This is a genomic window from Paenibacillus dendritiformis, from assembly GCF_945605565.1.
GTDB lineage: Bacteria > Bacillota > Bacilli > Paenibacillales > Paenibacillaceae > Paenibacillus_B > Paenibacillus_B dendritiformis_A.
Genome location: NZ_OX216966.1, coordinates 4,364,981 through 4,595,666 on the forward strand (window position 1 = coordinate 4,364,981; position 230,686 = coordinate 4,595,666).

Below are 230,686 nucleotides of genomic sequence, written 5' to 3' on the forward strand. Positions count from 1 at the left end.
CGTACATTTTTTTGCTCTCGCGATTTGCTCGGCTTCTTCCAATAGCCGTTTCCCCAACCCTTGTCCGCGGTGATTGTCATCCACCCATAAAATATCAACTTCCATCCAATTCCATAGCACGGTGCTGTTCAGGCCGGCAACAATCGCTCCGTTATCATCCTTCAAGCATAAATTAACTTCTTCAAGGTGGGCGTTGGGCACGCATTTGGCATTGAACTCAATCAATTTGTGCAGGACATGCTTGGATTCTTCGGGTGTGCTGTGAAAAAGCTTCGGTCTGTTTGTCATCGTTATTCCTCCTGTAGAGCCTTGATATGAAATAGAACATGTTCCTTTAGTGGACTATCTTGCTCAACTTTCGGGTAGGGTTTGGAAAACCACAATATGTTTTTATTCGACGCCGTATTTTCGCATTCCTTGCCGTCTCCGCACTTTCTTGCAGTTCTCCTGCGCACGTCGCTACTATACTACATCTTGGCTGATTTTCGTAATTCGAAAATTCATGTTTATGACATGCCTGCAGACCATCCAATTCATCCCCCGGATCCCCATCCATGTTCAAAATATTGATATTTTTTCGCCAAAGATGAGCGGAGCATTAGCACAAGCCAAATGGTATGATAAAAGAATTCTGCGAGAACCTCGATCTTACTACAGCAGGCAGGAGGTGATATTGATGTGGATGCCTGATCGCCGCAGCAGCCAGCCTCTCTATCAACAGATAGCGGATGACATTGAACGGAGAATCGCATACGGCGAGTTCCCGCCAGGCAGTCTGCTGCCCTCCGAACGCAAATTAGCTGGGCAATTGGGAGTGAACCGAAGCACTGTGATTCTGGCTTACGCCGAGCTTCGCGCGTTGGGAATCATCGAGAGCCGTTCGGGAAGCGGAACCCGGGTAAGCAAGGATAAATGGGGGGCGACGCCGAAGCATACCCCGAACTGGCACCGGTATTGCGAGGGCGGAAGCTTTCTGCCGAACGTCGCCTTTTTGCGCCGTATCCGGGAAGCGCTGCAGCAGGACAGCACATTAATCGATTTTGCGAGCGGCGAGCTGGGGGCGGACCTCTCTCCTGTGGAAGAAATCAATGCGCTGATCGATGAAAACCACTATACCGGATATCTCGGGTATGATAATCCGCAAGGATTTTTGCCGCTTCGGGAAGCGCTCGTCTCGTTTTTAAGTCAATATCGGGGCATTCAGACGACAGAGTCGTCCATCCTCATCACATCCGGCTCCCAGCAATCGTTATATTTAATCACGCAGTGTCTGCTCGCCCCTGGAGATGCGGTGGCCATCGAAGATCCTTCATATTGCTACTCGCTGCCCATGTTCCAATCGGCAGGTCTGCGCTTGTTCCGCCTTCCCGTCGACCAGCATGGAATCCGGCCCGAGGATGTGCGCGCGCTTTATAAGAAACATCGAATCAAGATGGTCTTCCTCAATCCGAATTATCAGAATCCGACAGGCGCCCTCCTCGATGCCGAACGCCGGGCAGAACTGCTCCATGTGACGAGCGAGCTGGGGCTGCCGATTGTCGAGGATGATCCCTTCAGCCTGACGGCCTATGACGGAACGCCTCCGCGGCCGCTCAAGTCCATGGATTCGCTCGGCTCGGTCCTCTATATCGGCTCGTTCTCCAAAATCGCAGCCTCCGGGCTGCGTGTCGGATGGATGGTCGCGCCTCATTCCGTTGTCGATCGGCTGGCCGATGCCAGACAACAGATGGACTTCGGGCTTAGTGTCGTTCCGCAAAAGGTGGCTGCCCAGTTCCTGAAATCCGCCTATACCCGGCCGCACTTGGACCGCTTGCGCATGAATCTGCTCTACAAGCGGGATGTGGCGATCGAAGCGCTTCAGCGCGAGCTTCCAGGGTTGGTCAGCTTCTCGGTGCCGCAGGGGGGCTTGCACCTGTGGTGTAAAATCTTGCCCGAGGTCAATGACGGCAAGCTGCTGGAGGAAGCGATCCGCAATGGTGTCATCTTCGCGCCCGGCAGTGTGTACGGCTCCGATTCCGGTTATGTGCGATTCACTTATGCAAGGCCGAAGGCGGAACAGATCGCCCCGGGCATTGCCGCATTCGCGGCCTCTCTTCGGGCCGTTCTTGGTTAGAGCAAGCAAAAAAGGTGAATGAACGCGCTGTATAGCTATCCTATACACGTCAGTTCATTCACCTTTTTACATTGATTACTTATCGCGAGGCTCCCGGCTGCGCCGCGCTACTCCGGCTTCATAGGCTGCCGCGATGACCGCTTTGCTCACTTTATCCGCCACCTGGGGATGGAAGACGCTTGGAATAATGTACTGTTCATTCCGTTCTTCGTCGCCGATGACCGAAGCGATCGCTTGGGCCGCGGCAAGCTTCATCGATTCCGTAATTCGGGCGGCCCTGCAATCCAGCACGCCGCGGAACATGCCGGGAAAGCATAATACGTTATTGATCTGATTCGGGTAATCCGATCGCCCTGTCGCAATGACGCGCGCATGCGGCTCCGCTTCCTCCGGCATAATCTCAGGAGTCGGATTGGCCATCGCAAACACGATCGGGTCTGACGCCATCCGCTTCACATCCTCCGCCTTCAAAATATTCGGACCGGATAGACCGATAAATACGTCAGCCCCTTCAAGGGCTGCGGAGAGGCTGCCTTCCACCTTCCGCGGATTCGTCTGTCCGGCGAACCAGTTCCAGAGCGGATCCGAATAATTGCGTCCGCTCACGAGGACTCCTTGACGGTCCACGCCGATCAGGTCGGTCACTCCGGAGGCCAGCAATATTTTGGCACAGGCCATCCCTGCCGCCCCCAGGCCGCATACGACCACTCTGCACTGCTCCAGTTTTTTTCCGACCACTTTCACGGCATTGTACAGCGCAGCCAGGATGACGACAGCGGTTCCATGCTGATCATCATGAAAGACCGGGATATCCAGCTCCTGCTTCAGCCGTTCTTCGATCTCGAAGCAGCGCGGAGCCGAAATATCCTCCAGGTTGATCCCGCCGAAGGCCGGGGCGATCGCTTTGATGATGCGAATCATCTCCTCCGTATCCTGGGTGCTTAGACAGATCGGAAAAGCATCGACGCCGGCTAATTGCTTAAAGAGCACCGCCTTCCCTTCCATGACTGGCATCGCGGCTTCCGGCCCGATCGATCCAAGGCCAAGGACGGCGGAGCCGTCGGAGACGACGGCTACCGTGTTCCGCTTGATCGTCAGCGTATGGGCGCGGTCGGGATCTTGATGAATCGCCATACAGATCTGCGCCACGCCAGGCGTATAGGCACGGGACAGATCATCCCGATTTTTAATGGGCGTCTTGGGATGAATCTCGATTTTGCCGCCCAAATGCATGAGAAAGGTCTGATCCGATACGTTGATTACCGTAACCCCGGGCAGCTGGCCAACCGCGGAGACCATACGTCCAACATCCTGCGGAGAACGCAGATGAACCGTAATGTCTCTCACCGTTCGCACAGGCCCTGCGCGATTGATGTCCATCGCGACGATGTCGCCTCCGGCATCGCTTATCGATGAGGCTATCGCTCCAAAGGCTGCGGCATCTTGATCATACTCCAGCCGCAAAATAACGCTGGTGCTCATTTCCAACGAGTTGTGCATAAGTTACTTCCCCCTCGCCGCCATATTGTTAACGCTGCAATGCTTTCACATCTTTAATGATTTTGTCGTAGGGCGTATCGATCATCCCGTCGTACTTGGCCACGACAGTGCCTGACGGGTCGACCAAGAAAAACGAAGTCCCGTGAATGACTTGATCCGAGGACTCATCCTTGGCAATGGCTGTCTTGAAGGAATCGAGCAAAAAGGTTTTGATCTCGCTGAACGAATAGCCGGTCAGCGCATGCCAATTCGAGAAATCGGCGTTAAACTTCGTCAAATATTGCTTTAACGCCTCCGGATCGTCCCGCTCCGGATCGACGGAGAACGAGATCAGCGTCGCATCCACGCCCGCTGATTGGAGCCGCTGCTGCAATTCAGCCATATTGGCCGTCATCGACGGACATACCGTGGCACAATAGGTGAACACCATGTCCGCGATCCATACCTTCCCTTTCAAATCGGACAAGGATACCGGATTCCCGTCTTGGTTCATGAACGCAAAAGGCGCCACCTCGTACTGAAGCTGATTCGGCTTCCCGCCGCTGCATGCGGAGGCGAACACCATCATCAGGCCAAGCAAGACGGATAAGACTGCTTTTTTCATTGGTCATCCCCCTCCGCTTGTGTGTGGGTAGAGAGCCATTGCGCCAACGTCTCGATTTCATCGGCACGAAGCACTTTTTTGAAGGCCGGCATCCCTTTGGCGCCATCCTGTATCGTGTCGATGAGCTGCTGCTCTGACATTTTCGAGCCAATCTCCTGTAAGCTCGGCCCCACCCTTCCGCTCAGATCAGCAGCATGGCAGGATAAGCACTGCTTCTTATATATGGTCATCGCCGCGGCCTCCCCAGGAGCAGCCGCTCCCGCTTCTCTCCCCTGACGGTCCGTTCCCCCGCTGCACGCAGCGAGGGCAAGCGCCAGCGCGACGATAAGCAGTCCAGCGCCCAACGATACCCCCCGTGAAGATGACCGCCTCATGTCTCCACCATATTGTAGAGCATAATCCACATGGAGCCGACCACGATCACGAGCAAGATGATCAAGCCCAAAATCAATGTCACCAGGTTATACCGGGGCTTGGGCTCCTCCCGCAAATGCATGAAATATATCAATTGCACGATGAACTGCAGCACGGCTGCCGTCATGAGCACGATGGTGTTCGCCATCCCCTCGGCCCAGCCGTACAGGACGGCCGTAATCGGAATGATCGTCAGCACGATCGAGAACAGAAAGCCGAGCGTATACGATCGGAAGGAGCCGTGGCTCCCGGTATCCTGCGGAGCTGTCGTATCATGCTGCGCCATCTATCTCACCCCCATCAAGTAGACAATGGTAAAGACAAAAATCCATACGACGTCAAGGAAATGCCAAAACAGGCTGATGACATTCACCTTGCGCTTCGTGACTGGCGTAATGCCATGCTTGGCCAGCTGAATCATTAACGCAATCATCCAGACTAATCCGATCGACACATGAAGCCCGTGCGTTCCGACCAAGGTATAGAAAGCCGAGAGGAACGCGCTCGTGCTGATCGTGGCTCCCTCGTGAACGAGATGAATAAATTCATTGACCTCCAACACGATGAAGGCGGTGCCGAGCGAGGCCGTGACACCGAGCCAGCCGATCAAGGCCCGGAGCTTGCCCCGGTGCATGGCCAGCACAGCGAGGCCGCTCGTATAGCTGCTCGTCAGCAGAATGATCGTGCTGGCGATTATACCGCCGAGCTGGAACAGCTCTTCCGGGCCCGGACCGCCGTTCCGGTTCGGCTGCAGGACAATATAGGCAGCGAACAACGTGCCGAAAATGATGACATCGGTCATCAGGTAGATCCAGAATCCGAATGTGCGCATGTCCTCCATATCCGGATGGTCATGATGATCCGAATGCGGCGCGGGATGGCCGGCATGTACGGAATCGTTGATGTGAGCCATTCTTGTATTACCCCCTTAGCGCAGCTTCTGTGCGTGTAATCTCCTCTACCGGGATATAATAGTCGGTATTGTAATTGAAGGAATGAACCAGCATGCATACCGCCACGCCGGCCAGACCGGCCACCGTCATCCAGACCCAGTCAAATACGAACCCGAATCCGGCCGTAAACCAGAACATCGACATGACAAAAGGAATGCCCGAATTGCGCGGCATATGGATCGGTTCCAGCTTCGGCGGTATTGAAGGCTGTTCCCCTCGCGCCCGCCGCTGCTTCTCCTCCCACCATTCATCCTGGGAAGACACTTGCGGCAGCGTCGCAAAATTATAATGCGGCGCCGGAGAAGGAATCGACCATTCCAAGGTGCGTCCGTTCCACGGATCTCCCGTTGTATCTTTTGGCGAGTACTTCACGCTGTACACGATCTGCCATACCTGGAGCAAGAAGGCGATTGCCATCAGCACGGCTCCGATGGTGGATACCAGATTCATTTCCCACCATCCTTTGTCCCATCCGTAAGTCACAAGCCGGCGCGTCATCCCCATTAGCCCAAGCACATATTGCGGCATGAAGCAGACGTAAAATCCGATATTCCAGAACCAGAACGCCCACTTCCCAATCCGCTCGTTGAGCGTGAAGCCGAACAGCTTGGGCCACCAATAATACAAGCCGGCGAAATAACCGAACACGACGCCGCCGATAATCGTATTATGGAAATGCGCAATCAGGAAGTAGCTGTTGTGAAACTGAAAGTCGGCCGGCGCAACCGACAGAAGCACCCCGGTCATCCCGCCGACGATAAAGCAGACGATAAAGCCGATCGTCCACAGCATAGGCGTCTCGAAGGTGATTTTCCCCCGGAACATCGTGAACAGCCAGTTGAACACTTTGACGCCGGTCGGGATCGCGATCAGCATCGTCGTGAGCGCAAAAAAGGCGTTGACATCCGCGCCGGAGCCCATCGTAAAGAAATGATGCGCCCAGACGAGAAACGATAAAATACTGATGATCATCATGGCGTACACCATCGATTTATAGCCGAACAGCTTTTTCTTCGCAAAGGTGGATACAATCTCCGAAAAAATGCCGAAGGCAGGCAGAATGATGATATACACCTCGGGGTGACCCCACATCCAGATCAAATTGATATACATCATCGGGTTGCCGCCGCCGTCCAGGGTGAAGAAATGCGCCCCCAAATAGCGGTCCAAAAACAGCAGCGCCAACGTTGCCGTCAAGATCGGGAACGAAAAGATGATCGCGATGCAGCTCGACAACACCGACCACGGGAACAACGGCATTTTCATCAGCTTCATGCCGGGAGCGCGCATTTTCAGAATCGTGACGATAAAGTTGATGCCGGTCATCAGGCTTCCGATCCCCGATATCTGGATCCCCCATATATAGAAATCCTGGCCGACGCCCGGATTGAACATCCGCTCCGAATAAGGCGGATACGCAAGCCACCCCGCATCGGGGGATCCCCCGATGACAAAGGACAAGTTGAACAGCATCGCGCCCCAGAAGAAGAGCCAGAAGCTCAGCGCATTCAAAAACGGAAAAGCGACATCGCGCGCGCCGATCTGCAGCGGCACGACTACGTTGAACAGACCGAACATGAACGGCATCGCCATAAATAGAATCATAATGACGCCATGAGTCGTAAAGATCTGATTATAATGATCCGGCGTCAAAAAGCTCAGCTCCGGCATCGCCAGCTGCGCCCGCATCAGGAGCGCGTCCACTCCGCCGCGGAACAGCATCAGGAAAGCGGAGAGGATGTACATGATGCCGATCTTTTTATGATCGACCGTCGTCAGCCATTCACGCCACAGCCAGCCCCATTTTTTGAAATACGTCAGTCCAAATACAATCGCGATAATGGTCAGAACGATGGTGACATCGGCACCGTATATTAACGGGTCGCCCGTCACAAAAAATTCCGATGCAAAGCTTTTTACTTTCTCCCACATGGAGCAGTCTCACCTTCCCTTTCGATTCGAACCCCGTTAATCTTGGATCTTGATGTTCTGAATGTCTTCCCAGGACAAGCCATGGTTGTGCGAGGAAGCATACTTCGTGACCGTCATATAGAACAGGCCTTCCGGGAACGAGGAAAAGGTCTTCACGTCGGATGCGGCTGGCTCCGCCAACTGCTTGTAGCCTTCCAATGTGAGCGCAGGCGACGCGGCCTTGACCTCGCTCACCCATTGTTCGAATTCCTCCTGGGAAGTGGCTTCCACGTCAAAGTGCATCTTCGCAAAATCTTTGCCGGTGAAGTTCGCACCCGAGCCCCAATATTGGCCGCGCTCATCCGCCTGCAAATAAAGCGTCATCGCCATCCCCGACATCGCGTACATCTGACCGCCCAGCTGCGGAATCCAGAAGGAATTCATCGGCGAATCGGCCGTAATCTCGAATCGGATGGGCACATCCTCCGGGATCTTGATGGTATTGACCGTCGCGATGCCTTGCTCCGGATATTGGAACAACCATTTCCAGTCCAGCGAGGTCGCCTGGATGGTCAGCGCTTTGTGGTCGGATTCGAGGGGCTTGGACGGCTCCAGGGCATATGTGCTCTGTACGGTAATAATGCCTAACACGGCAATCACCACGATCGGAATCCCCCACCAGATGACTTCCAGCTTGGTGTTGTGTTCCCACTCCGGCGCATACTTCGCTGTCCTGCCCTCCTTGTCCCGGTAGCGCCACACAATGATCGCCGTAAGTATAAGAACCGGCACGATAACGATAGATGCCAACACGGTGGAGATCACCATGAGATCCCGCTGTTGTTCGGCAATCGGCCCTTTCGGATCGAGCACGATGATATGCTCGGTGCATCCGGTCAGCAAGAGCATCGGCACGAGCATGGATACGAACGCCAGCCAGCGGAAGGCGTTGGATCTCTTCATTTTTTCATCTCCTATCGAATGGTGTGATTTACATCACGCCTTACTTTAAAAGGGAACGGTACAGGTGTCACCATCCACTCGCGAAATGAAAAAACCGACCATGTTCAATAAACTGAAACATTTTGTTCACTAGTGATCCGTCCGTCCCCCATAATAGGCAAAAACGCCTTCAACCCCGCTATGATAGCGAAGTTGAAGGCGTCTTTGTGAAATGACCTTCAGGTTTGCCCAGCCTTAGTGAATTCGATGCTTCCAAGATCGGATGGCGATGTCCGTCAGCACGCCGAACAGCAGCGTTGCCAGCACATTATGGAGAAGGCTGGCAAATAAATAGGCATTCTCGTCGGCTATCGTCGCCGTGAGCAGTCCGCCGCTCATAATCTGTGCGATGGTGAGCGCGAGGGCTATCACGGTTCCGTATTTCCAGTCGGATCGCCGGTTCTTGATGGCGGCGCGGCGAACAAGGATATGCAATCCGGCAAGCAGAAGAAGCAGGACCGCGGCGGCGACGCGATGCGCGAAGACAATTCCCGACGCCCCGGACAGGTACGGGATCAGCTGCCCATTGCATAGCGGCCAGCCCATGCAGGCCCCTTCGGTCCCCGTATGACGGATGTAGGCTCCCAAATACACGACGCCATAGCAGTAGATCCAGATCCCCCATGCCGCGATGCAGATCAATTTCGGAAGTTGGCGGGAAGAAGCAGGCTCCTGCTTTTGATCCACCCGATAACACCATGCCACCAGCAGCATGCTGCTGGCTACCGCAAGCAGCGATATCCCGAAGTGAAGCGCCATAACGGCCGGCTGCTGCGGCCATTTGACCGCCGCCGCTCCCATCAAGGCCTGGACGATCGTGAACAACAGCGTTCCGCCGGCATACGCCACCGCCTCGCGATGATGTCTTAGATAACGCCATGTATGCCAGAACGTCACCACCACAAGGATGCCCACGATTCCGGTAACGAAGCGGTGCGAATACTCGATTAAGGATTCCAGCGTGTAGGCCGGGACAAATTTCCCGTTGCACAAGGGCCAGTCATCTCCGCAGCCGCGCCCGGAACCGGTCTTGGTCACAAGAGCTCCCGCAAGCAATACAAGAAACATACCGACGAATGAAGACCATGCCAACAAGCGGTAACGAAACGATAACAAAAGACATGACCTCTTCTCTGTGCTGTATTATCCTACTGTCGAAGTAAGCCTGACTGCTGCACTTCCGTATAGAATCGATTGAATTCCTCGATATTCATCTGCTGTGCGGCGTCGGATAATGCGGTGGCGGGATCGGGATGAACCTCGATCATGACGCCGTCTGCCCCCGCGGCCAGCGCCGCCTTGGCGCAAGGTGCCATAATATCCTTCCGGCCGGTGGAATGCGTGACATCGACAAGCACCGGAAGATGGCTCTCCTGCTTCAGAATCGGAACGGCAGAAATATCGAGCGTGTTCCGGGTCGCTTTCTCATACGTCCGAATGCCGCGTTCGATCAGCATCACTTGGGTATTGCCCCGCGATACAATGTATTCCGCCGCGTGGAGGAATTCATCGATCGTGGCCGCCAACCCGCGCTTTAACAGGACCGGCGTGCGCACCTCTCCCGCCGCCTTCAGCAGCTCGAAATTCTGCATATTTCTGGCGCCGATCTGGATCACGTCGATATACTCGCAGGCCATCTCGATATGCGCTGGGTCCACGATTTCGCTTATCGTCTTCAATCCGAACTCGGTGCCGACTTCTTTCAATATTTTGAGGCCTTCTACCCCGAGACCCTGGAAATCGTAAGGGGATGTTCTTGGCTTGAAGGCTCCCCCGCGCATGACCGTAATGCCTGCTTCCTTGAGCGCCGCGGCGACTTGGCGAACCTGCTCATAGCTCTCGACCGAGCAGGGTCCGGCGATCATGACAGGCGTTCCCCCTCCGATCGCAATCGGATCCAGCGTGACGATAGTATCTTCCTGCTGATTTTTGCGGCTGACCAGCAGATGCTTTTTCTGCTCCTCTTGTTGAAGGTTCAGCGACGCCTGAAAAATTTGCTTGAACAGGTGGCGAATCGTTTTGTCGTCAAAAGGCCCTTTATTGCTGGCGACTAACCTGTCAAGCATCGCTTTTTCCCGCACCGGGTCGAACCTGGGAACGCCCTGCTTCCCTTTTTCATTCCCGATCTCCTGGGTAATGCGCGCCCGTTCCGATAGCAGCTCCAGCAGTTGTGCGTTAATCGCGTCCAATTGCTCCCGCAATTGATGTACATTTCGTTGCGTCATGGCGTTCTCTCCTTTTCTCTTTCTACAAAAAACACGACCCAAGGTCGTGTCTGGCTTAGGGCGCCCGAGGGCGGCCAAGGCGAGGCTCCGCAGCGATGCGGCCCTCCTATCATTATGACATGCCTGCAGTTCGTACGACTTCTTGTTTTTTATCGTTCACGATCAATTGAAAGACGTCTGGACGGCTATAATGGCCCGTCACATCGAAATCAAAACGGCTTTGGGCAACCTCGGAAAGATCGAGGGTGGCCATGAGAATGCCTTCCTCGTTATAGAGCGGCTCCACGACATACTCGCCAAGCGGACCAACAATGGCGCTTCCACCTCTGCACAGCATATCGGGATCTCCCTTGATGTCCTCATAGCAGGCCACATCGGCAGGATAGGAAGCCTTGGTCGCGAACTGATTGCAGGCAATGACGAAGCAGCGGCCTTCACAGGCGATATGCCGTATCGTCGCTTGCCACGTATCGCGGGCATCTGCCGTAGGAGCCAGGTAAATGTCGATGCCTTGCGCATACATGGCCATGCGGGCGAGCGGCATGTAGTTCTCCCAACAGATCAACCCGCCGATTCTTCCGACAGGGGTGTCGATGACCGTCAGCGTGCTGCCGTCCCCTTGACCCCATAACAGCCGTTCCGAACCGGTAGGGACAAGCTTGCGATGGGTGCCTAACAGACGGCCGTCCGGACCGATGTATACGATGGAATTGTATAGCGTTCCGGTACTGTATTCCCGGTCCCGCTCCACTACGCCGATGACCAGATACACGCCCAATTCCTTCGCCAGCTCGCCCCAGGCCTCGGTCTCCGCCCCCGGGATATCGATGGCGCTGGCCCAATAGCGCTCCCAGTCTCTTCTCCCGTCGGCATTCCGGCTGCCGACGCGCGCGCCGAAGCTGAGTCCCCGCGGGTAGCCCGGAACGAACACCTCCGGGAACACAATCAATGCCGCCCCTTGTCCGGCTGCCTCTCTTGTCATCTGGGCAATCTTATCCATGGCGCTGGGCTTATCGAACAAGATGGGTGCGGATTGAATGGCAGCAACCTTGATATAACGCTTCTTCATTCCCCTATCCCCCTTTCATGCCGCCTTGAATATAACGGAAATGCCTCAACCCGTAACCATCCAATCTGACGATTTCTGGACCAGCCACTTTGCCTGGCAAACCGGATTGCCCTAATCCATCCCAAATGGGTGGTTACTTTCCGAACGCAATGCTTTACATTCTTGATTACATTCATGCGACGAGAAGCATGTTCATGCATGGTTCATCACTTATTTTGAGAAATGGAGTGGATAGCAGTGCTTACCCAAGATCATTTGCGTGGCGTTATGGTTCCTATCGTTACGCCCTTCGATCGCAGCGGGAATGTAGACTTCGACTCGTTCAAAAAACTGATTGCGCGCTTGGTGAGCAAAGGAATTCACGGCCTGATCGTGAATGGAACGACCGGGGAATCCCCGGTGATCGAATCCCGCGAGCTGGAAGACTTAATCCTGACCGCGCGCCAAGCCATCCCGGCAACTCTAGGCGTCCCGCTCATTGTCGGTACCGGCTCTAACAATACGTCAGCTACCGTGAAGAGAACCGCGCAGGCCAAATCGCTTGGAGCGGATGCCGCTCTCGTCGTCACGCCCTATTACAATCGTCCGTCGCAGCAAGGCATCATCCAGCATTTTCAGGCGCTTGCCGAGGCAGAGCTGCCCGTAATTCTGTACGATATCCCTTATCGCACGGGGGTGCAGCTTGAACTGGAGACGATAAAAGCGATCATGAGGATGGATCATGTGATTGGACTCAAGGAAAGCACAGGCAATTTGAAGCGGCTTGCCGCCCTGGCCCGCTGCATGACCAAGCCGGTGCTGTGCGGAGAGGATGAACTGTTTTTTGCTTCCTTATGCTGCGGAGCGGCTGGAGGAATATTAGCCAGCGCGAATCTGGACAGCGATCAGTTCGTGCAAGTATATGAGCAGTATCAGACGGATAACATCAATGAATCGCGGCGAATATTCGATCAACTGCTGCCGCTTATCCAGTTTCTCTTTTCCGAACCGAATCCCGCTCCGCTGAAATGGCTGCTCGCGCAGCGCGGACATATCCGGTCTGACCGGCTTCGCCTGCCGATGACCGCGATTAGCAGCGCCGCGAGCAAAAAGGGAACTCGTCTCATCCAAGGGCACGCGGGAACATAGCATCGAACGCCAAAAGCCTCCTCACCCTTCTGGTGTGGAGGCTTATCCATGTCAGCCAATGGCATGTGCTGTCCATTCCGACAGCAGCAAGCGGGCCAAGTTGCTTAATTCTCTGTTTTTTAGTCTCTTATTATTCCACGGCTCGACCCTCTTATCACTTCTTTTCCTTGTTGATTCCTATATACCGACTTCAATTCCACCTTTTTGAAGCCTTCCAATTGTTCAAGATTGGTTAGAGTTATTTTACATGTAATCGTATCGCCAGTAAAAACAGGCCGAATAAATTCACTAACCATCTCTCTTGCGATATAGTTTAAATCACCGCCAATCTTTGTTCCTATACTTGCAGTTAATAAACCCTGAACCATTAAACGTCCTCTTTCATCAGGTTCTACATGGTGCCTGCCTTGATCCCCAGAAATACGTCCAAACTCCAAAACATCTTCTTTCGTAAACGTTCTTTCCCATGTAAAAACATCATTTATTTGAATCATCACTTCCCCTCCTTCAAATGTAATATTCTGTTTTTCATCCTAACACAGTGTTGAATGAATGACCATTCATTTTTTGCCTTGTTCTACCAAAAACACCTTTTAGAAGTATAAGGACTGCACATTGGAATGCTCTGTCCATTCCGACAGCAGCAATCTAGCCGGATAGCTTAATTCTCTGCTTTTATGAACGATCATTCCATGCGTCGAGCGGATGTCTGAACGGATGGGAAGCACGTCGAACTCTCCTGAGACAAGTTCGGCTTGCACCGCAATTTCCGGAATCAAGGCAAAGCCTGACCCGCATTTCACGGATTGCTTAATCATGTCGAGGCTTGGGAGCTCCAGCGCCTCCTTCACGGCAATGCCCGCCTCCTGCAGCGCCTGGTTCGCTTGCGTATGATACAGGCAATCGGTTCCGAAGCTAATCAAGACCTCTTGGCTTAACCGCTGAAGCCCTTCCGTCTCCACCTCCCTCATCAGCGCCCGGGAAGCAATAAAAATCAATTTCTCTTCCACCAAGGGATAAAAGACGATATCATGCCGCTGCGGATCGCGCGGAACCATGCCGAAATCAATCGCATGCTCCAGCACATGATCGAGAATATCCTGATAAAAGCCCGCTTCAATCCGCAATTTGACTTCCGGGTACTTGTTCACAAAATACGGCATAAAGGAAGAAAAGCGCGTCAGAAAAAAAGATTCCTGCATACGAAGATAAACCGTGCCCTTGGGCTGCTCCAACTCATTCATCGCTTCCTCGATCGAAGATCCCAAATGAACAAATTGATAGGCATATTTCATCATTTTTTCACCGGCGGGCGTTGGCTTCACACCGCGCGGCAAGCGATGGAATAATTTCTGCTTGCACGCCTGCTCCAGAGACTGAATATGGGTGGTTACCGTCGATTGAACATATCCCAACCGATCCGCCGCCCGGCTGAAGCTTTTTTCTTCCATCACGGCAATAAAGGTTTTCATGACTCTTCCTTCCAGCAGTTCTATCATAGGTCCCCTCCTGATATCGAAAAACGAAATACATTCTATCGTATTTCCTCATGACTGCGATAGCTAATTCCATGATATCATAAATCTCGCAACAATATCACAAATCGATTTCAAAATTCGATAGGAAAGCGAGAGGATGAAGAATGAGTAAAAAACAAGGTTTCCGATTGGGTGTCTATATTTTCAAAGATGCCGAAGTCGTAGATTATGCAGCGCCATACGGGGTATTTTCGGTAGCGCGCAGGCTGGATCCCGGGCTTGATGCCTTTCTGGTCGCTGATGCGTTAAGACCCGTCCAGACCCAAGCCGGCCTTACAGTCCACCCCAATTACAGCTTCAATGACATGCCGGATATGGATGCCTTTCTCATCCCTGGCGGGTTCGGAACCCGGCAGGAGACCTACAACAAACGGCTGCACCAATTTATACGGTCTCTGCCCGAGACGACCTTGCTGACCAGCGTATGCACCGGCTCCTGGATCTATGGGAACATGGGGCTGCTCGACGGGCTGCCGGCGACCAGCCGCAAAGAACCGGATCGGATGGAAGCTTCCGACATGGGCAAGGTGCCCATCGATCGGCTTGCCGAACTCGCGCCGGCGTGCACGATCAGCCGGGCACGCATTGTCGATGCCGGCCGAATCATTACGGGCGCAGGCATCGCCTCCGGCATGGAAATGGGCTTCCATTTGTTGCGACGGGCCGGATATGACGAAGCCTTCATCTCGGATGTAGCCAGAGTGATGGAGTATGCCGAAGCGTACAGCATCTACAAAGATGATATTGAATATTTCAATCCAATTGGAAAATAAAAAAATCTGCCGAACGAAATCGACAGCTTCTTCAGCAGCCGCTTCCCGGTTTGAACCGGGGAGCGGTTTTCTGTATCACCTTGATGCCATCCCATCCCCAATCACGAATCTGGGTGAATGACCATACAATACACGAGATAAACATCTGGGAGTGAATGAACTTGATCAAACTGACATTGGAAATGGCGAAGCTGCTGCTCGCCGCCGCGGAACGGAAGTCTCGCGAGCTCGGTCTATCCGAGGTGATCGCTATTGTGGACGAAGGGACGAACCTCATCGCGCTGCACCGGATGGATAATGCGCGAATCGCCGCTATCGATATCGCTGTCAACAAAGCATGGACCAGTGTGGCGATGAAAATGCCGACATCCAATCTGTCTGAGGCAGCGCTTCCCGGCGGCCCGTCCTTCGGCATCAACACGACGAATCAAGGAAGAATCGTCATCTTGGGCGGAGGCATCCCGCTTGTCAAAAAAGGGGTCCTCGTCGGGGGAATCGGCGTAAGCGGCGGCACAAGCGCTCAAGACATCGAAGTGGCCAATGCCGCCGTGCAAGCGTTCGAGAGTATTCACGAGCGAGGCGGCTCGCCAATCGGAACCGTACGAATTGGCACGCACCATTCAGCGGTTCCCTCGCCTTACTTCATTCGTGAATGAACTAATCACTTTTCACTGAAGGCAATTTGCACGGCGATAAGCCCCAGCAAAGAACCTTGGATATAGTTCATCTTGCGAGAGATCGACGGATTTCGTAACAATAGGTAACGCAGTTTTTCCGCAAAAAAGCTAATCACACTAAACAGTATGATGGCCTGGAGAATAAAAACGATCCCCAGAACAAGCATTTGTACCGGAACATGACCGGCTGCTTGATCGACAAACTGAGGCAGTAAAGCCAAGAAAAACAAAGACACTTTCGGATTCAGGAGATTCATCAAAATTCCTTTTTTGTATAACGCGTAATAGTTTAACGATTTCTCATCATTCATCGTGAGACCGGCATCTTTTTCACGGAACGACTTCCAGGCCAAAAACAATAAATAGGCTGCTCCGGCATACTTCACGACTGCAAATGCAAGTGTGGATTGATAAATGATCGCAGAAATCCCGAATGTCGCGGCGGCAACGTGTACGATAAGGCCTGAACAAAGCCCAAGTGCCGTTGCTATGCCTGCTTTTCTCCCCTGCGATATGCTCTGCGCAAGGACAAACACATTATCTGGGCCAGGCATCAATGTAAGAAGAACGGCTACCCCCAGAAAAGATAATACAGACAGAATGTCCATTCCATCAGCTCCCCTCGTTTCATTTTAATCGGTTCCATTCGTGAAGCCATGCAGATTTCTGCGAATAATCGATATAAATTCGGTAACGTAAGCTTCGGATTTTTCGTGTTTACGCGTACATAAAGCAATTGTATTGACGGGAAGCAGCTCGTCCACATGCACTTGTGCCAGCTCTCCCCGCTCGACATACTCCCTGGCTACCAGAGAAGAGATGAAGCTGGCTCCATACCCGGAAGCGACTGCATGTATCGTCTCGTTCAGTCCGCTAAATTGGAGCGCGACTTGGGGAGGGCTTACCATGTACGTCTTGCATAGAGAGAATAGCCGCTCCCGAACCGCGCTTCCTTCCTCCCTCATAATAAAAGGCTCCGTCATCATTTGACGAAAGGTGATATGCCGATTCGCATACTTGTGGTCAGGAGCGACGACGAACCATACTTCATCCTGATACAGCTCCTCCCGATGCACTTCCTCGGAATGACTATCGGGCTCCCCTCCGCATACCGCGATATCCGCCGCATAATGGATGAGCTGCTCCAGCGCCTCCTGCGAGTTCGCCGTTGTAATCAACACTTCAATTTCCGGATGATTGCTTTTGAATTGGGCGGCCCATCTGGGAATGAGGTAGCTCGTTGCCAGATAGGTTCCGACGATACGCAATCTCCCGCTGCGATGATTTCGATAATCATCCACAATCGCTTCGATTTGCTCTTCCAGCGCAAAAAGCCGCTTTGTCGGATTCATTATTTTTTGTCCAATGGCTGTAAGCGCGACTCCCCTTCCTTTCGGTTCGAACAAAGATACACCCAATTCCTTCTCGAATTTCTTGATCTGGGCCGTGATGGCCGGCTGGCTAATATTCAGCTTCTCCGCCGCTTTCGTAACGCTGCCTGTCAAGGCAACGGTATAACATATTTTGAGGGCATGCAAATTCATACCAGGCGCTCCTATTATATATTTTCATTATAAGTATCGTTCAAAATATATTATTATTCTATATTTTTCAATAGTATACTCGAGACGATAATGGAAGTAAATATGGAGGGCTGCACCTTGGCAAAAACGACTTTATACTTGACGAGACATGGACAGACGGAATGGAATGTGGAAGAGAGAATGCAGGGTCACAAAGACTCGCCTCTTACAAGCTTGGGCGTGCTTCAAGCGGAATGGCTGCAGCAAAGATTAGAGCCGGTGCCGTTGGATGCGGTCTACTCAAGCTCCAGTCTGCGGGCATGGAGAACGGCCCGGATCGTAACGGGCAATAAGCAGGTCAGCATCAGGCCGATGGATGAATTAATGGAAATCAATATGGGGCTGTGGGAAGGGCAGCATATCGAATTTATCGAGAATCAGTTTGCGCAGCAGTATTTTCATTTTTTCAACAGCCCGGATTTGTATCAGCCAACAGGCATAGGAGAAACTTATGAGCAATTGATAAGCAGGGTGATCCCCGCTATCGACAGCATCATCTCCAGACACCAGGGCAAGACGGTGCTGATTGTGACTCATCGCATTACCCTGAAGACCATTATGGGCTACTATGGAAATACAAAATTGCATGAGCTTGGAAGCTTGCCGGATATCCAATCGACCAGCCTCAGCAAAATATCGATAGAGGACCATGTTCCCATGATTGAAATGTACGGGGATACATCTCATTATCAATAGGGAGTGCGGAATTCTCCCTTTGCCGTGGGGAGCGCACAAGGCTGCAGGGTAAAACGAACAATGGACAATATTGAAGCGGGGAAAAGCGGATGATGATGGAGGAAGCCATGAAATCCTGCGTAAATCAGGCTGTTGGAAAACCCCTGTTTTTCGGAGGGTGAGTACCTAATCGAAACTTGGCATTCAGAGCGTCATCGCCTTCTGGAGACATCCTAATCTCCTGGGGTTTTAACGTGTGGAGGGAATTGCTGCTATTTTACAGGATTTTCGGCTCAATGAGTCCACATTTCGAGGAATTGCTGCACGGCTACATCATTTTAGGCCCTTTTTAGCTAAGTCGAGGAGAAACGGGTGAAATTGCTGCAGTTTTACAGGATTCCCTTTCTGGTGAAGTCGTCCCTACCGAATTGCTGTATTTGTGCAGGATTTTGCCTACTGAATCAACGTGTCTTGCGAAACCGTGCAGTTTTGAGGACTTCGCCTATCGGATAGACATTTCATTGTGCAGTTTTCAGGCAATTCGATCAGATAAAATTTTTCTACTGAGAGACAGGTCCTGATGAAGTGCCCAAAAATCCTTTGGACTTTCTCAACAGCCTGAAAAATGCATCATTTTCTGCTATTTTTGTTTTTTCTCTGTAAGCATGGCTGAAATTGATGCCGTTTTGCAGCAATTCTTGTAACGGACTTAACATCATATAGAAAAACTGCATATTTGCAGTTTTTCTGCAAGTCGCGCATTGAGACGCAAGGGGACTGTCGCTCACTGCAGCTAAAACTACGCATGAGATAGCCCTGCTTGCGTCTGGTTGCCGATTTTAGCTCCGATATGAATCTTCTTGGCTTTGTTCCACCGCCTCTTTAATTCGAGAGCGAGCAGCATATGCGCATCCGACCCTCGACAGATCTGACGTACACATTACTTCCGATCAATTGCATAGTTCTCTGTGGCATTCTATCCGCTGTTCTCTAGGAAAGCTTACGCAATGCTGCAGGAAGTAGACGCTTCTATCCAATTTTGGACACACTTCTCCCGTGTTGTGCAGCATCAAAGAAAACAGCAGTGGACACAGGGTTATTTTAACCCTCAAATATTTTTCGTCTATCATAAGCAAAGAAAATCATTACAACACCTAAAAGAGCGCAAACTGTATACATTTGAGAATAGGACGTAAAATCTGCGACTGGTCCCATTACTGCACCGCCTAAAGTAATACCTAAATCAGCCATGGCAATAAATAAACCGAGTAACACATTACGATTTGCATTTGGTAAAACAAATGTCAAATAGGTTGTTAATGTAGGATACAATAACGCCTGAGCTATCCCCATTAAGATAGCTCCTATGTATAAAAAGATGGCCCCACCTGTTAACGAATAGCTAACCATTCCAGCTGCGACTGTTAAAATAGACATAATCCCCATTACAAATTTGGGGTGCCACTTACCATCGGAAGGAATTCTCTTTCTCAGCGTAAACCTTGCCAAAACAATTGTACCTGCTTGAAGCATTAAGTAAATACCAGCATTGCCACTCGTTAGTTCATTAGCATACAGAGGGATAAACGTTGCTATTGCACCAAACACTGTAGATGCTGTTAACATTAGTACACTGCATTTAAATAAAAATGGGTTTGTCACCAAATAACTAAAGGATTTAAATACATTAGTATCAGTTTCAGCTTCTGTCTCAATTTTAGCTTCATTATTATCTTTTATTTTAATACTATAACCAAAAACCCCTGTCATCACAGCTATACCAATCATAGCAATTGTAAAGTAATTCATACCCCCGCTTTCCCATATCCCTAATGCAAGAATAGGTCCAATAATACCAGGCATATAAGTGAACAAGGAATACAAGGATACACCTTGTGAGCGCTCCTTCTCTGGTAACGCATCAATAATGCCAATCTGTAATGCCATCGAGAAAAAGGCCGTAGAGACCCCTTGAAATATACGCGCTACAAAAAAGCCACCTAATCCTGATACTGTATAAGTAATCAAGGCTAGACCATTAAATAAAAGTATGACACGCAAAACCCTTATCGGTCCGTATTTATGAATAATTTGACCTGCCCATGGTCTGAAAAACATAGTCGTAAACATATAGGCGCCCATGATTAATCCAATTGCCGTATTGTTAGCACCCAAAGTTTTTCCATGCAAAGGTATGATGACATTCAATATGGAATTAGCACTAAAAAAAAGAAATGCCAACATATATAAACGCATAAAAGACCAAGACATTGCTATATTCAAGTTATTACCCCCTGGTTTGAAATCCTTTAAGGATGGCAACTTTCATTAAAGCAACTGCCTTCATTTATTACTTCACAAAAACTCTTCTAATATAATTACTTCAAGACTACTTTGAAAAATATACAATTGCAAGCTCCGTCCAGGATGATTAATCAGTCTCATCACTTGGAAGCTTGCCGGATATCCAACCGACCAGCCTCAGCAAAATATCGATCGAGGACCATGTTCCAATGGTTCAAATGTACGGGGATACATCTCATTATCAATAGGGAGAACAGGTCTTGCCGGCGATATAAAACCGCCCCGCTTCCAAGGAGGGGCGGTAATATTTATTATGTTAACTGGTACAACGATTTGGTTACCATCTGGCGGCCCATGCTTCGATTTCGACTTTGAGAGAAGGAAGCGCCAGAGCCGGCACATAGGACATCGTCATCGAAGGAGCGGTCCCCCCATGGAACTTCTCCCATACTTCATTGAAGTAGTTCCAATCCATTTCTTCCGTGGCCAAAATATTGATTTTGATAATATTATCGGCACATACCGATTCCCCTTCCAAAATGCGCAGAATATTTTGCAGCGTATTATACAGCTGCTCGTTCATATCCGAGGGCATGTCTCCGTTCATGTCGGTTCCGACTTGTCCGGACAGAACTAACAACTCCGCCCCTCTTGGGACAACGGTAAGATGTGTATAAGGGCCGACGGGAGAGGCAACCGTATTCGGATTGCTGCGTTGAACCTTTTTGGCCTCTTTCCCTTCCTTAGCATCGTCGTCGTTTACGATGGCTAATGTCTGATGATCTTCCCAATAGCCGTTAATTTTTACGTTCTTCTTGGCGATGCCTTCTTTATGGAACCCGGCCTTGAGCAGCACTTTGATGGAACCCGTGTTATGCGGCATGACTCCCGCTTCGATGCGATGAAAATCCAGTTCGTCAAAAGCATACCGAACAACAAGCTTAACCGCTTCGGTCATATAGCCTTTCCCATTGTGTTCCTGATCCAGAAAGTAGCCAATCCAACAGCTTTGCAGGTTGTATCTGACGACTTCGGTCAACATAATCTCGCCAATAATCTGGCCAGAATCCGGCAAGCAAATGACAAAGAAATATGCTCTGTCTTCTTTGCTTTGCTCTATCGCCTCTTTAATTCGAGCCGCCTGCCCCTGGAGCGTATAGAAAGACGCTTCCCGCAACCCTGTGAACGGTTGAAAGAAATCCCTGTTCTTTACTTCGAGAGCGAGCAGCATATCCGCATCCGACTCCTCGACTGGTCTGACGTACACATTACTTCCGATCAATTGCATAGTTCTCTTCTCCTTTGGCAAAAAATTAAAAAACGCCACAGGAACCCTGTGGCGCTTATCACAAGCTATGTAACCACAGGAAAGCGGCCTGTGGCATTCAATCCGCTGTCTTCTAGGAACGCAATGCTGCAGGAATAGCCGCTTCTATCCAATTTTGGACACACTTCTCCCGTGATTGTGCAGCATCAAAGAAAACAGCAGTGGAGTACCCGGTACCTGCAGACAAAGACTTCAAAGCTCTCTTCTTCATACGAATACTCCTCCTTTCGCTATTTCCTCGTTATAAGCGCAAATGATGGTACCATTCCAATTTCTAACACACATTCTTCACGAACCAATATATACTTATTTCAATACTACTTTGAAAAATAAACAATTGCAAGCTCCTTCCATGATAATGGATACGTTTCATATACGAGAGCGCTAATAAAAAAAACGAGGCGCAGCAGCGATTTCAACATCGCCCTGCCCCTCGTTTTGCTTGCCTTTCATTTCGTCCTTACACCTACACCAATTTCACCAAATGATATTTCTTCTTTCCTTTGCGAATAATGATGAAGCGGCCTTCAATCGCGTCCTCGGCGCCGACGACGAATTCCAGATCGCTCACCCGCTCGCCGTTCAGGGAAATGGCGCCATTTGTAATATCCTCGCGCGCCTGGCGCTTCGACGGCTCAATGCCTGTATCGACGAGCCACTCCACGATATTCTTGGATTCCGCGGAAGCTTCAAACGTCGGCATTTCCTTGAAGCCTTGCTCAATTTCATCCGCAGTCAATGACCGGATATCGCCGCTGAACAGCGCGGCCGTAATTCGTTTCGCCTGCGCCAGCATTTCTTCGCCGTGAACGAATCTCGTCATTTCTTCGGCGAGCGTAATTTGCGCTTCGCGCTTATGCGGCTCGGTGCGCACTTTCTCGGCCAGCGCTTCAATCGCTTCTTTATCGAGGAAAGTGAAGTATTTCAAATATTTCACGACATCGCGATCATCGGTGTTCGCCCAGAACTGGTAGAACTCATACGGCGTCGTCTTCTTCGGATCGAGCCAGATCGCGCCGCCGGCCGTTTTGCCGAACTTCGTGCCGTCCGCTTTCAGCATCAGCGGAATCGTCAGGCCGAACGCCTTGGCCTCAGGGCCTTCCTTTTTGCGGATCAAGTCCAGGCCGCTCGTAATATTCCCCCACTGATCGGAACCGCCGATTTGCAACTGCACGCCCTCTTCCCGGTACAGATGCAGGAAGTCCATCGATTGCAGGATCTGGTAGGAGAATTCAGTGTAGGAGATCCCGCTCTCCAGGCGGCTTGACACAATATCTTTGGCCAGCATCGTATTAATGCTGAAATTTTTCCCGTAGTCGCGCAAAAAGTCAATCACATTCAACTGATGCGTCCAGTCATAATTGTTCACCATGCGCAGCTGATTGTCTCCGTCGGTCAGGAACAGCTTTTTCATCTGCGCGGTCAGCGCATCCACATTCGCCTGCACCTGCTCCATCGTCTGCAGCGACCGCTCGGATTGCCGTCCGCTCGGGTCGCCGATCGTTCCGGTCGCGCCGCCGATCAGAATGACGGGCTTGTGCCCGGCCAACTGGAATCGCTTGAGCATCATGAACGGAATGAGATGCCCGATATGCATGCTGTCTCCGGTCGGATCCACCCCGCAGTACAACGAAATCGACTGCTCTTCCACCAGCTTGCGCAGCCCTTCGGCATCCGTCTGTTGATTAATCGCCTCGCGCCATTCCAATTCATCAATAATATTCAACATTCTCAGCTCCCTGCCCTGTTCTTTGTCTTATAAGCCTGAATATACGCGAATCCGTGAAAATAAAAAATCGCCCCTGATCTGCACCAGATCCAGGGACGATTGAATAACCGCGTTACCACCCAACTTGTACAATGACCGGAACAACCGGATCATCATACCGCTCTCAGCCCGTTATCGTGAGCTATCCCGCTCGGCATTACCCAAGATACTCCAGAGTGTAATTCGCAAGGAAACAGTATGCTGCCAGGTCCCATCAACCCCTGGCTTTCTGTGAACAGTGACTGCCTGCTACTGCGCTCTTTCAACGTATATTCCGTATAAGATTACAAGCCATTATAGTGAATTATGAACCGGTTGTCAAATAGTTGGCAGCCAAATTATGACCTGCAATGAGCCGCTCTCCCCTTTACAAAACATTTATATTGAATTTACGTCCCGATTACACATTCTTGCCATTCCTTTAACAATTCTCTTCCATAATGAAGGAGGTTAAGTACATATTTGGTTGGAGGGATACCAATTGAAATTATTCGTACGGAAATCACTGGTTGCTGCGCTGGCGCTGCTGATGCTTCCATTTGGCGCATGGCAATCCGACAAGGTACTGGCCGCGGGAGCAGGGAAGCGGCAGCCGGAATCCAAAAACATTATTGTGCTCATCGGCGATGGCATGGGACCCGCGCAAGTATCCGCAGCACGGATTTACTCCAAAAATAAGCTAAAGAAGCCGGCCCTGAACCTGGACAGCATGTACGTCGGTCAAGCTACGACCTTTGCTGACAAAGGCGAGGACGGAGATACAATCGTGTCCGGAGAAGTTACGGATTCTGCATCAGCGGGAACGGCCTTCGCGACCGGTCATAAAACTTACAACGCTGCCATCAGCGTCTCGAACGAGGATATCTCCAAGCCATTCGCTTCCGTGATTGAAGCTTCCAAAGCCGCCGGCAAGTCGACTGGACTTGTGACGACAGCACGCATTACGCATGCTACTCCGGCCGTGTACGCCGCGCATGTCCGCAATCGCGACAATGAAAATGCGATCGCCTCTCAATATTTGGAGTCCGGCGTTGATGTACTGTTAGGCGGCGGCAAGCGCCATTTCGTCAGCAAGAAGGAGAAAGGCAAGCGTGACGGCAAGACGATCATTCCCGATTTTGAGAAAAAAGGCTATAAAGTCGTATACGATAAAAAAGGCTTGGCAGCGTTAACGTCCAACAATCAAAAAATTCTCGGCTTGTTCCATGATTCTCACGTCGATTATGTGCTGGATCGCAAGCCGGAGACCCCGAGTCTTGCCGACATGACGGCTAAGGCGCTCGAATCTCTGTCCTCGAATCCGAATGGGTTCACCATGATGGTCGAAGGCGGACGAATCGACCATGCCGCCCACGCGAACGATTTCGGCGCCATGATCGAGGAGACGCTCGATTTCGACGCCGCCGTGAAGGTGGCGCTTGACTTCGCGAAGAAGGACGGCAACACATCCGTTGTCATTACAGCCGACCATGAGACGGGCGGCCTCTCGCTTGCCCGCGACAATATTTACGAGTTGAACGTAGCCGCATGGGACGCACAAAAAATCTCTTCCGAGCTGCTCGCGCCACAGCTTGCGCAGGCAACGTCCACAGCGGAAATCAAGGAGCTAATCAAGAAACATACCGGATTTACAGATATTACGGAAGAAGAGGCGCACTATATTATGGAGGGAGACGGCACCTCATATAAGCAGGAAGGCGCCTTCAATCAAGTGATGGCCAAACGCTACTTGATCGGCTGGTCCGGACATGGCCACTCGGCCGTCGACGTCGGCGTGTGGGCTTACGGTCCGATCGTGCAGCATGTCCAAGGCCAGATTGACAATACAGCAATCGCAACCAGCATTGCGCACGTCGCCGGACTGGATCTGGCACTAGCAACAACCAATCTGCAAAGCAAGCACCTGTACCCGAAATTTAAAGTAAACGATGACGGCACCGTACTATTCCCTGCCGTCAAGCTCGCACAAGCGCTGCAAATCAAAGTCACGGACAACAAAGATGCGAAGGTTACCACATTTACGAAAGGCAACGTGACATTGAAAGTACAGGGCGGCAGCAAAGTGACCGTGAACGGCAAAGCCAGCACCCTTCCGGCCGAGCTCGATGGCAATATCCTCTATCTCAATCTGGAAGCGTTCAGCCAATTGACAGGCCAAGCTTTGAAGTGGGATGCCTTGTCCGAACGCATCATACTGAAATAAATGTTTATCGGGCGGGATGATGCTTATCATCCTGCCTTTTTTTATGGGGCGGCCTTGTGAGCCGACTCGCTCGTTCAGCCGTCTAGTCAAGGCGGACGACGCGCTTTCTTGTTTGGGCTGGCCGCACCCGCGTCTTCGAGCAAGGCTGCCGCGTCAGCGCCTTCTAGCAAGGCCGCCGCAACAGCGCCTTCTCACCGGCAGTGCCCTATCCCGCGCGAGAAGAGCAGCCGCCGCCTGTCCCGCCCCATCGTCAATCCTGCAAAAATGCAGGATTGACCCTGCGGGCAAGCGTACTCGAAGCGAATCCTGCAAAATTACATCATTTTTCCTCTATAATGCTTAGTCCGCCCGTTATTTCACGAAAATACTGCAGCCCTGCAGCATTTTACTCTTAAATTAGCGAAAACGGCCAAAATTCCTGCACTTTTGCAGCTTTGGTCCACGGCCAAGTATGGCCCGCCATCATGCTTTGGTCCACCGCCAAGTAATGGATGACCATCAGTTTTGCTCCACCATCAATAAGTGATCCGAATAAATTTTCCGATACAATATACTCTATCATCAACTAAATTGCAGGGACAATATGGGCATCACATTGTAATGAACAATAAGCAAACAGCCTTAATCCGCTTGCACATCAGACTAAGGCTGTTTCTTTGGTTTCCAACAATCAAGCCTTTCCGCCGGCCCACACGTCTTTGACGTAGCGCCCTTCGGCCTCGAGCCGGGAGAGCCAAGCTACCGCCTCCGCTTCGCTAACGCCGTGAACCGTTTGATAGCATTTCCGCAAGGCGGCCTCTACATCCGGAGCCATCCTGCTTCCATCGCCGCACACATAGAACTGGGCTCCCCGATCCAGCAGGCCGATGATTTCCATTTCCCGCTGCTGCATCAGATGCTGGACATACGTTTTCGGCTGCCCTGGAAGCCGTGAAAATGCGGTGTGCACCGTAACAAGCCCCTCTTGCTGGAACTGCTCCAGCTCTTCCAGGTAGATATGATCCGCTTCATCGCGGCAGCCGAAATAGAGATGTGCCGAGCCAAGCTGGACCCCTTTCCGCTTGAGCTCGCGGCGAGCCTGAAGGAACCCGCGGAACGGCGCGACCCCTACTCCTGGTCCGACCATTATCATCGGAGTTCCCGGATCTTCCGGAAGCCGGAAGCCTGACTCTGGCGTGCGGACGAACATCATGACGGACTCTCCCGCCTGCAGGCCGGCAAGATAATTGGATGCGACGCCGCGGTACTCGCCTTGGCCGCTCCAGGCGGGACCTTGCACCACGCTAACCGTAATGCTCGCCTGCCGCGGCTGCACGCGCGGAGAACTGGACATCGAATAGTATCTCGCTTTCAGCGGAGGCAGAAGCTCCAAAAACCGTTCGAACGGCATTTCACATGCTTCATATTTTTCCAACAACTCAAGCATCGATATCCGCTGCTGCAAAATATTCGATTTGTATGCCTCTTCCTCCAGCAAAGCTTCGAGCTCCCGCTTATGGGGCGGGCATGCGGTCCGTGCGGCAAGCTCCCGTATCTGCACCCGGGTCGCGGCCTCCTGCAATTCCACGCTGCGGCCGAGCAGCTCGTACAGCTTGACAGGACGATCCAGCGGCAGGTGCGCCACACGCAAGCCGGACGTTTTCAGAATGACATGATCGTTGCCATCCAAGCCGAAGCGGCTCAAGACACGTTCGACGAGCTCCTTCCGATTTTGAGGGAACACGCCCAAATGATCGCCCTCTTGATACACGCTCCCTTCCGGAAGTGCAATTTCAATATGGCGCGTGCTGCGTCCGCCTCCTGCTTTTTGAAGCTCGCGGTTGATAACGACCTTGGCATAATGGGCGTCGTACGATTCGGCAAGCGGCGCTTCTATCATGCCGCGGACCACATCCACGGACAGATCGGGGCCTGCCTGGTGCTCCATAGCTTGGAAGCTCAGACCTAACGAACTCATAACGGCAGGCCAGAGCTGATCGCGCCAATTCTCCACCTCGGTCTCGAAATCCCCGCCAACATCGCCGCCGCCCAGCGGTACAAGCCGCTTCGCCCCTTTGGCCGCCATCTGCCCGTCAATCCATGTCGGAACGCTCTGAAATGTGCTGGCCCAGTTGCGATCGCCGCAGCCAAAGACACAATAGCGAATCCCTTCCAATTCGCCGGGAGCCGCCTCGCGCAGCCATTGTACGAAGCCGCGCGCATTATTGGGCGGCATGCCGTTATAGGACGACGTAACGATATATATCACGCCCTCCGCGGGCAGCTTCCCGGCATAATCGTCGAGCGGGGCTACCTTGCTCTGGAAGCCCTGGTAACGCGCCGTATCCGCCATCTCGCGGGCAATCCCCTCGGCCGTGCCCAGGTCGGAGCCGTACAGCACGAGCAACGGGGTATCATGGCGCTCCGCCGGATCCAATGCTTCCAGTTCGGCCGCATTTTTTCTAAGCGCTGGCGTCCCGCTCCCGCCGCCTGCGAAAATAAAGCCGGTTTGTCTGCGGCGGGGACGGATTTTTATCGTGAAGCCATCGGGCTTCACCGTCAGCGTCTCCTTCACCTTCAACTGGTAACGGGTATGATCGATGAACTCGAAATGTTTGAGCAGCAGTCCCAGCACCAGCGTCGCCTCTTGGAGCGCGAATTGCTGCCCGATGCAGGCCCGCTGCCCGATTCCGAACGGCTTGTATGCATCATGCGGCACCCGGCTCGGGTCCTCGAACCGTTCCGGGCGGAACACCTTCGCATCCTCTCCCCACGCGGACACGTCCCGATGCAATTGGGGAATCAGAACAACCATCCGGTCCCCTTGATTCACCGCATATTTTCCCGCGAGCACCGTATCCCGCTTCGCCTGCAAAGAGAATCCGGGAGCTGTCGGCCACAGGCGCAGCGCTTCATCGAGAATCATGCGGACGTATTTCAAGTTCTTCACCTGGGCGTAAGTGGGAACCGGATCCGTTAACACGCGGTCTACCTCATCGTATCCCTTTTGCAGCTTCTCGGGATTGTTCAACAGATAGTATAGGGCAAAGGATAATAAACCGCTCGTTGTCTCATGACCGGCAATCAGGAACGTAATAATCTGATGCCGAATATTCGTGTCATCCAGCGCCTCTCCCGTCTCCGGATCTTGGCCCTTCAGCATATGGGCCAGCAGGTCATCCTCTTCCTGCTGACCGTGGGCCTTCCGTTCGGCAATAATTTTGTCGACCAAGGAGAACATGAATTCGAGATCCTCCTGGAGCTGGCGTCTCGACTTCACCATCAGCATATCTTGAATGCCGAGGCGCTGCGCTTGGCTCATCGTTTCACTGAGCGCCCGCACCATGCTGGCGACGAACGGATGAGATTGTTCACGGTAAAAGCTGTTAAACCGGTAATTGAAGCCGCATAGCCCGATCGTATCCAGCGCCAGCCGCGTCATATCTTCCGGCACGTCCACGCTCTCATCCGGATTCAGGCGTGACCACTTCTGCACCAGCTGGATCGCGATCTCCAGCATCTTGTCGAAATATCCGCGCATCGCCGTCCGGCTGAAGCTCGGAAGCAATATATTGTGAGCCTTCCGCCAATTCGGCTCTTCGGTTTCCGAAGTGAACAACCCGTCCCCCAAGATGGCGCGTACCTTTTCCAGCACGGTTTTGTCGACGATCTTGTCAAAACGGGACGGATCGGTAAGCTCCTTCACCAATTCATAGCCCGACACAATGTGCAAATGTCCAAACGGCAGTTTTAAACGAAAAAATTCACCATACTCTTCCGCCAGCTTCATGAACGACTGAATAGGCATTTCCGTGTCAAGCTGGGGCAGGTTGCCAAGCGGCCCATACGTTCTGGGCTGTGGAATCGCAATCGTCATGCTACTACGCCTCCTCATGGTTAATGTCGCGGAATGAATATTCATTCCGCTTACGGTATGAAAAACGACCGAGTCAATGGACTCGTATCGCATTCCAACAACATTCCTCCACGCCAGCAAGAAGCTCGTGCGTTTCCTCCAATACCTCCGCTCTGATCGTTTCGAACAGTTTGACGAGGGCGCCATAAAAAATAGAGATCAAGGCATTAGGCGGCAATGGGGAGATGATTCCTTGCTCCTGTCCTTGGACTAAGAAGCGACGAATAAAATCCATGCCCACTTCGAATGATTTCAGGCTTTTTTCATCCAGTAATCGAGGATTCAAATGCGAATCAATGAACGAAAACGCTTCTCTGTTTCCTTTGGCAAAGTGGATCGTCTGCATAAAAATGTGATGAAATTGCTGCCGCACGGTACCCGATTCGGGGAAACCATGGGTTATCGTGTGGAAAAATCGCTCCGTCCATTCTTGAAACAATGAATTCAGAAGGACCTCTTTGTTTTCGAAATACCGGTAAATGGTACCGGCTCCCACGTTGGCGCTATCGGCTATCATCGGCACGGTAGTCGCATCAAAGCCACGATCAGTAAATAATTGCAATGCTGCCTGTAAAATATCTTCTCGCTTCGTCGTCGCCACAAACCTCACCTTTCTTACGGAATGAACGTTCATTCCTTAGTATATTATACCAATAATTTCAATATTTCAAGGGCATAAAATTCAAATTTTTGTGAAAAGCTCACTTTTGACATTGCATATCGGGACAAAACGACACATGTGCAGTTGCTTTACGGGTTGTTGCTATTGCGTTATTTTTCAGGTAAGCGCTTTGCCGCCAAGACAATGAGCAGGATGATTCCCAGATATCCGAATAACGGATACAGGTACGTGAGCAGGGAAGTAAAACCTGCTTGACTGATAATAAAGCAAGCCAGGAGCACAGCCAATACGATACCGCTTTTCGGAATGTTATATAGACTTTGAATCTGCCTGGTAATCCCGAATACATTGCCTATCAATGTGGTAAAGATCTCCCCATATATCACCAATAAGAACAACACATGAACAAATGGCCCCAAGCTTCGAATAATCTCGGCCATCGGAAAATGGAACTGCAGTATTTCCGGCATTCTGGAGTTGATTGCAAAATGGCTGACTATCAACATCAACCCGAGTCCAACTCCTCCCAAGAAGCCACCCCACTTTATTGCATTTTCATCCTCTACCTCTCGTCCTAGCGGAACCATAACAGCTTGAGCAAAAGCAAGATTCAAAGCGGTGTACATAAACGGACTAAGCATCCATTTCAGGTTGTCCCATTGCTGTGTATGGGAACCTGTCATCCTCCATATCCCGTCCATTTCGACAGCTCGAAAGGCAATGAGAATAATAAATACAAGCATCATGGGCACAACTAGAGAGTTTACGGCTAAAATCCCGTTCAGTTCCCTGCTCATTACCAGATAACTCAACGCAATACTGATAACAATGCCAATCTGATAAGGAAGCCCAAGCTGCTCCTCGAAGATAGAACCCGTACCGGACAGCATCACGGCTGTAACACCGAATAAGATGAGGAAAGTCAATGCGTTCGCGACTTTGCCAAAAACATTGCCGAACAGGAAAGTGTTAAATTCCTGATAGGAAAATGCTTGGATCCTGCGGGATAACACCATCATTTTTGTACCAAGCCATATAAACAGTAATGTGGTCATACAAATGCCTATTCCCCCGAAGGCTCCATACACGGTAAAAAACTGCATAATCGATTGGCCAGAAGCAAATCCGGCCCCTACTACGGTTCCGATATAGGTTGCGGCAATTTTTAATATCATGATCAGTCTATTTTTCATTGGCTCCCCCGCGAGACTAGTTTTAGTGATACGATCTATCCTATGTCTGAAATGCTAGTATATTCTTGTTTTTTGATAGACACTTGACCTTAGGTCTGACCTAAGGTGTATCGTTAAGGTATTCCAAGACCGCATCCTTAGGAGTGACGTTTATGAAAAGTGAAATTACGATTAGCGAATTAGCTAAGCTAATGAACGTGTCGGTTCATCAAATTCGATATTTTGAGGAGAAAGGAGTTCTTCGCCCTGCTTACACAGATAACAATCAATATCGAATGTACAGCATCGAGCAAATTTACCAGTTAGCGCATATTTTATTGCTTCGCAAGCTGGGGGTGCCTGTCCAGGCAATAAAAGAATGTATGACTTCCTTTTCTGCGGACCAATATCGACAGCTTCTTCATCGATCCTTGCTTGAGATAGATACAGAGTTGCTGCGGCTTCAAGAGCTCCGGCAGTTCATCACAAAAGTTTTGCATGAACAACAGAACTTCAGGTCGCAGTCCAATCATTACCAAATAAAGCAGCGGGAGACGACTTATTTGATGCGTTGGCTTGAAATGGATGTTCAGGAGAAGGTTACTGCCAAGCTGCTGGCGGACCAGACAATGCGAGTTCCGAACTTGTTCGAGTCGGATATTCATTATATCTATGACGGTTCGAGCACCATTGCCATATCCATGGAAGCGCAAGAGCCCGGTGATTTTTCTTTACCTGACGGTGAGTACCTGTCACTGCAGAGGCTGGTTCATGAAGTTGATGAGCTGGAGCAAATGATTGAAGAATTTTACGACTATGCTGCTGCGCAGTCTTATGTCATAACGGGGCCTCTAGTCCTCATTGAGCGATCTTATTTATCCCTGTTCAGCAACAACGAGCTGCATTACGAGCTGCAAGCCTTCATCGAACCGGCAGCAGCTAAGCTTGTACGTCTCAGCTAAAAACCCGCAGGCCAAGCTGTTGAGATCGAGGCACCCGAAGGCAAATTGACGGGTATATTCGTACTGCCCAAAAACTACACGGGCAAGCTGGGTATAGGCGTACCCGCCATCTGGCTGCCCGGTTAATACCGGTTTATGGGTTGACCATTACTTGAGCAACGAAAGAATCGTCTCCACAGCGTGTTCGGCGAATGAGCGTTCAGGGCGGGATTTCATCAATACCGTAAGCCCGATTAAGGATACGACCAGTGTCTCGGCCAGAGCTTTGGCCTGGATATCCTCCGCAAGTTCTCCGGATCGTACGCCCTGCTCAATCGTTTCCTCGAATAGCGCAGCAAGATACATCTGATGCTCCCTTGTCAATATTTCAAACTTGGCGTCATGGGGCGCAAGCTCCACCATCACGTTGATGCAAAAGCATCCGCGGTTAGCCCCCCCTTCGTATTGTTCCATCACAACTCCTTCGAACAAAGAGCGGAAGGCTTGTTTTACCGATGCAGCATGTTGAAGCCGGGATCGGACAAAAGAAGAGTGGTAGCTCGTATATTTGCGCAGCGCCGCCTCGAACAATTCCTTTTTGTCGCCGAATGCGGAGTAGATGCTCGGCCGTTGAATGCCCATCCGTGACGTTAGATCGCTTAACGAGGTCGCTTCATATCCTTTTTCCCAAAATAGCTGCATCGCTGCGTCCAATGCTTGTTCCTCATCAAATGCCCGTGGCCGTACCATGGAATCACCCTCTTTTTTGTATCGATTAGTATGTTATGATAGTAATCTTTGGTTATGGAATTGTCAAACCAAACATCCAGCCTATTGACAACACATATTGTTGGGAGTTATATTTACCACCACAATTATGTACCGATCGGTACATTATAATTCGGGCTTAAGGAGGAGTGGAAATCATGGATCAAATCAGCAATAAAGCCGCAAGCAGAGTTCCAACGGGTTCGCCGTCATGCGGCGCGCCCGACACTGTACACGCGCCCTCGTTGTCGCGCTCCGTTGCGCTGCTGTTTGCAGTCGCCTGCGGGCTGGCCGTCTCGAACATTTACTATGCGCAGCCGCTGCTCGATGCCATGGCAACAGAATTCGGCATTAGCCATGCCTACATTGGCATGGTCGTTACCGTCACTCAAATTTGCTATGCGCTGGGACTCCTCTTGCTCGTTCCTCTCGGCGATCTTGTGAATCGCCGCAGACTGATCGCCCTGCAAATGCTCTTATCCGTGGCAGCCCTTATCGTCGTTGGCATGTCGCTTACCCCTATCCTATTGCTCATTGGCATGGCTGCTGTCGGTCTCCTTGCCGTCGTGACGCAGACGCTGGTCGCTTTCGCATCGACATTAGCCGCACCGCCGGAGCGCGGGCGTGTCGTGGGCCTGGTAACAAGCGGTGTCGTAATCGGTATTCTGCTGGCACGTACCGTGGCAGGTATACTGGCCGATTTGGCCGGTTGGCGCACGGTCTATCTCGTCTCCGCAGCCTTGACACTGCTCATGGCTTGCGCTCTGTTCCGCGTGCTGCCCAATGATGATAAGGCGAGAACATCGCTGTCCTATCCGCAATTGCTGCGTTCCGTGCTCATGTTATTCGTGCAGGAGCCGCTCCTGCGCATCCGGGCCGTGCTTGCCCTTCTGATCTTCACGGCATTCAGCGTTCTATGGACATCGTTGGTGCTGCCGCTTAGTGCCCCTCCGCTCTCGTTATCCCACTCCAGCATCGGATCGTTCGGCCTCGCAGGGGTGGCAGGCGCATTGGCAGCAGCGCGGGCGGGGCGGCTCGCAGATCGCGGATTGGGACAAAAAACGACCGGCTTCGCCCTGACACTGCTGCTCGTGTCATGGGCATTCATTGGCATGGCCGAATACGCTCTGCCCGCCTTGGTCGCAGGCATTCTTCTGCTTGACCTTGCCGTGCAGGCCGTGCATGTCACGAACCAGAGCATGATTTTCAATATTCGTCCGGAAGCGCGCAGCCGGCTCACTGGCGGGTACATGATTTTCTATTCTATCGGCAGCGCGACTGGCTCGATTGCCTCAACCGCTGTCTACGCCCAAGCGGGCTGGAGCGGCGTCTGCATGCTGGGAGCCGCGGTTAGCGCCTTGGCCCTGCTCTTCTGGGCATTGACCCGCCGCATGACGTTGGATGCGCAGGAGCGAACCCTATAGGAATGCGCAATGAGGAAGAGACTTTCCTCCTTCGCTCTCCCTGTAATGGCGGCTATTCCAAAAAAGGCTCTTTCTCCCCACTCGGGAAAAAGAGCCTCCGATTCGTATAGTAATCAACTGAGCCCTGGGGAGAATGCCCATAAGGCATCGATACGGCTTACACGCACCCGAAGCAAGGACTGCATGGCCTCATGCCATAGTATCCTCCACGCCTTATAAGACACTCAGCCTGTCCTTCAATTCGACCCCCGCCGGGAACGCCGCCTGGATCTGGGCCCGGATCGCTTCCGAGCGGTAGACGTCTCCGTCCAGAATAGCGACCCGTCCATAGTCAGACGACGTGCGGATAAGCCGTCCGATGCCTTGTCGGAGACGAAGCAGCATGTAAGGCATATCGATCTCGGCGAACGGATCCGCCGCGGCCTCGCGCTTCGCCAGGAACACGGGATCGTCTGGCGGATAAGGCAGCGACCAGATGATAACCTTGGTCAGCGCCTCTCCCGGCACGTCCAGTCCTTCCCACAGGCTGACCGCGCAGAGCACGCTGTCCGTGTCCGACTGGAAGTCGGAGATGAGGCGGCTGATCTCCTGGTCCCCTTCATACAGGAAGCGCGTGCCGGATTCATCGGGATAGCCGGATTCATCCATTTCCCGCTTGAAGCGCTGCAGCTCCTCCCGCGTGCGGAACAGCATCAGCGCGCCGCCGGGTGTCTGCTCCAGAATAGCGAGCGCCGTCCCCGTCTTCGCCGCGAAGCTGTCCTGACCGTAAGGAAGCGGCGCCACCGCCTGCATGACATTCGCATAATCATAGGAAGACGGCACGGAGAAGGACAAATAATCCCCTATCCCGAGACTGTCCGCCACATACTTGAAGGAGCCGTCAACCGACAGCGTCGCCGAAGAGAAGACGATCGGCATTCGTGTCGTGAAGAGCCGCTCCGCTAATATCTCCTTGATCGTCTTCGGCATAATGGAGAAGACCAGACCGTCTCCGCGATCGGTCGTCCAGCATATCGGCTTGTCCGCCCGATCGAACAGAACGAGCGCCTTCTGAATCATGTCGAGATGCTCTTCGACGATGCGCAGCTCATACGCGTTGAGCGTGTACAGCTCGCTCTCATAGACGAGCGCTTCCTCGATGTCGTCGATAATTCGCCGGAAGCGGCGCAGCTCCTGCAGCAGCGGTTCGTCGAGCATCACCCGGCTGCGGTCGGAGCCGGCGATAGCCTGGCTGCAATCAGCCAGCGCGCGGAACAAATACCCGCTCTGGTCAATCGCCCGCTCGATAAGCTGCGCCAGGTTCTCCCGCACCTCTCCATTCAACAGGCGAAGCAGCAGTTCCTCGAATACGTCATGCTTGAGCTTGTAGCTGACCGCCTTCAGCGCGGCCGACTCCAGCAGATGACCTTCATCGAATACGACCGCGCAATGCTCCGGCAGCAGCGGCAATTGCCCTTCCCGCTTCCGGCTCTCCGCTGTCCACAGATGCTCCATGTAATAATCATGCGAGCAAATAATCAGATCGGCAGCCTTGCGGTAATCATCCCGGGACAGCGTCTGTCCGCAGCGGTGCCGCTTCTCGCACACGAAGCAATCCTGGAACGCATCCCAGTTGATCCGCTGCCATCGGGCATCATTCAGTTCGGGATATTCCGTCCGGCCGCCGTACGCATGGAACGCTTGCTGGGACTCCGGGCGGCGGACGAAGCGCGGCAGACCTTCATAGATGGCATCATACAGCGGCGCGTCATCGTCCTCCCACTGGGAGCGGGCCTGATCCAGCTTCACCAGACACAGGTATTGATCCGGCGATTTGCCGAGTCTGGCATCGATGTCCAGCTTCAGATGCGCCGACAGCTTCGCGATATCGCCTTCCGGCTTCACCAGCTGCTCGATAAGCGACTCATCGGCGCATGCGATGACCGCAGGCTTCCGCATATAACGGGCATAGCAGATGGCATACAGCAGATAAGCCATCGTCTTGCCCGTCCCTACCCCGGCCTCGGCGAAGATGGCCTGCTTCTCGGCATAGGCGCGTTCCAGCTGAAAAGCCATATAGATCTGCTCATCCCGCACTTCAAAGCCGGCCTCCGGCAGTATTTCATAAAAAACGTCCGCCACCCAGTCGCTAACCTGCGGAATATAAGGGCGGGCGGGATCATAATCAAAGGGGTACCGTTCCAACGTATGTATAGCCTCCATCTTGTTCCTGACTTCAAAAGAGGAGCCGAATGGAGCGTTCGCGGCATGCCCGATCTCCGAAGACATGCGCTTTCCCTCGCACCCTGCTCCCCCTGTGGATTGATTCATCCCTTATTTTATCGATTTTCGGGTCATCCATCAATGCCGCAGCCTGCCAACGAAGACAACGCAGCGCAGCTTCACGGATCCGCGGTGCTTAGTTGTGCGTGACGACCGCGCCGGAACCGCCGTACATATCGAGCTCTCCATCGAGCTCCAGCTTCAGCACGGTGACGTTCTCGTGGGCATCCTCCGGCGTCATATGTATCCAGGCCGTCCCCGGTATGTTGAACCACGGCACGCCCCCGTGAATCTCGTGGGTCAGCTCCTTGCCGGAATGAAGCACGGTTATTTTATTGATTTTGTTCGCTAAGCCCTTCAGGCATACACTCTCCTTCGGATTATCGTACACGAACAGATACAATGTCTTGCGATCCTTCGACACCGTGCTGCCGCCCAGATAATAGCGGGTATGAATGCCTTCGCCGGTGCCGTACACCGCTTCCTCGTGCGTGCGGATCCACGCGCCCAATCCGAGCAAAATATCCTCCTGGCGCTTGTCTATCGTGCCATCCTCTCTCGGACCGATATCAAGGAGCATGTTGCCGCCCATCGCAATGCAGTCGCAGAACATGCGGATGATCTGGTTCAACGATTTATAATGATTGTCCGTCGGCACATAGCCCCAGGATCGGTTGATCGTCGTACAGAATTCCCACGGCCCTTCCGGTCTTGTTATCGGAAGTCCCTGCTCCGGCGTCTTATAGTCCCCATGGCCCTGAAGCCGCGAGTTGATAATCAATTCCGGGTTGAACGATGTCAAATAGGTCTTGAACGCGGGCAAATTCCACTGCGCGGCGCTTCGCTCCCAGTCGCCGTCGAACCACATCAGGTCCACCTTGCCGTAATTCGTCAGCAGTTCCCGCAGCTGATTGTTATTGAATTCAAGGAACCGCTGCCATCTCTCTTCATCCTGAATGCCGTCCGTCGGATAGGAGAACGGGTTCGCCGCACCCGGATCGTCCGGAACCCGGCCGCCCTCATAGACAGACGGGTAGTCCGGGTGAGACCAGTCGATCAGGGAATAGTACAGCCCGAGCTTGATGCCCCGCTTCGTTATCGCTTCCGCATACTCCTTGACAATATCCCGCTTCGCCGGAGTCTTGTCGACGACATTCAGATCGCTGAACCCGGTGTCCCACAGCGCCACCCCGTCATGGTGCTTCGTTGTAAGCACGGCATACTTCGCGCCGGAGTTCTCGATCAGCTCGGCCCATTGGCCGGCATCGAACTTGCTGGCGGTGAAGCCGTCCAACTGCTTCATATAATCTTCATACGAGATTCTTCCGTTATAGAAAGACCACGATTCCGCAATGCCGTTGACGGCATAAATGCCATAATGGATAAAAATGCCGAGCTTCGCTTCTTCGAACCACTTTTGCACCACTTGAAGTCCTCCCTTTCGCAATCTAACAGGAACATAACGTTATTATCTCACAGATCAGATGCAAAGACATGCAAGAAATCGTATAATAATCAAAGTGACCCACGGTTCATTTCATATTATCAAAATGAAACTGTGATCTAATCCACACGTATTGTTAGGTAGTCATTGACACATCGTTAGTACAAGGGAGTGGGAGAAAACGTGAGAAACCGATGGCTTGTAAGCTGCCTCGTCGCAGCAATGCTCGGGGCGGCGCTGGCGGGATGCAGCAGTCCTCCGGCCGAAGAGCCCGCGCAAGGGGCGGAGCAGGAGAAGGAAACCCCTGTGCAGGTCGCAATAGTAGAGAAAGGCTCTCTCAGCCAACAAAATGAAATTATCGGCACAGCCAATCCGAGCAGAACCGTCGATATCATTCCGAAGCTGAACGGCGAGCTGGTTCGCTTGAATGTCAAAAAGGGCGACATGGTCTCCAAGGGGGCGACGCTCGGCGTCATTGACGCGGATGACCTCGAAGTCCAGCTTAAGCTGGAGCAGTTCAGTCTGGAGCAGGCACAGGATCAGTACAAGACACTACATAACGCTCAAGCGTCCGATCTGGAGCTGGATCAGGCGAAGCGCAGCATTGACCAGGCTCAGCTGCGCGTCAAGCAGGCCAGCAACAGGCTGGCCGATGCGACCTTGAAGGCCCCAATGAGCGGGCAGGTCATTCGCGTGGCGGCGGAAGCGGGAGAATTCGTTACCTCAACCTCCCCGCTGTTCACGATCGTATCCACCAATCCGGTGAAGTTCTCGGCCAATGTCAGCGCGAATCAGATGCTCCTGCTGCAGAACCGGAAGGAGACGAAGGTCGAAGTGCCGGATGTGGGCAAAACCTTCACCGCCCGGATTACGTATCTGTCCCCCGTCGCCAATGAAGGCGGATTCTACGCCTTGGAGACGCAAGCCGACAATGCGAAGGGCGAGATCAAGCCCGGCATGACCGCCAAGTTCATCGTCGATCAGGAAGTGCTGAAGGACGCACTCCTCGTTCCTACCGAAGCGATTGTGGAGAAGAACGGCGAATCGCATGTGTTTATCGTTAAAAATGGACGAGCCGTGGAAGAAGCCGTCGAAGTACTGGAAGCCCAATCCAAAATGACGGCGGTGAAAGGCAATCTCCAGGCGAAGGATCAAATCGTCATCAAGGGACAAATGACCTTGTCCGACGGCAATAAAGTGAAAATCATCGAGGGGGCGCGCTAACGTGAAAATTATTGACGTCTCCGTTAAGCGTCCTATCGGCGTCATGATGGTCGTGCTCGCGATCCTCGCGCTCGGAATGGTCAGTCTGCGCAACCTCGCGATCGACCTGTTCCCTAAAATCGATCTTCCGATCGCCGTCGTCGCGACCTCCTATCAAGGTGCGGCGCCTGAAGAGATCGAGAAGCTCATATCGAGGCCGCTCGAAGCTTCGTTAAGCACAATCCAGGGAATTGACACCGTGTCTTCGCAATCGCAGGCGAACTCTTCGCTCGTCATGCTGCAGTTCAAGACCGGTACAAATATGGACAATGCCCTGATCGACGTCAGGGAGAAGGTCGATCAGATCAAAGGAATGCTTCCCGAGGATGCCAATGATCCGTCTGTGCTCCGGTTCGATCCGAATCAGATGCCCATTATTACGCTGGGCTTGACGGGCGCTTCGCCGGAGAAGCTTCAAGAGATTGCGGACACGAACATCATCCCGTTCCTGGAACGGGAGAACGGCGTCGCGTCGGTATCCGTTACCGGCGGCAAGACCCGGGAGATTCTCGTCGAGCTGAACCGCGCGAATCTCGCACGCTACGGCATCGGGGCGTCGCAAGTCGTCCAGGCGATTAACGCGGAGAACAAATCAGCCGTTGCCGGCTCGGTGCCGAAGGGCGTGCAGGATCTGCAAATCCGGGTCAAGGGCGAATATACATCCGTCGAAGATATCGGCCGGACATTGATTCATCTGCCTGGCGGCGGACAGATTCGAGTCAGCGATATCGCCGATATTAACGATACCTTCAAGAAGCAAAGCTCGCTGACGCTGGTCGACGGAGCGCCGGCGCTCGTCTTGTCTGTGCAGCGCCAATCCGACGCCAATACCGTCGCCGTCGCGGATAACGTCGACAAGGCGGTCGGCAAACTCCAGCAGGATCTGCCGAGCGGCATCGAGCTGAAAAAGGTTTCCGATACGTCAATATTTATCCGGCAGTCGATCGACAGCGTCGTCAGCAATATGATGAGCGGCGGCTTGTTGGCCGTGTTCATCCTGATTTTGTTCTTGCGCAGCATCCGCTCCACGTTCGTTATCGCGTTGTCGATGCCGATCGCGATCATATCGACGTTTACGCTGATGTATTTTACCGGCCAGACGCTGAACATTATCTCCATGGGCGGACTCGCCCTCGGCATCGGCATGATGGTCGACAACTCGATCGTCATCCTGGAGAACATATTCACCTACCGGCAGAAGGGCATGTCCATGAAGGAAGCCGCCATTAAGGGCGCCTCCGAGCTGGCCTCGGCCGTTATCGCCTCGACGACGACGACATTGGTCGTATTTCTGCCGATCGTATTTGTTCAGGGCATCACATCGGATATTTTCCGTCCGCTTGCTTTGACGGTATGCTTCTCGCTGATCGCTTCGCTCGTCGTGGCGATTACGCTGATTCCGACGCTGTCCTCCAAGATCGTATCGCAGAAGAAGATCGTGGAATCCGAGAAAAAGGGTTGGTACCTCCGCTTTTTCGGGCTGTTCGTCTCCGGCTACAAGCGCATCCTGCGATGGGCGCTGGGACATCGCAAGACGACGGTGCTCGCCACGATCCTCCTGCTCGTGGGCAGCTTCTTCCTCGTTCCGTTCATCGGTATGGAATTCATGCCGGGCGGAGACCAGGGACAGATTCAGATCAGCGTTCAGACGCCAAGCGGCACGAGTCTGGAAGAGACGAAGAAGGCGGCCGACGAAGTGGCGGCGCTGTTGAAGCCATATGAGAGCATCATCGATACCGCCTCGGAGTCGATTGGCGGAGGCGGCCCGTTCGGGGGCGGCGCCAATTCGGCTACCTTCACGATCCAGCTCATCCGGGCGACCGAACGCGACATGACGACGAAGGCGATGATGCAGGAGCTGACGGATGCGGTCAGCGAAATCCCCGGAGCGGAGATTACCGTGTCAGCCATGGAATCCGGCTTCGGTTCGGGCTCGCCGATTCAGATCAAGCTGAACGGACAAGAGCAGGACGTGCTGGAAGAGGTCGCTTCTCAGGTCGTCTGGCTCATTTCCGATATACAAGGGGTCTATAATGCGAATTCTTCGGCGGCCGAGGGCAATGCGGAGCTGAACATTTCGATCGACCGCAGTCTGGCCGCCACGTATGGCTTATCCTATCAGCAGATTATGAACGAGATCTCGCTGGCGATGAACGGGCAGCTAGCGACGCAGTACCGCGAAGGCGGCAACGAATATGACGTGCGCGTCATCCTGCCGGAAGCGGAACGGGATAGCATCTCCGCCTTGAATGCGCTGACGATTCAATCGCAGACCGGCCAACTGGTGCCGCTGTCCGCCATCGCCCAGTTCCAGCAGCTGCAGGGACCGGTCATGATTCAGCGGGAAAATCAGCAGCGGCAGATCAACGTCACGGCCGATCTGGCAGGAAGAGACTTGGGCAGCGTATCGACCGAAATCGAACAGGCGCTGCAGAAGATGAACTTCCCGGAAGGGTACTCTTACTCGATGGGCGGAGAGACGGAAGAAATGATGAATTCATTCGCCGATCTGGCGATCGCGCTCGTCTTCTCCATCTTCCTCGTCTACGTCGTCATGGCGGTACAGTTCGAATCGCTGCTGTATCCGTTCATTATCATGTTCGCGATGCCGACTATGTTCATCGGAGTCCTCTTCGGTCTGTTCATTACCGGGACGCCGATCAGCGTGACCGCCTTAATCGGAATCATTATGCTTGCGGGAATCGTCGTGAACAACGCGATCATTCTCGTCGATTATATCAACATCCAGCGCAGATACGGGCTGGAACGGCATGAGGCGATTATGCAGGGAGCCCCGAGCCGGCTCCGTCCGATTTTCATGACGACATTAACGACAGTGCTCGGCTTGCTGCCGCTCGCCCTCGGAATCGGCGAAGGCGCGGAGATGCAGGCGCCGCTGGCTATCGTCGTCATCTTCGGCCTCTCCTGCTCGACCATCTTCACCCTGCTGCTGGTGCCGGTCATGTACACGTACTTGGATGATTTCTCGAATTGGATTAAGCGTCTGTTCACGAGAAAGAACAAGAGCGAGACCGCACAAGAAGCGGCCGTATAACAAGATTGACAAGTAAGGCCAAGACAAGAGACAGCCTCCGTTCCGCCACTCGGCAGGACGGAGGTTTTGTTCGTAGGGAGCCTATACAACAGAGCCGATTACGCATTATATTATAGAAGCGGCAAGATGATTCATTGCATGCCGTGCGGACTGATTCCGGGATAGCCTCATTCACGCAGGACAGCCGATTGATCGGGTTAGCGAGAAAAACAGGACGATAACCGACTGGAGGTAGTGGCGTTGAGTTTTATGGATAAAATGAAGCTTGGTCTCAATCAAGTGAAGGATAAAGCGCAGCAGACCGTGGAGGTTACACGCATCAGCGCGCAGATTGCGGGGAAAAAGAAAGAAAAAACAGCGCAGTTCACCCTGCTCGGCGAACTGGTGCACGAGGCGTATGTCAAGCAGGCTCTGCCGGATGAGATGCATCGCATCGGAAGCCTCTCGCAAGCCATTCAGCGGCTGGAAGATGAGATCGCCGCGTTGGAGAAGCAGCTTTACAAGGCCAAGGGCGAGAAACTATGCGCCTGCGGCGCCGTCATCACGCAGGAATCCAGATTCTGCAATCACTGCGGGCAAGCGGTGCCGATGGAGCCAACCGAGATCATCCCCGCTTCGCTCGTCAGACGGGACGATCCGCCGATCGCCGTGAACTGCCCGAAATGCGGAGCGCTGCTGAACGGCGAAGCGGAGCGCTGCGTTCTATGCGGCGAGCCGGCGAAGTAACGAGGCAGCATGGGGCTGTCCCATAAGCAGCATTTCGCTACAGTGAGACAGCCCCCTGATTCTCAACGCTCGACTTGCCGAAAAGCTGTAAAAATGTAGTTTTCCCTTATGACGTTTACTCCGTTACAGGAATTCCTGCAAAACCCGCCGTTGAGAACGTCCAAGGGGTTTTTTGGCACTTCATTTTTTATGTGGTGGATCTCCTCTCTCCGTAGAAAAAATCGATTTAAAACGCTATGCGTGCCAAGTTTTGAGCAGGAAAATGGACAATCTCCACCCCTTCGTAAATAACAGGGGGTTTCCAACGACCTGAAAACTGCACCATTTCCCTAGATAAGTCTATCCGGTAGGCGAAATCCGCAAAACTACATGATTTCTCCAGACACTTCTATTCGGCAAGCGAAATCTGCAAAACTGCACAATTTCTACGCCTATTCGGTAAGCGAAATCCTGCGCAAATACAGCAATTCGATATGGACGACTTTACCAGAAGGGGAATCCTGCAAAACTGCAGGAATTTCACCCGTGTCGCTTCGACTTGAAGCAAAAGGGCCATAAATGATGTAGATTTGCAGCAATTCCTCGGGATGTGGACTCATTGAGCCGAAATTCCTGTAAAATAGCAGCAATTCCCTCCACACGTTCAAGCCCCAAGAGGTAACGATGCCTCCTGAAGGCAACGAGGCGATGATACCTCCTGGAGGCGATGATGCCCCCAGGATCCGACGTGGTCTCTTGGATCCCGTAAAATCAGGCCGTTGAGAAGTCTGTGGGAATTTTCTCCACTTCATTTTTTATATGGTGGATCTCGTCTCTCACTAGAAAAAATCGATTGAAAACGCTCTGAGGGCCAAGTTTTGATTAGGAAAATGGACAATCTCCACCCCTTCGCAAAAAACAGGGGTTTTCCAACAGCCTGATTAACGCAGGATTGCACTGCCTCATCCATCTTCCGCTGCTTTTCCCGCCGCTGTATATTTCCCTCCTCTTTATACCCGCTCTCTACTCCTGCCTCTGTACTCCTGCCACTGCGTTCTCTGTGGTCCCGTCTTGCCCAGCATCCTTGTGCACTGCCTATGGGACAGCCTCTTCATCTATCGTTGTCAGCCGCGCTCTCCATACACGGTGCTTGCGACAAGCTCAAGCGGATCGGCCGCGAAATACTCGCCCAAAAAATCATGCAAGGCCTGCGGGAATACATATTTCCGCGTCCGCTTCGAGAAATAGCTGTGCTCCACGGTTGCGATGACATCGCGCACCGGCAGCCATTCGATCCCGATCTGCCCTTCGTCGGCATGCGCTCCGCCGGGAACGGCCCCTCGCTCCTGAAGCCGGCAGGTGTAGATGAACTCGACTGCATGGACCTCCTTCATGATATGGGAATATTCGTGGTTCGCCGATACATACTCCCGCATACAGAGTATCCGGAGGTCTGTCACTGACGCCCCCAGCTCTTCCTCACATTCGCGCCGCAGCGTCTCCTCCAGCGTCTCGTTCGGCTCATGGGCCCCGCCCGGCAGCGCATAATAGACACCCACTTCCGGCCGCTCCTTCTTGATCAACAACAGCTGGTCATCCTCCACGATCAACGCCCGCACCGCATTGCGTATCTCTTCCATGTCCATCCCTCCCCGACATCACAAGCAAGCCTGGAATCGTTCGTACCGCTGGCTGGCTCATCGTGATGCATCGATTGTCAACTTCGCAGCCTCTGCTTCCATTATCGTATGCAGAGAGGCAGCATGTATAGCATGCAGGCGTCATCACGGGCGCATTCCGGCTCCCTCGCGAAGATGCCGTCACGGCACCCGCTTGGCATACGGCCGATCCGCCGCCTCACCGGACAGGAAGCGTACATTTCCCCCGCCCAGCTTGCCTTCCTCTCTAGTTCAAACGATGTCCGCCCCTATCAACCGATAAGACGGGATTGAATACGGTCCAGCGCCGCTTCCCAATGCCGTCTCATCACTTCCCGCATATAAATATCATCGAGCTTCTCCTGGTGAACGGAGACGGTCGTCTTGTCGGGACTCTTGGACAGGACGTAGAGCTGCAGCGTGGACGGATGGTCCCACCCCTGCGGCTGCCAGGTCAATCGCAGCTTCTGCTGCGGAATGACGGAGCGAATCTGGCCGCGGGTGCCCTCCTCCGTCACATATTCATGCCTTACCTGCAAGGGCAAAGACGGCAGGGTGCCGAGCCAGCAGGGCAGCCCTTCGGATGACAGCAGGAAGGTCCATACCTTATCCTTCGAGACGGGCATCGTCCGCCGCACTCCAATCTGAACGCCTGCGGAAGCTGTCTGGCCGACAGGAACGCGGCCCAGCTTCTGTCCATACAGCAGGGCGAGCAGATCGCTCCATTCCGGCGATACTTCATATTCGGCGGCAATGTGCCGAACGATGCGTTCATGGGACCAGCCCGGATCCACTCCCCGATCCAGCTGCTGAATCCATTCTTCCCAGGCTTGGCCCGTATTCGCTAATATCGCTTCTCTGCATTGGGAACCGACCATTGATATTCCTCCCTTTTTCGTTGGGAACGATCTGCAATATAGAATCGGAACGACGCTCACGCAGACCATCGATGCACCGGTACACGGTTCGGATAAGAACCTCCAGTTGATCGGCCAGTTCCTTGGCCGTCATGCGGCGCCGGGAAGTCAGGAGCCATGATATGGCCAGCATACTGTCGGCCTTGGTCATCGTCGTTCACTCATTTCCCAGTCAATCATGTGTCGTTTTCACCATATTACGGCACTGCCGTTCTCAGCCGCTCCGTCCATTCGTAACGCCAAACGGCACGTGCACCGACGGAACGATGCGGGCCACGCCTTCGATATGCCCCATCTGATCATCGAAGAAAATATGCGGCTTGAAGATACGCAGCACCCTGCCCTTGTCGATTCCTCCGAGGAAGAAGGCTTCGTCGACGCGAATATCCAGCTTGCGCAAGGTCGTAATGACGCGCTCATGGGCTGGCGCGTTCCGGGCCGTCGCAATCGCGACCCTGATCTTCGGCTTATAACTCGCATCTCTCTCGTTCCGTTCGATTTCCCGCTTCTGCAGCTTCGCGATCTCCGTGAAGAAGCGGAGCAGCGGTCCCGGAGGGAGCGGCTCGTCCGCCAATGTGCGCTCATGATCATGGAACAGCTTCAATCCCCCGCCTTCCTGGAATACGGTCTCGGCGGAGTCATCCGCGATAATGCCGTCGAAGTCGAACGCAATCCGAAGCTCCTCGTCCTCGTCATCATCGATATAATCGGTCGGATAGATACAGCCCGCGGGCAAGCCGCGCTCAACAGCTTCAGTGACGTCCTTCGGGTTCCCTGACAGGAACAGCGATGCATTGAACGCTTCCATGTACGGGAACGGATTGCTGCCGGCGACGAACACGGCCCGGCTAATATTCAGCCCATAATGCTCGATAGACTTGAACACCCGCAGCCCCGTATCCGGATCGTTGCGCGACAGCAAGACGACTTCAACCGGCTGATCGTCCGCCGAGCTTCCGTTCAACTGCAGCAGTCTTTTGATGAGCGGAAAAGCAACGCCCGTCCTCAATATGTCATGCTCATGGGCCCGTTGATACTGCCGGTATGCTTCCTCGCCCTTCTCCTGGAATACTTGATCGGCCTCCGCCAGATCGAACAGCGCGCTGGATGCCGTCGCGATGACCAATTTTTGTTCAATTTCGTATGACATTCCCGAATCTTCCTTTCTTGTGATGCGCCTCGCGAGTCAGCGTTATCATTTCTGCCGGATATGCAGCAGAATCAGAATGACCAATTTGGCAATGGACAAGCGAATCAGCATCGTCGCCATCTCCATCGGTTCTATCGGCCCGCCGCATATGTAACGAACATAATCATAGATTACTAGACTAGCGGGCAGCACAAGAAGAAGCGTGGCCAGCCTCTTCCGCCGTGACGTTCGTTGATTCGGTTGCCGTCTGATCTGATCATTCATCCGGTTCCGCCTACTTTTTACAAGGATATGAAAATACCTGTAATCGGTTTCATTTTATCACAGTCCGCGCGCCGGCACCATGGGCCTTGGTGCATCCCAACCTGATGATGCCAACCATCGGAAGACGTACGTTGTCAATCCAACTCGGGCCGGACAGGATCGGCGATGCTCCTGTTCCACGACTTCGGTGAAAAGATTAGCTTTTAGCTGCTGCTTCTGCTTCGGGGGCTTCCCTTCGAGTTGAGCCAGCATCTTTTCCATCTCTCCAATCGTGACCGGCTTGGTATGCCGCATCAATTCATACCCCATATGGCCCGAGATTTCAATAGTAGCGTACTTGACGTCACTGACAGAAACGATACCCGTCCTGTACGCCATGTAAGTGCAGTCCATTTTCGGCAAATGCGTTTATTTCACTTTGATGACAAGGGAAGCGTCCACATCCCGAATGGAGCTCCGACCCGATATCGCCAACTGTAGCTCGGTCTCGGCGATGAGATGCTCCATTACCTCCTGCACGCCAGTCTCCCCCGCGACAGCCAAAGCATATGCATAGGGGCGGCCGATCAGCACGGCATCAGCTCCCAGGGCGATAGCCTTCAGGATGTCGGCTCCACGGCGGATCCCGCTATCCATCAAGACCGGGACCTTGCCTTGAACCGATTCACAGATCGAAGGCAGCGAATCCAGCGTGGCGACCGCGCCATCCAACTGCCGTCCTCCATGATTCGAGACGATAATGCCATCGACACCGTGCTCTACAGCCATGACGGCATCATCCGGATGCGTAATGCCCTTGATCAGAACGGGCAAACGCGTATGTTCAAGAATAAAGTCCAGCTCCTTCCAGGTAAAGCACGTGTTGTTGCCTTCATCCAACGCGAGCTTGACAGCCTCTTCCTTATTTTGATCCGGCGGCTCCTTCAGCAACGAGCAGAATACGGGATCCGTAAAATAATTGCCCATTCCTTGACCGGACAAAAACGGCAGATACGCATTGCGCAGATCCGTCTCCCGCCATCCGAGCAGCGTGGAGTCCACCGTTACGACGATCGCCGAGTATCCCGCCGCTTCGGCGCGCTCGAGGAAGCTCCGGGTAAGCTCATGATTTTGGGGAGGATATAGCTGGAACCAGCGGACACCGTTCCCCATCGCTTCCGCGACGGTCTCCATCGGAATGCTCGACACGTTGCTGAGTATATAAGGAACGCCCAGCTTCACGGCCGCGCGGGCAGGAGCCAGTTCTCCCTCCGGATGCAAAATCGTATTTACCCCGATCGGAGCGAACAACACAGGGAACGGCAGCTTGGCGCCGAACAGCGAGATGGACATGTCCCGTTCTGTAATATCGCAGCATACCCTCGGTCTGATGCGGTATTTCTGGAATGCCTCGACATTACTGCGGTTCGTATCTCCCGCTCCGGCCGCCCCATGAACGTAGCCGAACGGTGCGGCGGCCAACAGGCTTCTCGCCTTGCTCTCCCACTCATCAAAGGAGACCGGCAGCAGCTTCACCGCCCCGTCTCCGCTCTCATAGAACTTCATTTGCAGCTTTTCACTATCGAGCGTCAAAATGCAGATACCTCCATGGCCAAGACTGACATGATTCATAGTTTCCCGTAGTAAAATTCCCCGGTGCACCCAGCCTTATCCCTCGATTGAGTATGAAAAAAGCACCTCCTCTTTCCGTTGAGAGAAGGTGCTTTGCTTGTGCGGCAGCGGCACGTTATCCAGTTGCGCTCAGTTCATGTCCCCCATATACCGCCGCTCCCGCATCCCTTGCTGCAGCGGCTTGACCAGCCCTTGGGGATAGACGCGGATTCGATCCAGCCGCTCAAGCTCGATCCACTCCACGCCAACCTGATCCGAATCCGGATTGGTGGCGGCCTCCGTCGCAAGCTCCCCGTCGAGCATGCATTCAAAATAAAACTCCACCTGGTGCACATCATAATCCCATTCCGCGTGCTCATGGTTCTTCCCGATATATTCGCGGATATACCATATATCTTTGACAGTAACACGGCAGCCGATCTCTTCCATACATTCGCGAATGACGGCTTCCTCCAGCTTCTCGCCGATTTCCTGGCCGCCCCCGGGGAATAAATAAAACACTCCGTCGCGATCGCGGTTTTGGGTCAGCAAAATGCGGTTGCGTTCATCAATAATGATAGCCTTGGCAGAATTGCGTATTGGCTTCATGATGCTATGTCAACCTCCTTTAGCCAAAAAATCGGATATGCTTCACTTTGGTCGCCAGCCGATCCCACGATTTCTTGAACGGCCCTCTCTCATCCGGCAATAACGGCAGCTGGCATTCATTCGCGATGCGGGTCACGATATCTTCTACCGTCATCGAATCAGTGTCAAGATGCTGCCGGAACACCGGCTGCGACAAGCCGTCAATGCATCGGTCTATCTGCTGAGCCGCCCACGACTGCCCTCCCTCGCCCCGGGTTTTCAAGCGCTTCAGCAGCACTTCCTTCGACGCGCATAAGGCAAAATGATGCACGCTCGCTCCATCTTCCCGAAGCCTCCCTACGATCTCGTTAAAATAATCGGCATTCACGATCGTCATCGGCACAATAATTGCCCCATCATACTCGGCGTTCAAATGGCGGAGCATCGAGTAATTGCACTCCCGCCACATCGGGTAATCTTGAAAGTCGCTCCGCTTCATTTCATGGGGCACGTTTTTTCGAATGAAAAATCCTGCGTTTTCCGGATCATAGACAAAAGAACCCGGTATTCTGCGGTGCAGCTCAAAGGCTGTCGTCGTCTTGCCGGAGCCGAACGCCCCATTCACCCATACAATCATTCACTTCACTCCATCGTCTCGTGTAGCCCATAAGCGCGTTAGGCCGTCGTATACCATAAATACACATATTGAACCTCCACACGGCGAAAGCCGTGGGATTCTTAGCTAGTTAGCGCACGCAGACCATTTCTGTTTTGTGCAACTGCTAAGTTAAGGGCTAGTTCAATAGCCCATCCTAGTTCAGAGCATATAGCTAACTAGGCTGACAGACTGTTACCATCTGCCACAGGTTGACACATGATGTTGATTGCACCAACTCTATCGCGGTGTGCACGATAACCGCATGAACACTGATATGTCCGATCTTTTGCCTTGTTGCGATCACCGCAGGATGGGCATGTCTGCGAAGTATACGCTGGATGGACTTCTACAACCTTGATTCCAGCTAATGCCGCTTTGTATGCGATGAACTGTTGCAACTTTATAGAACGACCAACTATGTAGGTTCTTAGCGTTTTTGCGACTTGTTCTTGTCGTTTGGCGAATGCCGGATAGCTTTTCCAATTTGATGACCGTTACGTTTTCTCTCTTAGCCATATTGATAATTTGGCGGCTGATTTTGTGGTTCTGATCTTTAATATAGCGGCTTTCCTTGTTGCACTGCTTACGGATAGCAGAGAGCTTTTTCAGCTTTCCTAGCTTGCGACGATTGGCGTTGTACTTGCGCCTAATGAACTTGTTCTTGCGTCCATTGCCGACAAACTTGGTCTTGCCGTTTGAAGTCACGACAACGGCTGGAACCTTCAAGCCAAGATCAATGCCCATCGTCGCGCCGCCTATCACTTGTTCTTTCGGTCTTTCGAGCGAGATTTGAACAAACCATTTGTTCGACTTTTGAACAACACGCAGAAGCCCTAATTTACTGCTTTGAAGCATGTTTTTCTCACGATTAGCAATGAGAGCAGGAGTACGGAGGCGTTGTACTTTGCCATCCATGCAAAAAGGAAAAGAAACGGTATTTTCACCAATCGAATAGTTCTGATTGTTGACGTAGTAGACTCGACGCTTCAAAATTGGACGCTTCTTTTCTTTTATTGATTTCTGGAAGATGCTTTTGGCATCCCTAATGGCTTGATTCTTTACGGCAGAGGGTAGATTCGCTTGGACGGTTTTTGACGTTAGTTTTGGAAACGTTCCAGACGCTTCGGCTTGCTCAGCTAATCGATTGACCGTCCGAATGTACTCATTACCCATATCCGCCAATATAGACGGATTGCTTGGGAATATGCGGATTTGAATCGTTACCGTCTGCATGTTTTCACCCTCTTGTCTTTTGTTCTTCAACGTAGCGTTTTTATCGTTTCGCTTCAAACGTTCCCTGCCGTACTGACAAAGCAGGAACGTGTCCATAGAGAAGGCAAATGCTTCAAGTGTTCGAACTCTTGACGCAGGATTCGGGAAGTCGCTCCTTACAATTTGGCCATAATGTCCGAAGGAGAATACGTCGGCACCACATTCAAAAATAAATGCAGATGATCCGGTATGACTTTCATCACAATCACTTGCCATTCATGCTCTCCGCAAATAGTCGACACCAGTTCCTTGAAGCGGACTTCGACTTGTTTTACCAATACCTTTCTTCGATAACGCGGACAGAATACAAAAAGATAGTTGATTAAAGATACGGTTGTGGCGGTTCGTCTATATTCTTGTCCCATAACAACATGGTATCCGTTTAAAATTATAACTGCAACAAGGTGCTGCAGAACAATTTAGCTGTCCTGCAGACAGCCCTTGTCCTAAGCCGATTCATCCCATGCCTAAAGCAAGGGCTTTCTCAACTAAATATCTGTAATATAGACTGGAATCGGCTTGCCGTCAACGATTCATATACGAACGAGCCTCACTTGTTCCGGGAACGCGGCAAGGCCGTCAGAGAGGAATCCACTCTTGGCGGCCCTGCAAATCGAGGCCTTCCCATAAACTATGGCCAGGCTATGCCAGTTCGTTCAACACATCGTCGATTTTGCGGCTGTGCGCGATGACGCCATAATTCATCCACGGCCAAAAATCGACCTCATACACGCACCGGTTCCGCACGGCCGGAAGCTTGCGCCATACAGAGGAATTCAATATATCTCTTTCCTCTCCGGGCGCTTCGGAATGGCGCTTGTCGAACGTAATGAACAGATGGTCGGCATCGAGCCGCGCAAGCCATTCCGCCGTCAGCGTGACCTTCCGTGTCCGGTTCGCCAACTGCAGCACAAGAGGATGCGGCGTCAAGCCGAGGTCGCGGTACAGAACCGGACCCGTATACCCCAGATCCGGTCCCCCGTACAAGCTGACGCCCGCAGCCGAGATTCTGAGGAACGCGACGGTTCCGTTCCGAACGGTGCGCTGCAGCCGGCTCTTCGCCTCCCCCGCCTTGCACTCATACTTCGCGATAATATCGTCAACCTTGTCCGTCCTCCCCAGCAGAACGGCTGCCATGCGTAGTGTCATGCGCCAGTCTTCGCCAGGGTGATCCAGCGAATGCACCTGCCCCAGCCGGCCGAACCGGTCTCCGGGAATCCAGCGGCCGAAGCCTTCATCGAGCAGGATGACATCGGGTTGATGATGGGACAGGATGCCAAGATCGCCTTCCGCGACATCGAAGACAGGCACATGGTCGATCCCGAGATAGTCCTGCTGCCCCCATCCGGGATGGATGCCCTGCATGACGGGCGTCATGTCCAGCGCCACCACGAAGTCTTCGAGGAACGGCGCGAAGACGCGGGGCTGCGCACGATGATTGCGCCGGTAATGTCCGGGAGAGATCCCGACCTCCTGCCGGAAGCGGCGGCTGAAATAATATTCATTATTGAAGCCGACATGCTGTCCGATCTCATACAGCCGATCATTCGTCGTCACCAGCAGCTGCTTCGCCCGATCGATTCGGATTTTATTCACATAATCAAGCGGGGTGAGACCCGTCAACTTTTTGAACAGGCTTGTATATTTCCAGCGGGCGACAGCCGCCTCCTCCGCCAGCTGCTCCACGGTCAACCGCTCCGTATAATGCTGCTCGATATGCAGAATCGATTTGCGCACGGCATCGGCCTGGCTTGTCCCGTCCGCGGCGGCCTGATTTTGTCCAAGGATGAACCTCAACAATTGCTGGAACCGGATATGGTTGTCGAAGACAGCCATCTCATCGCTGTCATGCCGCCATCGATAAATGGCTTCCACATGCTCAATACATTGCGAGAACGGATGGCATAATACCTCCCCTCGGCAAGGGAACGGCTCGACCGCCGCAGGCGGATCGTTCACCGAATCGTTCCCGTCCGCCCGCAGTGCATCGAAGGCCAGCTGATAGCAGCATAAGCCGGCATCCCCTGAGACGACGGCAGCTACCGATCCGGGAGGCGTGGCGTAGCATTTCCCCCGTTCGAGACGGAATCCCGTCCCGGCCATGTCGATTCTGCCGCTGCCTCTGGTGACGACCCACAGCGAATACGAACCGTTTTGTTCTTCTTTTTTGTAGCCATTCGCGGCAAGCATGCAGTACCGAATGTCCTTCATCACATATACCCAGGCTGGGCGAGCCGATGGATCGGCTGAATTCCCTTTCATCCCCTATCCCCCTGAACCGATCTGTCAATATGGAAAAAGAAAGCCAATCAGCGTTTGGCTGAATAGCTTTCCATTTGTAACGCGCCGCTTTCCCGCTACTTCACGAACCATTGCATAAGATCGTCGATTTTCTTCATGTTCGCCGTTATCGCGCCGGACTGCCACTGGGTTCGCTCCGCCTTGTACACCTGTCCCTTCTGAACGGCAGGCAGCGACTTCCACAATGGACTGTCCAGCAGCTGCTCGGCTTCTTTGTTCTCCTCCGCTGACCAGGAACCATTCGAAGGGAAGATAATGATATGATCCGCATCGAGCTCGGGCAGCTTCTCCTCGGAGAGGATCGCATGATAGTCGGTCATATCTCGCGCGAACGAATGCGGGGTAAGCCCCATATCCCGGTAAATGGTGCCGGTATACCGGTTCTTGACGCCGAATAAAGCCATCGTCTTGTCCCCGACATTCAACCGGAGTACGGCGACCGTCTCCCCTTTGGCGGCCTGGGACAGCTTCTCCTTGGCATCGGCAATTTTTTCTTCGTACTGCGCGACGGCGCTCTCGCCTTTTTCCGGAATTCCAAGCAAATCTGCGATGGCCGTCAATACTTTGGCGGGATCGTCCAAGATTTCTTCCTTCAGCCGGTAGGTCGGCGCGATTTTGGAATACATCTCATATTTGGCCGCGTCGGCGCCCCCGTCCACGATGATCAGATCGGGATTCGCCTCCAGCAGCGCCTCAATGCTGCCCGTGATATCGAACAGCGGCACGTCCAACCCGAGATAGTCCTGCTTCCCCCAGCTTGGATGATACCATTGGACGATCGGCTTCTCGCCGAGCGCCACCATATAATCCTCTACATAGATGCCCGCTACCCGCTGCGGATGGGCGGGAATCTTCACCTCGCCGAATTCATCAGTCACCGATCTCGTGCCACTGGCTGCGCTCTCCGACCCGCCTTCTGGCTTGTCCTGGCTCTCCGCCGGCTGCGACGCCTGTTCCCCGCGGCCCGGCGACTCGCCGCCGGCCTCCTGCTGCGCGCCGCATCCTGCCGCGCTGAACATCAATACGAGCATTAACGCCGTCCATGCGGCCGTGAATCGATACGACCTGTCCATCTCCTTACCCACTCCCATGCAAGATGTATGTACCGGCAAGATGATCCTGAGAACTCCTTCATTAATAATGATTCTCATTTTCATCTACTGGAATCCATTGTAGCTCATGGGATATCGGCTGGCAATGCACATTCGCAACGGATTTCTTATACATATTCAAGAAACGGCAGGCGATCAAGCGGCCCGCTCTAGCTCGTCACTCCTGCTTCGGCTTGCGGGGCTCCCTTTCTCCTTATGGCGAATACGGCCGAGATGGCGATGAGCAGCACACAGAACGAATACGGCAGCGATAGATGAGCCGTATATAATGCCGTGCCGGTAACGGGCCCCAGGAACGAGCCACCGCCCTGAAGCGCTGCAATATAGGAAGCGACAGTCCGCTGTTCTTCGTCCCGGACGGCCATCGAAGCCCCGGCGCTGTACCCCAGCAGCGTGAAGCCGATGCCGATGCCCAATACCGCGAAATCGAGATAAGCGAAGCGCAGCAGCGTCAACAGTCCCAGCAGACCGAGCGCGACGAAGAGCAGCCCGACCCGCAGCACCCGCGACGGATGCCATTTCAAATATTTGCTGATGACAATCTGCGAAGCGACCACCATGACGCCGGAGACGGCCAGGCCAAGACCGATAAGCTGCGTGGCGGCCTGGGCATCATAGCCCAATGTATCCTGCACATAGAACCCGATCGTCACCTGAACAATGTTCAAGGCGAACGAGAGCAGGAGCCCCACCCACAAATACAGCCGAATGCGGCTGTCATTCGGAGACAGAGAAGCGCGGGGCGCTGGCTTCCGCATCTTCCGCACCGGCTCCTCGGCGATAGCTGCCATGAAGAGCAGCGCCGTTACGAATAACAGCGTGGCGGCGCCATACATCGGCGCCGTAAGGCCGATCGCCGCCAAGCCTCCGCTCATCGCGGGACCGAGCACGAAGCCGAGCCCGTTGGCCGCCCCGAACAGGGCCATGCCCCGCGTGCGCGTCTCCGGCGTCGTCCAGCCCATCACATACGCCTGCGCCATGGCCGGAATGCCGCCGAAGAAGAAGCCGGCGACCGTACGCAGCAGCAATAGCGTCCAGAACAGCCCGGCGCTGGCGGTGCCGTTAAAATGGGCCTCCGCATAATCCGCAAGCTGAGCGAACCCCACCAGCGTCGCGACATAGATGACCATAAGCGATGCCAGCATCTTTTTCCTGCCCAGGAAGGTCATCCTCTCCCAGAAGTACCCGCCAAGAAGCCAGGTCAAGCCTGTGATGGATACGAGACAGCCGGATTGAAGCTCGCTCAGCCCCAGATGGCGGGACAGCGGCCCGATAATCGGATTGAACGCGGCGATCGATATCATCCCGCACAATACAATAAGAAACATAATGCCCATTCTGAATTTCACAAGCATGCCTCCCCTTTCCTGCCCTATTCGCTGCATTGGTCCTCCGCAAGCCATGCGCAGCGGCGGCCTTGCCAGCCGCTGATGCGGCTGCTCACCGCCGTTGAGATTCGTTCTCAACGGTACCATGATACGATCGAGGAGAGGCGGTATGCTACCACCAGCCGGATTCATTAGCTGGTTGTACGGATCCGGAGACCAAGCCGATCCGAGAGGCAGTTGACCAGGTTGGCTTCCTTCAGGGAAGCGAACGGTCATGAAGAAAGCTGGCTGAAGACCGCCGGACCAGACTTCCCGGATTGATGCCGTATTTCGTGCGGAACGCTTCCGCGAAGTAGCTGGAATTCGAATAACCCACCGCGCAGGAGACATCGATGACATTCATCTTCCCTTCCGTCAACAGGCGGTACGCCTTCTCCAGCCGCTGCTCCCGGAGGTAACCGTATACGGTCGCGCCGTACATTTCCTTGAAGCCGGTCTTCAATTTGTAGTCGTTCAGCCCGATCAGCCGGGACAGCTCGAGCAGCGAAGGCGGCTCCGCCATCCGCTCCAGCAGAATGTCCCTCGCTTCCCGGATTTTCAGCATATCGGTTCGTCCCAGCTTGGAGCGTCCCGGCAGGCCATCCGCCAGGAAGGATCGGAAGGACATCGACAGCAGCTCCAAGACGCTGCATTCGATCTCAATATTGGTCGCCCTTCCGTTCCGGGCATGCTCCATCAGCCGATTGAGGATGACCGTCGCGGCGGGAAGCGTCGTCTCCTGGAAGCTCCGGAATGAACGCCAGCCCATAATTTGCGTAAAGTCGACGCTTCTCGTTCCATCCGCCGCTTCCATGAAATGATGAAAGCTGGTCACGGGAATGCAGATGCTAACCATCGTGAACGCTTCCTTCCCGCCAAATTCGAAGCAGTAATCCGCCTGATTGATGAATTGGAGCGAGCACATCCCCGGCATCATGCTGTATTCCTCGCCGTCGACCCGAAGGCCGCGCCCCCCTTGCATCGTGTAACTCAGCTCGACCATAGGCGCCTCCGTAGCGAGAGACAGCACGCAATCGCGATGCAGCGCATACTCCGATAAGACGACCTCCATATCGTGGCGAGGGAGGAAGCGCCGGATTCCCCCTTCGCCGGCGGACGTTGGCAGCTCCATTTGATCCGCACAGGCCCTGCTCTGGCTCGTCAGCCTCAGCTCATCGAAAAAGCGGTTGAAATTGAGATGAAAATCTGTCCCGTTCATATGGTGCGCCTCCGGTCTGTAATCATACTGATAATCATTCTCATTATTATAACGAAATCCGGCTAATCTGGCTATCCATTCCGGAAGCTCGAAGCCAATTTGATGTTCTAAGGATCAATTTGCCCGGCGTATACGGAATATTGCGGTTCGGCGAAGCCATTCCGCTCCCAATCAGGCTAAATATTAATGCGGTTTAATTAATAAAAATTATTGCTTGCGAATTTATAAAAAAATATTCAATTCACACATGTTCTTCTTTTTCCTATATGATAGAGACAAACAATTTTCCTTATTTTTCTACCTCGTTCTATCTTCCGTTTCGTAGTCTTTCATTTCACCCGTTTTGTCTATTCACCGCTTCACCGTTTGCCGTTGTCGCCTATTCCGTTGTTCGCTGTTCTTCTGTTTGCCGCGAGTGGGTATAAGCTCTATATTCATAGAGTTTATATAATAACATTCCATAGAAAGGAGGAAATGCCGAGTCTCCGTCGGACCGTCTTGCAACGTACTGACAATCTATGAGGAAGGAGGGTGCGTAATAAAGTTAAAGGGGTTCAACTATTTACGAAATGCTGTGATCCAATTGAAAAAATCAAAGGAGGAAATCGTATGAATCAGCTGCGCATGCCGAATCCATTCCTGTCCAAGCTGCTTCTGTCCTGCGGCGTAATGCTGGCCGCCGTCGTCTGTATGGTGCTGTTCGCCGATAAAGCGTTCGGTCACGGCTATGTCGAAGGTCCGGCGAGCCGGGCCGCCTTATGCAAATCCGGCCAGAACCAGGATTGCGGTGCGATCATATGGGAGCCGCAAAGCCTGGAAGCTCCGAAGGGCTTCCCGAACGCAGGTCCTGCCGACGGCAAGATAGCGAGCGCCAACGGCGCCTTCCCGAAGCTCGACGAGCAATCGGCTACCCGTTGGAGCAAGGTCAACATTTCAAGCGGACAAAATACGTTCAACTGGAAATTGACCGCGCCCCATGCGACCTCCAGCTGGAAATACTACATTACGAAGCCCGGCTGGAACCCGAATGCCGCGCTTACCCGCGATTCATTCGTGCTGACTCCATTCTGCTCCGTGGACTATAAGGGAGCGCGCCCGCCATTCACCTACTCGGATACGTGCAATGTTCCGGAGCGTACGGGCTACCACGTCATCCTCGCCGTCTGGGAGATTGCCGACACGGCCAACGCCTTCTATAACGTCATCGACGTCAATTTCAGCGGCACCAATCCGGGAGACACCGAGCCGCCAACGGCGCCGACCGGCCTTGCCGTAACGGGAACGACCGCCACGAGCGTGTCGCTCACATGGAACGCCTCTACGGATAACGCAGGCGTGACGGGCTACCGCATCTATAACGGCAGCTCATTGGCCGCCTCCGTCTCGGGCTCCACGTTGAGCTATACGGTGAGCGGGCTCACCTCGAACACCTCCTATACCTTCTCGGTGCGAGCAGTGGATGCCGCCGGCAACGTGTCGGCCTCCAGCAATACCGTGAGCGCGACAACGCCGGCCGTTCCGGTTGATACGGAAGCGCCGACCGCCCCGGCCGGCCTGCATGTCATGGGAACGCCGACAGCCTCCAGCGTCTCGCTGATGTGGAATCCGTCGACTGACAATGTCGGCGTGACAGGCTACCGCATCTACAGCAACGGTACGCTCGTAGCCACCGTATCCGGCAGCACGACGGACTATGTCGTGACCGGCTTGAGCGCCAACACGCAGTATACGTTCACCGTTCGCGCGTTCGATGCCGCCGGCAATGTATCCGCGGACAGCAATGCCGTAACGGCGAAGACTGCCGACGGCCCGGCCATTGCCGCCTGGGCGCCGAATACCGCGTATGCGGTTGGCGATCAAGTGACCTATAACGGTTCGGTCTATGAGTGCAGACAGCCGCATACTTCGCTGAACGGGTGGGAACCGCCGAACGTTCCCGCTTTGTGGACGCTGAAGTAAACCGCGTGTCCCTATAAAATGTAAATCGCCCTCCACCTGGCCTTCCTGGCCAGGTGGAGGGCGATCTTTTTCATGTTCTGTGCAGCGGCAGTGGTCAAAGCTGTAAATAAAGCCGGTACAGCATTCGGGCAGCTTCCCCGCGCGTGACAGCCTCTCTAGCTTTAATCCGTTTATCGGCAGGAACATCGATCAAACGCTGCTTCACAGCCAATGACATCGTTGGCTTGGCCCAATTGGATATCGTCTCTTTGTCTACGAATTGACTCAGGTAATCCTCCGGATTCGTAGGATAAAAATAATGTTTCTTTTCATGCAGGGATCTCGCGCCGATGGCGGTCATTTCTTCCCGGGATATCGTATGATCCGGCTTAAACGTGCCGTCAGGATACCCTGCGACGATATTCTTTTTTTCGGATGAAGCGATATATGGTTGATGCCATTGCGGCGGATGCACGTCTGAGAAACTCTCCGTCGCCGTTTTATCCAAAGCGTAAAAAGCTCTTACAAGCATGGCCGTGAACTCTGCACGGGTGAGCAGGGAATCGGGTTCAAAATTGCCATTGTCTTTCCCAGCAACGATCCCTTTGGAGGCCAGAAACTGTATCGCTTGCTTCAACTCTGGATCTCGATCGCCAACATCAGGGAATGATTTGGAATTCTCGTCCACGAAATACGTACCGGAACGGTTGATTTCAGCTTCCATGCCGTTTTTATTTGGATTGAACTTTCCGCCGATCGGCTGCGCTTTTTTTCCATTCGTATAGAACACGCTGGTATGTGTCGCGTCTGTGTCATTTACAGGTAGAATGAGCTGGATGTTGCTTGGTACGTTCGCAAGCTCCTGCCCTTGTTCATCTGCAAATTGTACGCGATATCCGCCGTTATTTTCTTTCACCAGACGAATCACGATAACCGGAAGCGAATGGAACAGGCGATCTGCGGTCGCAAGATTAAACACCAGCTTCGCATCTCCAGCAAGAACGGTAATATAGTCGACATCTTTTCGACCGACAAAGCCATTCTTATACAGCTTGAACGTGTATTCATTTTGATTGGACATAGACAGTATTTCCGCGTTCACGATCAGCTCTCTCGCAAGAGAAATCTTATTCTCCGATAGCGTCTGCTTTACCGCTGACTTCGCCTTTGACGCATTCCCGGCTAAGCGGTCAATCAGTTCGGGCGTTATGACGAGCTGGCCGCTAACGGGAGTCGGCTGTTCGCTGCTTGCGGCCGTGATCACAAGCTCTCCCGCTTGAGTCAGACCTTCCACGATAACCGAATTCTGCTTGTCAGCATCCGGGATAGACCGGATGGCAGTGAAATACGTATCGGACTGCATGCTGCCGTCAACGACATACAACAATAAGTAAGTGGTCTCGTCCGGAAAGCCGGCTTTGGTCGCCGTTGCCCGTACAATGGTTTGTCCGGATTTATGCGCTTTTATTACCGGTATGCCATTCACATTCGCTAAGGTTCCTATGCTTGGATCGTCAATGGTGAACGTTATTTTGGTTCCGGGAAGCACATTGCTTGCGGCAATGGACTGTTGTCCGCCAGGCTGCAGCATCGTGAAAAACGGATAAAGGCTGATTTCCGGTAAAGTCCGTATCACAGTTTGAGTTTTTGTCTCAGGACGATCACTGGTTGGTTTGGCTGTTGACCCAGAACGATCGCCAGTTGATTTGTTTCCTTTTCCAGAGCGATTGCCAGATGCCGATTCTTTCGTGAACACAACAAGCTTCGGTAAGGGAGAAACACTATCTTCCCACGCCCACAAGGTCTGATCCTTTTTCAATACATAATTTTTAAATACATAGTTCCCCTTTTGTATTCCCTTGTCCTTATGGTGTACGGAAGCGATATTCGCAAGCCCGGGGAACGCTTTGCCGTTGCCTATTGACCAGAGCTTATCGTCCTTTCGCAAGACATAAGTAGTATCGATATTCGAATCTGTCGGCTGTGAGCTAAATTGAACAATACCTCGAGCGCCTGTTGCTTTATGTAATTGGATTGGTATACTTTCGGGTTCATACATTGGCCAAGACCAGACCGTGCCATCTTTCTTATAGGCATAGTTTGTCAAACCGCCCATCTCGATGTTGACGATATCTGCAAGCCCTTTGATCTGCTGTGGACCTTCGTTATAAAATTGGTTCTGCGGCCAGTACATGTATGCCTCCCATTGCCATACCGAACCGTCTTTTTTAACCGCGTATACGTGACTGTCCGCAGATTTTATGGATACGACATCATCAAGCAGCTTGTATTGAGCCGTCGACGAAGTTTTTCCTAATCGACCTACCCAACACCAAACCGAACCGTCTGATTTTAATACATACAAGGTCTTAAATTTTTGGAATCTGCTGGAATAATCGGCGACGAGTGAAGTTACGTGATTCAAATCTTTGATAGGCTTCGGAGTCGTCCTAGAACTATCTATAAGATAGGTGTCGTTCCTAGAATCCCAATACCATACGGTTCCGTCTTTTTTTAGCGCAGCGTAGTTCATCATGAATCTACTTTCCCCGTCCCTGCCATTGAACGAGAACTGTTTCACATCCTGCAAGCGCGGAATTTGCTTCAGCCTGGCTTTATAGAATGGATCGGAAGCATGGAGGGGATAACCAGAGAAGTCCCAATACCATACGGTTCCATCTTTTTTTGACAGAAGTATATTCCCGTCAAGAATCTCGTAATCCTCGCCGATACGTGTATATTGCTGTTCGCTAACGGCACTTGTGCCATTCCCAATGGCTTGAACCGTACCTGAATGAGCCGTAAGGATTAATACGAAGCTTAACAGCGCTGCCATCAATCGTTTCATTGTAGACCTCCATCAAAAACCTTATAAATCTCGTTGTTCTGCTTCCCGGATCCACGACGGTAAGCCGATTGCCTGTCCTCGTTTTTCAATCTGGTTCCCTCTCTTTTTCTATTATTTCTCATAATCCTTTCATCGGTTAAAAGGAGTTTAGATTTTACTTCCACCAAATAATCGGCCTTATAAGTCTGGAGAAAAGAAAAAGCTCCACTCTCTGCGAAGAATCGTGGTCTTTAGATAGAGCCGCCTCTCGTAATACCGCGGGTACATGCAGCGGCAAGCAGAGTGCCGATGGCAATCTGGGTCGCCTTCTGCCCGCTGTCCATCCGAATCCCGGAAGGTTCGTCAGCCGTACAAGCAAGCAACCGGAATTCCATAACTTAGCAGGCTGAGGAGCTTGCTTATATGCAAGCTCCTGTCTCTTGAACGGCGCCGCGGTCAATAGACCTCATAGCTTTGTCCCGTCTGCGCGCCCTCCACGCTCTTGCGATACGCCAAGGCGACCCGCCGCACGGGAACGGGATCGAAGCCGGGGAAGAACGCGCCATAGACATCCATTGATTCCTGCAGCACATTCGGGCTGACGCTGTTGATGCGGATGCCTCGCGGCATTTCGATAGCCGCCGCCTTAACGAACGCTTTGACGCCGCCGTTGGCCATAGCGGCCGAGGCCCCCTGAAGAATCGGATCATCCATCATGATGCCCGTCGTCAAGGTGAAGCTGCCGCGATCGCGAACATAGCGGTGACCGAGCAGCACCAGATTCACCTGCCCCTTGAGCTTGCTCCCGATCGACAGCTCATTCTGTTCGGGCGTCATGTCCGCCAGCGGGCCGAAATAAGCGCTTCCGGTCGCGCTGACGACCGCATCCACTTCGCCCGTCGCCTCATACATGGCCCGGATGCTGTCCGTGTCGGTAATATCCACTTGCACATCCGGCCCTTGTCTCCCCGCGCGGATGATGTCATGACGGGCTTCGAGCTCATTCGCAATAGCGCGCCCGATTGTGCCGCTCGCTCCTACAATCAATATTTTCATATCGCTGCCCCTTCCCTTTGCAAGAAAATGTACTCCGTCTATTCCTATTGTAACCTGCCGGGGATGCGGACAACCACGGCAGCCGTGTAACCGCCGATGCCGATGGAAGCTGCGTCTTGCGATGGGCAGCCCATCGGTCATTCTGAAGGCAACGCTTTACAACACGTAATTTTACCTCTAAAAGAAATTGGACTCCTTTTGGACATCATAAAAACTCCCATCATTGTAGAAGTAGAAGTTTTTGTTTTTTCTATTGTCTACTATGATGGGGGCATATCAACAGTAACTTTACCTATTGCTTTCACATTTCTGAGTATAGTGCTTGTTCAAGTTATAGATTTTTCACCTACAACAATTTCTGTTTGTTCTAGTTTTTTGTCATAACATTTTTTTGCTGCCTCAATACTATAAGGCGAGCTATTTTATGAAATTATAATTATTCTAAATATGCATGTAATTGGCAAATCAAAAAAGGAGCCCCACAACCACAATGCCAGCAGTGCTTCTTTTCACCACGGTGAAACTTTCATGTTAGTTTTCATACAGCTTTAGCCCAATCATTTAAAGTACTTTCTCATATTGTAATTTAGAAAAGGGGGTGGCTTGAATGAGACGTCATCGAAAAAAAATAATCACTGTTGTTCTGCGCCGAGGTCAAAAAGTATTGGTGGAGTGCAAAAAACGTAAAAGACATTTTTGGTAATTACTCATTTTTGTGGAGCACCCGTCGAACCATGCTCCACCCCGTGTATACCCGTAAGAAAAAAAGCCTCGGAATAATCCCGGGGCTTTTGCCACATATGTTTGATTTGCAGCAAAAAAGAAGCCCCACCAGCACAATGCCAGCAGAGCTCCTTTTCACCGGTGCTTCCGGATTTAACCCCAGTATAATCCGGATTGCTGTACCACGCGACCGGATCCGCATGGAACCAGGTCTTCAGCAGCCGGTTGACAAGCCCGCTGTCCACATTGAGGAAGCTGTAGACAAGATAAGCGACGATAACCATGGAAATAATATGCCAGCAGCCATTTATATTTCTACAGCCTGCGCATGAACGGGCTCTTCCTCTTCTCCATCACATGGGCCGTGCGAGCCGGATCCGCTGCTGGAGCGCTTTCAGCAGCTTTCATAAGCTCACCTCTGCAATCTCGTATGTACCTGGCTCTATTATAATATGGAGGTTTTGGCGCCCACTACCAAGATGGTGACCATCTGCTAACACAATGGTGACTTGTTGAGAGAAGTTGTCAGGGAAGCCGGGATTGTTCATTGGAAAATTTGCGGAGAAATCAGGGGGAAATCTAAGCCGCGGACCGCCATGCGAGGCAGCGGTTGCCGTGCACACAGGTACGCCAGGAGAAAAAACATCTCATCCGAGCTGTCGTATGCAGCCGGATGAGACCGGGGAGCGTTCCGTTTATTCTCCTGTGCGGGCGCGATCTCCGTCGAAGGCGGAGCCTGAATGGACCACAGCCTGGCTGCCTTCGTGGACCGCGTTGTCGGCCGGTTTCTCCTGCCCGCCCACATTGAGCCCGATGACGCCCAAAATAATGAGCAGAATCGAGACGCCTTTGAGCAGTGTCATCGACTCCTGGAACACGAGATAGCCAATAACCGCGATCGCGGCCGTGCCAAGACCCGACCATATCGCGTAGGCGACGCTGACCGGAACCTGCTTCAACGATAAGTTCAAGCTGGAGAACGCCAAAATATAAAAGATTATCATGAACAGGGAAGGCCATAGCTTCGTAAATCCTTGTGACAGCTTCATCGATACCGTGCCGGCTATTTCGAGCACAATGGCGAAGAACAAATATACCCAATGCATGATGTGATGCTCACTCCTTTTTCCACATGGCCATGGCCGTCTCGAATTCTCGATCACTCGAAATCCACGGTAATGATGGAACTATAATATATTTTTCAGTACCATTTAGGCAGTATAGTATGCAGCTATTCCCGTTGTCAACTGGAAGTTGCGGTAATTCGGCGGCGCATCTATCAGACGAAGGCGAACTTCAATAAGACATGCCAGCCTCTGCACCAATGTGAAAAAGCGTGAAAGCTGCTGCTTGCGGAAAGCCGCTTCCACGCCTTGCTATTCCCTCTTCCCCATGTGATGCAGCCTTGTCATCCGCCATGTTCCGTTCCCGCTATTCTTCGAACAGCTTCTCTCCCCGATGCAGGCGCCACGCGATGCGCGCCGTATGCGGCAGCTCCCGCGCCGTCGGCGAATGGGCGGCCAAATAACGCGTCAAGGCAAGCAGCATCGTCTGCTTCGCCTGCGCAGCCAGCGGGCCGCTCTCGGCGTCCCAGCGGTCATACTCCGCGCTGGCCGCCTCGTACATCTGGTACGAATGGAATTCCGCGTCCTCCCTCAGCAGGGCATGGCCGAGCGTGTTGAACAAGGCATCGATGTCCCCATTCTGGCGCAAATACTGGGCCAGCCACTCGCCGGATTCCGCCACCTGCTGCTGCCGATCGAGCAGCTTGAGCAGCCAGCCCGGATCGGTCGAATTCGGATTCGCTTCCGCGTGTTCACCGCTCGGCCGGCGGGCGGCCGGAACGTTAAGGAAGCGATCCAGGTATACGGTGACGGCGGCGTAATAGATGGCGCGCACCGTGAAGACGTTGGCGCTCCGCCGCAGCGTCTCGTGGACGGCATGCGCGTGCGTGAACGTATGCAGCACCGTAATCCAATCCCCGAACTCGTTCTGGGTATGGAAGCGGGTGATCCGCTCCGCCGCTGCGAGAGCGACGAGCTGGGCCAGCCGCACGGGAGAGCGTCCGGATCGCAGCGCATTCGTAAGCGCCTCGATCGTCTGCAGCGGCTGATCGCCGAGAAGCAAGGCCAGAAGCTGCTGCTCCTCTTCTTCGGCCTGCTCCGGCGTGTCCTCGGTCGAAGCGGGCGTCTCCACGGCGGACCAGGTGATGCTCTCCAGCTCCCGGAAGGCTTCCCGCAGCGGATCGACCAGATTGACCGGCGATTGCCAATGCTGCAGCTCCTCGCTGCGGGCGGCGCGGGCCGGCAGCGGCACGAGCGAGCTGAGGACGCGCACAGCGGAATCGCTGCCGATATGCTGCAATATTTCGAACGCCTTGTTATGGAAATCGAGCGTATGTCCCCCATCCATATAGAAGTGATCGGTAACCGCGGTCATCATCATCGACATGAGCTCGTTCGGCTCCATGCCGCTGGCTATCGCGCTGGCCAGCACCCGTTCGGCGCCGCGGATATCGCGAACTTCAATGCATCTCCGGTACCAGGCGGACAGATGCTCTGTCGCCTGCTGCTCCGTCTCCGGCAGCGGCTGCTGCAGGAATCGCGCCGGCTGTCCGGCGCAGTCCCGCGCCACGCGGGCAAGGCCGTGGTACAGGGCAAGAATGCGCCCGTATTTGTCCAGCTTCGGCAGCACGTTCACCATCGCCGCCAAGATGGTCAGGCCCGAGCTCCAGCCGGCGGAGCGGTATGTCGTCCCGAAGTCGACGCCCACCCTGGCGATGTCCGCCGCGGGCACGCCCGCCTCGACAAGCGCGACGACGCTCTTCGCGATAACGAGGGACAGGTTCTGCTCCATCCCCTCCCGCAAGCGCCTTAACTGCTTCTCCACGCTGCTCGCGACCTGGGGCCTCGGATCGACCCATACGCTGCCCTGCTCGACCTTGACCCGGTGCACAGGCACGTCATCCGCCCATGGGTCCAGCGTGCCCCCGCTGCATACGTCGAACCGCGCGTGATGCCAGTGGCAGGTCAGAATGCCGTCGCAGAGACTGCCCATATGAAGCGGAAATCCCATATGCGGGCAGCGGTTGTCCACGGCGTACACTTCATCGGCATGCACAAACACCGCAATACCGCCCTTAATCACTTTGGCTCCCTGTTCCTGAAGATCTTCCCATGTTCCGGCATGTATCCAATCCGTCATCAATTATCCCTCCTTTGTTCAGTCTACTCTCTCAGGGTGAAGAAATTGCCCTTGATTTGCGGCGCTGTACCGCGCTGAACACGCTCGCAGCCTTATCTCCTCCTTACTCGATATAATAAATATGCCGGGATGGCAGCTCCAGGCAGTTGAGCCGTCCGCCGTATACGCAGCCGCCGTCGATGCCGATAATCGAATTGGTTCCAAAATAAACCCCATCCGATCCATGCAGCGACTTCGTGCGGGAATGGCCGAAAATGACCGTCTTCGGGCCGCCATAGCCCTCATGAAATTCCCCGCGTATCCAGACCAGCTTATGCGGATCGCAGTCCGCCAACGGTACCCCCGGCTCCACTCCGGCATGGACGAAAATATAGTCCTCCGTCTCATAATAATAGGGCAGCTTGTCCACGAACGAGATCGCATCCAGCAATTCATCGGTCCAGCGGATTGCCGCCGGCAGACCCTCTGCTTCTTCCTCTGCACAGCCGTAGCTCAGCAGCGTCTGCTTGGCCCCGTTGCGGAACCAGCGCTCCACAGCCTTCTCCTCATTTCGGTAGGCATCGAGCATCATTTTCTCATGATTGCCCATCAGGACGATCGCCCCCGACTGCTGCAGATCCCGCACCTTGGCGAGCACTTCTTTTGAATGAGGGCCACGGTCAATATAATCGCCCAGCAGCAAGAGCTGATCGAGATTCGCGTCATAACGGGCCATCTCCAGCAGCCGCTCGAACTTCTCCAGTTCTCCATGAATATCGCTAATGACAAGCATTCGCTCCATCGTATCGATCCCTTCCTTCTCTTTCCATCGTACCATGAGCGAATATTTCCTATCCAGCCTTCCAAACATAATATTTTTCGTAACTGTCCCTTGGCTTGTCCCGGAATCCGTCCTTCCGTCCTCTCTTAGAAAAACTCTCTCTACGTCCTGCTTACTGGTGAAGCAGCACACCAATCCGCTGCTGCTTGCCGCGGTGCCGGTATTTTGCCTTCTGGACGAGCACAATGTATTTATCAAGCCGCTGACTTTCCCGGATTGCCCTTTCATTCAGCAGATCATTATTTTCCATCGCCAGACTCACCATTCGTGCCCGGATCTGTTCAATTTTGCGCATCAGATCGTTCATATCCGTCTCTTCCTCTTCCGGTTCCAGCCTGCTCATCATCCATTCTTCACCACGAGCCGACAGCTCATTTCGATGAAGGATCGCTTCCTTTTCAATCAATCCGCAGGAACCGCCCATATTCACGTCTTCCATTACCTACCATTGCCCTCCCTCAAGCAACATGATTTGACAATTCCAATTATAAGCAATTATTCCTTCGTCATCCTAATTGAAAAAAGTTAATAATCTCGTCAATACTCAACTTTTTATTCCAATTTGAGCCATAAAAAGACACTTCCCAGCAGGGAAGTGCCCAGCCATCCTTTTCAAGATTACTTACCTTGTTGACGTTATGAAAATGAACGGAGTTACATTTCAAGTCCCGCTCCATGATTGTACATATGCAAGGTTTTCGAGCCGTCTGTTATCGAATGATAGAGTTTCCGTTGCTGTTCTGATGCATATTGCCGATATTTTTCAAATAACATCATACTTCGATAGGCAGAGCCTGGCTGATTGTTAAGGTACGATAGCTTCAAACACCGCAGGATACCATCTATCCCCCTGCCGAATCGTTGTCTCATGAACTCATATTTGGCGTAGTTGTACAGAAAGTTAAGAAGCCGCTCTATGTAAATGATGCTCCCGCTATCCTGAAGCTGGGCAATCTGCTCCGAAAATCTGTCCAGAACCTGATCTACACAAAACCCATGCTCCCAAGCGGACATCAGAATCGGGTTCAATCCCGGCAGCAATTCTGTCGGATGCTCTGCCAAATAATCTGCGTACGGCTCAATCGCATTCTTATCACCTCTGCATACTTCAAGCGTATACCGGTTGCCTTGTGCCCATAGCTTGAACTTCTCTATAAATGCAAGCCCCGCTTCGTCCACCACTTCGAACCAATCCAAATTCTCATAGCCTTGCACATATTGCAGTGCCTCAGCGTACCTCTTGCATCTCTCCAGCACATTTCCCTTCATTAAATATCCTTCGCCATAATAGGCGACCAGCGGAAATTCGGATGGGGGCAGCTTCGGGTTGTTCCCCTTCTTCCGCTCTCGAATCATATATTGATACAGTGTCGTTGCCAACTCGCGCAGTTCATCTGCGTACTGTTCCGCTCGCCTCCATTGATATAAGCTGTAGCATACATTCCCCAAATAATGCAGTGCCTCAAGCTGGAGATGCTCCTGCAGACGCTTGCGATAAGGAGAAAAGGCGATGACCGCTTCCCAGTTCTTCTGCGCGTCCCGGCCGATTGACGCCCGGAACAGCCGGTATTGGCTCATAATGAACCGCTCCGCATAGTTGTCCTTCTCATTCTCTATCACATACTGATAGAATGGGACGGCCGCCTGCACCTCGCCCTTCGCATACAGCTCCTCCGCGACATCATACAGCAGCGCCAATGCAACCCGCGGCGTGTCCAGCATCTTCGCGATAATGCTCTCGACGTAATCGAGCCGGTTCAACTCGGCGCAGCGGACCAGATAGGAGCGCACGCGCTTGTTCGACAGCCTCTCCTCGCCGCTTCGCAGCTTCCCGCTCTCGCTCTTGAAGCACTCCTCGTAATATAAGTCGTACAGCCACCCCGGCTCTTCCCCGAAAGCGGCAGCCAGCTTGTCGAGCTGCTCCACCGTCATCGGACGCGGCGGATTCCCGTTCAACACCATGCTGAGATGCCCTTGATTAACGCCTGACAATTCGCTTACCCTCAGGAGCGTATATCCCTTCTCCTTAATCTTCTTGTCAATCTCCGACCGCAAAGCTCTGCATTGCCCATCCATAGACATAACCTGCGATCTACCTCCTGACAATCAAGCGCATGATTCGGCATCTTCCGACATGATCTGAGTAATTTTATTCATTTTTCCTTTTTTCTCCTTAATAGTATCATTATTTCATATCATTGTAAATGACATTTTTCCATAAAATTCATTCCTTATGTGGAGATTTGAAAGTATCATAGAGTATGTTAATCAAGAGCTTTTCACTACCATCGGCATGACAGAAAGGGGCTTATCACCGTACTCATGAATTCAGACATCATTATCACGCTTATCATCCTGGCCGCAGCAGCGATTCTCTTCATGACGGGAAAGATACGATCGGATCTGGTCGCGATCTGCTCCCTAATCCTGCTCGTCCTGCTTGGAATATTAACGCCGAATGAGGCGTTGTCCGGCTTCTCCAATTCTGTCGTCATCATGATGATCGGCTTGTTCATCGTGGGAGGCGGGATCTTCCAGACCGGGCTCGCCAAGCTGGCCAGCGGCAAGATGCTTCAGCTCGCGGGCCATAGCGAGACGCGTCTGTTGATTACCGTTATCCTGGCCACGTCGCTGATCGGCGCCTTCGTCAGCAATACCGGCACCGTCGCCGTCATGCTGCCCATCGTCGTCAGCCTGGCCGCCAGCGCCAATATCAGCCCGGGACGGCTGTTGATGCCGATCGCGTTCGCCAGCAGCATGGGCGGCATGCTGACCTTAATCGGGACGCCGCCCAATCTGGTCATCAGCGAGACGCTCGCCCAAGCGGGATTCGACGAGCTGTCCTTCTTCTCCTTCACCCCGATCGGAATCGTCTGCCTCCTGATCGGCACAGGTCTTCTGCTTCTTCTGAGCAGGCTGCTTCCGAAGGAACAAGGCGAAGGGCGCGGCAAACGGAACGGGCGATCGCTGCACGAGCTTGCGCGCCAGTACCAGCTGTCCCAGAACCTGTACCGCGTGCAGGCCGGCAATGAAGCGTCGATTGTGTCCCGATCGCTGCAGGAGCTGGATATTCCGAACCAGTATCAGGTTCATATTATCGAGATTCGCCGCCGGACGTCGAGCAAGAACCCGTTCTTCAAGACGATCAATCAAGAGATTGCCGGTCCGGCGACGGTCATCCATGACAAAGACATTCTGTATGTATATGGACCGTTCGAGCGCGTGCAAGCATTCGCCGAAGCGTGCGGGCTTGAGCTGCTCGACCATCAGGCCGCCGAGATCGAGCAAGCCGCCGAGCCGAATACCGAGCGGTACGCTTCGGATCAGATCGGCATCGCCGAGGTGCTGCTGCCGCCGAATTCCCCGCTGCTCAATCAACAGGTGAAGCAGTCGGGATTCCGCGAGAAATATCAGCTCAATATATTGGCGATTCAACGCAAAGGAGAGTATTTGCTGCATCAGCTCAAGGACGAGAAAATCCGGTTCGGCGACGCCCTGCTCGTTCAGGGAACATGGAAAAGCATCGCCCGGCTGTCGAGAGAGGAGTCGGATGTCGTCGTCGTCGGCCAGCCGCTGGAGACGGCAGCCGCGATGCCAATGAACCATAAAGCGCCGATCGCGGCCGGCATCATGCTGTTCATGATCGCGCTGCTCATTCTGGAGATATTCCCGGCCGTCATCTCCGTCATGATCGCCGCGGTTCTCATGGTAGCGACCGGATGTCTTCGCGGTATGGAGTCCGCCTACAAGACGATTAACTGGGAGAGCATCGTCCTGATTGGCGGCATGATTCCGGTGTCCATCGCGATCGAGAAGACAGGCGCGGCAGCCTTGCTCTCGCAGAAGCTCGTGCTGACCCTCGGGAATATCGGGCCGTTCGCCCTGCTCGCCGGGATCTATTTTACGACGTCGATTCTGACGCTCTTCATCAGCAATACCGCATGCGCTGTCCTGGTCGCTCCGATCGCGATGACCGCCGCGATGCAGCTGGGCGTCAATCCGCATCCATATCTGTTCGCCGTCGCGATTGCGGCCAGCATGTGCTTCGCCGTCCCGTTCTCGACCCCGCCCAACGCGTTGGTCATGTCGGCCGGCAAATATTCCTTCATGGACTATATCCGGGTGGGACTGCCGCTTCAACTGCTGCTTGGCATTGCCATGGTGGCGCTGCTGCCGCTCTTTTTTCCGTTTTAAAATCTAGCAAATGGTCTTTCATTCGACAATCTTCTATTTTCAGCAGCAAAAAAGGATAATTTGTATGTACGTTCCATCTGAAAGATGATAGAATGAACATATAATAGATACGCTAAAAATGGATAATGGCAAACCCTAGCGAAAGCAGGGGACGCAAAGCCACGGGTCTAATGCATGCACGCATGCGATGATAGCCGGGTTGCCCTAATTGCGACCGTTGTTGCGTCTTTTTGGCGCCGCCTTTAGGGTGGCGCTTTTTTAATTCCAAGAGCGCCCCCGTTTATCATCTCATTCTAGCGTAGTTCAGATTCGTTATAGAATGGGGAGATAGCTATGGGTACACATCGATATACGACCGAACACAACGATAACTCAACCGTGAATAGACAACATAGACGAACAGCGAGACGGCATGCATCGGCACTCCTCTGCGCTGCAATGGCTATCGGGCTGTTCCTGACGCCTGCATTCACCTACGCCGCAGCGAACAGCATGCCGGCAGCGGACGAGACGCTGCGCACCACTCCTGTAGTCGCCGCAGCAAGCGGCACGGAGTTGAAGCTGCAAGGCATATCTATCGGGATGAGCGAGCCGGAATTGATCGGAATTCTCGGAGAACCCGCCCGCAAAGATTTAAGCGAATACAACTTCGAATGGTACATATACAATCAGAATTACCAACGTTATATCCAGGTCGGCGTACAGCACGGCAAAGTGGTTGCCCTGTATACGAACGCCCAGGATTGGACTGGCGCCGGTGGAATCGGCTTCGGGTCGACCAGGCAAGAAGTAGAAGCCGCTTACGGCTCCCCGCTTGCCAGTCTCAAGAAAGGAAATACGATCTATAAGTTCAAGGACAACGGCGGAGAATACAGCCTGCATCTGGTCGGCGGAGCATATGCTACTCTATTTTACGATCTAAGCCGGAAAAATACGGTCACCTCGATCCAGCTCATCGATCAGAATATCGAGTTATCGTTCAAAGGCTTTTATGGAAAGCCAAGCGAACGTTTGCGGGAAAGCTTTGAGCGGGAAGTGCTGGATTTGACCAATGCGGTGCGTGTACGCGAAGGAAAAAAACCGCTCGAGTGGAACGACAAGATTGCGGATACGGCGCGCATGCATAGCGAAGATATGATGAAGCAGGGCTTCTTCTCACACGATAATCCCGATGGCCAATCTCCGTTCGATCGGATGAAGCAAGACGGCATCACTTACAAGATGGCCGGAGAAAATATTGCCGCCGGACAAACAAGCGCCATCTTCGCCCACGAGAACTGGATGAACTCAAGCGGCCACCGCAAAAACATTTTAAGCGATTTCGAACGACTTGGCGTCGGAATCTCTTTCGGCGGACCCTATCAAGTCTATTATACGCAAAACTTCTTCACACCGAGCCGCTAGAATCAAAAAAACCGCCGCCTCTTGCACAGGCGGCGGCTAGCAAAGCTCTACTCGTTATGTTTCATTCTTTTGCGCGACATCCACATGACAACTGCGGCAGCGCAGAACAACAGGCCAATCCAAGAAGCAAGCGGTGCCTTCTCTCCGGTTGCCGGGAGTGTCGGTGCAGCCGGATGATCAGGCTTCTTGCGGTCTCCCGGCCGGGTCGCAGGGAGTTCATTCGAGCCAGGTTGCTCTTCCGTTCCCGGCTCCTCTTCCGTGCCAGGTGTGCCTGGAACGGTCTCTCCCGGTTCGCTTTCACCCGGATCGGTCTCACCGCCGACTACCGTGTCCGGTCCTTCCACGATGGTGCCAGGGACCGTCTCTCTGTTGTCAGGCGGATTCGTGCCCGGAGTGGTACCGCCGGAACCCGGATCTGTCGTTCCGCCACCGCCGGAACCCGGCCCTTCCGGATCAGGGCGTTCCGGCTCCGGCTTGACGCCGGACTTGACCAGACCCGCGTCAATGGTCAGGTTCCGTTCCTCCTGGCCGAGCATGATCACATCGGTCCAGCCGTCGGCATTGGCTTTGGAATTGCGCGCCGGGTCGCTTCCGGCCCCTTTGATCGTGAACTTGTAACCATCTGGCAATTCAAAATGAACGATGTAGGTTCCAGCGGACAAGTTGTCGAATAAATAGTAGCCGTCATATACAACCTCGGTTACGGTAGGCCCGTATACATCCCCTGTTACCGTGCCTCCGTATGTGGAATCCGTTACGGTCCTGTATACCGATTGGGTCACGGTCGTGGCCAACAGTTCGCGGTTGCTGTTGTATAGTTTGACCGTCACGCCATTCAGGCCAACCTCGTCTTCATCCTGAATGCCGTTGCCATTCTTGTCGATCCAGACATAATCGCCAAGCGCACCCGTACCTGGCGCTACCGGCAGAGGGATAAGCCCGGCATCGATATCATGGTTCTTCTCGCCTTTTGCAAGCTCAATCACGTTAGTACGGCCATCGTCATGGGTGACGTCGGAATCTTTGCCGCGATCGTCGCCCTGATGCGGTATCGTCCATTTATGGCCGTTCGGCAGGATGAACTTTACAACATATTTGCCAGCTGGCAGATTCGTGAACAGATAATATCCTGGCTTGCCGTCTTTGTTGTCCGTCGTGGTGCTTTTTAGTAAGCTGCCGTTGTCATCGTACAGCTCCACCTTCACGCCATTCAGGCCAATCTCGTCTTCATCCTGGATGCCGTTGCCGTTCTTGTCAATCCAGACATAATCCCCGATTTCCCCCGTCTCCGGCGCTACCGGCATTGGGACGAGCCCGGCATCGATGTTGTGATTCTTCTCGCCGTCGCCCAGCACGATTTCATCTGTGTAGCCATCCTCGTTGATCACGTCGGAATCTTTGGCCGGATCATTGCCTTGGTGCGGCTTCGTCCAGCTATAGCCGTCCGGCAGGATGAACTTCACGATATATTTGCCGGCTGGCAGATTCGTAAACAGATAGTACCCGGGCTTGCCTTCAAAATTGGTATTCGTGATGGTCTTGTTAAGCAGCTTGCCATTGATATCGTACAGCTCAACCGTTACCCCGTTCTTGCCTTCTTCATCATCATCCTGAATGCCATTGCCGTTTTTATCGATCCAGACGTAATCGCCGATTTCGCCTTTACGGCTATCTTTAATTTTCACGCCGACTTTTTTCGGCTCCGCCGGCAGCAGCGGACTTCCGTTATCTGCCCGCTTCGCCGTAAAGCCGAACGAGTTCCAGGCAATCTCGTCATCGCCGCTCGGTGCGCCAACCGGCGCGCTCATTTCCCATACGACTTCCTTGCTCTCCCCTGGCTTGAGCACCAAGTCGTCATCGAACACGAATTTCAACGCCTTGACTGTCGTCAGATCCTCCGGCGCCTCAGCGGACCAGCTTCCGCCTTCTAACGATACGGATTCATCGGTGCTGTAATACACCGTCACGGATTGCGGCGTTGCTACTTTCTCCGTCAAGACCGGACTCCATTTGCTTCCGCGCGGCGTCTTGTCAATGACTCCGGTATCGCCGATTCGAGGAAGGGCATCCACAATCGTGACGTTTTTGACGCCAACCGTGCCCTTGTTCGTCACGACGACCTTGTACTTGATTTTTCCGCCAGGCGTAACGGTTCCGGTATCCGGATATACCGTCCAGCTGCCTTCGTCCAGGTCACCCTGAACATATTTGACGGATTCGAGATTCGTTGCGGAATTAACATGGATATCCGCTCCGTCATATACATACCATTTTCCGTCTTTGTAACGCTGCTGGACAAAGTTATAGTAATTGTTCAAGTATTCATGTTCTTCGGACGTGACTTCCACTTCATTATGAATCGTCCCCGTCGTTACCCCTGCCTTCACTTTCGCCTGGAAAGTCAGCTCTACCCACTGGCCCTTTTTCAGCGTCAGCGGATGATTCTCATCCCAATACCAGGTGATCGGAGTCGTTCCCTCCGGGCCTTGAGAATCTGACTTGAAGCGAGGTTGCGGCGCATTCACTCCGTCGCTGCCCGTTACTTTCACCGAATCGTCCACATATGCAAGCTCCTCCGGCAGCAAGTCGGTCACGATCGGATTGCGAAAATCAACATCGATGAAGTCCGGGTTGGTTACCCGAATCTTATAGGTGGCCGTCTCGCCCGGTTTCAATGCAGCGCCGGACGCCACCTGCTTCTTCACCATAATCAGTGGGCGATCCTCAACGGCAAGCACCTTCACTCTGGCCGCATTTTCCTTCGGCTCGCCATTGAACAGATAAGTCATCACGGCATAGTTGACAATCTGCTTCCGGTCTTTAGGGCTCTTGTCGTTCTCGGGAAGACCATTCAACCTATCAATTTCAGGAAAATTTCCTTCATACTTCTTGTACGGGATATCGGAAAATTTCCCGAAAACGTAGTCCTCAAGCTGACGATATTCCCCTGTCTTCTTGTACTGGACTTCCAGCTCGCTTTTTTGCTGGAAATCAACCGGAACATCGCCGAACACGAGGCGGATCCCTTTCACGTTCTTGCCGTCCGCCTTCAATACTCGCGGCTCGGCATTCGCCGGGATCGTCTCCCACTGCTCCCAATCGCTATCTGCCGGCTTTTCCTTGGTGGTGTATTGAATAACATAAGAATCAATTCCTGCAAATCTCGCCGTTAGAACCTGAACAAATTCGAGGCCCTGCGGAGTTACATCCTCCAGCTTGGCATTCTCCAACCTCATATTCGTCTGGTTGGCGATATCTCCGATTCGGTAGGAAATGGTTTGTCCCGTTATCAATTCCTTGGCGGAGCCTTCGGTGACAGATTTATAGATCCACAGATTGCCTGTCTGCGGCACATCGACAAACCCGTGCTTCGCTTCCGCTTCGTCCGTGACAGGCTCGTTCTCTCCCACTGGCTTGAACGACACGGCCGCCTGATTCACAACCTCTTTATCGGGGTTATCCTTCAGAATATCCTCGGGATACTTCACTTTGACGAAGATTTCTTTGTAGGACTCGTCTTGGCCCAGCTTGCCGATATTCCAGGTAAGCTTTCCATTGTCATTGGCTGTATACTCAGGGCGCGTCGACAAGAGCTCGGCCTCCGGCGGCAGCATATCGGTGATGACGACGTCATCCAGATTCAGATTGCCGTAGCCGTCCTTTTTCGTATCGGAGAACAGGATCCGGTATTCAACGGTGCCTCCGGGCTGCGGCTTCACATGCGCCACGGGTCTGTACTGTTCCTTTGTCAGATCCCATGCGGCGGATGCTTCCGCCTTGACGGTCACTTCGTTCGACAGCTTGCCGCCTGGCGTCTGCTCGCTCCGGAAGACCGCCTGCGCCGCAGCCTCCGTCCCGTTCGGCGTCACATAATTCGGGAAGCGGACATTGACCTGAAGCGTTCCCGTCGATCCCGGCTCCAGCGCCTCCGTAAAGGTAAACGTAACCGTCCCCGCATCGGGATCATGTACCGCGGTTGCCCCATCGCTGTTCACTACACCGGCATATTCCACGTCCTTCGGTATCGGGAGAACGATCTGCGCCCCGTCATACTGTTCCGTTGTGCTTGACACGCTGTATTCAATATCATAAGTAAATAATTGCCCCGATAGCACGGACGGCATGGAACTCTTGAGCACAATCTGGATTGTGTCCGCGCCATTCTCCTCATTGCCGGGAACGTCATCCGCGAGCGCGGTCATGGGCATCAGCAGTATATTGAACAACAGCATGAATGCCAACACTATGGCTTGAAATCGTATTGACCTTCTCATTTTCCCAGACTCTTCCTTCCTTTGAAAATCAATCTGTCTTCTCTTCCATTACACCTTGATGGAGACACATCATCGTTCAATGTCTCCAGCTTGGCTTCATCGCCGATCTCTCCGTTCGTCAAGTCGATGGAAGCGGCGTCCGAATGTTCGGCTGCGGTGTCTCGTAAGACAAGATTGCCTGTATCGTCAGCCATCCGGTTCGGGTTAACCCCTCCCTGCCGACCTTCAACGAATGTTCCGTGACTCCCCCAAACATCGGCCCCCGCAGATCGATTGCGCTGATGGAGACCGTGCCGTATACCGGGATCCCTTCCATAGAATTGTCCACTTCATCTTGTTCTGCTGCAATGGAGATGGGGAGAGAAGTTGTGGAGGGGAGATTGAGCAACAATAGGAGAGCGGCTAGATTCCAGAGCTTTACGTTGACGCGATTCTGCATTGAATCATTCGTTCACCTCCTCTTGCGCACTGTTCATACCAACAATGAGTGCACTATGTAATAGGCATAAGTATCATAACAAATCCAACTACACCATTTCTCAACAATAATGGAAGCGTTGTCCGAAGCGATTATTTTGCCGCCGGAATCTTCTTGTTTTTATGGCGGTACATTTTCCGATCAGCGGCATCCAGAATGTCGGTGAGGTTGCGATTTTTGTCCGAGTAGACCTCGAATCCGACCGAGAAGGTTACGTTGATCTTGAGTTCTTTCGAGAGAGAAGCCAATTTGTCGGCGAAATACCGCTGCATAATTTTCATGCCGGAGGAACCGTCGCTGAGCATGAGAACAATAAACTCATCGCCGCCCCATCTCGCTATGTAATGTTTTTTCTCGAAGCCTTTGCTTAATATGTCAGCCGTTTTCTTCAAAATGAGATCGCCGGTGCTGTGGCCGTAATGATCATTGATGGTTTTGAATTTGTCGATGTCGATAAAAAAGATGGTGATCGTTTGCGATTTGCGTTTCGCTTTCGCTTTTATTTTCGCAAAATTTTTCACAATGAATCTGCGGTTGTATACCTTCGTCAGCGCGTCTCTTTCCGCTTCCCTTTTCACCATTTCATACTTTCGGCCGAACCACCAAATGAATACCACTTGAATGATTAGGGAGGTAAATAATACCATGTCCACATCGCCAATCAAATAGAAGATATAGGCATAGACCGTCGCCAAAATCGTCAGCATGCCAAATCGGATATAAGCGTTCCTTTTGTCGCTCATCACTATCAACCCTTTACTCTGGTAACTCCGTAATCAAACGTCCAATAATAGTTCAACAGAAAATTGCTTGGCGGAACGACGAAAATGACGAGCAGTTGTCCCAGCACATACGGCCATTGCATCCATTCCACCGCAGCGTACATCACCCCCGTATTCATAAGCAGGCCGACCGACGAGACGACCGCGTATTTGATAAAAGCCGAACGCCCTCCCCGCGTCTCGCCGAATGTCCACAACAAGTTCAGTATGTAAGACACGATAAGCACAATCAGGAAGCCGATGGCGGAACTGATGATCGGATCCAGTCCAAGCCACTCGACCAGCAAGACAAGCACTCCAACATGCAATAGAGTGCCTAGTACGCCGACGACGCCGTATTTCATCATTTTTTTAACCATAACAGTTCATTGCCGCTAGCGGGCATCTCCGTTTCTCGTGCTGCGATTCGCTCCCCGATGACATAGCGCGGCCGCCCCTTCGCTTCATTGTAGATGGACGCAATATACTCGCCGATGATGCCCAGGCTGACCATAATGATGCTGCCGATAATGAGCTGCAGCAGAATAACGGTCGTGAAGCCCGTTACCGCCTCGCCGACAATTTTGCGGTACAGCGTCTGCACGCCGAGAATAACTGCCCCGATCAAAAACATAATGCCAGTCAGCGTCACGAAGCGCAGCGGCAGCGACGAGAAGGAGGTCACGGCTTGAACCGCCAGTTTGACCAGGCCGAGGAAGCTCCAGCGCGTCGTGCTGCCGACGCGTTCCGGAACTTCGAACTCAATCTGCGTTCTGCTGAAGCCGAGCCAGGCCGTCATGCCGCGGAAGAAGGTTTTGCGCTCGGGCATATTCCGCCAAGCCTCCACAACCTTGCCGTCCAGCAGCTTGAAGTCGGAGGCGCCGCGCAGGTCGAAGCCCGACAATCGGTTCAATATATAATAAAACGACGCAGAGCCCAATTTGTTGCGCAGCGGCTCCTTCCCGCGGCTTCGCTTCACGCATTCGACGACTTCATAGCCTTCTTCCTTCCACAGGCGCACCATTTCCTCCAGGAGCGAAGGCGGATGCTGGAGATCCGCATCCATCACGATCACGGCGCGGCCTCTCGCATGCTCCATCCCTGCGCATAGCGCAAGCTCCTTCCCGAAATTGCGGCTTAAGCGGATCGCCGACAATTCAGCAAAGCGCCGGCAGGTCTCCTCAATCCGCAGCCAAGTCCGATCCGTCGAGCCGTCATCGACGATAAGCATTTCGAAGCTCTCGCCAAGCTGCGCCAACTGTTCGCGAATGATGGCCAACGTTCCATCAATATGAACTTCCTCGTTATACACTGGGAGAATGATCGTAATATCCGGTCTCATTGCTCACTCACACCCGCTTCTTTCTTTACTTTATACAACCGCCACAAACCGCCATTCTCGTCGCCGAACTCTTTGTGGAGCTCGCACCATTCCGCCCCTTTTTCATAGAAATCGGGGTATAACCGGTTATCTGCGCTGAGAGCGGAGCTGATATTCGGCTTCGGGCTTAAAATATAATCGACGCCCTGACCTTGCGGATCCGCTAATGCATCGCGAAAATTAAAATCGCTCGTAATGATGTACCGGCTCGGTTTTTCACTGTTCAGAATGATATAAAAGGCGGAGTACGAGTCCATTAAAATTTTGTCTTGCCGCAATTCGCTATCCAAGTAACGCGCCACCTCACGGTCCACTTCCTGCAGGTTGGCATGCTCCTGCGCATGCAGCATTTTGTTCTCGTCCGGCGCGATATCCGGGTTGAACCAGGCCCATGTCAGCACCACCGCCGACAATACCAGACTTGCCACCGCGATCCCCGAATTCCACAGCGACTTCTTCACCTTGCTCAGCTCATATGGGATCCAGGCGACCGTAATCGGAAATACGTACATGAAATACCGGAACCACCCGAACGAAGTGCCTTTGACAAGCAGCAAATACTGTAAAGCCACAATGGAAAACACCATCGCCGCCAAGCCGGCAAGCTCCCATAGATGGGCCCTGCGGTTCATGATGCGAAGCATCAAGACGCCAACGAGCGGAATGGAGAAGAACGCCATCTTCTTCAGCACGAATATGAAACTGTTGAACGGGTGCCCGATAAGATGCATGAATTGCTGATCGGTAGCCAGCATCGCCGACTGCTCTACGTTCGAATACTCCGAATTCAAGAAATAGAACGGATTGCCCATAATGAGATAGTTCAGCAAAATCCAGAGCAAGCCCGAATATACGATCGGCGACCATACCAACGTCATGACGCTTTCGATCTGCTCATATTTATTCCGGAATCCCGTTCTCCCCGCTTCCGGCTTCTTGTCGGCGCGGAACAGCACCGCGAGTATAACAGTCAGACCCAGGCCGATGCCGAAAGGCACCGCTTCGTACCGCGTCCAGAACGCCATCGCAAGGGCCAAGGATACCTTCAGCAAGCTGCCGACGTTGCGATCCTTCAACCAATACGTCAGATGAACGACCGAGTACATCGTAAAAAAGATAAACGGCGCGTCGCTCAATCCGTTCATGCCGAACAGAAACATAAACGGGTTGAAAGCAAACAATAGACTAATAACGATGCTTACCCAACGGGATAAACCATGGGAATCTCCGGCCTGCACCAACAGCGCGGCCGTACATCCCGCGAACAAGCTGGACATGAACACGCCCGCCAAGCCGGAGGATGCCAGCGCCGGGAATAACGGATAAAAAGCTAAAAAGGCGATTTCCACCAAGCTGGGTAACGGATTCCACACGAAGCCGATGGCTCCGAGATGGGGATCGCCGCTATACAGCACGTAGAAGGCGTTGGCCACCCGGCTCATCGCGTCCGTATGCACATAGCCGATATGATGGCTGACATAATAACCCGCGATCCATTCGGTCACGAACACCACGGCGAACACGACCCAGTACACATACCGGGACGTGCGCTGTTCAACCGCAGCCGGCAACAATTCAGGCGAACGATAGGATGCTGCGACTTCCATTTACACTCCAACATCCTTTCCAGTCATTTGTTGGACAACGACATCCTGCTCCGTCAAGCCGTGTGTCGTTTTTTCCCAATAGAACGGCCGTGTAATCAACTGCCACAACGCTTTTAAGGCGGCAATGCTCATCAACACCCAATAGATGGGCGTCAAGAAGGCGTATTTGACGATACCGTATGAAAAGACGCGTTCGTTCTTACGTTCCATCTCATCAATCACCCAGTACACCCCGGCCGCATTGCTTAAGATGAATAAGAAATTCCCGATCAAAAACTCGATAGCCGCGATGTAATAAATCATGCCGGGGAAAAACTTCGGCACAAACTCCATTTCCCAGCCGTACCACAGAATGAGCAGCGCCCAGAAGATCGGATTGAGCAGCGGAAGAAGCGGAGCGGACAAGACCATGACCTGAAAACCGAAAAAGCCCCTGGGACCCAATTCCTTCCACAATTTGAGCGGGTTGCGCATATGGACAAGCCACGTCTGCATATACCCCTTGATCCACCGGGAGCGCTGCCGAATCCAATTGCCTACGCGGCTGTTCGCTTCCTCCCATGTTCGCGAATCGACGATGGCCGTCATATAGCCCTTCTTGTACAAGCGGATGCCCAGATCGGCGTCTTCTGTTACGTTATACGGATCCCACGCGTTGAGCTCTTTCAGCACCGAGGTTTTAAAATGGTTGGAGGTTCCGCCGAGCGGGATAGGCAAATTGAGCTTCATAATTCCGGGCAGCAGAAGTTCGAACCACATGCTGTATTCTTGGGTGAACCAACGCGTCATCAAATTTTGGTCGCTATTGAAATAATTCAATTTTGCCTGCACACATACGACGTTGGACGGACTATTTCGAAAAGCAAGAAACACTTTCTTCAATTGATCGGGATCCGGGCGATCCTCCGCGTCATAAATGACGACATAGTCGCCCCGCGCGCGGATCAATCCGTAATTGCATGCCTTCGGCTTTGTTTTCGGCAAGCTGTGCGGCACGACGAGCACCGTATAATAGGCCGGCAGCTTCATTCTGGCCAGAAGCTCCTGCGCTTCGACATCGTCTTCTTCGATCAGCAGCCGGACATCCAGCTTGGACTTCGGGTAATCCAACCGCTCCAGATTATCCAGCAAATGCGGAATTACATTGCTCTCTTTGTACATCGGGACGAGAATCGTATAAACCGGCAGCTCTTTCTCATCTATTTCCAGCAATTCCTCTTCCGTGAATCGAAGCTGGGCCGTGCTCCTTGTTCCTTTTAGTGTAATGACGAACTTGAAGACGGACATCGCAAAATAAGCGACCTGCACAATAATGTTCAAGACGATCAGCGTAGCGAACCAATTCCACAATAGCCCGATCACAACCACGGCCGCGAGCGCCAATATAAAGATGAGCTGCGGTGTCGTGAACGTCACATGCGCCGAATTTTCCGGATTTTCCTCCATCAGCTTGTCCGTACTCGCCTGCATCAGTTCCGTTTCATAGACCGATTTCCAGAAAAACTCCATCTCTTCCCGCGTTGCCAGCACTTGCTCGATCGGCCCATCGACATAGGTCTCGAGTTCGATAATCCGCGTGTCCGACAACGGCGAGCCGACCGCAATCAGATATCGGTTCGCCAGCTTATTGATAATAACGGCGTCATACGCGCGTGCCATCGCTTCCGGCAGCTTCGTCTCTTGCTCGAAAGAATACTCCGTGCCGATGCGGCCGATCTGCTGCTGGGTGGCGATCGCGCGATAGAGCGGTCCGGGTTCAACCATTTGCAGCGACAGCAAAATATCGCCCAGAACGCCGCCGCTTTTGCGTTGAAATTCAAGCGCTTGATCCAACTGTTCCTGTGTAATGTCCCCGGACTGCACCAGCATCTCGCCGAGCAGCCCCTTCCCGCCGGTGCGCTTCATCAATCGTTCGACCGCTTCCGGGCTGACACCGTACAGGGCAACTACGTTATCCCCTAACCTGCCCCCGTATTGCTGCTGATGCTCGAGCGCAGAGCGCAACTGGCTGTCCGAAATCAGGCCCTCGCTGACCAGCAGTTCTCCCAGTCTTCCCGGGGACGTCTTCTCCAGTTTCATTTCCTCCACAACTCCCGATTTTAGCGCTTATATTTGCTGCGCATATTCGAACCGTACGATATCCTCTTCCTCGATCGATTCTCCGACCTGGATTTCAATCAGGTCGACCGTCGTGAGCGCTTTGATGCCATGCTTCGCTCCAGGCAAAATTCGCACCACATCGCCGGCGCTCGCCGTGTAGCTAAGGCCGTCCACGGTCACTTCCGCCTTGCCCCGCACGATCGTCCACATTTCGCTCCGCTTGTAATGTACTTGATAGCTAATCTGCTTGCCGGCGTATATGTGCACCCGCTTCGTCAAGGATTGCTGGTCCTGCGTCGGTTCGCCCATATGGAGGATGCTGTACCAGCCGTACAGCGTTTCCTTGTACATCGGCCGCGTGGACATGGTCTGCACCATCTGCTTGAGGCGGACGCTTTCCGCCTTGTCGGAGATTAAAATGCCGTCCGGCGAAGCGACGACGACCGCGTTCGAGATCCCGAGCACAACGACAGGGATGTCCAACTCGTTAATGACATGCGTATTTTCACTGTCACTGCTGACAACGCCTTTCCCGTACAGCTGCTCCTTCATCTGCTCCGTCCATTCGTTCCAGGTCCCCAGGTCGTTCCAACGGCCGGCGAACGGCTTGACAGCAATCCGGGCTTCCTTCTCTACCACCTCATAATCGAAGCTGTTCGACGGCAGCAAATGATACTGGCGCACCAATTCGTCATAGCGAAGGGGCCATCCGCCCTGCCGCAGTATCCGCAATATGTATTCCAGCCGGAACGCGAACACGCCGGCATTCCATAACGCGCCTAATCCGATCCACATCTCCGCCTCCGAGGAGGGCGGCTTCTCAATAAAATGCTGCACCTTGAGCAAATTCTGGTCTGATGCTTGTCCTGGCGCGGGAATGATATAGCCGTATTTCTCGGATGGATTCGCGGGGGCAATGCCCATGAGCACGATTCCCTCTTCCGATTGCGCCGCGATAGCGGCCATTGTTTTGAGCTCTTCATAGTAATCGTCGTCCACATCGACATCGACAGGCATGACGACGATCACCTCATCCCCGGACATCCTCATCTCGCTGTGCATATAAGCGCAAGCGAGCGCGATAGCGGGGAACGTGTCCCGCCGCTCCGGCTCCAGGACAAGCGGCGCCGCGGCGCCAAGCTGGGTTACTATTAATTCCTCCTGCGTCCGGGCGGCTGCGATGACCGCGGAGTGCTGCAGACCCGCCCCCTCAATCTGCTGCCATACCCGCTGCAGCATCGATAACCGGATGCGATCGTCTTCCTCGATGGAACGGTTCACTTTAATAAACTGCTTGGAACGGCTGTCATTCGACAGCGGCCATAACCGCTTCCCGCTGCCGCCGGATAACAAAATCAACTTCAACCAATTCTCCTACTTTCATAAAATAATTGATCGTTGACAACATTCTGTGTGTTTTTACATAGATCCATTGAACCATATCCACCTCCACACTTTCTGAACATTTTCAGAATGTAAAAAAAAGCCGCCTTCCGTCCTCATTCGACGTTAGGCGACCCTTGATCTCTCCATATTTTACACATGAAGTAATTTCTTATTTATTTAAGTCACGTTAACTTTAGTAACTGCAACGTCACCCGCTCATCGGCAGCGCCACCCAATGCCCCCTCGTCACCTCGACCAGCTCCGATTCGTCGAGCTGATATTTGTCCGCTTCGGTCTGCTCCTCCATCAGTACCCGTTTTTTGGCCGCTTCGACCTTCGGATCAGGAACCGGAATCGCAGCCAGCAGCGACTTCGTATACGCATGCTGCGGATTCGCATACAGCTCCTCGCTCTCCGCCAGCTCGACGATCTTGCCTCTATACATCACGGCGACCCGGTCGCTAATATGCTTGACCATCGACAGATCATGGGCGATGAACAGATACGTGAGTCCGAGACGCTGCTGCAGCTCTTCCATCAGCTTCACGATCTGCGCCTGAATGGACACATCGAGCGCGGATAGCGGCTCGTCGCATACGATGAACTTCGGCTCGACCGCCAGAGCGCGCGCGATCCCGATGCGCTGACGCTGGCCGCCGGAGAATTCATGCGGATACCGCATCGCATAGGCCGGATCAAGGCCGACCATATCGAGGAGCTCCTCGACCCGCTTCTTCCGTTCCTGCTTGCTTCCCGCCAGCCGGTGGACATCGAGCGCTTCCCCGATAATATCCAATATTTTGAATCTTGGATTCAGTGAAGCATACGGATCCTGAAAAATCATCTGCATATAGCGCCGCATCGTCTTCATCTCTTTGGCGGACATCCGGTTCACGGCCATCCCTTGGTACAAAATATCGCCGCCCGTCGGCTCATGCAGGCGCAGAATGGACCGTCCGGTCGTCGATTTGCCGCAGCCCGATTCGCCGACGACCCCGAGTGTCTCCCCTTCGCGAATATGGAAGCTGATATCATTGACCGCCTTGATGACGTTCCCCTTGCCAAGATCGAAATATTGCTTGAGCGATCTCACCTCCAGCAGCGGACGCGCATCGTCCGCATCCTTCTTCACGACGAGCGGCACAAGCTTCGGCTTCTTCTTCTCGTCCAGACGCGGAAGCGCGCCGAGCAGCTTCTTCGTATACGGATGCTTCGGACTGGCGAAAATCTCCTCCGTCGTCCCTGTCTCGACGACAGCGCCGTCCTTCATGACGACGACCCGATCGCACATCCCGGCGACGACGCCCAGATCATGCGTGATTAAGATGATGGAAGTGCCCAGCTGCTGCTGCATATGCTTCATCACATTCAAGATCTGGGCCTGAATCGTCACGTCGAGCGCCGTCGTGGGCTCATCGGCAATAAGGAGCGCAGGCCGGCACGCGAGCGCAATCGCGATCATGACGCGCTGGCGCATCCCTCCCGAGAATTCATGCGGATACTGATGATAGCGTCTCTCGCTGTTGCGGATGCCGACCAGCTTCAGCATCTCGATCGCCTTCTCCTTCGCGCCGGCGGCAGACAGCTTCTGATGCTTGATCAAGCCTTCTTCGATCTGTCTTCCAATCGTCATCGTCGGATTCAGCGATGTCATCGGATCTTGAAAGATCATGCCCATATCCCGGCCGCGAATGCTCTCCATTTCCTTATCCGTGTAGTTTTCAACATTCTTTCCCAGGAATATGACTTCGCCTTCTCTCATATACGATATTGAAGAAGGAAGCAAGCGCATAATCGAACGAGCCGTCACACTCTTGCCGCTTCCGGACTCCCCGACAATTCCGAGCGTCTCTCCCTGCTTCAGCTCGAAGCTGACATCGCGAACCGCCTGAATCTCCTTGTCCCGAGTCAGAAAAGTTACCGATAAATTGTTGACCTGTAAAATCGTATCCATTTCACTCACCCGCCTGAACGTCCGTTATCAATTCTACTAGAAGTTCGAACACGAACTTGTATAACCGTTGTTGACAAAACCTTAAAATAAAATATACTATATCCATCGGAATTATACAATTTAAAAAAGGAGGCAGCAAGATTCGCTATGGAGAGTACGCAAGCAGCGAGAAATTCCGGTTCAGCGACCCGCATCGGGAACGCATACAATAAAATGCTATTGAATCCCTCCTGCAAATATGCCGTTCTTCTGCTTGGCCTGCCTGTGCATCTCATTGTGTTCATCATCTATCTCATTCGGCGAAGGAACGATACATACGCCTCTGCGAGAGAGAAGATAGAGGGAGAGCTTCTCGCTTCCGGCTACAAGGATCGGCTCCGTGCCGAGATCGAGGATCAGACGCTGCGGAAGCTGGCATTCTTCGGACAGCAGGCGAGCAAGTCAGCGAGCGTACGGGAAATCGAGAGATGGACGGAGGAGGAATTCCGCAAGACGCTGAACGAGCGGACGATTGCGCATCTGGGACAGAACGGCGCGCAGCGAATTACTTACGCGGACACCTTCGCTTCGCTGCTGGGCCAACCGTTTTTCTTCGCCCTGTCGATAATTCTCGGCTTTCCCATGTACTTACTCATGTTGGTGTACAGCAACTCCTACCTGAAATACATTTTCGAGCGTCTCATCATGAGCCTGTTCGTGATCATCGGGGTTGCCGTGCTCGTATTTACGCTGCTGCATCTGTCGCCGCTTCATCCGGCCGCCAATATTCTCGGCGAGACCGCGACCGAGGAGCAGATCGCTTCCTTCAATAAGCTGTACGGGCTGGATCAGCCGTACCTCGTGCAGCTGTGGAACACGATGAAGGGGATTGCGACGTTCGATCTCGGCAAGTCGTTCTCGGGCAACGAGGAAGTGACATCGGCCATCGCCGGCAAGTTCCCGATTACGCTTCAGTTGACCGTCACCTCGCTGCTGCTTGCCGTGATCATCGCCTTGCCGTTCGGAATCATCTCGGCGGCGAGACCGAACTCATTCTTTGATTACACCTTTATTTTTATCGCCTTGATCGGTCTGTCCATACCTAACTTTTGGCAGGGTCTCATCTTCATCTTGAACTTCTCGATCAAGCTGCAATGGCTCCCGGCGACCTACAACCCGCAAAATTGGCTGTCCATGATCATGCCGGTCGTCGTGCTGGGAACGGGCTTGACGGCAGCCGTGGCCCGGATGACCCGTTCATCCACACTGGAAGTCATTCACGAGGATTATATTTTGACGGCCAGGGCCAAAGGGCTGAGCCAGCGCCAGGTGCTGCTCCGGCACGCCGTGACGAACGCTCTCATCCCGGTCATCACCGTCATCGGGCTGCAATTCGGCGGTATGCTGGGAGGAGCCGCCGTAACGGAGAAAGTGTTCAATATTAGCGGAATCGGCAGCTACATCGTGGACAAACAATTCATTCCTGACATTCCGAGCATTATGGGCGGGGTTGTCTACACCGCGATCACCATTTCGCTGGTCAATATGCTGATTGATATTTTGTACGCGTTCTGCGACCCGCGCATCCGTTCGAAGATGAAACAATATTGAAAGGCGCGATCAAAAGCGCCGGTTTTCAGCGCCAAGAAGGTTGCTTGAACTTGAAGGAGGAGCTGCGGAGTGTAGGCCAGACTACATGAGCAGCGGACTTCGAAAGTGAATGCAAGATTCGATGTCGAGTTACTTACCGTATCACTTCCCGATCAAAAGCGGCCCCTTGAAGAACCTTTAAAAGCAGGTGTAACCATGACCAAGTTGACACAACCAAGACAGGAGAGGAAGCGCAAGCTGAGATTGTCTCCGGAATATGCCCAATCGAGCTTCGCCTGGATCGTCTCTGCCGTCCTGTCAGCCGTTCTATTCCTGAACAGCTACGACTGGGCCGCCAAGACGGTGAACCGATATGTGCTGGCCGCTGCCATCATCTACCTGGGCTTCGGCTTCATTCAGTTGATTATCACCGCCATGCTTCGAAGCGATCTGCTCCGGGAAGGGGCGATACGCGCACGGACGCGGGTACTGTCCTATATCCAGCTCCTCAGCGCCCTGACGGGTAATGTATTCGTCGCAGCCTGCGCGTTCCATCTAATCAAGAAGGAGAAGAGCTCAGAGTATACGATCGCCGTCTATATGCTCCTCACCCAGTTCTATGTTATCGCTATATCGGGATTGAATATGTTCAAGCCGTATGTGGCCGATACCTTCCCGCTGGCGATGCTGGCGCTAATCGGGATCGCGCTCTTCCAGTTGGTTGCGCTCATACTCGTGGCCGCCAAGGTGAAGCGGCATTACGCCCCTTCCTGGATGGCAGTTATGGCGGGGGCGCTCATCCTGACCGCGCTGACCGGCAACCTGTTCGCGCTGCTGCTCGGCTGGAACCTGATCGCGAAGATCCGCCGGAACAGCAATCCAGCCGAGGTGAAATGGGAGGAAGTGTGGGAGCGGCTGACGGGGAATATGACGGCGATGTCCGGCCTGTTCTTCATCGTGTTCCTGTTCTCGATTAGCGTCTGCAGCTTCTTCACCTTCGACTACAGCATGGCGGTCGAGAACAACTATGGCGCGATTCTGCAGGCTCCAAGCCTCGCCTACCCATTCGGAACGGACAACTTCGGGCGGTGCCTGTTCTCGCGCATCATTTTCGGGGCCCGCATCTCGCTCATCGTCGGCTTCCTGTCGACGGCGATACCGGTTGTCATTGGCGGAACGCTCGGCGCCATCTCCGGATATTACGGACGGCGGACCGACAACATCATCATGCGGCTGCTTGACATTCTGTACGCGATTCCGGGAATCTTGCTGGCCATTGCCATTATCGCCGCATTCGGCGCCAACACGGTCAATCTCATCCTGGCGCTCAGCATCGGGTCGATCCCGACCTACGCGCGAACGATGCGGGCCAACGTCCTGCAGGTGTCGACCTACGAATACGTCGAGGCGGCGCGGGCATTCGGCTCCAGCCATTCCGCCATCATATTCAAGCATATCGTGCCGAACTCGCTGGCGCCGATGATTGTCAAATCGACGCTCACGATCGGAGGCGCCGTCATCTCGACGAGCAGCTTGAGCTATCTGGGACTCGGCGTAGAACCGCATATCCCCGAGTGGGGCAATATTTTGAAGCTGGGAAGCGCCTATCTTGAATCCCATTCCTATCTCGCGATTTACCCCGGCCTGGCGATTATCGCCTTGGTCCTGTCCTTCAACTTTTTGGGAGACGGATTGCGGGACGCGCTCGATCCGAAGATGGGATAACGATACACATACTTCATACCCAGGAGGAATCATCATGAAGAAAAGATCATTATTCATTGTCATGCTCGCGATCGCCCTCGCGGTGACCGGCTGCACCGTGAACACCAAATCCAACACGGAAAGGCAGAACAAGCCGGCCACGGATGGGGACAGCAAGCCGGCGGCCGAAGGCGCCGTCGATATCGAGCTGCTCGGGATGAGCTCGGGGCAGGACGACATCAACATCATCCGCGATCAGTTGACGAAGAACGGCTTCAATGTGAAGCTCAACCTTCAGCCGGATTACGGCAGCTTCAAGGCCCAGGAGGAGGCCGGCAACTTCGACATCTCGCTCTCCGGCTGGACAACGGTGACAGGCAATCCGGACTATGCGGTCCGTTCCCTGTTCAAATCGGGCGGCGACTACAGCATACTCGCCGATCCGGAGATCGACGAGCTGATCGAGAAGGCCGCTTCCGAGACGCCGGATCAATATGCGGACACCTATAAGCAATTCGAGCAGAAGCTCGTCTTCGATAAAGCCTATATTGCGCCGCTTTACATTTCCGTCAAGAGCCAGGCGTTCAATAAAGAGGTGCTGAACGAGAAGTCGGTGCGGCTGTCCAAGTCCCGATCCTTCGCCTGGGAGGATGTCGACTTCAATGATACGTCCAAGCGGGACACCGATCCGCTGCTGCTGACGCAGACGAACCCGACCTTGACGTCGCTCGATCCGATCAAAGGGAATGACGGCTCGATCAACATGCTCAATACAAATATGTACGTCAGGCTCATCAATCTGACCGATGATGACAAAATCACGGCGGACGGCTCGCTGTCCCGCGCGTACAGCATCGCCGAAGGCAATTCGGAATATTATTTCATCCTGCGCGACGATATCAATTTCGCCACAGTAACCGACAAAAAAGCGGTCGATTCCGGCGAGCGCGTCGGCGCCGACGATGTCATCTTTTCCCTGAACCGCGCCAAGGACAAAAACTCGGTGCCGGATCACCGCACGTACAGCCTTCACGAGCATATCAAAAATGTCGATATCGTCACGGACGTGAACGCCTTGGAGCAAGTGAAGGTATCGGGCGGCAGCGAGACGGTGAAGGAAGCGCTGGAGAAAGGGCTGGATACGAAAATATCCGCTCTCGTAGCGGATAAAAAAGAGGCCAACAATAAAGAAGGCAAATATCAGGTCATCAAGCTGACGACGACGGAGCCTTTCCCTCAAGTGCTCAATTATTTGGCGCATCAGTCGGCGGGCATCGTGTCGAAAAAGCAGGTCGAGAGCATCAATACGTATGATGTCGCCTCCTTCGACGTCAACAAGGATATTCCTTACGGCGATCAAAACACGGTTACCGAAGGCAGCAAATACAACAATACGCTGTATGCAAGCGGACCGTATATTTTGCTGTACAAAAATGATTATGAAGCCAAATTCCAGAAAAACCCGGCCTACATGAAGGGCACCGACCATGAGCCGAACATAGCCAATGTGACGATGCGCTTCATCAAGGATACGGAGAGCGCCCTCGCGGCATTGCGCAGCGGCGAAGTTCATGTCAATTACGGGGTGCCGGACACGAAGTTCGATATCGTGAAGGGTGACAGCAAGCTGAGCCTGCAGACGATCCAGAGCAATGCCGTCTCCTACCTGCTGTTCAATACGAAAAACCGCGACGTCGCAAAAAGCGAGGATCTGCGCAAAGCCGTGCTGTACTCAATTAATCAGGACGAGATTCTGCAATTCTACAATAACAATAAGTACAAAGCGGCTTCGACGGTAAGCCCGATTGTGCAGACCGGCAACGAACTGAAGGCCGATCCGGCCAAGGTGAAGGAATATTTGGACAAATATAAATCCGCCGCGAAATAACGATCACGAAGGTCCCGGGCACTCCATTCGAGAGCCCGGGACCTTGCATGTGCGCCGCGTCATGTCCGCTTCAAGGCGAACCTGTCGTAGAAGCTCGCGCCGTCTATCATCCAGAACCGCTCGGCTTGAGGCACGAGTCCGTAAAAATCGGCATACGACCCTGTCCAGCCGTCAGGCATATACTGCTCGAACGACATCGGCTCGGGGAACTGAGAAAAGAAGGTTCTCTCATCAAAGTTGACATAGATGGTCGGCATGAATTCCAGCACATCGTCCATTGTCGCGCATGCGTCCTCAATGTCAAGAAGCATCTGTCTCAATTCGTCCGCAGACGCCTTGTACTCCTCGATATGGCGCAGGAACTTGCCGGCCGTCGTCTCGTCCAGCACCTCGATGCCGAACCGCTCCTCCATCTCGATGTTCAGGAACCAATACTCCCGCTCCGTGACATACCAGCCCCATCGGCCTTCATGCATGACGCCTACGATCAAGATTTGCGCATACTCCGGAAGCAGCTTCATCCGCATCCTCCTTGTCCGTCCTTCCGCAAGCTTGCTTCTATTGTACAACGGAGAACACATCAAATAAACAAATTCACCCTCGCATCCGCCGCATCTCCCAGATAGGCGGCCACTCCGCCTAATTCGACATCCGCGATGAGCTCCTCCTGCTGCAGGCCGAGCAAATCCATTGTCATTGTGCAGGCCACCAGCTTCACCCCTTGCTCCTGCGCCAGCTCGATAAGCTGAGGCAGCGATAGCGCTTGATGCTTCTTCATCACATGCTTTATCATTTTGGGCCCCATGCCCAAGAAGTTCATTTTAGACAGTCCGAGCTTCTTCGCGCCTCTCGGCATCAGGAATCCGAACGCTCTTTCCAGCCATCCCTTCTTCACCTGCACGGCCTCATCCCGGCGCAGGGCGTTCAACCCCCAGAACGTGAAGAAGATCGTCACTTCATGCTCATAGGCGGCCGCGCCGTTCGCGATGATGAACGCGGCTATTGCCTTGTCCATTTCTCCGCTGAACAACACAATCGTCGTCTTCTGCTGCGCTTGATTCACCCTTCCCCCTCCTTTCCATTACATCGCCAGGCATATGCTACGCCGGGGCGGCTGGCCGGGCATCGCTGTGCCCGTCTCATGACCGGCTACTTTTTCCGCACATAAAATTTGTAGACGCCCTGCTCCTCTTCCTGTCCGACCATCTCATGGTTCGTCTTTTTCACCCATGCCTGGAAATCGTTCAGCGAACCTTTGTCCGTGGAGATGACCGCCATCACTTGTCCGCTTTCCAGCGCCTCCAGCGCTTTCTTCGCTTGCACGATCGGCATCGGACATGCCATTCCGCTCGTATCCACCACAGTCGTTACTTTCATCATTGCCCTTCACTCCAATCGATGTTTTTATGCGTTGCCATGCATCAGGAAGGCGCACCTAGCACGCAATGACCTCATTCTCCCCTATCCGCGGCCTCCCTCGAATAGGCCGGCCCTAGATATCGCCTTGCATAAGCCGGCGGGATCCCTATGCCGGAATACTGCTCCTACTCCACTTCTCCCGCCCAGTCATTCATGCCGCCGGACATATTGTGCAATCGGTCATAGCCGATCGAAGATAAATATTGACAGGCTCTCGTACTCCTGCCGCCCGCTTGGCACACGACAATCCATTCCTGGGCCGGATCGAGCTCGCTTCTCCGCTCAGGTAATTCACTCAGAGGGACATTCACCGCACCCGGGATATGTCCGTCCGCATATTCTTCCGGCTCGCGGACATCCACGCACCGGACCTTAGCCGCGTTCAGCATCTGATTCGCCTCGCTGGGAAGCATTTCCTTCCAAGACATTTCAGCACACCTCCACCTTAATATACATATACCCGTATAGGTATATAGACAGTATAATAAGATCCCTGCGGCTCGTCAAGCGACAGTTGGGCAATACCGTTCTGTTGCGCCTTATTGGCCCACCCATTTCTACGAATGAGCATATGTATTGCCCTGCATTCACGCTCTCCCCACTTGACGCTTGATTTTCGCCGTGGTAAGAAAAATTCAAGCTTCATGCCGGCTCTTCCTGTCTTCTCGCTGCATTCCGGATCGGTTTTGTACAGTTATCCTCTGTCTGATAGGATGGAAGGAGAACATAATCAGGGATAAGGGGGAAGGCGGACGTATGGAGAACGTGCGCAAAATATTGGAGGAGCAACGCATTCCGTTCGACATCATCCGGCATAAGCAGCCCATTCGCACGGCCAAGGAAGGCGCGGAGGCGCTGGGGATCGATATCGGTCAGACTGCGCCTGCGTTGGTGCTCAAGGCAGATGCCGATTATGTGGTGCTGATTATGTCCGGTGCGCGGGGCCGCATCGACTTGGAGGCCGCAGCGCGCATGCTCGGACGCGGCAAGCTATCGCTGGCCTCGCGGCATGAGGTGCGGGAGGCAACGGGGTATGAGGCGGGAACGATTCCGCTTGTCGGCCATACGCTGCCCTGCCTCGTAGACAAGCTGCTGTATCAATACCCCTGCATCTATGGAGGGACGGGTGAACCGGATTCCACCTTGAAGCTGGATCCGAGAGATCTGAGCAAGATGAACCATGTCATTGCCTACTTGGACGCTGATGGCATAGGCTGACACGGGCTGAAGCCGAAATGACGCCGTTCATTATCCGTAGTGCCGTGAAGTCCGACTTGCGCACGCCGAATCGCCCGGTACGGTCTGTACCGGGTTCGTCAGTTCGTCTGGGGCACCCGCAGCAAGCAGAGAAGCTGATGTCGCTGCTCGCCGTTCAAACTTACTTTTTTTGCCGATGCCATTTATCCGCAGCGGAGTTCCGCCAGGCGACCCAGCCAAGAGGCAGATCGGCCAATTCCGCAATCGAGGAGTCGACCTGCATCATTTCTTCCAGCGAAATGATGCGCCCTTCTTCTACAGAGACCGCTTTTCCATCATGGAACTGCCACATGCCGTCCTCTTCGTCATGAGTAACATACACGACCGGATGCCTCCGTTCGAGCACTCTTGATGTGGTCAACACGGCCGTATGTCGATCATCCACGAACGGCCATTTTTTTTGCTCATGCCTAAGTTCACCTTCCAATTATCCTTTTCTTAGAGTATGAATAGAATCCGTGACTGCCTTGTTCCTGTGAGCCTATTAATTCATCCTGTGGACTCCGGCTTGCAGGCCTTCCCTCGTTTCATTTCGATGGCAAACAACGACGAGATGTCGCGTGCAGAATGCCTGCCGTCACCTGAATACCAATGCGCTGACACTCTGTAATCATAAATGCCGCTTGCCATTTTGCCCCGCATCCCAATCACGAAGAGTTCCCCTCCACTTCTTATCTCTACTGAACTTGCTCCAATATATCCATCAATGCCTCGGTAAATCTCGTCTTCTGATCCAGCATCGTGGCATGTCCTGCCTCCGGAATGGAATAGAACTGCTTCCGCGGCGCTTCTATCATGGAGAAGAGATCCCGGGCCAGCGAATAAGGAGTCTGCCAATCCCGTTCCCCATGGATATAAAAGACGGGAACTTGATAAACCAATCCGAGCGCAGATAAATCAAAGAATTCAACCATGTATTTCCAAATATGACACTGTGCTTCTCCCATCGCTTTGGCTTTGAAAAAGATGCTTGTATCCCGGAACGAATAAAACGGGGAACATAAGGCGCTTGCGACCAGTTCGAACGAAGGGCCAGCCGCGAGCTTATATTTGCCCTGGTACTTGCGCAGCTTCATCATGGCCTTGTACCATCCATCCGTGAATTCAGGGAGCGGATATGGCTCCATGCGAAGAAGCGCTTCCGTATCCTTGCGGTTGCCGGCCGCTTGCGCCGCTGCCAGCGCCTTGTCGAAGCCGATGCGTTCATTGTCCAGCATATTGACCACCTGGCCGACACCGATATAGGCCTTCACCGTCTCGGGATAGGCTTGGACGAACAGACTGCCCAACACCGAGCCCCAGGAGTGGCCCATAATGATAATTTTCGATTGGCCGTACTTTTTTTGCAGATACGCCACGACCTGGCGCGTATCCTCAACCATTTGCTCTACAGTCGTTGTCGGCGTAACCTGGACCGGATCGTTGCGGAGGTATGTTTTTCCGCTGCTTCTCTGATCCCAGTGAACGACGGTCACCCGCTTCTCCCACGGCAACTGGAACTCCTGGGCGAAGGGCAGCATCGGTGATCCCGGGCCGCCATGCAGGAACAGCAGGACCGGATTGTCCGTGCTCTCGCCGCGGTGATGCAAATATTGCGGGATGCCGCCAATCGTAACGAACTCCCTGCAATCAATGCCTTTGCCCGTGGAAGAAATTCGGATCCGCTTTGAGTTCCTCTTTTTCTTCCATGTAACATATCCCGCCAATCCGGCAATCAACGCCGCCACTCCGCCTATAACTATCCATACAATCCACATATGTGCCTCCTTCTTACCTGCCTGACATCAAATCGAAGCTGCGTCAGTCTTCCTCAAGACTCATTTCAGACGGGCAGATGAATTCCTCTTGCTATAGGGAAATATTTACCTGCCAATTTTGACGCTGGAATGGAAAGCTATCCCTTCGGCAGGCTGTTGTCGGGTGATGCTGTTGTGCTTGCCCCTATGCTGCATCCAACTGCCATCTGTCCGCAAACAGACCATTGACAGCACCTGCGGCATTGTAATATGATGGATGACAAATTCAAAGCGATGATCTGGAGCAGTAGCGTGAAGCTGGAGCCGACAGAGAGCTATCCCTTGGCTGGAAGGATGGCGGCTGCAATTACGTGAACGACACCAGAGAGCGCCGCCTGAACGCTGATGCCAGTAGGAGCGGACGGTCTCCCGCCGTTACAGGGGAAGAGTGATCGCCTTGTGCGATAATTAGGGTGGTACCGCGTGAATCAGACCTCGTCCCTTTTCGGGACGGGGTTTTTTTGTATTTCGGGAAAGGGGGTGATCACATGGACGACGGCGACGATGATGATGACAACAACAATATCTTCAACTCACGGAACAATCGAATAAGGAGGATGTTACGATGTCTATTAACAAGGAATCCGAAGTCCGTGTGCTTTGCTCCACGGTATCCCGTTGCGAAGGACGGCAAGTTATCATACAAGGATGGGTGCACGGCGTGCGTCATCTGGGTCAGGTTGCCTTCGTGGATGTCCGCGACCGCAGCGGCATCGTTCAATGTGTGCTAGAGGGAGAATGGCTTGACCTGTCCTTGACGCTGGAATCGGTCGTTGCCGTCCATGGCCGGGCCGTACCGGCAGCGAAGGCGGCGACCGGCATCGAAATCCATGCCGATCGGGTGGAAGTGCTGAATCGGGCCGCGTCCCCGCTTCCGTTCGATCTGAACAAGAAGCATTTGAAGGTCAGACTGGATACGATGCTGGATCATCGCGTGCTGTCCCTGCGGCATAGAAAGGCTCATTCGATTTTTACGATTCAATCCGCCCTTGCAGGCGCCTTCCGGGATTACTTGACCCTGCACGGCTTTACCCAGATTTTCACACCCAAAATCGTAGCCTCCGGCACGGAGGGCGGTTCCAATCTGTTCCCGATCAATTACTTCGAGCATACCGCCTATCTCGCCCAATCTCCCCAGTTCTACAAGCAAATGATGGTGGGCGCCGGGTATGAGCGGGTCTTCGAGATAGGGCCGGTCTACCGGGCCGAGGAGCATAATACGTCCCGTCACTTGAACGAGTATATTTCGCTGGATGCCGAAGTCGGATTTATTCGGTCCGAGGAAGAGCTGATGGACCTGGAGCAGGAACTGCTGAAGCATATGTTCGATACCGTCGCCCGCCAGTGTGAAAATGAGTTCAACCTGCTCGAAGTCGAACCTCTTGCGCTGACGGCGGACATTCCGCGCATGACCGTTGCCGAAGCCCATCGCATTTTGGAACGGAAATACGGCAAGCTCTCGCCCAAAGGCGATCTCGATCCGGAAGGGGAACGCCTCCTCTGCCAATACGTTGCGGAGAACAACCGGCCGGGCTTTGTCTTCCTGACCCGCTACCCGCGGGAGATTCGTCCGTTGTACGCGATGCCGGCCGCGGATGAAGCGGCATTGACGGCATCCTTCGACTTGCTGATGGGCGGTCTGGAGATTACGACCGGCGGCCAGCGGATTCATGAGCTGGATCAGCTCGTCGCCTCGATCCGGAGCCGTGGCCTGAACCCGGAACATTTCGACAGCTATTTGGAGCTGTTCCGGTACGGTATGCCGCCGCATGGCGGGTTCGCCATCGGGCTGGAGCGGCTGACTTCAAGACTGCTCGGCCTCGGCAATGTGCGGGAAGCCTCCGCCTTCCCGCGCGATCGCAACCGGCTGACGCCGTAATGCAGAATGGACAAAGGGTTTCCGTTGCGGAAGCCCTTTGCCCGCTTAAGCCGCCGCAGCGGGACTTCGGAACGGGGCGTCTCGAAGCGATGGCTGGCTTCCATCGGTTAGAACGCAGGCCGCTCCCCCTCTCAAGGAGTGGGTGGCAATCATGCAGCCTGGGCGCTCGATATGCCATATTCGCAGTCACCGCCTTACCGCCAAGACGGAGCCGCGAACTTGCCGAATCCGTTCGAAGTTCCTGTAGTCGGCCCTCTCCGTCCCCCGCTACTCGCGCGCTTCCTCGCGTAGCGGCTTGATATGCGCCGGAATGGCGGCATGCCGCGTCTCAATGAACCGGGCCTGAAATGCTCCCCGGTAGGAAAACACGGGCCCAATCAGCGGATTCGTCACCTCCACCGAGATCCGGTACAGTTGATCATCCTCGTCATACCATTCGCATACATCGGCCGTACCGGTGAACCGGCGCGGGAAGCGGAACTGCAGCCCGCCTTCATAGAAACGCTGATCGCCCGAGCGGATGCGCAGCCCGCCATTCGCATCCGCAGACAAGGCCAGATCGACCGCCAAATGCTGCTTGTTCCCCAAATAATCGACCACGCCGTCCCGCTCGCGGCTGAATATCATCGTCGCGTCGAAGCGGCGCGTCCGGTGCGGGAACCGGAAGCTTCGAATCCAGGAGACCGTCTCCCGCCCGTACCGATCCCGGTACGCATAATTTTCGATCGTGAACGGGACCTGGCAGCCCGCCTGCGGGAACATAATGTGCCGGAACGTGCCGATATGGAGCGGAACAGCGGCCCATCGCGAATACCATATTTGCTCCATTACGCCTTGGCCGATCGAGGCGATCCCGTCTCGGCTGGAGAAGCCGAAGCGCTCCCGGATGCGCGGATGAAGCTTGGCGAACTCGGGACCGAGCGCCCGTTCATAGATCGACGCCGTCATGTGCCTTCCCTCCCTTCGCGGCCTGGGTCGGCGTGCGTGCGCATCGGCTCGCCTGCGGCAGATCACGGCCGGAGACCGAAGCGATAATGCCGAGTCCGATCATGGCCGTGCTGAGCGTCACCGGATTGAATGGCGCCTTCAGCAATTCCGGGCTGCCGGCGAGCGCAGCGCAGGCGAGCAGCAGCACCAGGACGGCCTGCCCGCGCCACATCCATGTCTTCCGATGACATGCGGTCGTCATCAGGCCGATCCCGATCTCGGCGAAGCCGAGCAGAGTGAGCGCCGGCCTCTCCCATCCCGGGAACAGGCCGGAAGCCTGCAGCAGCGCCAGCTCGCCGGCTTCGGGATACAGCAGCTTCGGCACCAGCCCCTGCCAGCACCAGAGAAGCGTCAGCAGCAGGACGCTGGCATAATGAATAGCGGCCCGCCCGATACTCGCGGCAGGCGGAATGCCGCGCTCCAGCCAGATCCGGAGTGCGTCGAAGCTCCAGGCGGTGGCCCAGCCGAACAGCGGCCGGAATACCGTTCGGTCGAACCACCTGCCCAGGCGGCCGAGTCTCGTCTCGTAATCATACTGCGTCTCGAAGGAGATCTTTTCCCCTAGCGGAGTATATATCCAATAGCCCCTGCCCTTGCAAATGAGCGACAACGCCTGATCGGAGCCGAAGAGGAGGGTGGACATCCTTCTCCCGTCCTCCAGCCGGCGGGCCTTCGTCAATCCCGTCCCTGCAATCGCAAGGCCGAATCCGATCCGCGTCTCATAGCGGAACCGCTGCGGCTGCTCCTCCTGCTCGCGCGGCAAATACGTAATCCGGCTAAAACGCAAATCCCACTGCTCATGCAGCTCCGGCGTCTGCGTATATGCCCATAGCGTGTCCATGTCCGTACGGATCTCAAGCTTCACGTAGATCGGCTTCCTTCGCATCGCGCGCCAACCTCCTCTACGGTCTCGATCCACCGGTCCATCATCTCCGGCACAGACAGCAGACAGGCTCCCCGTCTGCCGAACCACCGGTAGCGCCGCGCGGCGATAAAGTCATACGCCCAATCCCGAACAGGAGCCGGCACGGCGATGCATCCATACAACAGCCGCCACAGTCCCCCTACCTCGCGGCAGACGCGCAGCGCCGCCTCCGACTTCGTATAGCAGGCAGCACCCTGCACCATGACGAAGCTGTCCGGCAGACGGCCGGACCTGCCCGCGCGTTCCAGCACATACCGCCCCGCTTCGGATTGAAGCGCAGCGAACCGGAATCGTCTCTTCGCATCCCGCTTGATCATGAAGCGGGTCAGGCTGTGGCAGAGCAAGCACTCTCCGTCCATCAGCAACAGAACCGGTTGCCTCGAATTGCTCAGCCTGCTTGTCATGCGCATCCCTCCCTTTCCCCTCTAATTGTAGCGAGGGAGGGGCCGCTCCGATAAGTTCCAACTAGGATAGAACCAAATGACAATAGGGTACTACGCAACGTAGTACCCTGAGTCTCGAGTCATATTCATATGAATTGATGAAGCTTGCGCCTGACTTCCGGGCTAATCTCGGTCTCCAAGGAACAGCCCTTTCCGCCTTATTTTCTTGACGGCCTCTTTGCTGCTGCGCACGCCGAGCTTCTTCAATATTTTATTCACCTGATTCTTCAAGGTGCTCTCGGCTTTGTACAGCTTTTGCTCGATCTGCGGGTGCGTATAGCCCGCCTCGATCAGATCGAACACTTCCCGCTCCGCGGCGGTCAGCCTCTTCAACTGTTCATCACGCTTCAGTCGGGCGTAATCCTTCAGCAGCGCCTCCATCGGCCCGGGATGACGGTGCGCGCTGCGGATCGCATGCGGGAGCGCTTCGAAGTTGATCTTCTCGATATAATTGACCGCCCCCGCCGTGAAGGACTGCGTCATAACGCGTTCATCAGCGACAGAGGTCAGCATAATAATCTTGGCCTCACTGATCTCATGAATCTCTACCGCGGCATAAACGCCCTCGAGCGGCTTATCGCCGAGCTGGATATCCATGAGCACGACATCGCAGGCCAGCGTCCGGGCGAGCCGTATGCCTTCTTCGGCCCCCGTGGCGGCCCCGATGACGAGGATGTCCTCTTCCTGATTAAGGTATGAGGTCATCGCTTTAATCCAATCGGGATCATCCTCGACCAGAAGCACCTTAATCGGATTCATGACGGTTCCCTCCATTCCTGCTGATGGTTGCGCGGCGCGGAAATTGCAGCGTTACGCAAGTGCCTTCGCCTTCCTTGCTCGCGATATGTACGTCTCCCCCGCTTTTCTGCATCACATTGTACACATAGGACAGACCGAGACCGAAATTGTACCTATGCCCCTTCGTGCTGTAAAACGGTTCGAAGCCGCGCGCTAGCTGCTCCCGGTTCATACCTGTCCCGGTATCCTGAACCGACAAGCGCACCCCTTGCGGACTGTCCTCGATCTTGATGCGTATGGCTCCGCCGTCCGGCATCGCCTCAACAGCGTTCCGCAGCAGATTCCCAAGCGCCTCTGTCATATGAACGGCATCGCAGAGAACGAGGGGACGGCAGGCATAGTCCGTATCGGCCGCGATATGGCGGCTTGCGAACAGCAGCTCATGCTCTGCCAAGCTTGTTTCGGCAAGCCGATCGAGCCGGCAGGGCTCCTCCCGCAGTACGACATCCTTCATCTGGCTGTGGATCCGTGTCACCATTGCCAGCATATGCTCCGCTGCGCGGGAGATAATCTCCAGATGCTGGCGCGACGGCTCGTCCTCTTCCGGGAGCGCGCGCCTCAAGCTTTCCGAACTGATGGCGATCTTGCCGATTTCATTCTTGATCGTATGATTCAGCAGAGCCGTTCCCGAGCTGACCGCTTGCATCGTGCTCTCCAGCGGGTCCCGCTCGAAGCGCAGCCTGACGCTCAGCACGCCGTACAGAAAGGAACAGAGCAGCCCCAACGCCAACGAATAGATGATAAACACCGAGATATAACGAAAAAAATCAATCTCCAGCCCAATCGCATTCGCCACATTGATGAACGCCAGTACCGCCAATATCGTCGGTACGACAATGAGCGTCACGATCAAGCGGCTGCGCTTTTTCCTCCGATCCGTCTCCTTCCACAAGGAAGCAACAAGCCAATAGCAGGACAGCAAATAATAGGGCCCGGTCCAGACAAGAAGCAGACGGAAGTCCAGTGCCAGCACCGGATGGAAAGGCGTGACTGCCAGCATCACCGCGACGGGCAGCAGAAGCAGCCATTTCATCATCCGGCGCGTCCTGGCCTGCGGGAATCGCTCCGCGTACACCATGCTGAACACGAGCACTCCGTAAGGGGTCAGCGTCTGATTCAGGAACTGCAGCGCACCGGACCAGCCGGGAAGTCCGTTCTCCGCCAGTATTTCCGCCAGCCCGCCGATGGACGCGCTAATCAGGAAGACAGCGGCCCAGCGATTCGTCTCGCTGCGGGGATGATTCCCTAAGAGGATGATCGCCGCCGTCAGCAGCGACAAAAAATAATGCAGCATAGCATCCCGTCCCGTAAACTTCTGTTCGAGCATGCACCGGACAAGCTTCGGCCGATCGACAATTACAATGATTAAGGCGCTGTTCCGAAAATGCTCTTATAAATCGATACGATCTCCTTCAATACGTCCAACGAATCTATTGTATTGCCCACTTGCAAGGCATGATTCCCGTTAGGGACCGGAACGATCCGCATCTGCTCCAATCCGGCAATCGCCTGCACGCTCTCGCTGCTGAAAACCGTATCTGCGGTCCCATATATTACGGCTCCGCTGGAGCGCTGGATATACGGAACCGTATCATCCAGCGGCGTAAGATAGATGTGCCGGATCGCATCGCTGTTGATACGCTCGGCCACTTGACCGGCAATGATGGTGCCCAAGCTTTTGCTGACGAAGATGAGTCGATCATAATTGCCGCGGAGGTGGTCGATCGCCGCCTGCGCTTCCGCCACGACAATAGGGAGCTGATCCAATGTCAGGTCAGTTCGCGCGCTCTGATAGCCGTATTCCAGCAGCAATACGTCCAGCTTATTCTCCAAGGCGCTGCTGCAGGCGTAATGCAATAACGGCATCTCGCAGGAATACTGCATGCCCGGGAAGCCGACCACCAGCGTATCCGAATCATTTCTGAAAAACTTATGCCTCGCTTCTCTGCCCCATTCCGACGGACAAGTGACAAAGCTCATGTTCATCTCCATTCCCCCTCTGCTTGCTAAGTAAAATATTGCACAACCGTGCCTTGTCCCTGCGCTGCTTCGACCACGGCATATGCCCCGTTAATGAATGTCATCTGCGGCGGAACATGTCCGCAATCGATATCATACACAACGGGAATGTGAAGCTCCTCGGACAGCTCGCGGTACACATCTTCCGCCGTATAGTTGTCGACCGGATGATTGGCGGCGCTTCGGCCGAACAGGATGCCGGAACAGTGATCGAACCAGCCGGCCAACTTCATGTGAATGAGCGAACGGCGCAGATCCGCCGCTGACAGCTCGCAGTTTTCCAAATACCAAATGACCGGTTCGCCGCTCGCATACTGATTTCTGAAGCGATGGACATCGCCATATGGTGTTCCGATCAGATGCCGTATAACATCGATGCAGCCGCCGAGCAAGCGGCCTTCCATTTTTTCTTCCCGGTTCGAGACGGTTCTCCAAGCCGTGGACTCGGTCAAATGAAACACGCATGGCGTCGGGTTGGCATGATCCCACTTTGCCTGATAAGCGGCAGAAGACTGCTGGCGGACGGAGGCTCCGGCCGGCGTCGATAAGACCGACTTCCACATGGCCGTCGTGTCGTCGGAATATTCACCCCGCATGTCTGCCAGATTGGGACCATGCGCCGTCGCGATCCCGGTTCGCAGCGTCAGGGCCAGCAGCAGCACGCTCGTATCCGAGTAGCCGAGCACCCATTTGGCCTTCGCCTGGTCATAATCAATCTGATCCACGATCTCAATGAGCAGTTCGCCGCCCCAAGGCGGAATGATGATGCCGATCTCGTCGTCCTGCATCATCCGGTTGAACTCCTCGGCCCGCTGCCGGGCAGGGGCCGACTTGGCTTTGTCCTGGGTCCATACGGTATCTCCCCATACGACCCGGTAGCCTTGCTTCTCCATGCGGGCCTGCGCTTGATGAAGGAGCTCATGCAGTGCTGCCGGCACGCCCGAAGATGGCGCCGTTACGCCAATCGTGCTAGTGTCCCTTAATGACGGATATGTAATCATTCCATTTCCCCCTGTCTATATGGTCTTGAACATGAGGCCCTGTTCCCGCTTGACTGCGAAAGAGTTTAGTTTGTTTCGAATCTGTTATTGCAAGCGACGCGGCGTCATTTTGTATCATAAGCTGTGATTGGAAAATTGAGGAGTGGATGAAGATGAAGAAATTATACGCCATTGCGCTCGTCTTGGCCATACTGGGATTAGCCGGATGCGGACATCGAAATGGAGAAGAAGGGGATCGGCATGCCGCCGATCTCGAAGGCATCGAAGTGATTCAGATTGATCACGGGAGCACGACTCTGCATCTGGAGTCTGCGGATATCGATTCGCTGGAGGCGTCGCTGCTGCGTTACGACAACGGTCCGGGCATCATCCTCAACAAAGGAAAGCACAGCCTGTCGATCGGACTCCAGAGCAGCTTCTTCCGCATTTTCAACCTCGGCATGATGCCGCAGCTTAAGGTTCGCATTCCGAACGGCTATGGCGGCCAAATTATTATCCAGGGAACATCGGGCAGCGTCCACGCCAGCAGCTTGGATACCGAGGATCTCCGGATTACCGGCAAAAGCGGGAGCATCACGCTTGATTTTGCGGATTTCCACAGCAATGTCAGCGTGTCGACCGCGAGCGGCCATGTGAAGCTGGATGTGAATTCCCCGGATCCTGACCTCCGTCTCAAGCTGCGTTCAGGCAGCGGAAGCCATTCTGTCGCGATCCCGCTCCAGGAGCACCGGCAGAGCAAGGGCAGGACCGAGGGAACCGCGGGAAGCGGGGCTCATGAGATAAGCATTAAGACGGGTTCAGGCCATATTTCCGTCCAATAAATGAAGCGAAGCCCTTCCGCGCATACGATGACTCGCGCCTTCCTTCTCCGAGTCCTTGCAAAGAAGGGCTTCTTTATACCGTTATTTCTCATGCTCCAACAACTTCTTCAGCTTGCGCTCGTTAATCCCGCCCTGCATGAATTGGAATCGCATCCCGCTTAACCGCTGTGCACGGTCGATGATCTGCCCCAGATGGTATCCGGTATGCTCTACCAAGTGATAGACGTCCGCCATATCCAGCCGCTCCACATCGTGTTCAGCCGCCAGATGCCGGGATATTAGCCGCTTCCACTCGCCGAACGTCTTCGCCGCCCGGCTCCTCAGTTCAGTCACGTCGATGCCCTCATCCGGAAAATAGCTCTCTATGCCGCCAGCTGCTATAGGGCCAAGATACGAATACCGATCAATATGGCGCCGGATATGCTCGCCAATATGAAGCACGATGCCGCCAATGGAATTGGAATGCCCGGATTCCTTAAGCCATACGTCTTCGGTGCTTAGCGAACGCAGAACCGCATCCAGCTTCGGTGCGTAATGATCGCACATGCGATGCAGTGATATGCGAATGAAGTTGCGATGGGCATCCTCCATCGAAACCCCTCCTATCGAGATATTCAGAGTATTTGCGTTCCCTTATGCTCTCATTGCAAATCCGCTATCGAAGGAATCGTGCATCGAATTCAGCAGGTATCCAGGTGAAGCCGATCCAGATTGCTGCGAAAATAATTGAATCCGGAATATACCGTCATGCCGACCGCTGCGGCCATCACGCCGTAATCGATCAAGCCGTGAAGCTGTGAAGGCAGCGGCATTCGGCTGTTCACCATGACGATAACGACAGCGGCAACCTGCAGCACCAGCTTCCATTTGCCGTACCGGTCTGCAGCGAGAGCAATGCCTTGCGCCGAAGCGACAATGCGAAGCCCGGTCACGATGATCTCCCTGCCAATGATGATGACCGCCATCCAGGATGGAATCAGATGATGCTGCACGAGCATTATGAGCGCGGCCGAGATGAGCAGCTTATCTGCCAGCGGATCCAGCAGCTTGCCGAGATTCGTAATCTGATTGTATTTACGCGCCACATACCCGTCCAATTTGTCCGTCGCCGAAGCCAGCACGAATAGCAGCACAGCCACCTCGGCGCCATGCTCATTAGCGAAGCGGAGCATAGGGGCTTCAGCAACCATCCAATCCGGGTAAGTCTGATAGAACAGCAGAAATAGCGGAATCAAACCTATTCTTGCCAGCGTAATACGATTGGCCAGATTCATGGCGCTCCCCTCGCCTTTCCCTACATGGATTCGCGCAATCTGCGCAGTGCCATCCTATTTTCACCGGATAACTCCCAACAATTTTTGTTCAATATCGAATTGTTCAGGGTCGCTTTTGATATACACGATGCGTATATTGCTGACGCCAATCTTCATTGGAGGACTCATCATCTCGATCTCATTCAGCGCATTATGCAAATCCGGGGCAGCCTTGTTCGCGGCCCGATCATCTTCATACTCAAAGAGATAGACCACATCATCGCTGTCTACTATGCGAAAAGCCTCTTGGTTGACGGCCCCCTTCGATATCAACGGATCGGGAAGGTCAATCGGCTGCAAGGACAATCCTTCCGCATCCATGTTGTTCTTGACCTGCTCGATCGTATGATAAGGTACGGCGCGCTCCTGGACGCTGCAGCCTGATAGCTGGATCAGAAGGAGACCGGCCCCGACGATATAACCTAAAGTTCTCATCGCTTCTCCTTCCTCTTCACTTTGTTCATTCTACCCGTTCCCCGCACTAAGAAATTGTACAAGTCCGATCAAGAACATCAAGCCAAAAATCCCGACAATGATCCAGAGCGCGTAATAGCTTCCTCTCCTCGGCCGTTGCTTCAGTTGGGCTTCCACATCCGTAAGCCTCCGCTTTAGTTCTTCGATTTCCTTATCCACGTTCATCGTTGTTCCTCCTCTCCTTTGACTCCGCCAATTCCCGCAAGCCTTGCCGCAATGTCTCGATGCCCTTCAGCACATGCTGGCGGTTCGCTTCGTCATTCCGCTCATCTCTCGCATGCCGCAATACGGGACGCAGCGATTCGACCGAACGCCCGAAGGCCTGCATCCATTCATAGCGCGGCACCATCCATAAATGGAAATGATGCGTCGTATCCTCATTGTAGAAATAGTAGACCGATTGAATCTGCATCTGTTGCCGCTGCACCGTCCGTATGTTGTGGACGAAAGTGATGTAATCCGACCGCTCTTCCGCCGTCATCTCGTCCAGGCCGTAGAAATGCCTTTTGGCGGCGACGATGACGAGCCCCGGTATCGGATAAGCGACATCTTGATGCGCATGGAAATGCTCGGTCTCCGCAATCGTTCCCCCATGAGGTTGGATCTGTCCGTTCGTGAGGGCGCAGCTTAAGCATTCCGCCTCAATCGTGCGGCCGTCGGCCAATGTAATCGCTCTTCCTATGACACCATCTCCCCATCCTGTTCCAGTTCCTGCAGATCAATTCATCCAGATCAAGCTGTAATGGTAAATACGTCCAAATGGCTAAATCGGTTCCAATCTTCTTCCATCATAACTAAAAAACGCCTCGCCTGTCAGCATATTCGCGTCTCGCTCCACACTGCCTGCGACTCAGGGCGAACCTCCCGCTTCTGAGCATTGCACCACTCTCCCATTCCGTCAGGGCTCTGGTGCTTCCGCTCTTTGTGTCACTCTCCCTTCGAATCAGGCTACCTCCTTGACCATCCGTCCTGAGCATATTTGCATCTTTGTTCACCACAAAAACAAGTGCCCTTCAATGGCTCAACTCTACATCTGATTCATCGATACCTGACTGTTCCGCTCTTTCCTGATTCACGGGGAGATTGCTTATAAGAACCTCCAAGCACCCGGCCTCCTGACGTACGGGGAGATTGCTTATAAGGAACTGTTAAGCACCGGACGTCCTGATTCACGGTGAGCGTGATCGTAAGAGAATCCGGACAGATTCCCTGACTCAAGGGGAGATTCGATATAAGACAAGCTGCCCCTATTAATTCCCCATCGGAAGATGCACTCCACTCGGAGCAAACGCATAAAGACCCCGAACAACGGTTATCCGTTATTCAGGGCCTGTTTTGATCAAATCATTTTATTGCTTGCATGGGCGACCGGTTACGCCTCCAGCCATTTTCTCTGGAGCCGGGCGATCGCTTCGTATTCTTCCTCCAGCTTGCGGAAGATGGAGATATAAATCGGCAGCAATTCATGATATATGGCGGCATTCTCAGGGATGGGCTGATGCTTGTGCGTGGACCCGACCATGCCGGACACCACCCCCAAGGAATCAGCCCTTCCGGTCGCATATAAGCCGAGCACGACAGCGCCGAGACAAGAGCTCTCGAAGCTCTCGGGCACGACGACCTCCTGATCGAATATATCCGCCATCATCTGCCGCCACAGGGCCGAGCGGGCGAAGCCGCCGGTCGCATGGATTTTGCGCGGACGTCCCATCTGCTCCTCCATCGCCAGCAGCACCGTATACAAATTGAAAATAACGCCTTCGAGTACAGCCCGGATCATATGCTCCTTCCGGTGATGCATCGTCAAGCCGAAGAAGGAGCCGCGCGCATTCGGGTTCCAGAGCGGCGCCCGCTCTCCGGTCAGATACGGATGGAAGAGCAATCCGTCTGCCCCCGGTCTTACTTGCTCTGCTATCTTCGTCAGCAGATCATAGGAATCAATGCCAAGCCGCTTCGCTGCCTCGACCTCCGAAGCCGCCAACTCATCCCGTACCCAGCGGAACAGCATCCCGCCGTTATTGACCGGGCCGCCGATAACCCAATGCTTGTCCGTCAGGGCGTAACAAAAAATTCTTCCCTTCGGATCGGTTACCGGATGATCGACGACCGTGCGAATCGCGCCGCTCGTGCCGATCGTCGCTGCGACGACGCCCGGCTCAATCGCATTGACCCCCAGATTGGAGAGAACGCCGTCACTTGCTCCCACGATCCCGGGCGTAGAGGCGGCGATTCCCATTGCATCTGCATAGGCCGCATTCATATTCGTCAACTGGTAGGTTGTCGGCACGAGCGTCGACAGCTTCGCCGGAGAGATGCCGGCAAGCTGCAGCGCCTCTTCATCCCAGTCCAGCTGTGCCAGGTTCAGCATGCCGGTAGCCGAAGCAATCGAATAGTCGACCACATATTCGCCGAACAGCTTGGCGATAACATACTCTTTGATAGAGATGAATTTATACGTTTTGTCGAACAGCTCCGGCTCTTCATGACGCATCCACATCAGCTTCGTAAGCGGAGACATCGGATGAATCGGAGTTCCCGTGCGCAAGTACAAGTCATGTCCGACCTGTTCCCGCTTCAGCCGCGCGGCATATTCGCCGCTCCGGTTATCCGCCCAGGTAATGCAGGGCGTAAGCGGTCTGCCTTCGGCATCGACAGCGATCACGCTGTGCATCGCCGAACTGAAGGAGAGGAACAGAATGTCGTCCGATCCGGCTTCGCTCTCCGACATAGCCTGGCGGACGGAACGGAGGACCGCCTGGAAGATTCGCTCGGAATCCTGCTCGGCGATCGTCGAATTCGGCGTGTACAGGGGGTATTCCTCGCTTCCCCTGGCGACCGCTTGGCCGTTCTCCTCGAACAAGACCGCCTTGGTGCTCGTCGTCCCCATATCGATGCCGATCATGTACTTTTTACTGCTCATAGGTACTACCTTCTTTCCCGTCATTCTCCTGCTCTTATACCACTGTACTGAGGAGGAGTATAAAAATCAATCCGACCACCGACAGCACGGTCTCCATCACGGTCCACGACTTCAATGTCTGTGGTACGGACATATTGAAGAACTCCTTCACCATCCAGAAGCCGGCGTCATTCACATGGGAGAGCACAATCGAGCCCGCCCCGGTCGCCAGCACGACCAGTTCCACGTTCACGCCCGGATTCAGCGCCAGCACTGGCGCGACGATGCCGGCCGCCGTCGTCATGGCGACGGTCGCCGACCCGGTAGCGACGCGGATAAGCGCGGCTACGAACCAGGCGAACAAAATGATATTGATGTTGGCCTGAGTGGCCATGGCAGCGATTGCATCCCCAACGCCGCTATTAATCAGCACTTGCTTGAAGGCCCCGCCCCCGCCGATGATCAGAATGATGGTCGCCGTCGGCGCCAGACATTCGCTCGTGAAGCGGGAGATATCCTCCTTCTTGAAGCCTCTGGCGAAGCCAAGCGAGAAGAACGAGAATACGACCGAGATCAGCAAGGCGATAATCTCATGGCCAATGAACTCGCAGAATACGGTCCAGCCGCTAACCCCTTCCGGATCGACAATATTCGCAATCGACCCGATCAGCATCAGAATAACCGGCAGCAGAATGGTGAAGAGCGTGATGCCGAAGCCAGGCAGCTGGCGCTCGTTCTTCAGCGCGAACTGCTCGGCCAGCTTTGCCGGCGGCTCGACTTGGATACGCTTACCGATGTATTTGCCAAATACAGGGCCCGCAATGATCGCCGTCGGCAATCCAATTAACAGCGAGTACAGAATTGTCTTTCCGAGATCGGCCTGATAGGCATCAATCGCGATCATCGGCGCGGGATGCGGCGGAACAAGCCCATGCACGGTGGACAGGCCGGCCAGAATCGGAATCCCGATTTGCAGAAGCGACATTTTCGTTTTGCGTGCGACAGTGAACACGATAGGAATCAACAGAATGACCCCGACTTCGAAGAATACGGGGATCCCGACAATAAATCCGACGACCATCATCGCCCAGTGGACACGCTTCTCACCGAACTTGTCAACCAGCGTAGACGCAATCTGTTCCGCGCCCCCGGATTCCGCCATCATTTTGCCGAGCATCGTCCCGAGCGCGATAACGATCGCAATCGTGCCCAGCGTTCCGCCCAAGCCGCTCGTGATGGACTTTACGACTTCAAGCGGCTGCATGCCAGTCAGCAGACCGAGCAGCAGCGAAGACAGAAGCAGGGTGACAAACGGATTCCATTTGAATTTGGCAATGAACACAATAAGAAACACGATCGCAACCAGTGTCCATAGCAGCAGGGTTACATTGTGGCTTAATCCGAATATCGTACTCATGTTGCAGAACCCTCCCTTAAACCATACCTAACCTTGTTAACATGCCCCAAATCATGATGTATACTTGTCGACAACTTTGGCGGACAGAAGCCCGATATCGGCTTCCCTGATCCCCCTATTGCGGCAAGCTAATATGAAGCGTCCGGCGCGAATCCGCGAAATAGGCTTGAACCACCTGCTGTATTTTGTTCGAGTCTTTGGATTCCAGGCCCCGCACAATGGTCCGATGCTTCTCGATGACGGTACGCAGCTTATCCTCTCCCTCAGAGAAGATTTCCTCCGTCGTAATCAGCAGGACTGTCATCACAATTTGGCGGATGCTTGTCCACAGATGCATAATGCGGTTATGCTCCGCCGCCGCGATAATCGCTTCGTGAAAAGACAAATCCTGAAAAGCGAAATCGGTGACATCACGATACTTCACAGCCAGCTCCATCTTATCGATGATCTGATTCAGCTTCACGATAAGCCGCTCCTGATCCGCACGGGCCAGCCTCTGCTGTACGAAGCTCTCGATCAGGAACCGGACATCATACAGCTCCTCGACATCCTTCATGCTGAGGCCGAGCACGACCGCGCCCATCCGTTCCAGCCGGATAAGACCTTCGTTAGATAACGTTTTCAACGCTTCGCGGACCGGCGATCGGCTCGTACCGAAGTCGGCAGCGACTCGGTTCTCCGAGATGATCTCGCCGGGCTTTACCGTTCCATTTATAATGTGCAAACGCAGCTCGCAGGCGATCGACTCCCCAAGGGAAGCGCCCTGCAGCCATTCTTGTGGATATTGCATCGAGCTCCAACTCTCCTAATGAAATAAATAATGTCCCCATGAACTAAACAGATACTTCAAATTCTATCATACATTCACCGGGATATTCCATTAGGTTGATGCTCGCGCAGGCTTGTTCAGCCTTTTTTCTCCACCTGATGCCCGCCGAATTCATTTCTCAGTGCAGCGACCACCTTGCCGTGGAACGTATCCGACTCCAGCGAACGGTATCTCATGAAGAGAGACATCGCGATGACCGGCGCGCTTGCCTGCAGATCCAATGCCGTCTCCACCGTCCATTTGCCTTCGCCCGAGCTCTGCATCACGCCGCGGATGCCTTCAAGACGAGGATCCTTCGCGAATGCATTCTGCGTCAAGTCCATCAGCCAGCTGCGGATGACCGATCCGTTCGACCATACGCGGGCGACCGATTCATAGTCGAATTCATAATCGCTCTTATCCAACAGTTCGAACCCTTCAGCGATCGATTGCATCATCCCGTACTCAATACCATTGTGGACCATTTTCAGGAAATGACCGCTGCCGCTCTTACCCGCATACAAATAGCCTTGTTCGACCGCGATATCCCGAAATAGCGGCTCCAGCAGCTTGAATACCTCTTCCTTGCCGCCAATCATGAAGCATCCGCCCTGGGCAGCTCCTTCCGTGCCGCCCGATGTGCCTACATCCATATAATGAATGCCATGCTGCTCCAGCTTCTCGCCGCGGGCAACGGATTGCTTGTAATGCGAATTGCCTCCGTCAATGACAATGTCGCCCTGCGTCAGCATCGGAATCAGTGTCGCGATGACGTCATCCACGATTCCGCCAGCCGGGACCATCATCCACACGATCTTCGGCGACGGCAGCTTCGACACCAGCTCTTCAATCGTATCGGCTGCAATCGCTCCCAATTCCGCCGCCTTGTGCCGCGGCTCCGAATTCACGTCATATGCCGCAACCTGGTGCCCATGCCGAAGCATGTTGCTTACCAGATTGAATCCCATCTTGCCGAGTCCTATCATGCCTATATTCATGCTGTTTCTTCACTCCTTGAATTACACTACAAGTATACTTGTATACAACATTTGCAGTTCCTATCTTACCTTGTTCTCGGGAATCTGTAAAGAAGAAATTTGTAAGCGATTTCGATGTACATACTTTGGCCGAATCGGCGACCGAGTATACGCTAGCGATTATCCCCCTCCTCCTTCAACCTTTTTCCTTAATCTTCTCGAACCCGTTCATGCCAGAAATCTTTCAACCTGCGTAATTCTCCTCTCGTAGTTATTCTCCCTATCCACGCAATCTCCTACAGGGGAGCACCTTCAGAATTCAATCCAGTATTTCGATCACAATTATTACTGTCACCATATTACCTTGACTGTAATAGTAATATGCTGTATGTTATACCTCAGGAGGCGATCCTTTGGTGAACATGCATATTTCATCCGATTTGCTTCGGGGACACACGGATACCATTATTTTGAAGCTATTGTTGAGCGGGGACAAATACGGGTATGAGATTACGAAGCTGGTGCATGCCGGTTCCCATGGTCAATACGAGCTCAAGGAAGCAACGATGTATTCCAGTCTCAAGCGGCTGGAAAAGGAAGGAAACATTACATCCTACTGGGGAGACGAATCCCAAGGCGGGCGGAGAAAGTATTACCGCATCACGGAAAAAGGCAAGCTGACACATGCAACCAATAAACAGAACTGGGAGCATGCCAAGCAAATTCTCGACATGTTAATTTAAGAAAGGCAGGGTATTCATATGACAAACAGAAAATTGGCACAATATGTGGACCGAGTATTTCTCCCGTATGAGGATGTGGAGCAAGTGAAGGAGTTGAAGGAAGAGCTGCTTCGCGATCTGGAGGACAGACTGGCGGATCTCCGGCGGGAGGGAAACGATGAGGATGAAGCGTTCCAGATGACGATTGGTTCTATCGGAGATATTTCGGAGCTGATAGACAGCATTCATGATCGGGATGCGATGGTTCAGCTTCAGTCCAAGATGAATCTGTCCATGAGCGATCTGCGCCACTCCGATTTCCGGGGGGTGCGCATGCATGACGGCCAATTCAATTACAGCAACCTTCATGGCTCGGATTTCAGTGAGTCGGATCTGACGCATAGCTCTTTCAAGTGCAGCAACCTGCACAACGCCCTTTTTCACGAAGCGAATCTGACCCGCGCACATTTCTTGAAGTCGAACTTGGTCGGCGCACAGTTCAAGGACTGCATATTCAATGACACGAGCTTCAAATCTTCCGATTTATCCGGCGTATGCTTTGATAACGAACGATTTGAGGGCACCGTGTTCGACTATGCCGGGTTGAGGAAGACTTCATTCCGGAATGCCGTTTTTCGCAATGTCTCATTTAAAACGGATGTAAAAAAAGCGATATTCGACGGCGCCGCGATGGACAAAGTAACGTATGCTCTGCTGAAAGGCTATAAAGCGGACCTGTCCAATGTCACGATCATCTAGATGAAAGGAAGGAGCGGTTCATGAACGACGATATTCAGGCGGTACATGACTTATTTGAGTCATTATCGGTTGCCTGGAACCATGGGGACGGCAAAGCATATGGGCTCTGCTTCACGTTAGATGCGGACTATGTCACTTTTCACGGAGAGCATATTATAGGGAGACACAACATTGCGGACGTCCATCAGAAGCTGTGGGAAGGAGTGCTTCGGGGCTCCACCCTGAGCGGTAAAATAACCAATCTGCGCTTCATCGCGCCGGATACGGCCATTTTCCATGCAGTCGGCGTCGTCCAGCTCCGCTGGCACAAACATGCGCCCAAAAAAAGAAATTCAGTGAACACGAACGTTGCCGTAAAACAAAACGGGAAGTGGAAAATAGCCGCCTTCCATAATTGCCGCATCCAGGTTCCAAGCGTTATGCACAAAGTCATGATGAAGCTGATGAAGCCGTAGAATCGCTTCGGCATAACACAAGGCCTCTTTTCTTTGAAAGAGGCCTTGTCCCTTGTTCTGCTCCTGGTTATCTGCTAGGGGCCGATGGATGGCCCCTGTCCTTGTGCACAATAACTACAGCCGCTCCGCCGCCCGTGCCAGCCGCTCCATTGCTTCCTCGATGACCGCCCGGCGCGAAGTCATATTGAGCCGCATAAATCCGCTGCCTTCCTTCCCAAACGCGTAGCCTTCACTTAACCATACCTTCGCTTCATTCAGCGCCCACTCATTCAGTTCCTTGTCCGTCATGCCGAAGCTCCGCCAATCGAGCCACTTCAAATAAGTGCCTTCCTGGGCGAATGTCTTCACCTTCGGAATGCGCTCGGCGATGAACCGCTCAATATACCGGCTGTTCCCTTCAATATATTTCAGAGCTTCATCGAACCAGGCCTCCCCCTTCGTATATCCGGCGATCGTCGCCTCAATGGCGCCCAGATCGAGCTCAGCGACTCCAGCGCTCTCCACCGCCTTCCGGTATTTCTGGCGCAGCTCTTCTTCCTCGATGAAAATATTGCCCATCTTGAAGCTCGCGATGCTGAACGTCTTGCTCGGAGAAGTCGCCGATATCGTCCGCGCCGCGACATCCGGAGACAGCGTCGCAATCGGAGTATATTGATGATCGCCATAAGTGAAGTCATGATGGATATCATCCGAGAAAATAATAACGTCATGCTCCAGGCACAGGTCGGCCAATCTCTGCAGCTCGTCCCGCTTCCATACGCGCCCTACCGGGTTATGCGGGTTGCAGAGGAAGAACAGCTTAAGCGCTGGATCCTTTACTTTCTGTTCGAAATCCTCGAAATCGATCTCGTACCGGCCGTCAACCAGCTTGAGCGGGTTCGTAACAAGCGTCGCCCCGTTAGATTGAATCATTTTGGCAAATTGAGGGTAAACCGGCGTCTGGATCATCACCTTGTCCCCCGGCGTCGTCACGGCTCGGACAGCGAACGCCATAGCCGGCACCACGCCAGGCGTCAGCACGAACCATTCCTTGGCGACATCCCACTGGTGCCGGCGCTTCATCCAGTCGATGACGGCTGAATAATATCGGTCCTTGCACAACGTATATCCATAGCTCGGGGTGCTCATCCGGGCGACAAGCGCCTCTTGGATCGCCGGCGCCGCCGGGAAATCCATATCCGCCACCCACAACGGAATGCACCCTTCCTGTGATGGGTTGAAAGGCACTGCTTTGAGGGCGTCCAATGCCGCCCGATCGATTGTTTTCTCGAAATCGTACATGATTCATCCTCCTCATCGTTATAAACAAACAATTGGTTGATGCCAGAGAACTCGTCCTCAGCTTAAGCCGCCGCTGCCCCAGTCTTCGCATACCGGCGTTCCATAATCGCGAGCCGCGTGAACAGACAGACCGCGCCGGCGGCCAGACCGCTGATTAACCCGATCCAATACCCGTATGCGGCAAGCGAGGTGAACTTGGCCAGCACGAATCCGACCGGAAGCCCGATAATCCAATAAGACATGAAGGCGATCAAAAATACCGCGTTCACATCCTTATACCCCCGCAGCACACCTTGGACCGGGGCCGCCACCGCATCAGACAGTTGAAAAAATATGGCATAAATGAGGAACGACTCGGTCAGCAGCCGCACACTCGGCTCGTCGGAGTACATGCCGGCGACCTTATGGTTGAACAGGAACAACAGCACGGCGAATAAGGAAGCCAAGGTCACGGCAGAGATAATGCCAATGCGTGTATACTGCTTCGCATCGGTGAATCGCTTCGCTCCTGCCTCGAAGCCGATAACGATCGTCAACGCCATCGCAATGCTCATCGGCAGCATATAGAGTAGCGACGAGAAGTTCAATGCGGCCTGATGAGCCGCAATCGTATTCGTGTCATACTCGCTCATGAACAGCGTGACCGCCGCAAAGATACTGACCTCGAAAAAGATAGACAGCCCGATCGGCGTGCCGATGCGAAGAATCTCTTTCCAGCGGGAGAAGGAAATTCCTCCCCATTGCCTCAGCATGCCCATCGACTGCATCATCGCATTGCCGCGCAGGAACAGAAAAGCGATAATGGCAATAATGAGATATGTAATCGCAGTTGCGATCCCGGCGCCGACGCCCCCCATTTCCGGAAATCCGAATTTCCCGAAAATAAAGAAATAGTTAAGAGTGACATTGACGGGGAAGGACAGCAGCGTAATGAACATCGTGACTCGAGTCTGACCGAGTCCGTCGATGCTCGCCCGGAAGACCGTATAGAGAAATGCGGGAATGACCCCAAAGCCGAGCGCGATCAGATACTCCTTCGCGACCCGGTGAACTTCCGTCTCCAGGTTCATCGCCGACAGAATCGGATCGAGGGCGAACGTACCAATCAGGACGACGACGGCGCCGACGATGACGGACAGATACGCGGCCTGAGTCACGCTCGGCGCCACTTCCCCCTTGCGCCCCGCCCCCATATGATGGGCGATAATCGGAGTGACGGCGAGGAAGATGCCGCTGATTCCGGTATAGACAGGAGCCCAAATGCTGCCGCCAATCGCAACGCCGGCAAGATGGGTTGCATTGTAGTTCCCGGACATAACCGTATCGAAAAAGGACATCAGTTGCATCGCAACCTGTGTAACGAAGATGGGCAATAAAATATGCAGCAGCTGAACGATTTTTTGTTGCAGCGTAAACGTTTGCTTCATGATGTTGCCTGCTCCTTATCTTTTATATTGTGTCAGCTCGCATGGGGCCGATAGCGGCCCCTCTGCCCCGGTGACAAGGAGATGATTGCGTGAGCGTAGAACACCTCACCCATTGTAACATCAAACGGAATCTTTTGCTTGGGAACGCAAGTTCGGTTACAATAGAGGCTAAGGAAAGGAGTGCTCGACGGATGATGACGATTCAGAAAGCGAAGGATCGGGCGGCGCTGGATGCCAAGCTGCCTGGCTTGCCATGGTACATCCAGCAATTTATCGAATATAAGCTGCCGGATCTGTCCCCTTCGTCGCTGCTGGAATATGTGCGGGATTACGAGATTTTTTTGGGATGGCTCGTAACCGAGCGCCTCACCGAAGCGGAGCAGACGCGGGATGTGACGCTTGCCGATCTGGAGCAGCTTCGGATGGAGCATATTACATCCTTCCGCATTTTTTTGACGACGTACAAAGAAGCGTCCAATTCGAGAGTAACGGTATCCCGCAAGCTCTCCTCGCTGCGCTCGCTGTTCCATTATTTAAGCCAGATCGCGGAGGACGAGCAATTTTACCCGTTGTTGAAGCGGAACGTCATGGCGAAGATCGAGATCAAGCGCGTACATAAGCCGAAGGACACGGCGGCGAAGCTGAAGGGCAAGCTGCTGGAAGAGCAGGAACTGGACGAATTCGTCGATTATGTCCGCACCGGATACGCTCTTGACGTCGCCGACAATAAGCAGGCTTCCCATGCGCATGCCCTCAATGCCGTGCGGGATGCCGCGATCGTCAGCCTGATCCTGAACTCCGGGCTGCGGGTAAGCGAAGTCGTCAACTTGAATATGGACGATGTCGATATGAACCGGAAGCTGGTCAACGTCTACCGCAAAGGCCATAATGATGACACCTTCAAGACGCCGGTCTATTTCCGTGACAGCGCCAAGCAGCACCTGCAGGATTATATTGACCTCAGATCGGAACGCTATGCAGCCCCGAAGAAGGAACGCGCCTTCTTCCTTGCCGTCAAGAACGGGGAGAAAGAAGGCAAGCGGATGACGAAGCGTGCCATGCAGCAGATGATTCTCAAATACGCGAAGCGGTTCGGTAAGCCGGCCCTTACCGTTCATAAGCTGCGCCACTCCTTCGCGACGGACTATTATTTGCATAATGATATTTACAAGACGAAGGAGCAGCTCGGTCACGCTTCGACGGAGACGACGGAGATCTACGCCCATCTGACGGACAAGACGATGTCCGAGGCGATCGAGCGCCGGGGAGAGGAATAGCCGCGGACAATCTTCCCTCTCCGCATGCAAACGCCGCCCTTCCCGTGAAGCATCGGGAGGGGCGGCGCTGCTTATCTTCGCCGGAAGATGCTGCCTGAACGGCTTCGCGTCTTCGGCGGTTTGTACTTCTTCACCCTCGGCGGCGAGTACTTGGATGAATTGTCGTACTCCTTTTTGTTCCTTGTGATCGAGCCCCGCGTATTGCTGTCCGACGGCGTGCGCTTGAAGATGCTCCCCCCGCTGCCGACCGTCGAGTCGTTGCTGTTCGTCCCGCGGCGGAAGATCGAGCCCTTCCGCTCGACGGTAAGCGGAGGAATCTTCTTCTTCTCCTCGGTCGTCGGCGCCCGGTACGGCTTCGATGGCTTGTAATCTCCCCGATCCGCATACCCCCGGTAGCCTCCCGCTCCTCGAAGCGAATCGAACAACGTATCCAGCAGCCGATATTGGATATACATCTCCAGGAAGCTGCGATCGTAATTGTTTCTTACATATTCTTTGGAATCGACTTCGATCAGACTGTCTTCCGGCTTCTCCGGGTCCTGCTGGATCTGAATCAGCTGATCGCTGTAGACCAGGAACATTCGCTCGGTACTCTCTTCCGATATCTGCTCCGGCCTGCGCTGCTCCGCAATCGCCTCGGCCGCCTCCGGCACCGGCGTATTCTCCGCCCGATAGATATAGGAGGTGCTGCTTCCGTCCCTCGCCACCGATTCCAGCGGATACGACGCGGACAGATCGATCTGTCCGCAAGCCGCCAGCAGCGGGAAGAGAAGGCTGGCGATAATGATCCATTTGACGGCGTTCCAACCCCGTGCATTCATGGCGAAGCTCCTCATGATCGGCGGATGATGCGCACATCCGCCGCGATGACCGCTTCGCCTTCATACAACTGGAAGCGGCCGTCCTGCCATTCGATGCGGAGCAGCTTCCGGTCGTCGGACTGGTATTGCCATACATATTGCTCTCCGGCTGTGCCGAACGGCGTCTGCCCCGTGCAGATCACTCTGCCGTCATATTGATCCTCCAGATAGAACCATCTTCCGTCCAGTTCGATCTCGGTCGGAACCTCCTCCACCGAATCGAGCCGTCCGTCAATCCCTTGATACAAGCTGTAATAAGGCTGTTCCCGCTCTTCTACATGCAAGTACCGGATATTCGCCCCGTCACGCAACGTAACCCAGGCACCCGGGCGAACGCGCCAATCGGTCCGTCCGACGACCTCATAGCTGATTAGTGATACTTCGCAAATATCTCCCGGCTCCAGCCTGGACGGTTTTTTTTTCCGGCTGCGGCGCCTCGGGCTTGGCCATGATGTTTTTGATCCGTTTCCACAAGCTCATCCGTATCTCTCCTTCCGTTCCCGTCTGTCCGTTACAGACAGGCGGCGATGATGAGCGCGCCTACGACATGCATCGAACCCGCTACCAGGGCATACGACATATGCCCCTGCTTCGTGCCTTCCTCCAGGTTCATGCCGAACCCGCTCCGGAACAGCAGCCGGAGGATGAACTCCAGAATGAGGAGGATGACGAAGGAGACAGCCGACATGAACAGCGCTTCGCCCAGGCTGTAGGCAACCTTAATCGAGCTCGACAGGATGAATCCTTGCGAGAACAGCTTCATGACGAAACGGGTCGTCACCGCGACGTTCCCGGCCCGCATTTCCTGAATATCATTGTAACCCGTGAACAGCGAATCCACGAACATGAGCAAGAACAAGAGCAAAGCTCCCGTTCCCGTCCATAACGCGATCCCGGCAATATTGTCGAGAATCATGTTAATACTGCACTCCCCTTACCGTTCGATGAGATTTCCACACCTATCTGGTTAAGAAGGACGCTTGCCCTGGCGGCAAGCGTCCTTACTCTTACTCAGCGGATTTATCGTATTTTTTCATGATGGCCGCGAGTTCGTCCTCAACATCCTTGTTCTTGCCCAGCTTTGCGAACTCATCGTCGAGCGATTTGGAAGAACCGTTCATCTCGTTCGAGGCTTCGGCCTGAGCTTCCATCGCCAGCATTTTGTCTTCCATCCGCTTCAATCCCGACATGGCCGTATCGGAGCTGAATCCTGCCATCGCCTTGTTGATTTCCGTCTGGGCCTTCGCTGCATTGTAGCGTGCGACCAGCGTCTCGCGCTTGCTCTTCATGTCGGAGTACTGCTTCCGCATCTCGTCCAGCTTCGCGCGAAGGTTGTCGGCGGAAGCCTTGTTCTGCTCGTAGCTCGCCTTGAATTCATTCATCTTCTCTTCGGCCGCTTTTTTCTCTTCCAGGGCCCGGCGGGCAAGATCCAGATTATCGGCCTGTACGGCGATATGAGCCTGCTCCTCGCGCTTCTTCACCAGCGCGGCTTGCTCCTCGTACGATTGCTTGAAGCGCTTCTCGATCGCGATCTGTTGAGCTACCGCACGTTCCGCTTCCTCCAGATCCTCTTGCATGTCCCGCAAGTATTGATCAGTCATCTTGATAGGATCTTCGGCTTTCTCAATCAGCGCATAAATGTTGGACATGGTGACATCACGCAAGCGTTTGAATAATGACATGGACAGTTCCTCCCTATGCAGTCTTATCCTCAGTTTATCCTGGAAACCTTGGATTCCTGGGCATGTTGTTAATCCGTCTTTATACCCATACATACGAATGGAATCCGACGTTGTTTCACTTTTTTTTGCTCTTCCTATTTTATCACGCTGAGGAAGAGAAGGATAGCTGTCACAGCAGGTCTCTGCATACAGAGAATGCCGGGGCCGTCAAATCGACCCCGGCATAATATCCGACTTACCGGCTAACCCGGTCCAATTCGATGGTGAATCTCCGCCACGCCTGCTCCACGACCTCCGCGATATCTTCCTTCCGCAGCTTGTCGTAATGAATGCCGGCGGCGACGGTTACAGTCGTACCCAGCGCTTCCGCGGCGTGGAGGGCCATGGCGGCGCTGAGCTCGTCCTCGCGATGGCCGGGAACGGTATGCGTGGCTACCTTCCACTGTCCCGCTTCAATCCACGAGGTCGATACGGCGCCGATATGCGCGTCTCCCCCGCTCACTAGGAACAGCCAATCCCGGCCTTGCCGAATGGCCTCGACCCGGATATCGGCTCCGGGCAGAACCGCTTCATTATAGGTCTCACTCATGAAATAATTCCCCGGATTTCATCCAAACTGTTAATATTCTCTTTTTCCATAAAGGCCGTCAGACCGTTGAGCAAATCTTCGCCTGCCCGCAGATTCATGAAATTGTATGTGCCGATCTGTACCACTTCGGCTCCCGCCATTATAAACTCAATGATATCTTCCGAGGAGGAAATGCCGCCCATTCCCATCACGGGAATCGTGACCGCCTGCGCCACTTGATGAACCATACGCAGCGCGATCGGCTTGATAGCCGGGCCGGACAGGCCTGCATACGTGTTCTGGAACACGCTCCGCCGCCCGTAAATGTCAATTTTCATGCCGGAGAATGTATTGACGAGCGATACGCATTCCGCTCCCTCCTCCTCGCACATGACCGCCATGCCGACCACATTCTCCGCATTGGGCGACAGCTTGACCGCCAGCGGCAGCGAAGTCACCTGCCGGACTTCCCGAATCACTTCCCGGGCGACCTCGGTCCGAATCCCGAAGGCCATGCCGCCCTCCTTCACATTGGGGCATGATATATTCAGTTCAATCATATCTACAGCTAGCCGGTTCAATTTGCGGCGGTCCTCGGCATCCTTCGTAATCTTCAACGCGCCAAGGACATAATCCTCGATCGTGCTTCCGCCAAGATTAGCGATTTTGACCGGTTCTATCTTCTCCCAGAACTTCATCTCTTCCTGGAGAAACGCATCGACGCCCGGATTTTCCAAGCCGACACTATTCAGAATCCCGCTTGCCGTCTCCCAAATGCGCGTGCCCTCGTTCCCAGGACGCGGATGCAAGGTCAGTCCTTTGGAGGCGATGCCGCCAAGCTGATTGATATCATAGTATTGGGCATATTCCTGCCCGAAGCCGAATGTGCCGGAAGCCATGACAAGCGGGTTTTTGAAGTCGATCCCCGCCACATTACACGCTAAGCTTCTCATGCCACGCCACCTCCTGTGCCTGAAATACCGGTCCGTCTGAGCAGACCTTGCGGTTGCCGCTTGCCGTTCGCACAGAGCAGCCGTAGCAGGCTCCAATGCCGCAAGCCATTCTTTTCTCCAGAGATACGTACAGCTTCGTCTCCAATCCTTCCGCCATGCGGGCTGCCGCCTCCATCATTCCTAGCGGTCCGCACACGAAGATATTGTCGTATTTCTGCATATCGACATCAAGCAGCAGATTCGCATCGACCCGGACGACAAGCTCGCTCGCGTATGGAGCGAATGCTTCCGTCATATAGGACGCTCCCCGGAATCCGAGATAAATATCCGGCTTGTCCAGCTGTCTCGCCGTGTAGAACAGGGGCGCGATGCCGATGCCTCCGCCGACTAACGCGGTTTTCCCGTCAACTTCCGGAAACCCATTGCCGAATGGCCCCTCCAGTTGAATCGAATCGCCCGGGCGAAGACTGGCGAATCGGGCCGTTCCTTCGCCTCCGGCTTTGTACAGGAACTGGATGGAGTCCGGCTCCAAATTGTAAATACTGATCGGGCGGGATAGTACCGGATAATGGCCCCATGCCCGGAGCATATAGAATTGCCCCATCCGGCCTTCAAAAGTGCCCTCTACGGTCATGAGATAAACATCTTGAGCTATCTGATTGTTGGAAAGAATCTTATGCACGTGTCTGCTCCTTTGTTCACCTTTAGCAATTCTACTATGCCTGTAACGGCGCCATTCATCTGTGATGCAGGTCACGTTGGGCATAAATCGGCCCGAGAAAGGACATAACAAGAAGACAAGTGTAATCGGGAAAGGAGGAAGATCATTGCGCACAAAACAGATATGCTGCCTGCTGGTGTGTCTGGTAGGAGTGGCCGGCTGCTTTCCGCGTTCGCATCAGGCTGCACCCGATCCGAAGCTGACCTCATTGGATCAGAACCAGCCGTCTGCGGATATGACATTGAGACCACCGCGTCATGATGTGGCGGAACAACCCGAGACGGGCAAGGGCACCATCTCCTTCGTCCTGCAGGACAAGCCGCAACAGCGGCCGCATCAGCCTCTGCCTTTACCCAAGTTCCACTTGACGATGAAGGAATCAGCCCACAAGGAAGCGGCCCATGAAGGGCTCCGTTCTGACACCTTAGGACGGAAGACTGTGGAACAAGAATCCGCCATGAAGCAAAAGAAGCCGCCGATCCCCGAGCCAGCCCAATCCGCTTCGCAGAATACGAAATCCGGGATAAGCCAGCACCATTTGAGCCTGGCTCAGCTTAGAGTGAAATACCCGCATATTTTTAAGCTTCATGGCTCCAAGCGCGGACTCCGCCGAGTCGCCCTTACCTTCGATGATGTCCCTGATAACCGGATAACCCCGCTTGTACTGGATATTTTGCGCGAACATAACATTCGCGCGACCTTCTTTCTCGTCGGGTCTCGGGCAAAAGCCCATCCCGAGCTGGTTCGGCGCATTATCCGGGAAGGCCATATTATCGGCAATCATTCTTACAGCCATCCGTTAATGACGAAGCTGTCGCTGCCTGCCTTCGAGCAGCAAGTGAAAGATGCGGAACGGGTAATCGAAGAGATCATCGGATATAAGCCGAGATTCTATCGTCCTCCCTTCGGGGAGATCAATGAGGAGCAACTGAAATGGGCGGGGGATCACGGTTATCTGGTCGTCAATTGGGATGTCGATTCCAACGACTGGCGGGGCTTGAACGCCAAGGAAGTATATGACAACGTAATAAGCGGTGTCAGGCCCGGTTCGATCGTGCTTCAACATGCGGGAGGAAGCAAGCACAACCGATATTTACAAGGAACGGTCAAAGCCCTCCCCTCCATCATTAAGCAATTGAAGCAGCAGCGGTACCACTTCGTCACCGTGCCGGAGCTGCTGCAAGACCGCAAGGATAAAAAAGACAATTAAAACGGACGCCAAAAAACCCCTGCCGCTATATGGACAGGGGTTGAATGTATGCTGAAATATATTAAGACATAATGTAAACTTCTATATTTTGAATGCCGAAAGTACTGCCCGTCTGCTTGCTAACCGGAACGAAAATATCAAGCTTGTTGCCATTGATGGCGCCGCCGATATCGCGTGCTTCCGCAATAAATCCGCCTTGCGGCAGATGCTTGAACTGATAGCCGGTGATGAACAGCTTCGTTCCCAATGGAATAACCTTCGGATCGACGGCTACCGTCCCCAGCTTCAATGGGTTGCCGAAGTAATCGACAGCGCCCCATTTTCCGTTTTCACTCGCGTGGGCCGTATATGCGGTGGCCTTCATGTTCACTTTCTTTTTATATGTCATCTCCTTGCCGGAGACCGTAATTACGTTCTTCTTCGCAGCTGGCGCAGCCTGCTTCGCTTTCTCCTGGGTTTGCGCCTTCGCTGCCGGCGCAGCTGCTGCTGGCTTGTCCGCAGATGCTTCAGCCTTGTCCGCTGCCGGTGCGGCCTCATCCATATCCGCTTCAATCAATGCCGCACTTTCCGATTCTACCGCCAGACCTTGCAGGGTCTTTTTCGGAAGCTCCAGCTTCAGCCCTCCGTAAATATTCTTCGGATTGATGTTAGGGTTCGCCTTCATCAATTCATCCAGATCAATCTGATGCTTCTTCGCAAGCGAGTAGAAGGTATCCCCTTCCTGAGCGATGTAAGGCTCGGCATAAACCGGCATCATTTGAAATACCAGATTCAATCCCAGGAATGCCGCTGTAAGCTTTAAAGTCATTCTTTTCCGCATATGGTGTATGTTCCTCCTTAAGATAGCCTGCGAGGTTAGTTGTCGGATTCGGGTCAAGGAGTACCCTACATGCTGGCGATCCACCAGCTCTGATTCACCCCAAGGCGCTCATCCCGTTATGAAATGAACACCGGTCAATCATCCCCCGTACTATGTTCGGCTCGAATTGCATCATATCACAATTTTGTAACCTATGCGCATGCAGTTAATGGCAATCAAACAATAACATGCCTCCTCAGCCTGTAAAATGGGCCGAAATGACGTATGAAATCGCTTCATCCGGTCCAAAAGGGATCAGGTATGTAACAAAATTGTAACCAGCGATTACTACTATATCATAGATTACAAATTTGTAAACAGTTCGGGCCCTTCCTATTATTGGACATGTCCAAACTATTGGTGTCACGCAGGATTTTAAGCAATCTCCCCATCTGCCAGGTATCTTGCTGCCTTTGGGACACTATCCCCGTTCGTCAGGTGTCTCCCAGCCTTTGAGCCAATCTCCCCGTTCGTCAGGTTTCCCCGCTATTGAGCAGCTTCGGTGATAAGATCCCGGTGTCCATGAGACCGTGCTTCTGAGCTTCTTTTCTCCTGCTTGATGAGGATACTGCTCATAAAGGACTAAAACGGGTCTTCAACTACCTGCTCCGATGGGATAATGCACATAAGGGCCGGTATCGGGTCTTCAACTACCTGCTCCGATGGGATAATGCACATAAGGGCCAGCGTGGAGTCTTCAACTACCTGCTTCAATGGGATAGTGCACATAAAGGCCAGCACGGGGGGACTTCCACTACCTGCTTCATTGGGATAATGCACATAATGACAAGGGAATTACTGTGGCAAAAAGGAGGTTACCTACGGGGCTTCACTTTTACAGGATGAGGAAGGTACTTCATATTTCGGTGGCCTATATAAAGAACCAGCCGGAATTCCCGGCTGGCTGCGAACTTGGAGCGGTGAATCGATAGCCGTCTCCATCCAATTTCAATTGTGTCCGTTCGGAGTCGTTTAGAGAACTTGTCCGAGGAATTCTTGCGTGCGGGGATGCTGCGGCGCGGAGAACAATTGCTGCGGCGGCCCCTGCTCGACGATATGCCCGCCATCCATGAACACGATGCGATCCCCGACCTCGCGCGCAAATCCCATCTCATGCGTTACGATCACCATCGTCATCCCGTCTCGGGCAAGCGACTTCATTACTTCCAGCACTTCGCCGACCATCTCGGGATCCAGGGCGGATGTCGGCTCGTCGAACAGCATGACATGCGGCTCCATCGCCAGTGCCCGCGCAATCGCAATCCGCTGCTTCTGTCCGCCGGACAGCTGGTCAGGGTAAGCGGATGCCTTGTCGGCCAATCCGACCTTCTTCAGGAGATCCATCGCGGTCTCCTCCGCTTCCGCCTTGCTTTTCCCTTTCACTTTAATCGGAGCCAGCGTAATGTTGTCCATCACCGACATATGCGGAAACAGGTTGAAGGATTGGAAGACCATGCCCATTTTTGCGCGCGTTGCATTAATATCATGCTTTTTGTCATTAATTTTCATGCCTTCGAACAAAATATCGCCTGCGGTCGGCGTCTCCAGCAGATTAAGACATCGCAGAAAGGTGCTCTTGCCCGAGCCGCTGGGGCCGATAACAACGACGACTTCCCCTTGCTCGATCGTCATGTTCAAGCCTTTCAAAATGTTCAGCTCTCCGTACGATTTATGCAGGTCACGAATTTCGATCATTCTTCTTCAACTTCCTTTCCAGCAGACCGATTGCCTTCGACAGCGGAATCGTCAGCACGAGGTACATCATGGCCGCCCCAAGCAACGGCCCCATGGCCGTATACGTCTTGCTGCGGATAATATCCGTCTGGAACATAATGTCCGCGATTCCGATCAGACTGACAATCGAGCTCTCCTTGATAATCGTGACGAACTCGTTCCCAATCGCCGGAATGACTGTGCGGAATGCCTGCGGCAAAATAATATATCGCATCGTCATGCCTTTGGACATGCCGAGCGAACGTGCGGCTTCCGCCTGCCCCTTATCCACCGCCTGAATCCCCGAGCGGAAAATTTCCGCCAAATAAGCCGAGCTGTTAATCGAGACGGCGATCGCGCCGGAAGTGAATTTGCTGAATTCGATGCCGAACTGAGCCAGTCCGAAATGAATAATGAACAATTGCACCAGCAGCGGAGTGCCGCGAAGAAGCTCGATATAGGCGATTGCGAACCAGTTCAACAGCTTGAATGGCCCGATCCGCATCAATACAATAATAATGCCGAGCACGAAGCCGGCCAACACCGCCACCAGCGATAGCAGCACCGTAATCTCGGCTCCGGATAAATAATCCCATTTATAGTCCCATAGCATAGAGAGCCAGTCAAACAATAGCCTCTTCCCCTTTCCAATCTCTGCCTATCCTATAATAGAATGAAAAAGAGCGGCTTGCGCCGCCTCTTTCTCCCCGTGTGTATCGGGCATTATTGCTCTTCCGCCATCTGGGTCGCCTTCGTAATGAACTCGTCCAGCTTGCCTTCCGATTTCAGGCGGGCAATCGTCTTGTTCGCGGCTTCAACCATTTTCGGACTGCCTTTGCGGAAGCCGATGACATAGCCATCGCTCGCCGGCTGCAGCACTGCATCCGACATCTCCAGTTCAGGGCGGTTCGAGGCATATGCCTTCGCGACCGGCTTCTCGACGATGACCGCCTCAATCCGGTTCGACTCCAGCGCCAAGACGAGATCACTTACCTTGGACAGCAGTTCAGGCTGAGCTTCGGGAATCTGTGTCACGACCTTCTCAAAAGTCGAGCCTTTCTGAACGCCGATCTTCTTCCCTTTCAGATCTTCCGGCGTCTTGTACTTGTCTTTGTCCGCGGCACGCACGATGACGCCTGCCTCAGCCACGTAGTACGGATCGGAGAAGTCAACCGCCTTCGCCCGCTCCGGATCCGGATCCATTCCCGAGATAACCATATCCAGCTTGTCCGAATTCAGTGCCCCAATCAGCGATTCGAACTTCATATCTTCAATCTTCATCTCAACGCCCAGATCCTTCGCAATCTCGTTCGCCAAATCGATGTCGAACCCGACAATTTCATCCTTGCCGTTAATCGTCTTGTGAAACTCGAATGGAGGATAATCGGCGCTGACGCCGACAACGAGCGTCTTTTTGCTCATAATATTGTCATAACTATCTCCTTTGGCTCCGCAGCCAACCAGGATGGCCATTAATAGCGAACATACCGCTACGATCTTCATTGTTCTCACTATACTTCATCCCCACTTCTCTGATTATCCTTCCTTCCCATGATAGGAGGATTTCGGTCGTTCCCAATTATACATGATGATGTATAGATATACAATGGTTCTGAACAAAAAAGATACTGAAATAGCTGCTTTTAAAGGAGGATTCACCAATTGAACAAATAAACGCTGGTCAATTGTCGCAGGCAACCGCTTTATTACTAAAATGTGCACACTTTCGGCTTTTCATCCAGGCACTTGGCTAAATCAGCCAATTCCATATTTTTTTCTCGATTCCTGCAATTAACATCCCAGTTGCCGGTACCGGCTCGACAGGTGAGCAGTCCGTTTTCTCAGCATATTAAAAGCATCAGCCCTTTCCTTTACCGTTTTCGATCTTTTTTTTGGCATATTTCCACCTATTCCAAAGCCTATGTCGCTGAACGATTCGATATGTATAATTATGTATATATTTACACAGGTACCGACGGGAAGAACATGTCGTTACACACGCGCTTCCCGCCGCTCCCCTTCACTGAACTGAATCAGGCTTCTCCGGAATAAGTGGAAACCGGATATGTATAAGTGTCTTGCCCGGTACGGAGGAGATCTCCATGCTCCCCCGATGACGATGGACGATACGGTAGCAGATGGACAGGCCCAAGCCGGTTCCGCCCGCTTTCGTCGTCAGGAAGGGGGTTCCCGCCGACTGCAATACCGTCATATCGAAGCCAGGCCCTTCATCCTCGACTTCAAGATGTATGGCTTGCTCATCATGCCGGGTCCGAACCGTCAGCGTCTGATTCGCTTCCATCGCCTCCAGTCCGTTGCGAATCAGATTGTGCAGCAGCTGGCGAATTTCTTTTTCATCCATATCAAATTCCGGCACCGGATTCAGATCAAGGCGAATCTCCTGACAATCCGTTGTCGCCGACGCTTGCACGAGCGGATAAATATGATTGATAACCTCATTCAATGATTGCTTGCGGAATTCGACGACTTTGTGCTGCGCCAACGTCAAGTATTCCGTAATGATGGAATTCGCACGCTCGATTTCTTCCATCATCGTATCAAAATAAACATGCTCCTTCACATGCTCCGGCTTGCTGCGCAGCAGCTGCAGAAATCCTTTGACCGTCGTCAACGGATTGCGTATTTCATGGCTGATGGCCGCCGCCATCTCGCCTACGACCTTCAAGGCGCCCATCCGCTTCATCTCCTGCTCGAGCTGCACTTGCTTGTGGAGCGAATCGGTCATCCGGTTCATATGCTCGCCAAGCAGCCGGAATTCATTATGCTGATCGTGCTCCACCCGCACATTATAATCCCCCTTGGCAAGCCGGGAAGAGGCATCGACCAGACTGCGCAAAGGCCGGTGAATGAGGCGGCGGATCCACATATGCAGAAGCAGTGCGACGACAACCGCAACCAAAGTGAAGGTGCCGAACGTCACCCAAGCGACGTGGTAAAGAACGGAGTCGATAACCGTTGCCGGAAGCATAATCATCGCGATCCAGTCACTCTCTTTCAAGCCGACCGTAAACACGATCATTTTACGGTCCTGATATCTGGTCATCGATGTCGTCTCTGCTGTCTGCTTGATATCTTTTATGACCTGCTCGAATATCGGAATCAGATCTTCATCGAAATCCCGGTACAGATTGGCGAAGATGGTATGCTGTTCGTCCGGGTCATAGAGCAGATCTCCGTCTCTCGTAATGAGCAAAGTCTTGCTGTCCGGATGGAAACTGAGCCGAGAGCCAACTTGCTGCAAATCGTTGTAATGGATGTCGATGCCGGCCACACCCAGCAGCAGCCCCTCCTCGTCGTATACCGGAGTGCTGATGGACAGCATGGGCTCTTGCGTAAACGGATCAATAAAAGGAGCCGTAATATGCGTCCCGCCGCTCTTCGCTGCCCCATGATAGTAGTCGAAGCGCGAATCGCTCTCGTAGACGGGCGACGAGGCATCAATCTCCTGTCCACTCATGATTTCGGCAGGCGTTCCCTTCTCGTCATAACCATACCAGACGAAGTGCTTCCCCTGGTTGCGATAGCTTGACTGTGCCGTGAACCAATAGCCGTTGACGAATTTGTTGGGACTTCCTGCGAAGAGCCTCGTAGCGTTCCTTACGTCGGAATGAACGTCATCCGACAGCCGGTATAGCTCGCGGATAATACGGGAAAACGTTTCTACCGATTTCTTGTGATGAAGCAGTGCGGAATCCACCTCGTTCGCAGCCAGCTTCATCTGATTCAAATAATTCTCTGTCATATTGCGCTGAATGATCGATTGTACCGCCTGGTGGGAGAAAAATGAAATGACAGCAAGTGCGGCAATCACGGTCACAACGATGCGGACCATCATCTGCCGGTGAATCGTCCGTAACATAACAGCCTCCGTTTGGCTCGGCGGCTCTTGTTCTGTATCGCCAGAGCCCAGTCTCTAATACTAACGGATTTCAATCTTGGACAATGACATAAAACGATAGTTTGCGACATTTCCTTCGATCAAGTTCGATCCTATTATAGTATGTTTTGTCGATCATAGATATCATATCTTCCATTTTCCATAAAAAAAGACTTTTGTATATGTTCATGTATACAAAAGTCTTGTTCATTTACACAAAAGTCATTAGATTACTGCTTCTCTTCCTCCGGTTCGCTTACGGGGGGCTGATGAATCGGCAGCGTCACGATTACCGTTGTGCCTACATCCGGCTTGCTCTCGATAGTCATGTCGCCATGATGCGCCTTCACCAGCTCGTACGTAATGGCCAAGCCCAAGCCCGTGCCGCCATGGCTCGGGTTCACCTGATAGAACTTATCCATGACTTTGGCCAAATGCTCCTTGCTGATGCCGATGCCCTGATCCACGATGCGAACGACGACCTTGTCCTCGTCCCACGTCGAATGGACCGTAATTACCGATTCATTCGGAGAGAACTTGACCGCATTGTCGATCAGATTGAGAAAGACCTGCTTCAGCCGGTTCACATCGCCAGAGATAGGCTGCTCCGCGCCGCGGGAATGAACCTCAATATGAATCTGCTTCTGCTCGGCCTTCATTTTTACTTGAAGCACCGTGTCTTCCAGAACGCCCGACAGATAGACCGGCGACCAATTGAATTGCAGCTTATTCTCCTGCAGCTTCGAGAAGTCAAGCAGTTCCTCGACCAGCCCGATAAGCCGGTCGGTCTCCTTCAGGATGACGTTCATCCCCAGCTTGCTCTCTTCTTCCTCGAACTGTCCGGAGAGAAGCGTCTCGCTCCACCCCTTAATCCCGGTAAGCGGCGTTCGCAGCTCATGCGAGATCGAGGAGACGAAGTCGTTCTTAAGCTGATTGCTGCGGACGATCTCATGAGCCATGAAGTTCAGCGTCCGGGCGAGCTCGCCGATCTCATACTTGTACTCCTCCTTGATGCGAACATCGAAGCGACCCTTCGCCATCTGGGCGGAAGCGCTCGTAATCTCATTGATCGGCTTCACGATGGAATTCGCCAGGCCGATGCTGATGATGAGCACGATGATGAGAACTGCGATCGCAATGACAACAGACAGCAGCACGATGCTGTTAATGCGCGCATTGACCAAATCCAGCGAAGTGACCAGACGGACGATATAGACGATATCTCCCTTCGCATAGAGCGGGGACGCGATCGACATAACCGCCTCTCCCGTCCCCGGCTGCTTGCCGATCCACTGCCCTACCGTCCCGCTCTGGGCACTGATGACGTCGGCCGTGGTGACCGGCTTGTCCACCCGGAAGTAGCTGGACGAGATCATCACCTCACCCTGCGGACTCAGAATCTGCACATCCGCCGTCTTGATATTGTACTGCTTCAGCAGCACGGGGAGCCAGCTTCGGTCTTCCGTATTGATCCCCGCATTGCCTTGTTGGTAGAGCGTTGTCGTGACACTCAAATGAGACGACATATGGCTAGAAATCGAGTCATAATAATAGGAACGGACAGCGATAAGAAATATCGCCTCCAAAATAAGCATCGTCAAGAACACGACGATAAAATAGTGCATTACTACGGAACGCCGTATTCCCGGCTTTAGCATGAAGAGGAACCTTTCCATTTATATCCATGTCCCCAGACTGTTTCCAAATATTTAGGCGACGAAGGCTCATCCTCGATTTTCTGCCGCAAGCGGCGGATATTGACATCGACAATCTTCGGATCGCCCATATAATCTTTGCCCCATACATAATCAAGCAGCACATCGCGGCTTAATGTCATATCTTCCTTCTCCATGAAGAACTGCACCAGCGAGAACTCCGTAGGAGTCAGGTCAATCGATTGGTTATGCTTCGTGAACCGCTTCGCGATCAGATCAAGCGTGAACGGCCCCGAATGATATATGACTTTCTGCGTAGGCTGCTGATAGGCGTTGACCCGGCGCAGGAGAGACTGAATGCGGGCCACCAGCTCCGTTGGACTGAACGGCTTGCTCACATGATCGTCGGCACCGACCGACAACGCGTATACCTTGTCCTGCTCCTGAACCTTGGCCGTAAGGAAAATGATGCCCATCCGTTCGTTGAACTGGCGGACGCGGCGGCATACCTCAAAGCCGTCAATGCCCGGAACCATCACATCGAGCAGGGCAATATCAATTGTATTGTCGTTGACAAGAATCTGGTAGGCATCGTTGCCGTTGGCGGCCTCCACCACATCAAATCCGTTGCGCTTCAGGTTGATGACAATAAAGCTGCGAATCGATTCTTCATCTTCCAGAATGAGTATCTTCGTCATCTCTTCCCGTCTCCTTCGTTCATTCATTGCTTTCCCGGTTGATATCCGGAATCTTCGGGGTGCCCCTGTTCAGCATCAGCGGCTCCTTGCTGAATACGCCGATAATGGTATCTCCATACGAGCTGAGATAAGTCCACTTCTCCTTGTATGTCTCCCACAGTTCCGGGTTGAAAAACTTGATCTCGGCCAGCGTTTCATTCGTATGCATGTCCATAAACCGGATATATTCATCCTTCTTCGACTTCGTATCAATCGTTACCCGGCCATACCATGAATTCGGCAGCTTGAGCTGGAACCGTTCCTCATAGTCGCGGTACTGCTTCTCGACCAGCTTCAATCCGTTCTTCTCGTCCCAATGATAATAGCCCGTGAAATACGGAATATCGTACGACGCATAAATATCCCAGCCCGGCGGCGTCTCGGGAACCGCGATCTCGATGATGCCGTCTCCATTCATGTCACTGCTGGCTATATTATACGGCTTGATCGCCATTTCTTCCGGCAGGACAGAGACGAGCTGATTATCCTGTGTCAACTTGATAATATCCGTTACGCCGTAATTGGCGCCAGCTACCGCGTCAAGCACAATTCCTTTTTGGTTCTTGCTGATATAGCCTGAAATCATGTTCGTATACATATTCACGTCTTTGTCCAGCGTTAATTCATTCTGCTTGGCCATCTTCCCGTCCTTGAAATCGTACATGGTCAGCACCGGCGGCATGTCGCGGCGGTTATTGACGATGTACAGCTGGTTCTTCCCGTCCCCGTTCAGATCATCGATGACGAACTGGGAATAGGGCTGCTCAAATATTTTGACGATGCCGTCCTGCGTGAATGTGTAGACGACCAATCCTTTGTTCAGATCCTTGTCGCTGCCTCCATAGCCGACGACGAGATCCAGCCTGTTGTCATGGGTCAAGTCCACGAGTTCGACCCGATCCAGACTGACGCCTACCCCATCGAACTCGACCACCTTGTTCCACGTCTCTCCGTCGCTATGGAAGACGAGTCCGTGCAGGCGCACATCCTTGTCCGGCGTCTCGTAAAATGCAATCGCCGTATCGGCCCGGCCATCATTGTTCAGATCAGCGAGCCGTATGGCGCTGCCATCCTCCGTATTGGTCGGGCGTACGATATTGTTAACCCCCTGCGGCATCTGCGAGGCAATGATCGTCATAATCTTCGCTTTATCTTCCGGAAGCCGGGGCTTGCTCATTAACGACTTCGGATCCTGCAGCCATTCGCACCCGGTCAGCAGGAGGCAGCCGAGGAGAAGTAGTGACACGCTACGTACCCACCGCATTCTCATTCCGCTTATCACTCTTTCATCAGTTCGATTTATCCTGATTATATCTTAACAGAATACACACTCCATCAGTATAAAAAAAAACTGTCACCAAAAGGTGACAATCCCATGACAAAGCCGGTTCTAATACCAGAGCGCATCGATAATTCCATTCTCTGCCTTGATATCCTGCAACGTATAGATGGATATCGGGAAATATGGAAAGCCATAGGCGTATGGAGCCAACTCATACAGGCCGAAGAACAGGACAAGCGCTTTGTCCGTCATATAAAAATCTTGATCCGGCCGAATCTCGGTGAACGGCTCCAATACGGGAATGTCGCGCGCCTTAATCTGGGCGGCTACCTGCTCCGACAGCACCTTCACATAAGGGGCTCCCGGCTTGAACAGATCCGCCAGCTTCAACTCCCGCCCGTCCCTGACATCCATCGTCATCCCGGCCTGATACGTCATCCCGTGCGCGGCATGCGCCGTATATCCGTATACGATGAGAGTGAGGCTGATATAATGGCGTTCATTCAGCTTGATCTCGTAGGAGCCCGTTACCTCCGTGTCCGGCGCTTCGCCGTAGCCGGTCATCCGAATGAGCCGGACCGCCTGACGGTGGATCGCCTTATTCATGCGGGATACCGCTTCGTCCCCGTCACGGCCGCGAATCTGAGGCACGTAGACGGTCAGCTTCGGTCTGCGGATGACATACGTATCCACCTGGACCGGCAGCGGATACAGCGTCGTGGCATCCGCTTCCGTTGATGTGCTCATCCCTATCCCCTCGCTTCATCATTGGTCATAATCCCAATATATGCGAGGAGCGGCGCGGCGTGACATTCGCCTAAGCGGTATTCCGCAGTGCATTAATGTATGAGCGCCTTCTCTGATTGGAGCAGGCGGCGTCCCTTCACGTCGACTGCGATCCGCCCTTCCTTCATTCCCCAGATGCGGGTCGCATACTTCTCGGCCAGCTCGGCCTGATGGAAGACGGCGATCACGATCTTCCGCTCCCGCTGGCACAAGCTGCGGAACGTGTCCAGCACCGACTCGGCGGCCTTCGGATCCAGGCCGAGCACCGGCTCGTCCGCCAAGAGAACGTTGGCCCCGTGCACGAGCGCGCGCGCAATGGCGACACGCTGGCGCTCCCCTCCGCTGAGCTTGCTCGTCTGGTCATGCGCCTTGTCCAGCAAGCCGAGCATCTCAAGCGTGTCCATCGCCCCCATATAATCGTCCGAACGAACAATGCCGAGAGCCATCCGCCAGAGCGGCGTCTGATGGAAACGGCCGATAAGCACGTTCTTCAACACTTTTCGATTCAGATTGAGGACCGGATTCTGTTCCAGGTAAGCGAACTCGCGCATCACCTTGCGCTTGCCATTGACCTGATTCTCGAAAATATTAACGCCGTCGACGCTATACTTGCCGCTCGTCCAGCTCTCGCGCATCGCGATGCATTTGAGCAGCGTCGATTTCCCGCTGCCGCTTGCGCCGATAACGCCGACGAATTCGCCAGGCTCGAGCTCGAAGCTCAATCGATCCAAGATTGGCGGGGCCGGCGGATACCGCTTGACCAGACGTTCTACTTTAATCATGGCATAGACTCCTCTCTATCCGTAGAAGGCATTCCGTTGTCTTTCCTTTCAGGTTGTTCCCAAAATCCGCTTGCGATGCTTGTGAACATATACTTATTAGTGTAAGGAAGATGAGTCCTAACTTGCAAGCGTTTTTGCCTGCCGCTTGAAGATCAAGCCAAGCAGCGAGAAGCCGATATACCAGATGCCGAGCAGGTAGAACATGCTGCCCATGGACACATACTGCAGCCCCAAGCCGGCCAGGTTCGGTCCGATAATGCTGCCCAGGCTGAAGTGAACGGATGCGATCACATTGGCGGAAGGCAGATAAGCCTTCGGCAAAATATCCGCGGCATATGCCAGGCCAAGCGAGAAAAAGGAGCCGACCAAGCCGCCGACGAGCAGGAATAGAATCAAAATCCCCCAGATGCTCGTTCCGACGAACGGGACGAGAAGGAATCCCGCTCCTCCGGTCAGACCGCAAGCCATCAATACCTTTTTACGGTCGATCTTGTCGCTCAGTATGCCGAGCGGAAGCTGCAGGATGAGGCCGCCGATACCGAAGAACGGAAGCAGGTACGAGATCCAATGCTCCTCCAGGCCGATGCGCAGCGCATAAATCGGGAAGTTGCTGTTCATCGATGCTTCCATGTAGCCGTACAAAAAGGCCGGCAGCAGCGCGAACCAGGCCCATTGATAAGAGCGGGCATACCGCTTCTCGGGACGGGCGCCTTCATGCAAGCCTTCCACTGGCTGATTCGGCAGTACGAACAGGACGAGCCCGATGACGATAAGGAACAGCGCGCCCATCACCAGGAACGGTGCGGAATCATGCACGCGGAGCAGATTAATGCCGAGCGGGCCGAAGCTGAAGCCGAGTCCATAGGCCATCCCGTACAGCGAAATATTCCGTCCGCGCCGGTGAGCCGGGCTGACGGAGACCGCCCACAGCTGGGTCGCGTAATGCAGCGCGCTGTCCCCCAGGCCGACAATCATCCGAAGGGCGAACCAGACATAGATGTTGGGCAGCAGCGGGAACAGTACGATCGCCGCCGTTACAACGATGAGTCCGCCGAGAAGCATCCGCTTGTATCCCACCCGGAGCAGGATCCGTTCGACGGCGAACATCATGGCGAAGACGCCAACGTACAGGGCCGTCGCATTGAGCGCATTCAGATCAGAAGGGACGCCCATCCGCTCCAGGAAGATGGTTAAGAGCGGGAGCAGCATCCCTTGACTCAATCCGGTAAATGTGACCACAATAATGAGAATAAAAAATTGCATGCTTGGAGAATTCGTAGTGAAACGCCTTGCTGACATGGACTTTCCTCCGCAATTACTATGATTTGAACGCCTGAAGCGGCGGCGCGCGGCCGCCCCCCGCAAGCTTCATTTGACACCAACATTTCAACATTATAGTAGACAATAGGATGCAACACAATTCATAATGATAGAGTAACGCAATGTTATCCAAGGGGGCTCCGTAAGGCATGACCTACCATGTTCGTATCGACTATTCATCGGTATATGAACTTATTGGAAGCTTTATGTTGTTCGTTCACCGCAAGTGGATCCGCAACGTAGAGAACGGAATGGAATGGGCGCGCAGCATCGAGCAGCAGCTCCCTCCGCAGTGGAATGCGTACAGCGAGAAGATCCGGAAGCATTCGTTAGGCGACTTCGACATGCTCTACGCGCTGGCGCTGGAGCGGAATCATAACGATATTCCTTCCTATCTCGAGCAGCTGGAACGGCTGACACCGGACGAGTGGGACAGAGTCAGACAAGAAAACGGCCTGCGCCTGCCCTCCTTCCGGCTGGAACGCTGCCTGGAGCTGTATGTTCCGGCGCTCCGATTCTGGTATGAACACTATATCCGTCTCTCGCTTCCGGAGTGGGAACCGATCCTTCAGCATGACGCGGAAGAGAAGCGGCGGTTATTGGACAAAATAAAGCCGCAGGATCTCATCGAGCTGGCCACGAACGGCGTCGTCATTCCGGAGCATGAATCGGTTGACGAAGTGATTCTTGCCCCGATGTGGCACTATCGTCCGATTAATAATAACTGTACGTTCCGCAGCCGGATTCTCGTCCTGTACCCGGTGGACAAGCCGGAACCGGATCTGATGGTCCCGTCGCACAACCTGCGCCGCATGACCGAAGCATTGGCGGACGAGAAGCGGCTTCGCATCTTGCGGCTGGTCGGCCAGAAGCCGTATACATTCGACGAGATCCAGGAATATATTCCGCTCTCGACGGGAGCGCTCAAGCATCATCTGGCGGTCCTGCGCTCCGCGGGGTATATCCGAACGTACTGGAACGGCAAAGTGCAGCGCATCGCGCTGCGGCCGGAAGGGCTTGCGGATTTATCCGCTTTTCTCGAAGCCTACATACATTCATGACAGCAAGCCTGATTGCAGCCTCTTGCGCTGTTGCGGCTCTGATAGCGTCAAGGAGGTGATTCGGCATGACCGTAATGCCGAGACAGACGATTTTATTCGATCTGGACGACACGCTCGTCCATTGCAACAAATATTTTGACATCGTCATTCAACAATTTCTCGATACGATGATGACGTGGTTCGCGCCGTGGAAGCTGCCGGCCGAGGATATCCGCGCGGTGCAGGTCCGCATCGATATTGCCGGCGTGCAGGACAACGGCTTTCAAAGCGAGCATTTCCCGCGCTCGTTCATCCATACGTACGAGCATTTCTGCACGCTGACCGGCCGCACCCCGTCCGTCGACGAGACCGAGCTGCTCTGGAAGCTCGGTCTGAGCGTCTACGAGTTCGAGATCGAGCCTTATCCCGGCATGATCGATACGCTCGACCGGCTGCGGGATGAAGGACATGAGCTATTCTTGTATACCGGCGGTGAACAAGTCATTCAAGAGCGCAAAATTGCGCAAATGAAGCTGTCGGATTACTTCGGAGAGCGGATATTTATCCGCAGGCACAAGACAGCGGACGCATTGTCCTCCATCGTGCGGGAACAGGGCTTCCGGATCGAGAGCACCTGGATGATCGGCAATTCGCTGCGAACCGACGTGATTCCCGCCCTGCTGTCCGGCCTGAATGCGATCTACTTGAAGCAGGCGAACGAATGGGCATTTAACATCGTCGACATCGATGCCGAGCCGAACGGCGCCTTCGAGACGATCGAGCAGCTAACCGACGTGCCTCGCGTCATTCGCAACTGGATATTGACCCCGCGGTAATAGGACAGGCCGGCTCTATCGGAGCCGGCCTTCCGTTGTCTTTGGCATAACGATGCCCATGGACCGGCATGAAGTCTCCTCGTCCTGCCTGTGCATCCCGGATCGGACCCCAGGCTATGCCTCTGTCGCTAACTCCCCGGTCTCCGCGCTCGCCAGGACAATGCGGGCTTGCGTCTCGGAGCCGTCCGGCAGGACCAGCTTCATCTTCGCGGTCTTGCCTTTCTCAATCAGCGCCTTCACCTGCGTATCGCTGAGCTTGCGGCCGAAGCTCTCCTTCCAGATGACAAAGCGGCAGCCCTGCTTGTAGTTCGAGCAGCCGTACCCTTTGCGCCCCATAAATATCTTGCCTCCGCATCCGGCGCGCGGACAAGTTCCGACGATGGCCGGTCCCTCGCCCAGCTGCGGCGCCGCCGCCTTAACCGCTGTACTCCGCTGCGGAGAAGGCCGGGTCCCGGCCGCTGCCGGACGGCCCTGCTCGAGTTCCGCCGCGGCGGACGCTTGTCCGGCCGCGCCCTTGCGCCGGCGCGAGCTTCCCTGCTTCGGCTCGGCGCTCTCGAAGGAAGTCTTCGCCGCCCGCGCCTGCAGCCTCACCTTGTCTACAATCATCGTTGCGAATTTCTTGACATTTTCCATAAATTGAATATCCGAAGCCGCGCCCCGTGAAATTTCCGTCAGCCGCCGCTCCCATTGCCCGGTCATCTCCGGCGAGGTCAGCAGATCAATCCCGGCTCCCCGGATAAGCTCGACCGCCGTGCGGCCTTTTTGGGTCACCTGAATCGTCTTGCCCTTCATCTCGATATAGCCCACTTTTTTGAGACGCTCGATCGTTGCCGCGCGAGTGGCCGGCGTGCCCAGCCCGGAGTCCTTCATCGCATCGCGCAGCTGCTCGTCTTCAATCTGCTTGCCTGCGCTTTCCATCGCCTTGAGCAGCGTGCCCTCCGTATATGGCTTGGGCGGTTGAGTTTCCTTGTCCTTCACGACGGCTTGGACACAATGCACCGCCTCATCCGGATTCACCTGGAACGGCTCCTCGACCTCAATCTCTTCCGCTTCATCCTCATCCTTGCGCTTTCCTCTTCCGGACTTGGGCTTCTCCTTCTTCATATCGGCATAGATGGCTTTCCAGCCAATGTGGAGCAGCTCTTTGACAGAGGTTTTGAAGGTCTCTTGTTCGACCTCCGTCATTACCGTATGGACCTTGTATTCCGCAGCCGGATAGAACTGGGACAGGAAGCGGCGCACGATAAGATCGTACAGCTTCTGTTCATCGGGAGACAGGCCCGAGGCCTTCCGCTGGGTCGGCAGAATCGCGTGGTGATCCTCGACCTTGGCCGGATTGCATATGTACTTGTTCCCTTTATGAACGAGAGCCCGGTTCGCGCCCTTCACCCACTCGTCATATGCCGTGCCCTGCAGCACGGACAGCGCCTTGTGCATCTCCGGAATGTTCTGCTCCGTCACATAGTTCGAATTCGTCCGCGGATAAGAGATGACCTTATGCTTCTCGTACAGCGACTGGGCGATATCCAACGTTTTCTTCGCCGAGAACGCATAGCGGCTGTTCGCCTCCCGCTGCAGCAAGGTCAGATCATACAGACGAAAAGGATGCTCCTTCGTCTCCTTCGCCTGATAGGAGGCGATCCGTCCCGGCTTCCCCTGCACCTTCGCCGCCAAGGCCTCGGCTTGCGCCCGGTCGGTGATCCGATCGCCCTGCCATAGCCCCTGGTATGTGCCCTCCCCTTGCGAGAAGTGGCCTTCGACCTCGAAATAAGTCAACGAAGTAAAGGCTTCAATCTGCTTATGCCGTTCGTAGATGAGCGCCAACACAGGCGTCTGCACTCTGCCTACGGACAGCAGCACGTTGTGCTTCGTCGTGAACGCGCGCGACCCGTTCATGCCAATCAGCCAATCCGCTTCGCTGCGGGCGCTCGCTGCCTTGGTCAGATTGTCGTATTCCGACCCGTCCTTCAGCTCGGCGAAGCCCCGCCGAATCGTCTCCGGGGTCAGATCGGATATCCAGAGCCGCTTCACCGGATGCTTTAATTTCAAATAACGCTGGATGAGCGAAAAGATATATTGTCCTTCCCTTCCGGCGTCGCAAGCGTTGACCAGCAGATTGCTGCGCTTGGCCAGCTCGGCGATGACCTTCAGTTGATCCTTCGTCTTGCGGTATGCGATCAGCTTGAAGTCGCCGGGTATAATCGGAAGGTCGTTGATATTCCATTTCTTATACTTCATATCATAAGCATCCGGCTCGGCGAGCCCGACCAAATGCCCGATCGCCCACGTAATGATATAGGTTTCCCCTTCCAGATAGGAACGGTGATTTTTCGCTTTCGGTTCTATGGCGGCAGCGATATTCCGTCCCATATCCGGCTTCTCCGCAATAATCAGCGTCTTCATCTGCTCCCCCCGTCTCTCTGGCGAACGACAGAAAGCCGCGCTATGGATAGCGCAGCTTCTTGCAGCGTTCTCTTCTATTTATTATTCCTCATTCCGGGCAGGATGACAAGTGATTCGCGAGATACATATCAACTTCGCGGGCGGCTTCCCGTCCTTCGTGAATGGCCCAGACGACCAGACTCTGTCCGCGCCGCATATCTCCGGCGGCAAAGACATTGCTAATCTTCGTCCCGTATTTGCCATTGACCGCCTTCACATTGGTATGGCGATCCGTGTCCAGCCCAAGCTGTTCGATGAGTGTCGCCTCCGGGCCGTCGAAGCCGACCGCCACGATAACAAGCTGCGCCGGATAGACCCGCTCCGTTCCCGGGATCGGCCGATACGTCTTCCGTCCCTGCTCGTCGACGATCCGCTCAATCTGAACCGTGTGCAGCTCCTTCACGCGCCCTTCCTCGTCGCCGACGAAGCGTGTCGTCATGATGGAAAATTCGCGCGGATCGCGTCCGTACAAGGCCTTCGCTTCCTGGTGCGCATAATCGAGCGTATACACATTCGGGAACTGCGGCCAAGGATTGGCGGCCTCGTCGCGCACGGCCGGGGCCTGCGGACGCGTGCCGAATTGAGTGATGCTGCGGCAGCCGTGGCGCAGCGCGGTCGCTACGCAGTCGGTCCCCGTGTCGCCGCCGCCGATGACGATGACATCCTTGCCTGCCGCCGACACGTAGCAGCCGTCCTCCAGGTTGGAGTTCAGATAGCTCTTAATCGTTCCGTTCAAATAGTCCATCGCATAGTGAATGCCTTCGAGATCGCTGCCTTCGATGACGAACTCGCGCGGCTTCGTCGCCCCGGCGCACAGCACGACGGCGTCATACTGATCGACCAGCTCGCGGGCCGGAATATCGGTTCCGATCTCGATATTCGTCACGAAGCGGATCCCTTCCTCGGCGAGCAGCCGCACCCGCCGCTCCACCACTTCCTTGTCCAGCTTCATCGTCGGAATGCCGTACGTAAGCAGTCCGCCGATGCGATCGTCGCGCTCGTATACGGTGACGGAATGACCGGCCTGATTGAGCTGATCCGCGCAAGCCAGTCCCGCCGGTCCCGATCCGACGACTGCGACCCGCTTGCCGGTCCGGCGCTGCGGAGGCTTCGCCGTCACCCAGCCTTCGCGGAAGCCGCGCTCGATAATCTCTTCCTCGATCGACTTGATCGTAACCGGCTCGCCGATCAGCCCGACAGTACACGACCCTTCGCAGGGCGCCGGACAGACCCTTCCCGTGAATTCGGGGAAGTTATTGGTGGCATGCAGCCGTTCAAGCGCTTCCTGCCACAGCCCGCGGTACACCAGATGATTCCATTCCGGAATCAGATTATTCACCGGGCAGCCGGAGGTGCCGGAGGCCAGCTCCATCCCCGTATGACAATAGGGCGTGCCGCAATCCATGCAGCGGGACGCCTGGGTCCGCATCTCCTCTTCGGTCAGGTGAAGATGGAATTCCTTCCAATCCAGCACCCGTTCAGCCGGGTTCCGTTCGGCTTGTATTTGTCGAGAATATTCCATAAATCCGGTCGGCGTTGACATGCTGACTCCTCCATCCGTTCGCGTAGCAATCACGAGCCCTGTTCGCAATTGTGCCGATTGATGACATGTCCGGACATCGGACGTTCCGGCATGTGTGTGCCAATGATCGTACCTTAAACGATGTCCCGGAACATATGGAGTCGATCACGAATGATTTGCATTTCAATACATATGGAAAGGGGTCACTGCCCGCTTGCGGGACTGGTCTCCGTCACGCTTCCTTCCGGACATAGGTCTGGAAGCGGTGCGGATACCGGTTCTTCTCGTCGACCGGTCCCTCAGCTTCCTCCGCCAGTTCCCAGGCCGCCTCGTCATACGGCGGAAAATATTCATCGCCCTCGAATTCGGCGTCTATCCGCGTAACCAGCAGCTTGTCCGCCAAAGGAAGGAACTCGCGGTAAATTTGGGCGCCGCCCATCACCATAATTTCCTCATCCGCCGCCAGCGGCAGCACGGACTCGATATGATGCATGACTTCCGCATCGGGCGCGATCCACTCCGGGTTGCGGGTCAGCACAATATTGCGCCGGTTCGGCAGCGCCTTTCCCAGCGATTCATAGGTTTTGCGTCCCATGACGACCGTCTTCCCCTGCGTCATTGCCTTGAAATAAGCCATATCGCTCGGCAGCCGCCATGGCATCCCATTATCCTTGCCAATGAGACGGCGCTTGTCCATCGCCCAGATCATCGTAATCGGCATTGAGGTGCGCCTCCCTTCTGTCTTTTATTCGGTTAATAAAGAATCCCGGGATTATCTTCTATAGTACCCGGCGTCAAATTCGCCATCTTGAGTGGCTGTTCAAATCCTACACCGCAACCGGCGCCTTAATCGTCGGATGATGCTGATAGTCCACGAATTCGAAATCGTCGAACCGGTAATCAAAAATCGAATCCGGCTTGCGCTTGATGACCAGCTTCGGAAGCGGCAGCGGCTCGCGCTCCAACTGGGTCTTCACCTGTTCCATATGGTTCGAGTAAATATGAACGTCGCCGCCGCTCCAGATAAATTCTCCGACCTCCAGGCCGCATTGCTGGGCCACCATATGCGTAAGCAGCGAATAGCTGGCGATATTGAACGGCAGTCCGAGGAACGTATCCACCGAACGCATGTTGAGCAGACAGCTCAGCTTGCCGCCGGCGACATAAAATTGGAACGAATAATGGCATGGCGGCAGCTTCATCTGATCGACCTCGCCGACATTCCAAGCGGAGACAAGCAATCGGCGCGAATCCGGATTCGTCTTAATCTGCTCGATCACATTCGCAATCTGGTCGATCATGCGTCCGTCCTTGGTCTCCCAGGCGCGCCACTGCGATCCATATACCGGTCCCAGGTTGCCATTCTCATCCGCCCATTCGTCCCAGATGCGGACGCCGTTTTCCTTCAAATAACGAATATTGGTATCTCCGCTCAAAAACCAGAGCAGCTCATGCACGATTGATTTCAGGTGCAGCCGCTTCGTCGTCACAAGCGGAAACCCTTCAGCCAGATCGAAGCGCAGCTGCCGCCCGAACACGGACAATGTGCCGGTTCCCGTCCGATCCTCCTTCTTCACCCCGTGCTCCAAAATGTCCTGCAATAACGCCAGATATGACTTCATTTCAACCACTCTCTTTCTACCGTACTGATGTGTATCCTACATAGTGTACCATCCCCTCATAACGTCGGCAATCCAGATTCACGAAATCAAATCTCTGATTCGAAGAGGATCAAAATACTGAAAAAATAGAGGTAATGTAGATCATGAAAACGACGCTGAAATGATATAGGCGCTAAAATGATATAATGGAAAAAAATGATTTCGAGGAAAGAGAAAAGGTGAGGTTCATGTATATCGTAACTTCGGCAGAAATGCGCGCTCTCGATGAGTACGCCATTCATACCATCGGCATTCCCGCAGCGGTGCTTATGGAAAACGCGGGCAGGGCCGTTGCGGAGGAGGTTGCCAAGCTATCGTCAGAGCTGGGCGCGAACAAGCCGTGGCTTATCCTCGTCGGCAAAGGCAACAACGGCGGCGACGGCATTGTGGCGGCGCGGCATCTACGGGAGCTGGGCGTGGAAGCCGAACTGCTATATGCGGCGGATCCTGCGAAGCTGACATCCGACGCCGCGCCCCAGCGAGATATTGCCGCCAGGCTGGGCATCGCCGCTTCCGTCTATGGGACGGACAGCATCCGGTGGGAGCGGTATGCGGGGATAGTCGATGCGCTCCTTGGCACGGGAACGGCCGGAGCTCCGCGCGAGCCGTACGCCTCGCTAATCCGGGAAGCGAACGCGAGCGGACTGCCGATGGTCGCCATCGATATTCCGAGCGGCTTGGATGCGGATACAGGGGATGTGCATGATCCCTGCATTGACGCGGATACGACCGTGGCCCTCGCCTTTCTCAAGCGCGGGCTGACGCAATATCCGGGCGCACAACGAGCCGGACGCGTCGTTGTCCGCTTGATCGGCATCCCGGCAGAGCTGGCGGACAAGGAGGGCATACGGGCCTTTTGGGCCAATGAAGAGCTGTTCCTGCGGCGCTTCGGGCTGAAGCTTCCGCTGGCACGAGAGGCGGACACGCATAAGGGCACCTACGGCCATGTACTGGTTGCCGCAGGTACCCGCCAATATAGCGGCGCCGGACTGCTGGCGGCGGCCGCAGCGCTCCGCTCCGGGGCCGGTCTGGTGAGTTGGGCGCTGCCAGAACGGCTGCTGGACCCGATGATGGGGCGAATCCCGGAAGCAATGCTGCACGGCATCCCCGACGGCGGACGCGGCGACTGGGCGGCCGTGCCGGCCGAGGCGGTGCTGCGGCTCGCAGCCGGCAAGAAGGCGCTGGCGATCGGTCCGGGAATGGGCCGCTTCGCCGGCGACGGCGCATGGCTGCGCGAGATCTGGGCGGGCGCGCCATGCCCGCTCGTCATCGATGCGGATGCGCTCAACATGATCGCGGATGCGGGCGGCCTCGACGCCTGGCCGCAGCGTGACGGCGCCGCGATCCTGACGCCGCATCCGGGCGAGATGGCGCGCCTGACGGGCCTCACCGCGCGCGAAGTGCAGCGCGACCGCATCGGCCTGGCGCCCCGCTATGCTATGCAGCACGGCGTGACGCTCGTGCTGAAGGGCGCCCGCACCGTAACCGCCACCCCCGCCGGGGACGTGTACGTGAACACGTCCGGCAACCCGGGGATGGCTACAGGAGGTGCGGGCGACGCGCTGGCAGGCCTGATCGCCGGCCTGCTCGCGCAAGGTTGCGACGCCGGCCTCGCCGCGGCCCTGGGCGTCTATCTTCACGGCCTTGCCGGCGACCGCGCCGCCGCAAGCCGTCCCTCCCCCGGCTCGCTAATCGCCGGGGATATCATCAATTGCCTGTAGACACGACCACGTTCCCGCGTTTGAATACGGTATGAACATGGTTGATTCCGAAATGATACGGCAAGTAGGCCAGGTTATCGGCCTTGAATATGACGAGGTCCGCCTGCTTGCCGGCTTCCAGGCTCCCTACGGTATCCGATCTTCCGATGGCATGAGCCGCATTGATGGTCACGGCCGTCAACACTTCCTCGGGGGTCATGCCCAAGTTCAGACAGCCCAAGGTCATGACAAGCTGGATCGATTCCGTCGGCGAGCTGCCCGGATTATAGTCCGTGGACAGGGCTACCGCGAGCCCCCTCTCGATCATGTCGCGGGCCCGGGCATGATGCGTCAGCCGCAGATTGAAGGAAGTGGCAGGCAGACAGACGGCCACGACTCCTGCCTGCCGCATCGCCTCCAAGCCTTCGTCCGAGGCCGCAATCAGATGCTCGGCCGAAATGCAGCCCAGCTTGCCGGCCAACTGCGCCCCTCCGATCGGCTCGATTTCATCCGCATGAATTTTGAGACCGAAGCCCAATTCCTTGGCGGCAAGCAGAATTTGCTCCGATTCTTCCACGGAAAATACGCCGTGCTCACAGAACACATCGCAAAATTCGGCCAGCCCTTGCCGCTTCACCTCCGGCAGCATCTGCTCGATAACCACCTTCACAAATTCTCCGGAGCGCCCTTTATATTCTTCCGGCACGACATGGGCTCCCATGAACGTAGATACCAAATCAACCGGATGCTCCCGGTTCAACCGGTGAGCGACCCGGAGCTGCTTGAGCTCGTCCTCCAGCGTCAGCCCATAGCCGCTCTTCGCTTCTGCCGTCGTCACGCCGAAGGAGAGCATCATATCCAGGCTCGCTTTCGCTTTCGCGTACAGTTCCTCTTCCGTTGCCTGACGGGTGGCTCGAACGGTGCTCAGAATCCCGCCGCCTTGAGCTAATATTTCCAAATAGGACATGCCCCTCAGCTTCAATGCCAGCTCATGCTCGCGCGAGCCGCCGTGAACGAGGTGGGTATGCGGATCGATAAGCCCCGGCGTAACCAGCAAGCCCTGGGCATCATGCTTGCGCTCTATTGCCAATCCGCCGATGTCCGCCATCACTTCGTCTACCGGGCCCGCCGCCACGATGAGTCCGTCCCGGATCGCGACAGCGCCTCCGCGCACGGCCCCCACCTCTGACATTTCACGGCCTGTGCGCGGCCCCCGGCTCCCCTGCATCGTAATGAGCGTTCCAATGTTATGGATCAACAGATCAATTCGATTATGTTCCATCATGCTCCCCCTCTCGAAGGCAGCAAGCCCGGCCGGGCTTGCTGCGCGTCATTGTTATATGCCAAGCATCGGCACGCGTACTCCGCAATTCTTCGCCGTCTTAATCGCAAGCTCATAACCGGCGTCGGCATGACGGATAATGCCCATGCCCGGATCTGTATTCAAGACGCGGGACAGCTTCTCGTCCGCTTCTGCTGAACCATCCGCGACGACGACCATGCCCGCATGCAGGGAATACCCCATGCCTACGCCGCCGCCGTGGTGGACAGAGACCCAGCTCGCGCCGGAAGCCGTATTCACCAGCGCGTTCAATATCGCCCAGTCGGCGACCACATCGCTGCCGTCCTTCATTGACTCCGTCTCACGGTTCGGTGAAGCGACCGAGCCGCAGTCCAGATGATCCCGGCCAATGACGATCGGGGCGGAAATATCCCCATTGCGCACCATCTCGTTGATAGCCAAGCCCATCTTGGCCCGTTCCCCATAGCCCAACCAGCAAATGCGGGCAGGCAGGCCCTGGAACGCGACCTTCTCCCTGGCCATCTTGATCCAGTTGCACAGATGGGTATTTTGCGGGAACAGCTTCAATACAAGCTCATCCGTCTTATAAATATCATCCGGATTGCCGGACAGAGCCGCCCAGCGGAACGGCCCCTTCCCTTCGCAGAAGAGCGGGCGAATATAAGCCGGAACGAAGCCAGGGAATTGAAATGCTTCGGTCACCCCTTCATCGAAGGCCACTTGGCGGATATTATTGCCGTAATCGAATACAATGGCGCCCATTTTCTGAAGATCAAGCATCGCCTGGACGTGGGCAGCCATCGATTTTTTGGACAGCTTCACATATTGCGCCGGGTCGGCCGCCCGCAGTTCGGCAGCCGCTTCCGGTGAATAGCCTGCCGGCACATAGCCGTTAAGCGGATCGTGGGCCGATGTCTGATCCGTGACGAAATCGGGTCGAATCCCCCGCCGCACCATTTCCGGGAACACCTCCGCCGCATTGCCCACCAGGCCGATCGAGAGCGCTCTTCCCTCCGCCTTCGCAGCCTCCGCCAGCTTCAACGCCTCATCCAGATCGTGAACCATAATATCGCAATATTTCGTATCGATTCTGCGCTGGATCCGGGATGGATCGACCTCCACTCCGATCATGACGCCCTCGTTCATCGTGACGGCGAGCGGCTGGGCTCCTCCCATGCCGCCGAGTCCCGCCGTTAGCGTCAGCGTTCCTCTCAAGGTGCCCCCTTTATGCTGGCGGGCAGCCTCGGCGAAGGTCTCATACGTTCCTTGCAAAATGCCCTGCGTCCCGATATAAATCCAGCTCCCGGCCGTCATTTGCCCGTACATCATCAGTCCCTGCTTATCAAGCTCGTGGAACGTATCCCAATTGGCATAGGCAGGCACGATAACCGAATTGGAGAGGAGAACCCGCGGCGCATGCGTGTGCGTCCGGAACACGCCGACCGGCTTGCCTGATTGCACAAGCAGCGTTTCATCCGCTTCCAGGTTCGTCAGACATTCCACGATTTTGTCGAAGCACTCCCAGTTCCGTGCCGCCTTGCCGATACCGCCATACACGACCAGATCTTCCGGACGCTCGGCCACGTCGGGATCCAGATTGTTCATAAGCATCCGCAGGACCGCTTCCTGCTGCCAGCCTTTCGCAGTCAATTCCGTTCCATGTGCCGCTCTGATGATACGTTTGGTAGTTTGCTTCACAAATAGCCACTCCTTTGTGATAGATTCGACAAACAATATCAAAGCCCGCTTTCCATCTCTTCAAAACATACTCTAAAGAAGAGCGTCTGACTCCAGCCCAGCTTGCGCACAAAGCAGCATGACATGAATGAGTATCGCAAGATGACGCTGTTTAAATATGGTTGTACCCGAACCCGAGCACATCGTGCTCGAATCCTTTTTTGGGGGCGCCAATCGTGCCGTACACGCAGACGCTTAACCATTCCTCGGAATATCCCGATATTTCGACCGTCCCTCTCGTAATGCAAAAGGTTAATCCTACTGTCCTCAATATATCTCCGAATTGGACCGTCCCTCTCCCAATCCCCTGCAGCGCTTCGATGATGGCATGATATAAAGAATGAACTTCCCGATAAGAGTTCGGATCGATCACCTTGTTCGCTTTGGCGCTCGTTTCAATCGCCGTCACGACTTTGACCAATTCCATGGCGCCGACCTTGCCGATCGTATACCGGTATCCTCTCTTTTTCATTTCCTGCTCGATTTCCGCGCCCGCTTCTTCGTTATGCAGCATGACCAAGAGCGAGGTCAGCTTGCCCATCGTATAATTGCCGCAGTCGAACCGCTTTCCTTGATTCAGGTTACTCATTGCCAACCTCCCTTCTTGAACAACAACCCCGTATTTTGAAAAAAATGATATACTGCCAAAGCCAGACAGAGAAATTGAACGCTGAATAAACCTGAATCCATGATCCTCCTACTGAAGCTTGACTAGATCCGCTATGCTCGCGGCGGCATCGGTCTGCCTCATCCAGTCCGCCACCTTCTGAAAATCATCGGCAAGCACGCGATCCGTCTCAACAGCCGGGACAAGCTTGCGGCATTGATCATAGAGCCATTTGGTTCCGAGCCCAAGCCCCCGCGGGTCGCGGAAATCAGCCGCTTGCGCCCCGCACAGCAGCTCGATGGCGAGCACGTCGTAAGCGTTCTCAACGATCTGCTTCGCTTTGCGCGCGGCGATGGTTCCCATGCTGACATGATCCTCTTGGTTGCCCGAGGACGGAATCGAATCGACGCTTGCCGGATGTGCCAGCGCCTTATTCTCGGACACAACGGACGCGGCTGCGTACTGCGCAATCATGAAGCCGGATTGAAGCCCCCCATTATTCGTAAGAAAAGGCGGAAGCTGCTCATTCAAGTGAGGGTTGACGAGCCTTTCGATCCGCCGTTCGGAAATGTTGGCCAGCTCCGCTGCGCTGACGGACAGATGGTCCATCGCCAGAGCAATCGGCTGCCCATGGAAATTCCCGCCCGAGATCACTCGCCCCTCATCCACAAAAATAAGAGGATTATCTGTCGCCGAATTAATTTCAATTTCCAGCTTGCCAGCGATATAGGCCAGTGCATCCCGGCTTGCCCCGTGAACCTGCGGCGCGCAGCGCAAGGAATAGGCATCCTGCACCCTTCGCTCCCCCTGGCTTGTCATGAACTTGCTTCCGGAGGTTAACCGGATTACATTTTCGGCGGATTGACGCTGTCCTTGATGCGGGCGAATGACGTGGGTTAACGGCTCGAAGGCGTCCCGGACGGCGAACAGCGCTTCACAAGTCAAGGCAAGCGTGCAGTCGGCCCAGTTCGCCAGATTCATGGCATCGTGGCAGGCCAACGCGCCTACGGCCGTCATCGCCTGCGTCCCGTTGATCAGGGCTAATCCCTCCTTCGCCTCCAACGTTACAGGAATGAGACCGGCAAGCTGCATCGCCTGGCCGCCCGGCATCCGCTTGCCCTGATAATAAGCTTCGCCTTCGCCGACGAGCACGAGCGCCAAATGGGACAGCGGCGCCAAATCGCCGCTTGCGCCGAGCGAGCCTTTTTCCGGGATGACCGGCGTTACCCCTTGGTTCAGCATGCCGACCATCAATTGCACCACTTCCGGACGGATGCCGGAGTAGCCAAGCGCAAGCGCATTGACACGCAGCAGCATAATCGCTCTGGCGATCTCGATCGAGAACGGCGCACCGATTCCGCACGCGTGGCTTCGAATGAGATTCAACTGCAGCGCTTTGACATCTTCGCCGGAAATATACGTATCGCAAAACTTCCCGAAGCCGGTTGTCAAGCCGTACACCACTTTTTTCTCGCGCAGCAAAGTTTCCACATAGGCCCTGCTCTTCGCCATAATGCGAATGCTCTCTTCCCGCAGCTCCACTCTGGCATTGAAGCGGGCAACCTGAACAACCTGCCCGATCGTTAATGTCCCGCCGCCAACGAACACCACATGATGATCTTCCTTATGTTCCGTTATCTGCATTTCCGCACCTGCTTTACTATAAATAGTAGTTTCGGTAACGGCTTCTAATGACTATTCGCTAAAGGCCATTGCTTCATCCTATTCTTATACTCATTTCCCCAACTGGTTGATTGCCCAAATCTATATGTTCAAAAAGTTCGGTTTTCAGCACCGAGAAGGTTGCAAGAACTCGAAGCGAATGCTTTCGATGCGAGTTTTGCTCCGCAAAACTTGTAAGGAGCAGCGGAGTGTAGGCGATACTACATGAGCAGCTAAAATGTTTCCAAAGGAAACATGCTTCGGAAGGATACGCTTTTCAAGAGTGAATGCAAGATTCGATGCCGAATTACTTCCAGTAACTCACTTCGTGATCAAAAGCGGACTTTTTGAACTACCTTTAAAAAACAAAAAGAATGCAGTTCGATAAGGAAACCCAATCCTTCCCTCATTCAAAGCTACATTCTATTCACTAATGACTATATCGAGCTTACATTTAATTTACAACGTTGGAGAAGCTTAGTCAATAACCCACGCAGGCTTTTATCCGACAACGTCTCATAAAAAAATCCCCCGCAGCATCACGCTGCGAGGGCACAAAGCACATCAATATCGAATAGAACCGTAACAGATAGATAACAGAACGCTCCTGGAGCAGGAGTACTGCATGATTAAAACATTACTTCGCTACTGTGTGGATCGGATGTCCAAGTACGACTTCCGCTGCTTCCATCACGATTTCGCCAAGCGTTGGGTGAGCGTGGATCGTCAGCGACAGGTCTTCCAGTGTTGCCGCCATTTCCACAGCCAAGCCCATTTCCGCGATCAGGTTGGACGCTTCCGCGCCGACGATTTGGGAACCGAGCACGACGCCCGAATCCGCGTCAGCCACGATCTTCACGAAGCCATCCGCGTTGCCGCCGAGGGACAGCGCGCGTCCGTTCGCCGCATATGGGAACTTGCCGGCCTTGACGTTGTAGCCTTTTTCCTTCGCTTCCGATTCAGACAAGCCTACGCTTGCGCACTCCGGATCGGTGAAGCATACGGCAGGGATGCACTTGTAGTCAACTACGCTAGGCATGCCCGCGATAGCTTCCGCCGCAACCTTGCCTTCGTAAGAAGCTTTATGCGCCAGAGCTGGACCGGCAACGATATCGCCAATTGCGAAGATGTGCGGAATGCTTGTGCGTCCTTGGTGGTCGACTTCGACCAGGCCGCGGTCGGTCATTTTGACGCCGATCATATCGAGACCAAGCTCGCCATCGGTGTTCGGACGGCGGCCAACCGTTACGAGCAGGTATTCTGCAGTAACTTCTTTGGTTTCGCCTTTAACGGTGAATTTGACAGTAACGTCTTTATCCGTTTGCGTTGCGCTCTCCGCTTTCGCGCCCGTGAAGATTTCCACATTGGATTTCTTCATGTTTTTCGCGACAAGCTGCGTCATATCTTTATCGAAGCCTGGCAGCACCATGTCCGCGCCCTCGATAATCGTTACTTTCGTGCCGAACTTGGAGTACATTTGGCCAAGCTCCGCGCCGATGTATCCGCCGCCGATGACGATCATCGACTTCGGAATATCTTGCAGCTCGAGAGCTTCCGTCGAGGACAGAATGCGTCCGCCGAACGGGAAAGCTTTCAATTCGATTGGACGGGAACCCGTTGCGATGATGCAGTTTTTGAACTTGTAGCGCGGCGCTTCTTGGTCGTTGAATACGCGCGCTTCATTTTCGTTGATGAACATGCACTCGCCGTTGAACACTTGCACTTTGTTCGCCTTCAGCAAGCCGCTAACGCCGCCGGTCAGCTTTTTCACGACGCCGCCCTTGAATTCTTGCACTTTTTTGAAGTCGACTTTTACATTTTCAGCCGTGATGCCGATGGCGGAAGCATGCTGAGTCACTTCATATTGATGCGCAGCGCTGATCAAGGCTTTGGAAGGAATACAGCCGCGGTTCAGACATACGCCGCCGACAGTCGATTTATCTACGATAAGCACGCTTTGGCCGAGTTGGGCAGCGCGAATCGCTGCCACATAACCGCCCGGGCCTGCTCCAATAACCAGAGTATCAATGTTCAAAGATGCGTCTCCTACTACCATGTCCGGTTACACCTCCATGACAAGCAGCTCTGGATTAGCAAGCAGCTGCTTGATATAGTTCATAAAGTTTTGTGCCGTTGCGCCGTCGATGAGACGGTGGTCGAAGCTGAGAGACAAGGCCATGACTGGCGCTGCCACGATTTCGCCGTTCTTCACGACAGGTTTTTCCGTAATGCGGCCGGTACCCAAAATCGCAACTTCCGGGAAGTTGATGATTGGCGTGAAGAACATGCCGCCTGCGGAACCGATGTTCGTAATCGTGATCGTGCTGCCTTTCAATTCGTTCGGGCCAAGCTTGCCTTCGCGTCCGCGGGCAGCCAGATCCTTGATGCTGTCGGCGATCATCCAGATGCTGCGGCGATCCGCATCATTGATAACCGGAACGATCAGACCGTTGTCTGTATCGGTAGCGATACCGATGTTGTAGTACTTTTTGTACACGATCTCGTTGTTCGCTTCGTCGATCATCGCGTTCATAGCCGGGAACTGACGGCAAGCCGCAACAAGCGCTTTGACGATGAACGGAAGGTAGGTTACTTTCGTGCCTTTCTTCTCCATCATTGGCTTCAAGCGGGTACGGAATGCAACCAGTTCCGCAACGTCCACTTCGTCCATGATTGTAACATGCGGCGCTGTGTAAGCCGATTTGACCATCGCATTGGAGATGGCTTTGCGGATGCCCTTGAATGGCACGCGCTCTTCTTCGGCTTCGCGTCCGGTAGCTGCTGGAGCGGCAGGCGCTGCTTTGGCTTCGGCAGCGGCTTGAGGCGCTTCTGCCTTCGCGGCAGGCGCTCCGCCATTGGCGAATGCTTCAACATCTTCGCGCGTAACTTTGCCGTTCTTGCCGGTTGGAGGAACTTCGCCGATGTTCACGCCCAATTCGCGCGCCAGCTTGCGTACGCTTGGCGTAGCCAGCACTTCATGGTTAGGCGCTGCAGCTGTACCTTCCGCTTTTGGAGCTTCCGCTGCAGGTGCTGCTGCCGGTTCTTCCTTAGCCTCTTCGGCCGGTTCCGCTTGTTCCGGGATATCCCCTTCGGCATCGATGATAGCCACGACTTCGCCCATATGGCATACTTGGCCATCCTTCGCCAGCACTTCCAGCACCGTACCGTTTACCGGACAAGGCACTTCAACGACAGCTTTATCATTTTGAACTTCCATGATGATGTCGTCGTCGGTAACTTTGTCACCCGGTTTGATGTGCATTTTAATAATTTCGCCTTCATGCAGCCCTTCCCCCAGCTCTGGGAAGCGATATTCAAATTTAGCCACAAGAACAACCTCCTTCAAATCTGTTCGGTTCTAACTTAGAAGTCCAATACTTTTTTGGCGCCAGCTACGATGCGGGCAGGCGTTGGCAGCCAAGTGTCCTCGATTTGGGCAAACGGATATACCGTGTCCGGACCGGTTACGCGCAGCACTGGCGCTTCCAGATGAAGAATCGCCTTTTCATTGATTTGGGCAATGACTTCTGCAGCGACGCCGGAAGTTTTTTGCGCCTCTTGAACGACGATAGCGCGGTTCGTCTTCTTGATCGAAGCGACGATTGTATCGATATCCAACGGAATCAACGTGCGCAGGTCGATGACTTCCGCTTGAATGCCTTCCTTCTCCAGTTCAGCGGCTGCTTTCATCGCCGTATGAACCATCAAGCCGTAAGCGATGATTGTAACGTCCTTGCCTTCGCGGACGACCTTCGCTTCGCCGAGCGGAACAGTGTAGTCTTCTTCAGGCACCTCTTCGCGATAAGCATGGTACAGGTTCAAGTGTTCCATGAAGAATACAGGGTCGTTGTCACGGATCGCCGAGATGAGCAATCCTTTCGCATCATATGGATTCGAAGGAATAACTACTTTAATGCCCGGTGTTTGTACGAGCAAGCCTTCCAGCGAGTCTGTATGCAGTTCTGCCGCTTTTACCCCGCCGCCGAATGGCGTACGGAATACGATTGGCGCGTTGTAGCGTCCGCCGGAGCGGTAGCGCATGCGTGCTGCTTGAACACAGATTTGGTCAAGAGCTTCATAGATGAATCCGACGAACTGGATTTCCGCGATAGGGCGGAAGCCTTGGATGCCGAGACCGACAGCCATCCCGCCGATTGCGGACTCTGCCAGCGGCGTATCGAAGACACGCTCATCGCCAAACTCTTTTTGCAGACCTTCCGTTGCACGGAACACGCCGCCGACATGGCCGACGTCTTCCCCAAATACCAACACGTTCGGATCCCGCTTCAATTCCACGCGCATTGCGTCGCGAATCGCTTCTTTCATATTCATTTGTGCCATTGCATCGTATCCTCCTTACGTTATCACACAGCCTGATTCGGTCTGGTTCGCATTCTCATGCGATGCTGACTTCTATTGATAACCGGACGTCTTCCCTGACCCCGGTTCATTGTCGTTCTGCTATTTATTGAAAATCGGCTTTTTGCTCTTCCAAATATTTTGGCGTCGTTTCGAACATGCTGTCGATCAGGCCGGCAACCGTCATTTTTTCGGTTTTTTCCGCACGCTTGATTTCTTCGTTGACTTTCGCTTTCGCTTCGTCTTTCACGCGGGCTGTATCTTCTTCCGTCCACAGTCCCTTTTTCTCCAAATATTTGCCGAAGCGTACGATCGGATCTTTGATTGCCCATTCCGCTTCTTCGTCTTTCGTGCGGTATTTGGTCGTGTCGTCGGCCATGGAGTGAGGACGGAAACGGTACGTCAACGACTCGATCAGCGTTGCGCCTTCTCCCTTGCGTCCGCGTTCTGCCGCGATTTGAACCGCCTTGATGACTGCGAGCACGTCCATGCCGTCTACCTGCATGCCGTGAATGCCCGCCGCTACCGCTTTGTGAGCGATCGATTTCGCTGCCGTTTGCTTCGTGAACGGCGTTGTAATTGCATAACCGTTGTTCTGTACGAAGAAAATAACCGGCAGGCTGTACGCGCCAGCGAAGTTAAGGCCTTCATAGAAGTCGCCTTCGGACGATCCGCCGTCACCAGTGTACGTAATCGCTACGTTTGGTTGTTTTTTCAGTTTGAAGCCTTTTGCAATCCCCATCGCGTGCAGGATTTGCGCGCCGATGATGATTTGCGGCATCAATACGTTGACGCCTTCCGGAATTTGCCCGCCATGCTGATGTCCGCGGGAATAGAGGAATGCTTGGTACAATGGCAATCCATGCCATACGATTTGCGGCATGTCGCGGTATGCCGGCACAACGAAATCTTCCTTCTCAAGCGGGTATACACTGCCTACCATGGAAGCTTCTTGACCGGATACCGGCGCATAGAAGCCGAGGCGGCCTTGGCGGCCCAAGTTGATGGCACGCTCGTCCCATGTCCGCGTGAACACCATGCGGTACATGATTTCCTTCAATTGTTCGTCGGTAAGTTCCGGCATGAGATCCGGGTTCACGATTTCTCCTTCTGGAGACAAGACGGACAATGGCTGAACATCTTCCGTCTGAACTTCAAATGGATACTTGCTCATTGTTTTCACCTCAATAAAAGTTTGAAGATTTTGTATAGCTGTTATAGAATGATTATACACCTGTTTTACTCAATTGGTCAAAAGAAAACGCGAAAAAAGTGAACATTTTGTTTTAGTGTTGTTATAACAGGTCTAATTTCGGACTATAACAGGCTGTTACAAAATTGTGAACTTAAGCACAAAGCGGTCCTCTGCTCCAAGGGCGTGAGACTATTTCCCCAGTGAGCGGATCGCTGTATTTCTAGCGCAGGTTCAAACTACCTTTAGATAGAAGAACATTTTGGCCAATTAGAGATATTATTCACCAATAAAAGCTAAATTTTGCACAAGGCGGTGTAAATGATGTCCGATTCATCCATTCTCAAACGAACGATCCACAAGCATGTCATTCCAAGCAGTCTGCTGAGCGCAGATCGCCATGTTCGCGTCTACCTGCCGCCAGGCTATCAGGAGATGCTGAGCTATCCGGTCGTCTACTGTCAGGATGGCGAAGATTTCTTCAACTTTGGCCGCATCGCGACCTATGCGAATAAACTCATTATTGAAGATGATATGGAGCCTTTCATCATCGTCGGCGTAGACGTGGACAAAAAAATACGTACATCTGAATATTCCCCGGACGGGGAACGTTTTGAATCATATACCCGCGCGTTCGTCGAAGAGATTGTTCCCTTCATCGAGCAGCATTATCCAGTACGGACCGATTGGACCGAGACCGTCTTGGCGGGCGACTCGCTGGGCGGCACCGTCTCTCTTCATCTGGCGCTTCGCTATCCCGAACGCTTCCGTCAGGTCATCTCGCTGTCGGGTGCGTACTATCCCTGCTCGCAAGAGCTGATTGCCCGAGAATCGGACTTGTCCTGGCTGCATTTGTTCATGATCGTCGGACTGCAGGAGACCGCTTTCAAGACGGATCGGGGCGTGTTCGATTTTGTCGCCTTGAACCGGTCGGCGAAGCAGCTTCTGGAGGACAGAGGCGCCCATATCCAGTACAGCGAGCATGACGGCCAGCATCAGTGGGGCTTCTGGCAGCAGCATATCCCGGACGCGCTCCGTTTTTTCCTTGAATAGTCCCCTTTGTCTGTCCCGTCAAAAAAGAACAGCTAAAAAAGTAGTGGCATACTGAAGGGTATGTCACTACTTTTGTGTCGATTGGCCATGATTCAGGCCCTGCTCCTGAACGATCTTGTCCAACAGCCGGATGCAGCCCGCCTGAATCAGCCGGTATACTTCATCAAAATTGCCGGTGTAGTACGGATCAGGCACGTCTTCAGCCTGCTCCTCCGGAAGCAGCGTCATAAAGCGCATCACTTGAGCCTGTCTTGCTTCCGCCCCTTCCCAAGCCAATACATTCTGTTCATTGCTTCTGTCCATGCATACAATATATGTAAAATCATTGAAATCTCCGGGTTTTACTTGTCTGCCCAGCATGCCTTCGTATGAAATGCGGCGTTCATCCAGTATCGCTCGCGTGCCTTGGTGGGGCGGCTGGCCAATATGCCAATCTCCCGTACCTGCGGAATCGACGGCAATCGCGTGTTCCAGGCCCGCCTGCTTCACTTCATGTCGAAATATCGCCTCTGCCATCGGTGAACGGCAAATGTTGCCGAGACAGACGAACAATACGTTCACCACTGCGGTACACCTCCTTTCAGCTACTGGTGGGTAAGGGCTCTTCACCTGTAAATATACCTATCTCGACAACAAATAACAAGCCCGTGTTCCAAGAAGGCCAGTTAGGGATTGGTCTCGCTGCGGCAATCGGATATACTTAGAACGCACACATCATCTATAATTCGGGACTTTCAGCGCTAGAAGGTCTCACAAAAGGAAGGATAGCCATGTACATAGCTCCCCCTGTTCCCCGCCCTCGGCATGTCGTTATTTGCGCCGGCGGCATTCTCGATGCCTCCCTGCTCTCCGTGTGTAATGAGGCGGATGTCGTTATCGGCGCAGATCGGGGTGCATTGGCTTTGGCCAATCATGGAATCTGCCCGGACGTGGCGATTGGGGATTTCGATTCCGTCACAGAGGACGAACGGAACCAAATACGAAGCTGCAGCAAGCATTATCAAGATTTTGACGCGATCGACAAAGATTATACCGACACCGAGTTGGCCTTCCATACGGCGCTCGCTTGGAAGCCCGCCCAGATTACGCTGCTCGGCGCAACCGGCACGAGACTGGATCATACCCTTGGCAACATCCATCTGCTGCGGGTCGGACTTGACCAAGGGATCCAATGCCAAATTGTTGACGCCCACAATATTATCCGGCTGACCAACTCCGAGCTGACTCTGCCGCGGCAGCCCTACCCTTATCTGTCGCTGCTCCCGCTCAGCATGACGGTCACCGGCATCACGCTCAAGGGCTTCGCCTATCCTCTGACAGATGCCACGCTGCATATCGGGCAATCGCTCGCGATCAGCAACCAGTTCGCCGAGGAGGAAGGAACCGTCACCATTCGGGACGGCTACCTGCTCGTCATCTGCAGCCGCGACTAAGCGGAAGCAAGCGGGCTGCCAGCTGGCGCGTTCTCACTGTGAGGAGAGAACCGCATGCCCTCGCAAGCCAGGTCAGGGACGGCAGCAGGTCTGGACAATACAGACCTCTGCCGTCCCTTGCTGCACCTATAGCAGGACCGCACCGCATAATGCCGATACGAGGACGACCGACCATGGCGGAAGCTTCCATGCCATCAGCAGCAGGGAGCCGATCAAGACAATCACAAAGTGGGCCGGACCCTGTACGGAGGTCGTCCATACCGGCTGGTACAGCGCCGCCAGCAGGAGCCCGACCACGGCGGCATTAATCCCGGCGAGGGCGGCCCTTACGCCGCTCCATGTCCGCAGCCGCTCGGCGAAGGGAAGCGCCGCCGCGATAAGCAAATATCCGGGCAGGAAGATGAAGACGAGCGCCACGATGCCATAGAGCGTACCGAGCCAGCCCGGCGCCAGCGACGCGCCGACGAAGCCTGCGAAAGTGAACAGCGGGCCGGGAACGGCCTGCGCGGCTCCGTATCCTGCCAGCAAGGCGGACTCGCCCATGATGCCGCCCCTGCTCAACTCCTCCGCCAGCAGCGGAAGCATCACATGGCCGCCCCCGAACACAAGCGATCCGGTGCGGAACATCATGTCCGCCAGCTTGGTTGCCGGGCCGGGCAGCGCCCCCGCAAGCCACGGAAGCAGGATACCGCCTGCTCCGAACAAGATCAGCATCGTCATCGAGAAGCGGAGCGGCAGAACGGCTTCCGGAGCTTCGCCGCTTCCCTCCGGCTTCGCCTGTTGCTGGGAAGGCTTGCGCAGCAGCAGCCAGCCTGCGGCAGCGGACAGCCCGATTATCGCGATCTGGCAATATGTGCCGGGTACCGTTAATGCGCCGACGGCCGCGGACGCCGCAATCGTCTTGCGCAGCGGGTCCGGCGTCAGTTGGGCCGACATGCCGCGCAAGGCGTGAATAATGACCGGAATCGCCACCAGCTTCAGACCCTGCAGCCAGCCGGGAACCTCCCCTGGCAGCCAGCCGATGCCGAAGGCGAATAATATCAACAGGCAAGCCGATGGCAGCGTGAAGCCGGCCCACGCCGCAATCCCGCCCAGCCAGCCGGCTCGCCTCATCCCTATCGCCATGCCCAATTGGCTGCTCGAAGGACCTGGCAGCAGCTGGCTCAACGCGTTCATATCCGCGAATTGCTCATCTCTAACCCATCGCAGCTTATCGACATACGTATCTCGAAAATAACCGATATGCGCGGCGGGACCTCCGAACGAGGTAAGCCCCAATTTTAACGCCGTCCAAAACACTTCCCATAGCTGTCCGTGACTTGACATCGCTGCCTCCTGAATCGTTGACATGGTACGCTGCCGCCTCGATCGATAAGGATTATGGAGCGGCAGCAAGACAGACCTCCGTCTGATTCCTTATTGATATCACGCACAGTACGGACGGCGCAACCGGTTTACAACAATTTAACATGGCGGTTACGGCCCGTTCGGGCATGGCCGCGGGAAGTATCCTTGTGCCGCAGCCTCCTTTTCGCTCGCGAAGGTCTCTGCAATGGCGTCCCGCTCCCCGCACCGGGAACGGTAATAAATACGGATGCCGTCCCGAATCGCGCCATAGACGACAGGACGCTTGACCAGGCGTCCTCCGCCGAACGCATAGTTGTTATAATAGTGTACGCCCATCGGAAGCCCTTGAATAAATGCGATAAACCCGATGTCATCGACCGTGTTGTTCCAATCCTCCTGCCCGATCAGCGGTAGCGTAAACGTATACGTAATCCCCAGCTTGCGGGCATGCGTATTGTGTTGGTTGATATAATAGGCCAGATCTGCCTGAAGCGTGTTCACGATCGTCGTCCGGCGCACCTGCTCGAACTGGCCGGCATCCGCCAGAAGCGGAATGCGCTGAACCGCGGCCTCCTTGACCCGCTCTCGCTTGCCCTCATACCATCGCTGTGTCGTCGCATCGAACGCATGGACGTAATCATCCAGCGTGAACGACACGCTGTTCCCCAACGCATCCGCATAAGCATACGGCTTCTTCGCATGCCACAGCGGCTTGGATTCCAGTTCGCCGTCGCGATTGCGAATTTCGCCGTAAGCCTGAATCCAATAGCCGTCATAATCGATCACGGCGATAACGGGAACATGTCCGAGCAGCACCTGCTGCCCGACGGCATCACCGGATACATCGAAATTGGTGAATAGCGTCGCGTAAAATTGCTCCAATGCCCGTTCTTTATTGGCCCGAAAATATTTCAACGAGTCGTAGCCCGGTTCATATTGCTGATATTCATTCATATGAAGCGCGAACGCCGCGTCCTGCACCGCAGCATGGACAGCCCCGTCATACATGCGCGCCAGCTCCATTGCGCCAGCCTGGTCCCCGATACGCCAATCCTGCAGCAGCATCGCCGGAAAGAAAATGGCGACGAAAAACAGCGCCAGTCCGATGAAATAACTGGAATTAATAGTCTTCATTCCGCACCATTCCTCCGTACGGGATGTAGATCCGCGCCAAGTCATCAGGAAGCGTGCGGGTAAGAAAGCTGCGAACGAGAGCAGCATTGGTTTCATTCACATTTTTGGCGACGACGCGAAAAATATCTCCTGCCTTCAAATAATATACCCGGTCCGGATCGGTTAGCGGTGCTGATGAGTCCGGGAACAGGACGCGGTTCAACTCATCCGTATAATGAAAATCATAATATACCTCGAAGCGCGCTTGGAAAGTTCCAGCATCCGCCGGATCCGCATGGATAGGATTGTATTTCTTAATACCGTGCTCCATCTCAATATCGAAGACATGGCCGCTTTGCGCCAGCTGGGCGTTCAGGTCATTAACCATGATCGGCGTAATAAATCCTTTGTCACGGACGGCATCGACAAATCCGGTAACCGACGAATAGGCCAGCGTATAAGCAAGCTGCTCCTGCTGCTGATATGAAGCGCCAAGCGGATACAGGAACATCAAATAACACGAAATGACTGCGGCGAACAACGTTATGATCCCTTTGGCCACACCGTTCTCTCCTTCCTATAGCGGATCGAAAATCACCCTCTCCAGGCTCCCGTCCGGACGCCATACCTGCTTCATGCGATACAATCCGTTCAGCCGGATTCCCGAAGCGTCTAGACGGTCCCTGTCCACATCCCGCCCATATTCTGTCAAGCCCACTTGAATCACGGCATCCATCGCGCCAATATGATAGATCGATTGCAGCACGGCCGCTCCCGTGACCGTATAGGTTGGCGGAATTTGCAGCCGGGGCGCGATATTCGGATCACGTTCATCGAGAACGCTATCCGCTTCATCCAGCAGAAGATTACGGGCGGTTACCGCATCATGTGAGAACGATAGCGCCGCCACAAAAAGGATAAAGGCAACCGTAAGGGATATCATGTGAGCGGCATTTTCCATATCATTTCTCCCCTCATCCAGAGTACGGCTCGATTGGCAGCCGCCAAGAACCGGACACGACTTTGAACTAGAGTACAGGCGGCCTGTTAACTGAATTCTCCGCTTACTGTTGCTCGAACACGATGCCGCGTGTCACATTGCTTTGGTCCACGATGACGCGGGCTTTAAATTTGCCGCTCGGGTTGACATAGCTGTCGAGCGACTCCAGTGTCGCCAGTTCCAGGCTTTCGTTACGCTTCGCGCTGGAGAAGGTCCCGTTGTCAAGCACATCCGACCCGTAGTAGGTTCCTTCCGTAATTCCATTCGACTTGTTTTTGCCGGTGATGACGCGGACGCCGAACTGATCCTGCTTAAAAAATTTGCGGATGGCATTCACGACCTGAGAACCGCTTACCGTTGTATTGTCATATACAGTGAACGATGCTTTGCTGAGCTCCGTCTGTATAGACGAGAACTCATTTTGCGCCGTCTTCGTCGCCTCCTGCGCGCTGACGAACAGCAGTACGACAATCGTTATCAACGCAATGGTCAAAAAGATTCCCGCCGCTACCTTTAGCGCGGATTGAGCATTATTCATGGCAAATCACCTGCTCCTTTTTCCGATTTTTATTCGATTGGTTTCTGATAGGCACGTCTCGCTATGATAGGCCGCTTACTAGCCGGAAGCTACAGCTGGCGAATTTGTTCAAAAGACGTGCGCATTTGCTCTGCGCTCATCCAGACGAGCGGAATGACCAAGTATAGAAAGACGAGCGCATACATCGGCGCGAATCCGAACCATTGTCCCCATACCGCTTTGGCATCGATGCTCTTCTCATAATGCTGCTTGATCATTTCCTGCTCATAGAGCCAGTCCTGCTCTACGTCATCGAAGGCTTGATGGAGAAGAATCAGATCGAAGGCCAATTCGATTTTTTCGACAAAGCGGACAAAGTCCGGATAAGGTGCATCCCGCTTCAGCTGCTGCAGCGCCTCCTCCGCCCCGCTCTCCCAATTCATGAGGCATGCGTGCAGCGGCTTCCTGAAATAAATAGAGCTGCGCCCCATCCAGCCCACGATCTGTTCAGCCGTCATGCGGTCGAAGGCTCTCAGCAGCAAGGTCAGCGACTGGAACTGGCTAATCTCCGTCCTCATGTCAATATGCTGCAGCCGGATCCGGACATGAAGGAGGACGACCGGACAAGCATAAGCGGCAAGACTTGCCGCTAGGACCAACAGCACCTCCCACCATTGGATGCGGCTCCCTTGCAGCCGATCAGCATAGTTGGCGAAGGAGTTGACTAATTGCTTGGATTTCCGATCGCTTGCCGCCGAAGGGTGAGCCAAGAGTTGTCCCTTCCACGTCTCAAGCTCTTCCTGCGACGGCTGAGCGGCGCTGCTGCCAGGCACAGCCGGCATCTCCAGCCCGAGCGCGACCATCTGTCGCTGCAGTTGATTCCACGCCCCGGCTGCGGCTGTCGACTGCAACAAGAACAGCAGACAGACCCCGCAGACCAGCACGACCGCAGCCAAGGCCCAGCGCCGGGCATAGAATTGATCGACCGGCATGTCGTCGTTCGCCTCTCTCAGCAGCCGCTGGACCCGGCGAATCGTTGCCGCCGGTGTGCGGGCCATCAAGCGGCGCACAAGGCGCTTGACGGCAGAGCGTGTCCAGAGACGGCGCTCCCATGTCCGCCGGGCTGCGGCTTCGGCCCGGCCCGGCTGCCAATGCAGCTGAAGCAGCAGCCTGTGGCAGATGAAGACCGTGATGAACACCGCCAGTTGGAGCAGCCAGCCGAGCTTGCTCTCATAAAATTGCTCCATCAACGGGAAATAGGCCTTTGCCCATCGGGCGAGCGGGTCAGCGAACAACACGGGCACGACCGCGATTGCCTGGAGCCCGCTCAGCAAATATTCCAGCCGGGAGCGCATCGCCAATTCCAAATGCATCTCTCTCACGAGCATCGAGATGCCTTGAAGATAGGAGGACCCTTGCCGCTGAGGCGGATCCCCGTATTCGGCCACGAAGCGCGACAATCCGGCGAACAGCTTGAAGTAACGGTTCGGAGCCGCCTCCTCATACGCAGCCAAGGCCGCTTCCGGCTCCTGTTCATCCATCATGTCAAGCATTCGCTTCATATGGGGTTCCAGCATCGGGTGGCTGCCATCCGCCGCCTCGGCGATCGCCGCATCGACCATGCGATGGCGATGATAGGCTTGCCTCACATTGGCGAAAGCCTCCGCTCCGAGCTTCAGCAGCTTGCGTTCGGCGCGCTGGACAGCCGCATCCCGGTACAGCCCTTCCGCGACGCTCAATACGAGCAGAAGCATGAGCCATGACAGCACATCCTGATGGAACGACAGGAACACGATCGCGGCCAACGCAGCCGTCGCGGCGCTGCCGAGCAAGACGGCTGCCGTCTTTCGGCGCAACAGCCATTCATCATACGAATAGAATGGGCTTAGCCGCTGCCGGATTGCGTGCGCCCGTCCCTTCAACAGCGGCGTCTTCACAGCCATCATATAGAACCGCTGCAGACCTGCATGCCATGCCGCCTTCATATGTGCGCCCCAAGATTCGCTTCGCCGCGGGAATAGATGAGCTTGTCCCGCTTCCAGCCTTCGGCTGATCCGCCAGAGCAGCATACCAACGGCTACCGAGACGGCAGCCAGCCCCATCAGCACAGTACTAACCGGCAATCGCCATCCCTCCTTCCTGGCTCAGCCATTCACGGAAGCGGCGCTTGTCCTCGGCCGTCATTTCCCGCTCCATGGCTTCCGCCTGCCGATCGGAGAGCGGATGAACCAAGCAGTAGCGGCCTTGCCGATATTCGACAATATTGCGGTATTCGAACGCGCGCGTACGGCCAAGCCGGCGGTGCAGCTGCTCGGAGGACAGGATGTAGCGCTCCCAAGATACTCCTCCGCTCCCGCTCTCCCCGGCCGGCGGCATCTCTCCCGGCTCTGGATCCGCCACCGGGATGCACTCGGTTATCCGCTCGATATACCGTTTTCCGTCGGCGTCCCGGGTCAGATGCACATCAAAATGGAGAACGCCGCTAACCTGCTGCTCCGCAATCGCTTCATTGTGGAACATTCCGCTTTTAAGCAGCGAGTTGCGAAGCGCGAATATAAGATCCGGGAATGTTTTCGCATGATGCGTGAAGACGGTGAACAAGCTTGCGACCTGCGCCATTTGAATCATCCAGGCCGCGACCGGATCGGTTGCGACTTCCCCGAGTATATGCACCGTGCCGTCCGTTTTCTTCTGCACGTCCAGCCCGGCCTGGCCTGAAATGCGCTCGGTCTCCCTTAGCGAGACGATATTCCGCTGCGGGTACAGGCGCCGCAAATGGAGCTCGAACGCCTGCTCCTGCACGCGAAGCGGATAGAACGAGTAGATGGATTGGACTAACGCCATCAACAGCGTCGTTTTCCCCGATCCTTGCGCACCGGTAACGGCCGTCACCCTCGCCCCCTTCATTAAATAAGTAAGCAGGGCGATCGGCAGCTCGGCATTTTTATCCGTAATCAGCTGTCGAAGCGTGACCCGGCTCGTATCGAATTTGCGGATGAAAAAGCACCATGATTCCGCAAACGGCGGGCGAAGAACGACAACCCGCGAGCCATCCTTCATATGATTGACCCGGTAGCCGTCTGCTTCGGTCAGCGGTCCGGGCGATTGATATTTGTAAATGTTGTGGCACACTCTTCGCAGTTCGGCATCGCTGCCGAAGGAAAGAAACGCGAACCGAATCGATTTCCCTTTATAAAAAACCCACACGCTGTCGCAGGCGCGGATATCCTCCTTGTCCTGCTCCCCCAATTCCGGCTGCACCATATCGGCGTAGGGCGATCCGGCCAACACCTCAGGGACCCCGTTAATGCCGCCGGATACGCCGTCAATCCGCATGTCACGCATCTCATCAATGACTGAGAACCCTTTGTACCGCTGATACAGGCGCTGAGCTACAATACGTATCCGATCGCGGTGCGCGAACTTCAATCGCTCCAGCCGAAACGCCGCGTCGACATCCGCGCTCGTGACGACATAGCCTGATTCGTCCTCCGCAGACGGAAGAGTTCTTAATTCATCCCACTTGTACGTCCGTATCAGTTCATCCAAGGCTCCGTACCCGTATCGCTGCTTGTATACATACAGGAGCAAGTCGAACTTGTCCTGAACAGTCAGCAGATCCGGACGATTGAACGAGATAAGCCGCTCCAGCTCACCTGCTCCAAGCTTGATGTGCTGTTCGACAATATCGACAATCCAATCTTTTATATATTCCTTGGCCGCAGGCTCGCCGTTGTTGCATGCTTTCAACGCCTTTTTGAGCGCCAGCCGCCGCGCTGTCTCGCGCCGGAATTCCTCTTCATTCGCATGAACATCCATCAGAATGTCGGAGGTCCACGTGACGAAATACTGCTTCACCGCGGCATCCAGCTTCTCCCATGTCCAATCCTGCCGCTTGCCTGCATTGGCCCTTCCCCTGTCGCGCAGGCGCAGCCCCAATCCGGCAAGTGTGCCCGCAGCAATGACCGCGATAAGAATTCCGTTCCAGAACATGCGCTCACCCCGCTTCCCCTGGACCGGAACGCGCTATCGCGCCTGACTCCGACATGAGCCATTCCGCCAGCTTCTTGTGGTGATCGGCAAATCCATTCCGCTGTATCCGCTGCGGCTTCATGAGCTGCTGAATATACCAGGCAAGCAGCTTGCCCTCGTCTGCCGCGTTACGGAAACCGGCAGAGTACGGAATAATGAACAGCGGTGCCTCCGGCTTGTATTGACGCCGAATCCGGACATCATTTTGCCGGATATCGTCATCATACATGCCTAATATATAGGCGGAGGCGGAAGAACTACGATCGCGGAATGCAGCCTCCAGCATAGAACGCTGCTGGCTGGCGACAAGCAGCGTCCCTTGGGCCCGCGCCCCGACAGCTTGCGCCATATCGTCATCTTCTCCACCCGCGTCCCACAGCACGATGTCATACCGTTTCTCTGCCAGTCTCATTATCCTCGGTATCCATTGGCGCAGCTTGCCTCCTCCATACGCTCGTTCATGCTCGTCGTCGAAGCCCGGCAGCATATCGAGATTGCGCATGACGGGAGCCGTGAAGGACACGAACATATCATCCTCCGCTTGCTGGTGCTCCAGCATGCGAAGCAAATTGCTCCAACCATTCGGAGTGGCGCGATAAAGGATCGAAGACGCGGCCTCCGGCTTCGGCAGGAGTGCCTCCAGGCCCCTTCCCCGCTGCTCGGCATGAATGAGCAGCACGCGCAGCTGGCAGCGCCAGGCGAGCGTCATTCCCAAGCATGCCGTCACAGAAGTGCCTCCGCACATTCCCCGTCCCGCCGAACGTATCATCCATTGCTTGCATAGCGGCATTTTTGCATTACCGTCCTTTCGTCGTGGCCTTCAAGCATTTTCTCCATTCTTTGTCTGCCAGCGAACCCGCAATCCGTTCCGTCAACTCGCGCCATGCTCTTTTTGTTCCGCGCGCATAGGCTTGAAGACGGATCGTTCCCACATGCTCCTGATCCATCTTCGCCGCCCAATCCCGTTCGTCTTCAGGAATGACTACCGCGGCCTCCGACCAGCGCTGTTCGAACCCCGACTGATACAGTTCTTTCATAAATTCCAGCTCGGACTCCGGCTCCAGGGAACGGAACAGAACCGGAATGAATGCGAGCGGCTCCCCTTCCTGATTGCGCTGGAAGGCAGCCAGCCACTCTTTGTTCTTCGCAATGTGATAGCTCTCTATTGTCTGGCAGAGGAAGCGGCAATCCGCTTCCGCCCATTGCGCGGGAGCAAAAAATGTGGCTGAATCCGTATCGATGAGGACATCATCATAGCTCGGTGGCGCCTCATCTTCCCGCTCCAGTCTCCGGAACGCGTCCATCCAATTCGAGCATCCGGTCAAAACATCGAAGCCGTTCCAGTTGATCAGACGCATGGACGGGTCCGATCCGGCAACCCGGTACGCGCTCCATTGCGCCTGGGTCCCGTCAATCAACAGTACTTTGCGCTGCAGCCGGGTCAGCAATGTGCATACCGCAAATAGATGCTCGCTCTTATCCACGCTTCCGATAAAAACCGCGCTACTCAATCGTATTCCCCCTCTTCTTCACTTCCACTTCTGCCGCTAGCGGCGGACAGGCTCGGAGAAGATCGATTCGTGATCCGTCGCATCTTCTCTACGCTTTCCGGCTCCGCTTGCTCTTTGCTGCGAGGCGTCCTCCGGAATGGAATGCTCCGGTTCATCCGGAAGCAGCGGCTCCGCAGGCCGTCCAACCGGCTCCTTCTCTGTCCCAGCGCCGCCGGGAACCGTATCCGGCAATGGCCTCTGCATGTCCTGGGCGAACTGTTCTGCGGACGTGCCGTCCTTCGGACCGACGAACGGAGAATCCCTTACCGCCTCCGGCGCTCTTCCCGTCAGCGGAGACGCTCCGGTTGCATAGGCGGGAACTGAATAACCAGCCGCTTCCGTCCCTTGCTCAGGGTTCATCCTTCCCCTGACGGGAGCATCCCTCTCGGCGGCCTTGTCGGCCCATTCCTTTTCCATCTGTTGGCGAAGACGGGACATTAACGCTGCATTGGCCTGCTTCACGATATTCGGGTTCGATTGCATCAACTTCAGCACCTGTTCATTGGGAGGATAAGTGATTGCCGCGTCCTTTTGCAGATGAGGTTCGATATACCGCAATGCATAAATCTGCCCCCCGTGCAAATAAGCGTCCACACAGGCGCTGGAGAACGACAACCGTTCCCGCTCATCCATCTGCAGCCAGACGGTAGGCTCCTGCAGTTCATGAATCGCCTTGCGGGACAGGATGACATAGTCTTGGCCATCCGGGAAGCGGATGCGCACATCAATCGCATCGCGCTTGCCGAGCAGCAGCGGCAGTTGAATGACCGCCGTCTCCACCCAGCGCATATCATCCGCCAGCCGCGCCTCTTCATACAGCATCGAAGAGAGCACCGGAGTTTTGGCCGATACATCGATTTTCAGCACTTTGCCGATGGCGTCATCCGCCTCGCGCACCCGGCCTGCCGGAGCAGCCGATTCCGCGATCTCCCGCCTCTTCAGATCAGCCATGCTGATTCGGGTCCCGGCTTGGAGCGGCCGCTCGAATACCCATATCGCCGCCTGCTGCTTACGCTGTTCCGCAGCCAGCCGCTCCAGCCGATCGAATTCCTGCTTATATTCGGCTTCCACCGATGACCGCAGCGACAATAATTGGCGGTCGGACCACCACAGGTAGAACCCGAACAAGATGCCTGCCGCCGCCGCCCCGCATAGGGCGGACCACGCCATTTGCCTCCTTCTCCGTGTCCATCGTCTCAACTTCGCACCTCTCCTTTGGCAAGTTTCTTCTCCTTCATCCATCGCCCGAGCCGATTCAGCCAGCCTCTGCCGGAATGCTCTGCCCCTACGAGCACTTCCGTCCACCGCAGGGCATCCTCGCTCCATTCGAACGGATCTGGCTGATACGGCAGCTTCAACAGACCTCTGCACCGCCCGCGGATCCAAGCCGGCCGCCAGGAAGGATAGGCATCCGCATGTGCAATGGCTGCGTACCAATGCGTGCATTGATTCGCTTCGAACCTTCGGGCCGCCTCGCGCAGCTCTTCCCGGCGCCAGGGAGCCGCGCTGCCGACAAGTACGGGGATCTGGGCCCGTTCGAACTCCTCTATTCGGCGTCCTGTCATATCCGCTCCCGTATCAAGCACGACGTATTCGTACCGCCCAAGCAAATACGGCAGCAGATTGCTCTGCGTCCAGCGGTAGCAGGTCACGCCATACAGCCGAACTCCTTCGGCCGCATCTCCCGCCGTCTTCCGGCTCGCCCGAATACTCTCCATCGCATCCGGCTCCTCGCCTTCATAATCCGCCTCCAAGGCACGAATGACCACACCGTCCGCCTCATCCCGGGCATCGACGTAGGCTGCCCTGCCCAATTGCCCGGCCGACAGGTGATACGCGCACATGAGCGCCGCATGCGTCGCTCCAATCCCGGAGGAAGTGCCGCGAAAAGCAATCACCAGTCCGGCACCAGTCCTCCCGGCAGCATACGGAGGATCATTGATGCCCGCTGTGGAAGGGCTGCCGCCCCCCGCGGCGAACGGCCTTAATACTTCGACTAGTTCTTGTGCCGATTGATATCGGTGCTCGGGACGGATAGCCAGCAGCTTGACAAGAACTGGAAGGAAGCCGGCCGGTACATCATCGGCCAGACATTGCGGCTGAAGCGGAAGCTCTCCCTTCCAGCGGCCAGCGGACATCATATGGGCCAGCAGAGCGCCTATTCCGTACAGATCCGTGCGGGCATCGCTCTGCTTGCCGTCATACTGCTCCGGAGCGGCGAACCCGACCGTGCCGAGCTTGACCGTATCGTGCTCCTTGTCTGCATCGACATTGCGAGCGATTCCGAAATCAATCAGCTTCACCTGGCCCAGCCGGGTCAGCATGATGTTCGACGGCTTCATATCGCGAAACACGATAGGCGGATGCCGGCTGTGCAAATAAGACAAGGCTTCGCAAATCGGCACCGCATAACCGATTGCCTCTGCGAACGAAACCGGCCGCTCACGCATTCGTTCTCCCAGCGTTACCCCCTCGATATATTCCATGACGAGATACGCCCTTCCCGACGCATCCGGCGGATAAAAGTCAACAATGAGCGGGAGATGCGGGTGGCGCAAAGCCGTCAGCAGCCTCGCTTCATGGACGAGCTGCTCCATATCCCTGACCGCGGGCTTGGATATCTTGATCGCCCAATGCTTCCCAGCCAGCCTCTCGTCTTCCGCCAAATAGACGGAGCTCATCCCTCCGCTTCCGAGCAATCGGACAATGCGGTACCTGCCGTGCAGCAGTTGACCCGGCTGCAGATTAAATCCATGATCCAGCAATGCAATCCCCCCACGACAACGCAAAAAAGCACCCTGAAAACGAACCATCGTTCGTAATCAGGGTGCTTCCCTGTGTGCACGCTATGTTTTGATGCTAGTGTATAAGATTTGTAGCGGCTTGTCCAGCCTTTTTCGAAAAAGATCGTGCCACTGAACAGTTAGCATCATTAATATTTCATCATATAAAGCGTAATCTCGTCCCGATTATGGAACAACTGCTTCGCCCGGATGATTTGGGCATGCTCGGCATACATCGCAGTTACATCGCGAATGGTCTGCAGCGGCTTTTTGTGCATCAATTTTACGGTGACGAGGATCGTTCCCCCGGCAATCACGCCGTCCATCAAGCGGATAACCATCTCTGCCGTCGCTTTGGGGCTCCAGCTCATATCGCAGACGAGCAGATCGAACTCATTCGGCTCCACCGGGACATCGGCAGCATTCCGCTTCACATACGTCAACTGCGGGTGCCCTATCAAGCTAGGATGCATATTGGCCGGATCGATCGCGGTAACATGCACTCCCCGCTCCAGCAAGAGGCTTGTCCAGCCTCCCGGCGCGGCGCCGACGTCCAGCGCATGCCGATAAGCAGAGTAATCGAGACCGAATGTCCGTTCCGCTTCCAGCAGCTTGAACTTGGCGCGGGAGATTTGCCCTTCCTCCCTCTGGAACCGCATCGCTCCGCCCGGCCAATCGGATCCCGCTTCCGCGTGAGTCATCATTCCGGCATAGATTGCAGCCTCGCCAATCACGACGGTGACGATAACCTCCGGTTCGGCCAGTACAGTCTCTCCTCCACTCCGTTCGATTACGGAGCGGAAAGCCTCCCGGATCGCCTTCTCTTCCTCCGTTCGCGCCCCGCCGGACCGAACATGGACGGCGACCCGCGTGCCACTGCCGGCTTGGAGACCGGAGCTTGCGCTCAACCGCTCCAGCCACAAGGCGCACATCGCTTCCAGTTCTTCCGCCGGACCATTCGCGAGCCCCTCGCGCTTGACCGCCAGGTGCACCGGTTGAATATGCCGGCCGAAGATCGGCGGCTCCTGCTGCCATCGTTCTATCGCTTCAGTGGAACTGGCTGGAAGCTCCATCAAGGCCATCTCGCCAGGGACGAGCATGCGGCTCTTCAACTGACCGAAGCTTCTGCGCAGCTCCTCCTGTGCATACGAAATATAACCGTGATTGGAGGTGACAATCCAATGGGATGACGGTGTAAAATGTGACTCCAGAATCAATTCTTGTACGGACTCCACGTGGGCAAACCTCCAGCTTTGTTGCGAATCAATCGCTATATTGAACATCATTTCAAGATATATAATTTCAAAAAGACAACGCTCACGGAACCCGTATCCATGGTCGATCATTCATCCAGTCCACCTGGACGCGCATATCGAAGGTCTCCGAGAGCAGCTCCGGAGTCATCACCTCGTGCTTCGGTCCGGTCGCGACCATCCGCCCCTCATGCAGCAGCGCGACATGCGTGAACAGAGGGATGATTTCCTCCGAATGATGCGTCACATAGACAATCCCAAGCTCGCGTCCCGATAGCAGCGCCATATCTTGAAGCAGCTTCTCCCGCTCATAAATATCGAGGCCGGAGCACGGCTCGTCCATAATAAGCAGCTCGGGATCGCCCATCAGCGCGCGGGCAAGCATTATTTTCTTGCGCTCCCCTTGCGAGCAGACGGCAAGCGGCTGATCCGCGAGGCGGCCGAGATGGAACTCCTCGAGCAATTGATGGGCCCGCTCCTTCACTTCGTTCGGAATCTCCTGGTAGAATCGCAGCCAAGCGAAGGCGCCGGTCGCCACCATTTCCCACACCGGGTCGCGCAGCGTTAATTTTTCGACAAGCGATTGACTGATATAGCCGATCCGTTGTCTCACTTCTCTTACGTCGCACTGACCGTATGTATGACCGAGCACGCGGACGGTTCCGCTTGAAGGAAATTGGTAGGCGGTTATCAGTTCAAGAAGCGTCGTCTTCCCGGAACCGTTCCGTCCGAGCAGCACCCAGTGCTCCCCCGGGTTTACGCTCCAGTTGATGTCATTCAAAATGGTTCGCTCTTCTCTCTGGAACCTGATCTGTTCTAGCTGTATCACAGCAATCCCCCGCCTTTCAATCGTTCATACATATACGTTACCGAATGAAATGCATAAATCTTCTCCGGCTCGCTCTCCCGTTCCGGCGTGTCTTCTCCCCAGAGCAGAAGGCAAGGGACGCTCTCAATGCGATGCGCCTGCACCAGTTCGGCGGCATCCAGCACATTGACCGAAGCGATTGCCAGCTGCGGATAAGACTGCTCCAATAGAGCCAGTATCCGTTCAGCAAGCCGACACGTCCCGCAAAAGGGGCTGTACACATAGAGAGCCCTCCGGCTTTCTGCAGCCGCGACCGGACGACCTGGCATAAAGGCCTGGAGCTCCTGCCCGCGAACCGGCTTCACTGCTTCTCCATCCTGACCCGTTCCAGCGTCTCCCAGCCCATTGGCCCGTTATAAAGCTTCACGGAGTCCGGCTTATGCTTATACAGCTGCTGGTACATCCGTTGTCTCCCTTCCGGGCAGGAAGTATGGAGGTAGATTTCCTCCTGCGGATAGAGTCCGCGGCGCACCATTTCCAACACAAGCTCCGTTCCCGTCGGCTCGTCCGGCCCCAGATCATGATCAAGCGACAAAATACCGACGTGCTCCTCTTCCAAAAGCAGCAGACATTCCTCCATATTCCGCGCCAGCACGAATCCGTCCGGACAGCGCCGCCAGTCGTCCAGGTAGACATGAATCATCGCATTCCCTCTTTCCCTTCACCATGGATTCATTTGTTCTTGGCCCGAACTGCCTGCTTGAGCCTGTTCCACTCGGGAACATGTCCGTATTGCCCGCTGCCTGGCGTCTCCAGAATAAGCGGCTTGCCGCGGATTCCTTCGGCCATGGCCAGCCGGGCCAGCTCCTCGATGCCGATATGCCCGTCTCCCAGATTGGCGTGACGATCTTGGCGCGAAGCATAGACTTCTCTCGAATCGTTCAAATGAATAACCTGCATATGCCGCCAATAACCGAGCTCATGCCCCTTGGCGATCAATTCCTCGGTCTTGTACGGATCCCACAAGCCGCTGGCGAACGCATGGCAGGTATCGAAGCAATAACCAATTTTATCGGAATACCGGCTTAACTGCCTGATCTGGATAAGCTCCTCGAGCGTTACGCCCAGGCCGCCATGACTGCCCGCCTGATTCTCCAGCAGAAGCAAGGCTCGCCCGTTCCAGACGGCAAGCACCGTATCGATCGTGCGAATAATGTTCCCGTAGGTGCGCAGCAGAAGCTGTTCGCCGCCGGTCTTGCCTTTGAATATTCCGAAATGAACGACGACTCCGATCGATCCGCAGGCTTCCGCAATCATCAAATCATTCAACAGCGATTGAACCGTCGCTTGGAACCGGTCTGGCGCCTGTTCGGCATCGACCGCCAGATTCGTCGGGTACGGCGTATGAACGACGGTCTGAATCCCGTGCCGTTCACATACCTCCCGAGCCGCCTCCGCCTCATCCTCGTAGCCGAGCTTGACGGACAGCCCCCTCGGATTCTTGCTGAAATATTGATAGCAGCCAAGGCCGAACGCCTCCTGCAATCGGACCGCGTCACGCGCAGCATGGCTGTAGCCGCCCCGCAGCGACAAATGACAACCGTATCGCAGCGCGAAGCTGCCGTCTCCCCTCCCCGGGAGATTAGGATTCATCCGCTGGCGGCAGCGGCTGGCACTGCGGACAGAAATACGCAGGCTTCCGTTGGATCAGCATCTCTTCAATCGGCGTGCCGCAGCGCGGGCAAGGTTCCCCTGTCTTGCCTGCGATTCCCCACGAGAGTGAAGCCGTGCTGCCATCAGCTGCCGCTCCTCTCCCATCCTGCCGCTCGATCGCTTCCTGAAGCACATGAATCATGGATAAAAACAACCGGTCAAGCTCTTCTTCCTGCAGTTGATCAACCCGCACAGAAGGGCGAAGTCCGGCAGCAAACGCGATATCATCCGCATACCGGCTGTCAATTCCGGCCAGCAGCGCAGGATTCATCAAGGCCGCCTTCAAAGTCGACCGCCGCTTCGCGAACCGTTGGCGGAACCGTTCCGCCGTCAAGTGGCGGGACAACGGATCAGGACCCTGCTCCCGCTGCTGTTGATCCAGTTCCTTTGCCGTCAGCAGCAATAGCTGGAGCGTTCGCGACTTGACCACGGTCACCGCCACGCTGTCCAAGCGGAGCGAAAATGCAGGCTTGCTCGCGTTTGCGGCCGTTTTCAGTTCCTCATCCTCCGCACCGGCTTCGAGCCTGTCAATATGAAGCTCATCCTCCTGGCCCAACCGAACCACCAGGCGCTGACCATTATCCAGATGAAAAATAAGATCCGTTCCTCTTCGTTCCACAAATAAAATTTGTCGGCCAAGAGCCAGATCGTGCAAACGTTCTAAGTCCACGTTCAGCCCGGATTGGCGCTGCATATCCAAGCTGCGGATCCGCTGGCCTACCGTATGCTGATCCAGCCGTTTCCGGTAACCTTCGATCTCGGGAATTCCCGGCATCGAGCATCTTCCTTCCTATGTCTATAAATTAAAGCAGCTCATTCGTTATGCTGCGCTTGCTCCATGAACCACTGGCGCAACTCCTCCAGCTTCTCGCATATCATATCGGGATTGACTCCCGAGCGCTTCTGATAATCCTCGAGGTTGGCCGCTGTCGTAATGCCTGTCAAGACAAGCGCCGTCCGGCAGCCTGCCTGCTGGCCTGCCAGCATGTCAGTCATCATATTATCTCCGATGACAATGGCTTCCTCCGCGCGGCAGCCCAGCCGTTCCAGAGCGGCATCCATGATGATGCGGCTTGGCTTGCCGATCACGACGGGTTCAACTCCCGAGGCCGCCTGGATCGCAGCCCCGATCGAGCCGGCTCCCGGGGAGAATCCCCGGTCCGAAGGAAGCATCAGATCCGGATTCGTCAGAATCGAGAGCGCTCCCTTGCGCACTGCGGCTGCGGCCGCTTCCAGCTTCGCATAGCTCACACTCCGGTCGATTCCCTGGACGACGATATCGACCTCTTCATTCCATACGGCCTCTACATCCGCGGTCCACGCAATACCGGCATCCGTCAACGCTTGCTCCAGGCCCCGTTCCCCGATCATAAATACGCGGCGGCCCGGAAATTTCTTCAGAATATACGATGCAGCAGCTTGCGCCGACGTGAGCACATCCTGACTTTTCGCGTTGATTCCGAGCCCGTTCAGCATATCCGCGACTTCCTCCGGCGTACGCGACGAGTTGTTTGTCACGAACTGATACGGGATTCGGAGCTGTTGCAATGTCGAGATCAGCGCATCCGCTCCTTCAACCATCGTCGATCCGTGATACATCGTTCCATCCAGATCGATGCAAGCATACCATTTTGTTTCCCTCATGATGCTACCCCATTCCTTTCTGCCGCATGCCGTAAGCAGCCCTGGCTAGGCCTGCCGCTCCCGGTCGGTGCGGATGACATGATCCACCCACTGCTCCACCGCATTGCCGTCTGCCAAGGTCGGAACGATATCCGACCAGCGTTCATCTCCGGACAATCGCAAAATGAAATGATGAAGCGCCGCAAAGTGGCTATCCTGAAACACGCCCATCGTCGCCTTTTCGTCCGGCAGCAAATACAGGCTGTCCGGTTCAGGGAGCGCAGGCTGCTCTCCGTTCAATAAATGAAGAGCCGGCATCTTATCCCGTTCCAAGTCGCATGTAATGCTTCCCTTCGTTCCGACGATGTCTATCCGGAACGCATCAGCGCCATAAGCAATCCGGGAGACTTCCACCATCCCATGGACACCGCTCTCTGTCTTATAAGTCATGACGGCCCAATCATCGACATGGACCGGGACGCGCTCTTCCGAGCCTGCCGTCTTCGGCCGCTCCGGCACAAACGTATGTACATGACCATCCACGCTCGCAAAATCACCAAACCAGTGACGGATCAGATCAAGCGCATGCACGCCGATATCCGAAATGGCTCCGCCGCCGGACAGCGAGTCACTCAGCCTCCAGCTGAAAGGCCTCGATTCGCTCAAATAACCGGAGCGCAGATAAGCGATTTTGCATTGCAGGACATCGCCGACCAGCCCCGCTTCCAGCCAGGCGCGAATGCGCATGACAGCAGGGTGATAACGAAATACAAATGCGAGCTGCTGAGGGTGCTGTGCAGGTATCTCCTCTACCAAATCTTTCGTCGCCTGCGCATTGTCCGTTACCGGCTTCTCGCAATATACAGCCTGCCGGTAAGCGACGGCGGTTCTGACCTGCTCCGCGTGCAGCGCATTCGGCGTGCAAATGCTTACCGCATCGGAGCCTTCGATCTGAAGCGCCTCTTCCAGCGAACTCGTAATATGGGCAAATCCGATTCGGCGAGCCTGGGCGCCCACCTCTTCGGGTCGTCTGGTGACCAACGCGTGGAGAGACAGCTCCACAGGCAGCGGCTTCACAATCGGCAGTGTTCTCAATGCGATCATATGGGTTTTGGCGATCGTGCCGAACCCTACTATAGAGAAACCAAGCTTCTGCATGGAGGATTCCACCTTTCTTTTTTCCCGGCCTTCGCTGACGATAGCTTGCAGGGAAATACTCAACTTTGATCCATTGTAAAGAACCGCCACTCCGCTTGCAAGGCCGGATATCAGAATGAACCGTCCATTTCGACGGCACGCCGCGTCGATCGGCGTCGAAGTCCCATCCATTTCTCCCGTTCCGTCCCGGATGGCGCATCCTTTGTCAACTTGTGCGCTTTCCCGGAAAATAATCAGATACACCCCCGGCTCCCGCGTTCAGCCGGCGCCCCCGCGGACGGGTTTCCCTATCAGCTATTGTTCCGGTTCCATCGCCAGCGGAACGGCGAGAAGGTCGTCGGCGAGCACAGAGGAGGGAAAGATTGCCCTCGCCTCGGCCAGCAAATGGACCAGCGTCTCCTCTTCTTTGTAGCGCGAACTGAAGTGGTTCAGCACCAGCTTGCCCGCACCGGCCTTCAAGGCAATGGCCGCGGCATCCGCGGCGGTACTGTGGCCGTATTCATGCGCATTGCTGCGCTTGTTTTCCATGAACGTAGCTTCATGAACAAGGACATCCGCCCCTTCCGCTAACCGTACCGCGTTCTCGCACGGACGCGTATCGCCTAATATCGCGACCGTCTTCCCCGGTATCTGTTCTCCCAGGACGGCCGCCGCCGCAATGCGCCGCCCGTCCGGCAGCGTGACATCCTCCCCGCGCTTCAGCTTGCCGTAGACCGGTCCGGGTGCGATGCCCATCCGTTCAAGCACCTCGATGCGCAGCTTGCCCGGACGGGCAAGCTCCTGAACCCGGTAGCCATAGGAAGGCACGCGATGATCCAGCGGCAGTGCGGTGACGCGGAAGCTGTCATCGGACCAGATCTCGCCTGGCTCGATCTCCTGGAGATGCAGCGTATAGGGCAAATGGGTATCACTCACTCGAAACGCGGTCTCCATGAATTCGCTCAGCCCTGCCGGTCCGAACACGGTCAACGGATCAACTCCACCCTGATAAGCTCTGCTGGACAACAGCCCCGGCAGTCCGAACAAATGATCCCCATGCAAATGCGTAATAAAAATGAACTCGCACTTGCCAAGCTTCAATGGAGAACGGAGAACTTGATGCTGCGTCCCTTCGCCGCAATCGAACATCCAGAACGTTCCCCGTTCTTCCTGCAAGCGCAGCACGAGGCTGCTTACGTTGCGCCGGGTAGTCGGCATGCCGGCCCCGGTGCCGAGAAAATAAAGATCCATGGCCCTGTTTCCCCCTTTACTTTATGATATAAAATAATGTCGCTTACGGATAGTGCATTAGTAGTAAGCTATACCCAACTGCGCTTCGTTCGATTCTGCCCTTGCCCTACAAAACAAAACCTCCGCACCAGCCAATAGAACAAGCGGTGCGGAGTTGCCGTTTTGTGACCCATTATGCTAAAAGGCTTCTTACGCCTTATCTACGTTGAAGTACGTTCCTTGCGGATGAGCGAACACCATCGCGGTGACAGAAGCTTCCGGCTCCATCATGAAGCCTTCCGTTAAGTGCACGCCGATATCCTCCGGCTGCATGAGGCGGAACAGCGGCTCCTGATCCTCCAGGTTCGGACACGCCGGGTAACCGAAGGACACCCGAATGCCTTGGTATCGGGCCCCGAACCGTTCCTTCATCGTCATCTCTGCGGGATCAGGGATGCCCCATACTTCCCGCATCATGTGGTGAATTCGCTCAGCCAGACCTTCCGCCAGCTCCAGCGCCACGGATTGCAGCGCGTGAGAACGCAAATACTCTCCCTGCTGCTTGAATTCATCCGATCGCTCGCGGACGCCCTTACCGGCCGTTACGACCAGGAAGCCGACATAATCCATGACGCCGCTCTCCTTCGAGCGCAGGAAATCGGCCAGACACATATAAGGCTCGACCTGCTGCCGCGGGAACGTGAAGGTATGCAGCACTTCATCCTGCCGCTCCGGATTATAAATATGAATGGAATCCCCTTCCGACTGGGCAGGGAAGAAACGGTACATCGCGTTCGCCTGCAGCACGCCGCTCTCCGCTTCCTCGCGCAAAATCCGGTCCACCGTCTCCTTCAACTCGACCGTCTTCGGATCGCGCTCCTTCAAGCGCTGCTCGACAGACCCGCGCATGCCGAGGTGATGTCCGAGCAGCATCTGCATATTGACGTACGGAATCACTTGCGGCACGGCAATGTTCCGCAGCACGTGGCGGTCCAGATCCGGCGGAAGATGGACCGGTGCTTCCTTGATCGCCGAGCGGACCGCACGGGTCAGCTTCGGCAGCTTTTGCTCCACTTCCTCTTCCTTCGCGAGCCGTTCCTTATGCGCGCGCAGCTCGTCTACGAGGAGCTGCCGTTCTTCGGCGTTCATCAGCTTGTTCGCCAGATCCAGCCCCTCCATCGCATCCTTCGCATAGAGGACAAGGCCGTCATATTCCGGGATAATCCGGTTTTTCGTAAATTTGCGCGTCAGCGCCGCGCCGCCGACCATAATCGGCACATCGATGCCGGCGCTCCGCAGATCTTGTGCAGTCACAACCATCTGTTGGGCCGATTTGACCAGCAGGCCGGATAAGCCGATCGCATCCGGCTTTTCTTTGCGGTAGGCTTCAATCAGCTGTTCGGGCGGAACTTTGATACCGAGATTAATAATTTCATAGCCGTTGTTGGACAGAATGATTTCAACCAGGTTCTTCCCAATATCATGAACGTCGCCTTTTACGGTGGCAAGCAATATTTTCCCCTTGACCGCAGATTCGTTCTTCTCCATATGCGGCTCGAGGAAGGCAACGGACGCCTTCATCACCTCGGCGCTCTGCAGCACCTCGGCAACAATCAGCTCGTTGTTGTTGAATAGGCGGCCAACCTCTTCCATTCCTTTCATCAGCGGGCCGTTGATAATGTCAAGCGGCGGATATTTCTCCAGGGCAAGCGTCAGATCCGGAATAAGTCCTTCCTTCGTGCCCTCCACTATATAAGAAGCAAGCCGTTCCTCCAATGGAAGATCGTTCGTCTTCACCTTCTTCTCTACCGTCCGGTTGCGGAACGCGGCCACGAACTCGGCAAGCGTCTCATCATTCGTCTCGTAGAGAAGCGCTTCGGACAGCTTCCGCTCATGCTCCGGTATGGAAGCATATCGCTCCAGCTTCTCCGTATTGACAATCGCGTAGTCAAGTCCCGCCTTGGTGCATTCATAGAGAAAGACAGAGTTCAGCACTTCCCGGCCGGCTTCCGGCAAGCCGAACGAAATATTGCTCACGCCGAGTATCGACTGGCAGCGGGGCATCGCTTCTTTGATGAGGCGGATGCCTTCGATCGTTTCCTTGGCCGATCCGATATATTGCTCATCCCCGGTTCCGACCGGGAACACAAGCGGATCGAAAATGATATTTTCCGGCTCGATGCCGAAATCATTGACGAGAATGTCATAAGACCGCTTCGCGACCGCCAACTTATCCTCCCGAGTAATGGCCTGTCCCCGCTCATCGATTGTGCCGACGACGAGCGATGCGCCATAGCGATGCACTAACGGAACAACGTTCTCGAATTTTTCCAGTCCGTCCTCCAGGTTGACCGAGTTAATAATCGCCTTGCCCTGCGTATATGTTAATGCCAGCTCCAACACTTCCGGATCCGTCGTGTCGATGACGAGCGGCACTTTGACCTTCTTCACCACTTCCTGCAAAAACACGCGCATATCTTCCGCTTCATCCCGATCCGGATCCTGAAGACACACATCGATGACATGGGCTCCGCTCTTCACTTGGGCACGCGCCACTTCTGCCGCTTCTTCGATCTTGCCTTCCCGGATCAGCCGCTTGAACTTGCGCGAACCCAGCACGTTCGTCCGTTCGCCGACCATGTAAGGACGGCTCTCATTTTCGATGTATACCGTCTCGATTCCAGATACGGCCGGTGGGTGGCTCCCGGCTTGCCGCCGCGGTTCGTATTTATCCAGCTCCTCTTTCAGCACACGGATATGCTCCGGCGTCGTCCCGCAGCAGCCGCCTGCAATATTCAGCCAGCCCTGCTCGGCGAAGGTGGCGATTTTGCGAGCGAGCGATTCCGGGGATTCGTGATAATGTCCGTTCTCGTCAGGCAGGCCCGCATTCGGGTAACAGCTGATCGCCGCCCGGCTAATCGCGGAGAGCGAGCGCAAATGATCGCGCATGAATTCCGGGCCGGTCGCGCAGTTCAATCCAATCGACACCGGATTCAGATGCTCAAGAGAAATATAGAAGGATTCAATATTTTGGCCGGCAAGGGTCGTTCCCATCGGCTCGATCGTGCCCGATATCATTAACGGCAGCTTCTGTCCCGTCGTCTCTCTCGCGCGTTGAATGGCAATCGAACCGGCCTTCACGTTCAACGTGTCTTGGGACGTCTCCAGCAGCAGCGCATCGACACCCGCTTCAATGAGCGCCAGCGCCTGTTCGTAATAGCTCTCTACCAGTTGTTCGAAGGTAACCCCTCCGGTGACCGACAGCGTTTTCGTCGTTGGGCCCATCGCCCCGGCCACATAGCGCGGCCATTCTGGCGTGCTGAACTTCTGCGCTGCCTCTACCGCCAGCTTCGCCGCAGCGAGATTCAATTCCCGGGCCCGATCTTGGAGATCGTACTCCGCGAGCACAATGCCGGTGGCGCCGAAGGTGTTCGTCTCCAGAATGTCAGCCCCGGCTTCAAGATATTGTTCGTGTATTCGTGAAATGACGTCAGGACGAGTCAGGACGAGCATTTCGTTACATCCGTCCAAATGTTCGCCTCCGAAATCTTCCGGCAATAAATCCGCCTGCTGAATCATCGTCCCCATCGCACCGTCGAGAATGAGAATGCGTTCTTGAAGTCGTTCTTCTAATGTTGGTTTCTTCATCCTTCTGCCCACCTTCTGTCAAACGTTAGAACCTAGTTTAACAGAAGTGCAACGTTTAGGAAAGACTTGCGATCTTTTCACTCGACTGGCTCTTGCCCATTCATTTCCTGGTGTATTATAATACAATCACAATAATTCTGATTATGAAAGTAGGGATTAGCGAATGGCTGAGATTCGGATTCGAAACACGAATGAAATGATTACGGGAGAAGAAAATGTTCGTAATTTCCTGGAGGGGCAAGGCGTGCTGTATGAGCATTGGAATCCGAACAAATTAGACGCCTCCCTGCAAGACAAATTTGTGCTGACCGATGACGAGAAGCAGGCGATCCTAGACACATTCGATGACGAAATTCGTGACTTGGCCGCGCGCAGAGGCTATCGGACATGGGACATTATTGCGCTCTCCGACGCGACGCCGAATATCGAAGAGCTGCTAAAAAAATTCGAGCAAGTGCATACCCATACCGAAGATGAGGTTAGAGCGATAACCGCCGGAAATGGCATCTTCGTTATTAAAGGATCCGATGACGTCGGCTATATGGATGTCATTCTGTCTGCTGGCGATGTCATCTCCGTTCCGGAGAACAAACCGCACTATTTCACCTTAATGGATAACCGCAAAATCGTAGCCGTTCGCTTATTCATCGAAACCGAAGGCTGGATCGCTCATCCGTATGCGGATCCATCCTTCCAGCAAGCGTAACCGAATGAATGCGCAAAAGCCCTGTCGCCATGACAGGGCTTCCTGCTTTATGATTTGACTTCAAATTGCTTCTTCGGCATTGAATGCATATCCCGTGCGGTTACGTGGGAGATCACATTGTAGGTGCCCGCTTTGTCAAACGTATGCTCGAATTGGTATGTACCGTCCTGCGTGAACGAACCTTCGGCACGCTCGTGCTGCTCTTCCCCTTCTAACCAATACTCGAACTCCACTTTGTCCGCATCATCCACCGCTTGATCGTTCTGCGTAACGCGAGCGGTTATCGTGACAGGCTCATTCGCATTGACTTCGGCAGGAACCTGCAGATCTACTTTAATCAAGTCCGGTATCGTCCCATCTTGCCCGTGCTCTGCGTGCTCGCTGTGGTCTCCGGAGCCATTGTGGCCCGCATGCTCGCCGCCATTGCTATTACCATTTCCGCAACCTGCAGCGAAAATAAGCATCATGCATAGCGACAGCGCCAACATTGCCTTCTTCATCATGCCCATTCACTCCTTAGCTATTTCCAACCTCTCTATGCATACATTATAAACAACAATACTCCGCAAGATATGACTCGATCGGGCTAGATCCTGAACGGTTATGTGACGGTTATGTGACATTTATCACACTAGAATCAGCACATGCCAGCGCCGCAGCCCTACCATTTGACCCCCATCAAGCAAGAAAGCCCGCCCTTCAGGCAGACTTCCTATCATTTATGGGCTTACTTTAACGCCGCTTGATTTATTGATTCAATCACGCCGGTCATTTCCATCAAGTTGGCTATTTGGTGTTCGGGCCGGATATTCCCGGTCAATGTCACGCCCTTGCGATTAATCCAGGCATGATGCATTCCAACATTCTGCGCCCCCAATATATCCGTGGTCAGCTTGTCCCCAACCATCAATCCTTCGTGAGGGCCGATGCCCAGCAATGACATCGCGTGGCGGAACAGACTCGGTGCAGGCTTCCCTTCCGGATGATGACCGGAGATGACGATATGATCGAAGAAAGGAATGATGTCCGGGATGCCATCGAGCTTTTCCTGCTGCAAATCCGGAGCCCCGTTCGTCAAGAGGAGCAACTGATAATGAGGCTTCAACGCCCGTAAAATATCATACGTCTCCTCATAAACGTAAGAACGCGCCCGCCGTTCGCGCATGAATCGCTCCGCCAGCTCTGCTCCCAGTGCCTCATCCTCGCAACCCGATTGGCGAAGACCAGTAGTCCATGAGGCGGTCCGGTAAGCCGGCGCCAGCTGCTGCAGGCTGCGGAACTGCTCATGCTCTCCCCCGGTAAAATGCCCCCACAACGCCTCGAAAGGATTGATGCCAATATTGGTCGTGAAGGCATAGGTTGCATAGCTTTCATATAACGCTCTTGCAGCGTTCCGCACTTCGGTCTCCAATTGTTCCGCGTCTACTCCCGCTGTAGAGTGCGCATATTGACACACTGCGGCAAAGGCTTCCTCCACACACCGCTCATCCCACAGCAGCGTGTCATCCAGATCGAATAATACGGCACGAATGGCCATTGCGTCTCCCCCTTGTCTCCACTCCCGGTAAAACTACTTCTTCGGCTTCACGAAAACGACCTTGTCCGACTGCTCCGTCTCTTTGGACTTGTCGGTCTTATCTGCCTTCGAATTCTCTTCGTACGTTATCCGGTTCTGTGCAGCGAACTGCTGCAGCCGCGCATGCATCGCTTCGATGTCATAGCGGTTCATCATGCGGGAGAACACCCAGTTCGAGCCTTTGCCGTTCTTTTCAATAACGATGAAGCCAGGCTGATACGTTATTTTTTTGATATCTTCCACTTTGAGCGTACGCAGCCGATTCCATTTAGTCGTGCTTAGTTCGTCTTTCGTGACCCGTAAAAAAGGCCGGCGCAAAAACAGCATCAGCGCCAATCCCAAATAACAAATAACGGTTACCCAGTACAACGTCGGGGACGGTAGGTTCGTGCCGACACTGCCAAGCAGCGCATAAATGATCGTGAACCCGGTCAATATCAAAGGAAGAATAAAATTCCGGCCCTTGAATTCATCGAACTCAACCGTATGGGAAGAGATCCCCGGCTTGCCCTGCTTTTTGCGTTGCTTGTTCAACTGAGCGCTATTGCGCCGTACTTGACGTTCCCAACTACGCGACATCCCATCTAGACCTCCTATATGATAGACACTCTAATGAACGGTGCTTCCCGGTTGATTGTTCTGTTCGCCCTCTTCATCTTCCACGTAGCGAATGCTGTCCAACTTGTTGCGTACCTGCTGTCGGAACAATACGATGTATTGTTCTCTTAGCGCGGCCCGTTCCGCCAGTTCCTCCGAGTTCAGCCCTACGCTCTTATGCTTACGGGCCAGCTCATTGATGCGCGCAATTATTTTATCCATGTTCATCTTGTACCCTCCATACACTGGTGCATATCTTCTACTTTGACATGCTGCATCAGCCTTGTCAAGCAAGCTGACGGCCAGAGAATACAAGAATCAATACCTTAGACCTCACCGGTAGAAAAAGCGCTCTGTGAGAAATATGATCCCAACCATGGTGGAAATATCGTCAAGAAAATATCGGTACGACAATGACGATGCCGGATTGCAGCGTATGTCCTCTTAAATCATTCAATTGAATAATCTCATATATGTACTCTCGGGTATCCATTCCGTTCGGCTTATATTCCGTTGCGATCTCCCAAAGGCTATCCCCAGGCTGAACAAGTACGCGCTCCGTAACTACAGAAGGCTGCTCGGATACAGTGTCGTCATCCCCCCATGCTTGTACGATTCCCGCGCACAATAGGAACAACAGACCGAAAAGCAATATCGTTCGAATCAATTTCTTTCTATTATAAGGGTTCTGCCTTACAGGTTGATTCAATGATCGTCTTACTTCCGTTCGATATGCATAATTCCGTCTCGGGTTATATACCAACTGGTCCATATCCGTCCACTCCCCAAACACTTGTTCTGTTCTTGTTATCCATAATGTAACACGAACATACGTTCAGGTCAACACTTTTTGAGGAACGTGCGTTCTCTTTTTTCGTCCCTGATTCGAAAAAAGTGACCATTTTCGCAAGGAAAACGAAAAAAACCGCATAAAATCAAGGTTTTTTTAGAACTTACGTTTGTGCGAACGGAGGTTCTATGGTATAATTTTGACAAAAGAGCATTCATTGGAGTTGATATCTTTGTCTAAAATATCAAGTCGACAACAAGCGATCCTTGATTTTATACGTGATGAAGTCCGCACCAAGGGCTATCCTCCTTCCGTGAGAGAGATCGGAGAAGCTGTCGGCCTCGCATCGAGTTCTACGGTGCACGGCCATCTGGACCGGCTGGAGAAGAAAGGCTTTATCCGCCGGGACCCGACGAAGCCAAGAGCGATCGAACTGCTCAGCGAACAGTCGGATCGCCATTCGGAGTTCAGCCATTCCGTGACACGCGTTCCCGTCATCGGGAAGGTAACGGCCGGCGAACCGATTACGGCAACAGAGAACATCGAAGATTATTTCCCTCTTCCGGTACATATGGTAGGTGATGATGACAACATCTTCATGCTATCCGTTGTCGGCGACAGCATGATCGAAGCCGGTATACATAACGGAGACTACGTTATCGTCCGCCAGCAGCAGACAGCGAACAACGGCGATATTGTCGTGGCCATGACCGAGGAGAACGAAGCAACGGTAAAGACATTCTACAAGGAACGCGATCATATCCGCCTTCAGCCGGAGAATCCGACATTTGAGCCGATCCGGTTGAAGCATGTCACGATTTTGGGCAAGGTGATTGGGTTGTTCCGTGATTTTCATTAATGGTTACAATCAATGGGAGCAAGTGTAGAGAAGCCGCTTTGGATACAGCAGTTCTGTATTCGGAAGCGGCTTTTTGACGTGTCCGGGCGACATGGAGAAGATTCGTTCTGCAACCATGCTGTGGAACAGACCGTGAAGGAGCTCGGGAAGGTGTACATATTATTTATAAGCTTTTTTTGCGGTATTTTATTGATTAGAGAAAGGCTGATTGATAAAGTACTTGTGGAAAAGTTATTTGAGAACCACTCCAAGAAGACATTATGAGACAGGACTATGCTGCTCCACCTTTTTTCTTGTTCACTATGAACAGCCCCCCAAAAGCCCGGACATACAAAAAAACGGCCCCGCTGTATGAGCAGGGCCTCGAACAAAGGCGGCCTTAACACGCTAACGCGGAAGGCGCAGTCTCATTAGGACCAATTAATAAATAAATGCACGGGAAACGATTACGAGCAGAATGAACAATACCAAAATTACACCAGTCGACGTCCAGAGACCTCCAACACCACAAGTAACTCCACTCATTTGAGTTACCTCCTTTCTCTTGGTACTCCCATGATATTAGAATTACGGACGGATTGACTTGGCTGTAACCCATATGCTCAAAATTTGGGCTGTTTTTGCAAATGACGCGCCCCTTGCAGCTCCCAGAAACCAAAGTGTTGTGACATCACATTCATGTTAGTTACACCTCAGGCTTTAGCACAAACATTTAAAACAATTTCTCATATTGTAATACAGAAAGGAGGTGGCTTGAATGAGACGTCATCGTAAAGCAATCACTGTTGTTCTTAAAGAGGGTCAGAAAGTGTTGGTCGTGTGCAAACGTAAAAGACATTGTTGCTAAGTCCTCATTTTAGTGGAGCACCCTAGAACCTTAGCGTTGGTGCTCCACTTCCCTTCCGCTGACGGCCTTGTTCTGGCCTTCCGGCGTCTTCAGAAGAAGTCAGTTTTCTGCTGCTTTTGGGTGCACCTCCCCATGTATACCGTAAGAAAAAAGCCTCGGAGTAATCCGGGTTTTTTTTTGTTACTTATCCCTTAACAAAGCATTTCCTTGGATGAATCTCACATGACCTGTACAAAACGATACTTGCATAAGTGCCATAATCTGACTAAATGTCAAACTTCATAATCGTATTTTTCAAATATTCATTGAATTCGGTATGTTCATTTTCTGCAATACTCCTTGGATAACTCATGATGACAAGGTCATGGGGTAAATTCTCTTTTCGATACGCAGGATGTTTATGTTCGTAATGATTTTCTTGAAAGCCAAGTCGCATATAGAAATTTTTGCGTCTAATCGAAATCGGATCTACCGGCGGGTCAATTTCTAAAATGACAAGATGGTTCATTTCACAAAACTGTTTCAAACAACGAGATCCCATACTATTTCCGCGCATATCCGGATCAATTGCAAAATGTTCAATATAACAAGATCGAGCCGTTTTCCAATAGAAGATAATCCCAACAAATACGTCCTTATCTAAGATCACGTCGCAATGATATGCCGAATGATCCAAGGCTGCAATTTGATCTTCCAATAATCTTTGTTCGTGCTCGGGAAAGCTGACCTTATATAATTTCAAATGCTTTTTTAAAATAAGCATCATTTGTACTCGTAAGACGGGTAAATTCCATAAATAGTAACACTCCTTTTCTTGTTGTAGATAAGCTCTTTATAGTTGTGCATATTTTACTACGATAATACAGGAGTCACAAGTTCCTGTTGTTTTACCCTTTAAAGGCACTTGCTCTCTTCATAATTTGGAGATTCTCCCCTAATACTTCGAATTTGACACTAGATGGATAGTTTATAAGCCGCTGACTAATCAGCGACTTAAAATAGATGCTTAGTATGCATCATATACTTCCAAACCTAAATCGTACTTTGCAATCCCACCATTAATTTTTTTGACAAGAAAATACACCGTAGCCCCGTCTGGTATATATATGTTTTAAATAAGCTGCCCTAAGCTGAAATTTTCATAATCGCTTGTCCGTGCTGTCTTCAATATACAGGTTAACTTGTTTTTTTGGAAATAAGTCAATCGCACTTTCCTTTGTGCAGCCGATCCCTTTAGCAACAAACGCACTTTGTGATAATACCAAAACCATAGCAAGCATAATGAAAGTTGAAGTGATCTTCTTGAATTTAATTGGCATCCCATCCTTTTCGTTATGTAAAAGCGGCCGTATAGTTTAGAACAACATTGTCCTAATATTCTTGCCATTTCGTTCTACGCTGGCTTCCGTTACTCTACCTGCCTGATCATATTTTTGAAACCCATACTGATATATGTATCAGCATTTGTGGGTACTTCGGATCGGTCGCTTACCCACTACGCCAGATTTTGCGGCAGCCGTTTTATAATCGGCGTTCAAAACACTGTGGAGTTGGCTTGTCCTTTGTCCCGTTGAGAACTAGCGCCGAATGGTCAGCAATACTCTCAGTCCAATTGATGTAAGCCCGGAACTCAGCAATCACCTGATATGGCGTCCGATCTGATCTGTTATTCGGCCGTTGTCATCGGTATACTTCCGGCATGCCCCCTCCCTTTTAATAGGTTATAGAGCCCGAATCGTTAATCCCCATAGTAAAAAGCCCTCAACGCTTAGAGCGCCAAGACTTCGATAATTAATATATATTGAACGTGTTCCCACTGATGAACATGTGTGCGATTAAGTTTTTTGCATTTCACACCGTTTGATAGTTCTTGGTAAACCTTGTTTTTGATAGCTTTTCGTATCAGGGACATCATGTGATATCATACGATTTCATCATTTTGTGAGTGTTTCTTTAAAACAAAATAAGCCTTGGAGTAATCCGGAGTTTTCATTATTTAGTCTAATTTAAGGTATAGAATATATGAGCGTATAGTCATATAATTAAAGCGAAGGAGGGGGAATTTTGAAGAAATTAAGCGCAATATTCCTGGTGTGTTTGTTGGTCTTGGTAGGCTGCGGGGCCGGCGGAGGACAGTCAAAAGATGAAGGGCTCGTTCTCGACTATATCAATACGTTCGTGAATGGAACCGATGTAGATGCCAAGACAAAGTTTGTCGAAGAAAATGTTCATCCTGACATCAAGCCTCTATTTGCTTTAGGGCAAAATAATGTGACCGACGAGAGCAAGATGTACAAAGATCCGAAAGTTATGGAGTCTATCGATTACGAAGAATCCGGAAAGAAAGGAACGCTCGTACTAGCACGAGGTACCGTTGACGGGAAAGAAAAAGAAATTATCGTGCTGGTTATGGAAGGAAAAATCGGCTTCGGGTTTACTCCTGATGGCGAGGGAGAGCTCAAGACGGGTTACGATGAAATGCGCGCCAAATTTAAAACAGAACCATTGAAATAACCGACAAGCCCCGGAACACTCCGGGGCTCACCTCTTTCTAAACGCATCATATTGTGTGCGGTTTAAGTTTTTGCTTTTCACACAGTTGAATAGAACTAAAAAAACCATGCAAATTAGCGATATATACATTTTCAATAAATTGATGCGGCCAATATTATAATTTGTGTACATCAATCCCGTGCTCGTATTCTCATTGTACTGAATTTTGAAGGCTAATCTAAAGTTTCTCCAATCGCCCTTTGGCATAATCCATGCAAATAATCTCTGCATTTTTCCTGTGTTATTAGTCCATGCAAACCAGTCCTTATCAGTGCTGTCTCGATGTATAAATTCATAGTATTAATTTCATATCCCAACTTTATAAAAGTGTTACCACTTCCAGGCTGTAGATTTACATATATGAATCTATCTTGTCCGGTGTTATTCGTCCAAGTATACCAATCTTGATCTTCAGCATCAGAAAATAAAGAGCGTTATTGGGCTTTGCGGCAAGAACATTGAAATTGCTTTTTCGAGTGTATCCGCTACACCAGTGGCAGCAAACGCACTGTAAATGCGGCCGCCTTTCAATTAGGTATATAGTTCAAAAGTAGTAATATCCTAATATTTCACGTGTTTCGACACAGAAAAATCGCCCTTTAATATTCCCGCAATAAAAAAGACGCTGAAATAATCAGCGACTTAATGACGCTATTTTAATGACTGATTTTAATCTGTAATAACAATAAAAATTTCCCCAATATCTTTGACTCCTTCTTGCACAATTCCAACCCCACCAACCGGCTCCCCTTCGCGTAAATACGGATTCTTTAATGCTGTTACGAGTCCGGTACTGCTTACTTTAAAGTAAGGACTACCGCCATTTGGATAAGGATAGTATTTGTAATTACGACCGTAAGGCAACTGGTACGTTTCCCCCACTTTTAACGTAACTGTCCATGAAATTTCTTTTGTCGAAAACTCATTATTAGTTGATACTTTGATTGGCGCCGCAGAAGCAACCGCACCAAAAGACAACAACAACACAACTGAGGTAGCCAGCAACAATTTTCTCGGCATGTAAAAACATCTCCTTTTAAGATAATTGTTTACTACTACACTCACACTTCGACATAAGGAAGGATATTCGTCCCATGGAAAAGTCAACGAATAAAGATCGGACTACCTGGGAATCTTACTATCGATGCACCAATATTAACCGGGGGTGAAAAAATGAAAAAACGATTGTCAGCTATCCTGATAATGGTGTCCATTTCTATGGTACTTGCGGTGCCAGCCTTTGCGGTAGATGGTTCCGGTTACGACGGCGGCATGAACACCAACGCGAATAATGGTTACACTACCAACACAACCGGCAACAACACAAACAACGTTGGAACTTACGCTACAAATGGTAACAGAGGCAACAATTATGGCTGGCTCGGTCTGCTTGGATTATTTGGGTTAGCAGGATTGCGTAAAAGAAGCAATGAATATTCCGACCAACGGTCATAAGATGTCTAGTTAGCCGTTCTAAAGATTAAAATGCACCCATCATTATTTCGAATGGGTGTATTTTTTCATTACAGATATTTAGCCGAGAAAGCCCTTGCCTTAGGCATGGGATGAATCGGCTTAGGACAGCTAAATTGTCCTACAGCACCTTGTTGCAGTTATAATTTTAAACGGATACCATGTTGTTAGGGGACAAGAATATAGACGAACCGCCACAACCGTATCTTTAATCAACTATCATTTTGTATTTTGTCCGCGCTATCGAAGAAAGGTATTGGTAAAACAAGTCGAAGTCCGCTTCAAGGAACTGGTGTCGACTATTTGCGGAGAGCATAAATGGCAGGTGATTGCCATGGAGGTCATGCCGGATCATGTGCATTTATTTTTGAATGTGGTGCCGACGTATTCTCCTTCGGACATTAACGTTTCGCTCTACTCGCGTAAAATTCAATGAGTCAGTCTTTGACCAATGATCTGCGTTACCACGTGAACTGGCAAAATCAAAACAAGCTTGGCCTAAATGACGCATACCACCACGATCTGAATCTGGTGCTCTGTCGAGAAGACGGCAATTTCATGCCAAAATCATCACTTTTTAATGCCTTCTCAAGGATCCTGAAGCGCGCCGGATTACCGCCGTGGCCGATCCATTCGCTGCGCCACACCCACGCCGTCAAATTGCTTGAGAGCGGCGCCGATATGAAATATGTCCAAGAACGGCTTGGCCACGGAAGTATTCAAATTACGTGTACGCCCACGTATCCAAAAAACTTGAGGCTACGAATATGGACAAGTTTGAGAATCACCTCAAAAACATTCTCGAATAAAATTGTGGGTGTTTTGTGGGTGCTCCACTCCGCTACCTTCCCCGTATCCTTTCACCCGCAAATTAAAAATCCCCAGAAGCCTTGCGGCTCTAGGGATGAAAGAATTAATATAAGGTCATATATTGATCGCGTTCCCACTGATGAACCTGTGTGCGGTACATATCCCACTCGATTTCCTTCAGTTCCATGAAGTGCTGCAGCGCATGCTCGCCGAGCGAATCGCAAATGATCTCGTCGCGGAGCAATGCTTCCAGCGCTTCCTTGAGGCTGGATGGCAAGCTTGGGATGCCTTCCGCTTCCCGCTCTTCGTCGGTCATCACGTAGATGTTCCGGTCGGTCGGCGCCGGCAGAGCGGAATTTTTCTTGATACCGTCCAATCCGGCCTTCAGAATGGCGGCCAACGCCAAATATGGGTTCGCCGACGGATCCGGGTTGCGCACCTCGACGCGCGTGCTGAGGCCGCGGGATGCCGGAATGCGGACCATCGGGCTGCGGTTGCTCGCGGACCAGGCGACGTAGCATGGAGCCTCGTATCCCGGAACAAGCCGTTTGTAGGAGTTGACCGTCGGATTCGTAATGGCCGCGAAGCCGCGGGCATGCTTCAACACCCCGGCCATGAAGCGGCGGGCATCGTCGCTCAAGCCCAGCTTATCCTTCTCATCGTAGAAAGCATTCTCCTTGCCCTGGAACAGCGAGATGTTACAGTGCATACCGGAACCGTTCACGCCGAACAGCGGCTTCGCCATGAAAGTGGCGTGCAGGCCATGCTGACGGGCGATCGTCTTCACGACGAGCTTGAAGGTCTGAATCTGGTCGGCCGCCTTGATGGCGTCCGCGTACTTGAAATCAATCTCATGCTGCCCCGGCGCTACTTCATGGTGAGAAGCTTCGATTTCAAAGCCCATTTCCTCCAGCTTCAATACGATCTCGCGGCGGCAGTTCTCCCCGAGGTCCGTCGGAGCCAAGTCGAAATAGCCGCCCTGGTCGTTCAGCTCCATCGTCGGATTGCCCTTCTCATCCGTCTTGAACAGGAAGAACTCCGGCTCCGGTCCGACATTCATCGCCGTATAGCCCATTTCTTCCGCTTCCTTCAGCGCCCGCTTCAGAATGCCGCGCGGACATCCGGCGAACGGAACTCCGTCTGTTGTATATACGTCACAAATCAACCGTGCTACACGATCTTCCGTTACCCATGGGAATACCACCCAAGTATCCAGATCAGGCACCAGATACATATCTGATTCTTCAATCCGCACATAACCTTCGATAGAAGAGCCGTCAAACATCATTTTGTTGTCCAGCGCCTTGTTCAATTGGCTTACCGGGATCTCCACATTCTTGATCGTTCCCAGCAAATCCGTAAATTGAAGCCGGATAAATCGTACATTTTGTTCTTCCGCGATGCGTACAATGTCTTCTCTGGTATAACCCACGGGGTAACATCTCCTTCTTGTGAACCTGGATTAGATTGGTTTGATCACTTCGTGAAGAAACGAGACAGTTCACCTTGAATCAATGACACTTGACCCGGTCTGTTTCCGGAAATGAGCTGCTGCTTCAGCATTCGATGCAGTTGAGTCTCCGACAGTTCCTTGCGTTTGCTTTCCGAATCTTCGCTTAGCACGGTCGCCTCCTGGGATTCCTTGGAGACCGGATGCAGCACTTGCTTGATCCCGGCGATGTTCACACCCTTCTCAATAAGCGCCTTAATCTCCAGCAGCCGCTCCACGTCATTGAACGAAAATAGACGCTGGTTGCCGGACGTGCGTGCAGGCATGATCAATTCATGCTGCTCATAGTAACGAATTTGCCTTGCGGTCAAATCCGTCAGCTTCATTACGATGCCGATTGGAAACAAAGCCATATTTCTGCGAATTTCATCCCCCACCGCTCATCAACCTTCCTCTGGTGATCCCTTGCTCCCCTTCATTGTATCTCCCGTTCAAATAGGTGTCAACAGATGTCAGAAAAACTGACAGAAAAATCAGGACAGCTTCAGCAGCCCCCGCTCCACCATGGCGGACAAGGCGGTCATCGCTCCCAGCTTCGCATGGGCATAAGTCAATCCGCCCTGCATGTACGCCGTATACGGCTCCCGTATCGGCGCATCCGCCGACAGCTCCAGGCTCCCGCCCTGGATGAAGGTGCCGGCCGCCATAATGACCGGATGCTCATAGCCGGGCATATCCCATGGCACCGGCACGACATGGGCATCGACGGCGGACGCCTTTTGGATCCCTTGCACGAAGGCGATCAGATGCTCGGCGGAATCGAAGCGGATCGCCTGGATGAGATCCGTCCGCGGCGCCGACCAGTGCGGAGACGATTGGAATCCGAGCTCCTCGAACATGGCCGCTGCGAAGACGCTGCCGCGCACGGCTTGTCCCACGATGCTCGGCGCAAGGAAGAGCCCTTGGTACATGGCGCGCGTCATGCCGAGCATCGCCCCGACTTCGCCCCCGATGCCCGGGGCGGCCAGCCGGGCCGCCGCCGCTTCCACGAAGCGGCGCTTGCCGGCGATGTAGCCTCCGGTCTCGGCTATGCCGCCGCCCGGATTTTTGATGAGCGAACCGGCAATCAGATCCGCTCCGACCTCCGTTGGCTCCAGCCGTTCCGTAAATTCGCCGTAACAGTTATCGACGAACACGATCGCATCCGGAAGCAGCCGCTTGACCTGGGCAACCATGTCCGCGATCTCATCGACGCGGAACGATGTCCGCCAGGCGTAGCCGCGCGATCGCTGAATGCCAATCACCTTCGTGCGCGGCGAGATCCGCCGCTCGACCTCCGCCCAATCGACCCGGCCCTCATCCGTCAGCTCCACCTCACCGTAATGAATGCCCCAGTCGCGAAGCGAGCCGGTGCCGTCGCCTTCTTGTCCAATCACCTTGTGCAGTGTATCGTAAGGTGTTCCGGTAATATACAGCAGCTCATCGCCCGGGCGGAGCACCGCGAACAGCGCGGTCGCGATCGTATGCGTCCCCGATACGAAATGAGGCCGCACAAGCGCCGCCTCCGCGCCGAATACGTCAGCATAGACCTCATCCAGCACTTCTCTGCCCCGATCATTGTAGCCGTAGCCCGTCGATCCGGCAAAATGATAATCGCTTACCTGATGCCGCTGAAAAGCCTGAATGACCTTCCACTGGTTCTGTTCCGCAATCGACTCGATGTCCCGGACCCGATCCTTGATTATTTCTTCTACCCGTTCTGCCAGCTTCATCATCTCATCTGTAAATTGCATGTTCCCTTCATTCCCCTTGTTCTCGACAACGCACTTCCCAACAAGCTCCCGTTGTACTTATGATAGATAAGGCTCCAGCTTGTAGCTATGGAGCTCTGCTTCCGCCCGATCGAGACGAACAGTCAGCCGCACATCCTCGCCGTCCGCTTCCTGCTCCAGCACTTCGCCGATCCGGTGGGCAAGCGCGATCAGATCCCCGCGCGCGCCCGGCAGCCGATAGGTCACCGTGCGGCCCGACAGATGCTGCTGCACGGCAAGCCGCACCTGTTCAAGATCGGCTTCGTCGTACGCGCTGATCAAGAAATGGCTCTCATCCAAGGGCAGCATGTGGCGCTGCTCCTCGATACACATATCCTTCTTATTATACAGCACAATCTGCGGCTTCGCCCCGGCGCCCAACTGCTGCAAAATATCGTCGACGACCCGCATCTGCTCCTCCCGCATAAGAGAAGAGGCATCCACGACATGCAGAATGAGATCCGCCTCATTCACTTCTTCCAGCGTCGCGCGGAACGAAGCGACGAGCTCATGCGGCAAATGCTGAATGAAACCGACCGTGTCCGTCAAAATGGTCGATTTGCCGTTCGGCAGCTCCCATTGCCGGGAGGTTGGATCCAGCGTGGCGAACAGCTGGTTCTCCACGTAGACATCCGCTTCCGTCAACTGGCGGAGCAGCGTCGACTTGCCCGCGTTCGTATAGCCGACGAGCGCCACCTGAATCGCGCCGCTCTTCTTGCGGCGCTCGCGATAGACACCGCGGTGCCGGACCACCTCTTGAAGCTGACGCTTCAGATCGGAGATGCGCCGACGGATATGGCGCCGATCGGTCTCCAGCTTCGTCTCCCCCGGCCCGCGCGTTCCAATGCCGCCTCCTAGCCGGGATAGATTGCGTCCATGGCCCGATAACCGCGGCAGCAAGTAAGAGAGTTGTGCAAGCTCGACTTGAATAATACCCTCTCTTGTCTTCGCGCGCTGTGCAAATATATCCAGAATCAGCTGTGTCCGGTCAATAATTTTCACATCGAGCGCTTCTTCCAGATTTCGAACCTGGGCGCCGGACAGCTCCTGATCGAAGATGGCAGTCGTCGCGTCAAGCTCCGCGATGACCGCTCCCAGTTCGGCAACCTTGCCTTTGCCTATGAACCATTTCGAGTCGGCATTCTCCCGCTGCTGCATCATAACCGACAGCACGGCAACGCCGGCCGTCTCCGCCAGCTGCACCAATTCCTGCAAGGAATCTTCCGGACGAAGCCGGCTGCGCCGGACTTCATCCGTAATGAGTGTCACCAAGACCGCCCGGTCCTGAATATCCGAGGAAGTCTCATAGAACGTTCTTCGCATGCATTGAAGGTCTCCTTCATGTCATAGTGGCCAGCTTCCCGCTTCTGTACCCCAGTATACCTCATTTGCGCTCCCATTTTAAATCTTCCGGCCGGAGCGTCATAAGCTCCAGCTTGCCCGGCGACTGTTCCGGGTAGGTCTGCAGCAAGCGCACCGCTTGATTGCGCATCGCCTTCTCCATGACATTGCGAACGAACCGCGCATTACTGAACAAGTTGGAAGACAGAATCTTCTCGTCCAGAATGACGTTCTTCAGCTGCGAGAGAGATTGAGGCATCAGTACATAATCCTGCTCCTTGGCAATGGATTCCGCAATCAGCAGCAGTTGATCGACCGTATAATCGGGGAACTCGACTTGAATCGGAAAACGGGAGGGCAGCCCGGAATTCGTCTGCATCAACCAGTCCATTTCTTCCGAATACCCTGCCAAGATCAGAACGAACTGGTTCTTCTGATCTTCCATCGCTTTTACTAGTGTGTCCACCGCTTCTTTGCCGAAATCTTTCTCGCCGCCGCGAGCCAAGCTGTATGCTTCATCAATGAACAAGACGCCGCCCATCGCCTTTTTGATCAAATCACGCGTCTTTTGTGCCGTATGCCCTATATATTCCCCAACCAGATCCGCGCGCTCCACTTCTAGCAGATGGCCTTTGCTCAGCAATCCGAGCTGCTGGAACATTTTCGCCATAATTCGGGCAACCGTCGTCTTGCCTGTCCCCGGGTTCCCTTTGAAAACCATATGATACACATGAGGCTGGCACGTGAGACCCGCTTCCTGGCGGCGGCGGTTCATTTGCAGGATGGCATAGAGCTCAAACGCGATTTCTTTCATATGCTCCAGACCGACGAGCCGGTCCAGCTCCTTGCGGATATCGGCAAAAGGCCCTTCCGCCGGCATGGCCGACTTATCCTGACCGGCCGTCCGGGCCTGCTCCTGCTGAGCCGCGGATTCGGCCGGTGTCTCCACCGGACGGATGACGACATTAATTTGACGCGAAGGTCTTGCTTCTGCATTCGAGCCGGCCGCTTTGAGTCGTACGTTCATCTGCGTCACCCTTTCGACGTTCAACTCCCGATCCTGCCATCCCGAGGCAGAATCGTCTATGATGTTCAATATATTCTAGCGTCGAACAGGTTATTAGAAGTTTACGGAATCCACAACTCGTCCCATTTCCATTTCGTATACGCCAGCGATTCACGGCCGCGATACCATAGCGGAGACAGCACCTCGCTGCTTACGGTAATGACCTGCGGCTGTTCATAGCGGAGCGCTTGGGCAATCTCCAATGCGCGCATGCCATGGAAGTCATGCGTCACGATCGTGGCCGACGTCCAGCCTCGCTCCTTCATCATGCGCTGGCTGAAGCGAAGATTTTCCAGCGTGCTCGTCGACTCGCCTTCCAGCACGATGCGATCTTCGCTTACCCCATGATCGATCAAGTAGTGGGCCATGCCTTCGGCTTCCGTGAAATTCGCATCCGGACGATCCAATCCCCCGGACACGATAATATAATCGAACCGCCCCTCCTTGTACAGTTCGAGCGCTTTGTTCAGCCGTTCCCGCAAGCCCGGACTCGGTTCGTCGCCCCAGAGCGAGGCCCCAAGCACGATGCCGATCTCCGTGCGGACCGACGGCGCCGCTTCAGGCACCGACGCAATCTTCCACTGTGTATAAGCGAGCCACAGCAGGCCTGCGAACAGCAGCGTTCCGGCAAGAGACAGCAGCCTTGCCCGCAATCTGCCCTTATTCGTATGTACGCCAAGCTCTTTTCCTTGAATCATGTGCGACTCACTCCTCCCTTTCAAAAGAAAAGCGCGCAATTCATCATTGCGCGCTTCCTCTGATGCGTAAACATGCATTAACCATTTCCGTTGCCGTTATTTCCGTTACGGCCAAAGCCATGGCCATTGCCCTCTCCGTTGTTGCCCGGAACGGCCTGATCCTGCCCCGGATCCGGATCTTCGAAGCTATCCGTCTGATCCGGCGGAGTCGGCTGCTCCGGCTGATCCGGCACCACGGTTCCAGGCACCGTGCCCGTATCATCCCAGCCTCCGGACGAATCGGAACCGTCCGAGTCAGGAGGAAACGGATCAACCGATCCGTCCGGGTCTTCCCCCGGATCCGGAGGATCCACAATCGGCGGCTCCGGCGTTTCTGGCGTCTCCGGTATCTGAATCTCTTCTTCCTCGATCTTCACCGTGGCGACATTGGAACGGGAAGATTCCTCGTCCCCGTTTACCGCCGTGACCACATAGGAATACGTCTCCCCGGCGAATACGCCGATATCTTCCGCATTCGTGACCTTCAGTCCGGCCAGCAATTTCGTATAATCCTGCTCGGCCGAAGACTTCCGGTACAGATTGTAGACGATATTATCCCCCTGCACCGGCTGCCAGCTCAGCGACACGGTCTTCGTCGCTTCCGAGTAGGAAGCGGCCAGGCCGCTAACCTTTTGCACCGGATCAGGCTGCTTCTCGACATGTTCCGGCTTGTTGAAGGAACCGGACTTCCGATCCTTCAGCGCCTTGCCCACCACTTCGCTGAACATCCGCGAAGGCACCCGGCTGCTCTCATGCAGCACGTGATCGCGGTCCGTCTTGTCATATCCCATCCATACCGCCGCCGTCCATTCCGGCGTATAACCGACGAACCACGCATCCCGGTCGCCCGGACCATCATAGCCCGGAACCGAATGCTGCGTCGTTCCGGTCTTGCCCGCTACCTGGCGGCCGCTGATCTGCGCCTGGGTGCCGGTGCCGCTTTTCACGACATCCGTAAGCATCTCGGTCATATAGTAAGCAGTCTGCTCGCTCATGACCTTCACCGGCTTCGGCACATGATACGTGAAATAATCATGCCCCTTGCGGTCCACAATCTTCGCCACAGCGTAAGAAGGATAATAATTGCCTCCATTGGCGAATGCATTGTAGGCCGTAGCCATATTAATCGGCGTCACGCCGTGCGTCATCCCGCCCAATGCAATCGACAAGTTTAAATCGTCGTTCGTTAACGGGATGCCCAAGCTCTTGGCAAATTCAAAACCGGTCTTCAATTTAATCTCATTGAGCAGCCAGACCGCCGGAATATTGATCGAGCGTCTGACCGCTTCCTTCATATCGACGCTAGTCGTATAGCCGCCCAGGTTAGTCGGACTATAGCCGTTGAAGGATTGCTTCTCGTTGCTCAGCTTCGACCACGGGAACCATTTGCCGGTCTCCAGCGCCGGGGCGTAGGACACAATCGGCTTGAAGGCCGAACCCGGCTGCCGCGTGATGGTCGCCCGGTTCAATCCTTTGCGGGCATAGTCTCGTCCGCCCATCATCGCCAGGATTGCGCCGTTCTTATGATCCGTAATGACCATCGCGCCCTGTACCTTCGTCTCGTCTTTGCTCTTCTCGAACATTTCGTCGTTATTGAAGGCGTCATACATGATACGCTGCGCATTCGCGTCCAACGTCGTATAGATCTGGTACCCGCCGCGGAACAACTGGTCTTCGGTAAGACCGGTCCTTTCCACGATTTCCTCTACCATATAATCAAGATAAGAATAATACGCTTCTTCGTTATTGTTGTCGGCGGCCCCTTCATCCTTGGTCTCTATCGGCACGTAATCGACCGCGGACGCTTCATCCCGCTCCTGCTCCGTAATATAACCCTGCTCGTACATCAGCTGGAGCACGACCTGGCGGCGTTCCTTCGAGCGCTCCGGATTATTGATCGGATTGTAATGGGTCGGCGCCTTCGGAATGGCAGCCAGCGTGGCAATCTGCCACAATTCAAGCTTATTGAGATCTTCCGTACCGAAGTAAGTTTTCGATGCGGCGATAATGCCATAGGCCCGTTTTCCGAAGAAAATACGGTTCAAATACATCGTCAAAATTTCGTCTTTGGTAAAATGGTTCTCCAGCGCCAACGCGATGGACACCTCGGTCGCCTTACGGAAAATGGTCTTGTCGCTGGTCAGGAACATGTTCTTCGCCAGCTGCTGGGTAATGGTGCTGCCGCCCTCGGCCAAGCTTCGCGACACAATATCCTTCACCATGGCGCGCCCGATGGACCATAGGTCGACCCCACGGTGCTCGTTAAAGCGCCGGTCCTCGGTCGCGATGAACGCATCGCGGACGCGCTGCGGAATATCTTCCGGCTCGGCAATCTCCCGATGCTCAATCCCTTTGCCCAAATGGGCGATAACATTATTATTGCTGTCATATACGGTGGAGATTTCAGCCATCTCGAACATGTCGGCGTCCTTGTACTCGCGCATCAGACGCTCGCCGTTCAGCAAGATGAACAGATAACCGCCAACCGCGATAAAGGCGGCAAACGCAGCCATAAAGAACGACAGCCAGAAGGTTTTGCGCCAACTCCATTTGCCGCGTTTCTTGGGAGGTTTCCCCTTCCCTTTCCCCTTGGTTGGCACCGGTGTGCGCGTGCGTGTACGCTGGGGAGGTTGCTTCTCTCTCGTCATTATAACCGACTCCCTTTTGTTCACAGAAATGAGTTCTCTCTACTCTATCTCCTACGATTTGCAAGCTATCCAGCACCTGATGGGACGTTGAATGAAAAGAACAACCCTTCAGGGTTGTTCGGCAGCGGACTATACCATTAGACGCAAAACAGGGGCGAAAAGTTGCATTGCTTCCCTTCGGCCCCCGTGAAGCTTATTGCGTGTCGTTCTGATGATCCTGCATCAGGGATACGTTACGCTGCGGCGTAAACGTGGAAATGGCGTGTTTATACACCATTTGCTGGCGGCCGTCGCTGTCTATGACGATGGTAAAGTTGTCAAACGCGCGGATAACCCCGCGAATCTGGAACCCGTTCGTTAAATACACCGTCACCGGGATGCTCTCCTTGCGCAATTGGTTCAAAAACGTGTCCTGGATATTAATAGATTTATTCATCGTCCGTACCCCCATAATCATAAGGTTGTGTTGAAATATATTCAACCTCTTACCGAAACTTTCCTGCTATGATTTTACAAATTCGATCGAAATGTTCGTCCGCACGCTCCGCTTCGCTCACATCCACCCATTCAATATCCTGCATGCGGCGGAACCAGGAGAGCTGACGCTTCGCAAAACGCCGCGTGTCGCGCTTTAACCGTTCGACGGCGGCCTCCAGCGACATTTCATTCTCCAAATACGCAGCGATTTCCTTGTACCCCAGCCCCTGCATGGAGACGAGCTGACGCGAGTAGCCTGCGTCCAGCAAGCGGCGAACTTCCTCAATCAGTCCGTCCCGGAGCATGATGTCGATTCGATCCTCAATACGTTTATATAGCATCTGCCGGTCCATTGTCAAACCGATTAAGCACAGGTCGTACGGAGACGCCTTCTTTTGGCCTGCCAGCTGCGACGATAGCGTTTGCCCGGTCAGATGGTAAATCTCCAATGCCCGCACGACCCGCCGCTGATCATTCGGGTGCAGCCGATTCGCCGTGACCGGGTCGACGGCCTGCAGCTTGGCGTGCAGCGCTTCGGGACCATGAGCGAGCGCAAATTCGTTCATCTCCCGGCGAAAAGCCTCATCCGAACCGGCATCGCTGAACTCGAAGCTGTAACAGACCGATTCCACATACAAGCCGGTCCCTCCGACAATAAACGGAAGCCGATTCCGCGCTGTGATATCGTCAATCAGATGACGGCAGCGTTCCTGGAACTCGGCGACGGAGAAGGCATAATCCGGATCATGGATATCCAGAAGATGATGAGGTATCCCCCTTCTCTCCTCCAGTGGCAGCTTCGCGGTGCCGATATCCATCCCGCGGTACACCTGCATGCTGTCGCCGGATATAATCTCGCACTCGAAGGCATGAGCCACATCCAGACTCAGCTTCGTCTTGCCAACTGCCGTAGGGCCGACGAGCACGAGCAGCCTTGGCCTAGTTGGCGACGTTGTTGCCGGCAATGTCAATCACTCCATATGCTAATTTCGTCCCGGTATGCACGATCCGTTCGAATCCGAGCCGTCCGAATTCCTCGCTGCCCCGCAATTCCTTCATGACGACCGTCTTCCGGGCCACGCGGCAAGCTTCGCGAATCGCTTCCGGCTTCACGGCTCCCGGATTGGCCAATGCGCGCAGCGGATCGATCGATGCCGATTCCTTCACCGGTTCGCGGAACATCGGATCGAAATAGACGAGGTCCACCGAACGGTCGGGAAGGCCGCGCAGCCATTCCACATGATCGGCCTGCTTCAGCACGATGCGGCGCATCGCTTCATTGACGGATTCAATGCTGCTCTCATACAAGAGAAGCCCTTCGTGCAGCAGGGTGAAGAGCGCCTGTTCGCTCTCCAGAGCCGTCACCCGGCCCGCTTCGCCAACGACGTGGGAGAAGACGAGCGCATCGGACCCGAGACCTGCGGTGCAATCCAGCACCTCATCGCCCGGCTGGGCGCGGCTGGCGGCAATCATCGTGTCCCCCTCGCCGGCCAGCAGCCGCTTGATGCGGACATAGGCCATGCTGGGGTGATAGATTAGCTCGGTTACCCCCAGCTTCGTGTATCGTACATCGTTATTGCGGAAGACGACAAATTCATCGTCCCCGTACCGGTTCCGAAGAGCGGCCAGCGTACATCTGCGGCGCTCGACGAACCGGTGGCCGAACGTCTCGGCCATCTTCCGGGCGCGTTCCCTTATGTGCGGGGAGGTCTTATCCCCCGTAGTTACAATCATGAGCTCCTCCTCATTATATACGCTTCAGAAAGGGAAACACAAATGCGGCAGCCGCATTACATGACCCGCTTGAACATTTTCTCCAAATCATAGGTTGTGAATTTGACGACGATCGGGCGCCCGTGCGGGCAAGTATACGGCTGGCGGCATGCGGCCAACCGGACCAGCAGCGCTTCCGCTTCCGCCTCGGTCAAGCGCTGGTTCGCCTTGATGGAGGCTTTGCACGAGCACATAATGGCCGAGGCCTCTCTCAGCTTGGCGACATCCGGCACTTTCTCGCGCAGCACCCAATCCGTCATCTCCCGCACAAGATCGGCTTCCTCCCCGTTCGGGAACCAGTGCGGATACGACCGCACGAGGAACGTCTGCCCTCCGAACGGCTCCAGCCGGATGCCGGCCTGCTCCAGCAGGTGCAGCCGATCCCGGATGCGCGCGGCCTCCGCCGTCGTGAACTCTAGCGTCAACGGCAGCAGCAGCTCCTGCGACGCCTCCTCGGGATGCCCGAAGCGCTCGTAATAATATTCATAATTGATGCGTTCGTGGGCGGCATGCTGATCGATCAGATACAGCCCCTCCGCATTGGATGCGATAAGATACGTTCCGTGCAGCTGGCCGATAAGCTCTACGGCAGGGAACGGCGGCAGCTCCGCCTCCGCCGCCTTGCCCGCGCCGGCTTGCCATGCCGCCTGAACACCCGCCTGGCGGAAGCCGCTCGGCGGCCGGTTCGGCACTGGCGCCGGGGCAGCAGCACCGGAACGCGCGCTTCCGCTCCCGCCGGCATAGCTTCCGCGGGATTCGCGCACCGCTTCCGGCTCCCGCATCGCCCCGGCAGCTTGCTCAGGCGCCCGCTCCGCTTGCACAACATCCTTACGGCCATCGTCCACCTCCGGAACAGCCGCCTGGCCGTTCTCCGCTGGCACGGCCGTCGCCCCGGCGATCCGCTCCGCGCCATCTGCTGGCTTCACATCGGGGCGGGCCAACTCATACCCGGCCGGGTCCGGACCAGGGGCAGGCGCTTCGCTCTCGGGCGGCAGCGGCGGCAGCTCCGCCTCCGCCGACGGAACGAGCGCGCCCATCGGCTTGAGCCGAGGCTCGTCGCGGCCGCCGGCCAGCGACGCGGCAGCCCACTGCCATTCCGTCTGCTCGACATAGGTCCGCACCTTCGCCTTGTCCGGAGCCGCCTGCGGGATAAGCGCCTGCTGCAGCAGGATGTCGCGCAGCGTTGACGCGATGAATTCGCACAGCTCCGGCTCCTTGCTGAACCGCACCTCCAGCTTCGCCGGATGCACATTGACATCAACCAGTGTCGGATGCATCCGCGCATGGAGGACGATCATCGGGAACCGGTTGATCGGCAGCAGCGTATGATACGCCTTCAGCACCGCCTGGTTCAAGGCGAAGCTGCGCACATAGCGCCCGTTCACGAACCAGGACATTGCATTGCGGTTCGATCGGGTCAGCTCCGGCTTCCCGATATAGCCCTCCAGCTTGTAATCCAGCTGCTCCGCCTCCACCGGCACCATGCTCTTCGCCGTCTGCACGCCGTAGACCGCCGCGATCACCTGCTGCAAATCGCCGTTGCCGATCGTCTGCAGCAGCATATTATCATTATGCTTCAGCGTGAACGCAATCTGCGGATAGGCGAGCGCCAGACGGTATATGTAGTCGGAGATATGCCCAAGCTCGGTCTGCACCGTCTTCATATATTTCAAGCGGGCCGGCGTATTGTAGAACAAGTCGCGGACCGCGATATCCGTCCCCTGCATCGACTGAGCCGGCTCGGATGCTTTTACGGTTCCTCCTTCTATCGTCAGCTTCCGCCCGAGGCCGCTGTCATCCGCACAGCTCGTGAGCTCTACCCGCGCCACGGCGGCGATGCTGGGCAAGGCCTCCCCGCGGAAGCCAAGGCTTCGGATCGCGAACAGATCTTTGCCGGAAGCGATCTTGCTTGTGGCGTGGCGCTGGAAGGCGTTCTCCACATCGTCTTCTCCGATTCCGGCTCCGTTGTCCTTGACCCGGATCAACTGGAGCCCGCCCTCCTCGACGGTCACGTCTATCCGGGTGCTCCCGGCGTCGATCGAATTTTCCACCAATTCCTTGACGACGGAGGAAGGCCGCTCCACGACCTCGCCAGCCGCAATCTGATTGGCGATATGCTCGTCCAATATATGAATGACGGCCATCTCGAATTCCCCCTTATTCGTTCTTCAGCCCGCGCGCCCGCTTCATGAACGCATGCAGCGCGTTCATCGCCTCCAGCGGCGTGAGCGACAGCACGTCGACCTCCTGCAGCTCGGCGATCAGCTCGTCAGCCTGCCGGTTCCGCCGCTGCTCCTCCTTCGTGACCGGAGCGGCTGGAGCGGTCGAACTAGCAGCGGATTCCTCCCAGCCGAACAGCGACAGCTGCTCGACCGCGCCGCTCGCGGCCGGGTTCGTGTCCGGAACCGGCGTCGGCTCTATAGCCAGCCCCATTGCCAAGCCATCCTCTGCTACCGCCATCGGCTCGGCCTGCTCCCGCACCCGATCCGGCAGTACCGGCTGTTCCGCCTGTGTCACGCCCGCGTCAGCCGAAGCGGCCGTCTCCCGCAGCGTTCCCGTCTCATAGGTCTTCAACAGATCATAAGAGCGGCGGATAATCGAATCCGGCAGCCCGGCCAGCTTCGCGCAGTAGATGCCGTAGCTTGTGCTTGCCGCTCCCGGAATCAGCTTCCGCAGGAAGGTCACCTGATTCCCGCTCTCCTGAACCGCCATGCAGACATTGCGCAATCCGCCCAGCCGTTCCTCCAGATGGGCCAGCTCGTGGAAATGGGTCGACACGAGCGCCTTGCAGCCGATCTCGTCGTGGACGAACTCGATCACGGCCTGCGCAATCGACATCCCTTCGCTCGTCGACGTTCCCCGCCCGAGCTCGTCGATAATGACCAGGCTCCGGCGCGTCGCCTTGGCGGTCATCACCTGGATATCCATCATCTCCACCATGAAGGTGCTCTGGCCCCCGATAAGATCATCCGCCGCACCGATGCGGGTGAAGATCCGATCGACAATCGGCATGACGGCCCGATCGGCCGGAACGAAGGAGCCCATCTGGGTCAGAATCGCCATCAGCGCGACCTGGCGCATATACGTGCTCTTCCCGGCCATATTCGGCCCGGTGATGAGCAGCATGCCGGCGGCCTGCTCCTCCAGCACGGTATCGTTCGCCATGAACGAGCCGCTCTCCATGACCGCTTCCACCACCGGATGGCGCCCGCCCTCGATATGCATGTCATAGCCGTCGGTAACCTCCGGACGGACGAAGCGGTGCGCCGCGCCGACCGCCGCAAGCGACTGATACACGTCGATTTCCGCGATCACCTCGGCCAGCGTCTGCAGCCTCCGGATCTGCTCGCCGATGCGCTGGCGCAATTGGCTGAACAGATCGTATTCCAGCCCGATCATTTTATCTTCCGCTTCCAGGATGAGCGCTTCCTTCTCCTTCAGCTCCGCCGTAATGAACCGCTCGGCGTTCGCCAAGGTCTGCTTCCGCTCGTAGCGGCCCTCCGGCAGCGCCTGCAGATTCGAGCGGGTCACCTCGATATAATAGCCGAACACTTTGTTGTAGCCGACCTTCAATGACTTGATGCCTGTCTCTTCCCGTTCGCGGCGTTCCAGCTCCGCGATCCACTGCTTGCCGTTCACGCTCGCTTCCCGCAGCTTGTCCAAATAAGCGTCATAACCTGGCTTGATGATGCCGCCGTCGCGCACCGACACGGGCGGCTCCTCGACGATGGCGCGATCGATCCAAGCCACGATATCCTGGCAGTCGTCCAGGCCGGATACCCGCTCGCGCAGCGTAGCCGAATCGGTCTCCGCGCAGCACCGCTTCAAGCCGGGCACCCGCTCCAGCGAATGCTTCAGCGCGATCAGATCGCGGCCGTTCGCCGTGCCGAACGCAATCCGGCTGACGAGACGCTCCAGATCGTACACCTGATGAAGCTGCTCCCGGATATCCTCGCGCCAGATCATATGATGATACAGCGTATCCACCGCTTCGAGCCGCGCCTCGATCGCCCGCTTGTTCATAAGCGGCTTGTCGATCCAGCGGCGCAGCAGGCGGCCTCCCATCGACGTCTGCGTCCGATCGAGCAGCCAGAGCAGCGAGCCCTTTTTCGCCCGCTCGCGCACCGTCTCCGTCAGCTCCAGATTGCGGCGGGTGAACGGATCGAGGACCAGATATTGATCCGGCTCGTACGTCCGCACCTGCGTCAGCTGGGATAAGGAGCGCTTCTGCGTCTCGGACAGATACGACATCAGCAAGGCCAGCGCCTGGCGGCGTTCCGGATCGAGCCGCATCCAGGCCGCCTCGCCGAATTGCCGCTGGGCGAGCGCCTCATCCCGCTTCGTCCAAGGGGTGAACAGAACCGGCTTGCTCCACGCCTTCGTCACCGGGCGCGCCTCGTCCAGCACCCGCTCCGCGCCGATAATCTCCGTCGGCGTATACACGTTCAGCTCGTCCAGCAGCCAGGACTGGCCGGCCGGAGCGGATGTCGCCGTCACCTCGCCCGTCGACAGATCGCAGGCGGCCAGGGCGTACATGCCTTCATGCTCTGTCAGACAGAGCAAATAATGATTGGCTTTCTCGTCAATCATCTTCCCTTCCATAATCGTGCCCGGGGTAATAATGCGTACGATCTCGCGGCGCACGACCCCTTTCGCGGCGGACGGATCCTCCATCTGCTCGCAGATGGCGACCCGGTAACCCTTCTCGATCAGCCGCTGTATGTAACTGTCGGCGGAATGATACGGTACGCCGCACATCGGGATCCGGTCTTCCGTCCCGCTGCTGCCCCGTCCGGTAAGCGTAATCTCCAGCTCCTTGGCCGCCACAATCGCGTCGTCATTGAACATTTCATAGAAATCGCCGAGGCGGAAAAACAAAATCGCGTCCTCCGCCTGCTGCTTAATCGCCAAATACTGCTCCATCATCGGCGTTATCTTCGCCATTAAACACCCTCCGATACCTGACCTTGAATCGTCCTCATTATATCAAAAAAAGAGCGCCGACTCACGTTTTAGCCGCGCTTTCCTTCCGGAGAGCCCATGCCTGGCGGATATCTGCTCGCTCATTCCACCGCCAGCCCGAATCGATGCGCCGGGCGAAGGAACGGATAAGGGCCTGCTCCCGCTCCCTTCCCGTCCCATCTCCGGCGGAGACGGCTTCATATTCCAGCGCGGCCAGCAGCCCCTGCACCGCCGCCCGGGCAATCGGGCGCAGCTCCTCAGTCAGCCGGCCGTCGTGATAGGCGCGGATGACCGGATCGCGCAGACTGTCCCGCCGTTTCAAGCGATGGCGGTGTCTGACGGCCGCGTTCATCAGAGCAAGCACTTCCCGCGCGAGCTCGGGCGAGAACAGGAAGCTGGGCAGCGTCCGGTATTCGAAGCCGCCGGCCCCGCCATGCTCCTGCAGGCGCACGTCGCCGAACGTCCCGTAGCGGGGCCGCCGCGGCGCGCCGGACGGGTCCTCCAACGCGGCTACCGGCAGGGCGACATACGTGTCCAGCACCCGCACGAGCTCGGACGTGAGCGGCAGCCCGCTCAGATGGATATGTCCGCCGAGCGGGAAGCGGCCCAGCGGCCGGCCGCCGGCAAGCCATTCCAGCGCGGCGCCGTCCTCAGCCGCTTCGAGGCAGCGGCGGGCTTCCGCCATCGCGGCGGCGATATTGCGCACAAGCTGCGCAGGGTCCGGGGCCGGATCGGGCCGCAGCTCCATCAGCGGGAAGCGCACTCGGCCCCCGATGCGCACCGCGTCGCAGCCCGCCCGGCCGCCCCGGGGCAGGTAGCGGCTCGCCGCGATCAGCTTGCGCCGGCGCGCGTCGTGCAGCACGAGCTCCGCATCGAGCCCCATCAGGAGCGGATCCCGCCGGGCGCGGGCGGACTGCTGTTCGGCGGCCGCCTTGGCCCAGGAAGCGGCGTAGCTCTCCAGCACCCATGCCGGGAGCGGCGCCGGAACGGGCTCCACCCGCTCGATGGCGTCGCCGGGGCGCGGCTCCTCCAGGACGCCGGCGGGCGCATCGGCCTCGTCGGCGCCAGGGCAGCAGCGGAGCGTGACCGCCCCTGTGTCGAGGCCGAGCGCATAGACCGCCCGCACAGCGAGCCGGGCCAGCCGCAGGTAGGGCGGCCGCTTCCAGTCATCCAGCGGGCGATAGAAATAGCCGCCGGACGGCGCCTGGAAGCATTGCGCCGCGGCGACCGCTTCAAGCTGGCTCACCCAGAAGCAGAGCGTACGCACGAAGCCGGCGCCGGACAGCTCGCTTCCCGGCTCCGCGTCCCAGGCGGCTCGATCCAGCACAGGCAGTCCCCACAGCCGCAGCCGCTCCCGCATCGCAGGCCCGCTCCACGGCCCGGCGTGGCGGTTCAACACAATCCGTCCGCCGCCGGCGGAGCCAATGCCCGCCCCTGCGTCCGGCAGGCGGGCCGCATCAGGCGCCTGCAGCCAGAGGACAACGACGCCCGGCGGCGCTTCGGCTGCCTCCGGACGCTGCGATGCGGCATAACGCCGCCATTGACGGTATCCGGCGGCATGATCGGTGTACAGGCGGACCCCGCCGCCCAATTCCAGACGTTGCATCGCCTCGTCCCCCCGTTCATCGTGGCGCTCCCGATTGCCTGTTTGCGGCAATCCGGCAATTTTTTCAAAAAAAAGGAGGGCTCCCGCCCTCTTCGATGATGCTGCTGCTGCATATACATAAGTATGAAGTTCAACGGATGAGGGCATCAGGATTGTATCCGGGATATCTCCGCAGGCGGTGAGGGTCTGCGGACCTAATCACAACTCCTCATCCGTTAAATCCGGATCCAGATCGTCGAACTCATCGTCCTGGATGCCGAAATCAAAGTCCTTGTCTTCGAAATCGTTGCAACCGTTCGGGCAGACGCGCACACATACCTTCGTCTCCGCTACCATCTCTACCGCGAATTCGCGCTCCACGCGAATCGTAACCCCTGTGCCGGACGAGGAGATACTGGCCTCGACGCAATTCGGCTCCTGGATCGCCTCAGCCGATACCTCTTCCGTCGCTCGGCGGTGCCTCGGATCGACATAAGACAATCCGACGAGCTCGACGTAGGATACCGTCTCCTTGGCCACATCCGTCTGGGAATTGTTGTCGTACGAATACCAGATGTTGATGTCATACGTACCGATGACCTCAATTCCATCTCCGGCTCTTACCGATTCATATTGATGGTTGATAATCCAGGCTCCCAATATACTCGTCGGATGATGAGGCGGAGTGACGGTATGTGTTACGACGGAGAACTTGCGACCTTTGCCGCAAACTGCTTTCGTGATTATCTCACGGCAGTGGTGTTTATCTGAATTTGCCATCGTGTGGACCTCCTCCATACAATCATTCAATTAAAGTGTATGCAGGACGTGGGCGAATGTTGAATAGACAGATTTAAATATAGAGAAAAAAGATATATGCTTCGGAATCCGGCCTCTATTCCGGAGCGGCGCGGGCGCTGCCTGCGGTCATAATCATGATGTCGCGCCGGAGAGATGCGGCTCGCGGCCGCCGCGCTTCTCCTTATTGCCGAAGGAGATTCTAGCGATGCGGCATATCTTGGATCCGCCGATTTCTACCGCGCCTACACTTCTTCCACTACTCCATCCTTTTTGCGAACATAGCGAACAAGAAAGAGAGAGTCCGTTCCGCACCGTCATACATAGTATATCTTTATGATGGAGGAGGCTGTCCACATGCCACCGGCAGGCCGATTCAGGCGGCCAGTTGTTTTTTTTGCTTGTCCTTTTTCGCGATCTTCAAGAAGCTGTACAGTTCGCGATTCAGCTGCAGCACCGCGGAGCGGACTTCGAATTCCTGCCGCGTCGCCGGCAGATCCATCGCCCGGAACATCTCCTCCAGCTCCAGCAGCAGCTGTTCGGTCTTGCCCGTATAATGCGGCTCCTTCACGTCGCGGCTGAGCTGATCGAACAGCTTGGCCACCAGCAGGCATTGCGGAAGCTGCTCATATACTTGCGAGATAAGCTGCATCATGTTTTGAACATGGTCGAGCTGCGTCTTCCGCATATAGAAGTAGACAAGCCACCGTTCGTCCTCTCGCACGTCGTCTGAACGGAGCAGCAAATTTTCGAGCGCCCGGGAGGCCAGCCGGATGCCGTCATCCGCCAAGGCGTTCGCCTCGATAACCTCGCGCCCGTCCCATGCGTAAGAGGGGTCGCGGAGACAGCGGCCGATCTGCTGAAAAATGCGGGAGAAGCGCTCATCGACATCGCTCCGGATCCGAACGAGCTTGTCTTCCTCGCTCGGCATGTAGATCAGATTGACCAGGGACGCGGAACCGAGGCCAACGAGCAGCAGCACGACCTCATTGAACACCCCCGCCAGTGTCACAGCGCCCGCGCCATAAATATGGAAGGTGACGACCGAGCTCGTCACAATGCCTTCCTTGAAATTGAGCCGTACGATGGCTGGAAAAGCCAACAATATGTATAAAGCCAGCACCCACAGATGAAAGCCGAGCAGTCCGAACAGAAGCGACGCCATAAGCAGTCCGACGAGCGAGGCGAAAAAGCGGGCCGAGACGGTCTGGATGCTCCGCTTCCGCGTCACATCGACCCCCAAAATAGCCAACAGGCCCGCGCCGAGCGGGTTGGGGCTTCCAATCAACCCAGCTGCAACGATCGCGCAGATCGAGGCGATGGCCGTCTTGATGACACGAATGCCGACAAATCGGAAAATCATAGAAATGCTCCTTGCTGTAAAGGGATTAGGTAGACTTTCATTATAATCCACAATCCCCTTGCATACCAAACATTTCGCGGCAATCGTACTCCCCGCCGGAGAGGGCGGCAGCGTCGTTCCGCGCTCCACCTGCCGCCCTGCGGCTTATGATCGGTTCAACCATGCCCGTTCCAGATAAGCGACTCCCTGGTACATCAATGTCGCCACCACCGCGATAATGACCAAGGACGCCATCACCAGCGTGAAATTGAACACCTGGAAGCCGTAAATAATCAAATAGCCGAGCCCGATCTTGGATACGAGAAATTCCCCTACGATAACGCCGACCCAAGCCAATCCGACATTCACCTTCAGCGTCGATACGATCGCCGGGAAGGAGGCCGGCAGGACGACTTTGCGGAAAATGACGCTTTTGCCTCCACCGAATACCCGCACGACCTTAATATAATTCGGGTCGACCTCCCGGAAGCTGTTGTATACGACGATCGTCGTGATGATGACGGTGATCGATAATGTCGTGGCGACGATCGCCGCGAAGCCGGCTCCGAAGCCGACGATGAAGAGCGGCCCGAGCGCCACCTTCGGCATGCTGTTGAAGACGACCATGTAAGGATCCAGCACCCGCGCCAGGAAGTCCGACCACCAGATCACGGCGGCCAGCAGCGTGCCGAACAACGTCCCCAACACAAATCCGGCAACCGTCTCCCCGACCGTCATCCCGAGATGCGGCCAGATAGATCCGTCGGCGAAATCCTGCACAATCTGCTGCCATACTTTGCTTGGATAGCTGAACAGCAGCACGTCGATCCATTTCAGACGGCCGGCCAGCTCCCACAGACCGACGCAAGCGATGAGAATGGCCGCTTGGGTGAGCGAGACGATCCAGGCCCTCTTCCGCCGGGCGGCCCGATAGCGCGAATATGTCCGTTCCAGCAACTGGCGGGATTCCACCGCCGCTCTGTTCGTGTCAGTTCCGCTCTGCATGTTCGCCCTCCTTTCCGTCCGATGCCTCCAGCTCTTTCCACAGCTCGTGGAACATCTCGTTGAAGCCGGGCTGCTCTCTGGCATAGAAGGGCTGCGTTTCCCGTATCACATCCGGGATGGCGAAGGCTTTGCGCACGGTGCCGGGATCGCGATCGAGCACGATCACCCGGTCGCTGACCGCGATGGCCTCCGACAGATCGTGCGTCACCAGCACGGCAGTCTTCCGCCGGGCCTTCAATGTATCGACGACCAGATCCTCCAGCTGCAGCTTCGTCTGATAATCGAGCGCGGAGAACGGTTCATCCAGCAGGAGCAGCTCAGGCGAGGTCGCCAGCGTCCGCACGAGCGCGACCCGCTGCCGCATGCCGCCGGACAACTGATGCGGATACGATGCTTCCGTGCCGCCCAAGCCCATCCCGTTCAGCAGCTCCCGCACCCGCTCCTCGGATTCCCGGTTCCACTGCTTCGTCAGCTCCAGCCCGAGGCTCGCGTTTTCGATAATCGTGCGCCACGGATACAAATAGTCGCTCTGCAGCATATAGCCGACCCGCGGCGAAGGTCCCGTGACCGCATCGCCATAGACGCGGACGGTGCCGTGCGTCGGCTCCAGCAGCCCGGCAATAATGGAGAGGATCGTCGTCTTGCCGCAGCCGCTCGGCCCGACCAGACTGACGAATTCCCCCGGCATAATCGTGACGGACAACCGCTCAACCGCAAGCTTCGCTTCGCGTTCCGTCACATAGACGTGGGTGACTTGAGACATTTCTACCGCTGGGATCACGCGTCCGCCTCCTTCTACTCTGTCCGCCGCTTACTTCACCTTCCGCTTGGCTTCCTCCGCAAATTCATTATTAACGATCCGGCCATGCTCGATCCGTTCCTTCAATTCGCCGGCCGAGTCCAGCACATCAAGCAGATTGCTCCACTCCTTGTCGTCCAGCGCCGGATCGGTCGCGAAGGAGCCCTGTTCCTTATACCGCTTCACCGAGCTGACGACGATTTCCCGGTCCGTATCCTTGAAGAACGGCATGATGACATCGGCGATCGCTTCCGGCGATTCCGACTCTACCCACTTCTGCGCCTTATAGACCGCATTGGTGAACTTCTGAACCGCTTCCCTGTTCTTCGTCAGATAGCTTTGCTTCGTCATGAAGACCGTATAAGGCAGCAGTCCGCTCTCCACGCCGAACGAGGCGACGACCACCCCTTTGCCTTCTTTCTCGAAAATGGACGCCTGCGGCTCGAACAACTGCACGTACTCACCCGTCCCCGAAGCGAAGGCGGAGGCGACGTTGGCAAAATCAATATTTTGAATCAGCTCCAGATCGCCGTGCGGATCGATGCCATGCTTTTTCAGCGTGAACTCCCCGGCCATTTGCGGCATGCCGCCTTTACGCTGTCCAAGGAACACCTTGCCCTTCAGATCATTCCAATCGAATGTGCCTTCGGAATGGCGAGCCATCAGGAACGTGCCATCCGTCTGCGTCAGCTGCGCGAAGTTGATCACCGGATCTTCCGCTCCTTGCTGCGCGACATAGACCGACGTCTCCGAGCCGACAAGCGCAACATCAATCGCTCCGGAGAGCAGGGCCGTCATCGTCTTGTCCCCGCCGAACGTCGTCTGCAGCTCCACCTCCAGTCCCTCTTCCTCGAAAAATCCTTTGCCCATCGCGACATATTCGGGCGCATAAAAGATCGACCGGGTCACTTCCCCGACCTTCACTTTCACTTTGCCGCTCTTGCCTCCGCAAGCCCCCAGCACTGCCGAGCACAGCAGCAGCACGGCAAGCACGGTCAAGCCAAGCCGTCTATGCTTCATCGAATGAACCCTCCTCTGCGGGAAAATAAAAACCGTTGCTCCGCTCCTGCTCCCGCTATCCTTCCAGCCGTGCCGGCCCGGCCGCCGGAGATCATGTTCACGGATATTGCATCGTATGCAGGCGGCGAAAAAATGGTTATTCGCACAGCGCGAAGAGGCCGCATCATTCCCTTGCGGGATGACGCGGCCTCTTGCGAACTCGTTACGTTTTCGTTTCCGTTTACAGACTATAGACATCCTTCATTTTGGCCGACAAGTAATCGACCAGATATTGCGGGTTCAACGCTTCCCCCGTCACCTGCATCACGATCTCGGCAGGCGTGAGCAGCTTGCCGTGCTGATAAATGCGCTCCGTCAGCCACTCCTTAATCGCCAGCAGCTCGCCGCGGGCGATCCGGTCTTCCACATCCGGCATGCCCTGACGCAGCGCATGCATGAACTGAGCCGCATACATATTGCCGAGCGAATAAGACGGGAAGTAGCCGAATCCGCCGCCCGACCAATGGACATCCTGAAGCACGCCTTCTCCCGCATGCTTCGGCCGAACGCCGAGATAAGATTCATACTTATCGTTCCATACATCCGGAAGATCGTCCACGGACAAGCCTTCGTTGAACAGCATTTTCTCCATTTCATAGCGGATAATGATATGTAGGTTATAAGTGACTTCGTCCGCTTCAATCCGGATCAGCGACGGCTCCACCCGGTTCACCGCCCGGTACACCATCTCGCTGGTCACCTGTCCGAGCTGGGACGGGAAGGTCTGCTGCACCTGTCCGTAGTATCTCGACCAGAAGGCGCGGCTCCGCCCAATCAGATTCTCCCAGAAGCGCGATTGGGATTCATGAATCCCCATCGAGGTACCGGATGCAAGCGGCGTGCCTGCATATTTTACGTTAATATTTTGCTCGTACAGCGCATGTCCGCCCTCGTGGAGCGAGCTGAATATCGCATCGGCCATATCATGCGTCTTGTAATGCGTCGTAATCCGCACATCGCCCGGGTTCAGCCCGATCGCGAACGGATGAACGCTCTCGTCGAGACGGCCGGCATCGAAATCATAGCCGATCTCCTTCAGCAAATAATGGCTGATCGCCTTTTGCCCTTCTATCGGGAATTCCTGGAAGAGGAAATCCGCGGCCGGCTGCTTGCCCGAGGCCTGCACCGACTGTACGAGCGGAACGAGCTGATCCCGGAGCTGTCCGAATATCGAATCCAGCTTGGCTACCGTCATATCCGGCTCATAGGCGTCCAGCAGCGTATCATAGCGCGTATCCTGCACTCCCCAGTAATCGATGAATTGCTGCGTCTTCGCTACGATGTCCCGCAAGTACGGCTTGAACGACTCGTAATCACCATTTTTCTTCGCATCCTCCCACAGCGTCTCGGCATGAGAGGTCAGCACGACATACTCCTGATGAAGCTTCGGCGGGATCAGCCGGCTGCGGTTGTATTCTTTGCGGGCGTCCTTCACCATTTTGCGATCCGCCTGACTCAGCGACTCGAATACGCCAGGCTGCTCCAATTCGTCCAGACAGTTCCCCATCTCTGGAGAGACGGACAGTGAGAACAGATCCGCAGACAACGCGCCGATCGCGTGGGCCCGCTGCTCCGCCCCTTTGCGCGGGGCGCCTGTCCGCAGATCCCACTGCATCAGGCCCAATGCTTCCTCATAACTTTTCATTTTCGTCAACATATCGTGAAATTGCTGCAAAACCGGATGTACGTTTGTGCTCATTTGAGAACTCACCTCATTTTTCTTGATTCTACGGGCGCTCCTGCTGTCCTTTCCGCTCACCTCTTGATGATACGTGGTGTTCGGGATATAATCAACTTTCAAAAGCGGCAATCCCGCTGCAGCTCTGAAGAAGGAGTGGGTACTATGTCAGTCAGCATCGAAGTGACGCCGGGAGCAGAGGAGGCGTTGAGACGGAAGCTGGACGGGCCGTCCGGCGAAGCAGGCTATATCAAGCTCATCTATGATACGGACGGATGCGGGTGCGCGGTGAACGGGGTTCCCGCTCTGTGGCTGGTGAGGGAACGGGGCTCCTGCGATGAGGAACTGCCGAATAACGCAAGCCTGCCCATGCTGATCGACCGCCATCAGACTGTATTTTATGAAGAGCGCATGAAGCTCGATTCCGGAGCGATTGCCGGATCCTTCGTGCTCAGCAGTCCGCAGCAGATCTATTCGACGCATGTCATCTGCTCGGATCGCCGCACGGCTTCCGAGGCATTTTTAGAGGAGGAATAATGATGAAGAACAACATGGAAACTATATTGGAATTCAACCAGCAATTCGTGGACAAGCGGGAATACGAGCAGTTTTTGACGAACAAGTTCCCGGACAAAAAGATGGCCATTATCACCTGCATGGATACCCGTCTGGTCGAGCTGCTTCCCCGGGCGATGAATCTGCGCAACGGCGATGCCAAAATCATCAAAAACGCGGGCGCCATTATTTCACAGCCGTTCGGCAGCGTCGTGCGCAGTGTGCTCGTCGCCATCTATGAGCTGGGAGCGAATGAAGTCGTCGTCGTCGGCCATTATGGATGCGGCATGACCGGGCTGAATTCCGAAGGCATTATCGAGAAGGCGAAGGCAAGAGGCGTTCAGGATGTCGTCCTGGACACGCTCACCAATTCGGGCATCAAGCTGCACCATTGGCTTCGCGGATTCGACAACGTCCACGAGGGCGTGCTGAACAGCGTGCGCATTTTGCGCAAGCATCCGCTGCTGCCGAACGATATCCCGGTGCACGGCATGGTCATTCATCCGGATACCGGCGCGCTCGAATGGATAGCGGACGGTTACCGTTACCTGGAGGATGTCCAATCCGATCCGGATTTGGCGGACAAGGAGACGCATACCCCTTCGGCAACCCGTTGATCTAACGGCGAAAGCTCCTGGCTCAGAACATTCGGTTCTGCTCCAGGAGCTTTCGTGGTTATTGGCATATATCGCGGAAGGAGCGCTCCAGTTCGGCGACATCCATCTGTTCGCCGATCATGACGATGACATCCTCCACCTCGCCCTGCGGCATAATGGGAACGAACTCGGTCGCCCGGTACGCGTACTGGAACATATAGCGCTTCGTTGTATCGGTGAAGGTGACGATTCCCTTCGCCCGGTATACGTTCGAGGGCTGTCCAAGCAACCAGCGTTCGAACCGCTCGCTATCGACCGCTTGCGGAATGGCTCGCGTCCATACCGTAACCGTCTCGTGCGCGTGATGCCCTGACGCGCAGCCAGGCTTCGCCTCTTGCTCTGTCGGGGCATCCCCCGTCCGAAGCGCATCCAGCCATCGCGAACGGTCGATGGCGGCCCGCTCGGTGACGAGCATGTCGGCCTGGGCATTCCAGGCGCGGAGTTGGCGCTGCACCGCTTCCAACTGGGCTTCATTCACCCGATCGGCCTTGTTCACCAGAATGAGCTGAGCTGCGCGGACCTGCTCCTGCAGCAGATTCATCAGCTTGCGGTTCGGCTTCTCCCCTTCTTCCAGCATCGCGGCCAGATGAGAAGCATCGGCCAAGGTCACGATATGATTCAATATAACATCGGAATACAGCGATATCTCCGTAATCGAGTCGACCAGCTCCATCGGCTGGGCGATGCCGGTGCACTCCACATAGATGATGTCGGGACGCTCGGACTGAACCAGTTCGTACAGCTTGAGACTGAAGTCGCCCCGCATCGAGCAGCAGATGCATCCGTTCAGCAGCTCGGTCATCGCCACATCCTCGGGCAGCAGCTGCCCGTCAAGATTCACCTCGCCCACCTCGTTCATGACGACAGCCGGCTTCATGCCCTCCTCGAGGCTCCATTGCAGCCATTGCTGAAGGAGCGTCGTCTTGCCGCTCCCGAGGAAGCCCGCCAGGATGACGACGGGAATTTTTTGCGCGTTGTCTGATAATGCGTTCGTCATTACGTACTCTACCCCATTTCCACTTGCCTGAACTCGCAGCAACCGCATCGCGGGTTGATGATGAATAAAGCTTGCAAATATGTAATCAATTACATATAATGGAATATGAAAAGGTCTGTCCGTTCTCCTTGAGGCGGGACGCAGACCCATTCCTGTATTGGAGGTTGTCCCCCGTGCTTAATACATTATCTTACGGACTACTCGGACTTCTTGCAAGCGAGTCTTGCTCCGGCTATGATCTGATGCTCCGCATCCAGCCGTTCTGGCAGGCGAAGCACAGTCAGATCTACCCGCTGCTGGCCAAGCTGGAGCGGGAAGGTTACGTGCAATATGTGCGCATTGAACAGAAGGACAAGCCGGATAAGAAGGTCTATTCGCTGACGGAACAGGGAAAGCAGGCGGTGTTGGACTGGTTGGGCGAGCCGCCGGCGGAGCAGTTGTCCCGCGATGAGCTCAGCCTGAAGGCCAAATGCATCTGGATGATCGACCGTGAACTCTCCATTCCGTTGTTCTTGACACGCAAGAAGCAGCTGGAGACGAAAATCGCTTACCATGAAAAGCTGCTGCAGCGCATTCCCGAGGAAGAGCGCCATGTCCGCTCCAAAAAATTCGGAAGCTACATTCTGCTGCATCGCGCGATCTCGCTCGCTACGGCACAGATCGAATGGTGCCGCTGGGTCGTCCGGATGCTGGAGGAAGAGGACTCGACCTCCTGAGCCGATGCAGCCTGCATGCGCCTCCCCCGGCGGAACGGGATTCTACGGACGCCCCTGCTTCCGGTTCCGCCCCTTCTGGCGCTGGGCTGCCCTGCGCGCCGCAATGACTGGTTCGCGGTCTCTCAGCTTATGGCGATGGAGAATGCTCTCGTCTTGCTCGCTTCCCGTGCGGCACCACTGCCAACCCAAGGCCTGACAACGGGCTTCGCATTGAGCCGCCAGCTCCGGATCGGCAATGGGGAAGTTCCACTCGGCATATGTCCGCTCCGGCACAATCCCTTGATGATACGCCTCCACCCGCTCCGATAATTGGGCGATAAGCTCCTTGCCATCGATCCCCAGCTGCGCCCATGCAATCTCTGGAGCATGCGCCAGCGCGCTGCGCAGCATTTTGCCGGCCCCGGCCAGATTGCCTCTGCGCTCATGGTACAAGCCGACCGCGATCTGCACGAGCGTGAGCCACCAGAGTTTACGTTCAGCCGACGACTCCGCCTTCCACTGCTCCTCCATAATCTCGTGGCATTCGAACCAATCCCTCGTCCCGTGGAATTCCAGCATATAGTCGATGTACGCTGTCGGATAATCCATTCGGCTCCCCCTCTCATCTAACTGGATACGGTATATTCCCGTGAATGAAAAATAGTAAGAAATCCGTCTCAACGGACCCTGCTTTTTATGATTTGCGGCACAGACAGTTTCATTGTAACAAGTTCAATATTTTTTTGAAACCTCTTTCGGGACGGCCCGTATTAGTATCGGATACATCTAATCTACTGGAGGAGGCAGTTCATGCGTAAATGGATTATCGTTATGATGGCGTTCCTGCTCGTGTTTGCGGTGACAACGCCATCGCTGGTGGATGCCAAGCGAGGGGGATCATTCCGTTCGGGCGTGAAGAAGTATCAACCCGCTCCGAAGAAAGCGGAGACGAACAATCAGGTGAATCGTTCGGACTCGACCGGCAACACCAAGACAACCGGCACGAACACGACGGGGAACCGCGGATTTTTTAGCGGCGGCAGCTTCATGAAGGGCCTTATGATCGGCGGGCTGGCCGGTATGCTGTTCGGCGGATTGTTCGGCAACATGGGCTTTTTCGGAGAAATATTGGGATTGATGGTGAATCTCATGGCACTCTTCGCCCTGTTCATGCTCGTCGTCATGATCTTCCGCAAATTCAAGGATCGCCGCAAGCCGCCGCGGCCGGAAAGCGGGCGGTGGAACTAAATGCAGCTTCGCATTAGTATGGATGAGATCGTGAACGCCGTGTGCTTGCACCTGGCGATGCGCAGACAGGTTCAACCGACGGATATTGAAGTCGAGCTCTGTTGGGATGAGGAACACGGATTCACCGCCGAGGTATGGGTGAACGGGCGTCATCAATATTTGATCGAGACGAACCTGCTGGAAGCGATCGAGCAATACGTCCACAAGGAATACGGGCAGCGTGCCTTCCGGCACCAGATTCGCCTGGAAGTGGATGATGAGATCTGGGCTCAAGTCGACACCAGCTTATAATCGCTGCGGACAGGGGGGGCGTGCGAGATCTGCGCCTTCCCTGCCTCCGGCATCACATTCATAGATGTAGTTCGCACATTCATACATGTAAGCGGCAGACAGGAAAACGAATACGGTTTTCACGTTTCGCCGTTTTTTTTCATCATTTTCTGCCTCCATTTCATGCCTTGGGTAACATTTTTTTTCGATTTGTAACAACATTGTCTTATGATTTTAATGTTCATTTAATGTTCCTTTCGTAGAATGACTATAACGGAAATAATCAGAAGTTGAAGGAGGTCCGTTACGATGAAAACTGTCTTTATCGATTTTCAGGAGCGTAAAATTCCCGTGTTTTGCACAAATATATCGCACAAAAATACATTCACATTGTTAATGGAAGCTTTGAACACGAAGGTGCGTACAGGCAAGAAAGCCATCAAGACCTGTCTCGAATCCTTGATCAGCATCGAGATCATCGGGTCAGAGGCGATCCTGCACTCCAAGCGGGAAATGGATTCGCTCGCGCTGTCACTGTATTGAGCCGGACTGGACATGTCCTCCGCCTTGAATCGAATAGGGAACTTCGCCTGAACCTGAACCGCGGCGTCTGTCCTCATATCGGACAGGCGCCGTTTTATGTCGGAACGCCCCTATCCTTCTCGGGCCGCGTGCTAGAGGCCGCACGCTTCCACTTATTCCTATGAAAACGCATGTATAGATTGTCATCATCTGACAACATTCGCTATAATGGGAAGAAGAGCGGAGGGGATGACCGGTAATGAATGACGTACGGATATTAATCGTTGATGACGAATGGGAAATCACCGAGCTTATCTCGTTATATTTGAGGCGTGAAGGGTATCAGGTCTTCGTGGCGGATAACGGATATTCTGCCTTGCACATGGTCAAGGAGACCAATCCGGATCTTATCATTCTCGATATTTTGCTGAAGTCGCTGGATGGCTACGAAGTGTGCAAGGAAATACGCAAAACATCCACCGTCCCGATCCTGTTTATCAGCTGCAAAAGCGAGGACATGGATATTATTATGGGTCTGACTGTAGGCGGCGATGATTATATCACGAAGCCGTTCAGCCCCGGCCAACTGGTGGCCAGAGTCAAGGCTCACTTGCGCAGAACGTTGCAATCCTGCACCATCCTGCCTTCACCATCTGCCCACCAATTGCATTATGGAGAACTGGAGATTAATCTGCTCAGCCACGACGTGAAGGTCGGCGGCAGAACGGTCTCTCTGTCTGCGAAGGAATTCGATTTATTGACCTATCTCGCCAAATCCCCGAACAAAGTATTCAAGCTCGAACAGTTGTACCAGCATATCTGGAATTCCGAGAGCTTCGGCGACACGCGCACGCTAATGGTGCACATTAGCAATCTCCGGAAAAAAATCGAGCGCGATCCCGCCCACCCCCGATATATCGTCACCGTTCGAGGCGTAGGCTACAAGTTTCAATATGAATAATACCGATGCAAGTGCCCGTATGAAGCCGATGATGCCATGCGGGCATGTTTGCATGCGGATTTTCTGGCGCCCGCCGTTCGGTTATAGTACAATAACGCTTAGTGACTGAAGTCAGAAAGGAAGTAGTGCACGATATGTATATGGCAAATGATTGGCAAGATTACGAGGTCATCGATACCGGGAACGGCGAGAAATTGGAACGCTGGGGCGATGTGATCCTGCGCCGCCCGGATCCGCAAATAATATGGCCTATCGAACGGGAGTCGAAGCATTGGCATCAGGTTCACGGCCACTACCACCGCAGCTCTTCGGGAGGCGGCAGCTGGGACATGAAGAAGCCGATTCCGGAACGCTGGTCGATACAGTACCGCGACTTGAAATTCCATATCCGCCCGACCAACTTCAAGCATACCGGGCTGTTTCCGGAGCAAGCGGTGAACTGGGCCTGGATGATGGAGAAAATATCGCAGGCGAACCGCCCGATCAAAGTGCTGAATCTGTTCGCCTATACGGGCGGCGCGACCGTCGCATGCGCTTATGCGGGTGCGGAAGTATGCCATGTGGACGCCGCCAAAGGAATGGTGCAGTGGGCCAAAGAAAATGTGCAGTTGTCCGGCCTCGCCTCCCGTCCGGTTCGCTTCATAACGGATGATGTGTTCAAATTCGTGCAGCGGGAGGAGCGCCGCGGCAACAAGTATGACGCCATTATTATGGACCCTCCATCATATGGGAGAGGGCCTGGCGGTGAAACGTGGAAGCTGGAGCAGAGCTTGTATCCGTTCCTGGCCTCCTGCATGAAAATTATGTCGGACAACCCGCTGTTCCTGCTTATCAACTCGTACACGACCGGGCTGTCCCCGTCCGTACTGAATAATATGCTGAGCATGACAATGAAGAAGCGGTACGGAGGAAAGATTACGAGCGGCGAGATCGGATTACCAATCACGCACTCCGGACTGGTGCTTCCATGCGGCATCCTGGGACGCTGGGAGTCGTGAATCCGGTGCCGAACATAGACGTCCTGTACGAAGACAATCATGTCATCGTCGCTGTGAAGCCGCCAAATCTCCTGTCTCAGGCCGATGATACCGGGGATATGGACATGCTTACGGCGATCAAGCAGGATTTGAAGATACGCCACAACAAGCCTGGCAATGTATACCTTGGCCTCATTCACCGGCTGGATCGCCCCGTCGGCGGCGCGATGGTGTTCGCGAAGACATCGAAGGCAGCCTCCCGGCTATCGGATACGGTCCGCAAGCGGGAGCTGGGCAAGGAGTATATCGCCGTCGTGCATGGCGTCCCCGCCTCCCGGCACGGCACTTTGAAGCATACGCTCCTCAAGGATGCCCGGACCAATACCGTCCGCGTCGTGCCGCCCGGCACGGCGGGAGGCAAGGAAGCGGTGCTCGACTATGATGTGCTCGGAAGCGCCGAAGGCATGTCGCTTGTCCGGATTGCGCTGCACACCGGGAGACCGCACCAGATCCGCGTCCAGATGAAGCAGTTGGGCTGCCCGCTGTACGGAGATCAAAAGTACGGGGCCGAGTTGAATCGGCCGGGGCAGCAGCTTGCGCTATGGTCGCGGCGGTTGACCTTTCCCCATCCGGTTACAAAGACGGAGATGGAGTTCTATTCCACCCCGCCTCATGAATACCCTTGGACCATATGGAAGGACAGCATCCTTGGATGATGCTGCCTCCGTCTTAAGGGAAGGGAGTGGCATATTATGAATAAGTTTCGATTCAAAGTTGGCAAGAGATTTATTTATGCAATGCTGGTCATCCTGCTGTTGACCGCCTGCGGATCCCTCGCCCCCAATCCTCATGCGCATCAGGGGCAGGCGGCCGCGCTGGAGGCCGGAGAGGAGAACGAGACGGACCCGAACACAGCTGAGGAAGCGGTACCTTCGTCGACAGATGAGACTGGCGCCGCCGTGCAAGCCGGAGAGCCCCCCGCTGAAGCCGAACCGTATACGCTGAGCGGGAGGCTCCTGGCCGTAGGCGATATTATGATGCATTCGCCGCAGTTTCCGGCATATCTGAATCCGAAGACAGGGAAGTATGATTTTCGCGGGTTCTTCACGAACGTGAAGCCGATGCTGCAGGAAGCCGACTGGTGCTGGGCAAATCTCGAGACTCCCTTGCTCGGGGGCGAGAAGGTGTATACGGGCTACCCGATGTTCAATGCGCCACCCGAGTTGGCCGACGCGCTGAAGGACGCCGGCTTCAACATCGTCACCGCCGCGAATAATCATACATTGGACCGGTGGGAACGCGGGGCGCTGCGAACGAGAGAAGTGCTCAAGGATCGCGGCCTCGTCACGAAGGGCATCTCGGCTTCCCTATGGGAATCCAAGCAGCCGACACTGATGGAGAAGAACGGGATATCGATGGGGATTCTTGCTTATACATACGGGACGAACGGAATCCCGCTTCCCAAGGATAAGCCGTACCTCGTCTCTCTCATTGACGAAAAGCGCATGATCAAAGATATTCAGAAGACCCGCTCGGCGGGAGCCGATGTCGTGGTCATCGCCCTGCATTTCGGCACCGAGTACGAGCCGAATCCGAACAAAGAGCAGATCCGGCTGGCGCGCAAGCTCGTCCAAGCCGGAGCAGACATCATTCTTGGCTCGCACCCGCATGTGCTTCAGCCTTATGAGCGCTTGACCGTCAAGGATAAGCACGGCCAGACGCGGGATGGACTTATTATTTATTCATTGGGCAACTTTATATCGAATCAACGAGGAGACGGCAAAGATGTCGGTGTCATCTTCGGTGTCACGATTGAGAAGCATATGCCGGAAGGAATAATTGAGCTGAAGGAAGTTTCGGCTGAGCCGACATGGGTGTACGTTAACGGGCCGCATGAAAAACGCAAGTACAACGTCATTCCTCTATCCTCTGTCTTGAAGGATAAGACGGATACACGATTCACCAAGCAGCAGCGGCAGCAGATGTCCAACATGAAGCAGCGGGCAGCCAGCCATGTCTCCTCCATGTCCGAGGTGCCGGTGCTTCTGCAGGCACTGCCGGCTCGCTAGCGCGAACGGCGTGGCGCTTCCAGCATCACGGAAGATCATTGCTTCGTACCGGCCGCTACCGCCTCCGGATCGGGTGCGGGGGCGGCCGGCTTGTTCGCCAGCTTGCCCAGCAGCAGAATGAGCAGCTGCTGGTTATGGGTGGAGATGCGATGCAGCGTATCATTCCAATACGATTCCCGAATCTCGATGCCGCGCCGCATCTCCTGTTCTCCGAACGGGGTAGCCTGAATCCACACGATTCGCCGATCGACTGAGTCGCGTTCACGCATGATGAGCGCATTCTTCTCCATCCGATCGAGCAATGTCGTTATTGCTGCAGGAGTCGTCGCCAGATGCGGCAGCAGGTCGGAAGGCTTCACCTTGCCGTACTCCGCCACCAGCTCAAGCACGACGAGCTGGCTTTCCGTCAGACTAGGCGCCAGCGCTTCATCCATAACCCCCTTGTAATCCTTCGACAACTTCGACCATAGCTTGGCAAATTCGGTTGCATGCATGTCCGCTGCTTCCCCCTTTTCTCCGTGCCGAGATCAATTACGCGAATATCGATTCCCAAAAACAAGTAAATTATACCACATGATCCACGCGCGGTCATCATTTCAGCCACGCTCGCGTCCATTCTGCCCCTCCGCTAACGCGGTTCCGGGCCGGATTCGGCACGCTGCGGGCCCGGTGCGCATAAGATAAAACATGGGCGAATGTCCCGCCTGATTCCATTCCGAATGGCGAGGAGGAATGCTGATGAAGTTCACCGATGACGAGCTTATCTACAAGGCCGTGAAGGCCGGATTCCTGCAGCAAGACCCGCAGTGGGTCGACCGGCTCGATGAACCGGTGCCCCTGCGGGTCCTGTTAGAATGGATAATCCGAATGCATGATGATCTGCATCCTCCGCACAAGCCGTTTGACTAATCGCCGCGCGGGCCGATCACGACCGCCGCTGCGATCTCCTCCCCTTTGTCCATTGGTACGAGGGAGCGGCCTTGCGCCTTCCGGTCCATCAATGGCGCCTGTTCGGTCAACAGCGTATGGGCATGTCCCGCATCGGTAATGAACGTAATCGGATAGGCGGTCTTGCTGAAGAAGGCGCCGATCAGACGGGAACCATTCGGCTTCACCCGCTTGCCCTCTTTGAACTCGAAGGTGGCGATCCCTTTGCCGCCGCGTCCTTGGGTCGGATAGTCAAGCAGCAAGGAACGCTTGCCCCATCCAAGATCCGACATGACCGTAATTTCTCCTTCGTCTCCCATGACTTGAAGCGCCGCGGCGATATCATCGTCTTCCTTCAGCTGGATGCCGCGCACGCCGCCAGCTGCCCGTCCCATCAAGCTGACCTCTTCTTCAGCGAAGCGGATCGACATCCCGAGCTTCGTCACGAGCATGAGATCATGCGAGCCGTCGCTCGGCAGTACCGTCAGGACTTCGTCGGAGTTCGCTACCTTGCAAGCCGCGATTGCTCCGGAACGATTCGTCTCATACTCCTTGAGCAAGGTTCGCTTCACCTGGCCGCGCCGGGTGACGAACAACAAGGAGGAGTGCTCATCGGCGAACGATTTGACAGGAATGACGCTGACGATGCGATCTTCCTTCCCGATCGGAATCACATTCACGATCGCGGTGCCGTTGTCCTTCCATTTGAATTCGGGCAGCAGATGAACCGGCAGGGAGAAATATTGCCCCCGCTGCGTGAACAGCAGCAGCCGATCCAGCGTATTGACCTCGAACACATGGCGGATATAGTCGCCTTCCTTCACGCCGGAGCCTTCCCACTCCCCGCCCGAACGGGTGAACGAGAGCAGGCTCGTCCGCTTGATGTAGCCTTCGTTCGAGAGCG

211 protein-coding genes, 5 pseudogenes, 2 riboswitches and 2 other annotated features (2 of these 220 cut by a window edge) are annotated in these 230,686 nt (G+C 54.4%); of the genes and pseudogenes, 48 read left to right on the forward strand and 168 right to left on the reverse strand.

All coding sequences use genetic code 11. The features are described from left to right. Window positions 1-288, reverse strand: the 5' portion of a protein-coding gene (locus NNL35_RS19450) for a GNAT family N-acetyltransferase (RefSeq protein ID WP_006678439.1). Its footprint begins 132 nt before the window's first position; the window shows 288 of its 420 coding nt (coding positions 1-288); the start codon lies at window positions 286-288; the stop codon falls past the left edge of the window. Window positions 289-676: 388 nt separating this feature from the next. Between NNL35_RS19450 and pdxR the strand changes: the two genes are divergently transcribed. Further along, entirely contained in the window at window positions 677-2,113 is a 1,437-nt protein-coding gene (pdxR, locus tag NNL35_RS19455; protein ID WP_254553675.1) for a MocR-like pyridoxine biosynthesis transcription factor PdxR, read from the forward strand. A 75-nt stretch (window positions 2,114-2,188) separates the two neighbouring features. Here pdxR and NNL35_RS19460 read toward each other — a convergent pair whose 3' ends face one another. The 10 genes from NNL35_RS19460 to NNL35_RS19505 form a co-directional block, all read right to left on the reverse strand. Beyond that, window positions 2,189-3,613, reverse strand: a complete 1,425-nt coding sequence (locus tag NNL35_RS19460; RefSeq protein WP_006678440.1) for an NAD-dependent malic enzyme — start codon at window positions 3,611-3,613, stop codon at window positions 2,189-2,191. Between the two features lie 28 nt (window positions 3,614-3,641). Further along, on the reverse strand, window positions 3,642-4,217 hold the full coding sequence (locus tag NNL35_RS19465; protein ID WP_006678441.1) for an SCO family protein: 576 nt from the start codon (window positions 4,215-4,217) through the stop codon (window positions 3,642-3,644). Beyond that, window positions 4,214-4,561, reverse strand: coding sequence for a c-type cytochrome (locus NNL35_RS19470; protein ID WP_006678442.1), 348 nt, complete (start codon window positions 4,559-4,561; stop codon window positions 4,214-4,216). The genes NNL35_RS19465 and NNL35_RS19470 overlap by 4 nt, the downstream gene beginning before the upstream one ends. Before the next feature lie 26 nt (window positions 4,562-4,587). Then, window positions 4,588-4,917, reverse strand: coding sequence for a cytochrome o ubiquinol oxidase subunit IV (gene cyoD, locus NNL35_RS19475; protein ID WP_006678443.1), 330 nt, complete (start codon window positions 4,915-4,917; stop codon window positions 4,588-4,590). After that, on the reverse strand, window positions 4,918-5,544 hold the full coding sequence (cyoC, locus tag NNL35_RS19480) for a cytochrome o ubiquinol oxidase subunit III (RefSeq protein ID WP_006678444.1): 627 nt from the start codon (window positions 5,542-5,544) through the stop codon (window positions 4,918-4,920). Between the two features lie 7 nt (window positions 5,545-5,551). After that, window positions 5,552-7,516 carry a cbb3-type cytochrome c oxidase subunit I gene (locus NNL35_RS19485; RefSeq protein ID WP_006678445.1) on the reverse strand — a complete coding sequence of 655 codons (1,965 nt, stop codon included), beginning with the start codon at window positions 7,514-7,516 and terminating at the stop codon, window positions 5,552-5,554. Between the two features lie 36 nt (window positions 7,517-7,552). Beyond that, window positions 7,553-8,458 (reverse strand): ubiquinol oxidase subunit II, encoded by a 906-nt coding sequence (cyoA, locus tag NNL35_RS19490; protein ID WP_006678446.1) that lies wholly within the window; start codon window positions 8,456-8,458, stop codon window positions 7,553-7,555. A gap of 234 nt (window positions 8,459-8,692) precedes the next feature. Beyond that, window positions 8,693-9,613 carry a COX15/CtaA family protein gene (locus NNL35_RS19495; RefSeq protein WP_006678447.1) on the reverse strand — a complete coding sequence of 307 codons (921 nt, stop codon included), beginning with the start codon at window positions 9,611-9,613 and terminating at the stop codon, window positions 8,693-8,695. Window positions 9,614-9,645: 32 nt separating this feature from the next. Then, window positions 9,646-10,722 (reverse strand): bifunctional 3-deoxy-7-phosphoheptulonate synthase/chorismate mutase, encoded by a 1,077-nt coding sequence (locus NNL35_RS19500; RefSeq protein ID WP_006678448.1) that lies wholly within the window; start codon window positions 10,720-10,722, stop codon window positions 9,646-9,648. A gap of 112 nt (window positions 10,723-10,834) precedes the next feature. Then, on the reverse strand, window positions 10,835-11,791 hold the full coding sequence (locus NNL35_RS19505) for a carbon-nitrogen hydrolase family protein (RefSeq protein WP_006678449.1): 957 nt from the start codon (window positions 11,789-11,791) through the stop codon (window positions 10,835-10,837). A gap of 222 nt (window positions 11,792-12,013) precedes the next feature. Here NNL35_RS19505 and dapA point away from each other — a divergent pair, with 222 nt between their 5' ends. Continuing rightward, a complete protein-coding gene (gene dapA, locus NNL35_RS19510; protein WP_100226412.1) occupies window positions 12,014-12,919 on the forward strand; it encodes a 4-hydroxy-tetrahydrodipicolinate synthase in 906 nt (301 codons plus the stop codon). Window positions 12,920-13,038: 119 nt separating this feature from the next. On the opposite strand, the gene NNL35_RS19515 is transcribed toward dapA, so the two are convergent. After that, the gene (locus NNL35_RS19515) at window positions 13,039-13,413 is read right to left on the reverse strand and encodes an FAS1-like dehydratase domain-containing protein (protein ID WP_006678451.1); all 375 of its coding nucleotides are present in this window, start codon (window positions 13,411-13,413) and stop codon (window positions 13,039-13,041) included. A gap of 99 nt (window positions 13,414-13,512) precedes the next feature. Next, entirely contained in the window at window positions 13,513-14,418 is a 906-nt protein-coding gene (locus tag NNL35_RS19520) for a LysR family transcriptional regulator (RefSeq protein ID WP_006678452.1), read from the reverse strand. 143 nt (window positions 14,419-14,561) lie between these two features. Between NNL35_RS19520 and NNL35_RS19525 the strand changes: the two genes are divergently transcribed. Together NNL35_RS19525 and NNL35_RS19530 are read left to right on the forward strand one after the other, a co-directional pair. Further along, entirely contained in the window at window positions 14,562-15,230 is a 669-nt protein-coding gene (locus NNL35_RS19525; protein WP_040732887.1) for a DJ-1/PfpI family protein, read from the forward strand. 161 nt (window positions 15,231-15,391) lie between these two features. Next, window positions 15,392-15,886, forward strand: a complete 495-nt coding sequence (locus NNL35_RS19530) for a GlcG/HbpS family heme-binding protein (protein WP_006678454.1) — start codon at window positions 15,392-15,394, stop codon at window positions 15,884-15,886. Window positions 15,887-15,891: 5 nt separating this feature from the next. On the opposite strand, the gene NNL35_RS19535 is transcribed toward NNL35_RS19530, so the two are convergent. Next, a complete protein-coding gene (locus NNL35_RS19535) occupies window positions 15,892-16,515 on the reverse strand; it encodes a LysE family translocator (protein WP_006678455.1) in 624 nt (207 codons plus the stop codon). Between the two features lie 24 nt (window positions 16,516-16,539). Then, entirely contained in the window at window positions 16,540-17,451 is a 912-nt protein-coding gene (locus NNL35_RS19540) for a LysR family transcriptional regulator (RefSeq protein ID WP_006678456.1), read from the reverse strand. A gap of 117 nt (window positions 17,452-17,568) precedes the next feature. Between NNL35_RS19540 and NNL35_RS19545 the strand changes: the two genes are divergently transcribed. Further along, window positions 17,569-18,186, forward strand: coding sequence for a histidine phosphatase family protein (locus NNL35_RS19545; RefSeq protein WP_006678457.1), 618 nt, complete (start codon window positions 17,569-17,571; stop codon window positions 18,184-18,186). 539 nt (window positions 18,187-18,725) lie between these two features. Here NNL35_RS19545 and NNL35_RS19550 read toward each other — a convergent pair. From NNL35_RS19550 to tyrS, 5 genes are all read right to left on the reverse strand, one after another. Continuing rightward, a complete protein-coding gene (locus tag NNL35_RS19550; protein WP_254553676.1) occupies window positions 18,726-18,884 on the reverse strand; it encodes a hypothetical protein in 159 nt (52 codons plus the stop codon). Between the two features lie 382 nt (window positions 18,885-19,266). Next, window positions 19,267-20,448 (reverse strand): staphylopine family metallophore export MFS transporter CntE, encoded by a 1,182-nt coding sequence (cntE, locus tag NNL35_RS19555; protein ID WP_040734548.1) that lies wholly within the window; start codon window positions 20,446-20,448, stop codon window positions 19,267-19,269. A gap of 358 nt (window positions 20,449-20,806) precedes the next feature. Then, window positions 20,807-21,757 (reverse strand): GNAT family N-acetyltransferase, encoded by a 951-nt coding sequence (locus tag NNL35_RS19560; RefSeq protein WP_006680055.1) that lies wholly within the window; start codon window positions 21,755-21,757, stop codon window positions 20,807-20,809. A gap of 112 nt (window positions 21,758-21,869) precedes the next feature. After that, complete coding sequence (locus NNL35_RS19565; protein ID WP_006680056.1) at window positions 21,870-22,007, reverse strand: hypothetical protein; 138 nt, start codon at window positions 22,005-22,007, stop codon at window positions 21,870-21,872. Between the two features lie 255 nt (window positions 22,008-22,262). Continuing rightward, on the reverse strand, window positions 22,263-23,522 hold the full coding sequence (gene tyrS, locus NNL35_RS19570) for a tyrosine--tRNA ligase (RefSeq protein ID WP_006680057.1): 1,260 nt from the start codon (window positions 23,520-23,522) through the stop codon (window positions 22,263-22,265). 91 nt (window positions 23,523-23,613) lie between these two features. Continuing rightward, window positions 23,614-23,839, reverse strand: a binding site (T-box leader). A gap of 254 nt (window positions 23,840-24,093) precedes the next feature. Here tyrS and NNL35_RS19575 point away from each other — a divergent pair. Further along, window positions 24,094-25,767 (forward strand): alkaline phosphatase, encoded by a 1,674-nt coding sequence (locus NNL35_RS19575; protein ID WP_193372704.1) that lies wholly within the window; start codon window positions 24,094-24,096, stop codon window positions 25,765-25,767. Between the two features lie 670 nt (window positions 25,768-26,437). Here the strand turns inward: NNL35_RS19575 and NNL35_RS19580 are convergent. The 3 genes from NNL35_RS19580 to NNL35_RS19590 form a co-directional block, all read right to left on the reverse strand. After that, complete coding sequence (locus NNL35_RS19580; RefSeq protein ID WP_006680059.1) at window positions 26,438-29,623, reverse strand: bifunctional cytochrome P450/NADPH--P450 reductase; 3,186 nt, start codon at window positions 29,621-29,623, stop codon at window positions 26,438-26,440. A gap of 73 nt (window positions 29,624-29,696) precedes the next feature. Then, a complete protein-coding gene (locus tag NNL35_RS19585) occupies window positions 29,697-30,263 on the reverse strand; it encodes a TetR/AcrR family transcriptional regulator (RefSeq protein ID WP_006680060.1) in 567 nt (188 codons plus the stop codon). Window positions 30,264-30,433: 170 nt separating this feature from the next. Beyond that, window positions 30,434-31,477 carry a YkvI family membrane protein gene (locus tag NNL35_RS19590; protein WP_006680061.1) on the reverse strand — a complete coding sequence of 348 codons (1,044 nt, stop codon included), beginning with the start codon at window positions 31,475-31,477 and terminating at the stop codon, window positions 30,434-30,436. A 152-nt stretch (window positions 31,478-31,629) separates the two neighbouring features. Here NNL35_RS19590 and NNL35_RS19595 point away from each other — a divergent pair, with 152 nt between their 5' ends. After that, complete coding sequence (locus NNL35_RS19595) at window positions 31,630-32,418, forward strand: MerR family transcriptional regulator (RefSeq protein WP_006680062.1); 789 nt, start codon at window positions 31,630-31,632, stop codon at window positions 32,416-32,418. A gap of 147 nt (window positions 32,419-32,565) precedes the next feature. Here the strand turns inward: NNL35_RS19595 and NNL35_RS19600 are convergent, their stop codons facing one another. Then, window positions 32,566-33,147, reverse strand: a complete 582-nt coding sequence (locus tag NNL35_RS19600; RefSeq protein WP_006680063.1) for a TetR/AcrR family transcriptional regulator — start codon at window positions 33,145-33,147, stop codon at window positions 32,566-32,568. 176 nt (window positions 33,148-33,323) lie between these two features. Here NNL35_RS19600 and NNL35_RS19605 point away from each other — a divergent pair, with 176 nt between their 5' ends. Then, complete coding sequence (locus NNL35_RS19605; protein ID WP_006680064.1) at window positions 33,324-34,589, forward strand: MFS transporter; 1,266 nt, start codon at window positions 33,324-33,326, stop codon at window positions 34,587-34,589. Window positions 34,590-34,802: 213 nt separating this feature from the next. Here NNL35_RS19605 and NNL35_RS19610 read toward each other — a convergent pair whose 3' ends face one another. Together NNL35_RS19610 and NNL35_RS19615 are read right to left on the reverse strand one after the other, a co-directional pair. After that, window positions 34,803-36,773, reverse strand: a complete 1,971-nt coding sequence (locus NNL35_RS19610) for an ATP-dependent DNA helicase (protein WP_254553999.1) — start codon at window positions 36,771-36,773, stop codon at window positions 34,803-34,805. A gap of 214 nt (window positions 36,774-36,987) precedes the next feature. Continuing rightward, complete coding sequence (locus NNL35_RS19615) at window positions 36,988-38,274, reverse strand: alpha-L-fucosidase (protein WP_193372705.1); 1,287 nt, start codon at window positions 38,272-38,274, stop codon at window positions 36,988-36,990. A 204-nt stretch (window positions 38,275-38,478) separates the two neighbouring features. Between NNL35_RS19615 and NNL35_RS19620 the strand changes: the two genes are divergently transcribed. The 3 genes from NNL35_RS19620 to NNL35_RS19630 all read left to right on the forward strand — a co-directional run bounded on the left by NNL35_RS19620 (window position 38,479) and on the right by NNL35_RS19630 (window position 43,339). Continuing rightward, window positions 38,479-39,519: an efflux RND transporter periplasmic adaptor subunit gene (locus tag NNL35_RS19620; protein ID WP_006680067.1), complete on the forward strand. Its 1,041-nt coding sequence runs from the start codon at window positions 38,479-38,481 to the stop codon at window positions 39,517-39,519. A gap of 1 nt (window position 39,520) precedes the next feature. Then, window positions 39,521-42,613: an efflux RND transporter permease subunit gene (locus NNL35_RS19625; RefSeq protein ID WP_006680068.1), complete on the forward strand. Its 3,093-nt coding sequence runs from the start codon at window positions 39,521-39,523 to the stop codon at window positions 42,611-42,613. Between the two features lie 249 nt (window positions 42,614-42,862). Beyond that, window positions 42,863-43,339: a zinc ribbon domain-containing protein gene (locus NNL35_RS19630; protein WP_006680069.1), complete on the forward strand. Its 477-nt coding sequence runs from the start codon at window positions 42,863-42,865 to the stop codon at window positions 43,337-43,339. A 431-nt stretch (window positions 43,340-43,770) separates the two neighbouring features. Here NNL35_RS19630 and NNL35_RS19635 read toward each other — a convergent pair whose 3' ends face one another. The 16 genes and pseudogenes from NNL35_RS19635 to NNL35_RS19710 all read right to left on the reverse strand — a co-directional run bounded on the left by NNL35_RS19635 (window position 43,771) and on the right by NNL35_RS19710 (window position 57,414). After that, on the reverse strand, window positions 43,771-43,938 hold the full coding sequence (locus NNL35_RS19635) for a hypothetical protein (protein WP_254553677.1): 168 nt from the start codon (window positions 43,936-43,938) through the stop codon (window positions 43,771-43,773). Window positions 43,939-44,442: 504 nt separating this feature from the next. Then, window positions 44,443-44,958 carry an NUDIX domain-containing protein gene (locus NNL35_RS19640; RefSeq protein ID WP_006675583.1) on the reverse strand — a complete coding sequence of 172 codons (516 nt, stop codon included), beginning with the start codon at window positions 44,956-44,958 and terminating at the stop codon, window positions 44,443-44,445. Between the two features lie 290 nt (window positions 44,959-45,248). After that, window positions 45,249-45,854, reverse strand: a complete 606-nt coding sequence (locus tag NNL35_RS19645) for an SRPBCC domain-containing protein (RefSeq protein WP_006675582.1) — start codon at window positions 45,852-45,854, stop codon at window positions 45,249-45,251. Further along, window positions 45,748-46,044, reverse strand: coding sequence for an HTH domain-containing protein (locus tag NNL35_RS19650; protein ID WP_083835500.1), 297 nt, complete (start codon window positions 46,042-46,044; stop codon window positions 45,748-45,750). The genes NNL35_RS19645 and NNL35_RS19650 overlap by 107 nt, the downstream gene beginning before the upstream one ends. Before the next feature lie 63 nt (window positions 46,045-46,107). Continuing rightward, window positions 46,108-47,043 (reverse strand): 5'-nucleotidase, encoded by a 936-nt coding sequence (locus tag NNL35_RS19655; RefSeq protein ID WP_006675581.1) that lies wholly within the window; start codon window positions 47,041-47,043, stop codon window positions 46,108-46,110. A 45-nt stretch (window positions 47,044-47,088) separates the two neighbouring features. Further along, window positions 47,089-47,307 (reverse strand): hypothetical protein, encoded by a 219-nt coding sequence (locus NNL35_RS19660; protein ID WP_006675580.1) that lies wholly within the window; start codon window positions 47,305-47,307, stop codon window positions 47,089-47,091. Window positions 47,308-47,364: 57 nt separating this feature from the next. Beyond that, entirely contained in the window at window positions 47,365-47,685 is a 321-nt protein-coding gene (locus NNL35_RS19665) for a DUF421 domain-containing protein (protein ID WP_006675579.1), read from the reverse strand. A 30-nt stretch (window positions 47,686-47,715) separates the two neighbouring features. Beyond that, window positions 47,716-48,879: an alpha-hydroxy-acid oxidizing protein gene (locus tag NNL35_RS19670; protein ID WP_006675578.1), complete on the reverse strand. Its 1,164-nt coding sequence runs from the start codon at window positions 48,877-48,879 to the stop codon at window positions 47,716-47,718. A 168-nt stretch (window positions 48,880-49,047) separates the two neighbouring features. Next, window positions 49,048-49,506: an NUDIX domain-containing protein gene (locus NNL35_RS19675; protein WP_006675577.1), complete on the reverse strand. Its 459-nt coding sequence runs from the start codon at window positions 49,504-49,506 to the stop codon at window positions 49,048-49,050. A 19-nt stretch (window positions 49,507-49,525) separates the two neighbouring features. Further along, entirely contained in the window at window positions 49,526-50,122 is a 597-nt protein-coding gene (locus tag NNL35_RS19680) for an AAA family ATPase (RefSeq protein WP_006675576.1), read from the reverse strand. A 197-nt stretch (window positions 50,123-50,319) separates the two neighbouring features. After that, window positions 50,320-51,376 (reverse strand): annotated as a pseudogene (locus NNL35_RS19685) (RNA-guided endonuclease InsQ/TnpB family protein). 53 nt (window positions 51,377-51,429) lie between these two features. After that, window positions 51,430-51,780, reverse strand: a pseudogene (gene tnpA, locus NNL35_RS19690) (IS200/IS605 family transposase). 277 nt (window positions 51,781-52,057) lie between these two features. After that, the gene (locus NNL35_RS19695) at window positions 52,058-53,677 is read right to left on the reverse strand and encodes an AraC family transcriptional regulator (protein WP_006675573.1); all 1,620 of its coding nucleotides are present in this window, start codon (window positions 53,675-53,677) and stop codon (window positions 52,058-52,060) included. Between the two features lie 95 nt (window positions 53,678-53,772). Next, the gene (locus NNL35_RS19700; RefSeq protein ID WP_006675572.1) at window positions 53,773-54,789 is read right to left on the reverse strand and encodes an ABC transporter substrate-binding protein; all 1,017 of its coding nucleotides are present in this window, start codon (window positions 54,787-54,789) and stop codon (window positions 53,773-53,775) included. A 188-nt stretch (window positions 54,790-54,977) separates the two neighbouring features. After that, window positions 54,978-56,183 (reverse strand): MFS transporter, encoded by a 1,206-nt coding sequence (locus NNL35_RS19705; RefSeq protein ID WP_006675571.1) that lies wholly within the window; start codon window positions 56,181-56,183, stop codon window positions 54,978-54,980. Between the two features lie 229 nt (window positions 56,184-56,412). Then, window positions 56,413-57,414, reverse strand: coding sequence for a helix-turn-helix transcriptional regulator (locus tag NNL35_RS19710; RefSeq protein WP_006675570.1), 1,002 nt, complete (start codon window positions 57,412-57,414; stop codon window positions 56,413-56,415). Window positions 57,415-58,023: 609 nt separating this feature from the next. On the opposite strand from NNL35_RS19710, the gene NNL35_RS19715 reads away from it, so the two are divergent. Further along, window positions 58,024-59,373: a lytic polysaccharide monooxygenase gene (locus NNL35_RS19715; RefSeq protein ID WP_006675569.1), complete on the forward strand. Its 1,350-nt coding sequence runs from the start codon at window positions 58,024-58,026 to the stop codon at window positions 59,371-59,373. Between the two features lie 94 nt (window positions 59,374-59,467). Here the strand turns inward: NNL35_RS19715 and NNL35_RS19720 are convergent, their stop codons facing one another. The 3 genes from NNL35_RS19720 to NNL35_RS19730 all read right to left on the reverse strand — a co-directional run bounded on the left by NNL35_RS19720 (window position 59,468) and on the right by NNL35_RS19730 (window position 63,235). After that, window positions 59,468-62,200: an S-layer homology domain-containing protein gene (locus NNL35_RS19720; protein WP_006675567.1), complete on the reverse strand. Its 2,733-nt coding sequence runs from the start codon at window positions 62,198-62,200 to the stop codon at window positions 59,468-59,470. A gap of 230 nt (window positions 62,201-62,430) precedes the next feature. Next, complete coding sequence (locus NNL35_RS19725) at window positions 62,431-62,574, reverse strand: hypothetical protein (protein WP_254553678.1); 144 nt, start codon at window positions 62,572-62,574, stop codon at window positions 62,431-62,433. 61 nt (window positions 62,575-62,635) lie between these two features. Beyond that, window positions 62,636-63,235 (reverse strand): short chain dehydrogenase, encoded by a 600-nt coding sequence (locus NNL35_RS19730; protein WP_006675566.1) that lies wholly within the window; start codon window positions 63,233-63,235, stop codon window positions 62,636-62,638. A 96-nt stretch (window positions 63,236-63,331) separates the two neighbouring features. On the opposite strand from NNL35_RS19730, the gene NNL35_RS19735 reads away from it, so the two are divergent. Continuing rightward, window positions 63,332-63,619: a hypothetical protein gene (locus tag NNL35_RS19735; RefSeq protein WP_254553679.1), complete on the forward strand. Its 288-nt coding sequence runs from the start codon at window positions 63,332-63,334 to the stop codon at window positions 63,617-63,619. Window positions 63,620-63,942: 323 nt separating this feature from the next. Here the strand turns inward: NNL35_RS19735 and NNL35_RS19740 are convergent, their stop codons facing one another. The 6 genes from NNL35_RS19740 to NNL35_RS19765 all read right to left on the reverse strand — a co-directional run bounded on the left by NNL35_RS19740 (window position 63,943) and on the right by NNL35_RS19765 (window position 70,064). Then, window positions 63,943-64,242 (reverse strand): hypothetical protein, encoded by a 300-nt coding sequence (locus NNL35_RS19740; protein ID WP_083835499.1) that lies wholly within the window; start codon window positions 64,240-64,242, stop codon window positions 63,943-63,945. Window positions 64,243-64,653: 411 nt separating this feature from the next. Then, window positions 64,654-65,064, reverse strand: coding sequence for a DMT family transporter (locus NNL35_RS19745; RefSeq protein ID WP_006675564.1), 411 nt, complete (start codon window positions 65,062-65,064; stop codon window positions 64,654-64,656). A gap of 325 nt (window positions 65,065-65,389) precedes the next feature. Beyond that, window positions 65,390-67,162 carry a Rieske (2Fe-2S) protein gene (locus NNL35_RS19750; protein ID WP_006675563.1) on the reverse strand — a complete coding sequence of 591 codons (1,773 nt, stop codon included), beginning with the start codon at window positions 67,160-67,162 and terminating at the stop codon, window positions 65,390-65,392. 103 nt (window positions 67,163-67,265) lie between these two features. Next, the gene (locus NNL35_RS19755; protein ID WP_040730229.1) at window positions 67,266-67,943 is read right to left on the reverse strand and encodes a metallophosphoesterase family protein; all 678 of its coding nucleotides are present in this window, start codon (window positions 67,941-67,943) and stop codon (window positions 67,266-67,268) included. Between the two features lie 151 nt (window positions 67,944-68,094). Then, complete coding sequence (locus tag NNL35_RS19760; protein WP_006675561.1) at window positions 68,095-68,421, reverse strand: aspartyl-phosphate phosphatase Spo0E family protein; 327 nt, start codon at window positions 68,419-68,421, stop codon at window positions 68,095-68,097. 215 nt (window positions 68,422-68,636) lie between these two features. After that, on the reverse strand, window positions 68,637-70,064 hold the full coding sequence (locus NNL35_RS19765) for a helix-turn-helix domain-containing protein (RefSeq protein WP_050979369.1): 1,428 nt from the start codon (window positions 70,062-70,064) through the stop codon (window positions 68,637-68,639). 240 nt (window positions 70,065-70,304) lie between these two features. Here NNL35_RS19765 and NNL35_RS19770 point away from each other — a divergent pair, with 240 nt between their 5' ends. Together NNL35_RS19770 and NNL35_RS19775 are read left to right on the forward strand one after the other, a co-directional pair. Further along, window positions 70,305-72,176: an SLC13 family permease gene (locus NNL35_RS19770; RefSeq protein ID WP_006675559.1), complete on the forward strand. Its 1,872-nt coding sequence runs from the start codon at window positions 70,305-70,307 to the stop codon at window positions 72,174-72,176. Window positions 72,177-72,293: 117 nt separating this feature from the next. After that, window positions 72,294-72,383, forward strand: a riboswitch (cyclic di-GMP riboswitch). A 231-nt stretch (window positions 72,384-72,614) separates the two neighbouring features. Next, a complete protein-coding gene (locus NNL35_RS19775; RefSeq protein ID WP_006675558.1) occupies window positions 72,615-73,580 on the forward strand; it encodes a CAP domain-containing protein in 966 nt (321 codons plus the stop codon). Between the two features lie 47 nt (window positions 73,581-73,627). Here the strand turns inward: NNL35_RS19775 and NNL35_RS19780 are convergent, their stop codons facing one another. The 9 genes from NNL35_RS19780 to NNL35_RS30440 all read right to left on the reverse strand — a co-directional run bounded on the left by NNL35_RS19780 (window position 73,628) and on the right by NNL35_RS30440 (window position 87,521). Beyond that, window positions 73,628-77,812, reverse strand: coding sequence for an SdrD B-like domain-containing protein (locus NNL35_RS19780; protein WP_040730171.1), 4,185 nt, complete (start codon window positions 77,810-77,812; stop codon window positions 73,628-73,630). Window positions 77,813-77,972: 160 nt separating this feature from the next. After that, on the reverse strand, window positions 77,973-78,170 hold the full coding sequence (locus NNL35_RS19785) for a hypothetical protein (RefSeq protein WP_138985608.1): 198 nt from the start codon (window positions 78,168-78,170) through the stop codon (window positions 77,973-77,975). Window positions 78,171-78,424: 254 nt separating this feature from the next. After that, window positions 78,425-79,075 carry a GGDEF domain-containing protein gene (locus NNL35_RS19790; RefSeq protein WP_006675555.1) on the reverse strand — a complete coding sequence of 217 codons (651 nt, stop codon included), beginning with the start codon at window positions 79,073-79,075 and terminating at the stop codon, window positions 78,425-78,427. Between the two features lie 5 nt (window positions 79,076-79,080). Then, window positions 79,081-79,473 (reverse strand): GtrA family protein, encoded by a 393-nt coding sequence (locus tag NNL35_RS19795; protein ID WP_040730223.1) that lies wholly within the window; start codon window positions 79,471-79,473, stop codon window positions 79,081-79,083. Next, entirely contained in the window at window positions 79,458-80,435 is a 978-nt protein-coding gene (locus NNL35_RS19800) for a glycosyltransferase family 2 protein (protein ID WP_006675553.1), read from the reverse strand. Before NNL35_RS19800 ends, NNL35_RS19795 begins: the two co-directional genes overlap by 16 nt. Further along, the gene (locus NNL35_RS19805; protein ID WP_006675552.1) at window positions 80,432-82,081 is read right to left on the reverse strand and encodes a hypothetical protein; all 1,650 of its coding nucleotides are present in this window, start codon (window positions 82,079-82,081) and stop codon (window positions 80,432-80,434) included. The genes NNL35_RS19800 and NNL35_RS19805 overlap by 4 nt, the downstream gene beginning before the upstream one ends. Further along, window positions 82,082-84,160 carry a cyclic di-GMP-binding domain-containing protein, MshE-related gene (locus NNL35_RS19810; protein WP_006675551.1) on the reverse strand — a complete coding sequence of 693 codons (2,079 nt, stop codon included), beginning with the start codon at window positions 84,158-84,160 and terminating at the stop codon, window positions 82,082-82,084. It abuts the gene before it with no gap. A 27-nt stretch (window positions 84,161-84,187) separates the two neighbouring features. Beyond that, window positions 84,188-85,546 (reverse strand): sugar phosphate nucleotidyltransferase, encoded by a 1,359-nt coding sequence (locus NNL35_RS19815; protein WP_040730167.1) that lies wholly within the window; start codon window positions 85,544-85,546, stop codon window positions 84,188-84,190. A 229-nt stretch (window positions 85,547-85,775) separates the two neighbouring features. Continuing rightward, on the reverse strand, window positions 85,776-87,521 hold the full coding sequence (locus tag NNL35_RS30440) for an ABC transporter ATP-binding protein (protein ID WP_006675549.1): 1,746 nt from the start codon (window positions 87,519-87,521) through the stop codon (window positions 85,776-85,778). A gap of 147 nt (window positions 87,522-87,668) precedes the next feature. Here NNL35_RS30440 and NNL35_RS19830 point away from each other — a divergent pair, with 147 nt between their 5' ends. From NNL35_RS19830 to NNL35_RS19840, 3 genes are all read left to right on the forward strand, one after another. After that, a complete protein-coding gene (locus tag NNL35_RS19830; RefSeq protein WP_006675548.1) occupies window positions 87,669-89,111 on the forward strand; it encodes an ABC transporter permease in 1,443 nt (480 codons plus the stop codon). A 195-nt stretch (window positions 89,112-89,306) separates the two neighbouring features. Beyond that, on the forward strand, window positions 89,307-90,815 hold the full coding sequence (locus tag NNL35_RS19835; protein WP_040730163.1) for an ABC transporter permease: 1,509 nt from the start codon (window positions 89,307-89,309) through the stop codon (window positions 90,813-90,815). Between the two features lie 34 nt (window positions 90,816-90,849). Next, window positions 90,850-92,682: an ABC transporter substrate-binding protein gene (locus NNL35_RS19840; protein WP_006675546.1), complete on the forward strand. Its 1,833-nt coding sequence runs from the start codon at window positions 90,850-90,852 to the stop codon at window positions 92,680-92,682. Window positions 92,683-92,741: 59 nt separating this feature from the next. Here the strand turns inward: NNL35_RS19840 and NNL35_RS19845 are convergent, their stop codons facing one another. The 4 genes from NNL35_RS19845 to NNL35_RS19860 all read right to left on the reverse strand — a co-directional run bounded on the left by NNL35_RS19845 (window position 92,742) and on the right by NNL35_RS19860 (window position 94,529). Next, window positions 92,742-93,203: a hypothetical protein gene (locus tag NNL35_RS19845; protein ID WP_006675545.1), complete on the reverse strand. Its 462-nt coding sequence runs from the start codon at window positions 93,201-93,203 to the stop codon at window positions 92,742-92,744. Between the two features lie 59 nt (window positions 93,204-93,262). Then, entirely contained in the window at window positions 93,263-93,745 is a 483-nt protein-coding gene (locus tag NNL35_RS19850) for a DsrE/DsrF/DrsH-like family protein (RefSeq protein WP_006675544.1), read from the reverse strand. An 86-nt stretch (window positions 93,746-93,831) separates the two neighbouring features. Next, window positions 93,832-94,059: a sulfurtransferase TusA family protein gene (locus NNL35_RS19855; protein WP_040730214.1), complete on the reverse strand. Its 228-nt coding sequence runs from the start codon at window positions 94,057-94,059 to the stop codon at window positions 93,832-93,834. Between the two features lie 167 nt (window positions 94,060-94,226). After that, window positions 94,227-94,529: a rhodanese-like domain-containing protein gene (locus NNL35_RS19860; protein ID WP_006675542.1), complete on the reverse strand. Its 303-nt coding sequence runs from the start codon at window positions 94,527-94,529 to the stop codon at window positions 94,227-94,229. Between the two features lie 328 nt (window positions 94,530-94,857). On the opposite strand from NNL35_RS19860, the gene NNL35_RS19865 reads away from it, so the two are divergent. After that, complete coding sequence (locus NNL35_RS19865) at window positions 94,858-95,319, forward strand: aminoacyl-tRNA deacylase (RefSeq protein ID WP_006675541.1); 462 nt, start codon at window positions 94,858-94,860, stop codon at window positions 95,317-95,319. 160 nt (window positions 95,320-95,479) lie between these two features. Here the strand turns inward: NNL35_RS19865 and NNL35_RS19870 are convergent, their stop codons facing one another. Both NNL35_RS19870 and NNL35_RS19875 read right to left on the reverse strand, forming a co-directional pair. Next, window positions 95,480-95,743, reverse strand: a complete 264-nt coding sequence (locus NNL35_RS19870; RefSeq protein WP_193372681.1) for a hypothetical protein — start codon at window positions 95,741-95,743, stop codon at window positions 95,480-95,482. 292 nt (window positions 95,744-96,035) lie between these two features. Next, on the reverse strand, window positions 96,036-97,115 hold the full coding sequence (locus NNL35_RS19875; protein WP_006675539.1) for an alpha/beta fold hydrolase: 1,080 nt from the start codon (window positions 97,113-97,115) through the stop codon (window positions 96,036-96,038). Between the two features lie 264 nt (window positions 97,116-97,379). Beyond that, window positions 97,380-97,600 (forward strand) — a binding site (T-box leader). A gap of 119 nt (window positions 97,601-97,719) precedes the next feature. Between NNL35_RS19875 and aspS the strand changes: the two genes are divergently transcribed. Further along, the gene (gene aspS / locus NNL35_RS19880; protein ID WP_006675538.1) at window positions 97,720-99,033 is read left to right on the forward strand and encodes an aspartate--tRNA(Asn) ligase; all 1,314 of its coding nucleotides are present in this window, start codon (window positions 97,720-97,722) and stop codon (window positions 99,031-99,033) included. Window positions 99,034-99,300: 267 nt separating this feature from the next. Here aspS and NNL35_RS19885 read toward each other — a convergent pair whose 3' ends face one another. From NNL35_RS19885 to NNL35_RS19915, 7 genes are all read right to left on the reverse strand, one after another. Beyond that, window positions 99,301-99,981, reverse strand: coding sequence for a DUF4166 domain-containing protein (locus NNL35_RS19885; protein ID WP_006675537.1), 681 nt, complete (start codon window positions 99,979-99,981; stop codon window positions 99,301-99,303). Continuing rightward, window positions 99,962-100,906 (reverse strand): DoxX-like family protein, encoded by a 945-nt coding sequence (locus NNL35_RS19890; RefSeq protein ID WP_006675536.1) that lies wholly within the window; start codon window positions 100,904-100,906, stop codon window positions 99,962-99,964. Before NNL35_RS19890 ends, NNL35_RS19885 begins: the two co-directional genes overlap by 20 nt. Continuing rightward, window positions 100,882-101,349 (reverse strand): thiol-disulfide oxidoreductase DCC family protein, encoded by a 468-nt coding sequence (locus tag NNL35_RS19895; RefSeq protein ID WP_006675535.1) that lies wholly within the window; start codon window positions 101,347-101,349, stop codon window positions 100,882-100,884. The genes NNL35_RS19890 and NNL35_RS19895 overlap by 25 nt, the downstream gene beginning before the upstream one ends. 162 nt (window positions 101,350-101,511) lie before the next feature. Further along, a complete protein-coding gene (locus tag NNL35_RS19900; protein WP_006675534.1) occupies window positions 101,512-102,147 on the reverse strand; it encodes a response regulator transcription factor in 636 nt (211 codons plus the stop codon). Further along, window positions 102,134-103,480, reverse strand: coding sequence for a sensor histidine kinase (locus tag NNL35_RS19905; RefSeq protein WP_040730208.1), 1,347 nt, complete (start codon window positions 103,478-103,480; stop codon window positions 102,134-102,136). Before NNL35_RS19905 ends, NNL35_RS19900 begins: the two co-directional genes overlap by 14 nt. A 71-nt stretch (window positions 103,481-103,551) precedes the next feature. Further along, a complete protein-coding gene (locus tag NNL35_RS19910; protein WP_006675532.1) occupies window positions 103,552-104,172 on the reverse strand; it encodes an alpha/beta fold hydrolase in 621 nt (206 codons plus the stop codon). A 20-nt stretch (window positions 104,173-104,192) separates the two neighbouring features. Then, window positions 104,193-105,206 carry a S66 family peptidase gene (locus NNL35_RS19915; RefSeq protein WP_006675531.1) on the reverse strand — a complete coding sequence of 338 codons (1,014 nt, stop codon included), beginning with the start codon at window positions 105,204-105,206 and terminating at the stop codon, window positions 104,193-104,195. A 152-nt stretch (window positions 105,207-105,358) separates the two neighbouring features. Between NNL35_RS19915 and NNL35_RS19920 the strand changes: the two genes are divergently transcribed. Continuing rightward, entirely contained in the window at window positions 105,359-106,027 is a 669-nt protein-coding gene (locus NNL35_RS19920; protein WP_006675530.1) for a DUF4097 family beta strand repeat-containing protein, read from the forward strand. Window positions 106,028-106,108: 81 nt separating this feature from the next. Here NNL35_RS19920 and NNL35_RS19925 read toward each other — a convergent pair whose 3' ends face one another. From NNL35_RS19925 to gnd, 9 genes are all read right to left on the reverse strand, one after another. Then, window positions 106,109-106,618 (reverse strand): hypothetical protein, encoded by a 510-nt coding sequence (locus tag NNL35_RS19925; protein WP_006675529.1) that lies wholly within the window; start codon window positions 106,616-106,618, stop codon window positions 106,109-106,111. Window positions 106,619-106,707: 89 nt separating this feature from the next. Further along, the gene (pgsA, locus tag NNL35_RS19930; RefSeq protein ID WP_006675528.1) at window positions 106,708-107,301 is read right to left on the reverse strand and encodes a CDP-diacylglycerol--glycerol-3-phosphate 3-phosphatidyltransferase; all 594 of its coding nucleotides are present in this window, start codon (window positions 107,299-107,301) and stop codon (window positions 106,708-106,710) included. A gap of 60 nt (window positions 107,302-107,361) precedes the next feature. Next, window positions 107,362-107,775 carry a hypothetical protein gene (locus NNL35_RS19935; RefSeq protein ID WP_006675527.1) on the reverse strand — a complete coding sequence of 138 codons (414 nt, stop codon included), beginning with the start codon at window positions 107,773-107,775 and terminating at the stop codon, window positions 107,362-107,364. A gap of 30 nt (window positions 107,776-107,805) precedes the next feature. Continuing rightward, the gene (locus tag NNL35_RS19940; RefSeq protein WP_006675526.1) at window positions 107,806-107,979 is read right to left on the reverse strand and encodes a hypothetical protein; all 174 of its coding nucleotides are present in this window, start codon (window positions 107,977-107,979) and stop codon (window positions 107,806-107,808) included. Continuing rightward, entirely contained in the window at window positions 107,966-108,478 is a 513-nt protein-coding gene (locus NNL35_RS19945; protein ID WP_006675525.1) for an HIT family protein, read from the reverse strand. The genes NNL35_RS19940 and NNL35_RS19945 overlap by 14 nt, the downstream gene beginning before the upstream one ends. Window positions 108,479-109,186: 708 nt before the next feature. After that, a complete protein-coding gene (gene gntK, locus NNL35_RS19950) occupies window positions 109,187-110,734 on the reverse strand; it encodes a gluconokinase (RefSeq protein WP_006675524.1) in 1,548 nt (515 codons plus the stop codon). Window positions 110,735-110,768: 34 nt separating this feature from the next. Next, window positions 110,769-112,130 (reverse strand): GntP family permease, encoded by a 1,362-nt coding sequence (locus NNL35_RS19955; RefSeq protein ID WP_006675523.1) that lies wholly within the window; start codon window positions 112,128-112,130, stop codon window positions 110,769-110,771. A 115-nt stretch (window positions 112,131-112,245) separates the two neighbouring features. Next, window positions 112,246-112,920: a GntR family transcriptional regulator gene (locus tag NNL35_RS19960; RefSeq protein ID WP_006675522.1), complete on the reverse strand. Its 675-nt coding sequence runs from the start codon at window positions 112,918-112,920 to the stop codon at window positions 112,246-112,248. Window positions 112,921-113,036: 116 nt separating this feature from the next. Continuing rightward, window positions 113,037-113,936, reverse strand: coding sequence for a phosphogluconate dehydrogenase (NAD(+)-dependent, decarboxylating) (gene gnd, locus NNL35_RS19965; protein ID WP_006675521.1), 900 nt, complete (start codon window positions 113,934-113,936; stop codon window positions 113,037-113,039). 401 nt (window positions 113,937-114,337) lie between these two features. Here gnd and NNL35_RS19970 point away from each other — a divergent pair, with 401 nt between their 5' ends. From NNL35_RS19970 to NNL35_RS19980, 3 genes are read left to right on the forward strand one after another with little or no spacing between them, the layout of a single operon-like run. Further along, on the forward strand, window positions 114,338-114,658 hold the full coding sequence (locus NNL35_RS19970; protein WP_040730206.1) for a PadR family transcriptional regulator: 321 nt from the start codon (window positions 114,338-114,340) through the stop codon (window positions 114,656-114,658). A 45-nt stretch (window positions 114,659-114,703) separates the two neighbouring features. Beyond that, window positions 114,704-115,396 carry a pentapeptide repeat-containing protein gene (locus NNL35_RS19975; protein ID WP_254553680.1) on the forward strand — a complete coding sequence of 231 codons (693 nt, stop codon included), beginning with the start codon at window positions 114,704-114,706 and terminating at the stop codon, window positions 115,394-115,396. A gap of 20 nt (window positions 115,397-115,416) precedes the next feature. Further along, a complete protein-coding gene (locus NNL35_RS19980) occupies window positions 115,417-115,851 on the forward strand; it encodes an SgcJ/EcaC family oxidoreductase (RefSeq protein WP_006675518.1) in 435 nt (144 codons plus the stop codon). Between the two features lie 114 nt (window positions 115,852-115,965). Here NNL35_RS19980 and NNL35_RS19985 read toward each other — a convergent pair whose 3' ends face one another. Next, complete coding sequence (locus NNL35_RS19985; RefSeq protein WP_006675517.1) at window positions 115,966-117,132, reverse strand: MalY/PatB family protein; 1,167 nt, start codon at window positions 117,130-117,132, stop codon at window positions 115,966-115,968. A 62-nt stretch (window positions 117,133-117,194) separates the two neighbouring features. Next, window positions 117,195-118,559, reverse strand: a complete 1,365-nt coding sequence (locus NNL35_RS19990) for an MATE family efflux transporter (protein ID WP_006675516.1) — start codon at window positions 118,557-118,559, stop codon at window positions 117,195-117,197. Window positions 118,560-118,753: 194 nt separating this feature from the next. Between NNL35_RS19990 and xerS the strand changes: the two genes are divergently transcribed. Further along, entirely contained in the window at window positions 118,754-119,836 is a 1,083-nt protein-coding gene (xerS, locus tag NNL35_RS19995; RefSeq protein ID WP_040730203.1) for a tyrosine recombinase XerS, read from the forward strand. Between the two features lie 71 nt (window positions 119,837-119,907). Here the strand turns inward: xerS and NNL35_RS20000 are convergent, their stop codons facing one another. The 7 genes and pseudogenes from NNL35_RS20000 to NNL35_RS20030 form a co-directional block, all read right to left on the reverse strand. Further along, complete coding sequence (locus NNL35_RS20000) at window positions 119,908-120,657, reverse strand: DUF4247 domain-containing protein (RefSeq protein ID WP_006675514.1); 750 nt, start codon at window positions 120,655-120,657, stop codon at window positions 119,908-119,910. Window positions 120,658-120,668: 11 nt separating this feature from the next. Next, window positions 120,669-121,176, reverse strand: a pseudogene (locus tag NNL35_RS20005) (DUF4178 domain-containing protein). Window positions 121,177-121,207: 31 nt separating this feature from the next. Further along, the gene (locus tag NNL35_RS20010; protein ID WP_006675512.1) at window positions 121,208-121,612 is read right to left on the reverse strand and encodes a DUF350 domain-containing protein; all 405 of its coding nucleotides are present in this window, start codon (window positions 121,610-121,612) and stop codon (window positions 121,208-121,210) included. Between the two features lie 91 nt (window positions 121,613-121,703). Then, window positions 121,704-122,378, reverse strand: coding sequence for a PspA/IM30 family protein (locus NNL35_RS20015; protein WP_006675511.1), 675 nt, complete (start codon window positions 122,376-122,378; stop codon window positions 121,704-121,706). 235 nt (window positions 122,379-122,613) lie between these two features. Next, window positions 122,614-122,967: a prenylated flavin chaperone LpdD gene (gene lpdD / locus NNL35_RS20020; RefSeq protein WP_006675510.1), complete on the reverse strand. Its 354-nt coding sequence runs from the start codon at window positions 122,965-122,967 to the stop codon at window positions 122,614-122,616. Continuing rightward, window positions 122,964-123,899 (reverse strand): dihydroorotate dehydrogenase, encoded by a 936-nt coding sequence (locus NNL35_RS20025; RefSeq protein WP_006675509.1) that lies wholly within the window; start codon window positions 123,897-123,899, stop codon window positions 122,964-122,966. Before NNL35_RS20025 ends, lpdD begins: the two co-directional genes overlap by 4 nt. Then, window positions 123,880-124,581, reverse strand: a complete 702-nt coding sequence (locus NNL35_RS20030) for a dihydroorotate dehydrogenase electron transfer subunit (RefSeq protein ID WP_006675508.1) — start codon at window positions 124,579-124,581, stop codon at window positions 123,880-123,882. Before NNL35_RS20030 ends, NNL35_RS20025 begins: the two co-directional genes overlap by 20 nt. A gap of 145 nt (window positions 124,582-124,726) precedes the next feature. On the opposite strand from NNL35_RS20030, the gene NNL35_RS20035 reads away from it, so the two are divergent. Next, complete coding sequence (locus NNL35_RS20035) at window positions 124,727-125,830, forward strand: polysaccharide deacetylase family protein (RefSeq protein ID WP_006675507.1); 1,104 nt, start codon at window positions 124,727-124,729, stop codon at window positions 125,828-125,830. A gap of 61 nt (window positions 125,831-125,891) precedes the next feature. Here the strand turns inward: NNL35_RS20035 and NNL35_RS20040 are convergent, their stop codons facing one another. From NNL35_RS20040 to NNL35_RS20090, 11 genes are all read right to left on the reverse strand, one after another. Continuing rightward, a complete protein-coding gene (locus NNL35_RS20040; protein ID WP_006675506.1) occupies window positions 125,892-126,650 on the reverse strand; it encodes a 3D domain-containing protein in 759 nt (252 codons plus the stop codon). Window positions 126,651-126,658: 8 nt separating this feature from the next. Then, a riboswitch (cyclic di-AMP (ydaO/yuaA leader) is annotated at window positions 126,659-126,822 on the reverse strand. Between the two features lie 839 nt (window positions 126,823-127,661). Beyond that, complete coding sequence (locus NNL35_RS20045) at window positions 127,662-128,384, reverse strand: amino acid ABC transporter ATP-binding protein (RefSeq protein ID WP_006675505.1); 723 nt, start codon at window positions 128,382-128,384, stop codon at window positions 127,662-127,664. Next, the gene (locus NNL35_RS20050; RefSeq protein WP_006675504.1) at window positions 128,368-129,015 is read right to left on the reverse strand and encodes an amino acid ABC transporter permease; all 648 of its coding nucleotides are present in this window, start codon (window positions 129,013-129,015) and stop codon (window positions 128,368-128,370) included. Before NNL35_RS20050 ends, NNL35_RS20045 begins: the two co-directional genes overlap by 17 nt. 110 nt (window positions 129,016-129,125) lie before the next feature. Further along, window positions 129,126-129,905, reverse strand: coding sequence for a transporter substrate-binding domain-containing protein (locus NNL35_RS20055; RefSeq protein WP_006675503.1), 780 nt, complete (start codon window positions 129,903-129,905; stop codon window positions 129,126-129,128). Between the two features lie 517 nt (window positions 129,906-130,422). After that, the gene (locus tag NNL35_RS20060) at window positions 130,423-132,282 is read right to left on the reverse strand and encodes an ATP-binding protein (RefSeq protein ID WP_006675502.1); all 1,860 of its coding nucleotides are present in this window, start codon (window positions 132,280-132,282) and stop codon (window positions 130,423-130,425) included. A 248-nt stretch (window positions 132,283-132,530) separates the two neighbouring features. Further along, window positions 132,531-133,925, reverse strand: coding sequence for a sensor histidine kinase (locus NNL35_RS20065; RefSeq protein ID WP_006675501.1), 1,395 nt, complete (start codon window positions 133,923-133,925; stop codon window positions 132,531-132,533). Between the two features lie 26 nt (window positions 133,926-133,951). Beyond that, window positions 133,952-134,653: a response regulator transcription factor gene (locus NNL35_RS20070; RefSeq protein WP_006675500.1), complete on the reverse strand. Its 702-nt coding sequence runs from the start codon at window positions 134,651-134,653 to the stop codon at window positions 133,952-133,954. A 19-nt stretch (window positions 134,654-134,672) separates the two neighbouring features. Then, on the reverse strand, window positions 134,673-135,938 hold the full coding sequence (locus tag NNL35_RS20075) for a hypothetical protein (protein ID WP_238535282.1): 1,266 nt from the start codon (window positions 135,936-135,938) through the stop codon (window positions 134,673-134,675). A gap of 144 nt (window positions 135,939-136,082) precedes the next feature. Next, the gene (locus NNL35_RS20080) at window positions 136,083-136,721 is read right to left on the reverse strand and encodes a DUF3298 and DUF4163 domain-containing protein (RefSeq protein WP_006675498.1); all 639 of its coding nucleotides are present in this window, start codon (window positions 136,719-136,721) and stop codon (window positions 136,083-136,085) included. Window positions 136,722-136,813: 92 nt separating this feature from the next. Then, window positions 136,814-137,542 carry a phosphonate ABC transporter ATP-binding protein gene (locus NNL35_RS20085; protein ID WP_006675497.1) on the reverse strand — a complete coding sequence of 243 codons (729 nt, stop codon included), beginning with the start codon at window positions 137,540-137,542 and terminating at the stop codon, window positions 136,814-136,816. A gap of 117 nt (window positions 137,543-137,659) precedes the next feature. Then, window positions 137,660-138,805, reverse strand: a complete 1,146-nt coding sequence (locus tag NNL35_RS20090) for an MFS transporter (protein ID WP_006675496.1) — start codon at window positions 138,803-138,805, stop codon at window positions 137,660-137,662. 206 nt (window positions 138,806-139,011) lie between these two features. On the opposite strand from NNL35_RS20090, the gene NNL35_RS20095 reads away from it, so the two are divergent. Together NNL35_RS20095 and NNL35_RS20100 are read left to right on the forward strand one after the other, a co-directional pair. Then, window positions 139,012-139,923 carry an ArsR/SmtB family transcription factor gene (locus NNL35_RS20095; RefSeq protein WP_006675495.1) on the forward strand — a complete coding sequence of 304 codons (912 nt, stop codon included), beginning with the start codon at window positions 139,012-139,014 and terminating at the stop codon, window positions 139,921-139,923. A gap of 65 nt (window positions 139,924-139,988) precedes the next feature. After that, window positions 139,989-140,738 (forward strand): HAD family hydrolase, encoded by a 750-nt coding sequence (locus NNL35_RS20100; RefSeq protein WP_006675494.1) that lies wholly within the window; start codon window positions 139,989-139,991, stop codon window positions 140,736-140,738. Between the two features lie 114 nt (window positions 140,739-140,852). On the opposite strand, the gene NNL35_RS20105 is transcribed toward NNL35_RS20100, so the two are convergent. The 4 genes from NNL35_RS20105 to thyA all read right to left on the reverse strand — a co-directional run bounded on the left by NNL35_RS20105 (window position 140,853) and on the right by thyA (window position 146,324). Beyond that, entirely contained in the window at window positions 140,853-143,141 is a 2,289-nt protein-coding gene (locus NNL35_RS20105) for a DNA topoisomerase 3 (RefSeq protein ID WP_006675493.1), read from the reverse strand. Between the two features lie 88 nt (window positions 143,142-143,229). Then, on the reverse strand, window positions 143,230-144,723 hold the full coding sequence (locus NNL35_RS20110) for a glutamate synthase subunit beta (RefSeq protein ID WP_006675492.1): 1,494 nt from the start codon (window positions 144,721-144,723) through the stop codon (window positions 143,230-143,232). Window positions 144,724-144,934: 211 nt separating this feature from the next. Continuing rightward, window positions 144,935-145,423 carry a dihydrofolate reductase gene (locus NNL35_RS20115; RefSeq protein WP_006675491.1) on the reverse strand — a complete coding sequence of 163 codons (489 nt, stop codon included), beginning with the start codon at window positions 145,421-145,423 and terminating at the stop codon, window positions 144,935-144,937. Between the two features lie 106 nt (window positions 145,424-145,529). Continuing rightward, window positions 145,530-146,324 carry a thymidylate synthase gene (gene thyA / locus NNL35_RS20120; protein ID WP_006675490.1) on the reverse strand — a complete coding sequence of 265 codons (795 nt, stop codon included), beginning with the start codon at window positions 146,322-146,324 and terminating at the stop codon, window positions 145,530-145,532. A gap of 227 nt (window positions 146,325-146,551) precedes the next feature. On the opposite strand from thyA, the gene NNL35_RS20125 reads away from it, so the two are divergent. Then, window positions 146,552-148,084, forward strand: a complete 1,533-nt coding sequence (locus NNL35_RS20125; RefSeq protein WP_006675489.1) for a bifunctional ADP-dependent NAD(P)H-hydrate dehydratase/NAD(P)H-hydrate epimerase — start codon at window positions 146,552-146,554, stop codon at window positions 148,082-148,084. Here the strand turns inward: NNL35_RS20125 and hutI are convergent. The 8 genes from hutI to pdhA all read right to left on the reverse strand — a co-directional run bounded on the left by hutI (window position 148,071) and on the right by pdhA (window position 158,905). Continuing rightward, the gene (gene hutI / locus NNL35_RS20130; RefSeq protein ID WP_006675488.1) at window positions 148,071-149,345 is read right to left on the reverse strand and encodes an imidazolonepropionase; all 1,275 of its coding nucleotides are present in this window, start codon (window positions 149,343-149,345) and stop codon (window positions 148,071-148,073) included. The two genes, NNL35_RS20125 and hutI, sit on opposite strands and share 14 nt — an antisense overlap. A 54-nt stretch (window positions 149,346-149,399) precedes the next feature. Next, window positions 149,400-151,064: a urocanate hydratase gene (hutU, locus tag NNL35_RS20135; RefSeq protein ID WP_006675487.1), complete on the reverse strand. Its 1,665-nt coding sequence runs from the start codon at window positions 151,062-151,064 to the stop codon at window positions 149,400-149,402. 151 nt (window positions 151,065-151,215) lie between these two features. Beyond that, window positions 151,216-151,692 (reverse strand): histidine utilization transcription antiterminator HutP, encoded by a 477-nt coding sequence (gene hutP / locus NNL35_RS20140; RefSeq protein WP_006675486.1) that lies wholly within the window; start codon window positions 151,690-151,692, stop codon window positions 151,216-151,218. 108 nt (window positions 151,693-151,800) lie between these two features. After that, complete coding sequence (hutH, locus tag NNL35_RS20145; protein ID WP_006675485.1) at window positions 151,801-153,354, reverse strand: histidine ammonia-lyase; 1,554 nt, start codon at window positions 153,352-153,354, stop codon at window positions 151,801-151,803. Between the two features lie 655 nt (window positions 153,355-154,009). Continuing rightward, on the reverse strand, window positions 154,010-155,428 hold the full coding sequence (gene lpdA / locus NNL35_RS20150) for a dihydrolipoyl dehydrogenase (protein ID WP_006675484.1): 1,419 nt from the start codon (window positions 155,426-155,428) through the stop codon (window positions 154,010-154,012). 6 nt (window positions 155,429-155,434) lie between these two features. Then, complete coding sequence (locus NNL35_RS20155; RefSeq protein ID WP_006675483.1) at window positions 155,435-156,700, reverse strand: dihydrolipoamide acetyltransferase family protein; 1,266 nt, start codon at window positions 156,698-156,700, stop codon at window positions 155,435-155,437. Window positions 156,701-156,735: 35 nt separating this feature from the next. Next, window positions 156,736-157,713: an alpha-ketoacid dehydrogenase subunit beta gene (locus NNL35_RS20160; protein ID WP_006675482.1), complete on the reverse strand. Its 978-nt coding sequence runs from the start codon at window positions 157,711-157,713 to the stop codon at window positions 156,736-156,738. 124 nt (window positions 157,714-157,837) lie between these two features. Further along, window positions 157,838-158,905 carry a pyruvate dehydrogenase (acetyl-transferring) E1 component subunit alpha gene (gene pdhA / locus NNL35_RS20165; RefSeq protein WP_006675481.1) on the reverse strand — a complete coding sequence of 356 codons (1,068 nt, stop codon included), beginning with the start codon at window positions 158,903-158,905 and terminating at the stop codon, window positions 157,838-157,840. 342 nt (window positions 158,906-159,247) lie between these two features. On the opposite strand from pdhA, the gene NNL35_RS20170 reads away from it, so the two are divergent. Next, on the forward strand, window positions 159,248-159,976 hold the full coding sequence (locus NNL35_RS20170; RefSeq protein ID WP_006675480.1) for an alpha/beta hydrolase: 729 nt from the start codon (window positions 159,248-159,250) through the stop codon (window positions 159,974-159,976). Between the two features lie 66 nt (window positions 159,977-160,042). Here the strand turns inward: NNL35_RS20170 and NNL35_RS20175 are convergent, their stop codons facing one another. Then, window positions 160,043-160,540 carry a low molecular weight protein-tyrosine-phosphatase gene (locus NNL35_RS20175; protein WP_006675479.1) on the reverse strand — a complete coding sequence of 166 codons (498 nt, stop codon included), beginning with the start codon at window positions 160,538-160,540 and terminating at the stop codon, window positions 160,043-160,045. 206 nt (window positions 160,541-160,746) lie between these two features. Between NNL35_RS20175 and NNL35_RS20180 the strand changes: the two genes are divergently transcribed. Continuing rightward, window positions 160,747-161,409, forward strand: a complete 663-nt coding sequence (locus tag NNL35_RS20180; RefSeq protein ID WP_006675478.1) for a thiamine diphosphokinase — start codon at window positions 160,747-160,749, stop codon at window positions 161,407-161,409. 126 nt (window positions 161,410-161,535) lie between these two features. Here the strand turns inward: NNL35_RS20180 and chrA are convergent, their stop codons facing one another. From chrA to metH, 21 genes are all read right to left on the reverse strand, one after another. Next, on the reverse strand, window positions 161,536-162,759 hold the full coding sequence (gene chrA, locus NNL35_RS20185; RefSeq protein ID WP_238535281.1) for a chromate efflux transporter: 1,224 nt from the start codon (window positions 162,757-162,759) through the stop codon (window positions 161,536-161,538). Window positions 162,760-162,885: 126 nt separating this feature from the next. Then, a complete protein-coding gene (locus tag NNL35_RS20190; protein ID WP_006675476.1) occupies window positions 162,886-163,890 on the reverse strand; it encodes a hypothetical protein in 1,005 nt (334 codons plus the stop codon). Next, window positions 163,877-164,431, reverse strand: coding sequence for a hypothetical protein (locus NNL35_RS20195; protein ID WP_006675475.1), 555 nt, complete (start codon window positions 164,429-164,431; stop codon window positions 163,877-163,879). The genes NNL35_RS20190 and NNL35_RS20195 overlap by 14 nt, the downstream gene beginning before the upstream one ends. A gap of 15 nt (window positions 164,432-164,446) precedes the next feature. Further along, entirely contained in the window at window positions 164,447-164,830 is a 384-nt protein-coding gene (locus NNL35_RS20200; RefSeq protein WP_006675474.1) for a hypothetical protein, read from the reverse strand. Window positions 164,831-164,933: 103 nt separating this feature from the next. Beyond that, complete coding sequence (locus NNL35_RS20205; protein ID WP_006675473.1) at window positions 164,934-165,407, reverse strand: hypothetical protein; 474 nt, start codon at window positions 165,405-165,407, stop codon at window positions 164,934-164,936. 89 nt (window positions 165,408-165,496) lie between these two features. Further along, the gene (locus NNL35_RS20210) at window positions 165,497-167,509 is read right to left on the reverse strand and encodes a hypothetical protein (RefSeq protein WP_006675472.1); all 2,013 of its coding nucleotides are present in this window, start codon (window positions 167,507-167,509) and stop codon (window positions 165,497-165,499) included. Continuing rightward, a complete protein-coding gene (locus tag NNL35_RS20215) occupies window positions 167,499-169,379 on the reverse strand; it encodes an ATPase, T2SS/T4P/T4SS family (protein WP_006675471.1) in 1,881 nt (626 codons plus the stop codon). The genes NNL35_RS20210 and NNL35_RS20215 overlap by 11 nt, the downstream gene beginning before the upstream one ends. Before the next feature lie 4 nt (window positions 169,380-169,383). Then, on the reverse strand, window positions 169,384-170,145 hold the full coding sequence (locus tag NNL35_RS20220) for a hypothetical protein (RefSeq protein WP_006675470.1): 762 nt from the start codon (window positions 170,143-170,145) through the stop codon (window positions 169,384-169,386). A 70-nt stretch (window positions 170,146-170,215) separates the two neighbouring features. Beyond that, a complete protein-coding gene (locus NNL35_RS20225; RefSeq protein WP_006675469.1) occupies window positions 170,216-170,929 on the reverse strand; it encodes a hypothetical protein in 714 nt (237 codons plus the stop codon). A 36-nt stretch (window positions 170,930-170,965) separates the two neighbouring features. Further along, window positions 170,966-172,168, reverse strand: coding sequence for an SAF domain-containing protein (locus tag NNL35_RS20230; RefSeq protein ID WP_238535280.1), 1,203 nt, complete (start codon window positions 172,166-172,168; stop codon window positions 170,966-170,968). Beyond that, window positions 172,165-173,733 (reverse strand): serine/threonine protein kinase, encoded by a 1,569-nt coding sequence (locus NNL35_RS20235; RefSeq protein WP_006675467.1) that lies wholly within the window; start codon window positions 173,731-173,733, stop codon window positions 172,165-172,167. The genes NNL35_RS20230 and NNL35_RS20235 overlap by 4 nt, the downstream gene beginning before the upstream one ends. 167 nt (window positions 173,734-173,900) lie before the next feature. After that, window positions 173,901-174,986 (reverse strand): SAM-dependent methyltransferase, encoded by a 1,086-nt coding sequence (locus NNL35_RS20240; RefSeq protein ID WP_040730140.1) that lies wholly within the window; start codon window positions 174,984-174,986, stop codon window positions 173,901-173,903. 82 nt (window positions 174,987-175,068) lie between these two features. Continuing rightward, window positions 175,069-175,833 carry an ABC transporter ATP-binding protein gene (locus NNL35_RS20245; protein WP_040730138.1) on the reverse strand — a complete coding sequence of 255 codons (765 nt, stop codon included), beginning with the start codon at window positions 175,831-175,833 and terminating at the stop codon, window positions 175,069-175,071. Continuing rightward, window positions 175,830-176,177 (reverse strand): thioredoxin family protein, encoded by a 348-nt coding sequence (locus tag NNL35_RS20250; protein WP_006675464.1) that lies wholly within the window; start codon window positions 176,175-176,177, stop codon window positions 175,830-175,832. The genes NNL35_RS20245 and NNL35_RS20250 overlap by 4 nt, the downstream gene beginning before the upstream one ends. Continuing rightward, a complete protein-coding gene (locus NNL35_RS20255; protein ID WP_006675463.1) occupies window positions 176,174-176,515 on the reverse strand; it encodes a cyclic-phosphate processing receiver domain-containing protein in 342 nt (113 codons plus the stop codon). The genes NNL35_RS20250 and NNL35_RS20255 overlap by 4 nt, the downstream gene beginning before the upstream one ends. A 29-nt stretch (window positions 176,516-176,544) precedes the next feature. After that, window positions 176,545-177,465, reverse strand: a complete 921-nt coding sequence (locus tag NNL35_RS20260; RefSeq protein ID WP_050979366.1) for a deoxyribonuclease IV — start codon at window positions 177,463-177,465, stop codon at window positions 176,545-176,547. Continuing rightward, window positions 177,455-178,300, reverse strand: a complete 846-nt coding sequence (locus NNL35_RS20265) for a DNA-formamidopyrimidine glycosylase family protein (RefSeq protein WP_006675461.1) — start codon at window positions 178,298-178,300, stop codon at window positions 177,455-177,457. The genes NNL35_RS20260 and NNL35_RS20265 overlap by 11 nt, the downstream gene beginning before the upstream one ends. A gap of 38 nt (window positions 178,301-178,338) precedes the next feature. Further along, on the reverse strand, window positions 178,339-179,169 hold the full coding sequence (locus NNL35_RS20270) for a TIGR01457 family HAD-type hydrolase (protein WP_006675460.1): 831 nt from the start codon (window positions 179,167-179,169) through the stop codon (window positions 178,339-178,341). A gap of 45 nt (window positions 179,170-179,214) precedes the next feature. Then, the gene (locus NNL35_RS20275) at window positions 179,215-180,306 is read right to left on the reverse strand and encodes a Gfo/Idh/MocA family protein (RefSeq protein ID WP_040730188.1); all 1,092 of its coding nucleotides are present in this window, start codon (window positions 180,304-180,306) and stop codon (window positions 179,215-179,217) included. A 294-nt stretch (window positions 180,307-180,600) separates the two neighbouring features. Further along, window positions 180,601-181,536, reverse strand: coding sequence for a ribonuclease Z (gene rnz / locus NNL35_RS20280; protein WP_006675458.1), 936 nt, complete (start codon window positions 181,534-181,536; stop codon window positions 180,601-180,603). A gap of 189 nt (window positions 181,537-181,725) precedes the next feature. Further along, entirely contained in the window at window positions 181,726-185,163 is a 3,438-nt protein-coding gene (metH, locus tag NNL35_RS20285) for a methionine synthase (RefSeq protein WP_006675457.1), read from the reverse strand. A 163-nt stretch (window positions 185,164-185,326) separates the two neighbouring features. Here metH and NNL35_RS20290 point away from each other — a divergent pair, with 163 nt between their 5' ends. Further along, complete coding sequence (locus NNL35_RS20290) at window positions 185,327-185,869, forward strand: 1,2-dihydroxy-3-keto-5-methylthiopentene dioxygenase (RefSeq protein WP_006675456.1); 543 nt, start codon at window positions 185,327-185,329, stop codon at window positions 185,867-185,869. Between the two features lie 47 nt (window positions 185,870-185,916). On the opposite strand, the gene NNL35_RS20295 is transcribed toward NNL35_RS20290, so the two are convergent. The 5 genes from NNL35_RS20295 to NNL35_RS20315 all read right to left on the reverse strand — a co-directional run bounded on the left by NNL35_RS20295 (window position 185,917) and on the right by NNL35_RS20315 (window position 188,709). Continuing rightward, on the reverse strand, window positions 185,917-186,372 hold the full coding sequence (locus tag NNL35_RS20295; RefSeq protein WP_006675455.1) for a FixH family protein: 456 nt from the start codon (window positions 186,370-186,372) through the stop codon (window positions 185,917-185,919). A gap of 224 nt (window positions 186,373-186,596) precedes the next feature. Then, a complete protein-coding gene (locus tag NNL35_RS20300) occupies window positions 186,597-187,406 on the reverse strand; it encodes an HAD family hydrolase (RefSeq protein WP_006675454.1) in 810 nt (269 codons plus the stop codon). 33 nt (window positions 187,407-187,439) lie between these two features. Continuing rightward, window positions 187,440-188,024: a hypothetical protein gene (locus NNL35_RS20305; RefSeq protein WP_006675453.1), complete on the reverse strand. Its 585-nt coding sequence runs from the start codon at window positions 188,022-188,024 to the stop codon at window positions 187,440-187,442. Between the two features lie 30 nt (window positions 188,025-188,054). Continuing rightward, complete coding sequence (locus NNL35_RS20310; RefSeq protein ID WP_006675452.1) at window positions 188,055-188,270, reverse strand: DUF896 domain-containing protein; 216 nt, start codon at window positions 188,268-188,270, stop codon at window positions 188,055-188,057. A gap of 163 nt (window positions 188,271-188,433) precedes the next feature. Next, the gene (locus tag NNL35_RS20315; RefSeq protein WP_254553682.1) at window positions 188,434-188,709 is read right to left on the reverse strand and encodes a LysM peptidoglycan-binding domain-containing protein; all 276 of its coding nucleotides are present in this window, start codon (window positions 188,707-188,709) and stop codon (window positions 188,434-188,436) included. A 355-nt stretch (window positions 188,710-189,064) separates the two neighbouring features. Here NNL35_RS20315 and lexA point away from each other — a divergent pair, with 355 nt between their 5' ends. After that, the gene (gene lexA, locus NNL35_RS20320) at window positions 189,065-189,691 is read left to right on the forward strand and encodes a transcriptional repressor LexA (protein ID WP_006675450.1); all 627 of its coding nucleotides are present in this window, start codon (window positions 189,065-189,067) and stop codon (window positions 189,689-189,691) included. 420 nt (window positions 189,692-190,111) lie between these two features. Here the strand turns inward: lexA and NNL35_RS20325 are convergent, their stop codons facing one another. From NNL35_RS20325 to NNL35_RS20335, 3 genes are all read right to left on the reverse strand, one after another. Further along, the gene (locus tag NNL35_RS20325) at window positions 190,112-190,216 is read right to left on the reverse strand and encodes a sporulation protein YjcZ (protein ID WP_234399621.1); all 105 of its coding nucleotides are present in this window, start codon (window positions 190,214-190,216) and stop codon (window positions 190,112-190,114) included. Window positions 190,217-190,803: 587 nt separating this feature from the next. Beyond that, window positions 190,804-191,301, reverse strand: coding sequence for a GNAT family N-acetyltransferase (locus NNL35_RS20330; RefSeq protein WP_006675448.1), 498 nt, complete (start codon window positions 191,299-191,301; stop codon window positions 190,804-190,806). Window positions 191,302-191,677: 376 nt separating this feature from the next. Continuing rightward, window positions 191,678-191,857 carry a hypothetical protein gene (locus NNL35_RS20335; RefSeq protein ID WP_040730133.1) on the reverse strand — a complete coding sequence of 60 codons (180 nt, stop codon included), beginning with the start codon at window positions 191,855-191,857 and terminating at the stop codon, window positions 191,678-191,680. A 745-nt stretch (window positions 191,858-192,602) separates the two neighbouring features. On the opposite strand from NNL35_RS20335, the gene NNL35_RS20340 reads away from it, so the two are divergent. Continuing rightward, window positions 192,603-193,052, forward strand: a complete 450-nt coding sequence (locus tag NNL35_RS20340) for a hypothetical protein (protein ID WP_006675447.1) — start codon at window positions 192,603-192,605, stop codon at window positions 193,050-193,052. Window positions 193,053-193,760: 708 nt separating this feature from the next. Here the strand turns inward: NNL35_RS20340 and NNL35_RS20345 are convergent. Continuing rightward, window positions 193,761-194,111: a hypothetical protein gene (locus NNL35_RS20345; protein ID WP_006675446.1), complete on the reverse strand. Its 351-nt coding sequence runs from the start codon at window positions 194,109-194,111 to the stop codon at window positions 193,761-193,763. A gap of 153 nt (window positions 194,112-194,264) precedes the next feature. Between NNL35_RS20345 and NNL35_RS20350 the strand changes: the two genes are divergently transcribed. The 3 genes and pseudogenes from NNL35_RS20350 to NNL35_RS30825 form a co-directional block, all read left to right on the forward strand. Next, window positions 194,265-194,546, forward strand: a complete 282-nt coding sequence (locus NNL35_RS20350) for a WGxxGxxG family protein (protein WP_040730131.1) — start codon at window positions 194,265-194,267, stop codon at window positions 194,544-194,546. A gap of 163 nt (window positions 194,547-194,709) precedes the next feature. After that, window positions 194,710-194,964: pseudogene (gene tnpA, locus NNL35_RS20355) on the forward strand (IS200/IS605 family transposase); the annotation flags it as partial. A 44-nt stretch (window positions 194,965-195,008) separates the two neighbouring features. Then, window positions 195,009-195,373: pseudogene (locus NNL35_RS30825) on the forward strand (tyrosine-type recombinase/integrase); the annotation flags it as partial. Window positions 195,374-195,477: 104 nt separating this feature from the next. Here NNL35_RS30825 and glnA read toward each other — a convergent pair. The 19 genes from glnA to NNL35_RS20455 all read right to left on the reverse strand — a co-directional run bounded on the left by glnA (window position 195,478) and on the right by NNL35_RS20455 (window position 219,926). Then, window positions 195,478-196,806, reverse strand: coding sequence for a type I glutamate--ammonia ligase (gene glnA, locus NNL35_RS20365; RefSeq protein ID WP_006675443.1), 1,329 nt, complete (start codon window positions 196,804-196,806; stop codon window positions 195,478-195,480). A gap of 44 nt (window positions 196,807-196,850) precedes the next feature. Beyond that, window positions 196,851-197,261: a MerR family transcriptional regulator gene (locus NNL35_RS20370; RefSeq protein WP_006675442.1), complete on the reverse strand. Its 411-nt coding sequence runs from the start codon at window positions 197,259-197,261 to the stop codon at window positions 196,851-196,853. A gap of 96 nt (window positions 197,262-197,357) precedes the next feature. Continuing rightward, window positions 197,358-198,617 (reverse strand): methionine gamma-lyase family protein, encoded by a 1,260-nt coding sequence (locus tag NNL35_RS20375; RefSeq protein WP_006675441.1) that lies wholly within the window; start codon window positions 198,615-198,617, stop codon window positions 197,358-197,360. 57 nt (window positions 198,618-198,674) lie between these two features. Next, the gene (gene hflX / locus NNL35_RS20380) at window positions 198,675-199,958 is read right to left on the reverse strand and encodes a GTPase HflX (RefSeq protein ID WP_006675440.1); all 1,284 of its coding nucleotides are present in this window, start codon (window positions 199,956-199,958) and stop codon (window positions 198,675-198,677) included. Between the two features lie 61 nt (window positions 199,959-200,019). Beyond that, a complete protein-coding gene (locus NNL35_RS20385) occupies window positions 200,020-201,003 on the reverse strand; it encodes an AAA family ATPase (RefSeq protein WP_040730130.1) in 984 nt (327 codons plus the stop codon). Between the two features lie 101 nt (window positions 201,004-201,104). Next, window positions 201,105-201,740, reverse strand: coding sequence for a YdcF family protein (locus NNL35_RS20390; protein ID WP_006675438.1), 636 nt, complete (start codon window positions 201,738-201,740; stop codon window positions 201,105-201,107). A gap of 77 nt (window positions 201,741-201,817) precedes the next feature. Continuing rightward, a complete protein-coding gene (locus NNL35_RS20395; RefSeq protein WP_006675436.1) occupies window positions 201,818-204,427 on the reverse strand; it encodes a transglycosylase domain-containing protein in 2,610 nt (869 codons plus the stop codon). 193 nt (window positions 204,428-204,620) lie between these two features. Further along, window positions 204,621-204,863, reverse strand: a complete 243-nt coding sequence (gene hfq, locus NNL35_RS20400; protein ID WP_040730128.1) for an RNA chaperone Hfq — start codon at window positions 204,861-204,863, stop codon at window positions 204,621-204,623. 49 nt (window positions 204,864-204,912) lie between these two features. Next, a complete protein-coding gene (gene miaA, locus NNL35_RS20405) occupies window positions 204,913-205,830 on the reverse strand; it encodes a tRNA (adenosine(37)-N6)-dimethylallyltransferase MiaA (RefSeq protein ID WP_006675435.1) in 918 nt (305 codons plus the stop codon). A gap of 13 nt (window positions 205,831-205,843) precedes the next feature. Beyond that, window positions 205,844-206,638: a class I SAM-dependent methyltransferase gene (locus tag NNL35_RS20410; protein WP_006675434.1), complete on the reverse strand. Its 795-nt coding sequence runs from the start codon at window positions 206,636-206,638 to the stop codon at window positions 205,844-205,846. A 56-nt stretch (window positions 206,639-206,694) separates the two neighbouring features. Continuing rightward, window positions 206,695-208,821: a DNA mismatch repair endonuclease MutL gene (mutL, locus tag NNL35_RS20415; protein ID WP_006675433.1), complete on the reverse strand. Its 2,127-nt coding sequence runs from the start codon at window positions 208,819-208,821 to the stop codon at window positions 206,695-206,697. Between the two features lie 13 nt (window positions 208,822-208,834). Further along, entirely contained in the window at window positions 208,835-211,621 is a 2,787-nt protein-coding gene (gene mutS, locus NNL35_RS20420; RefSeq protein ID WP_006675432.1) for a DNA mismatch repair protein MutS, read from the reverse strand. Window positions 211,622-211,682: 61 nt separating this feature from the next. Then, entirely contained in the window at window positions 211,683-213,392 is a 1,710-nt protein-coding gene (locus NNL35_RS20425; protein ID WP_100226258.1) for a putative amidoligase domain-containing protein, read from the reverse strand. Window positions 213,393-213,443: 51 nt separating this feature from the next. Then, on the reverse strand, window positions 213,444-214,004 hold the full coding sequence (locus NNL35_RS20430) for an outer spore coat protein CotE (RefSeq protein ID WP_006675430.1): 561 nt from the start codon (window positions 214,002-214,004) through the stop codon (window positions 213,444-213,446). Window positions 214,005-214,398: 394 nt separating this feature from the next. Then, window positions 214,399-215,385, reverse strand: coding sequence for an aromatic acid exporter family protein (locus NNL35_RS20435; RefSeq protein WP_006675429.1), 987 nt, complete (start codon window positions 215,383-215,385; stop codon window positions 214,399-214,401). 144 nt (window positions 215,386-215,529) lie between these two features. Beyond that, window positions 215,530-216,369: an ABC transporter permease gene (locus NNL35_RS20440; RefSeq protein WP_006675428.1), complete on the reverse strand. Its 840-nt coding sequence runs from the start codon at window positions 216,367-216,369 to the stop codon at window positions 215,530-215,532. Further along, the gene (locus NNL35_RS20445) at window positions 216,353-217,150 is read right to left on the reverse strand and encodes an ABC transporter ATP-binding protein (protein ID WP_006675427.1); all 798 of its coding nucleotides are present in this window, start codon (window positions 217,148-217,150) and stop codon (window positions 216,353-216,355) included. Before NNL35_RS20445 ends, NNL35_RS20440 begins: the two co-directional genes overlap by 17 nt. Window positions 217,151-217,180: 30 nt before the next feature. Continuing rightward, window positions 217,181-218,188: an ABC transporter substrate-binding protein gene (locus NNL35_RS20450; protein ID WP_006675426.1), complete on the reverse strand. Its 1,008-nt coding sequence runs from the start codon at window positions 218,186-218,188 to the stop codon at window positions 217,181-217,183. Window positions 218,189-218,408: 220 nt separating this feature from the next. Then, window positions 218,409-219,926 carry a carboxypeptidase M32 gene (locus NNL35_RS20455; protein ID WP_006675425.1) on the reverse strand — a complete coding sequence of 506 codons (1,518 nt, stop codon included), beginning with the start codon at window positions 219,924-219,926 and terminating at the stop codon, window positions 218,409-218,411. A 144-nt stretch (window positions 219,927-220,070) separates the two neighbouring features. Here NNL35_RS20455 and NNL35_RS20460 point away from each other — a divergent pair, with 144 nt between their 5' ends. Continuing rightward, window positions 220,071-220,442, forward strand: coding sequence for an iron-sulfur cluster biosynthesis family protein (locus tag NNL35_RS20460; protein WP_006675424.1), 372 nt, complete (start codon window positions 220,071-220,073; stop codon window positions 220,440-220,442). A 2-nt stretch (window positions 220,443-220,444) separates the two neighbouring features. After that, entirely contained in the window at window positions 220,445-221,077 is a 633-nt protein-coding gene (locus NNL35_RS20465; RefSeq protein WP_040730124.1) for a beta-class carbonic anhydrase, read from the forward strand. A 58-nt stretch (window positions 221,078-221,135) separates the two neighbouring features. Here the strand turns inward: NNL35_RS20465 and NNL35_RS20470 are convergent, their stop codons facing one another. Continuing rightward, entirely contained in the window at window positions 221,136-222,113 is a 978-nt protein-coding gene (locus tag NNL35_RS20470) for a CobW family GTP-binding protein (RefSeq protein ID WP_006675422.1), read from the reverse strand. A 173-nt stretch (window positions 222,114-222,286) separates the two neighbouring features. Here NNL35_RS20470 and NNL35_RS20475 point away from each other — a divergent pair, with 173 nt between their 5' ends. Further along, window positions 222,287-222,829, forward strand: coding sequence for a PadR family transcriptional regulator (locus NNL35_RS20475; protein ID WP_006675421.1), 543 nt, complete (start codon window positions 222,287-222,289; stop codon window positions 222,827-222,829). Window positions 222,830-222,871: 42 nt separating this feature from the next. Here NNL35_RS20475 and NNL35_RS20480 read toward each other — a convergent pair whose 3' ends face one another. Continuing rightward, on the reverse strand, window positions 222,872-223,417 hold the full coding sequence (locus NNL35_RS20480; protein ID WP_006675420.1) for a DUF309 domain-containing protein: 546 nt from the start codon (window positions 223,415-223,417) through the stop codon (window positions 222,872-222,874). Window positions 223,418-223,618: 201 nt separating this feature from the next. Between NNL35_RS20480 and NNL35_RS20485 the strand changes: the two genes are divergently transcribed. The 7 genes from NNL35_RS20485 to NNL35_RS20515 all read left to right on the forward strand — a co-directional run bounded on the left by NNL35_RS20485 (window position 223,619) and on the right by NNL35_RS20515 (window position 228,855). Further along, complete coding sequence (locus NNL35_RS20485; RefSeq protein ID WP_006675419.1) at window positions 223,619-224,056, forward strand: hypothetical protein; 438 nt, start codon at window positions 223,619-223,621, stop codon at window positions 224,054-224,056. Beyond that, window positions 224,057-224,347, forward strand: coding sequence for a YxcD family protein (locus NNL35_RS20490; protein WP_006675418.1), 291 nt, complete (start codon window positions 224,057-224,059; stop codon window positions 224,345-224,347). It begins immediately after the preceding gene. A gap of 288 nt (window positions 224,348-224,635) precedes the next feature. Next, window positions 224,636-224,869 carry a hypothetical protein gene (locus tag NNL35_RS20495; protein ID WP_006675416.1) on the forward strand — a complete coding sequence of 78 codons (234 nt, stop codon included), beginning with the start codon at window positions 224,636-224,638 and terminating at the stop codon, window positions 224,867-224,869. Window positions 224,870-225,107: 238 nt separating this feature from the next. Further along, window positions 225,108-225,809: a response regulator transcription factor gene (locus NNL35_RS20500; RefSeq protein ID WP_006675415.1), complete on the forward strand. Its 702-nt coding sequence runs from the start codon at window positions 225,108-225,110 to the stop codon at window positions 225,807-225,809. A gap of 134 nt (window positions 225,810-225,943) precedes the next feature. Beyond that, window positions 225,944-226,807, forward strand: coding sequence for a class I SAM-dependent methyltransferase (locus tag NNL35_RS20505; RefSeq protein WP_006675414.1), 864 nt, complete (start codon window positions 225,944-225,946; stop codon window positions 226,805-226,807). Continuing rightward, on the forward strand, window positions 226,777-227,502 hold the full coding sequence (locus NNL35_RS20510) for an RluA family pseudouridine synthase (RefSeq protein ID WP_050979364.1): 726 nt from the start codon (window positions 226,777-226,779) through the stop codon (window positions 227,500-227,502). The genes NNL35_RS20505 and NNL35_RS20510 overlap by 31 nt, the downstream gene beginning before the upstream one ends. Window positions 227,503-227,538: 36 nt before the next feature. Then, window positions 227,539-228,855, forward strand: a complete 1,317-nt coding sequence (locus NNL35_RS20515) for a CapA family protein (protein WP_006675412.1) — start codon at window positions 227,539-227,541, stop codon at window positions 228,853-228,855. A gap of 35 nt (window positions 228,856-228,890) precedes the next feature. Here NNL35_RS20515 and NNL35_RS20520 read toward each other — a convergent pair whose 3' ends face one another. After that, window positions 228,891-229,349 carry a MarR family winged helix-turn-helix transcriptional regulator gene (locus tag NNL35_RS20520; protein ID WP_006675411.1) on the reverse strand — a complete coding sequence of 153 codons (459 nt, stop codon included), beginning with the start codon at window positions 229,347-229,349 and terminating at the stop codon, window positions 228,891-228,893. 244 nt (window positions 229,350-229,593) lie between these two features. Here NNL35_RS20520 and NNL35_RS20525 point away from each other — a divergent pair, with 244 nt between their 5' ends. Next, a complete protein-coding gene (locus tag NNL35_RS20525; RefSeq protein ID WP_167539894.1) occupies window positions 229,594-229,764 on the forward strand; it encodes a hypothetical protein in 171 nt (56 codons plus the stop codon). On the opposite strand, the gene gyrA is transcribed toward NNL35_RS20525, so the two are convergent. Continuing rightward, window positions 229,761-230,686: the end of a DNA gyrase subunit A gene (gene gyrA / locus NNL35_RS20530; RefSeq protein ID WP_006675410.1), read on the reverse strand. It continues 1,522 nt past the right edge of the window; the window shows 926 of its 2,448 coding nt (coding positions 1,523-2,448); the start codon falls outside the window, past its right edge — the gene reads right to left on this strand; its stop codon occupies window positions 229,761-229,763. The genes NNL35_RS20525 and gyrA overlap by 4 nt on opposite strands.

What these genes read in the sequence shown, in the direction of transcription:
- NNL35_RS19590 (WP_006680061.1), bottom strand. Translation starts at nt 31,477, where the DNA reads ATGAAAAATAGACTGATCATGATATTAAAAATTGCCGCAACCTATATC.
- NNL35_RS19505 (WP_006678449.1), bottom strand. Translation starts at nt 11,791, where the DNA reads ATGAAGAAGCGTTATATCAAGGTTGCTGCCATTCAATCCGCACCCATC.
- NNL35_RS19640 (WP_006675583.1), bottom strand. Translation starts at nt 44,958, where the DNA reads ATGGAAGAGATACGCAATGCGGTGCGGGCGTTGATCGTGGAGGATGAC.
- NNL35_RS19675 (WP_006675577.1), bottom strand. Translation starts at nt 49,506, where the DNA reads ATGAAGCCAATACGCAATTCTGCCAAGGCTATCATTATTGATGAACGC.
- hutP (WP_006675486.1), bottom strand. Translation starts at nt 151,692, where the DNA reads ATGAGTAACCTGAATCAAGGAAAGCGGTTCGACTGCGGCAATTATACG.
- NNL35_RS19600 (WP_006680063.1), bottom strand. Translation starts at nt 33,147, where the DNA reads ATGGTACGGCCACGGGCATTTGATGAGGAACAAGCATTGGACGCAGCG.
- NNL35_RS19780 (WP_040730171.1), bottom strand. Translation starts at nt 77,812, where the DNA reads ATGCTGTTGTTCAATATACTGCTGATGCCCATGACCGCGCTCGCGGAT.
- NNL35_RS19575 (WP_193372704.1), top strand. Translation starts at nt 24,094, where the DNA reads ATGCTTCCATTTGGCGCATGGCAATCCGACAAGGTACTGGCCGCGGGA.
- NNL35_RS19790 (WP_006675555.1), bottom strand. Translation starts at nt 79,075, where the DNA reads ATGAGCGACAAAAGGAACGCTTATATCCGATTTGGCATGCTGACGATT.
- NNL35_RS20300 (WP_006675454.1), bottom strand. Translation starts at nt 187,406, where the DNA reads ATGGCCATTCGTGCCGTATTATTCGATCTGGATGACACGCTGCTGTGG.
- NNL35_RS20455 (WP_006675425.1), bottom strand. Translation starts at nt 219,926, where the DNA reads ATGAGCACAAACGTACATCCGGTTTTGCAGCAATTTCACGATATGTTG.
- hfq (WP_040730128.1), bottom strand. Translation starts at nt 204,863, where the DNA reads ATGAATAAATCTATTAATATCCAGGACACGTTTTTGAACCAATTGCGC.
- NNL35_RS20335 (WP_040730133.1), bottom strand. Translation starts at nt 191,857, where the DNA reads ATGCCAATTAAATTCAAGAAGATCACTTCAACTTTCATTATGCTTGCT.
- NNL35_RS20065 (WP_006675501.1), bottom strand. Translation starts at nt 133,925, where the DNA reads ATGCACTATTTTATCGTCGTGTTCTTGACGATGCTTATTTTGGAGGCG.
- NNL35_RS19460 (WP_006678440.1), bottom strand. Translation starts at nt 3,613, where the DNA reads ATGCACAACTCGTTGGAAATGAGCACCAGCGTTATTTTGCGGCTGGAG.
- NNL35_RS20095 (WP_006675495.1), top strand. Translation starts at nt 139,012, where the DNA reads ATGACCTACCATGTTCGTATCGACTATTCATCGGTATATGAACTTATT.
- NNL35_RS20045 (WP_006675505.1), bottom strand. Translation starts at nt 128,384, where the DNA reads ATGATCGAAATTCGTGACCTGCATAAATCGTACGGAGAGCTGAACATT.
- NNL35_RS19910 (WP_006675532.1), bottom strand. Translation starts at nt 104,172, where the DNA reads ATGAACATGAGCTTTGTCACTTGTCCGTCGGAATGGGGCAGAGAAGCG.
- hflX (WP_006675440.1), bottom strand. Translation starts at nt 199,958, where the DNA reads ATGCGAAGAACGTTCTATGAGACTTCCTCGGATATTCAGGACCGGGCG.
- NNL35_RS20040 (WP_006675506.1), bottom strand. Translation starts at nt 126,650, where the DNA reads ATGCGGAAAAGAATGACTTTAAAGCTTACAGCGGCATTCCTGGGATTG.
- hutI (WP_006675488.1), bottom strand. Translation starts at nt 149,345, where the DNA reads ATGGAACATAATCGAATTGATCTGTTGATCCATAACATTGGAACGCTC.
- NNL35_RS20330 (WP_006675448.1), bottom strand. Translation starts at nt 191,301, where the DNA reads ATGCTTATTTTAAAAAAGCATTTGAAATTATATAAGGTCAGCTTTCCC.
- NNL35_RS19665 (WP_006675579.1), bottom strand. Translation starts at nt 47,685, where the DNA reads ATGGCGTACAGGACGGGTATCGTTTCTGTCAGTGACGTCAAGTACGCT.
- NNL35_RS19700 (WP_006675572.1), bottom strand. Translation starts at nt 54,789, where the DNA reads ATGGACAGGTCGTATCGATTCACGGCCGCATGGACGGCGTTAATGCTC.
- metH (WP_006675457.1), bottom strand. Translation starts at nt 185,163, where the DNA reads ATGAAGAAACCAACATTAGAAGAACGACTTCAAGAACGCATTCTCATT.
- NNL35_RS20390 (WP_006675438.1), bottom strand. Translation starts at nt 201,740, where the DNA reads ATGATTCAAGGAAAAGAGCTTGGCGTACATACGAATAAGGGCAGATTG.
- NNL35_RS20440 (WP_006675428.1), bottom strand. Translation starts at nt 216,369, where the DNA reads ATGCAGAGCGGAACTGACACGAACAGAGCGGCGGTGGAATCCCGCCAG.
- NNL35_RS19940 (WP_006675526.1), bottom strand. Translation starts at nt 107,979, where the DNA reads ATGAACGTGGATAAGGAAATCGAAGAACTAAAGCGGAGGCTTACGGAT.
- NNL35_RS19500 (WP_006678448.1), bottom strand. Translation starts at nt 10,722, where the DNA reads ATGACGCAACGAAATGTACATCAATTGCGGGAGCAATTGGACGCGATT.
- NNL35_RS20200 (WP_006675474.1), bottom strand. Translation starts at nt 164,830, where the DNA reads ATGGAAAATGCCGCTCACATGATATCCCTTACGGTTGCCTTTATCCTT.
- NNL35_RS20125 (WP_006675489.1), top strand. Translation starts at nt 146,552, where the DNA reads ATGTATATCGTAACTTCGGCAGAAATGCGCGCTCTCGATGAGTACGCC.
- NNL35_RS20520 (WP_006675411.1), bottom strand. Translation starts at nt 229,349, where the DNA reads ATGCATGCAACCGAATTTGCCAAGCTATGGTCGAAGTTGTCGAAGGAT.
- NNL35_RS19835 (WP_040730163.1), top strand. Translation starts at nt 89,307, where the DNA reads ATGACCAAGTTGACACAACCAAGACAGGAGAGGAAGCGCAAGCTGAGA.
- NNL35_RS20290 (WP_006675456.1), top strand. Translation starts at nt 185,327, where the DNA reads ATGGCTGAGATTCGGATTCGAAACACGAATGAAATGATTACGGGAGAA.
- NNL35_RS19650 (WP_083835500.1), bottom strand. Translation starts at nt 46,044, where the DNA reads ATGACCAAGGCCGACAGTATGCTGGCCATATCATGGCTCCTGACTTCC.
- NNL35_RS20505 (WP_006675414.1), top strand. Translation starts at nt 225,944, where the DNA reads ATGTATATGGCAAATGATTGGCAAGATTACGAGGTCATCGATACCGGG.
- NNL35_RS19730 (WP_006675566.1), bottom strand. Translation starts at nt 63,235, where the DNA reads ATGAAAATATTGATTGTAGGAGCGAGCGGCACAATCGGGCGCGCTATT.
- NNL35_RS20295 (WP_006675455.1), bottom strand. Translation starts at nt 186,372, where the DNA reads ATGATGAAGAAGGCAATGTTGGCGCTGTCGCTATGCATGATGCTTATT.
- NNL35_RS19980 (WP_006675518.1), top strand. Translation starts at nt 115,417, where the DNA reads ATGAACGACGATATTCAGGCGGTACATGACTTATTTGAGTCATTATCG.
- NNL35_RS20205 (WP_006675473.1), bottom strand. Translation starts at nt 165,407, where the DNA reads ATGAATAATGCTCAATCCGCGCTAAAGGTAGCGGCGGGAATCTTTTTG.
- NNL35_RS19735 (WP_254553679.1), top strand. Translation starts at nt 63,332, where the DNA reads ATGCCGATGGAAGCTGCGTCTTGCGATGGGCAGCCCATCGGTCATTCT.
- NNL35_RS19515 (WP_006678451.1), bottom strand. Translation starts at nt 13,413, where the DNA reads ATGATTCAAATAAATGATGTTTTTACATGGGAAAGAACGTTTACGAAA.
- NNL35_RS19860 (WP_006675542.1), bottom strand. Translation starts at nt 94,529, where the DNA reads ATGTCTTGGAAGGAAATGCTTCCCAGCGAGGCGAATCAGATGCTGAAC.
- NNL35_RS20270 (WP_006675460.1), bottom strand. Translation starts at nt 179,169, where the DNA reads ATGAGGGAAACAAAATGGTATGCTTGCATCGATCTGGATGGAACGATG.
- NNL35_RS20510 (WP_050979364.1), top strand. Translation starts at nt 226,777, where the DNA reads ATGCGGCATCCTGGGACGCTGGGAGTCGTGAATCCGGTGCCGAACATA.
- NNL35_RS20015 (WP_006675511.1), bottom strand. Translation starts at nt 122,378, where the DNA reads ATGTCATTATTCAAACGCTTGCGTGATGTCACCATGTCCAACATTTAT.
- NNL35_RS19920 (WP_006675530.1), top strand. Translation starts at nt 105,359, where the DNA reads ATGAAGAAATTATACGCCATTGCGCTCGTCTTGGCCATACTGGGATTA.
- NNL35_RS19990 (WP_006675516.1), bottom strand. Translation starts at nt 118,559, where the DNA reads ATGAAGCAAACGTTTACGCTGCAACAAAAAATCGTTCAGCTGCTGCAT.
- dapA (WP_100226412.1), top strand. Translation starts at nt 12,014, where the DNA reads ATGGAGTGGATAGCAGTGCTTACCCAAGATCATTTGCGTGGCGTTATG.
- cyoD (WP_006678443.1), bottom strand. Translation starts at nt 4,917, where the DNA reads ATGGCGCAGCATGATACGACAGCTCCGCAGGATACCGGGAGCCACGGC.
- NNL35_RS19755 (WP_040730229.1), bottom strand. Translation starts at nt 67,943, where the DNA reads ATGGAGCGAATGCTTGTCATTAGCGATATTCATGGAGAACTGGAGAAG.
- xerS (WP_040730203.1), top strand. Translation starts at nt 118,754, where the DNA reads ATGACGATTCAGAAAGCGAAGGATCGGGCGGCGCTGGATGCCAAGCTG.
- chrA (WP_238535281.1), bottom strand. Translation starts at nt 162,759, where the DNA reads ATGTCAACGATTCAGGAGGCAGCGATGTCAAGTCACGGACAGCTATGG.
- NNL35_RS19770 (WP_006675559.1), top strand. Translation starts at nt 70,305, where the DNA reads ATGAATTCAGACATCATTATCACGCTTATCATCCTGGCCGCAGCAGCG.
- NNL35_RS20085 (WP_006675497.1), bottom strand. Translation starts at nt 137,542, where the DNA reads ATGATTAAAGTAGAACGTCTGGTCAAGCGGTATCCGCCGGCCCCGCCA.
- pdhA (WP_006675481.1), bottom strand. Translation starts at nt 158,905, where the DNA reads ATGAGCAAGTATCCATTTGAAGTTCAGACGGAAGATGTTCAGCCATTG.
- pdxR (WP_254553675.1), top strand. Translation starts at nt 677, where the DNA reads ATGTGGATGCCTGATCGCCGCAGCAGCCAGCCTCTCTATCAACAGATA.
- NNL35_RS19915 (WP_006675531.1), bottom strand. Translation starts at nt 105,206, where the DNA reads ATGATTACATATCCGTCATTAAGGGACACTAGCACGATTGGCGTAACG.
- NNL35_RS19630 (WP_006680069.1), top strand. Translation starts at nt 42,863, where the DNA reads ATGGATAAAATGAAGCTTGGTCTCAATCAAGTGAAGGATAAAGCGCAG.
- NNL35_RS20450 (WP_006675426.1), bottom strand. Translation starts at nt 218,188, where the DNA reads ATGAAGCATAGACGGCTTGGCTTGACCGTGCTTGCCGTGCTGCTGCTG.
- NNL35_RS20515 (WP_006675412.1), top strand. Translation starts at nt 227,539, where the DNA reads ATGAATAAGTTTCGATTCAAAGTTGGCAAGAGATTTATTTATGCAATG.
- cyoA (WP_006678446.1), bottom strand. Translation starts at nt 8,458, where the DNA reads ATGAAGAGATCCAACGCCTTCCGCTGGCTGGCGTTCGTATCCATGCTC.
- NNL35_RS19520 (WP_006678452.1), bottom strand. Translation starts at nt 14,418, where the DNA reads ATGATAGAACTGCTGGAAGGAAGAGTCATGAAAACCTTTATTGCCGTG.
- NNL35_RS19565 (WP_006680056.1), bottom strand. Translation starts at nt 22,007, where the DNA reads ATGAAGAAGAGAGCTTTGAAGTCTTTGTCTGCAGGTACCGGGTACTCC.
- NNL35_RS30440 (WP_006675549.1), bottom strand. Translation starts at nt 87,521, where the DNA reads ATGGATACGATTTTACAGGTCAACAATTTATCGGTAACTTTTCTGACT.
- NNL35_RS20385 (WP_040730130.1), bottom strand. Translation starts at nt 201,003, where the DNA reads ATGAACGTACGACTCAAAGCGGCCGGCTCGAATGCAGAAGCAAGACCT.
- cyoC (WP_006678444.1), bottom strand. Translation starts at nt 5,544, where the DNA reads ATGGCTCACATCAACGATTCCGTACATGCCGGCCATCCCGCGCCGCAT.
- NNL35_RS20255 (WP_006675463.1), bottom strand. Translation starts at nt 176,515, where the DNA reads ATGATTCATGTCTACCTGGACGACTGGCGGCGCTGTCCGGACGGATTC.
- NNL35_RS20525 (WP_167539894.1), top strand. Translation starts at nt 229,594, where the DNA reads ATGAAGTTCACCGATGACGAGCTTATCTACAAGGCCGTGAAGGCCGGA.
- NNL35_RS19925 (WP_006675529.1), bottom strand. Translation starts at nt 106,618, where the DNA reads ATGGAGGATGCCCATCGCAACTTCATTCGCATATCACTGCATCGCATG.
- NNL35_RS19955 (WP_006675523.1), bottom strand. Translation starts at nt 112,130, where the DNA reads ATGAGTACGATATTCGGATTAAGCCACAATGTAACCCTGCTGCTATGG.
- NNL35_RS19865 (WP_006675541.1), top strand. Translation starts at nt 94,858, where the DNA reads ATGGAGAACGTGCGCAAAATATTGGAGGAGCAACGCATTCCGTTCGAC.
- NNL35_RS19900 (WP_006675534.1), bottom strand. Translation starts at nt 102,147, where the DNA reads ATGAATCCGATTAAGGTGCTTCTGGTCGAGGATGATCCCGATTGGATT.
- NNL35_RS20110 (WP_006675492.1), bottom strand. Translation starts at nt 144,723, where the DNA reads ATGTCAACGCCGACCGGATTTATGGAATATTCTCGACAAATACAAGCC.
- NNL35_RS19795 (WP_040730223.1), bottom strand. Translation starts at nt 79,473, where the DNA reads ATGGTTAAAAAAATGATGAAATACGGCGTCGTCGGCGTACTAGGCACT.
- NNL35_RS20460 (WP_006675424.1), top strand. Translation starts at nt 220,071, where the DNA reads ATGTCAGTCAGCATCGAAGTGACGCCGGGAGCAGAGGAGGCGTTGAGA.
- NNL35_RS19740 (WP_083835499.1), bottom strand. Translation starts at nt 64,242, where the DNA reads ATGGTTATCGTCGCTTATCTTGTCTACAGCTTCCTCAATGTGGACAGC.
- NNL35_RS20160 (WP_006675482.1), bottom strand. Translation starts at nt 157,713, where the DNA reads ATGGCACAAATGAATATGAAAGAAGCGATTCGCGACGCAATGCGCGTG.
- NNL35_RS19890 (WP_006675536.1), bottom strand. Translation starts at nt 100,906, where the DNA reads ATGCGAAGGAAGCCGATCTACGTGAAGCTTGAGATCCGTACGGACATG.
- mutS (WP_006675432.1), bottom strand. Translation starts at nt 211,621, where the DNA reads ATGGCGAAGATAACGCCGATGATGGAGCAGTATTTGGCGATTAAGCAG.
- NNL35_RS20180 (WP_006675478.1), top strand. Translation starts at nt 160,747, where the DNA reads ATGTACATAGCTCCCCCTGTTCCCCGCCCTCGGCATGTCGTTATTTGC.
- NNL35_RS20070 (WP_006675500.1), bottom strand. Translation starts at nt 134,653, where the DNA reads ATGACGAAGATACTCATTCTGGAAGATGAAGAATCGATTCGCAGCTTT.
- NNL35_RS20105 (WP_006675493.1), bottom strand. Translation starts at nt 143,141, where the DNA reads ATGAAGACGCTGATTATTGCGGAGAAGCCGGATATGGGACGGAATATC.
- gnd (WP_006675521.1), bottom strand. Translation starts at nt 113,936, where the DNA reads ATGAATATAGGCATGATAGGACTCGGCAAGATGGGATTCAATCTGGTA.
- NNL35_RS20275 (WP_040730188.1), bottom strand. Translation starts at nt 180,306, where the DNA reads ATGCAGAAGCTTGGTTTCTCTATAGTAGGGTTCGGCACGATCGCCAAA.
- NNL35_RS19645 (WP_006675582.1), bottom strand. Translation starts at nt 45,854, where the DNA reads ATGGTCGGTTCCCAATGCAGAGAAGCGATATTAGCGAATACGGGCCAA.
- NNL35_RS19830 (WP_006675548.1), top strand. Translation starts at nt 87,669, where the DNA reads ATGGAGAGTACGCAAGCAGCGAGAAATTCCGGTTCAGCGACCCGCATC.
- NNL35_RS20100 (WP_006675494.1), top strand. Translation starts at nt 139,989, where the DNA reads ATGACCGTAATGCCGAGACAGACGATTTTATTCGATCTGGACGACACG.
- NNL35_RS19785 (WP_138985608.1), bottom strand. Translation starts at nt 78,170, where the DNA reads ATGGAAGGGATCCCGGTATACGGCACGGTCTCCATCAGCGCAATCGAT.
- NNL35_RS20000 (WP_006675514.1), bottom strand. Translation starts at nt 120,657, where the DNA reads ATGAATGCACGGGGTTGGAACGCCGTCAAATGGATCATTATCGCCAGC.
- NNL35_RS19855 (WP_040730214.1), bottom strand. Translation starts at nt 94,059, where the DNA reads ATGAAAGTAACGACTGTGGTGGATACGAGCGGAATGGCATGTCCGATG.
- NNL35_RS20115 (WP_006675491.1), bottom strand. Translation starts at nt 145,423, where the DNA reads ATGCCGATTACGATGATCTGGGCGATGGACAAGCGCCGTCTCATTGGC.
- NNL35_RS19525 (WP_040732887.1), top strand. Translation starts at nt 14,562, where the DNA reads ATGAGTAAAAAACAAGGTTTCCGATTGGGTGTCTATATTTTCAAAGAT.
- NNL35_RS19710 (WP_006675570.1), bottom strand. Translation starts at nt 57,414, where the DNA reads ATGAACGGGACAGATTTTCATCTCAATTTCAACCGCTTTTTCGATGAG.
- NNL35_RS19895 (WP_006675535.1), bottom strand. Translation starts at nt 101,349, where the DNA reads ATGACAAGCAGGCTGAGCAATTCGAGGCAACCGGTTCTGTTGCTGATG.
- NNL35_RS19800 (WP_006675553.1), bottom strand. Translation starts at nt 80,435, where the DNA reads ATGAGACCGGATATTACGATCATTCTCCCAGTGTATAACGAGGAAGTT.
- NNL35_RS20025 (WP_006675509.1), bottom strand. Translation starts at nt 123,899, where the DNA reads ATGAGAAGCTTAGCGTGTAATGTGGCGGGGATCGACTTCAAAAACCCG.
- NNL35_RS20410 (WP_006675434.1), bottom strand. Translation starts at nt 206,638, where the DNA reads ATGATTGTAACTACGGGGGATAAGACCTCCCCGCACATAAGGGAACGC.
- thyA (WP_006675490.1), bottom strand. Translation starts at nt 146,324, where the DNA reads ATGAAGTCATATCTGGCGTTATTGCAGGACATTTTGGAGCACGGGGTG.
- NNL35_RS19695 (WP_006675573.1), bottom strand. Translation starts at nt 53,677, where the DNA reads ATGAAAGGGAATTCAGCCGATCCATCGGCTCGCCCAGCCTGGGTATAT.
- NNL35_RS20055 (WP_006675503.1), bottom strand. Translation starts at nt 129,905, where the DNA reads ATGAAGATCGTAGCGGTATGTTCGCTATTAATGGCCATCCTGGTTGGC.
- NNL35_RS19465 (WP_006678441.1), bottom strand. Translation starts at nt 4,217, where the DNA reads ATGAAAAAAGCAGTCTTATCCGTCTTGCTTGGCCTGATGATGGTGTTC.
- NNL35_RS19705 (WP_006675571.1), bottom strand. Translation starts at nt 56,183, where the DNA reads ATGCTTGTGAAATTCAGAATGGGCATTATGTTTCTTATTGTATTGTGC.
- NNL35_RS19535 (WP_006678455.1), bottom strand. Translation starts at nt 16,515, where the DNA reads ATGGACATTCTGTCTGTATTATCTTTTCTGGGGGTAGCCGTTCTTCTT.
- NNL35_RS19635 (WP_254553677.1), bottom strand. Translation starts at nt 43,938, where the DNA reads ATGAGTCCACATCCCGAGGAATTGCTGCAAATCTACATCATTTATGGC.
- NNL35_RS19660 (WP_006675580.1), bottom strand. Translation starts at nt 47,307, where the DNA reads ATGAATGATCAGATCAGACGGCAACCGAATCAACGAACGTCACGGCGG.
- NNL35_RS19775 (WP_006675558.1), top strand. Translation starts at nt 72,615, where the DNA reads ATGGCTATCGGGCTGTTCCTGACGCCTGCATTCACCTACGCCGCAGCG.
- NNL35_RS19985 (WP_006675517.1), bottom strand. Translation starts at nt 117,132, where the DNA reads ATGTACGATTTCGAGAAAACAATCGATCGGGCGGCATTGGACGCCCTC.
- NNL35_RS20060 (WP_006675502.1), bottom strand. Translation starts at nt 132,282, where the DNA reads ATGTTACGGACGATTCACCGGCAGATGATGGTCCGCATCGTTGTGACC.
- NNL35_RS20310 (WP_006675452.1), bottom strand. Translation starts at nt 188,270, where the DNA reads ATGAACATGGATAAAATAATTGCGCGCATCAATGAGCTGGCCCGTAAG.
- NNL35_RS20215 (WP_006675471.1), bottom strand. Translation starts at nt 169,379, where the DNA reads ATGTTCTGGAACGGAATTCTTATCGCGGTCATTGCTGCGGGCACACTT.
- NNL35_RS19550 (WP_254553676.1), bottom strand. Translation starts at nt 18,884, where the DNA reads ATGATGTTAAGTCCGTTACAAGAATTGCTGCAAAACGGCATCAATTTC.
- NNL35_RS19810 (WP_006675551.1), bottom strand. Translation starts at nt 84,160, where the DNA reads ATGAAACTGGAGAAGACGTCCCCGGGAAGACTGGGAGAACTGCTGGTC.
- NNL35_RS20375 (WP_006675441.1), bottom strand. Translation starts at nt 198,617, where the DNA reads ATGCAATTTACAGATGAGATGATGAAGCTGGCAGAACGGGTAGAAGAA.
- mutL (WP_006675433.1), bottom strand. Translation starts at nt 208,821, where the DNA reads ATGGCCGTCATTCATATATTGGACGAGCATATCGCCAATCAGATTGCG.
- NNL35_RS19720 (WP_006675567.1), bottom strand. Translation starts at nt 62,200, where the DNA reads ATGAAACGATTGATGGCAGCGCTGTTAAGCTTCGTATTAATCCTTACG.
- NNL35_RS19715 (WP_006675569.1), top strand. Translation starts at nt 58,024, where the DNA reads ATGAATCAGCTGCGCATGCCGAATCCATTCCTGTCCAAGCTGCTTCTG.
- NNL35_RS20395 (WP_006675436.1), bottom strand. Translation starts at nt 204,427, where the DNA reads ATGACGAGAGAGAAGCAACCTCCCCAGCGTACACGCACGCGCACACCG.
- NNL35_RS19905 (WP_040730208.1), bottom strand. Translation starts at nt 103,480, where the DNA reads ATGCTGCATTATTTTTTGTCGCTGCTGACGGCGGCGATCATCCTCTTA.
- NNL35_RS19885 (WP_006675537.1), bottom strand. Translation starts at nt 99,981, where the DNA reads ATGACGGCGTCGATCTATGAACGGGCGCTCGGTCCCGAGTTCGCCAAG.
- NNL35_RS19655 (WP_006675581.1), bottom strand. Translation starts at nt 47,043, where the DNA reads ATGTCATACGAAATTGAACAAAAATTGGTCATCGCGACGGCATCCAGC.
- NNL35_RS19485 (WP_006678445.1), bottom strand. Translation starts at nt 7,516, where the DNA reads ATGTGGGAGAAAGTAAAAAGCTTTGCATCGGAATTTTTTGTGACGGGC.
- NNL35_RS20430 (WP_006675430.1), bottom strand. Translation starts at nt 214,004, where the DNA reads ATGGCAAATTCAGATAAACACCACTGCCGTGAGATAATCACGAAAGCA.
- NNL35_RS19960 (WP_006675522.1), bottom strand. Translation starts at nt 112,920, where the DNA reads ATGCAATATCCACAAGAATGGCTGCAGGGCGCTTCCCTTGGGGAGTCG.
- NNL35_RS20090 (WP_006675496.1), bottom strand. Translation starts at nt 138,805, where the DNA reads ATGCAATTTTTTATTCTCATTATTGTGGTCACATTTACCGGATTGAGT.
- NNL35_RS19935 (WP_006675527.1), bottom strand. Translation starts at nt 107,775, where the DNA reads ATGAGAACTTTAGGTTATATCGTCGGGGCCGGTCTCCTTCTGATCCAG.
- lpdD (WP_006675510.1), bottom strand. Translation starts at nt 122,967, where the DNA reads ATGAGTGAGACCTATAATGAAGCGGTTCTGCCCGGAGCCGATATCCGG.
- NNL35_RS20500 (WP_006675415.1), top strand. Translation starts at nt 225,108, where the DNA reads ATGAATGACGTACGGATATTAATCGTTGATGACGAATGGGAAATCACC.
- NNL35_RS19725 (WP_254553678.1), bottom strand. Translation starts at nt 62,574, where the DNA reads ATGGAATTCCGGTTGCTTGCTTGTACGGCTGACGAACCTTCCGGGATT.
- NNL35_RS19540 (WP_006678456.1), bottom strand. Translation starts at nt 17,451, where the DNA reads ATGAATTTGCATGCCCTCAAAATATGTTATACCGTTGCCTTGACAGGC.
- NNL35_RS19595 (WP_006680062.1), top strand. Translation starts at nt 31,630, where the DNA reads ATGAAAAGTGAAATTACGATTAGCGAATTAGCTAAGCTAATGAACGTG.
- NNL35_RS20305 (WP_006675453.1), bottom strand. Translation starts at nt 188,024, where the DNA reads ATGTCGCGTAGTTGGGAACGTCAAGTACGGCGCAATAGCGCTCAGTTG.
- NNL35_RS19760 (WP_006675561.1), bottom strand. Translation starts at nt 68,421, where the DNA reads ATGGAAGACGTGAATATGGGCGGTTCCTGCGGATTGATTGAAAAGGAA.
- NNL35_RS20170 (WP_006675480.1), top strand. Translation starts at nt 159,248, where the DNA reads ATGTCCGATTCATCCATTCTCAAACGAACGATCCACAAGCATGTCATT.
- lpdA (WP_006675484.1), bottom strand. Translation starts at nt 155,428, where the DNA reads ATGGTAGTAGGAGACGCATCTTTGAACATTGATACTCTGGTTATTGGA.
- NNL35_RS20265 (WP_006675461.1), bottom strand. Translation starts at nt 178,300, where the DNA reads ATGCCGGGAATTCCCGAGATCGAAGGTTACCGGAAACGGCTGGATCAG.
- hutH (WP_006675485.1), bottom strand. Translation starts at nt 153,354, where the DNA reads ATGCAGATAACGGAACATAAGGAAGATCATCATGTGGTGTTCGTTGGC.
- NNL35_RS20490 (WP_006675418.1), top strand. Translation starts at nt 224,057, where the DNA reads ATGCAGCTTCGCATTAGTATGGATGAGATCGTGAACGCCGTGTGCTTG.
- NNL35_RS20485 (WP_006675419.1), top strand. Translation starts at nt 223,619, where the DNA reads ATGCGTAAATGGATTATCGTTATGATGGCGTTCCTGCTCGTGTTTGCG.
- NNL35_RS19840 (WP_006675546.1), top strand. Translation starts at nt 90,850, where the DNA reads ATGAAGAAAAGATCATTATTCATTGTCATGCTCGCGATCGCCCTCGCG.
- NNL35_RS20465 (WP_040730124.1), top strand. Translation starts at nt 220,445, where the DNA reads ATGAAGAACAACATGGAAACTATATTGGAATTCAACCAGCAATTCGTG.
- NNL35_RS19680 (WP_006675576.1), bottom strand. Translation starts at nt 50,122, where the DNA reads ATGATTGTATGGGTGAATGGGGCGTTCGGCTCCGGCAAGACGACGACA.
- NNL35_RS19605 (WP_006680064.1), top strand. Translation starts at nt 33,324, where the DNA reads ATGGATCAAATCAGCAATAAAGCCGCAAGCAGAGTTCCAACGGGTTCG.
- NNL35_RS20190 (WP_006675476.1), bottom strand. Translation starts at nt 163,890, where the DNA reads ATGAAGACTATTAATTCCAGTTATTTCATCGGACTGGCGCTGTTTTTC.
- NNL35_RS19875 (WP_006675539.1), bottom strand. Translation starts at nt 97,115, where the DNA reads ATGTGGATTGTATGGATAGTTATAGGCGGAGTGGCGGCGTTGATTGCC.
- NNL35_RS20350 (WP_040730131.1), top strand. Translation starts at nt 194,265, where the DNA reads ATGAAAAAACGATTGTCAGCTATCCTGATAATGGTGTCCATTTCTATG.
- NNL35_RS20010 (WP_006675512.1), bottom strand. Translation starts at nt 121,612, where the DNA reads ATGATTCTCGACAATATTGCCGGGATCGCGTTATGGACGGGAACGGGA.
- NNL35_RS19750 (WP_006675563.1), bottom strand. Translation starts at nt 67,162, where the DNA reads ATGACGGATTGGATACATGCCGGAACATGGGAAGATCTTCAGGAACAG.
- aspS (WP_006675538.1), top strand. Translation starts at nt 97,720, where the DNA reads ATGTCTATTAACAAGGAATCCGAAGTCCGTGTGCTTTGCTCCACGGTA.
- NNL35_RS20050 (WP_006675504.1), bottom strand. Translation starts at nt 129,015, where the DNA reads ATGCTATGGGACTATAAATGGGATTATTTATCCGGAGCCGAGATTACG.
- NNL35_RS19765 (WP_050979369.1), bottom strand. Translation starts at nt 70,064, where the DNA reads ATGTCTATGGATGGGCAATGCAGAGCTTTGCGGTCGGAGATTGACAAG.
- NNL35_RS19845 (WP_006675545.1), bottom strand. Translation starts at nt 93,203, where the DNA reads ATGAAGCTGCTTCCGGAGTATGCGCAAATCTTGATCGTAGGCGTCATG.
- NNL35_RS20325 (WP_234399621.1), bottom strand. Translation starts at nt 190,216, where the DNA reads ATGAGTGGAGTTACTTGTGGTGTTGGAGGTCTCTGGACGTCGACTGGT.
- NNL35_RS19580 (WP_006680059.1), bottom strand. Translation starts at nt 29,623, where the DNA reads ATGACGATTGCGATTCCACAGCCCAGAACGTATGGGCCGCTTGGCAAC.
- NNL35_RS20435 (WP_006675429.1), bottom strand. Translation starts at nt 215,385, where the DNA reads ATGATTTTCCGATTTGTCGGCATTCGTGTCATCAAGACGGCCATCGCC.
- NNL35_RS20260 (WP_050979366.1), bottom strand. Translation starts at nt 177,465, where the DNA reads ATGAATCCTAATCTCCCGGGGAGGGGAGACGGCAGCTTCGCGCTGCGA.
- NNL35_RS19560 (WP_006680055.1), bottom strand. Translation starts at nt 21,757, where the DNA reads ATGCAATTGATCGGAAGTAATGTGTACGTCAGACCAGTCGAGGAGTCG.
- gntK (WP_006675524.1), bottom strand. Translation starts at nt 110,734, where the DNA reads ATGAGCAGTAAAAAGTACATGATCGGCATCGATATGGGGACGACGAGC.
- NNL35_RS20080 (WP_006675498.1), bottom strand. Translation starts at nt 136,721, where the DNA reads ATGAGCACATCAACGGAAGCGGATGCCACGACGCTGTATCCGCTGCCG.
- NNL35_RS20480 (WP_006675420.1), bottom strand. Translation starts at nt 223,417, where the DNA reads ATGGATTATCCGACAGCGTACATCGACTATATGCTGGAATTCCACGGG.
- NNL35_RS20345 (WP_006675446.1), bottom strand. Translation starts at nt 194,111, where the DNA reads ATGCCGAGAAAATTGTTGCTGGCTACCTCAGTTGTGTTGTTGTTGTCT.
- NNL35_RS20470 (WP_006675422.1), bottom strand. Translation starts at nt 222,113, where the DNA reads ATGACGAACGCATTATCAGACAACGCGCAAAAAATTCCCGTCGTCATC.
- NNL35_RS20495 (WP_006675416.1), top strand. Translation starts at nt 224,636, where the DNA reads ATGAAAACTGTCTTTATCGATTTTCAGGAGCGTAAAATTCCCGTGTTT.
- rnz (WP_006675458.1), bottom strand. Translation starts at nt 181,536, where the DNA reads ATGGATCTTTATTTTCTCGGCACCGGGGCCGGCATGCCGACTACCCGG.
- pgsA (WP_006675528.1), bottom strand. Translation starts at nt 107,301, where the DNA reads ATGAATCTGGCCAATCGTATTACGCTGGCAAGAATAGGTTTGATTCCG.
- NNL35_RS20425 (WP_100226258.1), bottom strand. Translation starts at nt 213,392, where the DNA reads ATGCCCTCATCCGTTGAACTTCATACTTATGTATATGCAGCAGCAGCA.
- NNL35_RS19745 (WP_006675564.1), bottom strand. Translation starts at nt 65,064, where the DNA reads ATGCATTGGGTATATTTGTTCTTCGCCATTGTGCTCGAAATAGCCGGC.
- NNL35_RS19805 (WP_006675552.1), bottom strand. Translation starts at nt 82,081, where the DNA reads ATGGAAGTCGCAGCATCCTATCGTTCGCCTGAATTGTTGCCGGCTGCG.
- NNL35_RS19970 (WP_040730206.1), top strand. Translation starts at nt 114,338, where the DNA reads ATGCATATTTCATCCGATTTGCTTCGGGGACACACGGATACCATTATT.